The 224,954-nt window shown below is 64.2% G+C and carries 231 protein-coding genes, 4 tRNA genes and 1 pseudogene (1 of these 236 only partly in view); 141 read left to right on the top strand and 95 right to left on the bottom strand.

Features of this window, described 5'->3' with window-relative positions:
- Nucleotides 1–101: 101 nt before the first annotated feature.
- Nucleotides 102–632, top strand: a complete 531-nt coding sequence (locus NO362_RS01385) for a metallophosphoesterase (protein WP_256545845.1) — start codon at nt 102–104, stop codon at nt 630–632.
- A 409-nt stretch (nt 633–1,041) separates the two neighbouring features.
- Here the strand turns inward: NO362_RS01385 and NO362_RS01380 are convergent, their stop codons facing one another.
- Nucleotides 1,042–2,022 (bottom strand): ArsR/SmtB family transcription factor, encoded by a 981-nt coding sequence (locus tag NO362_RS01380; protein WP_256545844.1) that lies wholly within the window; start codon nt 2,020–2,022, stop codon nt 1,042–1,044.
- A 139-nt stretch (nt 2,023–2,161) separates the two neighbouring features.
- On the opposite strand from NO362_RS01380, the gene NO362_RS01375 reads away from it, so the two are divergent.
- Entirely contained in the window at nt 2,162–2,383 is a 222-nt protein-coding gene (locus NO362_RS01375) for a DUF7859 family protein (RefSeq protein WP_305148789.1), read from the top strand.
- 6 nt (nt 2,384–2,389) lie between these two features.
- Nucleotides 2,390–3,586, top strand: coding sequence for an inorganic phosphate transporter (locus tag NO362_RS01370; protein ID WP_256288894.1), 1,197 nt, complete (start codon nt 2,390–2,392; stop codon nt 3,584–3,586).
- Nucleotides 3,587–3,637: 51 nt separating this feature from the next.
- Here NO362_RS01370 and NO362_RS01365 read toward each other — a convergent pair whose 3' ends face one another.
- Together NO362_RS01365 and NO362_RS01360 are read right to left on the bottom strand one after the other, a co-directional pair.
- Nucleotides 3,638–4,324, bottom strand: a complete 687-nt coding sequence (locus NO362_RS01365; RefSeq protein ID WP_256545843.1) for a peroxiredoxin — start codon at nt 4,322–4,324, stop codon at nt 3,638–3,640.
- A gap of 270 nt (nt 4,325–4,594) precedes the next feature.
- Nucleotides 4,595–6,076, bottom strand: coding sequence for a hemolysin family protein (locus NO362_RS01360; RefSeq protein ID WP_256545842.1), 1,482 nt, complete (start codon nt 6,074–6,076; stop codon nt 4,595–4,597).
- Nucleotides 6,077–6,232: 156 nt separating this feature from the next.
- On the opposite strand from NO362_RS01360, the gene NO362_RS01355 reads away from it, so the two are divergent.
- From NO362_RS01355 to NO362_RS01345, 3 genes are all read left to right on the top strand, one after another.
- Complete coding sequence (locus NO362_RS01355; protein ID WP_256545841.1) at nt 6,233–6,502, top strand: glutathione S-transferase N-terminal domain-containing protein; 270 nt, start codon at nt 6,233–6,235, stop codon at nt 6,500–6,502.
- Nucleotides 6,502–7,011, top strand: coding sequence for a redoxin domain-containing protein (locus NO362_RS01350; RefSeq protein ID WP_256545840.1), 510 nt, complete (start codon nt 6,502–6,504; stop codon nt 7,009–7,011). The genes NO362_RS01355 and NO362_RS01350 overlap by 1 nt, the downstream gene beginning before the upstream one ends.
- A gap of 82 nt (nt 7,012–7,093) precedes the next feature.
- A complete protein-coding gene (locus NO362_RS01345; RefSeq protein ID WP_256545839.1) occupies nt 7,094–7,747 on the top strand; it encodes an L-threonylcarbamoyladenylate synthase in 654 nt (217 codons plus the stop codon).
- Nucleotides 7,748–7,773: 26 nt separating this feature from the next.
- On the opposite strand, the gene NO362_RS01340 is transcribed toward NO362_RS01345, so the two are convergent.
- Together NO362_RS01340 and NO362_RS01335 are read right to left on the bottom strand one after the other, a co-directional pair.
- Complete coding sequence (locus tag NO362_RS01340) at nt 7,774–8,472, bottom strand: CRISPR-associated protein Cas4 (protein WP_256545838.1); 699 nt, start codon at nt 8,470–8,472, stop codon at nt 7,774–7,776.
- An 88-nt stretch (nt 8,473–8,560) separates the two neighbouring features.
- Nucleotides 8,561–9,043: an FKBP-type peptidyl-prolyl cis-trans isomerase gene (locus NO362_RS01335; protein ID WP_256545837.1), complete on the bottom strand. Its 483-nt coding sequence runs from the start codon at nt 9,041–9,043 to the stop codon at nt 8,561–8,563.
- Between the two features lie 91 nt (nt 9,044–9,134).
- Here NO362_RS01335 and NO362_RS01330 point away from each other — a divergent pair, with 91 nt between their 5' ends.
- On the top strand, nt 9,135–9,539 hold the full coding sequence (locus tag NO362_RS01330) for a DoxX family protein (protein ID WP_256289241.1): 405 nt from the start codon (nt 9,135–9,137) through the stop codon (nt 9,537–9,539).
- 60 nt (nt 9,540–9,599) lie between these two features.
- Nucleotides 9,600–11,960 carry a hypothetical protein gene (locus NO362_RS01325; protein WP_256545836.1) on the top strand — a complete coding sequence of 787 codons (2,361 nt, stop codon included), beginning with the start codon at nt 9,600–9,602 and terminating at the stop codon, nt 11,958–11,960.
- Between the two features lie 130 nt (nt 11,961–12,090).
- On the opposite strand, the gene NO362_RS01320 is transcribed toward NO362_RS01325, so the two are convergent.
- Together NO362_RS01320 and NO362_RS01315 are read right to left on the bottom strand one after the other, a co-directional pair.
- On the bottom strand, nt 12,091–13,317 hold the full coding sequence (locus NO362_RS01320) for a PAS domain-containing response regulator (RefSeq protein WP_256545835.1): 1,227 nt from the start codon (nt 13,315–13,317) through the stop codon (nt 12,091–12,093).
- 247 nt (nt 13,318–13,564) lie between these two features.
- Nucleotides 13,565–13,861, bottom strand: coding sequence for a hypothetical protein (locus NO362_RS01315; protein WP_256545834.1), 297 nt, complete (start codon nt 13,859–13,861; stop codon nt 13,565–13,567).
- A gap of 59 nt (nt 13,862–13,920) precedes the next feature.
- On the opposite strand from NO362_RS01315, the gene NO362_RS01310 reads away from it, so the two are divergent.
- On the top strand, nt 13,921–15,726 hold the full coding sequence (locus NO362_RS01310) for a formate/nitrite transporter family protein (RefSeq protein ID WP_343218091.1): 1,806 nt from the start codon (nt 13,921–13,923) through the stop codon (nt 15,724–15,726).
- A 142-nt stretch (nt 15,727–15,868) separates the two neighbouring features.
- Here the strand turns inward: NO362_RS01310 and NO362_RS01305 are convergent.
- The 3 genes from NO362_RS01305 to NO362_RS01295 form a co-directional block, all read right to left on the bottom strand.
- Nucleotides 15,869–15,941 (bottom strand) — tRNA-Pro (locus tag NO362_RS01305).
- A 56-nt stretch (nt 15,942–15,997) separates the two neighbouring features.
- Entirely contained in the window at nt 15,998–17,848 is a 1,851-nt protein-coding gene (locus NO362_RS01300) for an SLC13 family permease (RefSeq protein ID WP_256545833.1), read from the bottom strand.
- A 134-nt stretch (nt 17,849–17,982) separates the two neighbouring features.
- The gene (locus tag NO362_RS01295) at nt 17,983–20,040 is read right to left on the bottom strand and encodes a DEAD/DEAH box helicase (RefSeq protein WP_256545832.1); all 2,058 of its coding nucleotides are present in this window, start codon (nt 20,038–20,040) and stop codon (nt 17,983–17,985) included.
- Nucleotides 20,041–20,151: 111 nt separating this feature from the next.
- On the opposite strand from NO362_RS01295, the gene NO362_RS01290 reads away from it, so the two are divergent.
- The gene (locus tag NO362_RS01290; protein ID WP_256545831.1) at nt 20,152–21,327 is read left to right on the top strand and encodes a CBS domain-containing protein; all 1,176 of its coding nucleotides are present in this window, start codon (nt 20,152–20,154) and stop codon (nt 21,325–21,327) included.
- Nucleotides 21,328–21,363: 36 nt separating this feature from the next.
- Here the strand turns inward: NO362_RS01290 and NO362_RS01285 are convergent, their stop codons facing one another.
- Nucleotides 21,364–22,125: a competence/damage-inducible protein A gene (locus NO362_RS01285; RefSeq protein ID WP_256545830.1), complete on the bottom strand. Its 762-nt coding sequence runs from the start codon at nt 22,123–22,125 to the stop codon at nt 21,364–21,366.
- A gap of 223 nt (nt 22,126–22,348) precedes the next feature.
- Here NO362_RS01285 and NO362_RS01280 point away from each other — a divergent pair, with 223 nt between their 5' ends.
- Nucleotides 22,349–22,537, top strand: a complete 189-nt coding sequence (locus tag NO362_RS01280; RefSeq protein ID WP_256545829.1) for a DUF8178 family membrane protein — start codon at nt 22,349–22,351, stop codon at nt 22,535–22,537.
- A gap of 183 nt (nt 22,538–22,720) precedes the next feature.
- Here the strand turns inward: NO362_RS01280 and NO362_RS01275 are convergent, their stop codons facing one another.
- On the bottom strand, nt 22,721–23,158 hold the full coding sequence (locus NO362_RS01275; protein ID WP_256545828.1) for a type IV pilin domain-containing protein: 438 nt from the start codon (nt 23,156–23,158) through the stop codon (nt 22,721–22,723).
- Nucleotides 23,159–23,162: 4 nt separating this feature from the next.
- Nucleotides 23,163–23,585: a type IV pilin domain-containing protein gene (locus NO362_RS01270; RefSeq protein ID WP_256545827.1), complete on the bottom strand. Its 423-nt coding sequence runs from the start codon at nt 23,583–23,585 to the stop codon at nt 23,163–23,165.
- A 431-nt stretch (nt 23,586–24,016) separates the two neighbouring features.
- Here NO362_RS01270 and NO362_RS01265 point away from each other — a divergent pair, with 431 nt between their 5' ends.
- Nucleotides 24,017–27,208 carry a DUF7827 domain-containing protein gene (locus NO362_RS01265; RefSeq protein WP_256545826.1) on the top strand — a complete coding sequence of 1,064 codons (3,192 nt, stop codon included), beginning with the start codon at nt 24,017–24,019 and terminating at the stop codon, nt 27,206–27,208.
- 55 nt (nt 27,209–27,263) lie between these two features.
- Here NO362_RS01265 and NO362_RS01260 read toward each other — a convergent pair whose 3' ends face one another.
- From NO362_RS01260 to NO362_RS01245, 4 genes are all read right to left on the bottom strand, one after another.
- Nucleotides 27,264–27,578 (bottom strand): MTH1187 family thiamine-binding protein, encoded by a 315-nt coding sequence (locus NO362_RS01260; RefSeq protein WP_256289229.1) that lies wholly within the window; start codon nt 27,576–27,578, stop codon nt 27,264–27,266.
- Between the two features lie 78 nt (nt 27,579–27,656).
- Complete coding sequence (locus tag NO362_RS01255; protein WP_256545825.1) at nt 27,657–28,076, bottom strand: CBS domain-containing protein; 420 nt, start codon at nt 28,074–28,076, stop codon at nt 27,657–27,659.
- Nucleotides 28,077–28,207: 131 nt separating this feature from the next.
- Nucleotides 28,208–28,387, bottom strand: coding sequence for a hypothetical protein (locus NO362_RS01250; protein ID WP_256289227.1), 180 nt, complete (start codon nt 28,385–28,387; stop codon nt 28,208–28,210).
- A gap of 142 nt (nt 28,388–28,529) precedes the next feature.
- Nucleotides 28,530–28,600, bottom strand: a tRNA-Gly gene (locus tag NO362_RS01245).
- A 231-nt stretch (nt 28,601–28,831) separates the two neighbouring features.
- Here NO362_RS01245 and NO362_RS01240 point away from each other — a divergent pair.
- The 30 genes from NO362_RS01240 (at nt 28,832) to NO362_RS01095 (ending at nt 48,442) form a co-directional block, all read left to right on the top strand.
- Nucleotides 28,832–29,665, top strand: a complete 834-nt coding sequence (locus NO362_RS01240; protein ID WP_121569974.1) for a putative RNA uridine N3 methyltransferase — start codon at nt 28,832–28,834, stop codon at nt 29,663–29,665.
- Nucleotides 29,666–29,669: 4 nt separating this feature from the next.
- The gene (locus NO362_RS01235; protein ID WP_121569973.1) at nt 29,670–30,686 is read left to right on the top strand and encodes a 50S ribosomal protein L3; all 1,017 of its coding nucleotides are present in this window, start codon (nt 29,670–29,672) and stop codon (nt 30,684–30,686) included.
- A gap of 3 nt (nt 30,687–30,689) precedes the next feature.
- A complete protein-coding gene (gene rpl4p, locus NO362_RS01230; protein WP_256289226.1) occupies nt 30,690–31,436 on the top strand; it encodes a 50S ribosomal protein L4 in 747 nt (248 codons plus the stop codon).
- The gene (locus NO362_RS01225) at nt 31,433–31,687 is read left to right on the top strand and encodes a 50S ribosomal protein L23 (protein ID WP_121569971.1); all 255 of its coding nucleotides are present in this window, start codon (nt 31,433–31,435) and stop codon (nt 31,685–31,687) included. Before rpl4p ends, NO362_RS01225 begins: the two co-directional genes overlap by 4 nt.
- Nucleotides 31,688–31,689: 2 nt before the next feature.
- A complete protein-coding gene (locus NO362_RS01220) occupies nt 31,690–32,421 on the top strand; it encodes a 50S ribosomal protein L2 (RefSeq protein ID WP_256545824.1) in 732 nt (243 codons plus the stop codon).
- 2 nt (nt 32,422–32,423) lie between these two features.
- Nucleotides 32,424–32,846, top strand: a complete 423-nt coding sequence (locus NO362_RS01215; protein WP_121569969.1) for a 30S ribosomal protein S19 — start codon at nt 32,424–32,426, stop codon at nt 32,844–32,846.
- 2 nt (nt 32,847–32,848) lie between these two features.
- Complete coding sequence (locus NO362_RS01210) at nt 32,849–33,319, top strand: 50S ribosomal protein L22 (RefSeq protein WP_256289225.1); 471 nt, start codon at nt 32,849–32,851, stop codon at nt 33,317–33,319.
- The gene (locus tag NO362_RS01205; RefSeq protein ID WP_256545823.1) at nt 33,319–34,254 is read left to right on the top strand and encodes a 30S ribosomal protein S3; all 936 of its coding nucleotides are present in this window, start codon (nt 33,319–33,321) and stop codon (nt 34,252–34,254) included. Before NO362_RS01210 ends, NO362_RS01205 begins: the two co-directional genes overlap by 1 nt.
- 3 nt (nt 34,255–34,257) lie before the next feature.
- Complete coding sequence (gene rpmC, locus NO362_RS01200) at nt 34,258–34,464, top strand: 50S ribosomal protein L29 (RefSeq protein WP_121569966.1); 207 nt, start codon at nt 34,258–34,260, stop codon at nt 34,462–34,464.
- 3 nt (nt 34,465–34,467) lie between these two features.
- The gene (locus tag NO362_RS01195; RefSeq protein ID WP_256545822.1) at nt 34,468–34,971 is read left to right on the top strand and encodes a ribonuclease P protein component 1; all 504 of its coding nucleotides are present in this window, start codon (nt 34,468–34,470) and stop codon (nt 34,969–34,971) included.
- Complete coding sequence (locus NO362_RS01190) at nt 34,962–35,288, top strand: 30S ribosomal protein S17 (protein WP_121569964.1); 327 nt, start codon at nt 34,962–34,964, stop codon at nt 35,286–35,288. The genes NO362_RS01195 and NO362_RS01190 overlap by 10 nt, the downstream gene beginning before the upstream one ends.
- Entirely contained in the window at nt 35,288–35,686 is a 399-nt protein-coding gene (locus NO362_RS01185) for a 50S ribosomal protein L14 (protein ID WP_121569963.1), read from the top strand. Before NO362_RS01190 ends, NO362_RS01185 begins: the two co-directional genes overlap by 1 nt.
- 12 nt (nt 35,687–35,698) lie before the next feature.
- The gene (rplX, locus tag NO362_RS01180; RefSeq protein ID WP_121569962.1) at nt 35,699–36,064 is read left to right on the top strand and encodes a 50S ribosomal protein L24; all 366 of its coding nucleotides are present in this window, start codon (nt 35,699–35,701) and stop codon (nt 36,062–36,064) included.
- A complete protein-coding gene (locus tag NO362_RS01175; RefSeq protein WP_256545821.1) occupies nt 36,061–36,786 on the top strand; it encodes a 30S ribosomal protein S4e in 726 nt (241 codons plus the stop codon). The genes rplX and NO362_RS01175 overlap by 4 nt, the downstream gene beginning before the upstream one ends.
- Nucleotides 36,783–37,304 (top strand): 50S ribosomal protein L5, encoded by a 522-nt coding sequence (locus NO362_RS01170; RefSeq protein ID WP_256545820.1) that lies wholly within the window; start codon nt 36,783–36,785, stop codon nt 37,302–37,304. The genes NO362_RS01175 and NO362_RS01170 overlap by 4 nt, the downstream gene beginning before the upstream one ends.
- Nucleotides 37,301–37,477: a 30S ribosomal protein S14 gene (locus NO362_RS01165; RefSeq protein ID WP_049985035.1), complete on the top strand. Its 177-nt coding sequence runs from the start codon at nt 37,301–37,303 to the stop codon at nt 37,475–37,477. The genes NO362_RS01170 and NO362_RS01165 overlap by 4 nt, the downstream gene beginning before the upstream one ends.
- A gap of 2 nt (nt 37,478–37,479) precedes the next feature.
- The gene (locus NO362_RS01160) at nt 37,480–37,872 is read left to right on the top strand and encodes a 30S ribosomal protein S8 (RefSeq protein ID WP_121569959.1); all 393 of its coding nucleotides are present in this window, start codon (nt 37,480–37,482) and stop codon (nt 37,870–37,872) included.
- A 4-nt stretch (nt 37,873–37,876) separates the two neighbouring features.
- Nucleotides 37,877–38,413 (top strand): 50S ribosomal protein L6, encoded by a 537-nt coding sequence (locus tag NO362_RS01155; RefSeq protein WP_121569958.1) that lies wholly within the window; start codon nt 37,877–37,879, stop codon nt 38,411–38,413.
- Nucleotides 38,414–38,416: 3 nt separating this feature from the next.
- On the top strand, nt 38,417–39,121 hold the full coding sequence (locus NO362_RS01150) for a 50S ribosomal protein L32e (protein WP_256545819.1): 705 nt from the start codon (nt 38,417–38,419) through the stop codon (nt 39,119–39,121).
- Nucleotides 39,121–39,576, top strand: a complete 456-nt coding sequence (locus tag NO362_RS01145; protein WP_121569956.1) for a 50S ribosomal protein L19e — start codon at nt 39,121–39,123, stop codon at nt 39,574–39,576. Before NO362_RS01150 ends, NO362_RS01145 begins: the two co-directional genes overlap by 1 nt.
- Nucleotides 39,576–40,130 carry a 50S ribosomal protein L18 gene (locus tag NO362_RS01140; protein WP_121569955.1) on the top strand — a complete coding sequence of 185 codons (555 nt, stop codon included), beginning with the start codon at nt 39,576–39,578 and terminating at the stop codon, nt 40,128–40,130. The genes NO362_RS01145 and NO362_RS01140 overlap by 1 nt, the downstream gene beginning before the upstream one ends.
- Nucleotides 40,127–40,780, top strand: coding sequence for a 30S ribosomal protein S5 (locus NO362_RS01135; RefSeq protein WP_256289220.1), 654 nt, complete (start codon nt 40,127–40,129; stop codon nt 40,778–40,780). The genes NO362_RS01140 and NO362_RS01135 overlap by 4 nt, the downstream gene beginning before the upstream one ends.
- Complete coding sequence (locus NO362_RS01130; protein WP_256545818.1) at nt 40,780–41,244, top strand: 50S ribosomal protein L30; 465 nt, start codon at nt 40,780–40,782, stop codon at nt 41,242–41,244. Before NO362_RS01135 ends, NO362_RS01130 begins: the two co-directional genes overlap by 1 nt.
- Nucleotides 41,241–41,741, top strand: coding sequence for an uL15m family ribosomal protein (locus NO362_RS01125; RefSeq protein WP_256289218.1), 501 nt, complete (start codon nt 41,241–41,243; stop codon nt 41,739–41,741). The genes NO362_RS01130 and NO362_RS01125 overlap by 4 nt, the downstream gene beginning before the upstream one ends.
- Before the next feature lie 3 nt (nt 41,742–41,744).
- Nucleotides 41,745–43,214: a preprotein translocase subunit SecY gene (gene secY, locus NO362_RS01120; protein WP_256545817.1), complete on the top strand. Its 1,470-nt coding sequence runs from the start codon at nt 41,745–41,747 to the stop codon at nt 43,212–43,214.
- Between the two features lie 168 nt (nt 43,215–43,382).
- Nucleotides 43,383–44,564: a COG1361 family protein gene (locus tag NO362_RS01115; protein ID WP_256545816.1), complete on the top strand. Its 1,182-nt coding sequence runs from the start codon at nt 43,383–43,385 to the stop codon at nt 44,562–44,564.
- Nucleotides 44,561–45,226 (top strand): ABC transporter ATP-binding protein, encoded by a 666-nt coding sequence (locus NO362_RS01110; protein ID WP_121569949.1) that lies wholly within the window; start codon nt 44,561–44,563, stop codon nt 45,224–45,226. The genes NO362_RS01115 and NO362_RS01110 overlap by 4 nt, the downstream gene beginning before the upstream one ends.
- On the top strand, nt 45,223–46,368 hold the full coding sequence (locus NO362_RS01105; protein WP_256545815.1) for an ABC transporter permease: 1,146 nt from the start codon (nt 45,223–45,225) through the stop codon (nt 46,366–46,368). Before NO362_RS01110 ends, NO362_RS01105 begins: the two co-directional genes overlap by 4 nt.
- A gap of 69 nt (nt 46,369–46,437) precedes the next feature.
- Nucleotides 46,438–47,691 carry a tRNA (N(6)-L-threonylcarbamoyladenosine(37)-C(2))-methylthiotransferase gene (locus tag NO362_RS01100; protein WP_256289214.1) on the top strand — a complete coding sequence of 418 codons (1,254 nt, stop codon included), beginning with the start codon at nt 46,438–46,440 and terminating at the stop codon, nt 47,689–47,691.
- Between the two features lie 163 nt (nt 47,692–47,854).
- Nucleotides 47,855–48,442 carry a S26 family signal peptidase gene (locus NO362_RS01095; RefSeq protein WP_439331176.1) on the top strand — a complete coding sequence of 196 codons (588 nt, stop codon included), beginning with the start codon at nt 47,855–47,857 and terminating at the stop codon, nt 48,440–48,442.
- Between the two features lie 98 nt (nt 48,443–48,540).
- On the opposite strand, the gene NO362_RS01090 is transcribed toward NO362_RS01095, so the two are convergent.
- From NO362_RS01090 to map, 3 genes are read right to left on the bottom strand one after another with little or no spacing between them, the layout of a single operon-like run.
- Nucleotides 48,541–49,521 carry a cation diffusion facilitator family transporter gene (locus NO362_RS01090; RefSeq protein ID WP_256545813.1) on the bottom strand — a complete coding sequence of 327 codons (981 nt, stop codon included), beginning with the start codon at nt 49,519–49,521 and terminating at the stop codon, nt 48,541–48,543.
- A gap of 24 nt (nt 49,522–49,545) precedes the next feature.
- A complete protein-coding gene (locus NO362_RS01085) occupies nt 49,546–50,157 on the bottom strand; it encodes an HIT family protein (RefSeq protein ID WP_256546651.1) in 612 nt (203 codons plus the stop codon).
- Nucleotides 50,158–50,162: 5 nt separating this feature from the next.
- Nucleotides 50,163–51,053, bottom strand: coding sequence for a type II methionyl aminopeptidase (gene map, locus NO362_RS01080; RefSeq protein ID WP_256545812.1), 891 nt, complete (start codon nt 51,051–51,053; stop codon nt 50,163–50,165).
- Between the two features lie 162 nt (nt 51,054–51,215).
- Between map and NO362_RS01075 the strand changes: the two genes are divergently transcribed.
- Nucleotides 51,216–51,911, top strand: a complete 696-nt coding sequence (locus NO362_RS01075) for a metallophosphoesterase family protein (protein ID WP_256545811.1) — start codon at nt 51,216–51,218, stop codon at nt 51,909–51,911.
- Between the two features lie 42 nt (nt 51,912–51,953).
- Here the strand turns inward: NO362_RS01075 and NO362_RS01070 are convergent, their stop codons facing one another.
- Together NO362_RS01070 and NO362_RS01065 are read right to left on the bottom strand one after the other, a co-directional pair.
- Entirely contained in the window at nt 51,954–52,610 is a 657-nt protein-coding gene (locus NO362_RS01070) for an alpha/beta hydrolase (RefSeq protein WP_256545810.1), read from the bottom strand.
- Complete coding sequence (locus NO362_RS01065) at nt 52,607–53,662, bottom strand: ring-cleaving dioxygenase (protein ID WP_256545809.1); 1,056 nt, start codon at nt 53,660–53,662, stop codon at nt 52,607–52,609. The genes NO362_RS01070 and NO362_RS01065 overlap by 4 nt, the downstream gene beginning before the upstream one ends.
- 120 nt (nt 53,663–53,782) lie before the next feature.
- On the opposite strand from NO362_RS01065, the gene NO362_RS01060 reads away from it, so the two are divergent.
- Entirely contained in the window at nt 53,783–54,169 is a 387-nt protein-coding gene (locus tag NO362_RS01060) for a winged helix-turn-helix transcriptional regulator (RefSeq protein WP_256545808.1), read from the top strand.
- A gap of 61 nt (nt 54,170–54,230) precedes the next feature.
- Here NO362_RS01060 and NO362_RS01055 read toward each other — a convergent pair whose 3' ends face one another.
- Nucleotides 54,231–54,911 carry a DsbA family oxidoreductase gene (locus NO362_RS01055; RefSeq protein WP_256545807.1) on the bottom strand — a complete coding sequence of 227 codons (681 nt, stop codon included), beginning with the start codon at nt 54,909–54,911 and terminating at the stop codon, nt 54,231–54,233.
- Between the two features lie 188 nt (nt 54,912–55,099).
- On the opposite strand from NO362_RS01055, the gene NO362_RS01050 reads away from it, so the two are divergent.
- The 4 genes from NO362_RS01050 (at nt 55,100) to NO362_RS01035 (ending at nt 58,388) form a co-directional block, all read left to right on the top strand.
- Complete coding sequence (locus tag NO362_RS01050) at nt 55,100–55,963, top strand: hypothetical protein (RefSeq protein ID WP_256545806.1); 864 nt, start codon at nt 55,100–55,102, stop codon at nt 55,961–55,963.
- Nucleotides 55,964–56,131: 168 nt separating this feature from the next.
- Nucleotides 56,132–57,394, top strand: a complete 1,263-nt coding sequence (icd, locus tag NO362_RS01045; protein WP_256289204.1) for an isocitrate dehydrogenase (NADP(+)) — start codon at nt 56,132–56,134, stop codon at nt 57,392–57,394.
- A gap of 94 nt (nt 57,395–57,488) precedes the next feature.
- Entirely contained in the window at nt 57,489–58,025 is a 537-nt protein-coding gene (locus NO362_RS01040; protein ID WP_256545805.1) for a DUF5817 domain-containing protein, read from the top strand.
- Between the two features lie 3 nt (nt 58,026–58,028).
- Nucleotides 58,029–58,388, top strand: coding sequence for a hypothetical protein (locus NO362_RS01035; RefSeq protein WP_256545804.1), 360 nt, complete (start codon nt 58,029–58,031; stop codon nt 58,386–58,388).
- A gap of 16 nt (nt 58,389–58,404) precedes the next feature.
- Here the strand turns inward: NO362_RS01035 and hmgA are convergent, their stop codons facing one another.
- Nucleotides 58,405–59,616 (bottom strand): hydroxymethylglutaryl-CoA reductase (NADPH), encoded by a 1,212-nt coding sequence (hmgA, locus tag NO362_RS01030; RefSeq protein ID WP_256545803.1) that lies wholly within the window; start codon nt 59,614–59,616, stop codon nt 58,405–58,407.
- A gap of 175 nt (nt 59,617–59,791) precedes the next feature.
- Here hmgA and pyrF point away from each other — a divergent pair, with 175 nt between their 5' ends.
- From pyrF to NO362_RS01000, 6 genes are all read left to right on the top strand, one after another.
- Nucleotides 59,792–60,604, top strand: a complete 813-nt coding sequence (gene pyrF, locus NO362_RS01025) for an orotidine-5'-phosphate decarboxylase (RefSeq protein WP_256545802.1) — start codon at nt 59,792–59,794, stop codon at nt 60,602–60,604.
- 116 nt (nt 60,605–60,720) lie between these two features.
- Entirely contained in the window at nt 60,721–60,852 is a 132-nt protein-coding gene (locus NO362_RS01020) for a hypothetical protein (RefSeq protein WP_256545801.1), read from the top strand.
- Between the two features lie 165 nt (nt 60,853–61,017).
- The gene (locus NO362_RS01015; RefSeq protein ID WP_256289198.1) at nt 61,018–61,266 is read left to right on the top strand and encodes a glutaredoxin family protein; all 249 of its coding nucleotides are present in this window, start codon (nt 61,018–61,020) and stop codon (nt 61,264–61,266) included.
- Nucleotides 61,263–61,796: a cob(I)yrinic acid a,c-diamide adenosyltransferase gene (locus NO362_RS01010; protein ID WP_256289197.1), complete on the top strand. Its 534-nt coding sequence runs from the start codon at nt 61,263–61,265 to the stop codon at nt 61,794–61,796. Before NO362_RS01015 ends, NO362_RS01010 begins: the two co-directional genes overlap by 4 nt.
- A gap of 84 nt (nt 61,797–61,880) precedes the next feature.
- Nucleotides 61,881–61,955 (top strand) — tRNA-Val (locus tag NO362_RS01005).
- 474 nt (nt 61,956–62,429) lie between these two features.
- The gene (locus NO362_RS01000; protein WP_256545800.1) at nt 62,430–63,272 is read left to right on the top strand and encodes an ion transporter; all 843 of its coding nucleotides are present in this window, start codon (nt 62,430–62,432) and stop codon (nt 63,270–63,272) included.
- A gap of 46 nt (nt 63,273–63,318) precedes the next feature.
- Here NO362_RS01000 and NO362_RS00995 read toward each other — a convergent pair whose 3' ends face one another.
- Together NO362_RS00995 and NO362_RS00990 are read right to left on the bottom strand one after the other, a co-directional pair.
- On the bottom strand, nt 63,319–63,948 hold the full coding sequence (locus tag NO362_RS00995; RefSeq protein ID WP_256545799.1) for a class I SAM-dependent methyltransferase: 630 nt from the start codon (nt 63,946–63,948) through the stop codon (nt 63,319–63,321).
- Between the two features lie 124 nt (nt 63,949–64,072).
- Complete coding sequence (locus tag NO362_RS00990) at nt 64,073–65,218, bottom strand: cobalamin-independent methionine synthase II family protein (protein WP_121569926.1); 1,146 nt, start codon at nt 65,216–65,218, stop codon at nt 64,073–64,075.
- Nucleotides 65,219–65,377: 159 nt separating this feature from the next.
- Between NO362_RS00990 and NO362_RS00985 the strand changes: the two genes are divergently transcribed.
- Nucleotides 65,378–65,809 carry a universal stress protein gene (locus NO362_RS00985; protein WP_256289193.1) on the top strand — a complete coding sequence of 144 codons (432 nt, stop codon included), beginning with the start codon at nt 65,378–65,380 and terminating at the stop codon, nt 65,807–65,809.
- Here NO362_RS00985 and NO362_RS00980 read toward each other — a convergent pair whose 3' ends face one another.
- The 7 genes from NO362_RS00980 to NO362_RS00950 form a co-directional block, all read right to left on the bottom strand.
- Entirely contained in the window at nt 65,810–67,021 is a 1,212-nt protein-coding gene (locus NO362_RS00980; protein ID WP_256546650.1) for an inorganic phosphate transporter, read from the bottom strand. It abuts the gene before it with no gap.
- A 376-nt stretch (nt 67,022–67,397) separates the two neighbouring features.
- On the bottom strand, nt 67,398–68,006 hold the full coding sequence (locus tag NO362_RS00975) for a translation initiation factor IF-2 subunit beta (protein ID WP_121569924.1): 609 nt from the start codon (nt 68,004–68,006) through the stop codon (nt 67,398–67,400).
- Between the two features lie 101 nt (nt 68,007–68,107).
- The gene (locus NO362_RS00970) at nt 68,108–68,410 is read right to left on the bottom strand and encodes a hypothetical protein (protein WP_256289184.1); all 303 of its coding nucleotides are present in this window, start codon (nt 68,408–68,410) and stop codon (nt 68,108–68,110) included.
- 385 nt (nt 68,411–68,795) lie between these two features.
- Nucleotides 68,796–69,899, bottom strand: a complete 1,104-nt coding sequence (locus NO362_RS00965; RefSeq protein ID WP_256545798.1) for a deoxyhypusine synthase — start codon at nt 69,897–69,899, stop codon at nt 68,796–68,798.
- 75 nt (nt 69,900–69,974) lie between these two features.
- Nucleotides 69,975–70,670 (bottom strand): bacteriorhodopsin, encoded by a 696-nt coding sequence (locus NO362_RS00960; protein WP_256545797.1) that lies wholly within the window; start codon nt 70,668–70,670, stop codon nt 69,975–69,977.
- Between the two features lies 1 nt (nt 70,671).
- Nucleotides 70,672–72,987, bottom strand: coding sequence for a methyl-accepting chemotaxis protein (locus NO362_RS00955; RefSeq protein WP_256545796.1), 2,316 nt, complete (start codon nt 72,985–72,987; stop codon nt 70,672–70,674).
- 76 nt (nt 72,988–73,063) lie between these two features.
- The gene (locus NO362_RS00950; protein ID WP_256545795.1) at nt 73,064–73,828 is read right to left on the bottom strand and encodes a Nif3-like dinuclear metal center hexameric protein; all 765 of its coding nucleotides are present in this window, start codon (nt 73,826–73,828) and stop codon (nt 73,064–73,066) included.
- 87 nt (nt 73,829–73,915) lie between these two features.
- On the opposite strand from NO362_RS00950, the gene NO362_RS00945 reads away from it, so the two are divergent.
- Nucleotides 73,916–74,362 (top strand): pyridoxamine 5'-phosphate oxidase family protein, encoded by a 447-nt coding sequence (locus NO362_RS00945; protein ID WP_256545794.1) that lies wholly within the window; start codon nt 73,916–73,918, stop codon nt 74,360–74,362.
- Between the two features lie 60 nt (nt 74,363–74,422).
- On the opposite strand, the gene speB is transcribed toward NO362_RS00945, so the two are convergent.
- From speB to NO362_RS00920, 5 genes are all read right to left on the bottom strand, one after another.
- Nucleotides 74,423–75,253, bottom strand: coding sequence for an agmatinase (speB, locus tag NO362_RS00940; protein WP_256545793.1), 831 nt, complete (start codon nt 75,251–75,253; stop codon nt 74,423–74,425).
- A gap of 6 nt (nt 75,254–75,259) precedes the next feature.
- Nucleotides 75,260–75,634 carry a translation initiation factor IF-5A gene (locus NO362_RS00935; protein WP_121569916.1) on the bottom strand — a complete coding sequence of 125 codons (375 nt, stop codon included), beginning with the start codon at nt 75,632–75,634 and terminating at the stop codon, nt 75,260–75,262.
- Between the two features lie 90 nt (nt 75,635–75,724).
- Nucleotides 75,725–76,165, bottom strand: a complete 441-nt coding sequence (locus NO362_RS00930) for a DUF5518 domain-containing protein (RefSeq protein ID WP_256545792.1) — start codon at nt 76,163–76,165, stop codon at nt 75,725–75,727.
- A gap of 192 nt (nt 76,166–76,357) precedes the next feature.
- A complete protein-coding gene (locus tag NO362_RS00925) occupies nt 76,358–78,034 on the bottom strand; it encodes an ABC1 kinase family protein (protein ID WP_256545791.1) in 1,677 nt (558 codons plus the stop codon).
- Nucleotides 78,035–78,041: 7 nt separating this feature from the next.
- Nucleotides 78,042–78,410 (bottom strand): Hsp20/alpha crystallin family protein, encoded by a 369-nt coding sequence (locus NO362_RS00920; protein ID WP_256289175.1) that lies wholly within the window; start codon nt 78,408–78,410, stop codon nt 78,042–78,044.
- A 213-nt stretch (nt 78,411–78,623) separates the two neighbouring features.
- Between NO362_RS00920 and NO362_RS00915 the strand changes: the two genes are divergently transcribed.
- The gene (locus NO362_RS00915) at nt 78,624–79,931 is read left to right on the top strand and encodes a molybdopterin molybdotransferase MoeA (protein WP_256545790.1); all 1,308 of its coding nucleotides are present in this window, start codon (nt 78,624–78,626) and stop codon (nt 79,929–79,931) included.
- A complete protein-coding gene (locus tag NO362_RS00910) occupies nt 79,928–81,841 on the top strand; it encodes a molybdopterin biosynthesis protein (RefSeq protein ID WP_256545789.1) in 1,914 nt (637 codons plus the stop codon). The genes NO362_RS00915 and NO362_RS00910 overlap by 4 nt, the downstream gene beginning before the upstream one ends.
- A 40-nt stretch (nt 81,842–81,881) precedes the next feature.
- Here the strand turns inward: NO362_RS00910 and NO362_RS00905 are convergent, their stop codons facing one another.
- The 7 genes from NO362_RS00905 to NO362_RS00875 all read right to left on the bottom strand — a co-directional run bounded on the left by NO362_RS00905 (nt 81,882) and on the right by NO362_RS00875 (nt 87,196).
- Nucleotides 81,882–82,589 carry an HAD family hydrolase gene (locus NO362_RS00905; protein ID WP_256545788.1) on the bottom strand — a complete coding sequence of 236 codons (708 nt, stop codon included), beginning with the start codon at nt 82,587–82,589 and terminating at the stop codon, nt 81,882–81,884.
- A 102-nt stretch (nt 82,590–82,691) separates the two neighbouring features.
- Nucleotides 82,692–83,063: an LWR-salt protein gene (gene lwrS, locus NO362_RS00900; protein ID WP_256545787.1), complete on the bottom strand. Its 372-nt coding sequence runs from the start codon at nt 83,061–83,063 to the stop codon at nt 82,692–82,694.
- A gap of 1 nt (nt 83,064) precedes the next feature.
- Nucleotides 83,065–83,340 (bottom strand): 4a-hydroxytetrahydrobiopterin dehydratase, encoded by a 276-nt coding sequence (locus NO362_RS00895; protein ID WP_256289170.1) that lies wholly within the window; start codon nt 83,338–83,340, stop codon nt 83,065–83,067.
- 117 nt (nt 83,341–83,457) lie between these two features.
- Entirely contained in the window at nt 83,458–84,858 is a 1,401-nt protein-coding gene (gene hemA, locus NO362_RS00890) for a glutamyl-tRNA reductase (RefSeq protein WP_256545786.1), read from the bottom strand.
- A complete protein-coding gene (locus NO362_RS00885; protein ID WP_256545785.1) occupies nt 84,843–85,625 on the bottom strand; it encodes a precorrin-2 dehydrogenase/sirohydrochlorin ferrochelatase family protein in 783 nt (260 codons plus the stop codon). Before NO362_RS00885 ends, hemA begins: the two co-directional genes overlap by 16 nt.
- Before the next feature lie 32 nt (nt 85,626–85,657).
- Nucleotides 85,658–86,728 (bottom strand): siroheme decarboxylase subunit beta, encoded by a 1,071-nt coding sequence (gene ahbB, locus NO362_RS00880; protein WP_256545784.1) that lies wholly within the window; start codon nt 86,726–86,728, stop codon nt 85,658–85,660.
- A 69-nt stretch (nt 86,729–86,797) separates the two neighbouring features.
- Nucleotides 86,798–87,196, bottom strand: a complete 399-nt coding sequence (locus NO362_RS00875) for a DUF5778 family protein (RefSeq protein WP_256545783.1) — start codon at nt 87,194–87,196, stop codon at nt 86,798–86,800.
- A 115-nt stretch (nt 87,197–87,311) separates the two neighbouring features.
- Here NO362_RS00875 and NO362_RS00870 point away from each other — a divergent pair, with 115 nt between their 5' ends.
- A complete protein-coding gene (locus NO362_RS00870; protein ID WP_256545782.1) occupies nt 87,312–88,226 on the top strand; it encodes an MBL fold metallo-hydrolase in 915 nt (304 codons plus the stop codon).
- Between the two features lie 244 nt (nt 88,227–88,470).
- Here NO362_RS00870 and NO362_RS00865 read toward each other — a convergent pair whose 3' ends face one another.
- On the bottom strand, nt 88,471–90,408 hold the full coding sequence (locus NO362_RS00865) for an aldehyde ferredoxin oxidoreductase family protein (RefSeq protein WP_256545781.1): 1,938 nt from the start codon (nt 90,406–90,408) through the stop codon (nt 88,471–88,473).
- A 169-nt stretch (nt 90,409–90,577) separates the two neighbouring features.
- Here NO362_RS00865 and NO362_RS00860 point away from each other — a divergent pair, with 169 nt between their 5' ends.
- Complete coding sequence (locus NO362_RS00860) at nt 90,578–91,675, top strand: archaeosine biosynthesis radical SAM protein RaSEA (RefSeq protein ID WP_256289163.1); 1,098 nt, start codon at nt 90,578–90,580, stop codon at nt 91,673–91,675.
- A gap of 82 nt (nt 91,676–91,757) precedes the next feature.
- Here the strand turns inward: NO362_RS00860 and NO362_RS00855 are convergent, their stop codons facing one another.
- From NO362_RS00855 to purS, 3 genes are all read right to left on the bottom strand, one after another.
- Nucleotides 91,758–92,267: a TspO/MBR family protein gene (locus tag NO362_RS00855; protein ID WP_256545780.1), complete on the bottom strand. Its 510-nt coding sequence runs from the start codon at nt 92,265–92,267 to the stop codon at nt 91,758–91,760.
- A 179-nt stretch (nt 92,268–92,446) separates the two neighbouring features.
- Entirely contained in the window at nt 92,447–93,124 is a 678-nt protein-coding gene (purQ, locus tag NO362_RS00850; protein WP_256545779.1) for a phosphoribosylformylglycinamidine synthase I, read from the bottom strand.
- A gap of 55 nt (nt 93,125–93,179) precedes the next feature.
- Nucleotides 93,180–93,431 carry a phosphoribosylformylglycinamidine synthase subunit PurS gene (gene purS, locus NO362_RS00845; protein WP_256289161.1) on the bottom strand — a complete coding sequence of 84 codons (252 nt, stop codon included), beginning with the start codon at nt 93,429–93,431 and terminating at the stop codon, nt 93,180–93,182.
- 188 nt (nt 93,432–93,619) lie between these two features.
- Between purS and NO362_RS00840 the strand changes: the two genes are divergently transcribed.
- Nucleotides 93,620–94,609 carry a formyltetrahydrofolate deformylase gene (locus tag NO362_RS00840; RefSeq protein WP_256545778.1) on the top strand — a complete coding sequence of 330 codons (990 nt, stop codon included), beginning with the start codon at nt 93,620–93,622 and terminating at the stop codon, nt 94,607–94,609.
- A 245-nt stretch (nt 94,610–94,854) separates the two neighbouring features.
- Here the strand turns inward: NO362_RS00840 and NO362_RS00835 are convergent, their stop codons facing one another.
- The gene (locus NO362_RS00835) at nt 94,855–95,892 is read right to left on the bottom strand and encodes a phosphoribosylaminoimidazolesuccinocarboxamide synthase (RefSeq protein WP_256545777.1); all 1,038 of its coding nucleotides are present in this window, start codon (nt 95,890–95,892) and stop codon (nt 94,855–94,857) included.
- 150 nt (nt 95,893–96,042) lie between these two features.
- On the opposite strand from NO362_RS00835, the gene cofH reads away from it, so the two are divergent.
- The 3 genes from cofH to NO362_RS00820 all read left to right on the top strand — a co-directional run bounded on the left by cofH (nt 96,043) and on the right by NO362_RS00820 (nt 99,364).
- On the top strand, nt 96,043–97,452 hold the full coding sequence (cofH, locus tag NO362_RS00830; protein WP_256545776.1) for a 7,8-didemethyl-8-hydroxy-5-deazariboflavin synthase subunit CofH: 1,410 nt from the start codon (nt 96,043–96,045) through the stop codon (nt 97,450–97,452).
- Nucleotides 97,453–97,599: 147 nt separating this feature from the next.
- On the top strand, nt 97,600–98,757 hold the full coding sequence (locus NO362_RS00825; protein WP_256545775.1) for a tubulin/FtsZ family protein: 1,158 nt from the start codon (nt 97,600–97,602) through the stop codon (nt 98,755–98,757).
- Between the two features lie 58 nt (nt 98,758–98,815).
- Nucleotides 98,816–99,364: a metal-dependent hydrolase gene (locus NO362_RS00820; RefSeq protein ID WP_256545774.1), complete on the top strand. Its 549-nt coding sequence runs from the start codon at nt 98,816–98,818 to the stop codon at nt 99,362–99,364.
- Nucleotides 99,365–99,389: 25 nt separating this feature from the next.
- Here the strand turns inward: NO362_RS00820 and cofG are convergent, their stop codons facing one another.
- The 5 genes from cofG to NO362_RS00795 all read right to left on the bottom strand — a co-directional run bounded on the left by cofG (nt 99,390) and on the right by NO362_RS00795 (nt 104,442).
- Nucleotides 99,390–100,568, bottom strand: a complete 1,179-nt coding sequence (cofG, locus tag NO362_RS00815; RefSeq protein ID WP_256545773.1) for a 7,8-didemethyl-8-hydroxy-5-deazariboflavin synthase subunit CofG — start codon at nt 100,566–100,568, stop codon at nt 99,390–99,392.
- Between the two features lie 64 nt (nt 100,569–100,632).
- Nucleotides 100,633–101,343, bottom strand: a complete 711-nt coding sequence (cofC, locus tag NO362_RS00810) for a 2-phospho-L-lactate guanylyltransferase (protein ID WP_256545772.1) — start codon at nt 101,341–101,343, stop codon at nt 100,633–100,635.
- A 17-nt stretch (nt 101,344–101,360) separates the two neighbouring features.
- The gene (locus tag NO362_RS00805) at nt 101,361–102,146 is read right to left on the bottom strand and encodes a hypothetical protein (protein ID WP_256545771.1); all 786 of its coding nucleotides are present in this window, start codon (nt 102,144–102,146) and stop codon (nt 101,361–101,363) included.
- Nucleotides 102,115–103,296, bottom strand: coding sequence for a tubulin/FtsZ family protein (locus NO362_RS00800; protein ID WP_256289151.1), 1,182 nt, complete (start codon nt 103,294–103,296; stop codon nt 102,115–102,117). Before NO362_RS00800 ends, NO362_RS00805 begins: the two co-directional genes overlap by 32 nt.
- A 219-nt stretch (nt 103,297–103,515) precedes the next feature.
- On the bottom strand, nt 103,516–104,442 hold the full coding sequence (locus NO362_RS00795) for a complex I NDUFA9 subunit family protein (protein ID WP_256545770.1): 927 nt from the start codon (nt 104,440–104,442) through the stop codon (nt 103,516–103,518).
- Nucleotides 104,443–104,564: 122 nt separating this feature from the next.
- Here NO362_RS00795 and tmk point away from each other — a divergent pair, with 122 nt between their 5' ends.
- Complete coding sequence (gene tmk / locus NO362_RS00790) at nt 104,565–105,164, top strand: dTMP kinase (RefSeq protein ID WP_256289149.1); 600 nt, start codon at nt 104,565–104,567, stop codon at nt 105,162–105,164.
- Nucleotides 105,165–105,205: 41 nt separating this feature from the next.
- On the opposite strand, the gene NO362_RS00785 is transcribed toward tmk, so the two are convergent.
- Entirely contained in the window at nt 105,206–105,526 is a 321-nt protein-coding gene (locus tag NO362_RS00785) for a DUF7991 family protein (RefSeq protein WP_256289148.1), read from the bottom strand.
- A 153-nt stretch (nt 105,527–105,679) separates the two neighbouring features.
- Nucleotides 105,680–105,913 carry an Lrp/AsnC family transcriptional regulator gene (locus tag NO362_RS00780; RefSeq protein ID WP_256545769.1) on the bottom strand — a complete coding sequence of 78 codons (234 nt, stop codon included), beginning with the start codon at nt 105,911–105,913 and terminating at the stop codon, nt 105,680–105,682.
- 156 nt (nt 105,914–106,069) lie between these two features.
- On the opposite strand from NO362_RS00780, the gene NO362_RS00775 reads away from it, so the two are divergent.
- Both NO362_RS00775 and NO362_RS00770 read left to right on the top strand, forming a co-directional pair.
- On the top strand, nt 106,070–106,753 hold the full coding sequence (locus NO362_RS00775; RefSeq protein ID WP_256545768.1) for a potassium channel family protein: 684 nt from the start codon (nt 106,070–106,072) through the stop codon (nt 106,751–106,753).
- Nucleotides 106,753–106,983, top strand: coding sequence for an Lrp/AsnC ligand binding domain-containing protein (locus NO362_RS00770; protein WP_121569886.1), 231 nt, complete (start codon nt 106,753–106,755; stop codon nt 106,981–106,983). Before NO362_RS00775 ends, NO362_RS00770 begins: the two co-directional genes overlap by 1 nt.
- 24 nt (nt 106,984–107,007) lie before the next feature.
- On the opposite strand, the gene NO362_RS00765 is transcribed toward NO362_RS00770, so the two are convergent.
- Nucleotides 107,008–107,520 (bottom strand): DUF5813 family protein, encoded by a 513-nt coding sequence (locus NO362_RS00765; RefSeq protein ID WP_256545767.1) that lies wholly within the window; start codon nt 107,518–107,520, stop codon nt 107,008–107,010.
- A 326-nt stretch (nt 107,521–107,846) separates the two neighbouring features.
- Here NO362_RS00765 and NO362_RS00760 point away from each other — a divergent pair, with 326 nt between their 5' ends.
- Complete coding sequence (locus NO362_RS00760) at nt 107,847–108,224, top strand: 30S ribosomal protein S8e (protein WP_121569884.1); 378 nt, start codon at nt 107,847–107,849, stop codon at nt 108,222–108,224.
- A 25-nt stretch (nt 108,225–108,249) separates the two neighbouring features.
- Here NO362_RS00760 and NO362_RS00755 read toward each other — a convergent pair whose 3' ends face one another.
- Nucleotides 108,250–109,251, bottom strand: coding sequence for a phosphate signaling complex PhoU family protein (locus tag NO362_RS00755; RefSeq protein WP_256545766.1), 1,002 nt, complete (start codon nt 109,249–109,251; stop codon nt 108,250–108,252).
- Nucleotides 109,252–109,615: 364 nt separating this feature from the next.
- Between NO362_RS00755 and NO362_RS00750 the strand changes: the two genes are divergently transcribed.
- The 5 genes from NO362_RS00750 (at nt 109,616) to phoU (ending at nt 115,039) form a co-directional block, all read left to right on the top strand.
- Nucleotides 109,616–110,668 (top strand): PstS family phosphate ABC transporter substrate-binding protein, encoded by a 1,053-nt coding sequence (locus tag NO362_RS00750; protein ID WP_256545765.1) that lies wholly within the window; start codon nt 109,616–109,618, stop codon nt 110,666–110,668.
- A 66-nt stretch (nt 110,669–110,734) separates the two neighbouring features.
- Nucleotides 110,735–111,694, top strand: coding sequence for a phosphate ABC transporter permease subunit PstC (pstC, locus tag NO362_RS00745; RefSeq protein ID WP_121569881.1), 960 nt, complete (start codon nt 110,735–110,737; stop codon nt 111,692–111,694).
- A 1-nt stretch (nt 111,695) separates the two neighbouring features.
- Nucleotides 111,696–113,351 carry a phosphate ABC transporter permease PstA gene (gene pstA, locus NO362_RS00740; RefSeq protein WP_256545764.1) on the top strand — a complete coding sequence of 552 codons (1,656 nt, stop codon included), beginning with the start codon at nt 111,696–111,698 and terminating at the stop codon, nt 113,349–113,351.
- 10 nt (nt 113,352–113,361) lie between these two features.
- A complete protein-coding gene (pstB, locus tag NO362_RS00735; protein ID WP_256545763.1) occupies nt 113,362–114,240 on the top strand; it encodes a phosphate ABC transporter ATP-binding protein PstB in 879 nt (292 codons plus the stop codon).
- 121 nt (nt 114,241–114,361) lie between these two features.
- The gene (gene phoU / locus NO362_RS00730; protein ID WP_256545762.1) at nt 114,362–115,039 is read left to right on the top strand and encodes a phosphate signaling complex protein PhoU; all 678 of its coding nucleotides are present in this window, start codon (nt 114,362–114,364) and stop codon (nt 115,037–115,039) included.
- A 22-nt stretch (nt 115,040–115,061) separates the two neighbouring features.
- Here the strand turns inward: phoU and NO362_RS00725 are convergent, their stop codons facing one another.
- Nucleotides 115,062–116,381 (bottom strand): KaiC domain-containing protein, encoded by a 1,320-nt coding sequence (locus NO362_RS00725; protein WP_256545761.1) that lies wholly within the window; start codon nt 116,379–116,381, stop codon nt 115,062–115,064.
- Nucleotides 116,382–116,595: 214 nt separating this feature from the next.
- Here NO362_RS00725 and NO362_RS00720 point away from each other — a divergent pair, with 214 nt between their 5' ends.
- The 5 genes from NO362_RS00720 (at nt 116,596) to mptA (ending at nt 120,693) form a co-directional block, all read left to right on the top strand.
- On the top strand, nt 116,596–117,420 hold the full coding sequence (locus NO362_RS00720; RefSeq protein WP_256545760.1) for an NAD(+)/NADH kinase: 825 nt from the start codon (nt 116,596–116,598) through the stop codon (nt 117,418–117,420).
- A gap of 87 nt (nt 117,421–117,507) precedes the next feature.
- A complete protein-coding gene (locus NO362_RS00715) occupies nt 117,508–118,752 on the top strand; it encodes an NAD(P)/FAD-dependent oxidoreductase (RefSeq protein ID WP_256545759.1) in 1,245 nt (414 codons plus the stop codon).
- Nucleotides 118,753–118,909: 157 nt separating this feature from the next.
- A complete protein-coding gene (locus NO362_RS00710) occupies nt 118,910–119,140 on the top strand; it encodes a DUF7979 domain-containing protein (protein WP_256545758.1) in 231 nt (76 codons plus the stop codon).
- A gap of 103 nt (nt 119,141–119,243) precedes the next feature.
- On the top strand, nt 119,244–119,639 hold the full coding sequence (locus NO362_RS00705) for a DUF7124 domain-containing protein (protein ID WP_256546649.1): 396 nt from the start codon (nt 119,244–119,246) through the stop codon (nt 119,637–119,639).
- Between the two features lie 124 nt (nt 119,640–119,763).
- Complete coding sequence (gene mptA / locus NO362_RS00700; RefSeq protein ID WP_256545757.1) at nt 119,764–120,693, top strand: GTP cyclohydrolase MptA; 930 nt, start codon at nt 119,764–119,766, stop codon at nt 120,691–120,693.
- A gap of 37 nt (nt 120,694–120,730) precedes the next feature.
- Here mptA and NO362_RS00695 read toward each other — a convergent pair whose 3' ends face one another.
- Nucleotides 120,731–121,552: a TrmB family transcriptional regulator gene (locus NO362_RS00695; RefSeq protein WP_256289127.1), complete on the bottom strand. Its 822-nt coding sequence runs from the start codon at nt 121,550–121,552 to the stop codon at nt 120,731–120,733.
- A gap of 66 nt (nt 121,553–121,618) precedes the next feature.
- Nucleotides 121,619–123,337, bottom strand: a complete 1,719-nt coding sequence (locus NO362_RS00690; protein WP_256545756.1) for a DUF255 domain-containing protein — start codon at nt 123,335–123,337, stop codon at nt 121,619–121,621.
- Nucleotides 123,338–123,472: 135 nt separating this feature from the next.
- Between NO362_RS00690 and NO362_RS00685 the strand changes: the two genes are divergently transcribed.
- The 13 genes from NO362_RS00685 to NO362_RS00620 all read left to right on the top strand — a co-directional run bounded on the left by NO362_RS00685 (nt 123,473) and on the right by NO362_RS00620 (nt 134,685).
- Nucleotides 123,473–123,958 (top strand): FxsA family protein, encoded by a 486-nt coding sequence (locus NO362_RS00685; protein ID WP_256289124.1) that lies wholly within the window; start codon nt 123,473–123,475, stop codon nt 123,956–123,958.
- A gap of 226 nt (nt 123,959–124,184) precedes the next feature.
- A tRNA-Ile gene (locus NO362_RS00680) sits at nt 124,185–124,258 on the top strand.
- A 492-nt stretch (nt 124,259–124,750) separates the two neighbouring features.
- Nucleotides 124,751–126,796, top strand: a complete 2,046-nt coding sequence (locus NO362_RS00670; RefSeq protein WP_500683716.1) for a DUF8148 domain-containing protein — start codon at nt 124,751–124,753, stop codon at nt 126,794–126,796.
- 159 nt (nt 126,797–126,955) lie between these two features.
- A complete protein-coding gene (locus NO362_RS00665; RefSeq protein WP_256545753.1) occupies nt 126,956–128,077 on the top strand; it encodes a hypothetical protein in 1,122 nt (373 codons plus the stop codon).
- A 189-nt stretch (nt 128,078–128,266) separates the two neighbouring features.
- On the top strand, nt 128,267–128,638 hold the full coding sequence (locus NO362_RS00660) for a hypothetical protein (protein WP_256288340.1): 372 nt from the start codon (nt 128,267–128,269) through the stop codon (nt 128,636–128,638).
- A gap of 4 nt (nt 128,639–128,642) precedes the next feature.
- Entirely contained in the window at nt 128,643–129,059 is a 417-nt protein-coding gene (locus tag NO362_RS00655; RefSeq protein ID WP_256288339.1) for a DUF8023 family protein, read from the top strand.
- A gap of 113 nt (nt 129,060–129,172) precedes the next feature.
- Nucleotides 129,173–129,412: a hypothetical protein gene (locus NO362_RS00650; RefSeq protein WP_256545752.1), complete on the top strand. Its 240-nt coding sequence runs from the start codon at nt 129,173–129,175 to the stop codon at nt 129,410–129,412.
- Nucleotides 129,405–130,934: an Env/VP5 family phage fusion protein gene (locus tag NO362_RS00645; RefSeq protein WP_256545751.1), complete on the top strand. Its 1,530-nt coding sequence runs from the start codon at nt 129,405–129,407 to the stop codon at nt 130,932–130,934. The genes NO362_RS00650 and NO362_RS00645 overlap by 8 nt, the downstream gene beginning before the upstream one ends.
- Before the next feature lie 3 nt (nt 130,935–130,937).
- Nucleotides 130,938–131,114, top strand: coding sequence for a hypothetical protein (locus NO362_RS00640; RefSeq protein WP_256545750.1), 177 nt, complete (start codon nt 130,938–130,940; stop codon nt 131,112–131,114).
- Nucleotides 131,115–131,143: 29 nt separating this feature from the next.
- Nucleotides 131,144–131,719, top strand: coding sequence for a DUF8063 family protein (locus NO362_RS00635; RefSeq protein WP_500683715.1), 576 nt, complete (start codon nt 131,144–131,146; stop codon nt 131,717–131,719).
- Nucleotides 131,719–132,552, top strand: a complete 834-nt coding sequence (locus NO362_RS00630; protein ID WP_256545748.1) for a DUF8125 domain-containing protein — start codon at nt 131,719–131,721, stop codon at nt 132,550–132,552. Before NO362_RS00635 ends, NO362_RS00630 begins: the two co-directional genes overlap by 1 nt.
- Nucleotides 132,545–133,516: a hypothetical protein gene (locus tag NO362_RS00625; protein ID WP_256545747.1), complete on the top strand. Its 972-nt coding sequence runs from the start codon at nt 132,545–132,547 to the stop codon at nt 133,514–133,516. The genes NO362_RS00630 and NO362_RS00625 overlap by 8 nt, the downstream gene beginning before the upstream one ends.
- Nucleotides 133,517–133,749: 233 nt before the next feature.
- Nucleotides 133,750–134,685 (top strand): hypothetical protein, encoded by a 936-nt coding sequence (locus NO362_RS00620; RefSeq protein ID WP_256545746.1) that lies wholly within the window; start codon nt 133,750–133,752, stop codon nt 134,683–134,685.
- A gap of 103 nt (nt 134,686–134,788) precedes the next feature.
- On the opposite strand, the gene NO362_RS14680 is transcribed toward NO362_RS00620, so the two are convergent.
- Complete coding sequence (locus NO362_RS14680) at nt 134,789–135,076, bottom strand: winged helix-turn-helix domain-containing protein (protein WP_500683714.1); 288 nt, start codon at nt 135,074–135,076, stop codon at nt 134,789–134,791.
- A complete protein-coding gene (locus NO362_RS00615) occupies nt 135,073–135,393 on the bottom strand; it encodes a winged helix-turn-helix domain-containing protein (protein ID WP_256545745.1) in 321 nt (106 codons plus the stop codon). The genes NO362_RS14680 and NO362_RS00615 overlap by 4 nt, the downstream gene beginning before the upstream one ends.
- Before the next feature lie 295 nt (nt 135,394–135,688).
- Here NO362_RS00615 and NO362_RS00610 point away from each other — a divergent pair, with 295 nt between their 5' ends.
- A complete protein-coding gene (locus tag NO362_RS00610) occupies nt 135,689–136,717 on the top strand; it encodes a site-specific integrase (RefSeq protein ID WP_256545744.1) in 1,029 nt (342 codons plus the stop codon).
- Nucleotides 136,718–137,044: 327 nt separating this feature from the next.
- Here NO362_RS00610 and ddfA read toward each other — a convergent pair whose 3' ends face one another.
- Nucleotides 137,045–137,305: a DdfA family disk-determining factor gene (gene ddfA / locus NO362_RS00605; protein WP_256545743.1), complete on the bottom strand. Its 261-nt coding sequence runs from the start codon at nt 137,303–137,305 to the stop codon at nt 137,045–137,047.
- Between the two features lie 137 nt (nt 137,306–137,442).
- Between ddfA and NO362_RS00600 the strand changes: the two genes are divergently transcribed.
- Nucleotides 137,443–138,072, top strand: a complete 630-nt coding sequence (locus tag NO362_RS00600) for an SOUL family heme-binding protein (protein WP_256545742.1) — start codon at nt 137,443–137,445, stop codon at nt 138,070–138,072.
- Between the two features lie 65 nt (nt 138,073–138,137).
- Here NO362_RS00600 and NO362_RS00595 read toward each other — a convergent pair whose 3' ends face one another.
- Nucleotides 138,138–139,142, bottom strand: a complete 1,005-nt coding sequence (locus tag NO362_RS00595) for a halo transducer protein (protein ID WP_256545741.1) — start codon at nt 139,140–139,142, stop codon at nt 138,138–138,140.
- A gap of 139 nt (nt 139,143–139,281) precedes the next feature.
- Here NO362_RS00595 and NO362_RS00590 point away from each other — a divergent pair, with 139 nt between their 5' ends.
- The 12 genes from NO362_RS00590 to NO362_RS00535 all read left to right on the top strand — a co-directional run bounded on the left by NO362_RS00590 (nt 139,282) and on the right by NO362_RS00535 (nt 152,666).
- Nucleotides 139,282–140,487, top strand: a complete 1,206-nt coding sequence (locus NO362_RS00590) for a substrate-binding domain-containing protein (protein ID WP_256545740.1) — start codon at nt 139,282–139,284, stop codon at nt 140,485–140,487.
- A 79-nt stretch (nt 140,488–140,566) separates the two neighbouring features.
- Nucleotides 140,567–141,694, top strand: a complete 1,128-nt coding sequence (gene pstC, locus NO362_RS00585; protein ID WP_256545739.1) for a phosphate ABC transporter permease subunit PstC — start codon at nt 140,567–140,569, stop codon at nt 141,692–141,694.
- Nucleotides 141,694–143,328: a phosphate ABC transporter permease PstA gene (pstA, locus tag NO362_RS00580; RefSeq protein ID WP_256545738.1), complete on the top strand. Its 1,635-nt coding sequence runs from the start codon at nt 141,694–141,696 to the stop codon at nt 143,326–143,328. Before pstC (NO362_RS00585) ends, pstA (NO362_RS00580) begins: the two co-directional genes overlap by 1 nt.
- Entirely contained in the window at nt 143,321–144,226 is a 906-nt protein-coding gene (gene pstB, locus NO362_RS00575; protein ID WP_256545737.1) for a phosphate ABC transporter ATP-binding protein PstB, read from the top strand. The genes pstA (NO362_RS00580) and pstB (NO362_RS00575) overlap by 8 nt, the downstream gene beginning before the upstream one ends.
- 133 nt (nt 144,227–144,359) lie before the next feature.
- Nucleotides 144,360–145,421 carry an AbrB/MazE/SpoVT family DNA-binding domain-containing protein gene (locus NO362_RS00570; RefSeq protein ID WP_256545736.1) on the top strand — a complete coding sequence of 354 codons (1,062 nt, stop codon included), beginning with the start codon at nt 144,360–144,362 and terminating at the stop codon, nt 145,419–145,421.
- A 174-nt stretch (nt 145,422–145,595) separates the two neighbouring features.
- Nucleotides 145,596–146,762, top strand: a complete 1,167-nt coding sequence (locus tag NO362_RS00565; protein WP_256545735.1) for a sensor histidine kinase — start codon at nt 145,596–145,598, stop codon at nt 146,760–146,762.
- Between the two features lie 46 nt (nt 146,763–146,808).
- Nucleotides 146,809–147,060 carry a DUF7996 family protein gene (locus tag NO362_RS00560; RefSeq protein ID WP_121569862.1) on the top strand — a complete coding sequence of 84 codons (252 nt, stop codon included), beginning with the start codon at nt 146,809–146,811 and terminating at the stop codon, nt 147,058–147,060.
- A 99-nt stretch (nt 147,061–147,159) separates the two neighbouring features.
- A complete protein-coding gene (locus tag NO362_RS00555; RefSeq protein WP_121569861.1) occupies nt 147,160–147,411 on the top strand; it encodes a DUF8006 family protein in 252 nt (83 codons plus the stop codon).
- A 113-nt stretch (nt 147,412–147,524) separates the two neighbouring features.
- Complete coding sequence (locus tag NO362_RS00550) at nt 147,525–148,058, top strand: DUF5815 family protein (protein WP_256289110.1); 534 nt, start codon at nt 147,525–147,527, stop codon at nt 148,056–148,058.
- Between the two features lie 82 nt (nt 148,059–148,140).
- The gene (locus NO362_RS00545; protein WP_256545734.1) at nt 148,141–148,374 is read left to right on the top strand and encodes a helix-turn-helix domain-containing protein; all 234 of its coding nucleotides are present in this window, start codon (nt 148,141–148,143) and stop codon (nt 148,372–148,374) included.
- 209 nt (nt 148,375–148,583) lie between these two features.
- Nucleotides 148,584–151,829: a carbamoyl-phosphate synthase large subunit gene (carB, locus tag NO362_RS00540; RefSeq protein WP_256545733.1), complete on the top strand. Its 3,246-nt coding sequence runs from the start codon at nt 148,584–148,586 to the stop codon at nt 151,827–151,829.
- Nucleotides 151,830–152,054: 225 nt separating this feature from the next.
- A complete protein-coding gene (locus NO362_RS00535) occupies nt 152,055–152,666 on the top strand; it encodes a DUF6149 family protein (protein WP_256545732.1) in 612 nt (203 codons plus the stop codon).
- A gap of 6 nt (nt 152,667–152,672) precedes the next feature.
- On the opposite strand, the gene NO362_RS00530 is transcribed toward NO362_RS00535, so the two are convergent.
- Complete coding sequence (locus NO362_RS00530) at nt 152,673–154,028, bottom strand: NAD(P)/FAD-dependent oxidoreductase (protein WP_256545731.1); 1,356 nt, start codon at nt 154,026–154,028, stop codon at nt 152,673–152,675.
- A 230-nt stretch (nt 154,029–154,258) separates the two neighbouring features.
- Here NO362_RS00530 and NO362_RS00525 point away from each other — a divergent pair, with 230 nt between their 5' ends.
- Complete coding sequence (locus NO362_RS00525; protein ID WP_256545730.1) at nt 154,259–155,134, top strand: homoserine kinase; 876 nt, start codon at nt 154,259–154,261, stop codon at nt 155,132–155,134.
- Between the two features lie 149 nt (nt 155,135–155,283).
- On the opposite strand, the gene pdxS is transcribed toward NO362_RS00525, so the two are convergent.
- Nucleotides 155,284–156,192 carry a pyridoxal 5'-phosphate synthase lyase subunit PdxS gene (gene pdxS, locus NO362_RS00520; RefSeq protein ID WP_256545729.1) on the bottom strand — a complete coding sequence of 303 codons (909 nt, stop codon included), beginning with the start codon at nt 156,190–156,192 and terminating at the stop codon, nt 155,284–155,286.
- 134 nt (nt 156,193–156,326) lie between these two features.
- On the opposite strand from pdxS, the gene NO362_RS00515 reads away from it, so the two are divergent.
- Nucleotides 156,327–157,091, top strand: coding sequence for a DUF1405 domain-containing protein (locus tag NO362_RS00515; RefSeq protein WP_256545728.1), 765 nt, complete (start codon nt 156,327–156,329; stop codon nt 157,089–157,091).
- 74 nt (nt 157,092–157,165) lie between these two features.
- A complete protein-coding gene (locus NO362_RS00510; RefSeq protein WP_256545727.1) occupies nt 157,166–158,218 on the top strand; it encodes a hypothetical protein in 1,053 nt (350 codons plus the stop codon).
- Between the two features lie 28 nt (nt 158,219–158,246).
- Here the strand turns inward: NO362_RS00510 and NO362_RS00505 are convergent, their stop codons facing one another.
- From NO362_RS00505 to NO362_RS00495, 3 genes are all read right to left on the bottom strand, one after another.
- Nucleotides 158,247–159,338 carry an aminopeptidase gene (locus NO362_RS00505; RefSeq protein ID WP_256545726.1) on the bottom strand — a complete coding sequence of 364 codons (1,092 nt, stop codon included), beginning with the start codon at nt 159,336–159,338 and terminating at the stop codon, nt 158,247–158,249.
- Nucleotides 159,339–159,440: 102 nt separating this feature from the next.
- Entirely contained in the window at nt 159,441–160,037 is a 597-nt protein-coding gene (locus NO362_RS00500) for a DUF1684 domain-containing protein (protein ID WP_256545725.1), read from the bottom strand.
- 167 nt (nt 160,038–160,204) lie between these two features.
- Nucleotides 160,205–160,486 carry a DUF8028 family protein gene (locus NO362_RS00495; protein ID WP_121569849.1) on the bottom strand — a complete coding sequence of 94 codons (282 nt, stop codon included), beginning with the start codon at nt 160,484–160,486 and terminating at the stop codon, nt 160,205–160,207.
- Between the two features lie 350 nt (nt 160,487–160,836).
- Between NO362_RS00495 and cmk the strand changes: the two genes are divergently transcribed.
- Nucleotides 160,837–161,451: a (d)CMP kinase gene (cmk, locus tag NO362_RS00490; protein WP_256289098.1), complete on the top strand. Its 615-nt coding sequence runs from the start codon at nt 160,837–160,839 to the stop codon at nt 161,449–161,451.
- 39 nt (nt 161,452–161,490) lie between these two features.
- Here the strand turns inward: cmk and NO362_RS00485 are convergent, their stop codons facing one another.
- The gene (locus NO362_RS00485; RefSeq protein WP_256545724.1) at nt 161,491–162,417 is read right to left on the bottom strand and encodes a DMT family transporter; all 927 of its coding nucleotides are present in this window, start codon (nt 162,415–162,417) and stop codon (nt 161,491–161,493) included.
- 48 nt (nt 162,418–162,465) lie between these two features.
- Complete coding sequence (locus tag NO362_RS00480; RefSeq protein ID WP_256545723.1) at nt 162,466–163,008, bottom strand: CBS domain-containing protein; 543 nt, start codon at nt 163,006–163,008, stop codon at nt 162,466–162,468.
- 174 nt (nt 163,009–163,182) lie between these two features.
- On the opposite strand from NO362_RS00480, the gene NO362_RS00475 reads away from it, so the two are divergent.
- Nucleotides 163,183–163,860 (top strand): reverse transcriptase-like protein, encoded by a 678-nt coding sequence (locus NO362_RS00475; RefSeq protein ID WP_256545722.1) that lies wholly within the window; start codon nt 163,183–163,185, stop codon nt 163,858–163,860.
- Nucleotides 163,861–163,891: 31 nt separating this feature from the next.
- Here the strand turns inward: NO362_RS00475 and NO362_RS00470 are convergent, their stop codons facing one another.
- Together NO362_RS00470 and NO362_RS00465 are read right to left on the bottom strand one after the other, a co-directional pair.
- Nucleotides 163,892–166,135 (bottom strand): NADP-dependent malic enzyme, encoded by a 2,244-nt coding sequence (locus NO362_RS00470; protein WP_256545721.1) that lies wholly within the window; start codon nt 166,133–166,135, stop codon nt 163,892–163,894.
- Between the two features lie 126 nt (nt 166,136–166,261).
- Entirely contained in the window at nt 166,262–167,434 is a 1,173-nt protein-coding gene (locus NO362_RS00465) for a M24 family metallopeptidase (protein WP_256545720.1), read from the bottom strand.
- Between the two features lie 141 nt (nt 167,435–167,575).
- On the opposite strand from NO362_RS00465, the gene NO362_RS00460 reads away from it, so the two are divergent.
- From NO362_RS00460 to NO362_RS00440, 5 genes are all read left to right on the top strand, one after another.
- A complete protein-coding gene (locus tag NO362_RS00460) occupies nt 167,576–168,418 on the top strand; it encodes a COX15/CtaA family protein (protein ID WP_256545719.1) in 843 nt (280 codons plus the stop codon).
- Nucleotides 168,419–168,654: 236 nt separating this feature from the next.
- A complete protein-coding gene (locus NO362_RS00455) occupies nt 168,655–169,551 on the top strand; it encodes a basic amino acid ABC transporter substrate-binding protein (protein ID WP_256545718.1) in 897 nt (298 codons plus the stop codon).
- Between the two features lie 30 nt (nt 169,552–169,581).
- The gene (locus NO362_RS00450; protein WP_256545717.1) at nt 169,582–170,409 is read left to right on the top strand and encodes an amino acid ABC transporter permease; all 828 of its coding nucleotides are present in this window, start codon (nt 169,582–169,584) and stop codon (nt 170,407–170,409) included.
- Nucleotides 170,406–171,146, top strand: a complete 741-nt coding sequence (locus NO362_RS00445; RefSeq protein WP_121569840.1) for an amino acid ABC transporter ATP-binding protein — start codon at nt 170,406–170,408, stop codon at nt 171,144–171,146. The genes NO362_RS00450 and NO362_RS00445 overlap by 4 nt, the downstream gene beginning before the upstream one ends.
- Before the next feature lie 73 nt (nt 171,147–171,219).
- Nucleotides 171,220–171,756, top strand: coding sequence for a hypothetical protein (locus NO362_RS00440; RefSeq protein ID WP_256545716.1), 537 nt, complete (start codon nt 171,220–171,222; stop codon nt 171,754–171,756).
- Here NO362_RS00440 and NO362_RS00435 read toward each other — a convergent pair.
- On the bottom strand, nt 171,749–173,251 hold the full coding sequence (locus tag NO362_RS00435) for a replication factor C large subunit (protein WP_256545715.1): 1,503 nt from the start codon (nt 173,249–173,251) through the stop codon (nt 171,749–171,751). The genes NO362_RS00440 and NO362_RS00435 overlap by 8 nt on opposite strands.
- Before the next feature lie 142 nt (nt 173,252–173,393).
- Here NO362_RS00435 and NO362_RS00430 point away from each other — a divergent pair, with 142 nt between their 5' ends.
- On the top strand, nt 173,394–173,852 hold the full coding sequence (locus NO362_RS00430) for a pyridoxamine 5'-phosphate oxidase family protein (RefSeq protein WP_256289085.1): 459 nt from the start codon (nt 173,394–173,396) through the stop codon (nt 173,850–173,852).
- An 80-nt stretch (nt 173,853–173,932) separates the two neighbouring features.
- Nucleotides 173,933–174,529, top strand: coding sequence for a DUF7978 family protein (locus tag NO362_RS00425; RefSeq protein WP_256545714.1), 597 nt, complete (start codon nt 173,933–173,935; stop codon nt 174,527–174,529).
- A 32-nt stretch (nt 174,530–174,561) separates the two neighbouring features.
- On the opposite strand, the gene NO362_RS00420 is transcribed toward NO362_RS00425, so the two are convergent.
- Both NO362_RS00420 and NO362_RS00415 read right to left on the bottom strand, forming a co-directional pair.
- Nucleotides 174,562–175,110, bottom strand: coding sequence for a GNAT family N-acetyltransferase (locus NO362_RS00420; RefSeq protein WP_256545713.1), 549 nt, complete (start codon nt 175,108–175,110; stop codon nt 174,562–174,564).
- A 75-nt stretch (nt 175,111–175,185) separates the two neighbouring features.
- Entirely contained in the window at nt 175,186–175,887 is a 702-nt protein-coding gene (locus NO362_RS00415; protein ID WP_256545712.1) for a metal-dependent hydrolase, read from the bottom strand.
- Nucleotides 175,888–176,091: 204 nt separating this feature from the next.
- Here NO362_RS00415 and NO362_RS00410 point away from each other — a divergent pair, with 204 nt between their 5' ends.
- Nucleotides 176,092–176,799, top strand: coding sequence for a helix-turn-helix domain-containing protein (locus NO362_RS00410; RefSeq protein ID WP_121569834.1), 708 nt, complete (start codon nt 176,092–176,094; stop codon nt 176,797–176,799).
- A 68-nt stretch (nt 176,800–176,867) separates the two neighbouring features.
- On the opposite strand, the gene hmgB is transcribed toward NO362_RS00410, so the two are convergent.
- The 6 genes from hmgB to NO362_RS00380 all read right to left on the bottom strand — a co-directional run bounded on the left by hmgB (nt 176,868) and on the right by NO362_RS00380 (nt 183,656).
- Nucleotides 176,868–178,205, bottom strand: coding sequence for a hydroxymethylglutaryl-CoA synthase (hmgB, locus tag NO362_RS00405; RefSeq protein ID WP_256545711.1), 1,338 nt, complete (start codon nt 178,203–178,205; stop codon nt 176,868–176,870).
- Between the two features lie 133 nt (nt 178,206–178,338).
- The gene (locus NO362_RS00400) at nt 178,339–179,778 is read right to left on the bottom strand and encodes a PKD domain-containing protein (protein ID WP_256545710.1); all 1,440 of its coding nucleotides are present in this window, start codon (nt 179,776–179,778) and stop codon (nt 178,339–178,341) included.
- Complete coding sequence (locus NO362_RS00395) at nt 179,775–181,340, bottom strand: hypothetical protein (protein ID WP_256545709.1); 1,566 nt, start codon at nt 181,338–181,340, stop codon at nt 179,775–179,777. Before NO362_RS00395 ends, NO362_RS00400 begins: the two co-directional genes overlap by 4 nt.
- Nucleotides 181,341–181,501: 161 nt before the next feature.
- Nucleotides 181,502–182,101: a DUF2150 family protein gene (locus tag NO362_RS00390; RefSeq protein WP_256545708.1), complete on the bottom strand. Its 600-nt coding sequence runs from the start codon at nt 182,099–182,101 to the stop codon at nt 181,502–181,504.
- A 62-nt stretch (nt 182,102–182,163) separates the two neighbouring features.
- Nucleotides 182,164–183,012, bottom strand: coding sequence for a TatD family hydrolase (locus NO362_RS00385; protein ID WP_256545707.1), 849 nt, complete (start codon nt 183,010–183,012; stop codon nt 182,164–182,166).
- A gap of 146 nt (nt 183,013–183,158) precedes the next feature.
- Nucleotides 183,159–183,656, bottom strand: coding sequence for an NYN domain-containing protein (locus NO362_RS00380; protein WP_256545706.1), 498 nt, complete (start codon nt 183,654–183,656; stop codon nt 183,159–183,161).
- A 175-nt stretch (nt 183,657–183,831) separates the two neighbouring features.
- Here NO362_RS00380 and NO362_RS00375 point away from each other — a divergent pair, with 175 nt between their 5' ends.
- Entirely contained in the window at nt 183,832–184,101 is a 270-nt protein-coding gene (locus NO362_RS00375) for a DUF7999 family protein (RefSeq protein ID WP_256545705.1), read from the top strand.
- Between the two features lie 131 nt (nt 184,102–184,232).
- Here the strand turns inward: NO362_RS00375 and NO362_RS00370 are convergent, their stop codons facing one another.
- Entirely contained in the window at nt 184,233–184,376 is a 144-nt protein-coding gene (locus NO362_RS00370; RefSeq protein ID WP_256545704.1) for a hypothetical protein, read from the bottom strand.
- A 648-nt stretch (nt 184,377–185,024) separates the two neighbouring features.
- Between NO362_RS00370 and NO362_RS00365 the strand changes: the two genes are divergently transcribed.
- The 6 genes from NO362_RS00365 to gcvPB all read left to right on the top strand — a co-directional run bounded on the left by NO362_RS00365 (nt 185,025) and on the right by gcvPB (nt 192,571).
- Nucleotides 185,025–186,368 (top strand): MFS transporter, encoded by a 1,344-nt coding sequence (locus NO362_RS00365; protein WP_256545703.1) that lies wholly within the window; start codon nt 185,025–185,027, stop codon nt 186,366–186,368.
- Nucleotides 186,369–186,525: 157 nt separating this feature from the next.
- Nucleotides 186,526–188,064, top strand: a complete 1,539-nt coding sequence (locus NO362_RS00360) for a globin-coupled sensor protein (RefSeq protein WP_256545702.1) — start codon at nt 186,526–186,528, stop codon at nt 188,062–188,064.
- A gap of 209 nt (nt 188,065–188,273) precedes the next feature.
- Nucleotides 188,274–189,368: a glycine cleavage system aminomethyltransferase GcvT gene (gcvT, locus tag NO362_RS00355; protein WP_256545701.1), complete on the top strand. Its 1,095-nt coding sequence runs from the start codon at nt 188,274–188,276 to the stop codon at nt 189,366–189,368.
- Nucleotides 189,368–189,748 (top strand): glycine cleavage system protein GcvH, encoded by a 381-nt coding sequence (gene gcvH / locus NO362_RS00350; RefSeq protein ID WP_121569824.1) that lies wholly within the window; start codon nt 189,368–189,370, stop codon nt 189,746–189,748. The genes gcvT and gcvH overlap by 1 nt, the downstream gene beginning before the upstream one ends.
- A 55-nt stretch (nt 189,749–189,803) precedes the next feature.
- A complete protein-coding gene (gene gcvPA / locus NO362_RS00345) occupies nt 189,804–191,150 on the top strand; it encodes an aminomethyl-transferring glycine dehydrogenase subunit GcvPA (protein WP_256545700.1) in 1,347 nt (448 codons plus the stop codon).
- Nucleotides 191,150–192,571: an aminomethyl-transferring glycine dehydrogenase subunit GcvPB gene (gene gcvPB, locus NO362_RS00340; protein WP_256545699.1), complete on the top strand. Its 1,422-nt coding sequence runs from the start codon at nt 191,150–191,152 to the stop codon at nt 192,569–192,571. The genes gcvPA and gcvPB overlap by 1 nt, the downstream gene beginning before the upstream one ends.
- 21 nt (nt 192,572–192,592) lie before the next feature.
- Here the strand turns inward: gcvPB and NO362_RS00335 are convergent, their stop codons facing one another.
- The 4 genes from NO362_RS00335 to NO362_RS00320 form a co-directional block, all read right to left on the bottom strand.
- Nucleotides 192,593–192,760 carry a DUF7838 family putative zinc beta-ribbon protein gene (locus NO362_RS00335; protein WP_256289254.1) on the bottom strand — a complete coding sequence of 56 codons (168 nt, stop codon included), beginning with the start codon at nt 192,758–192,760 and terminating at the stop codon, nt 192,593–192,595.
- A gap of 101 nt (nt 192,761–192,861) precedes the next feature.
- A complete protein-coding gene (locus tag NO362_RS00330) occupies nt 192,862–195,303 on the bottom strand; it encodes a DUF2309 domain-containing protein (RefSeq protein WP_256545698.1) in 2,442 nt (813 codons plus the stop codon).
- Complete coding sequence (locus NO362_RS00325; protein WP_256545697.1) at nt 195,293–196,786, bottom strand: proton-conducting transporter transmembrane domain-containing protein; 1,494 nt, start codon at nt 196,784–196,786, stop codon at nt 195,293–195,295. The genes NO362_RS00330 and NO362_RS00325 overlap by 11 nt, the downstream gene beginning before the upstream one ends.
- A gap of 366 nt (nt 196,787–197,152) precedes the next feature.
- Entirely contained in the window at nt 197,153–197,638 is a 486-nt protein-coding gene (locus NO362_RS00320; RefSeq protein WP_256545696.1) for an Lrp/AsnC family transcriptional regulator, read from the bottom strand.
- Nucleotides 197,639–197,728: 90 nt separating this feature from the next.
- Here NO362_RS00320 and NO362_RS00315 point away from each other — a divergent pair, with 90 nt between their 5' ends.
- On the top strand, nt 197,729–198,493 hold the full coding sequence (locus NO362_RS00315) for a glucose 1-dehydrogenase (protein WP_256545695.1): 765 nt from the start codon (nt 197,729–197,731) through the stop codon (nt 198,491–198,493).
- A gap of 32 nt (nt 198,494–198,525) precedes the next feature.
- On the opposite strand, the gene NO362_RS00310 is transcribed toward NO362_RS00315, so the two are convergent.
- Nucleotides 198,526–198,993 (bottom strand): acyl-CoA thioesterase, encoded by a 468-nt coding sequence (locus tag NO362_RS00310; RefSeq protein ID WP_121569817.1) that lies wholly within the window; start codon nt 198,991–198,993, stop codon nt 198,526–198,528.
- A gap of 99 nt (nt 198,994–199,092) precedes the next feature.
- Here NO362_RS00310 and NO362_RS00305 point away from each other — a divergent pair, with 99 nt between their 5' ends.
- Both NO362_RS00305 and NO362_RS00300 read left to right on the top strand, forming a co-directional pair.
- Nucleotides 199,093–199,662 carry a J domain-containing protein gene (locus tag NO362_RS00305; protein ID WP_256545694.1) on the top strand — a complete coding sequence of 190 codons (570 nt, stop codon included), beginning with the start codon at nt 199,093–199,095 and terminating at the stop codon, nt 199,660–199,662.
- Nucleotides 199,663–199,806: 144 nt separating this feature from the next.
- Nucleotides 199,807–201,417, top strand: coding sequence for a GTPBP1 family GTP-binding protein (locus NO362_RS00300; protein WP_256545693.1), 1,611 nt, complete (start codon nt 199,807–199,809; stop codon nt 201,415–201,417).
- A gap of 50 nt (nt 201,418–201,467) precedes the next feature.
- On the opposite strand, the gene NO362_RS00295 is transcribed toward NO362_RS00300, so the two are convergent.
- A complete protein-coding gene (locus NO362_RS00295; RefSeq protein WP_256545692.1) occupies nt 201,468–202,163 on the bottom strand; it encodes an HAD family hydrolase in 696 nt (231 codons plus the stop codon).
- 117 nt (nt 202,164–202,280) lie between these two features.
- Between NO362_RS00295 and NO362_RS00290 the strand changes: the two genes are divergently transcribed.
- Nucleotides 202,281–203,597, top strand: coding sequence for a M48 family metallopeptidase (locus NO362_RS00290; RefSeq protein ID WP_256545691.1), 1,317 nt, complete (start codon nt 202,281–202,283; stop codon nt 203,595–203,597).
- A 33-nt stretch (nt 203,598–203,630) separates the two neighbouring features.
- Here the strand turns inward: NO362_RS00290 and NO362_RS00285 are convergent, their stop codons facing one another.
- Nucleotides 203,631–204,122 (bottom strand): double winged helix-containing putative transcriptional regulator, encoded by a 492-nt coding sequence (locus tag NO362_RS00285; RefSeq protein WP_256545690.1) that lies wholly within the window; start codon nt 204,120–204,122, stop codon nt 203,631–203,633.
- Nucleotides 204,123–204,143: 21 nt separating this feature from the next.
- Nucleotides 204,144–205,088, bottom strand: a complete 945-nt coding sequence (mch, locus tag NO362_RS00280; protein WP_256289058.1) for a methenyltetrahydromethanopterin cyclohydrolase — start codon at nt 205,086–205,088, stop codon at nt 204,144–204,146.
- Nucleotides 205,089–205,908: 820 nt separating this feature from the next.
- Here mch and NO362_RS00275 point away from each other — a divergent pair.
- Together NO362_RS00275 and NO362_RS00270 are read left to right on the top strand one after the other, a co-directional pair.
- Nucleotides 205,909–206,193, top strand: coding sequence for a hypothetical protein (locus NO362_RS00275; protein WP_256545689.1), 285 nt, complete (start codon nt 205,909–205,911; stop codon nt 206,191–206,193).
- Nucleotides 206,194–206,469: 276 nt separating this feature from the next.
- Complete coding sequence (locus tag NO362_RS00270; protein ID WP_256545688.1) at nt 206,470–207,300, top strand: IS5 family transposase; 831 nt, start codon at nt 206,470–206,472, stop codon at nt 207,298–207,300.
- 363 nt (nt 207,301–207,663) lie between these two features.
- Here the strand turns inward: NO362_RS00270 and NO362_RS00265 are convergent, their stop codons facing one another.
- Complete coding sequence (locus tag NO362_RS00265; RefSeq protein WP_256545687.1) at nt 207,664–211,200, bottom strand: type IV secretory system conjugative DNA transfer family protein; 3,537 nt, start codon at nt 211,198–211,200, stop codon at nt 207,664–207,666.
- A 1,209-nt stretch (nt 211,201–212,409) separates the two neighbouring features.
- Here NO362_RS00265 and NO362_RS00260 point away from each other — a divergent pair.
- Nucleotides 212,410–213,255 carry a DNA-binding protein gene (locus NO362_RS00260; RefSeq protein WP_256545686.1) on the top strand — a complete coding sequence of 282 codons (846 nt, stop codon included), beginning with the start codon at nt 212,410–212,412 and terminating at the stop codon, nt 213,253–213,255.
- 1,119 nt (nt 213,256–214,374) lie between these two features.
- Nucleotides 214,375–215,385: a transcription initiation factor IIB gene (locus NO362_RS00255; protein ID WP_256546648.1), complete on the top strand. Its 1,011-nt coding sequence runs from the start codon at nt 214,375–214,377 to the stop codon at nt 215,383–215,385.
- Here NO362_RS00255 and NO362_RS00250 read toward each other — a convergent pair.
- Nucleotides 215,370–215,603 (bottom strand): annotated as a pseudogene (locus NO362_RS00250) (cell division control protein Cdc6); the annotation flags it as partial. The gene NO362_RS00255 and the pseudogene NO362_RS00250 overlap by 16 nt on opposite strands.
- A 630-nt stretch (nt 215,604–216,233) precedes the next feature.
- Here NO362_RS00250 and NO362_RS00245 point away from each other — a divergent pair.
- The 8 genes from NO362_RS00245 to NO362_RS00210 all read left to right on the top strand — a co-directional run.
- A complete protein-coding gene (locus NO362_RS00245) occupies nt 216,234–217,388 on the top strand; it encodes a hypothetical protein (protein WP_256545685.1) in 1,155 nt (384 codons plus the stop codon).
- Between the two features lie 522 nt (nt 217,389–217,910).
- The gene (locus tag NO362_RS00240) at nt 217,911–219,113 is read left to right on the top strand and encodes an orc1/cdc6 family replication initiation protein (protein WP_256545684.1); all 1,203 of its coding nucleotides are present in this window, start codon (nt 217,911–217,913) and stop codon (nt 219,111–219,113) included.
- A 478-nt stretch (nt 219,114–219,591) separates the two neighbouring features.
- Nucleotides 219,592–219,897, top strand: coding sequence for a hypothetical protein (locus NO362_RS00235; protein ID WP_256545683.1), 306 nt, complete (start codon nt 219,592–219,594; stop codon nt 219,895–219,897).
- Between the two features lie 269 nt (nt 219,898–220,166).
- Entirely contained in the window at nt 220,167–221,591 is a 1,425-nt protein-coding gene (locus tag NO362_RS00230) for a DUF8186 domain-containing protein (protein WP_256545682.1), read from the top strand.
- The gene (locus NO362_RS00225; RefSeq protein WP_256545681.1) at nt 221,591–222,427 is read left to right on the top strand and encodes a hypothetical protein; all 837 of its coding nucleotides are present in this window, start codon (nt 221,591–221,593) and stop codon (nt 222,425–222,427) included. The genes NO362_RS00230 and NO362_RS00225 overlap by 1 nt, the downstream gene beginning before the upstream one ends.
- A complete protein-coding gene (locus NO362_RS00220; RefSeq protein WP_256545680.1) occupies nt 222,427–223,674 on the top strand; it encodes a TrbL/VirB6 family protein in 1,248 nt (415 codons plus the stop codon). Before NO362_RS00225 ends, NO362_RS00220 begins: the two co-directional genes overlap by 1 nt.
- Nucleotides 223,671–224,684 carry a TraC-like domain-containing protein gene (locus NO362_RS00215; protein WP_256545679.1) on the top strand — a complete coding sequence of 338 codons (1,014 nt, stop codon included), beginning with the start codon at nt 223,671–223,673 and terminating at the stop codon, nt 224,682–224,684. The genes NO362_RS00220 and NO362_RS00215 overlap by 4 nt, the downstream gene beginning before the upstream one ends.
- On the top strand, nt 224,681–224,954 hold the beginning of the coding sequence (locus tag NO362_RS00210) for a VirB4 family type IV secretion system protein (RefSeq protein ID WP_256545678.1). It continues 1,808 nt past the right edge of the window; only the first 274 of its 2,082 coding nucleotides appear in the window; it begins with the start codon at nt 224,681–224,683; the stop codon falls past the right edge of the window. Before NO362_RS00215 ends, NO362_RS00210 begins: the two co-directional genes overlap by 4 nt.

The raw sequence follows: 224,954 nt of genomic DNA, 5'->3' as shown, positions 1-224,954 counted from the left end.
TTTTCACCCGACGGCGATGCTCACTCGCGCTCGCACTTCCGCAGAACCCCGACGAAACGGACGCCGCACGGTTCTTGTCCCCCGGTCGCTTACAGCGGCCTATGCTCACCGTCGTCTCCGACACCCACAGCACTGACTCCCACCGGCTCTCCGGGCGGACGCTCCAGGCTGTCCGCGACGCCGACGTCGTCGCTCACGCGGGCGACTTTATGCGCGAATCCGTCCTGGACGACTTCGAGCGCGAGTCGGCCCGCCTGCTCGGCGTTACCGGCAACAACGACGACGCCGGGATCCGCGACCGCCTTCCGGAGGCCCGAAACTTCACTTTCGGCGGCTTCACGTTCGCGATGACGCATCGCCAGCGCGGTGGGTCGACGGCGCTCTCGCTGTTCGGTCGGCAGCGCGGCGCGGACGTCGTTCTCTTCGGCCACAGCCACCGTCCGACCTACGAACGGACGCCCGATCTCGTCCTCGTCAACCCTGGCAGCCACGCACAACCGCGCGGCTACCGGGCAGCGCACGCCGAGTTCGAGCGGCGCGACGACGGCGGCCTCGACGGCCGACTCGTCACTGTCGACGGCGAGGTGTTCGAGTTGTTTCTCGTCGACGGCGATCGGTCACGCGAGGCGTGATACTGTCGGATAGACCGATGTGAAGGGTCTCGGCTTCCGGTGCTGCACTGCTTTACGGCTTTCTGCCCGGCACTACGAGTCGTCGAAAAACGGGAAGGATTTCGGGTCGTCGCCGCTCGGCAGCGTCGGACGACCGGTGCAGTCTCGGGTGAGGGGCAAGGGGAGGGATGACTGCGGCGACCGACGCGACGGTCCGTTCGGGGCTCGTCGGGGGGAGACGAATACCGATGGGGTGCCGAAACGGCGACGACCCTGCAGGCAGAATTCGGGCGCGTAGAATAATATAGACGACGTAGACTCAAATTGCTGTTTCAGCATTTACACGACGGCGCTCGCCGTCCGGCCACGGTCACCGCGCGTGATTTCACCACGGACGAGGTGGTCGCAGGCGATCGAAGCCCCAACGTGCTCACTGCCGCCAGACTAGCGCGACGAACGACAGCGCGACGACGCCGCCGAGAAAGAAGAGCGCGCCAGGTGGCAGTCCCCCGACCGCCGACGCGACGACGTCGAGCGGGTCGCCCCCGCCGCCCGCGGCCGTCTGTGTCGTCTCGACGGCCGTCCGGGCCGCGTCCGAGACCGTCTGTGTCGCCTCCGCGACGGTCTCCGTCGGGACGCTCCCGGGCGTCTCCGTCGGCGTTGGCGCCGGCGCCTCTGTAGCGGCCGGCGTCGCTGTGCCGGTCGCGTCGGGGGTCGGCGTCCCCGTCGCCGCTGGCGTCGGCGTCTCTGTCGCTTCCGCGATCTGGAACCCGCCTCCGTCGCCGCCGCTCGTCGTCTGCGTCGCGGTCTGGGCTTCGGTTGGTGTCGCCGTCTCCGGCGCGGGTGTGGCCGTCGCGTCTGCGGCCGACGCGTCCGACTCTGCTGTCCCGCTGAGATTCGTCGCACCTCCCGAATCGCCCCCGCTCCCGCCGCCGGCACCGCTCGACCCGACCGAGAGCGACGGGCCGGCTCCGCTTCTGACGAGGCGGTCCACGACGACGCTGCCGAGCGCTACGACGCCGAGTCCCCCGAGCAACTGCGTCAGCGCCGATTGGAGGCCGCTCGTGTCCTCCTCGTTGCCCGCGACGACGACCAGAGCGCGGTCCGAGGGCGCGTAGACGGTCATCTCCCGCCCTTTCTCGGAGTACGCTGTACCGGCCGATTCGATGAGCCCCGCGTTTTCGAGTCGGTCCAGGTGGTACTGCGCGTTCTGGATGGAGGTATCGACTCTGCCGGCGACGTCAGAGGGCGCCCCCGGTTCGTCGTGTAACTCGTCGAGGACCCGCCGCGCCGTCTCCGAGGAGATCGCAGCGAGGAGATCGTCCACCTCGTCACTGTCGAGGCCGACGACGCGTGGCTCCTTCTCGTCGTCGTCGGGCAGATCTGGCCGGGTAGGGAGGATGTCGGCCATTTCTCGGGAACGTTTCGTCGCGTCTGTGATGAGTCTTCCTCTCTTTACGGCAGCCCTCGATCGCTTCTCTCTCGTGTTCGCCGCTCCCGCTCTGGGAGACGGCGAAACGTCTTTACTGACGCCGCGGAAAGCCCCGCGTATGCTCACTCGTCAGCCGGGAACCGTCGGCCGGTCTCAAGCCGTGGGTCCGGGTGGCGATCCCGCACAGGTCGACGTCGTCGTCGACTTCGTCGCGTCGAATCCCGCGTTGGTGATTCTCCTCGTGTTTCTTCTCGGGTTCGTCTTCTTCGCGTACCTGTTCATCAGGCGGACGATGACAGGGCTCCGCGACGGATACGACGAGGGCTACCGGGGGAAGTAATCGGCGATGGTCGCGGGCTCTACCCTTGCCACGCTCGTCGTCGCCGCCCTCGCCAGCCTGTTTATGTCGTGGTCCATCGGCGCGGGCTCGTCGGGGTCGACGCCGTTCGCTCCGGCCGTCGGTGCGAACGCCATCTCCGTGATGCGCGCCGGCTTCATCGTCGGCGTCCTCGGGCTCTCGGGCGCGATTCTCCAGGGCGCGAACGTCACCGAAGCCGTCGGGACCGAACTCGTCGTCGGCTCCGTCCTCACGGCGACGGCGTCGACGGTCGCACTGCTCGTCGCGGCCGCGCTCGTCGCCATCGGTGTGTTCGCCGGCTACCCGATCGCCACTGCGTTCACCGTCACCGGAGCAGTCGTCGGCGTCGGGCTCGCGAACGGCGGTGGCCCCGCGATCGCGAAGTACCAGCAGATCGTCTCGCTGTGGGTGCTCACGCCCTTCGTGGGCGGGGGGATCGCCTACGGCACAGCCCGACTCCTCCGCAACGAGTCGATTCCCGAACGCACCGCCGTCCCCGTGCTCGGCGGGGTCGTCGGCCTCCTCATCGCGAACATCCGATTCGCCGCGCTCGGCGGGGACGGCGGCCGCTCGCTGGCCGAAGTTGGTGCGGCGGCGACCCCGCCGATCGTCCTCCCGGTCCTCGACATAGACCTCGGCGTCGCCCTCGTGTCGGGGCTGTTCGTCGCCGTCGCGGCCGCGCTCGTCCGCCGCGAGATGAACGCCGATCAGGCCCGCGGCCAGCGCCGCTTTCTCCTCGTCCTGGGCGGTCTCGTCGCGTTCTCCGCCGGCGGGAGCCAGGTCGGCCTCGCGATCGGCCCGCTCGTGCCGCTTCTCGACGCGGTCGCGGTTCCCCTCCCGGCACTTCTGGTCGGCGGCGGACTCGGTCTCCTCGTGGGCTCGTGGACCGGCGCGCCGCGGATGATCAAAGCACTCTCGCAGGACTACTCCTCGCTCGGCCCGCGCCGTTCGATCGCCGCGATGATCCCGTCGTTCGCCATCGCACAAGCGGCCGTCGCGCTCGGCATTCCGGTCTCGTTCAACGAGATCATCGTCAGCGCGATCATCGGGAGCGGGTACGCCGCCGGCGGTGCGGGCGTCAGCCGCGAGAAGATGGCCAAGACGGCGCTCGCGTGGATCGGTTCGCTCGTGCTCGCGTTTGGCGTCGCCTACGCGACGTTCGCCGGCCTCGACGCGCTGTTGTAAATCAAAAAATCAGTTCGTTCCGATTCTGCCGAGACGGGTCGAATCAGTGTTTTACCGCTTTTTCGTGACGAACCACCAGTCGTAGTAGTCGAGTTCGTCGTCGTCTTCGGCTTCGGCTGTCCGCTTTTCGGCGTCGGCGTCGGTGCCGGGCGGCGACAGGAGGACGCGGTCGCCGAATTTCTCGTTCTCGGGCCAGTCAGCGGGCGCGGCGACGCCTTCCTCGTCGCTCATCTGGAGCGCGCGCAGCGAGCGGAGGATCTCGTCGATGTTGCGGCCGATCTCCATCGGGTACGTGAGGACGATTCGGACGGTACCCTCGGGGTCGATAAGGAAGACGCTACGAACCGTGGAGGTGCCTGCGCCCGGGTGGATCATCCCGAGGCGCTTTCCGACCGAGCCCTGGTCGTCAGCGATGATCGGGAACTGAATGTCGACGTCGAGATTCTCCTCGATCCACTCGGTCCACTTGATGTGCGAGTGTACGCGGTCGACCGACAGCCCGAGCAGTTCGGCGTTCAGCTCTTCGAACTCCTCGCGGCGCTGCTCGAAGGCGACGAACTCCGAGGTACAGACGGGCGTGAAGTCGCCGGGGTGGCTGAACAGGACGAGCCACTTGCCCTCGTAGTCGTCGGGAATGGTCAGTTCGCCGTGGCTCGTCTCCACGGTGAGCTGGGGGAACTGATCGCCGATTCCCGGGGCGCCGGCCGATTCGTCGGGGTCTGCTGTGGGTTCTGCCATTGCAATTCTCTATTCGGGGGCTGCACACTAAGTACATTCCTTCTGAACAGTTTTCTCTCTATCTCAGTTCTCCCACGCCAAAGAAGAACAAAATTTTGTAGTGAAAAAACTCCAAACCAGATTAGAGAAATAATATTTACTAAGAAGAAAAATACAGAGGCCAAAAAGCGAACTGACTCGTTCGTTCAGTCTCTTGGACGCCCCGTTCGATCCGGAGCCGGGGGCGACGACGCAGAGCGGTCGATGCCGGGGCGCTCCGGCCGAGAGCGATTATTCGCTTTGCGCCGGCGACTCCGAGGGTTCTTCCTCCGAGGTATCGTCGCCCTCCTCTTCGATTTCGGGTTCTTCGGGCGTCGTGATCCGCGCTTTCATGATGCGAGTGTTGTCGACCTGTTCGATCCGGATGGTGATCCCGTCGTAGGTGATCTCTTCGCCCTCCTCGACGAGTCGCCCGGCGCGGTTGAAGATGAATCCCGCGAGCGTCTCGAACTCCTCGCCTTCGGGGAGTTCGAGGCCAAGCGCTTCGTTGACTTCGTCGATGTTCACCTCGCCGCGGACGAGCGTCTCCCGGTCGTCGAGGAACTCGAAGGCCTCTTCCTCGTCGTCTTCGAGGATGTCGCCGACGATCTCCTCGACCATATCTTCGAGCGTCACGAGCCCTTCCGTGGTCCCGAACTCGTCGATGACGATGACCATCCGCAGGCGGTTGTCCTGGATCTCCGTCAGCAACTCGTCGACGTTCTTCGACTCGGGGACGTGCAGCGTGGGCTGGACGATGTCGATCAGCGACGCGGTCCCCTCGCCGTAGTGCTTCTCGCGCACGAGGTCCCGGATCGTGACGATACCGATGATGTTGTCGAGGTTGCCGTCGTAGACGGGGACGCGCTCGTGGTCGGACTGGACGCACGTCTCGATTGCCTCGTCGATCGTCGCGTCCTTCGCGACGGCGGTCATATCGAGCCGCGGCGTCATCACCTCTTTGGCGATGGTCTGATTGAACCGGAAGATCCGATCGAGCATCTCCCGCTCTTCCTCCTCGATAACGCCTTCCCGCTCGCCCGTCTCGATGAGGTCCTGAATCTCGTCGCGAGTGATGTAGGACGTCTCGATAGCCGAGCGGCCGCCGGTCACCTTGTTGATGACGCGGGTCAGGTAATCGAAGATGACGACCAGCGGCAGGAGGACGTACTCGGAGTACTTCAGGGGGCGCGCGATACGGAGCGCCCACGATTCTGTGTTCTCGACAGCGTAGGACTTCGGCGCGCTCTCACCGAAGAGCAACACGAGCGTCGTGATCCCGAACGTCGAGGCGAGCACCGCCGCACCCGGGTCGAAGTAGATGCTCACGATCGCCGTCGCGATCGAGGACATCGCGATGTTGACGATGTTGTTCCCGACGAGGATCGTGATCAGCAGTCGGTGGGGGTTCGCCTTGAGGTCGCTGACGATCTCGGCTCTCGGGACGCCGTCTTCGACGAGCGAGTCGATCCGGTGTTTCGCCAGCGAGAACATCGCAATCTCCGAGGAGGAGAAGAACGCCGAGAAGGCAATGAGAACGAAGATTGCGGCCGCGCCCGCGATGGTGACCGTCGTGTCGTTGATCGGGAGGGCCTGGAGGATCGGCCCCAGGACGGCTGTCGGTTCGACGACTCCACCGTCGAGTGATTCGACGGTCGGCGCGATCGCTGCCCAGTCATCGGTGCCGCGCGGCCGTTCGACGGCGAGAGATGCGAGTGGTGGAGACAAACCCATATAACTACGTCACCTTGTCTGGCCCCGGAATTAAGAGTTACCCTCGGATCCGTCGATTCCGTCGGCGCACAGCGGTTCGACTCGCCTGTCGCTGGTACGTCGAACGCTATCTTCCGGGTGCGAAGGGCTTAGGCGTTCATCGTTCGTACGCCGGCTATGAGCGATTCGGACCCACACATAACGCTGTATCGGCTCCAGGCGTGCCCGTTCTGCGAGCGCGTCGTCAGAGTCCTCGACGAACTCGATCTGCCGTATCGCTCGCGGTTCGTCGAACCGATGCACGCCGACCGAAACGTCGTCAAGCGCGTCTCGGGCAAGCGGAGCGTCCCGGCGATCGTCGACGAGAACACCGGCGTGAAGATGTCCGAATCGGCCAACATCGTGGAGTACCTGATGAAGACCTACGGTGACGGAGGTGTCGCCTGATGGTCGACTTCGAGGTCGTCTCGCTCCCCGAGACGGACCACCCGACGGTCGGTGAGATCGCCCCGGACTTCACGCGCCCCCTCGTGAACGAAGAGTACTGGGAGGACGCGTCGCTGTCGTCGATCGTCGCCGACGGGCCGACGCTCCTGGTATTCCACCCGATGGATGGTGCGTTCCCGACGACGTACATCTGGAAAGAGATCGACGAGCGCGGATTCGCCGCCGACGTGCAGGTCGTCGGCGTCTCGATCTCCTCGCCGTACGAGCACAAGGAACTCCTGAAAGAGCGCGCCGCGGACGCGCGACTCTTCTCGGATCCCACAGCCGAGGTCGCCGCCGCCTACGACGTCGAACACGATCTCGACGGGATGGCCGGCGTCACGGAGCACCGACCGGCGGTCTTCCTGCTCGACGAAGAACGGACGATCCAGTACGCGTGGGTCGCCGGGGGGTGGCCCGAGTTCCCCGCGTACGACGAGATCGCGGCGGCGATCGACGACCACGTCTGAGCGTTTTCGGTCTCGCGGGATGACCCCTCCGGCCCGCCGCATCCGCCACGCTCTTGCTGGCTCGCCACGATGGGTTCACTAGATGACGGGGTTCGACGAGACGTTCACGGACCAACTCGACACCGCTCTCGACGAGGCGGCCGAGGCGATCGAGAACGGCGAGACGGTCGTCTACCCGACCGAGACGGTCTACGGGCTCGGGGCGGACGCGACCGACCCCGACGCGGTCGAACGCGTCTTCGAGACGAAAGGCCGCGACCGGACGAAGCCGCTCTCGATGGGCGCGCCGACGATCTCGGTCGCACAACGATACACCCAGCCCAGCGAGCGCGCGCTCGAATTTATGCGGGCGTTCCTCCCTGGGCCGGTCACCGTCGTCGTCGAGCGCGACCCGTCGCTCCCGGACCTGCTCACTGCCGGCCGCGACCGGGTCGGAGTCCGGATCCCGGATCACGAGGTCGCGCTCGCGCTGTTCGAGCGGGTCGCTCCCACGCCCGTGACGGCGACGAGCGCGAACGTCAGCGGCGCTCCGAGCGTGACGGAAATCTCGGAGTTGGACCCGGAGCTCCGAGCCTCGGTCGGGGCGATCATCGACGCCGGCCCCACGCCCGGTACCGAGAGCGCGGTCGTCGATCCCCAACGGAACGTGATCCACCGACGCGGCGCGATGGCCGACGCTATCGTGGCCTGGCTCACCGACGAGGCCGGGTCCGAACCGGTCGTCGAAGACGGCTAACGCGACGCCGACCGACCCAGTCCGGCTCAGCCGAGTCCGAGCATCGTCTTCAGCGACCGCGTCTTCGTCCCACACGACGTCCGGTAGTCGCAGGCCTCGCACTTCGCTTCGTCGCGGATGCGACTCGGTACTCCCTGCATCGACCGGACCGTCCACAGCGTCCGCCGGTAGGCGCTCTTGTTCCGCGTCGTCAGCCGGACCGTTCGGACGACGCCGTGCGACGGATACTCGACGAGCGCACGCGGAATCTCCCGCCCGCGCTCCCACGCCAGCGCTTTCGCGACGGCGACGGCGCGGACGCGCTGGGGCTCCCAGACGCCCCGCGGCGGCGGATCGCCCGGTGACACGACCGTCGGCGTCGGTGGCGGGGCGTCCTCGTCGTCTCCTGCGGATTCGAGAACCTTGTGTGCGACGCCGTGGCAGTCACGGCCGTAGAGAACGACGTTTCGGAGCGCGGGGTCGACGAGCCGACCGTAGTCGTCTCGCTCGGCGAGCGCCGCCAGATTCGATCGGTAGGTCGCCGGGGACACCGCAAGCGGCCGCTCCCGAAGCCGTCTGTCCGCCGCTGTCCGGAGGGCATCGTACTCGGACGCGAGTTCGCGCACGGCGTCGACCTCCGGCGGCGGCGCGTGGTCGCCGTCGCGGCGGGCGTAGTAGAGCTGTCGCGGGCAGTAGGCCGCGCGGGCGAGGTGCGAAATCGGGATCGTCTCGGGCGGGGCAGACACGTGGGCAGTTGCTCTCCTTCCCGTATTTGAACGCTCGGATGATCCCCGTCTCTGAGCGGGGCCGAGGTGTGTCGTACGGCCCGGACGGCTACTCGTCCCGCTGGTGATCGACGATCTCGACCTCGAACACGAGCGTTTTCCCCGCGAGTTCGTGGTTGAAGTCGACTTCGACCGCGTCCTCGTGGACGGTGACGACGTCCCCGTGCAGTCCGTTCTGCGCGTGGACGTGGAGGCCGACCGCAGGCGACTCGCCGACCATCCTCTCGAACGTTTCGGGGTCGTACTTGCGGACGCGGTCGGATCGGACTTCGCCGTACGCCGCATCCGGTGGCACGTGGACCGTTTCTTGGTCGCCGACGCGCATTCCGCGGACGGCCTCGTCGAGCCCCTCGATCACGTCGCCCTCGCCGACGGTGAACGCGAGCGGCTCGTAGTCGCTCGGCTCGCGATCTTCCGCGTCTGCGAGGCCGTGCTCGACCGCGACGGCGTACTTCGAGGTCCCGAAGACGGTCCCGTCCTCCAACCGGCCGATGTACTCCACAGCGACCCGATCGCCCGCCTCGATCTTCATACACGGGTATGACGAACCGATCGGCAATACGCTGTCGGCTTCCCCCGATACCGACAGAACGCTTATCAGCGCCCGCGAACGATCCGCGGGTATGGTCGAGGACACCGAAAGCGCCGATTCCGACGGCAGCCCCGCCGCCCCTTCCAGGCTCGGCCGGCTACTGTTCGGGTTCGGCCTCGCGCTCCAGGCGTCGGAGGACTTCCGCGATATGGAAGACACGATCGAATACGCCGAATCCGCGGGCGTTCCGTTCCCCCGACTCGCCGCGCCGTTCGCCTCGGGGATGATGGTCGTCGCCGGTCTCGGCGTCGCGTTCTGGCGGCTCCCCAAGATCGCGACCGGCGCGGTCGTCACCTTCCTCGCGGTCGTGACCACGACGATGCACGACTTCTGGAACGCCGACGAAGACTCCCGAAGCGGCGAACGGCTCGCCTTCTTCGGCAACCTGGCGATGTTCGGCGCGGCGCTTGTGTTCCTGCGCGAGGCGTACAAATAACGACACTGCGGCGACGCTGTGTCGCCCGCTTTTGCGACGAATCCACGACTCACTCAAACTGTGACCTCTACCGACACGACTGACCTCAGCCGTCGGACGCTCCTCGCCGCCCTCGGCGGCGTCGGCACGAGTGCGCTCGCCGGGTGTTCGTTCACCGACCGCGAGCCCGACGGCGAAACGACCGCGACTGATCCCGACGCCGCTCGACGACTCGCAGAGCGGTTCGCACCGACGCTGTACTTCGACCGCGCGGAACCGTGGCTGCCGACGGACCCACGCCCGTACGCGAGCGAGCAGGACGGCGAGTCGATCGTCGACGGCTTCGACGCGCTCGACGGCTATCACGAGCAGTATGCGGCGTCCGGCGAGCCACCGAACCCGACGGTGTTCTACAACGCCGTCGAGTACGACGACTCCCCGCTGGCCGTCGTCCAGTTCTGGATGTACTCGGCGTTCGATCAGTTCTCGACGAACTTCCACTGGCACGATTGGGAGGTCCTGCACGTCTTCGTCGACACCGACACCGGCCGACCGCAACTGTACGTCGCGAGTTCGCACTCCCGCAAAGTTCCGAACAACGAGTTTCTGGACCCCGAACCCGAGATGGTGCCGCGGCTCCTCTCGGAACTCGGCTCACACTCCAGCGCGCTGTCCGTCAACGACGAACCCGACGGGTTCCAGCGCTTGCCGGGGGCGGACCTCCTCGCCGACATCACCAACTCCGCGATCACGAGCATCGAGGCGCTCTCGGAGTTGCCTCTGGCGTACGGGCTGCCGCGCGACGAAGGAGCGCGACTTCCCTACGTCGTCCCCGAGTACGAGGGCGCGCCCGTGTACGAGCACGAGCGGCTACCGAACGTCGACAGGGACGCGCTCGTGCCGGACGAACTGACGGTTCGGTCCTTCGATGCCCTCGCGTCACCGCCGACGGACCTCCCCGAGCGGTCGACCGGCGTCGTCTTCCGCTACAGCGGACGCGAGGGCGCACCGGGGAACGCCTCGACGGCCACGAGTTCCGAAGGCGCGAACCCGGATCTGGAGTCAGCGACCGACGACACGTACGATCTCGTCCCGACGAGCGAGATCGAACACCTCACCGATTTCACCGGTCCGCAACTGAGCTTCGAGTTCGCGGTCCCACAGGCCGCCGAGGACGCCATCGCGGGCCACATCTCGACGACCGGCGCGCCGTGGGGACAACCGCGCTATGAGAACCCTGCGGCGGACATCACCGACTCCAACCATCGGGCGGCGCTGGCAGAGCGCTACGACGCCATCGGGGCTGCAGCGCCGATCAACACCGTCGTCGCCCGCGTCACAGAAGCCGTCACGACGGACGACGCCCCCGACCAGGAGGGTCTGACGACCGCGGACGCGACCGTCGAAGCCGTCGCGCTCCTGGAAAGCGATCCGGTGGCCGTACCGACGTTCGAGGGCGTCGCGGTCGTCCGCGACGTCCCGGCGGGCGACCACCGCTTCACCGTCAACGCCCCGGGTCAGGCGCCGCACAGCGAGCGACTGTCTGTCGGCGACAGCGAGTCAGACGCGACAGCGACGAGTGGCGGATCGGAAACCGCGTCGGACGTGACGACGACGGACACGACCACATCAGAGGAGTCGCCGACGACGGTTGACGAGCAGACTGCTCCTGCCTCGCCGACGACAGCCGAGTCGACGACAGCCGAGTCGACCACCCCTGGTGAGACCGCATCGTCGTCCACCGCGGGGGCGCCCACGTCGTCGGCAGACCAACGCGTCGCGACCGCCGGCGTCGACGGAGAAATCCCACTCGTCGCCCGCGAGGACGCCCGAAAGCTCGAAGTCGACGCCTCGGGAACCGACGCCGACCTGACGGATCTGGCGGTCGAAGACGACTTCGCCGGCCGACTCTACGACGCCCCGCTGGACGGTTCCGACGCGGTCTACGTCCACCGCGGCGGTGCGTACACGACCGAAGTCCGGGACGCCGATGGGGCTCTCGGGGCCTTCAGAGTGAACCCAGATCCCGACGCGTCCGGTGCCCTTCGAATCGACCGGCCGGAGACAGGGAAAGCGTCGCTCGCCGCGTTCCTCGCGTCGATCGCCGCCGAGACGCGCGACGAACTCGGGGCGCTGCTCGACGGCGAACTGAGCACCTCGCTCGACGGTGGAGGCGTCCAGAACGCGCTCGGCGGACTTCTCCGAGCGTTCGATGCGATCGTCGAGGCGGCCTCGCGTGCAGCAGAGCGCGCTCGTGCCGGCGAGCGCGGCAACGCGGATCAGCAACTGCAGGCGGTCGAAACCGGTCTGGAGCGCGTTCTCGATCGGATCGAAGCCGCGGGCGACACCGTTCCGGAACCGCTCACGAACGCCGCGCAAAACCGAATCGCGCAGGCGAACCGGCGGGTCACGCAGGCGCAGCAATCCGAGAAGCTATCGTAGCAGTTGCAAATGCTACATATAGCTGCCGCACCGCTTCGAGCTCTTAGACTCATACTGTCGGACAGAACTATGTGAAAATTATCGGACCCCGTGGGTGCCAACATCACTCACGAACTTCTGTCCGACAGTGTCAGCTGATTGGCGGCTGCTGCTCGCGGGAAGTGTCTGCCTTCCGATCGGTGATATCGACTAATGCACCGGGGAATCGGCGTGCCTTCCCGTCGCCATCACACTTGACGCGGCCACTCGCGAGCACCCACCGACGTTCCCCGTCCGGGTCGTGAACGCGGAACTCCTCCTGGAACTCGCCGCAGGCATCCAGGGCTGTCTCGGCCGCACGCTCGATCCGCTCTTGGTCAGCGTCGGCGACCGCGGAGACGTAGGCTTCGAGTGGAAGGCCGTCGTCTGCGGCATCCGGCGGGACGCCGAACAGCCGCGCGAATCGAGCGTCGACGACGAGTTCGTCGGCATCGACGTCCCACTCCCAGGTGCCGACGGCTCCGGTGTCGATTGCGGCCTCCAGTTGCGTTTTCGCCTTCTTGACCTCCTGTTCGCGGGCCTTGCGCTCGGTGATGTCTTGGACGATGCCGAGCGCTTCGAGTGGCTCGCCGTCGTCGTCGTACTCGACTTCGGCCCGCTGGCGGACCCAGCGCGTCTCTCCGCAGTCCGTCACGATTCGGTGTTCGATGTCGTACGCTGCACCGTCGAGTGCGGCACGCCACTTCTCGTCGACGAAGTCTTGGTCCTGGGGATGGACGTAGGTGAGAAACTCCCGGTGGTCGAGCGGTCGCTCGGCCGATCGGTCGGTATCGGACTGCTCCCTATCGATTCCGAAGATCCCGTATATCTCCTCTGACCACCAGATCTCGTCGTCGCGGACGTCCTTGTGCCAACTCCCGAGATCCGCCATCTCTTGGGCCTGCCGCAGGTGCGATTCGTGTTCTGCGGCCTTGCGCTGCGCACGCGTGCGCTCGACGTGGCTTCGGATGCGCTTTGCGAGCAACTGGTACTGTTCGGTCCCCCTCCGCTTCTGGAGATAGTCGCTCACGCCGGCGGAGATGGCCTCGCTCGCGACCTCCTCGCTCCCCTTCCCGGTAAAGAGAATGAACGGCAGTCTCGGATGGTCCTCACGGACGCGTTCGAGGAGTTCGATCCCGTTCTGTCGCGGCATATCGTAATCTGAGACGACGCAGTCGAACGTGTCCTCGTCGAGTCGTGCGAGACCCTCGCTCGCGCTCGTCGCCGTGTCGACCTCGAACTGGTCGTCCGCTCGCTCCAGGAACGTCGCTGTCAGCTCTGTGAGCGATGGCTCATCGTCGATGTGGAGAACGCGAATCGGACTCGATGAGACCCCCATCACGCATCTGTATCACGAGCATCATTATAATCCTCTCTGTGGCAGTATCAATTTTGAGACCGCAGATTCGGCCCGGCAGCAGCAAGAGCGTCTGACAGCAGACCTGCCGCCTCCGCTACTATGCACCTCTCGCCTCCGGCTCTGCAGTCCCGATCGTAGTACCTACTCATAGGGATTATCGTAACTGTTCGGAGATTCTCGCCGTACCGTCCGGCGAGACATCTATGGAGACGTACGATAATCCCTATCAATCTGAGGACTCGTCGTCTGCAGGACGTTCCTCGGTTTCTGTCTCCGTTAGCGGAGCGGGGAGTTGCTCGCCGACGACGTATTTCGTTATCTGATAGACGGCAACAACGAACAGCACCAGCAGCGCGAGGTCGAGCAAGTACAACTCGATGAACTCGAGCGCAGAGATGTCCGCCAGCGTGATTTCCCCTAATAAAAACAGGGCTTCGAGGGTAGCTACCAGTATCAGTGCCGGGGTGAATATGACTAACAGGGCGATGAGGGCGATACTTAGGCGACGCTGCATCCGAGTCATATTCTTGTATCGTCCGGAATAATTAAAAGACCTCGGACGGAAGCGGAGCCAGTAGCATCGTGACATCCGAAAGAGACCCGAATACGACTTCCGAGAGCGAAACCGTCCGCGAAGCGGTCGAACAGTCCCGGAGCGGCGCCCCGGCCGTCGGGTCGGTCGTTCGAGACCGATTCACTTCCGACGAAATCTTCCAGCGGATCGTCGCAGCGGCGGATGAAGAGATCACGTCCGGGAGCCGTGAACTGTTCTTCAGCGCGCTCGCGGCCGGCTTCGCCATCTCGATCACCTTCCTGTTGTACGCGTCGTTGACGGCCTCGACTGACGGTCACGAGGTTCTGAGCGCGATGCTCTACCCCCTCGGGTTTATCTACATCATCATCGGTGGCTACCAGCTCTACACCGAGAACACGCTCCCGCCGGTGGCGCTGACGCTGGAACGCCTCGCGAGCGTTCCGGCCCTGCTTCGCAACTGGGTCGTGGTTCTCACCGGCAACTTCGCCGGCGGTGCCGTTGGCGCGGCCACGCTGGCGTACGGCGGCGTCCTCTCCCCGGAGGGCGCCACGGCAGCGCTGAACCTCGCTCAGAAAGGGATCGAGACGGAAGCCGGCACGCTGTTCGTCAAGGCGGCGTTCGCCGGCCTGATCGTGGCCGGCGTCGTCTGGGTGGAGTACGCCTCGCGGGACACCATCTCCCGGATCGCGGTGGTCTATCTGGCGTTTCTCGCCATCCCGATGGGGAACCTCTTCCACGTCGTCGTCTCTTTCACCGAGATGCTCTATCTGGTCTTTCAGAACGACCTCGCGCTGTGGCTCGGGCTCACCGATTTCGTTCTCCCGGTTCTCGTCGGTAACACCGTCGGCGGCGTCGTGCTCGTGACGGTCGTCAACTACTTTCAGACGACCGAGTCACGCCTCGAATCGGCCCGGTTCGAGGGGTCCGCCCGACAGCTCTCGACCCGCGAGTGGCTCTTCGGTGGCTTCGTCGGCCGGTCGTACGTTCCCCTCATCGACACGACCAGCGAAGCCGACGAGCCGGTCGACTACCGAATCGTCGTGCCGATCGCGAATCCGCGAACGGAGTCGCCTCTGCTCGAACTCGCCTGTCAGATCGCCAGTACGCACGACAACGCCACCGTTCACACGGTTCACGTCGTTCAGGTCCCCTCCCGTTCGTACGGTCCGGCACAGCGACAGCGGATCGTCGCCGAGTCCGACGCCCTCTTCGAGGACATCCGCGAGCACGTCAACTCCTACGACGTCGGCTACGAGTGCTCGACGGTCGTCTCCCACCGCTCTTTCGAGGAGATCTTCGACATCGCCCGGCGGAAGGACGCCGACCTCACGCTCCTGAACTGGGGCGACGACAGGATCTGGAGCGCCGTTCGAACCGAGCGACCGTTGACCGAACTGACGCATCGACTCCCGTCGGATTTCCTCGTGTTGCGGGACCGGGATCTGGACGAATCGGAGATCCTGCTGCCGGTTACGGACAACGCGCACGCCGACCTGAGCGCGGAGGTCGCGGCCAGCCTTCGAACGGTCGCCGGGTCCTCGGTCACGCTTCTGCACGTCGTCGACAGCCCCGGGGAACGCGAGCGCGGAGAGCAGTTCCTGGCGGACTGGGCGACCGAGCGAGACCTGGGCGACGCCAAATTCATCGTCGACGACTCCGGCGACGTCGAACGCGCGATCGAACGCGAAGCGCGAGACCACACGCTGCTCGTGGTGGGCGCGACCGAACGTGGTCTGCTGACGCGACTCGTCACGGGCACGCTGCACTTCAAAATCGTCGAGGACGTCGAGTGCTCCGTCTTGCTCGCAGAGCGATCGAGCAGCCGTAGCTTCCTCCAGCGACTGTTCGGGTGAGCCTGTTTGTCACACTCGGCGCTCGCTATCGATCGGGCCGAGTGGCTTCGACCTGAACCGAGTCCTCACACGCTCGGGCTCGACGAATTCGAACCAGTAACTGTCCGGTTCTGGTTTCTCACGAGGATTCCGCGCACAGAAATGGGACCGCCCGGATTCGAACCGGGGTCACGGGCACCCAAGGCCCGAAGTATACCAGGCTAACCCACGGTCCCGCGTCTGAACGTGGCGGCGTCACCGAGTAAAGGATTTCGTTCGGCGTCGACCGGAATCAGATTCCCCAGATCGCGGCGATGCCGACGGTCGTCACCGCCGCGAACACCAACTGAAGCGGGCCGCCGACCCGGAGGTAGTCGCTGAAACGGTAGCCGCCGGGACCGTAGACGAACAGGTTCGTCTGGTAGCCGACGGGCGTCATAAACGCCGTCGACGCCGCGAACGTCACTGCCAGGATGAACGAGAAGGCGTTCGCACCGAGCGTCTGAGCTGCCTCGACCGCGACTGGGATCATCAACACGACACTCGCGTTGTTCGAGATGACGTTCGTCAGGATCGCGGTGATGAGATAGAACACCGCCAGCACCCCGACGAGCGGCAGTAGATCGCCCACGGCGACGACGAGTCCTGCCAGCAGCGCCGCGCCACCGGACGACTCCAGTGCGATGCCCAGCGGAATGACGCCTGCGAGCAAGAAGACGACGTCCCACTGAACCGCGTCGTAGAGTTCGCCCGGACGGAGACATCGCGTCGCGACCATCGCGAGCGACCCCGCGAGCGCGGAGACGACGATCGGGAGGATGTCGAGCGCGGCGAGGCCGACGACGGCGACGACGATGCCCACGGCGAGCGGCGTCTTCTCCCCGCGGAAGTCGTGCTGTTCGATCTCCTGGGCGACGATGAAGTCCCGGTTCGCATCGAGCCGCTCGATGCTGTCGGCGGTCGCCTGCACGAGGAGCGTGTCGCCGACGCGGAGCGTGACGTTGTCCATCCGCCGGCGGAAGAGTTCCTGCCCGCGCCGCAGCGCGAGCACCGTCGCGTTGTACCGCTGTCGAAAGCTCGCAGACGCGAGCGACTCGCCGACGAGTGACGACCCCGGACCGATGACGACCTCGACGAGATTCTGCCGGGCTTCGCCGGCTTCTAGCTCCGATTCGTCGACGGCCGTCGGCACGACATCCAGCCCTTCGACGTCGAGTAGTTCGACGAGCGTGTCGCGGTCGGTCCGAATCGCGAACACGTCGCCCGGTTGGATCTGCTTCGGCCCGAGCGGTTCGAGGAAGACCTCGCCGCTGCGGATCAACTGAATCAGGTCGATGTCGAAGTCTGTCTCCTCCAGCGCGCGCCGGACCTGCTGGCCGACGAGCGGTGAGTCCTCGCGGACGACGACCTCCGTCAGGTACTCGCCCATCTCGAACTCCTCGGTCAGATCCTGTCGGGGCTTGATCCGCTCGGGGGTCAGCCACCGCCCGACCGTCAGCAAGTACGCTGTGCCCACGATGGAGACGACGATACCGAGTTGCGTGAACTCGAACATCGTGAACGTCCGGCCGATGAGCCGTCCCGAGAGTTCGGAGGCGAGGATGTTCGTCGACGTCCCGATCAGCGTGAGCATCCCACCGAACATCGACGCATACGAGAGCGGCAAGAGCAGTTTCGACGGCGACGTCCCGCCGCGCTCGGCGAGGTCTGTCACCATCGGCAGCAGGATGGCGACCGCCGCGGTGTTGTTGATGAATCCGGAAATGGGCGCGACGACGCCGATCGTCGCCCCGAGCTGTCGGTCCATACTGTCTCCTGTGAAAGAGGCGATCCGCGCGCCCAGCCGCTGGACGACGCCGGTGCGCTGGACGCCGTCGCTGAGGATGAACATCGCAAGCACCGTCAGCGTCGCCTCGCTCGAAAAGCCCGAGAGCGCGTCCGCGGGGTAGTCCGCAAAGAGCACGATCGGGTCGCCCAAGAGCCCTATCGTTGCCAGCGCCGCCGACGCCGGCTGGATCAACAGCAGCGCCACCATCACCCCGATCGCAGTGACGTCGACCGGAACTGGCTCGGTGACGAACAGCGCGAGCGCGACGAGGACGACGAGGAAAACAGCGAGGACGCCTGGCGGTATCGGTGCCACATTGTTCGGTCGACTCGCCAGTGCAAAATACTGTGGGATTTCTCTCACGTCCGGCGGTGGAGCCCCCTTTCGGCCGCCGATTCGACCTCCGTCACCCGAGTGTGATGAGTCGGGTCGGCGACCGCCGCCGGCGTTCAGAGCTCGTCTTGGAGTTCCATCTCGGCGACGAGTCCGTAGGGGTCCGTGCCCGAGCGGATGCAATCGAGGATGCGGAACGCGTCTTTCGGCGAGAGGAAGTGCCGACAGACCGCCCGTCCCAGCGGCGTCGGATCGAAGCCGTCGATGAACTCCCACTGGAGCAGTTTGCCGATCGCGTGTTTCGTCGGGACGTCACCGACCATCCGGTCGTTCAGTCGCTTGGCACGCTTGCCGGCGACGACGACGTTCGCGAGCGTCTCCTCGGCGGCCGCGGTCTCGTCGTAGTGCGTCAGGACGTCCTCCATCTCGCCTTTCAGGAGTTTGAACGCGACCTCGTCTTCGGTCATCTCCATCGTGTTGTGGTAGGTGCAGTCGGGTTCGACGAGAAGATAGACCGTCCCCTGATCGTGGTAGTCCGGGCGGCCGGCACGCCCGAGCATCTGCTCGAACTCCTGGACGGAGAGCCACTCGATGCCCATCGCCAGCGAGTCGAAGATGACCTGTGAGGCGGGGAAGTCGACGCCGGCGGCGAGCGCGGCGGTCGTGACCACCGCGGCGAGGTCCTGATCCCCGAACTGCCGCTCGACGCGCTTCCGCCGGCCGTAGTCGAGGCCGGCGTGATACGGCGCGGAGTCGTACTCCAGTTTTCGCGAGATCTCGTGACACCGCCGCCGCGAGTTCGTGAAGACGATGGTCTGCCCGCGGTAGCCCTTCGAGGACTTCGAGTCGAACTCGCGTCTGACGAGTTTGTTGATGATGTCCGGCTTCTCTCTGCCGTCGGCGAACGTCACGTGACGCTCGATCGGGACTGGACGCTCCTCGAACTCGATGAGTGTCGCGCGGAGGCGCTCGGCCAGCGATTCCGGATTCCCGACCGTCGCGGAGAGATAGACGTACTGTGCGCCCCCGTAGCTCTCGCGGGCCGCCTCGCGGTCCTCGCAGTAGTACTTCAGCCGGCTGATGAGACCATCGAGGCGGTGGCCGCGCTCCTCCTCTTTGAGCGTGTGGACCTCGTCGATGACGACGGTGCCGATGTCGCCGAGGTCTTTCCCCGTCCGCAACGCGTGGTCGATGCCCTCGTAGGTCCCCACGACGACGTCCGCGTTCGGATTGAAGCGGTTGCCGTCGTCGTTGATCCGGGACGCGCCGACGCGGATCGTCACGTCGAGGAGGCCGCCGTAGCGCTCCTCGAAGTCCTCGTGCTTCTGGTTCGCCAGGGCGACGAGCGGGACCAAAAAGAGCAGTTTGCCCTCTCCCTTCAGCGCCCGGTCGAGCCCCGCGAGTTCACCGACGAGCGTCTTCCCGGTCGCGGTCGCGCTCACGACGAGTTGGTCGCGGCCCTCGAACAACCCGTTGTCGACCGACAGCGACTGCACTGGAAGCAGCGTGTCGAATCGGTCTTCGACCCGCCGCTGAAGTTCGGGGTGGAGATCGAGCGTCGACGTCTCGACGAGGTCGACTTCGTCGGTCGTCGCGCTGACGGTGTCGAACTTCGTGAGGTCGGGATCGAGCCCCCCGGCGAGGAGGTTCGAGATCCGATCGAGGTCCTGCGTTTCCAAGAGGAGGTCTTCGAGCCGGTCCTGCGCCGCCCCGGTGAGCCGCCCCGATGCCGAGAAGTCGAGTTCGCGCTCCAGTTCCCGCTTTGCACAGTCGGGGCAGATGTACTCGCGGTCGGTCTTGATCGCCGTATCCTCCGTGATCGGCGAGTACCTCCCATCGGAAGCGCAGTAGCGACACGTCCGAACGACGAGCGCTTCGAGTTGGTAGCCGTCGAGCATCTCGCGAAGTTCGTCGCGACGCTGCTTCGAGGTCTGTTCGGAAATACGGATTCGCGACGCACGGCGCGCAAGCTCGATGAACTGGCTCGGATCGCGGGGCTCTTCCGTCGATCCGCGCTTGATGCGGAACTTCGCGGGACGGGGGCCTGCGTCCGTCTCCTTTAGTTCGAGGACTCCGCGAAAGACACGCTCCCCGTCCCGTTCGACGACCACGAGGAAGTCGTCGCCGGTCTCGTGGAGAAAGAGCGTGTCGACGCGGCCGACCTGTTGAGACACGCCCGACGGTACGTGGACGAGGTATTTCAGCGGTTCGTCTGCCGGTCGGCTCTGTCAGCGAATCGCGTCGCCGCGGCTGGACTTAAGTCCCGTGCCCGACAACGTCTCGCTATGCGCGGAATCCGTATTGGTAGCGCGTTCGGTATCCCGATCAAGCTCGATCTCACGTTCCTTATCGTTCTCCCCCTGTTCGCGTGGCTCATCGGGAACGACGTCGGGCAACTCGTGGGCGTCCTGAACGACCTGTTCGGCTCGGCCATCGACGTCGGCCCGCTGACGGCCGGGTCGATGCAGTGGGTACTGGGCGCGGCCGCGGCGATCGGCCTCTTCTTTTGCGTCTTACTCCACGAGTTCGGCCACTCGCTCGTCGCGATGCGCTACGGCTACGAGATCGACTCGATCACGCTGTGGCTCTTCGGCGGCGTCGCGAGCTTCGCCGAGATGCCCGAAGACTGGAAGCAGGAGCTCTTGATCGCCGTCGCCGGACCGATCGTCAGCATCGCCCTCGGCGTGCTCTCGTATGCGGCCTTTGCCGTCCTCCCATCGGCACTCGACCCCGTGAAGTTCGTCGTCGGCTACCTCGCGCTGACGAACATCGTGCTCGCGGTGTTCAATATGCTACCCGGATTCCCGATGGACGGCGGCCGCGTCCTTCGTGCCCTCCTCGCGCGAACGCGTCCGCACGCCCGCGCAACACAAATCGCCGCAGAGGTCGGGAAAGTGTTCGCGTTCCTCCTCGGGATCTTCGGGCTGTTCGCGAACCTGTTCTTGGTCGCTTTGGCCTTCTTCATCTACATCGGGGCGTCCTCGGAAGCCCAACAGACCGTGATGAAGGCCGCCTTCCAGGACGTGACCGTCAGAGACGTGATGACGCCCCGTCAGGATCTCGACGTGGTGAGCGAGCACACGAGCGTCGCCGAACTCCTCGAGCGAATGTTCACCGAACGCCACACGGGCTATCCGGTGATGGACGGCGACCGCCTCGTCGGGATGGTGACGCTCAGCGACGCCCGCTCGATCAAGGAAGTCGAACGCGACGCCTACCGCGTCGGCGACGTGATGGCGAACGATCTGGCGACGATCTCACCCGAGGACGACGCGATGACGGCCATCGAGCAGATGCAGAAGAACGACGTCGGCCGCCTCCCCGTCGTCGACGACGAGGGCGAGGTCGTCGGGCTCATCTCCCGCTCGGATCTCGTGACGGCGTTCAACATCATCCAATCCCGCGGGTCGCTCGCGTCGCTCTCACCGCGAGACACCACGAACCTCCCGAACCCGCGCTAGCTCTCTGCCGCACGCGACGCGTCCACTGCCCCACGCTCACTCGTTGGCTTCGGTACCGTCCCCGTCTCCGTCGGCCACTCTGAGTTCGACGCGCGAATTCGCTCTGAGCCACGCCACGGCCGTCGAGAGCACTGCTTCGTCGTCGCCGGTGAGCTTGATGCGCGTCTCGCCCGCTTCCCGATTCGGGTAGCTTCCGACGCGGATCCCGAAGCGCTCCGCGACGTCGCCCAGAATCGACGCGAGGGCCCCTTCCGGCTCGGGGGAGTACAGCGTCTGCGTCGCCACGTCGCCATCGAACTCCCCGGCGACGTTCGCGAAGACGGCTTCCATCTCCTCGGGAATCCCGGGCAGGACGTACACGTTCTCGGCAACACACCCCGGTGCGAGCCCCTCGGGGTTCGGAATCGGCGTCGCACCCGCCGGCATCGAGGCGTACCACTCCGGCCGGAGCTCGAACTCCAGATCGGGATTCTCCTCGTAGATTCGATCGATCGTCTCCTGTACGTCTGCGTCGGCAACGGGATTGACCACGAGTTCCCGATCCAACCCGGCGGCGACGGCGGGCATCGTCACGTCGTCGGGCGTCCCGCCGAGGCCGCCGGTGACGATCACGGCGTCGAACTCGGCGGCCCACTCGCGGATCGTCCCGGCGACGACGCCCTCGTCGTCGGGGACGACGATGATCCGCGCGACGTCGACGCCACGGGCAGTGAGTTCCTTCGCCAGCCACGTGGCGTTCGTGTTCTCGATGTCGCCCGCGAGCAATTCGTTCCCCACGGTGACGATCGCTACGTCCATACGCCCTCCGTCGGGCGGCGGCTGCTTATATTGTCGGACACAACTGTGTCAAGAGATTCCTCTCCCCGGGGTGACGAACTGCGTTTCAGACGCGTCAGGTAGTATAACGCGCCGGAGCGCAACCCCGTGCTCGATATCATCCATCGGTGAGGCGCCGCTTTGGTCCGGCGGTGACGACGTCCAGAAGCGGAAAGTCCATATTCCACGGGCCGTAGTGCCACCTATGGGATTGTTCGATAGCACACGCGTGCTTGGCGGTGTCGCTCTCATAGTCGTCGGATCGCTGCTGCTGCTCCCGGGGGCCCTCCCGGACGCGTCGCAACTGTTCACCTACGCGCTCATCCCGGCCGCCGCGCTCGTCACGTACGGAACGTGGCTCGTCGGCACCTCCGAAGGGGCACCCGCGGTCTGAAACGCGCGAAATCGACTTCTGCGGCCCGATTCTGATCGAACTACCTCGTCTATAGTTGCGTTTGCAACTGAGCAATCTGCTCGCACCGTAGCGCACGACCAGGTGCGTGACGACGTACAAACGATACTCTCGTCAGTCACAGGTATCCAAAAAAGCAGAACGAAACGCGGGTCGGCCGATCGATTAGGATCCGCCGGGTGCGGTCGACTGGCTCAGCGTCGCAGACGTCTCGCCGTTCGGCGACGACCAGACGACGCGGAGTGTTTCACCGCTCCACTGCTTCGTGTTATTGAACTCAGCGCTCGTCCCGGCGGATATAGTTGTCCCATCTATCTTTCCGCTCCACTCGGCGCTGCTCGGAGTTGCACTCAGACCGGTCGTGTTCAGACGAGCGGCCTCAACCGAGTCACCGGACTGGTGCGTGATGGTGACGTTGGTTCCCGAGGCGTTGTAGTCGAAGTCGAAACTCGCCTGCGGGGCTGTCTGCTGGATACTGCCCCCGAGGTTGAGCACGAACGAACCGATGACGGCCGCGAGGATCACCGTAATCGCGACCATCAGGATAACGCCGATGACCGGCGACACGGCGGAATCGTCGGTGAAGAGTTGCTTGGGATTCATCGAGTTATGCGCCTCCCGGTGCGGTGGATTGGCTCAGGGTCGCGGACGTTTCGTCGTTCTGGGACGTCCAGACGACGCGGATTGTCTGTCCTGTGAAATCACTGTTAGCCACTTTCTTGATTGAAGTTCCGGCACTCACTGTATCGCTCCAATTTCCGGACTGTGGATATTTCCACGTCGCCCCGGTCGTATTCAGCTGGTTTCCGTTGACCGAGTCACCGGACTGGTGGGTGATCGTGACGTTCGTACCGTTTTCGTAGTCGAAACTGAAGCTCGCCTGGGGTGCCGTCTGCTGGACGCCTTGGCCGAGGTTCAGCACGAACGAGCCGATGACGGCCGCGAGGATGACCGTAATCGCAACCATCAGGATGACGCCGATGACCGGCGACACGGCGGAATCGTCGGTGAAGAGTTGTTTGAGTTTCATTGGTAGTGTTGATACCGTCCCACGACGGCGGTGTGTCGTTCGGTTTTCGGCTGCCTGTTGCCCGGCTGCAGGCTCGTCGTGAGAGGCGTATTTGCCCGTACAAACTAACCTAAATTAAATCTAGTGCTCTAGTTATCAAAATAGATAACGAAATTGGGGTTTCGCACCCCTCACGCGGCCGTGAAGACCGAAAGACGGTCGCCGCGAACGGCCGCTGCACACAAAACATATGTTTCCGTACCGTGACGTTATCAGTGGACTGTCGTTTGCGACGGAATTCGGCGCTGTGCAGTGTTTCATCGTCGAAGCGTCGGCATCCTCCCCGGGTCCCAGGTTCCCGACCCTGCCAGTCCCGAACCGCAAACGGCACTGCTCCCCGCTCGGCGGTTGCCGCCGACGTGTAACCGCCCACGATACCGTCTCCCCCCACTATGACACGAACCACGTTCCGAGTCGGTGCGGTTCCGATCGCGGTGCTCGTGGTACTGTCGGTCCTCGCCGGCAGTGTCACGTTCGCCGGGTCGGTCGCCGCCGTCGACGGAGTTTCAGCCGAAACACAGTTCGACCCGCTAACGGTCGACGAAGAGACCGAGACGCAACACACGTTCAACTACTCGTTTACCGGCGTCAACACGTCTGACAACGTCACGCTCTCGCTCTCTGTTCCGGGCGAGTTCTCGATAGAGAGTGCAGATGTCGAGATGAAAAACGCGACCGGGACCGTCCTCAACACGACGACGAGAGTCGGCAATACGCTGGAAGCAACAGCCAACTCGTCGACGTCGACGGTCTATCTCGCCGGGAACGTGACGGTGACGTCACCTGCCGTCGATACCGACACTGACTACCAGGTCAAGATCAACGCGACGGACGTCGACGGGACCGTTTCGGAGAGTGAGACGCTCACTGTCGAGAACGTCGCTACGCTCGCTATCGATGTCGAAGACGAGTTCGAGCCGACGACAGTCACGCAGGAGACCGAGAACCGGCACACGTTCAATTACTCGGTCTCCGGCGTCGACACCGGCGAAGACACGACGTTTTCGCTCGCCATCCCCAGCGAGTTCACGATCGAATCGTCGGACGTAGTCGTCAAAGATGCCACCGGCTCCGAGGTGGGATCGCTGAGCGCCTCCGGCAACACGCTCTCGTACACGGACAATCTCTCCACCACGACGGCGTATCTCGCGGGCAGCGTGAATCTGACGAGCCCCGCCGTCCCCGAAGGACAGGAGACGGCGAGCTATTCCCCGACGATCGAGGTTGACGACACCGCCGACCGCTCGGCGACCAGAGACGAAGAGATCACTGTCCAGTACGCCGGCGGCGTCCCCGGCTCTCCGGAGTACCTGAGCGCGATTCAGTACGTCCAGCCCGACGGCACGCCCGCTATCGAGGTGGCATTCTCCGAGGACGTGCAGAACTTCGAGTCGAACTACGCCCTCCTCGTCGACGACGAAGAGGAAGTGACGGGAGAGATCGTCGCAGACGTCACTGAGGCCCAGGGCCGCGTGATCATCGAACTCGACGAAACCGACAGCCGAGAGCTGACGCTCCGGCTCGAAGACGGGATCACGGACCCCACTGGTAACGCACTCGACAACCCAGACGACTACACGGTGACGTTCGCTCCGACGACCGTGACCGCCGGCGAGAGTATCAGCGCCTACAAGGGATCGACCGTCGCCGTCGTCGCCTCGTCGACGAACACGGACGTCACGATGGAAGGGACCGACGACGACACGGACACCTACTTCTTCGAGGGCGCGACCGGGACCAACAGCCGGGTCTTCCTCTTCGCGACCGACGACCGAACCCTCGGTGACTACGAGGCGACCATCGAGGGAGAAGGTGTCGCGAACATCACGGTTCGTGACCTCGATCTCGCGATTTCGATCGACGATCAGAACGTGACGAACCTCGAGCCGATCGAGGGCACGGTTTCGGCCCGAGCGAGCAACCGGGAGGTCCGACTCGAACTGCTCGACGACGACGAGGTCGTCGAGAACACCGAACGGTACGCCGACCTCTCCGGGCAGGGCGAGTACGACTTCAGCTACGATCTCGAAGCGCTCGAGATCGAAACAGGCGAGTACACTGTTCGCGCGACGGATACGACGTCGGGAATCTCCGTCGAGTCGTCGACCATCAACGTCACCGAAGCGGGCGACACCGAGGCGACGTTCCCCGATCGCACGCCCACGGACAACCGCGGTGACGTCGTCGCCATCCCGGTCGAACTGTCGAACACGCGCGAGGCGACAGTGACAATCGGTGAGGAGGACGTCGGCTTCCGCGCGAACGTGACCGTCCGCGACGGCGACGACGACGACCGCGACAACCGCGTCACCATCTACTTCGACAGCTATGCCGCATCGATGTACGGGACCGGCTCCTTCGACGGTGAAAACGAGATCTTCAGCGTCAGCGAGGACGACGAGGTTGTCGAGGGCGACGTCAGCATCGGCGTCTCGAACCTCCTCGACGCCGAGAGTTACCCGGTGTCGGCCGCGACCGCAGGTCGCGAGACCGACGTCGCGACGCTCGTTCTCGAACCCCGCGAGACGATAGCGCTCCGGACCTGGACCGCTCCGGAGGACCGATACGGCGACCTCGACACCGCGGCAGACTTCCGTGAGGCGAACGGCGACTGGGTGACGCGCGACACCGACATCGCGACTGGCGACACTGTCGTCTACGAACTCCGCGCCTCCGGTCTCGAAGGCGCACTCGACGCCTTCGAGGAGGATACCGTCACCGCCGAGTTCTTCGACTTCGCGAGCGGGACGGGCGATTCGCCGCCCGCCGTGTTCACCGTCGAGCAACAGGACCCCGGTCCGAACCGCGATCCGCTCGTCCTCCAGTTGAACAGCTCCAACTCGCGGGTCGTCGCGGATTCGGACAACGACACGTACTACGTGATCTCCCGGACGGGTGACGACGGCCCCACGGGCGTCCGCGACACCGACGAGGACGGCGCGATCGACGACGACGAGGACGAGACCGGCTCTCTGGGCACCGACGAACGGCTCCGCGCTTCGTTCACCGTCTTCGGCGACGACGAGAACGACCTCGATCTGACGGAGTCCGGCGAGGACGAGACCGTCGAGACGACGTACTCGACGACCGAAGCCGAGTTCTCGATGAACGAACCGTTCAACGTCACCGAGACGAGCGGCCAGGAGATCTTCGGTGAGGCGACCGTCGCCCCCGGCACGGAAATCAACATCCGGGTTCGCAGCGGCGACGACATCCGGCCCGCGTTCCTGAAAACCACGACGACGACAGTCGACGCTGACGGACAGTTCCTCGCGACGTTCTCGTTCAACGATACGAGTCCCGGCGACGCCTACACGATCGAGGTCAACGGCGGCCCGGCGCCCGAACTGACTGTCGACGGTACCGTCCAGCCGGTCATCCCGACTGCGACGACGCAGACGCCCGCTGAAACGACGACCACGACGACGACCACGACGACAACCACGACCACGACCGAACCGCCGACGACGACGGTGACAGAGATTCCGACAGTCCAGACGCCGACGACGACGCCCGGATTCGGGGTCCTCGCGACCCTCGTCGCTCTCGCTGGGGCCGCGCTACTCGCGCTCCGTCGAGAATAACGTCCGTCTCTCAGTCCGCCCGTTCCTTGCCTTTTCTCCTCTCTTTTTCGCTCCGCTACTCACTCTCACTGCGCGCCGGCCGGCCGAGCTGGTCCTCGACGACGTCTACTTTTTCGCGTGCGCGCCCATCGCTCGTTCGCTTGTCGTCGATCTTCAGCACCGTACTCACGCGGTCCGCATCGACGGCCCGGTGGGCGGCCTCCGCGGCGGCAAAGAGCGTGCCGACGTCGTCGGCTTCGATCACGGTCCCCATCGGGTTCGTCTCGTACTCGACGTCGAAGTCCTCCAAGGCGTCGACGGCTTTTGCGACCTCTGCGGCCATACTGTCTTCGATCACAGGCGCGACGCTCAATAGCGCGATAACGGTCATACGCGTCGATTTCGCACCGAGCCGCAAAACGTTTTCTCGCAGAATGGGGGACGCGGCGGGTCGGTTCAGCACCCGAGTTCAGTACTCCGGACGCTGGGCGCGGATGACTTCTGCGACCCGCTGTTCCTCGTCGGCGAGCAGTTCGGTCAGGTCGTCGGCCGTGATGATCCCGACGAGTGCGTCGCCCTCACAGATCGGCACTCGCCGGATGCTGTTATCGCGCATCATCGTCGCCGCCTCGTAGAACCCCGCCTTCCGGTCGAGCGTGTGGGGGTCTTCGGTCATCACGTCCGCCGCCGTCTGCTCGGTCGGGTCGGCTCCGTTCCCGAGCACGCGGACGGTCAGATCTCGATCCGTCACGATACCCACCGGCGTGTCACCGTTCGTGATGACGACGCTACCGACGTTCTCCTCGTCCATCGTGGCCGCGAGGTCGGTGACGGGTGTGTCCGGATCGGCTGTTACGACGTCGCTTCGAGCAAGGTCGTCGATTGGCATACTCTCTCACCCACTATCGTTTGCCGCCCCGGCGAGTAATTGCTACCTGTTCTTGTTACTGACTGGGAAGTATACCCGTGATTATTGTAGTGTGTTAACAATAGGTGACAGAGAACACCTCAATCGCCGACTCAGTCGCTCTCTGCCCACGCGAAGAGTCGCTCGAAGACGACGAGATAGACGAGAAATGCGGCCGCAAAGACCGCCCACGCGACGATGTTGAACTGTCCCGTGAACGCGAGAACGACGAAGATGTACGCAAGTGAGGCGGCGACGAAACTGGCGGCGTAGCGCGTCCGTCGGGAATCCATAGTAATTCATTGGCGAGCAGACACAATAAACGCACTTGGCCTGTAGCGCGAATAACCGCACCTCGTCTACGGAGTCGGTTCTCCGATTACGAAAACCGGGGATAAAGAACCCGCTCCGCTCGTCGGTTAGTATCGAGAGAAGTGCGCTGGCTGGGATTTGAACCCAGGTTGTGACCATGGCAAGGTCACGTGATACCACTACACTACCAGCGCGTGTCGTGGTCTGCGTCTGCATTCCAGAAAATGCGAGATTAATAAATAAGACTTGCGAATCGGAGAGCAAATCGGCCGATGGCGTGGGGGAAAATACCACGGGGCGGTTCCCCACGAAACCGCCGTAGGGCGGAGTGAGACGGCCTCTCACCCCCGAACGGTTTCGCTAGTCTTTTAGGCTCCCCTACGGTACGAGGGATACAGTCTAGACGTGACGCTGAAGGGACCGGTATGACGCTGACCGTACTCGTGCCGTCCTCTCTCGTCCGAGAGGCCGAAGACAAACGCGAGGCAACTCGCAAACTCGGCTACGTCGCCCGCGCGGCGACGGTGTTTCGGGCGGATCGGCTCGCCGTCTTCCCAGACAGGGAAGGCGAGCGACGCTGGGGAGGCGAGTTCGTCGAAACGGTGCTGCGATACGCTGCCACGCCGCCGCACCTCCGAAAGGAGGTCTGGGGGCGACGCGACGAACTCGAGTACGTCGGCGTTCTGCCGCCCCTCCGCGTCCCGTCTATGACCGGCTCCGAATCAGACGGTTCGGGGTCGTTAACACAGGGAATCGTGACCGAGGTCGGACCTGACGGCCGCGTTCGGGTCAATTGCGGACTGCAACACCCGGTCTCTCTCCACACGCCTCCGTCGATGGAGGTCGAGGAGGGGACGCGCGTCGCCATCAGGATCTCTTCGCGAGAACCGGTCCGTGCGCGGATCGTCGACGAGCCCGTTCCGGGCTTCGACGTGTCCCGTACGGACCTCGAGGAAGCGCTCGGCCGCGCCGACGCGGGCGTCACAATTGCGACGTCCCGCTTCGGCCAACCGTTGACCACGTCGTGGCTGCCGGACCTCTCCGCTCGCATCGAGCGGGAGGGGGCGACAGTCGCGTTCGGGTCACCCGGCCGTGGGCTTCCGGCCATCCTCGACGTCGACGTCGAGGATGCGGTCGAACCCGTTGACGGTCCGGGGTTCGATCTCTGGCTGAATACGATTCCGCGACAGGGCAGCGAGGTGGTGCGAACTGAAGAAGCGATGTTCGCGTCGCTCGCGTCCCTGACACTCACGGAGTGATCATATGCCACAACCAAGCAGACCACGAAAAGGTTCGATGGGCTTCAGCCCGCGCAAGCGTGCGGCCAAGGAAGTCCCACGCATCCGGTCGTGGCCCGACGACGACGGGTCCCCGGGTATCCAGGGCTTCGCCGGCTACAAGGCCGGGATGACCCAGGTGATGATGGTCAACGACGAGGCCAACTCCCCCCGCGAAGGGATGGAGGAGGCCGTTCCGGTGACCGTCGTCGAGACGCCGCCGATGCGCGCCGTCGCCCTTCGAGCCTACGAAGACACGCCGTACGGTGCAAAGCCCCTGACTGAGGTGTGGGGCAACGAGTTCGACGAGAACCTCGACCGCGTCCTCGACCTTCCGAACGAGGACTCCTTCGAGGACGACGCCGAGGACCTTCGCGCGGCCGTCGAGGCCGGCGAGGTCGACGACGTCCGACTCATCACCCACACCGTCCCAGGCGAGATGCAGAACGTCCCGAAAAAGAAACCCGACGTGATGGAGACCCGAGTCGGCGGCGGCTCGGTCGACGAGCGCATCGACTTCGCGCTCGAGCTCGTCGGCGACGGCGGCGAGCACGAACTCTCCGACGTCTTCCGCGCTGGCGAGTATCTCGACGTCGCCGGCGTCACGAAAGGCAAGGGGACGCAGGGTCCCGTCAAGCGGTGGGGCGTCCAGAAGCGGAAGGGCAAACACGCCCGCCAGGGATGGCGGCGCCGGATCGGTAACCTCGGTCCGTGGAACCCCTCCCGCGTGCGCTCGACCGTTCCCCAGCAGGGACAGACGGGCTACCACCAGCGAACCGAACTGAACAAGCGCCTCATCGACATCGGTGAGGGCAGCGAACCGACCGTAGACGGCGGCTTCGTCGGCTACGGTGAGGTCGACGGACCGTACGCGCTCGTCAAAGGCTCGCTCCCGGGCCCCGACAAGCGCCTCCTTCGGTTCCGTCCGGCCGTCCGACCGAACGACCAACCGCGCCTCGATCCCGAGGTGCGCTACGTGTCGACCGAATCGAATCAGGGCTAAACAATGCAGGCAACAATTCGCGACCTGAACGGCGACGACGCCGGCACGCTCGACCTCCCCGAGGTCTTCGAGACGCCGTATCGTCCGGACCTCATCGAGCGCGCCGTCGTCGCCGCGCAGGCGAACCGAAAACAGGCGTACGGTGCCGACCCCTACGCGGGGCTGCGAACTCCGGCCGAGTCGTTCGGCAGCGGTCGCGGGATGTCTCACGACCCCCGCGAAAACGGACGCGCCCGCCGCGTGCCCCACGCGGTCAAGGGTCGCAAGGCGCACCCGCCGAAGGCTGAGAAAGACCAGGGCAAGGACATCAACGACAAAGAGCGGAAACTCGCCGTCCGATCGGCGATCGCCGCCACGACGGACGAAGCGGTCGTCCGCGAACGCGGCCACCAGTTCGGCGACGACGTCGAACTCCCGCTCGTCGTTTCCGACGACTTCGAGGACCTCGTGAAGACCCGCGAAGTCGTCGATCTGCTCGAAACCCTCGGCGTCCACGCCGACATCGAGCGCTCTGACGAGAACAAGAAGGTGAAGGCCGGACGCGGGAAGACCCGTGGCCGGAAGTACACCCGTCCGAAGTCGATCCTCTTCGTCACGAGCGAAGAGCCCTCGAAGGCGGCGCGGAACCTCGCCGGCGCCGACGTGGTCACCGCGGCCAACGTCAGCGCAGAGGACCTCGCCCCCGGGACGCAGGCCGGTCGGCTCACGATCTTCACCGAGAGCGCCGTCGAGGAGGTGGCGGACCGATGAGTTCGCTCATCGAGCACCCGCTCGTCACCGAGAAGGCGATGGACGAGATGGACTTCGACAACAAGCTTCAGTTCATCGTCGACCTCGACGCCACGAAGGCGGAGATCGAAGACGAGATCGAATCGCGCTACGAGGTGGCCGTCGTGAACGTGAACACGCAGGTCACACCGCGCGGCAAGAAGAAGGCGACCGTCCGACTCGGTGAGGACGACGACGCGCAGGAAGTCGCCTCGCGAATTGGGGTGTTCTGAAAATGGGACGTCGAATTCAAGGCCAACGTCGCGGTCGCGGTACGTCCACGTTCCGGGCGCCGTCGCACCGCTACAAGGCCGAACTCTCGCACAAGAAGGCCGAATCGGACGACACCGTCGCCGGGACGGTCGTCGATATCGAGCACGACCCCGCACGCAGCGCGCCGGTCGTCGCCGTCGAATTCGAAGACGGCGACCAGCGGCTCATCCTCGCTCCAGAGGGCGTCGCCGTCGGCGACACGATCCAGGTCGGGGTCAGCGCAGAGATCAAGCCCGGCAACACGCTCCCGCTCGCGGAGATTCCCGAGGGGGTTCCGGTGTGTAACGTCGAGCGCCAGCCCGGCGACGGCGGGAAGTTCGCCCGCGCGTCCGGGACGAGCGCCCAGCTGCTCACTCACGACCGCCACGTCGCGGTCGTGAAGCTCCCCTCCGGGGAGGTCAAGCGGCTGAACCCGCAGTGCCGCGCCACCATTGGCGTCGTCGCTGGCGGGGGACGCACCGAGAAGCCGTTCGTGAAGGCCGGCAAGAAGCACCACAAGATGAAAGCGCGCGGCATCAAGTGGCCGCGCGTTCGCGGGGTCGCGATGAACGCCGTCGACCACCCGTTCGGTGGCGGTGGCCGCCAGCACCCCGGTCAGCCGAAGTCCGTCTCGCGGGACGCCCCGCCGGGACGGAAGGTCGGTGACATCGCCTCGAAGCGCACCGGTCGCGGTGGCAAAGGAGGCAACGAATAACAATGAGTTCGGAATACCGTACCGGCCGCGAGGGTGAGTTCACCTACCGCGGTCACACGCTCGACGAGCTGCAGGAGATGTCGCTCGACGAGGTCGCGGAACTGCTGCCCGCACGACAGCGGCGAACCATCAACCGAGGACTCACGGTCCAACAGGAGAAGCTGCTGGAGGCGGCCAGCGAGGCCGACCCCCAGGAGACCGCCAACGACCCGATCCGGACCCACCTCCGGGACATGCCCATTCTGCCTTCGTTCGTCGAGAAGACGTTCGAGGTCTACACCGGGCAGTCCTTCGAGCGCGTCCGCGTCGAGCCCGAGATGATCGGGCACTATCTGGGCGAGTTCCAGCTGACCCGGACGTCGGTCGAACACGGTCAGGCCGGAATCGGCGCGACCCGGTCCTCGAAGTTCGTGCCGCTCAAATAACTATGGGTATCAACTACAGCGTCGAGGCCGACCCGGAGACCACCGCCAAGGGGATGCTCCGCGATCGGCCCATCAGCCTGAAGCACAGCAAGGCCATCTCGCGTGAGATCAAGGGGATGCCCGTCGAGGACGCGGAGGAGTACCTCCAGGACGTCATCGACGAGAAGCGCTCCGTTCCGTTCAAACAGCACAACACCGGCGTCGGACACCGCTCCGACATCGACGGCTGGGACGCGGGTCGCTACCCCGAGAAGGCCTCGAAGGCGTTCCTCGAACTCCTGCAGAACGTGGCGTCGAACGCCGACGAGCAGGGATTCGACGGACGTTCGATGACGATCAAACACGTCGCCGCCCACAAGGTCGGCGAACGGCAGGGTCGCAAGCCCCGTGCGTTCGGGAGCGCCGACCCGTGGAACACGCCGATCTGTGACGTCGAACTCATCGTCGAAGAACCCGAGGAGGTCGAAGCCTAATGGCTGACGAACACCAGTTCATCGAAGACGGACTGCAGCGCTCGCAGATCGACGAGTTCTTCGCCGAAGAACTCGGCCGCGCCGGCTACGGCGGGATGGACGTCGCGAAGACCCCGATGGGGACTCAGATCGTCCTGAAGGCCGAAAAGCCCGGTATGGTCATCGGCAAGGGCGGGAAGAATATCCGCAAGGTCACCCGCGAACTCGAAGAGCGGTTCAACCTCGACGACCCCCAGATCGACGTCCAGGAGGTCGACGAGCCCGACCTGAACGCTCGCATCGTCGCGGACCGCCTCGCGAACGCGCTCGAACGCGGCTGGTACTTCCGGAAGGCGGGCCACACCACGATCGACCGCATTATGGAGTCCGGCGCACTGGGCGCCGAGATCGTCCTCAGCGGGAAGGTCACCGGTGCACGCTCGCGCGTCGAGAAGTTCAACCGTGGCTACATCAAGCACAACGGCGAACCGGCCCAGGAGATCGTCGACGAGGGCCAGGGCGTCGCCGTGATGAAGCTCGGTACCATCGGCGTGACCGTCAAGATCATCCCGCCGGGAGCAGAGCTCCCCGACGACTTCGAGATCCACGAGGACGTCGACGTCGAGCCCGTCGAGCAGGTCGCAGAGAGCGAGGGCGTCGAGGCCCTCCTCGAAGAGGAACCCGAAGAGGTCCCCGACGTCGGCGAGACCGACGAGGAGGTCGAGGTTCCCGACGAGGCTCCCGAGGAAGTCATCGACGAGGAAGTCGTCGAAGAAGTCATCGAGGAAGAAGCCGAGTCCGAGTCTGAGGATGTCGACGAAGACGTCGAGGTCCCCGACGAGTCGGACGTCGAAGAGGAACTCGACGAACTCGACGAGGAGGTCGAAGCGGAAGCCGAAGAGCTCCTCGACAAGATGGAAGACGCCGAGGAAGACGAAGACGAGGAGGAGGAATAACCGATGGCGATCCTCTACCCCGAAGAGATCCGCGACATGACGGCCGCAGAGCGCGACGCCGAGCTCGAAGAGCTCGAGACCGAGCTGCTCAACACGCGCGCAGTCCAGGCTGCCGGTGGCGCACCGGAGAACCCGGGCCGCGTCAGCGAGCTGAAGCGGACGATCGCGCGGATCAAGACGATCCAGCAGGAAGAAGGCGACCTCGAATAACAGATGGCACTGACACCCGAGACGCTGACGCGACACGAGCTTAACGGCCTCCGCGTGGCCGTCGTCGACGCGCCCAACCCCGACCTCGTCGGGATCGAGGGCCGCATCGTCGTCGAGACGATGCAGACGCTGCACGTCGACGTCAGCGACAGCGATGCCGCGACCGACGACGCCGACGCGACTCGCGACGGTCGCACTCGGGTGAAACAGGTGCCGAAGCAGGGCTCCACGCTGGAGTTCGAGCTTCCCTCCCCGGAAGGAACATCCGGACGCACAGATGAAGCCGCCGACGCCGAGAAGGCGTCGGGGACCACGTCCGAACTTCGGTCGGATACTGCCGGCGCATTCGCCGGTCAGTCTGATCGGCCGGCTGCGGAGCCCGCAGCGGCTTCTCGGCGCGACGCCGAGAATTGCGAGGGCGTGGCCTACGTTACGGTGGATGGCACACGTCTGCTCTCACGACCCGCCTTGCGGACCGAGAAGGCAGGTGACTCACTATGGCGATAGGACTGAACGTAGAAGAACCGGAGGAGCCGTGCTCCGACGAGAACTGTCCGTTCCACGGGACGCTTTCCGTGCGCGGTCAGACGCTCGAAGGCACGGTCGCCTCCACCGACATGGAGAAAACCGTCATTGTGGAGCGCGAATACGACGTTCGCGTTCCCAAGTACGACCGCTTTATGAAGCGGCGTAGTCGCATCCCCGCTCACGCACCCCCGTGCGTGGACATCGAGGAAGGCGACACGGTGCGTATCGCAGAGACCCGACCGCTGTCGAAGACCAAATCGCACGTCGTCGTCGACGTGCTCGGAGGTGAGGAGTGATGGAGGCGCTGAAAGCCGACGTCACGAAGGGCCTCGAACGAGGCTCCCTCATCACGTGCGCCGACAACACCGGCGCGCGCGAACTGAAGGTCATCAGCGTGAAGGGCTACTCAGGAACCAAGAACCGACACCCCAAGGCGGGCATCGGCGACCAGGTCACCGTCTCGGTGACGAAAGGGACGCCGGAGATGCGCCGCCAGGTGCTCGAAGCCGTGATCGTCCGCCAGCGGAAACCGATCCGCCGGCCGGACGGCACGCGCGTGAAGTTCGAGGACAACGCCGCCGTCATCATCGACGAGATGGAAGAGCCTCGCGGGACCGAGATCAAGGGTCCCATCGCGCGTGAAGTGGCCGAGCGCTTCGGGAGCATCGCTTCGACGGCGACGATGATCGTCTGAACACTGAACAGTATGACAAAACAACCACGCAAACAGCGAACTCGGAAGCAGAACGCGCCCCTGCACGAGCGGCAGAACCAGGTCCGCGCGACGCTGTCTGACGACCTCCGCGAGGAGTACGGACAGCGCAACGTTCGCGTCAACGCGGGCGACACCGTCGAGGTCCTCCGCGGCGACTACGCCGGCACGGAAGCCGAAGTCGTCGAGGTCGACCTCACGGACGCGGTCGTACACGTCGAAGACGTGACGGTCGAGAAGGCCGACGGCGAGGAAGTGCCTCGTCCGCTCGACGCCTCGAACCTCCGCGTGACGGAACTGGACCTCGAAGACGACCGCCGTGAGGCGCGGCTGCAGGCCGACACGGAGGACGAACAATGACTCGACATCAGAAGCGACTCTCGGCACCGAACGCCTGGCCCGTCGAACGGAAGACCCAGACGTTCACCGTCAAAGCCGGCGCGGGTCCGCACGGAGAGGCGGGGGTTCCCCTGCTCATCCTCCTGCGCGACGTGCTCGGTTACGTCGACTCGAAGAAAGAGGCGCGCTACGCGCTGAACGAGGGTGCGGTCCTCGTCAACGGCGACGCCGTCTCCGACGAACAGCGCCCGGTGGGGATGTTCGACATCCTCGCGTTCACCGAGCGCGAAGAGTACTACCGCGTCTTCCCCGAGGAGGGTGGACGCCTGGCGCTGACCCCGATCGACGCCGACTCCGCAGACAGCCGACTCGGCAAGATCGTCCGCAAGCAGGACGTCAGCGGCGGCGCGACGCAGCTCACGCTCCACGACGGCGCGAACGTCCGCCTCGACGAGGGCGGCGACGAGTACAGCACGAAAGACTCTCTCGTCGTCGACAACGAGACGAAGGAGATCGTCGCGCACTTCCCCTACGAGGAGGGCGCACTCGTCACCGCCATCGACGGCACCCACTCGGGTGAGATCGGCGAGATCGACGAGATCACCGTCACCGCCGGCAGCGGCGACAACACCGTCATCGTCGAGACCGACGACGGCGCCTTCGAGACGATCGAAGACTACGTCGTCGTCATCGACGAGAACTTCGTCGCCGACGAGGACGAAGACGGAGGTGACGACGAATGAGCGAGTCGTTCCACGAGATGCGCGAGCCACAGATCGAGAAGGTCGTCGTCCACATGGGCGTCGGCGAAGGTGGCCGCGAACTCGCGAACGCAGAGGAGATCCTCGAGGAGATCGCCGGACAGGAAGCCGTCCGCACGACGGCGACGCGCGCTGCGACGCAGTTCGGTGCGCGCACCGGCGACCCGGTCGGCGCGAAGGTCACCCTTCGCAACGAGCGGGCCAACGAGTTCCTGGAGACGGCGCTGCCGATCGCCGACCTGTCGGACAAGCAGTTCGACGACACGGGGAACTTCAGCTTCGGTGTCGAAGAGCACACCGAGTTCCCCTCCCAGGAGTACGACCCCCAGATCGGGATCTACGGGCTGGACGTGACGGTCAACCTCGTCCGTCCGGGCTACCGAGTCAAAAAGCGCGACAAGGTGTCGCGCTCGATCCCCAACGCGCACCGACTCACGCCTGAAGACGCGATCGCCTTCCTCGAAGACGCATTCGACGTCGACGTGGAGGTCACAGAATGAGCGAATCAGAGACAGAACAGACGGGCGAGCACGCGAGCCGTCGCACGGGTCAGAGCCACGAGTGCCGACGTTGCGGACGCAACCAGGGACTCGTCGGTAAGTACGAGATCTACCTGTGCCGTCAGTGCTTCCGCGAGGTCGCCCGCGAGATGGGATTCAAGAAGTACCGATAATTATGGCAGGAAACGATCCACTCGCCAACGCGCTCGCCGGCGTGAACAACGCCGAGAGCGTCGGGCACCTGTCGCACGAGATACAGCCCGCCTCGAACGTCATCGGCTCCGTCCTCGAGGTCTTCTACGACCGCGGGTACATCGACGGCTTCGAGTTCGTCGACGACGGCAAGGCTGGACAGTTCGAGGTCGAACTGAGCGGCGCGATCAACGAATGTGGTGCCGTCAAGCCCCGCTACTCCGCGGGTGCAGACGAGTTCGAGAAGTGGGAGAAGCGATACCTCCCCGCCCGAGACTACGGGACGCTCATCGTCACGACGAGCCACGGCGTCATGAGCCACTACGAGGCCCGCGACCAGGGCATCGGTGGTCAGGTAATCGCCTACGTGTACTGAGACAATGACCAGAGTAGAAATCGAAATTCCGGACGAGGTCTCCGCCGAGGTGTCGAACCTCGATCTGACAGTCGAGGGGCCGAACGGCAGCGTCACCCGGACGCTGTGGTTCCCCTCCGTCAGCGTCAGCGTCGAGGACGACCAGGTCGTCATCGAATCCGACGAGACCGACGCCAAGACGAACGCGACTGTCGGGACCTTCGAGAGCCACGTGTCGAATATGATCCACGGGGTCACCGAAGGCTGGGAGTACAAGATGGAAGTCTACTACGCCCACTTCCCGATGCAGGTCGACGTCGACGGCGACGAGGTCGTCATCGAGAACTTCCTCGGAGAGAAGTCCTCGCGACGGACACCGATCCGCGGAGACACGGACGTACAGGTCGACGGCGAAGAGGTCACCCTGATGGGACCCTCGAAAGAGGACGTCGGGCAGACCGCCGCCGACATCGAACAGCTCACTCGCGTGACGGACAAGGACACGCGCGTCTTCCAGGACGGCGTCTACATCACGCAGAAGCCGCAGACGGGAGGTGCCTAACATATGTCCGACGACGACATCGAGACACTCGAAGACATCAGCGGCGTCGGCCCCTCGAAGGCCGACGCGCTCCGTGAGGCAGGCTACGAGTCGGTCGACGACGTGAAGGCCGCAAGCCAATCGGAACTCGCAGAGGTCGACGGCATCGGGAACGCGCTCGCGGCCCGTATCAAGGCCGACGTGGGCGGACTCGAAGTCACCGAGGAGACCGAGGCAGAAGTCGAAGAGGAGACCGAAGAGGAAGCCGAGCCCGAGGAGGAGGTCGAGACCGAACTCCGTCCCCGTGGCCACGCCGACAAGACGCCGACCCTCGACGACGATACCGCGCGAGCGCTGGGCCAGAAGCACCGCGAGAGCAAGCCCGCGTTCCGTCGGCAGCAGTACCACAAGAAGAAGCGGACGCCCGAATCGTGGCGGAAGCCCCGCGGCAACCTCTCGAAACAGCGCCGCGGCATCAAGGGCAAGGGCGATATGGTCGAGGCGGGCTACCGCACGCCGAAGGCCGCCCGCGGTCTGCACCCCTCGGGATTCGAGGAAGTGCGCGTCCACAACGTCGACGACCTCGAAGGCGTCGACGGGGACACCCAGGCCGTCCGAATCGCCTCGAAAGTCGGCGCACGCAAGCGCGAACGTATCGAGGAAGTGGCTGAGGACCGCGAGATCCGCGTCCTCAACCCGACCTACGTCGAAGTGGAGGTCGAAGAGTAATGACGGATCTGAAAGCACAGAAGCGTATGGCTGCCGACGTCCTCGACGTCGGAAAGGACCGCGTGTGGTTCGATCCAGACGAACAGTCCGAGATTGCGGAGGCCATCACTCGCGACGACATCCGTGACCTGGTCGATCAGGGGACCATTCGCGCCAAGGACGCGAAGGGCAACTCCAAGGGTCGCGCTCGCGAGCGCGCATCGAAGCGCGCCTACGGTCACCGCAAGGGCCCCGGCTCCCGCAAAGGGAAAGCCGGCGGTCGGAAGAACTCGAAAGACGAATGGGTCAGCCGCATCCGCGCACAGCGTCGTCGCCTGAAGGAACTGCGCGACGACGGCCCGCTCAATCCGACGCAGTACCGCGAAGTGTACAACAAGGCGTCGGGTGGCGAGTTCGAAGACGTGGCGCGGCTCGAAGCACACATCCGGAACAACTACGACGTGGAGATAGAATAATGGCAACAGGACCACGCTACAAGGTGCCGATGCGGCGTCGCCGCGAGGTCCGGACGGACTACCACCAGAGGTTGCGCCTGCTGAAATCGGGCAAGCCCCGCCTCGTTGCTCGCGTGAGCAACAAGCACGTCAGGGCGCAGCTGATCACCCCCGGTCCGGACGGAGACGAAACGCACGCGGCCGCGTCCTCGGAGGACCTCGGCGAGTACGGCTGGGAGGCTCCCACTGGGAACCTGCCGAGCGCGTACCTCACCGGGTTCCTCGCTGGGACGCGAGCCATCGAAGCCGGCCTCGAAGAGGCCGTACTCGACATCGGACTGAACACCGCGACGCCCGGTAACAAGGTGTTCGCGGTGCAGGAAGGAGCAATAGACGCTGGCCTCGAGATCCCGCACAACGACGCGGTTCTCGCAGACTGGTCGCGTAACCGCGGCGAGCACATCGCCGAGTACGCCGAGCAGCTCGACGAGGACCTCTACTCCGGGGACTTCGACGCCACGAAACTCCCTGAGCACTTCGACGAAGTGCTCGAGCGACTACAGGAGGACGCATGAGCCAACGCAACGACAACGGCTGGACGCCGCGCACGCGGCTCGGCCGAATGGTACAGGAAGGCGACGTCACCTCGATGGAGCAGGCCCTCAACACGGGCCTGCCCCTGAAAGAGCCGGAACTCGTCGATCAGCTCCTGCCGGGGCTCGACGACGAGGTTCTCGACATCAATATGGTCCAGCGGATGACCGACTCCGGGCGCCGGGTCAAGTTCCGCTGCGTCGTCGCGATCGGTAACCGCGACGGCTACCTCGGCTACGCCGAGGCGCGAGACGACCAGGTCGGATCGGCTATCCAGAAGGCGATCGACGTCGCGAAGCTCAACATCATCTCGGTGGACCGCGGTTCGGGGTCCTGGGAGGACTCCGCCGGTGGCCTCAACTCCCTGACGCGGAAGGCAGAAGGGAAAGCAGGCTCGGTGACCGTCGAAGTGATGCCCGCGCCGCAGGGCCTCGGCCTCGCGGCTGCACCGACCGTCCGCAACATCCTCGAACTGGCGGGCGTCCAGGACGCCTGGACCCGCTCGAACGGGAACACGCGGACCACAGTCAACCTCGCGAAAGCGACGTACAACGCGCTGAAGAACGCCTCGCAGTCGCGGACGCCCCGACGCGCCGCGGCCAAGCAGCGTGAACAAGAGGTGAACGAGTGATGCAGGCAGTCGTTCAGATCCGCGGCGATGTTAATATGAGCACGGGCGTTCACGACACGCTCAAGATGCTCAACATCCATCACGTGAACCATTGCGCGCTCGTCCCGGAGACGGAGACGTACCGCGGAATGATCACGAAGGTCAACGACTACGTCGCACACGGCGAGCCGAGCGCGGACGTCATCGAGACGGTGCTCCGCACCCGAGCCGAGCCCGAGGAGGGCGAGGCTGACGTCGACGACGAGTGGCTCGCGGAGAACACCGACTACGACGACTTCGGTGCGCTCGCAGAGGCGCTGGTCGACGAGGAGACGACGCTGCGTGAGCAGGGTCTCTCGCCGGTCCTTCGACTGCACCCGCCGCGCGGCGGACACCGCGGTCAGAAGCACCCGACCATCGAAGGCGGTCAGCTCGGAAAGCACCAGACCGAAGAGATCGACGAACTCCTGGAGGCAATGCGATGACGTCGAAGAAACGACGCCAGCGCGGGTCGCGCACGCACGGCGGCGGCACCCACAAGAACCGGCGCGGTGCCGGCCACCGTGGCGGCCGCGGTCGCGCCGGTCGCGACAAGCACGAGTTCCACAACTACGAGCCGATCGGCAAACACGGGTTCAAGCGACCCGAGGACTCCCAGCGAACGATCGCTGAGGTCAACGTCCAAGAGATCGACGAGGACGCGGCCCTGCTGGCCGCCGACGGTCTCGCAGAGAAGGACGGCGACGCGTACCACGTCGACGCTCGCGACGTCGCAGACGATGCCGAAGACGCCGACATCGTGAAGGTGCTCGGTGGCGGGCAGGTCCGACAGGAACTGCACCTCGTCGCCGACGCGTTCTCTGACGGCGCGGCCGAACTCGTCGAGGACGCCGGCGGCAGCGTCGAACTCACCGAACGCGGCGAGGAGCTCGCCGCCGAGGACGAAGCAGAAGAATCTAACACAGACGACGCCGAGGAGTAATCCATGGGTTGGAAGGAGGCCGCCGAACCGGTGCTGACGCGGATGCCGTCAGTCGCGCGTCCGGAGGGACACGTCCCGTTCCGCCGGAAGCTTGGCTGGACTGCCGGGATCCTCGTGCTGTATTTCTTCCTGACGAACGTGACGCTGTTCGGACTGCAGACCAGTGGCGCGGGCGGGGACTTCTACGGACAGTTCCGTAGTATCCTCGCCGGCTCGCAGGGGTCGATCCTGCAGCTGGGTATCGGTCCGATCGTCACGGCGAGCATCGTTCTCCAGTTGCTCGGCGGAGCCGATCTGCTGGGGCTGGACACCGACGACCCCCGAGATCAGATCCTCTATCAGGGTCTCCAGAAGCTGCTGGTGGTCGTGATGATCTGTCTGACCGGGCTCCCGATGGTGTTCGCCGGCAACTTCCTGCCGGCGAGCGAACCGCTCGCGCAGTCGCTCGGTATCGGCACCGTCGGCGTGAAGGGTATCATCTTCGCGCAGATGTTCGTCGGCGGCGTCCTCATCCTGTTCATGGACGAGATCGTGAGCAAGTGGGGCGTCGGCTCCGGTGTCGGCCTGTTCATTATCGCTGGCGTCAGCCAGCAACTCGTCGCGGGTCTGTTCAGTTGGCAGAGCCTCGGCGGGCAAAGCGGGTTCTTCCCGACGTGGATCGGGATCCTCACCGGTGCAGCCGAGATCGGCTCGCCGCTGACGCCGGGGGGTCTCTCCGACATCTTCCTCGGACAGGGGCAGATCCTCGCACTCATCACGACGCTGCTCATCTTCGGCATCGTCGTCTACGCGGAGAGCGTCCGGGTCGAGATCCCGCTCTCACACGCCAACGTCAAGGGCGCGCGCGGTCGCTTCCCGGTGAAGCTCATCTACGCGAGCGTCCTGCCGATGATCCTCGTTCGCGCGCTGCAGGCGAACCTCCAGTTCCTCGGGCAGATCCTGAACAACTGGTGGACGGGGATGCCCGCGTGGCTCGGTCAGTACACGCAGGGACAGGTCACCGGTGGCCTGTTCTGGTATCTCGCGCCGATCCAGTCCCGTCAGGACTGGATGTGGTTCCTCGGATTCACCTCCCAGGAGCCCCTCGCGATCGTCGCCCGCGTGCTCATCGACCTGATCTTTATGATCGTCGGTGGCGCGATCTTCGCCATCTTCTGGGTCGAGACGACGGGGATGGGTCCCGAAGCGACCGCCCGTCAGATCCAGAACTCCGGGATGCAGATCCCCGGCTTCCGGCGGAACCCACAGGTCATCGAGAAGGTCATGGAGCGCTACATCCCGCAGGTGACCGTCATCGGCGGTGCGCTCGTCGGCCTGCTGGCCGTGCTCGCGAATATGCTGGGCACGATCGGCGGCGTCTCCGGAACGGGGCTGCTGCTTACGGTCTCCATCACGTACAAGCTGTACGAGGAGATCGCCGAGGAGCAGCTGATGGAGATGCACCCGATGATGCGCGAGATGTTCAACAACTAGCTGCGACATAGCTCCCTTCTCCTTCTTTCTCTCACCGCCGAGTGGCGTCGCTCCCGGTGCCTTGTTCGTCGGACGAACAGGGAAAGACTTGCAAGCACCGCGCTCCCAGAGCGACGTGTTCGTGTCGATCGACCTACAGCCACGGGTCACGACGCCACGATACGCACTATGAATTGGTCCACATCCCTCCGCGTGCTCGTCGTACTGTCCCTCCTGCTCGGTAGCTCGGGCGCTGCCGTAACGACCGCCTCGGCCGCCGGTCCGGCCGTCCAGATGTCTGCTGTCACTATTAGTCCCGAGGACCCGAACACGGGCGAAACAGTAACTATCGAGACGACGATCTCGAACCTCGAAAACAGTCCCTCGACAGTCAACGTGCGGGACGTCTTCGTTCGCGTGCCCGGAACCACCAGAGAGTACGCGCGAGTCGAAGAACTCGGATCGGTCGCCCCCGGCGGCTCGGTCACGGTACCCGTGCGGACGAGCTTTGAGAGCCCCGGCCAAAAGCGGCTGACGCTCAAGGTGGTCGTTCAGGACGACGCGGGCGAGTACTACTCCTACACGTACCCGGTGTACGTCGAAGTGTCCGACCCGACGGTCAGAGCGGGCCTGTCGGCCGGCACGCCCGAAAGCGGGTCTGGAACTGAGCTCACGCTCACGAACTTCGGAAACACGAACCTCACCGACGTCGATATCACGGCCACCGCCGATGGGGAGCCGATCGAACGCAACTTCCTGTTCGACGTCGACCCCGGATCGAGCCAATCGACCGTCTTCGACACCGACGACCTCGAAACAGACACGGTTACGTTCACCGCAACCTACTCCGCCGGCGGAGGTTCCCACACGACGTCGCTCGACGTCGACCTCGACGACCAAACCCCAGTGACGGGCGAAATCCGCCTCACCGGCGTGGAAGTCACCCGGTCCGGCACGGGGATTACTATTCAGGGCGACGCCGCGAACCTCGGGACCACCGACACGCAGTCGGTCCTCGTGCGCGTCCCCGACGCTGACGGTGTGAGCCCTGCGCCTCCGTCGGGTGAGTACTTCATCGGCGCGATCGAGGGCAGCGAGTTCGCGCGGTTCGAGCTGACGGCGCACGCTGAGTCGGACGTGTCGTCGGTCCCCGTCGAAATCTCGTACATCGTCGACAACGAGCGCGTGACGACGACACAGCAGGTGAGTTTCGACGCGGGGGTCGTGTCTGCGACCGACGGCGAAGCCGACAGCGGCGGACAGCAGTCGCCGGGTGGCTCTGGTGCTGGTGGCCTCCCGCTGATCGCGATCGGCGGCGGCATCGTCGTGCTCGTACTCGTCGCGTTCGGCGTCTACCGCTGGCGACAATGAGCGTCATCGAACTCGAAGGCGTCGTCAAGCGCTATCAGAGCGGCGAGGAGGTGATCGAGGCGCTGAAAGGCGTCGACTTCCACGCCGACCGCGGCGAGATGGTGACGGTGATCGGTCCCTCGGGGTCGGGTAAGAGCACGATGCTGAATATGATCGGCCTGCTCGATACGCCGACAGAGGGAACGGTTCGGCTCGACGGCCGTGACGTCACCAACTTCACGGAAGACGAACTCACCGAGGAGCGACGCTCGACGATCGGGTTCGTGTTTCAGGCGTTCCACCTGCTGCCGATGCTGACCGCGACGGAGAACGTCGAACTGCCGTCGATGTGGGACACGAAACGCGACCGGCACGACCGGGCGGTGGATCTCCTGCAGCGCGTCGGGTTGGGTGACCGGCTTAGCCACACGCCGAGTCAACTCTCGGGCGGCCAGCAACAACGCGTCGCGATCGCCCGCGCCCTGATCAACGAACCCGAGATTCTGCTGGCCGACGAGCCGACCGGGAATCTGGATCAGGACACCGGGCGCACGATCCTCGAGGAACTGACGCGCCTGAAAGAGGAGGAGAACATCGCTATCGTCGCTGTGACGCACGACGAGCAGTTCGTCGAGTACACCGACCGCGTCGTTCGCCTCGTCGACGGGGAGGTGCAGTCGTGAGCATCACCAGCGCGCTGTGGCGGTTCCCGAGCGTCCAGATGGCGTGGCGGAATCTCGGCCGGAACCGAATCCGGACGGCGCTGGCGACGCTCGGAATCGTCATCGGCGTCGTCGCCATCGCGTCGCTCGGCATCGCCGGCGTCGCACTCCAACAGCAGGCGACCGCGAATCTCGGCACGCTCGCTGACGAAGTGACCGTCACCGCCGGCGAGGACAGCACCACCGAGGGCGTGACCGAAGAGCAAGTCGAGGAGATCCGAGGCCTCGCCGGCGACGCTGCGGTCGTCCCGAAGAAGTCCAACCGGACGACGCTCACCTCGCGTGACGGTCAGGAGGCTCGCGTCAGCGTGACTGCCCTGACGGAGGCGAGCGCGCTCTATGACGTCTCGGCGGGCGATAACCCCGACCGGCTACAGTCGGGGGCGTTACTCACCAATAGCACCGCGACCCAACTCGGCTTCGAGCTCGGGGACCCGGTAGAGTACGACGGACGGCTCTACCGGGTTCGGGGGCTGATCGAATCGCAGAGCGGCTTCGGTGGCGGCGGCAACGAACTCGTGTTGCCCCTGTCGGCGCTCGCCGATCAACAGTACTACGACTCGGTGACGATCGTGGCCGCGAACGGCCGGGAAGCCCAGCGAACCGCCGACGCCATCGAAGCGCGGTTCAACGAGGGCGACGAGGAGGTACTGAGCGTCACCAGTTTCGCGAGCGTACAAGAGAACATCGACGCGTTCCTGAACACGCTCAACCTCGCGCTGATCGGGATCGGCTCGATCTCGCTGGTCGTCGCGAGCGTCGCCATCCTCAACGTGATGCTGATGAGCACGATCGAGCGCCGCGGTGAGATCGGCGTGCTCAGAGCCGTCGGAATCCGCCGCGGCGAAGTGCTCCGGATGATCCTCGCCGAAGCCGCGTTCCTGGGGGTGATCGGGGGCGTCGTCGGCGCCGCCGTCTCGTTCGCGGTTGGGCTCGTGGTGTTTCAGGTCCTGGCCGGTGATCCAACGCTCGTCTTCGGCTGGGAGAGCATCCGCTATCTGTTGATCGGGTTCGGGTTCGCCGTCTTCGCGAGCGTGCTGAGCGGGCTGTACCCCGCGTGGAAGGCCGCGAACGATCCGCCGGTCGAGGCGCTTCGCGGCTGATCTCGGCCAGCGGACTGTCCCCGAACCGTCGCGCTTTTGGCCGCTCGTCGGGTATCTCGCACCGATCGGATGGCCCGATATCACATCGAGACGTACGGCTGTACCTCCAACCGCGGCGAGAGCCGGCAGATCGAGAGCGCGCTCCGCGACGCCGGCCACTACCCCGTCGACGGTCCGGAGGCGGCCGACGTCGCCATTATGAACACCTGCACGGTGGTCGAGAAGACGGAGCGCAATATGCTCCGTCGGGCCAAAGAACTGGAGTCTGAGACGGCGGATCTCATCATCACCGGCTGTATGGCCCTCGCACAGGGCGAGGAGTTCCGCGAGGAGGACGTCGACGCCCAGATCCTCCACTGGGACGACGTCCCCGCCGCGGTCACGAACGGCGAGTGCCCGACGCCCGGCCCGGGGACCGAACCCGTGCTGGACGGCGTCGTCGGCATCCTCCCGATCGCTCGCGGTTGCCTCTCGAACTGCTCGTACTGCATCACGAAGTTCGCGACCGGCCGCGTCGATTCGCCGCCGGTCGAAGAGAACGTCGAGAAGGCCCGCGCACTCGTCCACGCCGGTGCGAAGGAGTTGCGGATAACCGGACAGGACACCGGCGTCTACGGCTGGGATACGGGCGACCGCAAGCTTCCGGAACTGCTCGACCGGATCTGCACCGAGATCGACGGCGACTTCCGGGTTCGACTGGGGATGGCCAACCCCGGTGGCGTCCACGGCATCCGCGAGGAACTGGCGGAGGTCTTCGCGCGCCACGACGAACTGTACAACTTCATTCACCTCCCCGTTCAGTCCGGCTCCGACACCGTTCTCGAAGCGATGCGGCGACAACACCGCGTCGAGAAGTTCACCGAAATCGTCGAGACGTTCGACGAGACGCTGGACTACTGGACGCTCTCGACGGACTTCATCGTCGGGTTCCCGACCGAGACCGACGAGGACCACGCCCAGAGTATGGCGCTGTTCCGCGAGGTTCGGCCCGAGAAGGTGAACATCACGCGCTTCTCGAAGCGCCCCGGCACCGACGCCGCCGAGATGAAGGGTCTCGGCGGGACGGTGAAAAAGGAGCGCTCGAAGGAGATGTCCGAACTGAAGATGGACGTCGTCGCCGAGGCCTACGAGTCGATGGTCGGCGAGACGCATCGGGTGATGGCCGTCCGCGAGGGGACGGGCGACTCGCTGAAGTGCCGCGACGAGGCCTACCGGCAGATCATCGTGCAGAACGCCGCCGAACACGGGATCGAACCCGGCGACTTCCTCGACGTCGAGGTGACGAGCCACCAGACGGTGTACGCGTTCGGCGACCCGGTGTGATAATGATTACTCTCGTCTCTTACCGCCGACCATCGCCACTGGGAGTGGCGCTCGGCGGTACACAGTGAGAGTAATCACTATGAGTCGTCGCGTTCGACAAGCGCCTCCGACGCTGCCGCGTCGGCGCTGACCGCGGTCTTTTTTCGGCCTCGTCCCGCACGGACTGTCGATGGATCGGTCCGCCGCCTTCCTCCACCTCCGCGACGCCGCCACGACGGTCGCGGTGGTCCTCGCTCTCGGCGTCGTGCTCTTCGGCGTCGCGGGCGTGTGGCCGCCGATGGTGGCCATCGAGAGCCCGAGTATGGTGCCACACGTCGAAACCGGCGACCTCGTCGTCGTCTCCGATCCCGGCCGGTTCGCCGGGGCATCGGCGGACGCGCGCGGCGTCGTTACTGCTGCGACCGCCGGGAACTACTCTCGCCTCGGGGCCTCTGGCGACGTCATCGTCTTCGCTCCGCCTGGGAGGGCGGGATCGCCGATCATCCACCGCGCGCAGTTCAGGGTCGACGCTGGTGAGAACTGGTACGACGAGGCCGACCCGGCGTATCTTCGCGGCGCGGACGACTGCGCGGAACTGGCCGCCTGTCCCGCACCGCACGCGGGCTACATCACGAAGGGCGACAACAACCGCGCGTACGACCAGGCCGCGGGCATCGCGCCGGTAGTCAAGCCCTCCTGGGTCAGAGCGAAAGCGCAGTTCCACATCCCCGAACTCGGGTGGGTCCGGCTCACGATCGCTGGAAAGGCGTGAGCACCGCGGGACGAGTCGAGAGTCGTGGATGCGAGTACTCGCGTCTGCTACGTCCGCGTGTCTCGTCGCTCTATGCGTCGTGTCGCGTCTATTCGCTATCAGCGCGCTTGCTCTCTCCGTTCGGCGCGGTCGCCGTCGTCGCCGTCGTCGCCGTCCTCTGCCACGGTTTCGAGGAGCTGATCGGCCTCTGCGTCTTCCTTCCACTCGCCGAGTTCTTTCGGGTCGACGTGGACGAATACGTCGTCGACCTCGGGCATCGCGCGGATCGAGTCGACGACGGCCGACTCGATGTCGTGGGCCTCGAACAGCGTCATATCCCCTTCTACTTCGATGTGGATGCTCACGTCGACTTCGGGGCCGACGTAGTGGGCGACGACGTCGTGGGCGCCGCGGACCTCTGGGTGTTCGAGCGCGCGTTCGATGATTTCCCAGCGGAGTTCTTCGGGGGGTGCCGCGCCGACGAGGTAGTTCACGTTGTCGCGGACGATCTCATAGCCCGTGTAGAAGATGCCGAGCGAGACGACGCCCGCGGCGATCGGATCGAGGATCGGCGCGCCGAAGGACGCACCGAGCACGCCGACGAGCGCCGCGCCCGCGGTCAGAATGTCGTTTCGATTGTCGAGCGCGGCCGCGACGAGTGCAGGCGAGTGGCGGCGTTCACCAATTCGGAGACAGTACCGGTAGAGACCGTATTTCGTGACGGCAGTCCCGACGAGGACCGCGACCGCCGTCGTTCCGGCCTCGACGCCGTACGTCCCGTTCAGCACCGCCGTCGTGGCGTTCCAGAGCACGGCCGCGCCCGCCGCGAACACGCCCAGCGCGACGAACAGCGAGACGAACGGTTCGATTCGCTCGTGGCCGTGCGGGTGCTCGAAGTCGGGCGGCTGCGTCGTCAGATACAGACCGGCGAGAATGACGATACTGTAGACGCTGTCGGCGACGCTGTTGACCGCTTCGGAGCCGACCGCGAGGCTCCCGGTGAGCCACCAGACGCCCCCTTTCGCCAGCGCGAGGCCGAGATTGACCGCGAGTACGATCGCCCCGACGCGGCGGACGACCCGTTTCCGGTCGTCGCTCATCGTTTTTGCCTACCGCTCGGAGGGCTAAGTCGCTTCGGTCGCCAGATCGAAGTCGAGCCTGACGGCCCGCGTCGGCCCGTCGCTGTCACCTGACTCGCCTGCGGCCGTTCCGTCCGCCGCGTCAGCGTCGGCTGTCGCTGCCGGCAGCGACGCGAACGCCTCGTGCAGGCGGTCGTAGGTGTCTTCGAGCGCCTCGACGATCACCTTCGTGTCGCCGATGACGGGCATAAAGTTCGTGTCGCCGCTCCACCGGGGAACGAGGTGCGTGTGGACGTGATCGCCGATCGACCCGCCGGCGGCCTTTCCGCCGAGGTTCTCGCCGGCGTTCACGCCGTCAGGGTTGAACGCGGCGTCGAGGGCGTCGATCGCCGCCACTTTCAGCCGTGCGTGATCGAGCAGTTCCGCGTCGCGCAGGTCGCTCCACTCGCCCGTGTGGCGGTACGGGATGATCATCAGGTGTCCCGGGTTGTACGGGTAGTTGTTCAGGATCACGAAGGCGTGTTCGCTGCGGGCGACGATCCGGCTCTCCCGGTCGTCGTGACGCTCGGGCAGAACGCAGAACGGGCAGCCGTCGATGTCCTCGTTGCCGTTGCGCTCGACCCACTCGATCCGCCACGGTGCGAACACCTGGTCCATCTCGCTCACGCCGTCAGGTTCTCGTACCCGTCCTCGGTGACGACGACGGTGTGTTCGGCCTGGCTGACGAGTTCGCCGTCGTCCTCTTTCAGCACGGGATAGCCGTGGAGGACGCCCTGCTGTTCGAGCCGTGTGATGGCCATCTCAGCGCGCGGCTCGTCCAGCCAGCGCGCGGCGAACGGAAGGGTTCGGTACTCCTCTTTCACCTGTTCGAGGACCTTCCGCGCCGAGCGGTTCCGCACCGAGCGGTCGCGTTCGAGGCTGTAGATCTCCTCTTTCGAGCCCTCGGTGACCTTGCCGCGCCCGGTCGTCGCGAACGGTTCGATGGCGACGACGTCGCCGACTTCGAGTTCCACACCGCGGTCGGTGCCCCGGTTCGGGATCGTCGGGCCCGTGTGAGCGTCCCACTGCGCGACGCCGTGACCCGAGAGGTTCAGGACGGGCGTGTAGCCGTAGCCGCGGATCACGTCCTCGATCTCGCCGCCGACCACGCCAGTTTCGACGCCGGGTGCGACGGCGTCGAGTGCCGCGTCGAGCGCCTCCTCGGCGGCCTCGACGAGTTCCGGGTTCCCGGAGAGGTCGACGGTCACCGCCGCGTCGGCGATGTAGCCGTCGACGTGGACGCCGCAGTCCAGACAGACCATCCCGTCGTCGAATTCGGTCTCGTCGTCGCGGCCGGGCGTGGCGTGTGAGGCCTCCTCGTCGATGCTGATATTCACCGGGAAGGCGCACCCGTCTGCGAGTTCCTCGATGCGCGCCTCGGCGAACTCGGCGACTTCGAGGTGGGTGACGCCCGGTTCGACCTTTTCTGCGGCCTCGTCGAGGACCTGCCGGAGGACCGATCCGGCCTCCCTGTACTTCGCTAGCGTCTCCTCGTCGAGAGGTCCGTCGCTCATACCCGAACAGTTGGTCGAACGTCTCAAAGAGGTTCCGGACCCGCCGATCCGACCGGCGAAAGGCGTCCCACAGTAGCGCCAAGGCCAACGCGTGACTATATAGCTCACACCGAGAATACTAGCAACCGTTTACAGGCCTCCCGACAGTTCACGGCACGAACGATGACCGAGCCACAGTTCGCCGCGGCTGTCGACCACGAACACCTGGACGTCAGCGAGTGGGACGACGTCTACGTCGTCGGCGACGTCCACGGCTGCCGAGCGGACCTGGAACGACTGCTCAGAAAACTCGAAGTGACCGACGACGACCTCGTCGCGTTCGTCGGCGACCTCGTCCGGAAAGGCCCCGACAGCAAGGGCGTACTCGACCTCGTCCGCGAGTCGGCGAATATGGTGACCGTCCGCGGCAACAACGAGGAGAAACTCCTCCGCGGCTCGAAGTCGCTCGCGGCGCTCACCGACGAGGACCTCGAGTGGATCGCCGACCAGCCGGTCGCTCTCTCGTGGGAGGACACGCTCGTCGTCCACGGCGGCGTCGACCCCCGGAAGTCGCTCGCCGACCACGACGTCGACGACCTCCAGAACTTCCGCTCGCTGTCGTCGGGCTACGAGCGACCGTTCTGGTGGGAGGTCTACGAGGGCCCCGACCGCGTCTTCTTCGGGCACACGCCGCTGGCCGCGCCCGTCGTCCGCGAGCACGCCGTCGGCCTCGACACCGGCTGTGTCTACGGCAACGAACTCACCGCCTACGACTGGCGGAACGACGAGTTCGTCACGGTCTGCCCCGAGGAGACGGTCCAGTCCCGAAAGGAGTCGAAGTGGGTCCGCCCGCAGCAGACCACGATCGCTGCCGACTGATCGACGGCCGACCGACGAGAGATTGCCGCTCGCGCCTGTCTCTCACTCGACGATGCCCGCGACGAGTTCGTCGAGGTACTCGATCTCCTCCTCGAAGATTCCGTGGCCACGACCCTCGTAGCGGTCGAATCGGACGTCGGCGCCCAGTCGTTCGAACACCTCGACGGTCTCCTCCGCGCGCGACATCGGAATGTGGGGGTCGTCGTCGCTGACGCCGAGGAAGAACGGCATTCCGTCGACGTCGCCCTCGTAGTCGAAGTCGGTCCCCTCCTGACCGATCAGTCCGCCGGAGAGCAGCACGAGTCCGCCGTACCGCCGCGGCGTGCGCGCCACGAACTCCGAGACGAGACACGCGCCCTGTGAGAATCCGACCAAGATCACCTTTTCAGCCGGGAGCCCGCCCGACCGGGCTTCTTCGACGGCGCGTTCGAGGTGCGACAGCGCCGAGTCGAGGTGGGGCTGATTCCGCTCGATCGGCGCGACGAACCGGTTCGGATACCAGGTGCCGCGCTGGGCCTGCGGCGCGACGTAGTGAACGCCGTCGTGGTGGAACTCCTGGGCGAACTGGAGCATCCCGTCGGCTCGCGCGCCTCGCCCGTGGACGAGGACGACGGCGGCGTCGGCCTCCGCAGGCGATGCGCCGGCGGTCTGAATCGGCTGCCCCGCGTGCGGGTCCTCGGAATCGGCGGGTCGGCTCATCGGCACTCACCACCGTCGGTCACTGTGGCTTCACCATCCTCGTCAGTCGTCGGTGCCCCGCTCCCCTCGTCGCTCACCGTTGTCTCACTCCCCTCGTCGTTCGCCGCCGTTTCATCGGCGTCGCCGAGCGACGGCAGCGCCGCTTCGATCCGCTCGCGCTCGTCTTCCAGCCACGACGGGAGCTTGAGTTCCGAGCCGAGTTCCACGACCGACTCGTCGGCCGTGAACCCCGGCCCGTCGGTCGCGATCTCGAAGAGGATGCCACCGGGTTCGCGGAAGTAGATCGACCGAAAGTACTGCCGGTCCTTCTGCGGCGTCACGAATTGTCCAGCATCGGAGAGGCGCTCGCGCCAGGCCATCTGTTCGTCCTCGTCGGCCGCGCGGAACGCGACGTGGTGGACGGTGCCGACGCCGGGGCGACCCCGTGGCGGCCCGCGGCGAAGCACGTCGACGACGGTCGCGCGATCCCCACAAGCGGCGTAGCGGACCCGCTCTGCACCGTCGTCGGGGTCGGGCTCCGAGTCGACGCGGTCGAAGCCGAGCACGTCGAGGACGTTCGCCGTCGCGTCCGGTTCCTCGGAGTGTAGCGTCACGCCGAAGAAGCCGCGAATCGCGCGGTCGGCTGGAACGGGGCCGTCCGCCCACGGTTCGATCGGCGACTCGGCCTCGACGAGTTCGAGGGGTTGCCCGTGAGGGTCCTCGAAGGGGAGCACGCCCGCGCCGAAGCGCGTCTGCCGGTCGTGGACAGTCGCGTCGCTGGCGTCGAGCCGATCGGCCCAGTAGTCGAGGCTCCCCTCGGGTACGGCGAACGCCGTTGCGACCGCCTGCCCGCGGCCGGGACAGCCCTGCCGCGCGCCCTCGAAGGGGAAGAACGTCAGCGCTGTGCCCGGGCTGCCCGTCTCGTCGCCGTAGTAGAGGTGATACGTCGTGGGATCGTCGAAGTTGACCGTTCGCTTGACGAGGCGAAGTCCGAGAACCTCGGTGTAGAAGTCGAGGTTCTGCTGCGGATCGCCGGCGACGGCCGTGACGTGGTGAATACCTGTAGTCTTCATAGTGAGTGATGCAGCGTACTGCCGAACGGATGTCGCTCTCGGCAGGTATCGCTCTGTTACCTACTATAGAGGCGAAACCATTTGTACCTTCGCGGACGAAAATGTCACCAGGTGACGTCTGTGTCCCCAGAACCCGACGAGAAATACGACGAGGAGGCCTGCTCGGTGATCGACTCGCTGGAACAGATCGGTTCGCAGTGGCGACTCATCGTCCTGCACGACCTTCAGGACGGCGAGAAGCGCTTCAACGAGCTCAAGCGCTCGACGGACGCCAGTTCGCGGACGCTCTCGCGCGTCCTCGACGACCTCCAGGAACTGGGATTCGTGAACCGGCGGCTCGAAGAGGACGCGCCGGTCGCGACCTACTACTCGCTGACGCCGAAGGGACGCTCGCTGTGTCCGGTCTTCGACGAGATCGAGTCGTGGGCCGACGAGTGGCTGCACGCGACGCCGACCGGCGAGGACCCTGCTGCCGTCGCCCTTGACGGTGGCTCTGCAGACGAGTAGGGGACCGAGACCGCGGCAGCAACGCTTCTGTTCTCGCTTCTCTCAATTCTTCACCACCTGCTTACGCGCCCTCGACGAGCCGTCGGAGTTGCTCGGGCGGGACGGCACCGCGGGCGGCGTAATCGTCGTACACGAACGCCGGAACGCCCGTAATCCCGGCTTGTTGCGCGTCGCGGAAGCGTTCGCGAAGCCGGCCCCGCCGCTCCTCGTCGGCAAGCGCGTCGCGGACGAATTGGGCTTCGACACCGACCTCGTCTGCGAGGTCGAGCAGCACGTCCTCCTCGCCGATGTCGCGCCCCTCGTGCCAGAGTGCGGCGAAGACCGCCTCGTCGAACGCGAGCCACGTCTCGTAGTCGTACGTCTCGCGGACGGCGACCGAGACCAACTGCGCCGGCAACGAGTCCACGTCGGTCGCGATGTCGAGTTCCATCTCCTCGGCCCCGTACTGGTCGCGGAGTCTCCGCACGTTCTCTTTCGCCTGTTCGTAGTACTCGTCGTCTTTGCCGTCGTCGGCCTCGTAGTCGATCGTGCCGTCCGGGCGCCGTTTGCTCGATCGAAGGTCGAACGGTCGCCAGTCGATCCGGAGCGGCTCGTCGCGCTCGGCCTGATACTGTGAGAGGGACTGCCGGCCGAGATAACAGAACGGGCAGACGTAATCGGAGTAGATTGTGATCTCCGCGAGCGCGTCCGTCTCGGTATCGATTTCGCTGCTGGCACTGTCGTCGGTGTCGGACTCGGTCATCTCGTTCGCATCGTGGAGGCGCGCGCACAAGAAGCGTCTGATGGCGAGACCGGTGACGCGACACGGCTCCGCGCGTTCGTGGCGGATGTACGTGCTCGTGAAGGGGTGTACTGCACGTTCGCACGCGGTGAGAAAGGTGTCGTGAAACAGTACAAATACGGTGCCCGAGATGAAATCCCCGGTCGGTGATGAGAGACCAGGACTTTCTGGCATCCGACTGGGATTACTGTCTGGTGTTGGATGCGTGCCGCTACGACGTCTTCTCTGAGGTCTACGAGGAGTATCTCGACGGGACGGTCGAAAAGCGCTGGAGCGTGGGCTCGTCGACGCCCGAGTGGGCCTACCGGACGTTCACCGACCACCACGACATCGCGTACTTCTCCGGGAATCCGTTCATCAACGATCTCGGCATCCCACTGAACGAACTCAAGTGGGGGGCCAGTTGTGACTACGAGTGGACCGCCAACGAACACATCAGCGACATCGTCGACGTCTGGAAGCACGGGTGGGACGAGAGCCTCGGGACGGTCCCGCCAGAGAGTCTCGAAGCGTCGCTCGAAGAACGACGCGACCTCGTCGCCCGCAACGAGCGCACCGTCCTCCACTATATGCAGCCGCACGCGCCGTATCTCTCCCGTGGCGCGGGGCAGAAACTCAAGCAGATCCAGAAGGGGATCCGTCGACAGGAAGAGGCGGTCGAAAACGGCGACGACGCCGAGGGCGGACCTATCGAGTCGCTCGGCCAGACGATCCGCCCGCGGATCGAGAGCGTTCTCGAAGGCAGCGAACTCGCACAGAAAGCCGGTCTCTGGCTCGAACTCGACCCCACCGAACTCGTCCAGAACGGGACGCGGGAGGCCGCCCTCGAACTCTACGAGGAGAACCTCCGCATCGCGCTCGAAGTCATCGCAGACCTAGTTCCGAAACTCGACGGGACCGTCGTCGTCACCGCCGACCACGGCGAGGCATTCGGCGAGGAAGGCGTCTGGGAGCACCACATCGAGACGCACATCCCGCCGCTGATGGAAGTCCCCTGGCTCGTCGTCGAGTAACGAAAACAGACGCGGAAGTGCGCACGGAAACTGGAGCGGAACCGGCGAACTGACGCTGACGATGGGGAATCTCCCGTTTTTCCGTGTATGATTGCTGCTGGCAAGTTCTGCTTCTGGAAAGCGATAACGGCAGTAATTTACGACAGGTGCGGAAAGTAGCTGATGTTTATGAGCTACGACCAGATCGAAGCCCCCGAGACGGGCGAGAAGATCACGCTTGCCGACGAGGAGACCGGCGAGCTGAACGTCCCCGACACCCCGATCATTCCGATCATCCACGGCGACGGGATCGGAACCGACGTTGGTCCCGCCGCCCAGAAGGTACTCGACGCCGCCGCAGAGGCGACCGGTCGCTCTGTAGAGTGGATGCGCGTCTACGCCGGCGAGTCCGCCCGCGAGAAGTACGGTGAGAACCTCCCCGACGACACCGTGAACGCGATTCGCGAGCACCGCGTCGCGATCAAAGGCCCGCTCACGACGCCCGTCGGCGCCGGCTTCCGCTCGCTGAACGTCGCGCTCCGCAAAAAGCTCGACCTCTACGCGAACGTCCGCCCGACCTACCACATCGACGGCGTCCCCTCGCCCGTCAAAGACCCCGCGGCGATGGATATGGTCACGTTCCGTGAGAACACAGAAGACGTCTACGCCGGCATCGAGTGGGAAGCCGGAACCGACGAGGTAGAGCAGGTAAAGGAATTCGTCGAAGACGAGATGGGCGAAGACGACGTGATCCACGACGGCCCCGTCGGGATCGGCATCAAACCCATCACGGAGTTCGGGACGAAGCGACTCGTCCGCGAGGCCATCGACTACGCACTCGAGAACGACCGCGACACCGTCACGCTCGTCCACAAGGGGAACATTATGAAGTTCACCGAGGGCGCGTTCCGTGACTGGGGCTACGAGGTCGCCGAAGAGGAGTACGACGACGGCGTCATCACCGAGGACGAACTCTGGGAGGAGTACGACGGCGAGGCACCCGCGGACACGCTGGTCGTCAACGACCGCATCGCGGACAATATGCTCCAGCAGCTTCTGACCCGGACCAGCGAGTACGACGTCATCGCGACGATGAACCTCAACGGCGACTATATGTCCGACGCGGCCGGCGCACAGATCGGCGGCCTGGGCATCGCGCCGGGCGCGAACTTCGGTGAGGGCCTCTGTCTGGCAGAGCCGGTCCACGGCTCCGCACCCAAGTACGCCGGCGAGGACAAGGTGAACCCGACGGCGATGATCCTCTCGGGCCGCCTGATGTTCGAGTACATCGGCTGGAAGGACGCCGGCGAACTCATCCGCGACGCCGTCGAGAAGACGATCTCCGAGGGCGACGTCACCTACGACCTCCACCGGCAGATCGAGGGCGGCACGAAGCTCGCGACCTCCGAGTTCGCCGAGAAGGTCGTCGAGAACATCGAAGAGCTGGCGTAAGCGCCGCTCGACGCACGGTTTCGGATCTCTTCTGTATTTTTCCTCGACGCCGCCGAGCCGAAGGTTCAAATCCGATCACGAGGAACTCCGGAGTATGTACGCCGTCGTCGGCTGCACCGACTGCGAGCACCTCTGGCTCCTAAAGGACGCACGAGCCGCCGAGACGGCCACGTGTCCGCGGTGCGGGCGGACTCATCAGACGAAGAAGCTCCGCCGGTTCGTCGAGGAGGACGACCGCGAGGCGGCCCGACAGGCGCGGGCGGCCCTGCTCGCGAAGCAGGGCGGCAACAGCGAGGCGTTCGCCGAGACCGCACACGTCGCCGAGATGGAGCGCGAGATCGACGACAGCGGCGTCGACGACGCCGAGTACCTCGAAGGGTCCGGTCTCGACGCCGACGAAGTCGAGGCTGCCGGCGAGCGCGCCTCGCAGGGGACACACGCCGGCTCGTCCGGAAGTCAGATCGACGTCGTCCGCGACGCCCTCCGCGAATGCGACGCCCCGACCGCAGACGACATCGCGGCGTACGCGGACGAGCGGGGCGTCCCGGGCGAGAAGGCCCGCGAACTACTGAGCAAACTGACCCGACGCGGCGAGGCATCCGAGTCGCGGGGGACGTACCGCCTCCTCTGAGCGATGGGTGGAACGCGCTCGGATCTCGTCGGTACGATCGCTCGCGCGGTCGTCGTGGGGTGCTTCGTCGCCGGCGGCGTCTTCGCGCTCGTCACCCGCCAACTCGTGTTCGCCGGCGTCGCCTTCCTCGCCGGGCACACGATTCTGGCGGCCGCGGCGGTGATCCAGGGACAGCGTCGCCGGGGCGTCGGGCTGTCGCTCTCGGGCATCGGCTGGCTCGCCCTCTCGATCGGACTCGGAGTCGGCAGCGGGACAGCGGCCGGTGCGGAGACCGCGCTCCCGGAGACGCCGCTGGTCGCCGTTGGATTCGGACTCGTGGCCGTCGGGATGCTGCTTCTCCTCGGGCCGTTCGGCGGCGACTGACCGAGAGCGGGCGTCGTTACCGGCCCAGTTCGGCGTGGGCACTGGAGAGATGCCGCGATGCGAGCGCCGAGAGCAGCGAGAGTTCGCCCGCGAGCGCGCCGACCGCGATGTACTCCGCGAGCGCGTCGGCGTTCGAGCCCGCCGGGTCGCCGCCGCCGCGGACGCCCAGCACGTCGAGTGCTTCGGCCTGTGTCGGGAGCTTCGTCCCGCCGCCGACCGTTCCGACCTCCAGCGACGCCAGCGACACCGAGAGATAGAGGTCGCCGTCGCGCTCCTCGGCGGTCGTGATGGCGTTCGCCCCCTCGACGACCTGAGCTTCGTCCTGGCCGGTCGCGAGGAACATCGCGGCGACGACGTTCGCGACGTGGGCGTTGAAGCCGAGACTGCCGGCCTTCGCCGAGCCGACGAGGTTCTTTCGCGTGTTCAGCTCCGCGATGGCGCCGGGCGTCGTGTGGAGGCGGTCTTCGACGACGTCACGCGGGATCGTCACGTCGGCCGTGACGCTCCGGCCGCGCCCTTCGACGGCGTTGATCGCGGCGGGCTTCTTGTCGGTGCAGAGGTTCCCCGACAGGGCGACGAGGTCCGCGCCGGTCTCGGACTCGACGACCTCGCAGGCAGCCTCGGTGGCGATCGTGGCCATATTCATCCCCATCGCGTCTTTCGTGTCGTAGCGGAAGCGGAGGTAGACGGAGTTGCCGACGACGTACGGTGTCACGTCCAGGAGTTCGCCGTGGCTCGTCGTCGACTCGGCCGCCTCGACGAGCGCGTCGGTGTTGTCGCGGACCCACGAGACGAGCGCTTCGGCCTCGACGACGTCGGCGACGCGGAAGACGGGCGCGCGCGTCATCCCAGACTTGAGGACGCGCGCGTTCGCGCCGCCCGCCTGCGAGAGCACCGAACAGCCGCGGTTGACGCTCGCGAGCAGCGCGCCCTCGGTCGTCGCCAGCGGGAGGTACGTCTCGCCGCCGGCCGCGCCGCCGTCGACCGACACGGGGCCGGCGACGCCGATCGGGACCTGCACGGTCCCGAGCATATTCTCGATGTTCGACTCCGCGCGCTCGGCCGGGAAGCCGTAGTTTCCGACGGCGTCGAGCGAGGCGTCGGTGTCCGATTCGACGACGAGTCGACGTGCCTCGGTGGCGGTGTCGGCGTCGGCGTGGTCGTCCAGTTCGTGGAGTCGAAGCTCCCCCTCGCGGACCCGCGCGGCGAGGTCAGCGGCGTCAGTCATACGCTCTCATTCCGCGGGGGCTCCCTAACGGTTTCCGATTCACCGATCCCGGGGGGAAGGTTGGGTTCACCTGTGACCCCATCCTACGGATTCGCCGTATCGCTCGCCCGCCTACGCTGACAACAGGCCGCACCCGAAGGGAAACCTACTCGTCCCCCGCAAGACAGCATCAGATATGACCGCGCCGTTCTTCGAGCGACTCGCAGACCGCATCGAGCGGGTCGACAGCGTCGTTTCCGTCGGTCTCGACGCCGACCGCTCGCGACTCCCCGACCATCTCCTCGAGAAGGACCTCCCGCAGTGGGCGTTCAACCGTCGCATCATCGACGAGACGCACGAGTACGCCGCCTGTTACAAGCCGAACGCGGCGTTCTACGAGAGCGCGGACGGCTGGCTCGCGCTCCGCGAGACGATCGCCTACGCGAAGGGCAAGGGCGTCCCGGTTCTCCTGGACGCAAAGCGCGCCGACATCGGGAACACGACGCGCCAGTACGCGCAGTTGCTCGACGAGGTCGACGCGATCACGGTCAATCCGTATATGGGTCGGGACTCGCTGCAGCCGTTCCTCGACCGCGAGGACAAAGGCGTGTTCGTGCTCTGCCGCACCTCGAATCCCGGCGGAGCCGACCTCCAGGACCTCGAACTCGCCTCCGGAGAGGCGGTCTACGAACGGGTCGCCGCGCTCGCGGACCTGTGGAACGAACACGGGAACGTCGGCCTCGTCGTCGGCGCGACCGCGCCCGAGGAACTGGAGTCGATCCGCGAACAGGTCCCCGACCTCCCCTTCCTCGTGCCCGGAATCGGCGCACAGGGCGGCGACGCCGAGGCGGCCGTCGAACACGGCTTAGCCGACGGCGTCGGCCTCGTGAACTCCTCGCGCGGCATCATCTTCGCCGGAGAGGATGAGGGCGAGGCGTTCGCGAAGGCGGCGGGAGACGCCGCTCGTCGGCTCCAGCGACGACTGAACCAGTACCGCGGCAGCGACTGACGGTGCCGCGCTGAACCGGCGACTGGTGATGCTGCGCTGATAGGGAGTACCGTACGTCCGCATAGAGTCTCGCCGGACGGTACGGCGAGAATCTCCGAACAGTTACGATAACCCCTATGAGCGGCTGTGGAACGCTATCGGAACCCCGGAACGTCGCCGGAGGCGTCGTCCTCGGCGAACACGTCCTCTCGGCCCTCCGGATCCGCGCAGTGAACGCACACGCCGCGATCCTGGTCGAAGTGCACTGAACAGACTGCCGCGCCGCACCGGTGGCAGGTGTACTCCGCCTCCCGCTGTTCGCACACCTGACAGACACCCGTCACGCTCATACGTGCGCGTACGCGGCGCACCCACTTCAGTCGGGGGTGTGGTCACGAGCAAATCTCTTTGGTCCAGCGCCCGCAAGGGACCGTATGAGCATCACGCTGTACGCGCTCGACGGCTGTCCCTTCTGTGAGGCAGTCCACGACGCGCTGCAGGAACACGACGTCGCGTACGAGACCGAGTGGGTCGACGCGCTGCACTCACAGCGCAACGAGGTCAAGCGCGTGAGTGGCCAGCGCGTCGTGCCCGTCCTCGTCGACGACGAACGCGGCGTCACGATGAACGAGAGCCAGAACATCGAAACCTACATCGAGCGTACGCTCGCCTCGAACCAATGAAGATCTACACCGGCCGCGGCGACGACGGGATGACCGACCTGCGGGATATGTCGCGCGTCGCGAAGACGAGTCCGCGAATCGAGGCTTACGGCACCGTCGACGAGGCCAACGCGCTCATCGGGACCGCCCGCCCGACTGGCTACGACGACGTCGACGAGACGCTCGAACGAATCCAGAACCACCTCCACGTCGTGCAGGCGGACTTCGCGAACCCGAATCCCGACGAGGACGACCCCGTCGTGACCGAGGCGCACGTCGACGAACTGGAGGACGCGATCGACGAGGCCGACGCGGAACTCGACCCACTGGAGTCGTTCATCCTCCCGGGCGGGAGCGAAGCCGGCGCGACGCTCCACCACGCGCGCGCCGTCGCGCGCCGGGCTGAACGGCGCTCGGTCGCGCTCGCCGCCGACGACCCCGTCAACAGCGAGGCGATCCGGTATCTCAATCGGCTCTCGGACGCGCTGTTCGTCCTCGGACGCCTCGTCAACGCCCGCGACGGCGTTCCAGAGGAGTCGCCCACGTACTGACGGGTCGACGCGGTCGCGGCCGGTTCGCTGGCAACGCCGCGAAGAAGAACGCTTAAGTCCAGCCACGCGGAAGAATCGAGGCGCGGGTCGGTGGTCTAGTCCGGTTATGACGGCTCCTTCACACGGAGCAGGCCGGCGGTTCGAATCCGCCCCGACCCATTTTCGTGGCGCAACGCGACGAGCGGAGCGAGGAGCCAGCGCCACGAAGTGGGCACGCGGATTCGAACCCAGCGAGACGACCGGAGGGAGTCTCGCGCGGTTCCGAATCCGCCCCGACCCACTTCTGACGAACCGCACCGACGAACGGTAGTGAGGAGTCCGTTCGTCGAAGTGGACACGCGGATTCGAGCCAGGGAGGTCGCGCGCAGCGAACGAAGTGAGTGAGCACGTCCGACCGAGGTTCACAACCCGCCCCGACCCACTTTCTGACGGTACAACCCGACGAGCGTAGCGAGGGTCGAACTGGCTACTCGGATCGAACTGGGCAGAACCCTCGGCGTCCTATGAGGAGACCGGTACTGCGAGTCAGCCTGTGTCTTGCGGCCGGTTCCTGCGCATCGGTGGGTCGCAAAAACACGCTCGCGAGAATCGAGGACGGCCGCCCATTATAATGGGGTAGCAACTACACATCCTATGGACAGCGACGCGTCGGTGCCGGGTGAGGGGCGCCCCCGGCAGTTGGTACGGTTCTATCTCCTGGATCACGAAACTGCGCCGGGGAAGGCCATCGACATCGCGCTGCTGGGGCTGAATCTGGTGTTCGTCGCCATCTTCATCGTCGAGACGTACCCGATCTCTGCAGGATTCCGTCCACTGCTGTGGAATCTCGAAATCGGGATCGCGCTGGTGTTCGGGATCGAGTACGTCCTCCGACTCTACGGCGCGCGCGACCGCGTCGCGGAGTTCTTCAACGGCTATACGATGGTGGACCTGATCGCCATTCTGCCGACGCTCTCGGTCGTGCTCCTGCCGGTGTCGCTCGGCGCGTTGAACATCGGCTTTCTGCGCGTGCTTCGGGTGATTCGCGTGCTCCGGTTCTACCGGTTCACGCGGGACGCGGAGTTCTTCTTCGGGACGGTCTCGGACAACACGCTGCGCGCGATGAAACTTCTTCTGACGATTCTCGTCCTGCTTTTCGCCTCCGCCGGTCTGTTCTACAGCGCCGAGAGCGGCGCGAATCCGAACGTCGAGACGTTCGGCGACGCCTTCTACTACACCGTCGTCACTCTCTCGACGGTCGGCTTCGGCGACATCGTCCCGGTGACACAGCCAGGACGCTGGGTGACAGTGGGATCGATTCTGGCTGCCATCATCGTCATCCCGCGGCAGGCCAGCAAGATTCTCAAAGAGTGGACCTCCAGAGAGAAGGTCAACGTCAGGTGTCCGAACTGCGGGCTGGAGTATCACGACCCCGACGCCTCACACTGCAAGGCGTGCGGACACGTCATCTACCAGGAAGCGGACTCACGGGAGTGACGTCCGGCCGTCGTCTCCTGACTGCGCCGACGGCCTGCGACGTCGCCTACCGCGTCGCCTTGATGCCGACGAACGAGCCGTCGCCGTACCCCTCCTCGACCGGTTCGGGACCGTCGATCTCCTCTATCCACTGGTAGATCGTCTGCACGAACTCGAAGTCGGTGAACCCCGCTGCGTCCAGCGCGTCCATGACTTCCGCAGTCGAGACGAACGTGGCGTCGCGGTAGAACGGATTCTGTTCTTTCGTCTCCTGGTAGATCTCGCCGACCGAGCTGTTCTTGTCGATGAAGCCGATCACGAGCGAGCCATCGGCGTCGAGAACGCGCTCGGCTTCCGACAGCGTCTGCGGGATGTCGTCGACGAAACAGATCGTCGTCACGAGCAGGGCGGTGTCGAACGCATCAGTCGTGAACGGGAGCGCCTCGGCGACGCCGCGAACCACGCTGATACCGCGGTCGCGGGCATACTCGAGCATCTCGCCGGCGGGATCGATCCCGACGTCAATTCCCAACGGAGCGGCGAAGCGCGCGCTCCCGACGCCGATTTCGAGGCCGTAGCCCTCCGTCGGTACGAGCCGTCCCAGCGCCTCCAGTTCGGAGCGATAGACGTCCGGGTGCTCGTCGAACCATCCCTCGTACCGCTCGGTGTGGGTCTCGAACGGTTCCGATGTGGGCATACGAGGCGGTACGTGCTGTGACGACATAAGAGCGGATGAACGGAGCGACGTGGCGTGAGGTCGGTCGTGGTCGACCTGCGGACGGGTCGGCCGCGACGGTCTTAGCAGAGCTGGTCGGACGGTTCTAGAACAAGCGGTCGGTGGCGACCGCAGCGCCCTCGACGAGGGCTTCGAGCTTCTTCCAGGCGATGTCGGGGTGGACCATCGCGAGACCGGCTTGGGTGTCGAAGCCGCAGTCCGGCGCGGCGACGATCCGCGTGGGGTCGTCGACGGCGGTAGCGACCCGCTCGATCCGGTCGGCGACGACTTCGGGGTGTTCGACGACGTTCGTCTTCACGTCGATCACGCCCGGGATGAGCGTCCAGTCGTCGGGCAGGGGGTGCTCGCGGAACACCCGATACTCGTGCTGGTGGCGGGGATTGGCTTCCTCGATGGAGAGCCCGCCGATGTCGAGGTCGTAGAGGATCGGGATGAGCTCTTCGAGGGGCTTGTCGCGGTGGTGGGGTCCCTCGTAGCTCCCCCAGCAGGTGTGGACGCGGAGCTGCTCGTCTGGGATGTCCTTCGTGGCTTCGTTCAGCGCCTCGACGTGCATCCGAACGATCGGTTTGAGTTTCTCCACTGGTCGGTCGCCGAAGCCGCGGTGGCCCGTCGTCAGCAGGTCGGGGGCATCGAGTTGGAGGGTCGCGCCCGTCTCGGCGATGAGCTCGTACTCTTTTTTCAGGGCGTCGCCGACCACAGAGAGGAACTCCTCGTGGGAGTCGTAGTAGTCGTTGACGAGGGTGGCGGCCGCGACGCCCGGCGAGGCTGCCGTCAGGAACGTTCCCTCGAAGTCGTACTCGCCGGCGTCGAGCAGTTCGAAGAACGTATCGATCTCCTCGTGTGCGGCTTCCTCGCCGATGTATTCGACGGGGCCGGTGACCGACGGCTGCTTTGTGAGGTCGATCCCCTCGGCGTGGAACGCGTCCTCGGCGTACTCGGGGAAGTCCGCGAGATCGTCCCACAGCGGGGCGTCACGGGTGTCGCCGATGCCCGAGAGCCTGTTCGCGACGTACCAGTTGAACGAGACCCGAGGCTGCTCGCCGTTGTTGACGATGTCGAGGCCGACGTCGGCCTGCCGCTGGATGACCGTCTCGGTCGCATCGACGACGGTCTGGTGCCACTCCTCCTCGTCGACGGCGTCACCGTCCTGGCGCTTTTTCAGGAGTTCGAGGAGCTTCGGCGTTCGAGGCAGGCTTCCGATGTGGGTCGTCAGGATGCGGTCGACGGTCATTCGTTGTGGAAATACACCATCTCGGACGTAATATGATTTGTGCTATTATAATCGAAAAAAGTATGCTTATAAGTTATATCCAACCGCGAGCGCCCACCAGATGCGTGGTGCCCGCGAGCGGATGTCAAACGACTTGACGTTCGGTCACAGAGTAGCCGTATGGCTCCATCCCACGTGCTGGTTCCGCTGGACGGCTCGCCACTGGCCGACGACGCACTCGTCCACGCACTCGAGACGTTCGACTGTACCGTGACCGTACTCAACGTTGTCACGCCGGTGGACAGTTCGATGAGCGAGAGTGGCATCGTGGAAACTGGGGAAGAACGGGAAGAAACCGCCCGCGAGCGCGCCCAAACTCTCATCGACCGCGCGAAACGACAAGCCGAACAGGCAGGCTACGATGTCGACACGGCTATCGAGACGGGCAAGCCCGCCGACACGATCCTCCAGTTCGCTGAAAACCACGCGGTCGACCACATCGTGATGGGTGGTCACGGCGGCGATAGACACAAACTCACCCGCCGACTCCTCGGTACTGTCGCGACTGATGTCGTCGGTGGCGCACCTGTGACAGTCACCGTCGTCCGGTGACTACGCCCCGAGAACGGTGGCAAATGCCCGATAGAGCCCGAATCCGATCGCTGTCGACGAGGCCAGCGTGATGAACCAAAACACCACTGTGACGCCGATTTTCCGGCGGGAGACGCCTGCTTTCCCACCCGCGAGGCCAGCACCGATGACGCCGCTGATGATGATGTTGTTGAACGAAATCGGGATGCCCAGGGTGATCGCCACCTGCGCGATGATGAACCCGGGTACCAGCGCCGCAATCGAGCGGCGCGTGCCCAACTGGGCGTACTCACGGGACGTGGCCTGCAGGAGTCGCGGTGCGCCCATCCACGCACCACCGAGAATGCCGACCGCGCCGAGTGCGAGCAGCGCGATTCCTGGGACGCCCAGTTCTACGGAGTAGAGGTTCTCCAGCGGGCCAGTGGCGAGTCCGACCTGACTGCCACCACTGGAGAAGGCGACGACGCTTCCGAGAAGCACGAGAAACGTCTTGATACCGCGATCCACCGAGTCCTGCGTCCGCTGCCGGATGAACCGAAAGCTCACTGCTGCGACCAAGAGCGTCACGAGGAGCTCCCCGGCCGTCTGCAGCACTGCGGAGTCGACGAGTAGTCGCACTATCCCGGCGATCGTGCCCTGCTGGTCACCGGCGGGTGCGGGGATGACACCGAGCGGAATGTTTGCCACGATCGCTCCGACGACGGCTGCCAGAAGCGGGACCCCGAGCGTCTCTGGGATGTCGTCGCGCCGGAGAACCTTCGCGGTCAGGTAGGCCAATCCGCCGGAGATCGGCGGAACGAGCACCCAGAAGAGGGCGATGCGCTGATAGGTGCTGTAGACGGGATCCCCACCCAGTGAGAGCCCGACGCCGACCATCGCGCCTGTCGTCGCGAACGCGGCCGGGACCGGGTATCCCGAATACACTCCGAACGCCATGAAGCCAGTCGCCGTCAGCAGGCCAGCTATCGCGCCGAGAGAGGTAATCTGTGCGTTAGCTACCAGCCCCGAGCCGACCGTCGCGGAGATGCTTCCTCCCTGCGTCAGTGCCCCCAGTGCGGCGAGGATCCCGATGAGGAACGCGGCTTTCATCGTCGAGATGGCTTGCGCACCAATCGCGGGCGCAAACGGTGGCGAGTTGCTGTTCGCGCCGAGGGTCCACGCCGTCACCAGGCTGGTGACCGTTGCGAGTGCGACGAGAATCCAAAACACCAGTCCGGCGACGCCGACCGTCATCTCAGTGCCACCCTGCGAGTTCGTGCCGACCCTCGTCGCCAGCGTGACGAGGCACGGTGACACATCCTCGGGCGTTGTCCATACCTACACTCCGTATTGCCTGCAGCATAAACGTTCAGCGCTCTTGGCAGGACGACCCCATCGGAACTACCGCCGAGAGACAGTACCCTCCCTCGGGAGCAAACAGACGTGATTCGCTTACGCCCGTTTACGCCACTTGGCAACTATACAGATCGAAAGCTGGCCTCGGCACTCATAGGGTTCGTCGTCGCCGAGCGCCACCCCGGCTCGGAACGGTGCCGTCGTCATCGGCCGGTCGGCTATAGCGAGAGGAGTTCAAAGAGCGTTGCGAGGCCGCGACGAAACGTACCGTCTCTCAGACCACACGCGCGAACGCGAGCGTCCCACTGGTCCGCTCTACGAGTGCGCGGACGGTCTGGCCCTCGCGCGCGCCGGAGACGAAGATCGTGAATTTGCCTTTCTCGGCGACGCCGTCGCCCTTGCGGCCGGTACCGGTGATCTCCAGTTCGTAGGTCGTTCCTTCTTCGACGGCCGGACCGGACTGCGATTGCGTCTTCGCGGCACCCTTTTGGACGGGGCGGAACGCACCACAGGCCTCACAGCGGAGCATATCGACGCCGTCCTCGGTGACGAGTCGGGTGTCCGGCAGGCCACACTCCGTACAGGTGACGTACTCGGCGACGTACTCGTCGATGGCGGCCTCGAAGTCCGCGACGCTAAACGAACCGTTGTACCGCGCGCGGTCGTCGTCGAGCTGGCCGTTCGTCCCGAGTTCGCGCTGGACGTTCCGGTGGACGTGCTCGACGTCGCGGCCGAGTGCGTCGGCGATCTCGCCGAGGTTCGTCAGGCGTGTGAACGCGCCGTCTGTCTCGCCTTCGGGGTCCGGTACTCGAAGTCGGGACTGCTCTTGGTTTCGCTCCGGGAGTTCATCGAGCGCCCGGTCGAGAGAATCAGCGTAGTCCATACGCCTCAAAATGGACGGGGCCGTATAGCCGTTCCGTGTGTCGGATTCGCGAACGAGGGCGATTCGCGGTCGGGTGACCGTGTGGGTTCCGCTGTCTGTCGCTACGCCTCGCCGGGAGCGATGACGACTTGATTCTCCTCGTCGACGAGGTTCGCCAGGCGTGCCGTCGCGTCTGCGTCGAACTGCCGCTGGCAGCGCTCGACCCACGCGCCGTCTGTCGCGCGGAACGCCGTCGTGCTGTCGGGTTTCGCAGTCGCCGCGTCGCGCTCGCCGGGTCGCGGCCGCCCTGCTGTCGGACGGTTTTCGGTGGTCGCTCCGGCCGCGCTCGTGCTCTCGGTCGTCGCGGATCGGTCGGTCTGTCGGTCTGTGCGCTTCGTGCGTGTGTGTCGGACGTGTGTGCTCACTGGTTTCGGGTCGGATTCGGCGATCGATCGTACGGCGATACGCGGGTCGAAAACGAGTCACTCGCGTACGCGTACGAGGGGCATACGAGCACCGTTGGCCCTGATCATAATAAATGTTAATGTATGATCGAATGCTGCGGCGATCACATCGATGGACCGAGAGGGGATTCGGTCCGGACAGATCACCCCCGACCGTGTTAGTTCATACTGTCGGACAGAACTATGTGAAAATTATCGGCATCCCGTGGGTGCCAATATGATTCACGAACTTCTGTCCGACAGTATCACTCGTCCTGCTGTGACACCTCGTCCCGTCTGAGGCACCTTCGGGGGCACTTCATCCCCCACGGTACCGAGAACGTCCACACCGCTATATCCGACCGTATCAGAAGTCGCGCTCGGCTGCCCGCTCGCGGGCCGCGGCGACGACGAGCGGAAGCGTGATCGTCGCGTCACCGACGACAGTCGCGTTCCGCGCCGACTTCTCCAGTTTCCCCCACGAGCGCGCCTCGTCGAGGGTCGCGCCCGAGAGCCCGCCGGTGTGGTCGGGATCCATCGTCAACTGGACCGCGTAGTCGTAGGCGTCCGGAATCGTCAGCATCGTCTGGAGGACGTAGTTCTTCGGCACGCCGCCGCCGACGACCATCGCGCCCGCCCGGTCGGCTTCGAACGCCAGATCCGAGAGGTGCGTCATATCGCCGAGCGCGTCCAGCCCGAAATCGGAGGTCTGTGAGTAGATCCACGCCTGGATTCCTAACACGGAGTCCTGGATGGCCGGGCAGTAGACCGGCACGTCGTTCTCGTAGGCTGCGGCGGCGATGCCGGCGTCCTCGTCGACGTCGCGTTCCGCGTTCTGCTCGGCGTTCGCGCGCCCGAGTTCGGCGGTGAACTCCTGGATCGACACCTGCCGTTCGACCGCCGGGAAGACGTTGTCGCGGAGGTGGGACTCGAACAGCGCGAAGTGCTCTTGCGGCAGGTAGACGTTGTAGATCCGGTCGACGCCCTCGTCGCGGAGGTGCTCGTCGTGTTCGCGCGGCGTCTCGCCCGTCGGTTCGGCGTCGGCCGCGGCCGGATGCGGATCGTGCGGCTCCGCCCGACCGTGGTGGTGCTTGCCGCCGATCGCCTCGATGGCGTCGTGCGTGAGGTTCGCGCCGGTCGTCACCAGCGCGTCGATGTGGCCGTCGCGGATCAGATCGACGACGATCTGGCGCATTCCGGCGGGCACCATCGCGCCGGCGAGCCCGAAGAAGTTCGTCACCTCCTCGCGGCCGAGCATCTCCGCGTAGACGTCGACCGCGCGGTCGACAGTCGCCGCGCCGATGCCGGCCTTCCCGTACTCGGTGGCGAGGTCGCCGACGGTCATCCCGCTGCGGACCTGCGCGTGTCCGATCGGCGCTTCGTGGAACTCCTCGCGGTGTGGTGTGTGGGCGTCTTCGCCGTCGGATCCCGCCTCCGACTCGTCTGTGCCGTGCTCGTGCTCGTCGCTCATACCGAGTCGTGTGCGATCCGATCGGTTATGCTTCGCGATCCGGACGAGCGCGGTACAAAAGCGTTCGCGCCGGCGTCAGTCCGCGTTCACGCTCATATCGGTCGCCGACCCCGTGAGCGCCGACATTCCGCGGACCGCGACGGCGACGAAGCCGACCTTCGAGACGAGGTCGAGATACGTCAGCACGAGCACCTGCGTGTCGGGGAGCAGCAGTCCGACGCCCGTCGGCGCGAGGAGCCACACGACGGGATAGAGCGTCCAGACGACGACTGTGAGGTTTCGGAGCGTCGTGAACGACGCCGCCTGCCGGGGCGTATCGAACGACGCCCGCCGCGGGAGCGTCCACACGAGGAGCGCGACCAAGACGAGGTACGCCACCGTGCCGACGCCGAAGAACGCGTAGCCGACGACGCCGCCGAGCGCAGTCGCGGCGACGCCCGCGAGGACGACGACTGCGTCGACGACGACCAGCGCCCCGAGGACGCGGCTGCCCGGTTGCGAGAGCAAGCCGAGATACAGCACCATTAGCGGCGTCGTCAGGAGCCAGTCGCCGTAGCGGACGACCTCGATGGCCGTCCCGCCCACCTCGACGATCCCGTATCCGAGCGCCATCGCCAGATAGGCGAGCGCCGCGATGCCGGTCACGCCGAAGAGGACCGCCGAGAGGTGCCGGTTCTCGTCGTTGGTCAGCAACTGGTACGCCGTCGGGATCGTTCCCGCGGTCATCCCCGCGAGGCCGAGCCACAGCCAGACCGTCGTGTCGATCTCCATCTCAGTCACCCCCTCCACTCGTCCAGGACTCCGGGTCGTCGGAGCCATCGGTCCGCAGGGTCGTTCCAGTGGCAGCGTTGGACCTTGCTGTACCTGCGCCGCGTCCGGCGCCACCTCCGAACTGTCCCGCCTCGTGTTCGTTCGCGACGGTGAAGTCTTCGAGCGCGGTCCGGAGTTCGCGTGCCTGTTCAGTGAGTCGGTTGGCGGCGTCGTTTACGCTCTGCATCGTACTCGTCTGTTGTTGGGCTGCGGCCGCTGCGGCGGTCGCCTCCTCGGCGGTCTGATCGCCGATCGCCGCCACGTCGTCGACGCGGTCGACGACGGCGGTCGCCGAGGACGCTTGCTGGGCCGTCGCATCGCGGATCTCCTGGATCGAGTCGTCGGTCTCCTCGACGGCCGACGCGACGTTGTCGAGCGCGTCGATCGCGGACTCGACAGTGCCGACGCCGCTCTCGATCCGCTCTTGGGTCTCCATCATCGCCGTCGTGGTCTCGTCGGCGCGGGCCTGGATCTGTTCGATGTGCTCTTCGATTTCGGCGGCCGACGTCGCCGTCTCCTCTGCGAGCTGCTTCACCTCGTCGGCGACGACAGCGAATCCGTCGCCCGCTTCGCCCGTCCGCGCGGCCTCGATCGAGGCGTTCAGCGCGAGCAGGTTCGTCTCCGCGGCGATGTCGGTGATCACTTCGACGACCTCACCGACGGCGTCGAGTTCCTCGGCCAGCGCGGTCACTTCCGCGGCGGTCTCTGCGGTGGTCTGCTCGACCGCGTCCATCTCGTCGATGGCGCGTTCGGCGTGGGCCTGCCCCTCCTCGCCGACGTCCGCAGCGCGCTCTGAGGCCTGTGCGACCTCGTCGACGGTCGCGGCGATCTCCTCTGCGGAGGACGACAACGCGTCCATCTCCGTCGAGACCTCGTGTAACGCCTCCGTCTGCCGCTCGGCCCCGTCGGAGATCTCCGTCGTCGCCGTCGTCACCTGCGCAGACGCCTCACGAACCTCGTCGGCGCCGTCGTCGACGCGCTCTGCGGCGGTGACGACGTGCTCGGAGAAGGCTTTGACTTCCGCCATCGTCTCCGAGACCGCATCGAGCATCTCGTTGAACGAGACGGCGATGTCCGCAAGCGCCTCGTTTTCGGTGTCGGGGTCGAGTCGCCGCGTCAGATCGCCGTCTGCGACGGCGTCCATCACGTTGCCGTACTCCGCGGCGGTCGTCTCCAGCGCCTCGTTCTTCCGTTCTATCGCCTCTTTTTTCTGCTCGGTCGCGCGGATCTGCGAGCGCAACTCCCCGCGCATCTCGTCGAAGGCGTGATAGAGCGTGCCGAACTCGTCGGTCCGGGCCGTCGAGAGGTCGACGTCGAGATCGCCCTCGGCCATCGCGTTCGCCCGTCGGGCGAGATACCGTGCGGACACGATCGTGTTCGATCCGACGACGACGCCGACGAAGGCCAAACTCACTAGCGCGAGCAGGATGAGCCCCAGAATCGACGACGTGATCTGCGAGCCCAGCGCGTAGGCTTCGGCCCGATCGGTGCGGACGAGAACCGTCCAGTCTACCGCGTCCATTCCCGAGCCGGCGACGAGCTGCTCGTCACCCTGGACGAAGCCGCCGTCTGTGAGCTCTGAGACGTCGCGACTGTAGGAACTCAGGAGTTGCTTGCTGTCGGGGTGGGCGACGATCCGACCCTGGCTGTCGACGACGACCGTCGATCCCTGGCCCGCGGCGTCGGCGAACGCCCGCGTGTGCGCTTCGAGATTGATCATATAGACGAGCGCCTTCCCGTTCGTCCCCTCTATCGGCGAGATGACCGAGACGACCGGGAAGTCGACGACTGGCACGGTGAAGGGAGACGTGACGGCCACGTCGTTCGTACCGCTGAACTCCGGCGGGTTCGTCGCGAACGCCGCCCCCTGTTCGGCGGTGTCGACGCCTTCCATCTTGGCCATCGAGCTCGCGAGTATCGTTTTCGATTCTCTGTCGTAGTAGTGCACCGCGACGACGCCCTCGGGGACGGCCTCGCGATCGACCGTCTCGGTCAAATGCGTCGATATCTCGCCGCGGTCACCAGACTTGAGAACCTGGTTCGTCGAGTGCAACCGCGTCTGTCTTTCGATGCCGCTGATCCACGTATCGAGCTCCGCGGCCCGAGCCGCCGCCGACGTGCTCAACTCGCCTTTGACCTCCTCTTGGAGTGTCGCCGAGGTCTCCTCTTGGACGACGACGCCGAACCCGACGACGAGTGCGACGACAGCGAGCAACGCGACGCCGAGCTTTGCCCCATAGCTCGACCGGATGGATTCGAAGAGTCCTGACCGTTGCATCTACACTTTTTAACGACACATCGGATAAAAATCCGACCCGCCGATTATCTCGGCTGATAACGCTTGGCCGTAACGGTTACAAGCCGGTCGGATGCGAGAGCACCGTCGTCTCGACACCCCACTCGGAGACGAGATCGGCGAGGCGTTCGACGCCGAAGGTCTCGGTCGCGTAGTGGCCGCCGAGGAAGACGTGGACGCCCGCCTCGCGCGCCTCGTGGTACACCTGCTGTTTCCCTTCGCCGGTGACGAGCGCGTCGACGCCCGCGTCGGCCGCCTCGCCGAGCCAGTCAGCGCCCGAGCCGGTGACGATCGCGACCTCGCTGATCTCGTCGGGACCGAAGTCGAGCACCTGTGGCTCCTGGCCGCCCGTATCGAGCCCCGAGAGCCGCTCGCGCAGTTCCGCGACGGTGTAAGACTCTGCGGCACGGCCCCGCTGGCCGATCGTTACCGGACCCAGGGTTCCGAACGGTTCCTGCCCGTCGAGGTCGAGGTAGTCGGCGAGCCCTGCGGCGTTCCCCAGCGTGTCGTGACCGTCGAGCGGGAGATGCGAGACGTACAGCGCGATGTCGTTCTCGACGAGCGCGCTGATAGTGTCGTACTCGCGGTCGGTGACGCGGTCGAGACCGCCCCAGATCAGGCCGTGGTGTGTCACGAGCACGTCCGCGCCCGTATTGGCGGCGTCTTCGATCGTCGCTGCGGCGGCGTCGACCGCGAACGCGGCGTGCTCTACGGTCCCCTCGTCGGGGCCGATCTGCAGGCCGTTCGCACTGGCGTCGACGTCGGCGTAGGCGTCCGTGTCGAGTCGGTCGTCCAGGTCGTCGGCGAGCGTCGAAAGCTGCATACGGGAACCATCACACGCCGCCGGATAGAGGCTATCGTTCCGCACCAGCGCTTATGAGGGGTCCTGTCGAATCAGAGACACAGGACGATGTCCCTCGAAGAGTACGGTGTCGCGATGGACGACGACACGCTAACGGAGTTTCTGGAGACCCAGGGGCTCGGGACGCTGGCGCTGGGAAGCGAGCGCGGCGGGTACGCGTTTCCGGTCTCGTACGGTTACGACCGCTCGCGTGACCGCTGCATCTTCCAGTTCGCGTTCGGCGCGGACAGCACCAAGGCCTCGTTCATCGAGGCCGACAACCCCGTCTCGCTGTCGGTGTACGAGTGGGAATCGATCACCGAGTGGCGCAGCGCGGTCGTCCGCGGCACGCTGCATCAGATCCCCGATTCCCAGACGGCCACCGCTGCGGGGATATTCGCTGCGCACGCGAAGATCGCGTCGCTCGACGTGTTCCAACAGCCGCTCGAAGAACTCGACTTGGAGTGGTACGAACTCCGGATCGACGACAAGCAGGGTAGACAGAGCGCCCCGTAGCGGTTCGCGAGCGTCGAGCTTCTCTCAGTAACGACAGGGGGCCAACTGCCGCAGCCGACGCTATCGCGACGCCGCGTGCGAGTACACGAACTCCCGACTCAGTTTCGCCGCCAGCGACGCCGCCTGGCCGTCGTCGCGATCGTTGACCTCGACGACGTCGAAGCCCGCGGCGTGCGGAGCCACAGCGTGGACGACCTCGCGCATCTCCCGCGGGTCGAGTCCGAACGGCTCCGGCGTGCCGGTGCCCGGTGCAAACCCGGGGTCGGCGGCGTCGACGTCGACGCTCAGGTACGCCGTGCGGCCATCGAGGTGCGATTCGAGGTCGAACGCGGGGACGTCCTCGGGCGGGACGACGGTCACGTCCTCGCTGTCGGCCCGGTCCCACTCCTCGGGCGAGCCAGTTCTGGCACCGAGCACGATCGCTTCCTCGACCGCAGCGTCGAGTGCGCCGTGATCGTCCAGAATCCGCCGGGTGACGGTCGCGTGGCTGTACTCGTTGCCGTCGTACGCCTCGCGGAGGTCGAGGTGTGCGTCCAGACAGACGAACACGTCCGGCGAGACGGCGTCGACGCCGGCCGCCGTGACGGTGTGTTCACCGCCGAGGAGAAGCGGGACGGCGTCCTCGGCGACGACGTCCCGGAGTTCGCCCGTCAGCCACTCTAGGTACTCCGCGGCGTCGTCCCACGCGCGGACGTCGCCCTGATCGTGAACGGCACAGTCGGAAAAGCGCAGGTCGGTTCGCCGGTCGTAGTCGTCGAACGGCCGGGCGAACCGCCGGATTCTCTCGGGACCGAAGCGGGTCCCGGGTCGGAACGAAGTCGAGATATCCAGCGGGGCGCCCACGACGACGTACGCGGCGTTGCCACGCGATGCGGTCGCCCCTGGGAACATCTCCGATCAGACGATCTTCCGCTGGCCCTCGTACTCGAGGTACTCGATCTCGTCGTCGGGCGAGAGGTTCTCGTCTTCGGGGATGCGCATCGTGAACGTCTCGTAGGTGTCGAGGTCCATAATCTGCGCGTCGTTGTCGGTCACGGAGACGACCTGGCCCTGCTTGCGCTCGATGATCGGGACCCAGACCTTCGCGTCGACCGGCTGGCTCAGCGAGCGTTTCTTGTCGTCGAAGACGCCACGGCCCTCGATTCGAGCCTTCGCGCTGCCGTGCTTGCCGGGCTTTGCGGTGCTGTAAGCGTTGATCTTACAGGGGGAGTCTTCCATCATCACGTAGCTGCCTTCCTGCAGTTCGCGGACCTGCTTTTGCTCTTTCGGCATACGTCGGGATTGTCGTGTGCTCGGTATAAACGGTTTGGAAACGCCCCGAGACTTCGGCTACGCGACGAAATCGCACACGGGCGAGCGCGGTCAGACCTCTTCGAGGTCCCCATCGGACGGTCGCTGCTGGGACCGATCCTCGCGGCTCCGGGTGCGGTCGTCTTGTCGCCGTGCGACGCTTCCCAGCGCGCCGGTCGCGACGTTCGGAAGGCTCGCCGTCAGAAGGATCATCGTCGTCGCCTCACCGGCCGTGTTCAGAAACGGGAGGAGGTACTCCATCGGGAACGGAAGCGGCACGTCGGAGACGACAGAGAGCACGACCAACCCCGGGATGAGAACGATTCCCCAGGCCATCGCCGTCAAGAGCCCGTGCCACGCCCCGTCTGCGGAGTCGCCGCCGGCGAGATAGCCCGCGAGCGCGCTCCCCGCCAGGCCGCCGACGAGCGTCACGCGTCCGGTGGCCCCGAACACGAGGGCCTCGCTACAGGCCGCGAGCGCAAACCCAGCCGCGACGGACCGCCACCGCGTCATATCTCCCGGTTTGGCGCTACTCCGAATAAAGGTACGTGTCAAATCATCAACTGTGATAACGGCGAGGGAGAGCGGACACCACCCGGGTTGGCCCGCCGTCCCGCTGCGATCTCATAGGGATTATCGTATGTTCCCATAGATTTCTCGCCGGACGATACGGCGAGAATCTCCGAACAGTGACGATAATCCCTATCAGTCCTCGCGGCGCTCGCGCATACTCTGCCGGGTGAACTGTGGCTTCGCGCGGATGCCGCGCTTGCTGCGGAACGACCGGTAGAGGGCAAACAGCGGCGGCAGCGTCAGCACGGCAGCGACCGCGGCCGGAACGACGCTGGTCGCATCGAAAGTGTAGAGAATCGCCGTCGAGAGGGCACCGACGGCGACGAACAGGCCGTAGACGATGCGGCGCGCCAGCCGATCGAGAACGTCGTTTTCGTCCTCCAGTCGGACGTTGACAGTGAGGTTGTCGTTGTCGATCCGATCGAGCGTCCGGTTCATCTTCGGCGGCACCTCGAAGAGCGCCCGCGTCGTCTGCTGGACCTGCTGGCCCCCCTGCTCGATCAGTTGACGGGCCGTCTCCTCGTAGTAGCCCTCGTCTTCGAGGTAGTCGGTCGCGACCGAGATGAAGTCGAAGTCGGGGTCGAGCGTGACACAGACGCCCTCGACGACGGTCGCGACCCGGAGGATCAACGCGAGGTCCCGCGGCAACCGCAGCGGGAACTCGTAGATCGTCGATTCGACCTGTTCGATGATCTGCTGGACTCGGTACTGCTCGATGTCCTCGCCCCGTGCGTCCGCAATCGCGAGTTCCATCACGTCGCCCATCACCTGGCGGTTGGCGTCCGGCGAGAGCGTCCCCATCTCGATGAGGGTGTCGAGGATGGCGTCGATGTCCTGGTTCGCCACGGCGACGTAGAAATCGACGATCTTGTTCTGGATGAAGGAGTCGACCGTTCCCGACATCCCGAAGTCGTAGAAGATGATCTTGCCCTCGTCGGTCACCGCGAGGTTCCCCGGGTGGGGGTCGGCGTGGAAGACGCCGTCCGCGACGATCATCTGCAGGTAGACGCGCTGGAGCGTCGTCGCCAGTTCCGTGCGGTCGATCCCCTTCTCATCGAGCGTCTCGATGTCGTTGATCTTCGTTCCCGGGAGATACTCCATCGTGAGCACGCGCGGCCCCGAGCGCGCGGCGATCGGCCGCGGGATCCGGATCTCGGGGCTGTCCGCGAAGTTCCCGCGGATCTCTTCGAGGATCCGCTTTTCCCTGCTGTAGTCCATCTCCTGGCGGATCGTCTTCGCGAACTCGTCGGAGAGGTTCTCCAGCGAGAACGCCCGACCCTGGCCGATGAACCGCCGGATGAGCGGCAGCGACCAGCGGATGACGCGCAGGTCGGCCTCGACGAGCTCTTCGATCCCCGGGCGTCGGATCTTCACCGCGACTGGCTCGCCCTGGTACGTCGCGGTGTACACCTGTCCCAGACTCGCGCCGCTGATCGGGTCGCGGTCGAAGTCCTCGAAGACGTCGTCGACGGGCCCGAGTTCGGCTTCGATGACCTTCTTCGACTCCTCCCACGGGGCCGGCGGCACGTCGTCCTGCAAACTGGAGAGGACGTCGATGTACTCCGCCGGGAGGATGTCGGGCCGCGTCGAGAGCAGTTGCCCGAGTTTGATGAACGTCGGGCCGAGCGTCAAAAGCGAATCGAGCAGGATCTCTGCGCGCTCGACGCGCGTCTTGGCGTCGACGCTCCGCCGACCGCCGAAGAGGACGTACTTCCGACGGTCACGCGTGTACGCGACGATCAGGGGGAAGAACTGTCGAACGACGACGAGAAACCGCCAGTACGCACGGAGATTCACCAGCGTGACCACCCGACGGTTACGCGTCGTCTCCGGCCGACGTGATCGGGATGGTCTGCTCCGGCGCGGCCGACCGCTTCGGCACGCGCACGGTGAACACGCCGCGGTCGACTTCCGCGGACGCTCCCGCGCCGGTCGCGTCCGGCGGGAGGGGGAGTTCGACGTCGACGAACAGCGGTCGCTCCTCACTCACGTAGTGGAACTCCGCAGGCACGTCCTTCTCGCGTCGCGCTTCGACGACGAGTCGTCCGCGGTCGACTCGGAGTTCGGCGGTCTCGGCAGTCACTCCAGGGAGGTCGAGCACGATCTGATAGGCGTCGTCGGACTCCAGTAGATCGGCGAACACCGACTCCGGCAGTTCCTGAAGCGCGTCCCGCAGGGCTGACATAGACGAGAGTTAGACCGGCGGGTCGAAAAAGGCCGCGGTTGTGCTAGCGAATATCGGCCACAAAAGCTATACAGCGTCCGGGACGTCCGGCGACGACCGTTTCCAGTCGGCTGTCGCAGTGGCCGATCGGCGGTCCCGCTCGCCTCACCAACGGTGCGTCGGCATTGCTCTTGTGGCGCGGTTCTTTTTGTACTGGCGCGCGCAACCTCCGGTATGGATTCTGCGGACACTGACGAGACGCCTCCCGACCGCCGATCGGCCGGGTTCAAGGACCGAACGCGAGTGGCCGACGCCCGGCGTCGACTCCTCGACGCGGCGACGCCGCACGAGCGGACTGAGCGGCTCTCGCTCGTTCCAGCGGACGGCCGCGCGCTCGCCGAACCGGTCTCCTCGCCGCGGGCCGTCCCGAACTACGACCGCGCGGCGATGGACGGCTGGGCGGTCCGCGCCCGCGACACCTTCGGCGCGTCGGACCGCTCTCCGGGCATCCTCCGCGTCGCCGACGCCGAACCGCACTCCGTCCCGGAGACGCCCGTCGACCCCGAGACAGCCGTTCGGGTCCACACCGGGAGCAAACTCCCCGAGGGTGCCGACGCCGTCGTGATGATCGAACACGCAGAGCACGTCGGCGACGACCTGGAAGTGTTCGACGCCGTCACCGACGGCGAGAACGTCGCGCCCGTCGGCGAGGACGTCGCGGACGGCCAAGAGTTGTTCGAGCCCGGACACCGCCTGCGACCCTCCGATCTCGGCCTGTTGAAATCGGTCGGCGTCGACCGCGTCACTGCGTACGAGCGCCCGACCGTCGGCGTGATCCCGACGGGCGAAGAACTCGTACAGGAGGACCCGCAACCGGGCGAAGTGATCGAGACCAACGGCCTGACTGTCTCGCGGCTCGTCGACCGCTGGGGCGGCGTGCCGACGTACCGCAACGTCGTCACCGACGACGAATCGGCCCTTCGCGCGGCGATCCAGCGCGATCTGACGAAGGACATCGTCGTCACGACCGGCGGTTCCTCGGTCGGGGCGCGCGACCTCCTGCCCGAAGTCGTCGACGACCTCGGCGAGGTGCTCGTCCACGGCGTCGCGCTCAAGCCGGGGCATCCGGTCGCGCTCGGCATCGTCGAGGACACACCGATCGTGATGCTGCCGGGTTACCCCGTCGCCGCCATCGTCAACGCGGTCCAGTTCCTCCGTCCCGTGCTGAAGTACGTCGGTCATCTCCCGGACGATCCGCCGCCGACTACAGAGGCCGAACTCGCCAGAAAGATCCCGAGCGAACCCGGCGTCCGGACGTTCGCCCGCGTCAAAGTCGACGACGATGGACGCGGGAACGACGGCGACGACCTCGGCGGCGACGACGCGTCGAGTGTCCCGACCGCGACGCCGACGCGCGCCTCCGGCTCGGGCGTCCTCTCGTCTGTGGCGCTGGCCGACGGCTGGGTCGTCGTTCCCGAGGGTCGCGAGGGATTCGACGTCGGTGAGACCGTGACGGTCGAACACTGGGAGTGGTCGGCGTGAGCGACCGCAAGCAGTTCCGCGACCTCGCAGATCCGGAAGTCGCCCGCGAGGCCATCGCGTCGCTGGATCTCGCGCCCGATTCCGAGACAGTCCCGCTGGCAGAGGCGCGCGGTCGCGTCCTCGCCGAACGGATTGACGCCGACCTCGACGTCCCCGGATTCGACCGCGCGAGCGTGGACGGCTACGCGGTCCGCGGTCGCGACACCTTCGGGGCCGACGAGGCCGACCCGATCGAGTTCGACCTCGTCGGAACGGTCCACGCCGGTACCGAACCCGACGTCGAAGTCGGTGCGGGCGAGGCGGCCGAGATCTCGACCGGAGCGGTGATGCCCGCCGGCGCGGACGCGGTCGTGATGGTCGAGCGGACTGAGGAACTGACCGACGCTGATGCGGAGACACCGAGCGCGGTCGCCGTCCGCAACGCGGTCGCGCCCGGCGACAACGTGATGCTCGCCGGCACCGACGTCGCGGCCGGCGCGCGGGCGCTCGGCCCCGGAACGCGACTCACGCCCCGCGAGATCGGCCTGCTCTCGGCGCTCGGCCTCGACGAGGTCCCCGTCCGTGGGACGCCGACGATCGGCATCGTCTCCACCGGCGACGAACTCGTCCGACCGGGCGAGAAACTCCACAGCGAGCGCGGCGAGATCTACGACGTGAACAGCTACACGATCGCCGCGGGCGTCGAGGAGGCTGGCGGGGAGGCGAAACTGTACCCCCACGCCGGCGACGACTACGCGGAGATGGAGCGGCTGCTCCTCGAGGCGGCCGACGAGTGCGACCTCGTCCTCTCCTCGGGGTCGACCTCGGCCTCGGCGGTCGACGTGATCTACCGCGTCGTCGAAGAGCGCGGCGAACTCCTCTTACACGGCGTCGCGGTCAAACCCGGCAAGCCGATGCTCATCGGCGAACTCGGCGACAGCGCCTACGTCGGGCTGCCGGGCTATCCCGTCTCCGCGCTCACCATCTTCCGGACGTTCGTCGCGCCCGCGATCCGCGAGGCCGCAGCGCTCCCCGAACCGCAGACCGCGACCGTGCGCGGCCGGATGGCCCGCCGTGAGCGCTACGCCGAGGGCCGCCTCCGCCTGATGCCCGCCGGCCTCGTGACCGACGCGGACGGCGAGACGCTCGTCTACCCGGTCGACAAAGGCTCCGGCGCGACGACCTCGCTCGTCGAAGCCGACGGCGTCGTCGCGGTCGATCCCGACACCGAGTACCTCGGGGAGGGCGAGGAAGTCGAGGTCCAACTGTTCTCGCCGGACGTGCGCGCGCCGACGCTCTTGGCCGTCGGCGAGGACGACCCCGCGCTCTCGCGCCTGCTCGACCGCCTCGACAATCCGCGCTTCCTCCCGGTCGGGAGCCGCGAGGGACTGCGTCGACTCTCCAATACGATCCCGGACGTCGCCGTCGTCGCCGGCCCGGTCGACCGCGACGTCGAGACCGTCGACCTCGGCGGCTGGACCCGGGAGTGGGGACTCGTCGTGCCGGCGGGGAACCCAGAGCGCGTCGACGGCCTCGCCGACCTCGTGGATCGCGACCTCGCGTTCGTCAACCGGGGGCGCGACGCCGGGATCCGCGCGAGCCTCGACGCTGCGATCGAGGACCTGGCGACCGAACGCGACGCCTCTCGACGTGACCTCACCGACGCGATTCGTGGCTACGGCGTCGGAACGAAAGGCTTCGAAAGTCCCGCACGCGCGGTCGCCCGCGGAAACGCCGACGCTGGACTCGGCCTCCACGCGACGGCAGACGCTCTCGGACTCGATTTCGTCCCGCTCGGTACGGAGCCAGTTCGCGTGCGCGCGAACCCGGACCGCGTCGAGAAAACGGGCGTCGAAGAACTGGCCGCCGAACTAGAGACCGCCTCGGACGTCTTCGCGTCGCTCCCCGGGTACGATCACGACACCCCCTGAACGCCGCCGCCTAACTGCTCTCCTCACCCGGCCTGCCCCGCTACTCGACCGTGCCGCCGTCGGCGGCGACGTTGCTACCGAGGAACTCACGCGACAGTTCGTCGAACGAGGAGACGCGGTAATCCGCGAGCACGCAGCGGCCGCGCTGGTGTGGCGAGTGCCGCTCGACGTGAATCCCTTCGAGGCCGGCGTTCCAGGCCGCCTCGACGTCGCTTGCGCCGTCCCCCGCGAGGACGCCGCGCCCCGGCTGTGAGGCGTCCAGCCCTAACCGCTCGATCGCGTGTTGGACTGGGGCCGGGTCGGGCTTCCACCCGATTTCGGGCGTGCAGGAGACGAACGCGTCGAACCAGTCGCCGACGTCGAGGTGGTCGATCACGGGTTCGGCGAGGAACTCCTGGCAGTGCGTCACCACGCCGACCGGGACGTCGGCGGCTACGAGTTCAGAGACTAACGCCGCGGCGTCGTCGTGGAGGTACGTCGCCTCCGCGCGGGCCTGCGGGTCTTCGACGGCGTGAAACGCCGGCCAGAACTCCTCGGGGTCGATCCCCCACGCCCGGAGCTGGGGGTCTCGCGCTCCGCCGAGGCCGTGCCAGATGACCTCGGCCTCCCGGTCGGTGAACTCCCGGCCGAGTCGCTGGCCTACGCGATCGAACACCTCGCGGGTGTAGGACCACTCGGCGTCGACGATCGTGCCGTCGAGGTCGAACAGCCAGAAGTCGTAGTCGGCATCGGGGTCGGAGGGGACCATTGGACCGGCTATAGGACGCCCCCGCGTAAGTGTATTTCGTCGGTTCGAAGTCGAATCGGTCGATTCGAGCCGTGATCGGTGACGAATCCTCGCTCGTCGCCCTCAGGAGTCGACGGTTCGAATGCTGGAGCCGAGGTGTCGATGGAGCACGTCGCGGGGCGGGTCGCCGTCGAAAGGCTCGGGATTCGACGCGATTTCCGCTTCGAGCGCCTCGCGATACTCCTGGTCGAGTTTGAGTTCGCTGAAGCTCACGCGGTCGGCAGGGACAGAGAGCCACGACTCCGCGAGGTCGCGGGCGTGTCCCTCGTCGCCGACCTCACCGCGCCAGAGCACGTCCCGGAAGAACAGCCACTTGCCCTCGCCGGGCGGATCGGCGGCGACTTCGACGACCGTCTCGACGGTCTCCGGCGTGACGCTGACGCCCGGGGCTGTCTCGAAGCGGGCCTCGACGCGGAAGACGTACGCGGCGTGCACGTCAGTACTCGGCGTCGAAGAGGTTCGCCAGCCGGATGTCCTTCTCGGTGATGCCACCCTCTTCGTGGCTCGTCAGTCTGACTTCGACTTCCTCGTAGCCGACCCGGATCTCCGGGTGGTGGAACTCCTCTTCGGCGACTTCGCCGACGTGCGTGACGAAGGCGATGCCGGCCAGGTAGTCGTCGAACTCGTAGGTCCGGACGATCTCGTCGCCGTCGCGTTCCCACTGGTCGGGGAGTTGCGTTCGGATCTCGTCGTCGGAGAGTAGTTCAGCCATACGCTACGTGTCACTCGCTGGGCGCATAATGGTTCGCCCCGTTACCCCGAAACTATGGGCTGTCTCCGGTTCGGCGGGGTCTCCGCAGCGTCCGGGCGGCGAGTCGCAGAAACAGGATCAGTCGTCGGAGACGCTTTCGAGGACGTACGGCGGGACGTCTTCCTCGCCCGCGTCGTTAGGGTTTCCCTCGGCGTCCGTCGACGCCCGCTCAGCGTCGGCTGTTTCCTCTGTGACCTCGCGTCGGTCGGCCGAGGCTCGTGTCCGCGATCGCGAGACCGTGCCGAACTCCGGATCGAAGAGCGCCATCGCCGTCTGGATCGTCGACCAGTCGTCTTCGACGGCGGCCTCGCGGAGACTCTTCGTCGGCGCCGAGAGCAACTGCCCGACGAGTGCGTCCGCCATCGACTCGACGGTTTCGCGCTGCTCCTCGGTGAGGTTGCCCTGAGATTCGAGTCGGGTGATCGCGGTCTCGACCTCACGGGATTTGACCTGTTCGGCCGCTTCGTACATCGTGCTGATCGCTTCGTCGGCCTGGCGGCGCTTGTAGGCGTCGAGAAGCCGATCGAACTCCTCGTCGATCATCGCCTCGACCTCACGGGCCGCTGCCTTCCGGGCGGCTTTCGTCTCCTCGGTCACCGATTCCAGCGCGTCGATGTCGTGGACGATCACCTGCTCGATCGTCGACGCCTCGGGATCGACGTCTCGCGGTTGCGCGAGATCGATCACGAGCGTCTCGCCCGCGTCGTCGATGTCGGTCGGATCCAGGAGGTAGTCCGGATGGTTCGTCGCCGTCACGACGATGGTCGCATCGCCGAGTACGCCGCCGATCTCCTCGAGGGAGATCGCCCGAGCGGCCGTCTCGACGGTCGACGCCAGGTGTTCGGCGTGCGGGACCGTCCGGTTCGCGATCACGAGTTCTGCGACGCCCGCGTCCGCGAGCGCCTCCGCGGTCAGTTTGCCCATCTCGCCGGCCCCGATCACGAGCGCCGTCGCGCCGTCGAGATCGATTTCCGTCTCGGCCAGTCGTGCGGCGGCCGACCCGATCGAGATCGCGCCCTCGTTGATTCCGGTCTCGGTGCGAGCGCGCTCGCCGACGTGGACCGCCTTCGTCAGTCCCGTCTCGAACGTCGGGCCGAGCGCACCGGCGCCGCGAGCGATCTCTATCGCGCGCTTGAACTGGCCGATGATCTGGTCCTCGCCGAGTACGAGCGATTCGAGCCCCGCGGCGACTCGCATCAGGTGCCGCAGGCTCTCTTCGTGGCCCATCTCGACGACGACGTCGTCGTCGACGTCCTCGTGTAACGGTTCGAGCGCACGCCGCCCGGCATCGACGCTGTCGGCGACGACGTACGCCTCCGCGCGGTTGCACGTCTGGATCGCGAACGCCTCGCTGACGCCCTCGGAGTCCAGAAGCGTCTCGACGACGCTGCGTACGTCCTCGCCTGTGGCCGCCTCGATTTGGTCGACGCTGGCGCGGTCGTGCGACACACGAGTCCCACAGATCACTCCCGTGTCCATCGGTCACCCCCCGTCGTGTTCCGTATCACGCGTGTCGCCTCTTGGCGGGGATTAGATTCCCCCGTACGTAAAGCCTTCCAAACCAGTGGCTCTCGAACAACCGCCCGAATCGCATCACGCCGCGTCGATGGATCGAGATCAGACGCCTTCAGTTCGGCGCGCAGGTCCGCTGTGAGCGCCGCCATCGACTCTGCGCCGTCGATCTCGGCTTCGATCTGCTCACGGAGATACTTCGCGAGCGCCGGACTCCGCCCGCCGGTCGAGATTGCGACCCGGACATCGCCGTCCTCGACGGTCGCCGGCACGACGACGTCAGTCGCACTTCGGGTGGTAGCGTCGTCTCCGTCGGCTAGGTCGTCGCTGTCGGTGTCGCCGTCGCTGTCAGGCGTGCAGTCGCTGTCGGCATCGTCGCCACTGTCGGATGTGTCACCGTCGACCGCACTGTCACCGCCGACGCTCCGGTCGGCGTGATTGACGAGCAGGCCTCGCTCCCGCCCGGCGGCCGCGACCGCATCGTTCACGTCGTCGTCGTCGGTCGCGGCGACGACGAGCGCCGGTTCCGTTCGATCCAGCCACGTGTCGACGCCGTCGGGATCGGGGCGTGCCCGCACGAGGTCCGCGTCGCCGAAATCGTACTCGCCGAAGTCAGGGCTCACGACGACGACCGTCGCCTCGGTGGCGAAGCGGCGGGCCTTCCGCGCGCCGATGCGGCCGCCGCCGAACACGAGCACCGTCTCGTCGGTAAAATCGTGGTACAGCGGAATCATCCGTCTGTGGCTACCTCCCGTTGCACGGCGAATCACTCCGTGTTCGCCGCGGCGCGCTCGTCGAGTCGGATGCCCGTCTTCTTCAGGATTCGCGTCGAGAACAGCGAGTCCCAGTCGTCTTCGTCGACGTCCCAGTACTCGGCCATCCGATCGCGCACCTGTTCGATGCGGCGGTCGCTCTCGGCCTCAGAGCGGCCGTGCGTCATCGCGAAGAAGTTGTACGGCCAGACGCCCTCGTGACGGGGACGGTGATAGCAGTGCGTGACGAACGGCAGCGACGCCACCGCGGGGCCGACCTCTGCGACCAACTCGTCGGGGACGTCCCAGACGGTCATCCCGTTCTCGGTGTAGCCGAGCGCGTAGTGGTTCGGAACGACGCCGACGCGCCGGACTTTGCCCTCCTTTTCGAAGCGCTTGATCGTCTCGACGACCCACGCCGTCTCGGCGCCGATCGCGTCGGCGACGTCGGCGTACGGCGTCGCCGTCACCGGCAGGCCACCCTGGATTTCGACGACGAGGTCGCGCTCCTCGGGCGTGAGCGTCTGTTGGTCCGTCGGCGTCACGTCGGGGCCCAGATCGGAGAGGTCGACGTCGCCGTCGGGGATCGGCCCGTCGAGCAGGAACTTCGCCTCGACGCGGAACTCCTGCTGTTTCGGGAGGTTGTACGTCTCCTGGCCGGTCTCGGCTTCGATCTCGTCGAGCACCTCGCGGACGCGGTCCTCGTCGGCGACGCTGACGACGAACCACATATTGAGGTGGGGGTGTTCGCGCTCGTAGTTGTGTGCGACTTCCCGATGCGCGTTGACGGTCTCTGCGACCTCGTCGAAGCGCTCCTCGGGCGCGTGCATCGCGACGAGCGTCGCCGTGCCGCCGATCTCCTCGGCGTTCACGAGCGCGCCGAACCGACTCAGCACGCCCGACTCGTCGAGATCCTGGATACGTTCGAGTAGCTCTGCCGCGGTCACGTCGATTCCGCGCTCGCGCAGCGCGGCCGCGGCCGGCTCGAACGGCCGTTCGACGACCGGAAAGCCGCCCTGAAAGGCGTTGACCGCGGCGCGATCGAGTTCCGAAAGCCCGGCGACGTCCGCGTCTGCCTCGCTCATACCTGACGCTCGGAGTTCCGGGAGGATAAGCGTCTCGAAGGGGTCGAAAACGAGGGGTTCCGCCGGTCGCTACGGGACGGTCGTCACGCGCTCGACGTGATCTAGGGCCTCTAGATCGTTGGCAAGCGTCTCCTGCTCGGGGCCGGCCTCGTAGTAGAACACGAGGTCGAACGCGCCCTCGCGGAGTAACTGCTGGCACTCCCAGACGAACTCCTCGTCGTCGAGGGTCAGCCCCTGGAACTGATTCGAGGCGAACTCGTCGGTGTCGTTGCCGGCGTAGATGTACGTCTCGCCCTTCCCGGCGTGCTCTGAGATCACGTCGTTGATGTCGACGGTGAGTTCGTGCATCTCCAGATCCTCCTGCCCAGCGAGGTCGGTGTGGACGATCGCACCGACGAGTTCGATGTCGCCGGGTTCGAGCAGTCTGAGGGTGCGCTGATAGAGGTCCTCGTCGAGTGTCTCGCTCATACGTGTGCGTCGGCCGCGTGAGATAAACGGGTGGCGGTTCGCGTCGGCCCCGACGACCGATCGACGGCCTCGCCCGGACGGAACGCTTTTTTCGCCGCGCGTCGCCGGTTCCGCTATGGCTATCGGCGATCTCGCCCCGGTCGAGGGAACGGACGACGTCTACTACGTCGACGTCGGGACGCACGGCATTCCGCGCTACGGTTCGGTGTACATCATCGACGCCGCGGAACCGACGTTCGTCGACACGGGCCTCGGCCGCAACCGCGAGTACCTCCTCGACGCGCTCGACGAACTCGACATCGCGCGCGAGGACGTGCGGCACATCCTCCCGACGCACGCGCACCTGGATCACGCCGGCGGCGCGGGCTACCTCGCCGAGGCGTGTCCGAACGCGACGGTCCGCACCCACGAGATCGGTGCGCCGCACCTCGTCGACCCCGAGCGCCTCGTCGCGGGCACGAAAGACGCCGTCGGCGACCTCTGGGAGTACTACGCCGAGCCCGTGCCGGTTCCCGAATCGCAGATCGACCCGCTCGTCGACGGCGACGAGATCGACCTCGGTGACCGCACACTCTCGGTGATCCACGCGCCCGGCCACGCCCCGCACCAGACGATCTTCCTCGATTCGAAGGACGGCCTGCTCTTCACCGGCGACGCCGCCGGGATCTACGTCCCCGAACGCGACGTCGTCCGACAGACGTCGCCGCCGCCGCAGTTCGACCTGGAACAGAGCCTGGCGGACGTCCGGAAGATCGAGGACCTCGAACCCGAGACGCTCTGCTTCGGGCACTTCGGCGCACGGAAGTACGACGCCGCCCTGATGGAACAGTACAAGCGCGCGCTCGTCGAGTGGGTCGAAGCGGTCCGGCAGAAGCGCGCCGAACTCGACGACGACGAGGCCGTGATCGAATTCTTCGCCAACCACTCGGAGCTAGTCGAAGTCTGGGGTGAGCAGAAGGCGAGCGCCGAGGAGCGTCTGAACGCGAGCGGCGTGCTCGTGGCGCTCGATAGGATCGAACGCGACGACTAGTCGGTCACCAACAGCGTCCAGTTCGCCGCCCGCGCGGCGGCGTCGCTCCTGATGCTCGTATCTCCCGTGAAAACGCGGGTTCGCGTGGTTCGACCCCGCCCGCTCGCGTCGGGTGTCCCCGAGCGACGCCGCGTGGGCGCTCGGCTGCGCTGCGACGGCGGCCGCAGTTCGGCGTCAGGACCGCACTAAAATCAACTTTGCCGTGTTGACCCTGTGTAACGGTCCGAGACCGCTTGCCGCTTGATCAGTCGTCGGCGGGTGCCTGGCTGTCGCCACTGGAGACACCGGTGCCGGGTCCGATGTCGATGCCGAGTTCGTCGAGGCGTTCGTCGGGCACGACGCCGTCGACCCACTTGCGGCGCTCGTAGTACTCGTCTTTCATCTTATCGAGCTCACAGAGCTGTCCCTCGGAGCCGCCCTGTCCGGGGATGGCTTCCTCGCCCTCGACGAATCTTCCGGGCAGGTCGTCGTCCTTGCCGTCGAAGCCGACGAGGTTGTTGTAGTACCGTTCGAGGGTGTAGATGCGGTCGCCGGCCTCCATCAGCTCGTCTTCGGTGACGTCGCGGCCGGTCATTCCGTTGTACTGCGCCACGTACTCGTCGATACCCTCCGCGAAGGCGTTGAACTTGCAGATGTCGAAGGAGTCCGAGATGGCGTGGAGGTCCTGGAAGAGCGCACAGAGTTCGCCCTTGCCCTCCCACTCGGTCGGATCGACCTTCTCGGGGATGCCGAGAATCTCGGCGGAGGGCGTGTACCCGCGGAGGTGACACGCGCCACGGTTCGAGGTCGCATACCCGATTCCCATCCCCTTCATCGCGCGGGGGTCGTAGGCGGCGATCGTCTGGCCCTTGACGGCCAGCGAGTTGTCGTGGGCGTCGCGCTCTTCGGCGACGCGCCGCGCACCTTTCGCGAGGAGTTCGCCGAGTTCCGTGTCCTGATGGGCGATCTCGTCGAGCAGGTCGATCATCCGCTCGGTGTCACCCCACTCCAGACCTTCTTCGAGGTCGTCGAGTTTGCCCTGCTCGGTCATCTCCATCGCCATCGCCATCATATTCCCTGCCTCGATGGTGTCGATGCCGAGTTGGTTGCACCTGTTGATCATCACGGCGATGCTGTCGCGGTCGTCGTTCATCGAGTTCGGACCGAGCGCGTACGCCGACTCGTACTCGTAGGACTCGCCGCGGACGTTCATCTCCTCGCCCTTGTGCTCGTAGGTGACTTCCGTCTCCTTCTTGCAGGCGACCGGGCAGGAGTGACACGTCGGCTCGTCGACGAGGATGTTCTCGCGGACGTTCTCGCCGGAGACCCTCTCGGCGTCGATGTTGGGTTCGCTCGGGTCCCCCTCGGCTTCGGAGTGCGTCGAGGTGTACTTCCCGTTTCGGGTCGGCAGCCCGTCCATCTCCTCGGCGAGGTTCATCAGGACGTTCGTCCCGTACAGCGAGAGGCCGCCTTCGTTGGGTGCGGTGACGTCGGACTCGCGGATGAGTTGCATCGCCTGCTGGTAGCCCTCGGTGAACGTCTCCGGCTTTTCGGGCTTTGGCATCTTCGTGCCGGATTTGATGACGATGGCTTTCAGGTTCTTCGAGCCCATCACACAGCCGGTGCCGCCGCGCCCGGAGGCGCGGTCGTCTTCGTTGATGATGCAGGCGTACTTGGTGCCGTTCTCGCCGCCGGGGCCGATGGCCATCGCCGAGAGGTTCCGGCCGAACGTGCCGTCGTGCTCCGCTTCGATCTTGTCCATCGCGTCGTGGACGCCCAGTCCCCACAGCTCCGAGGCGTCACGCAGCTCGACTTCGCCGTCTTCGACGTAGGCGTAGACGGGCTCGTCGGCCTGGCCCTCGAAGAGCAGGCCGTCGAAGCCGGACCACTTGAGTCGAGCGCCCGACCAGCCGCCGTGATGGGAGTCCGTGACTGTCCCCGTCAGCGGCGACTTCGTACAGACGGCGATGCGGCCGCTCATCGGCGCTTGCGTCCCCGTCAGCGGGCCGTTCATAAACGCGAGCAGGTTCTCCGGTCCCTCGGGGTCGACGTCGACACCCTGATCGAATACGTACTTCACGCCGAGGCCGCGCCCGCCGATGTACTTGCGCGCGTCCTCGTCGTCGATTCCCTCGTACTGCACGTCGCCGCTCGTGAGGTCGACGCGAGCGACGTGGTCGTTGAATCCTCCCAGATCAGTCATTGTTAATGTCCATTGTTTCATAGGGGCGGAAATCTGTTAGTCGTTGCCACCACGGGGTAACCGGAAGAAGTTACGTGGTCGCCGGCGGAGCACTCGTCGGGATCTCCACGTCCACCGATCCGGCGCACAGACGACGGAGATTTACCGACTCGTCGGTTACAGACGCGCAATGAGTCAGCCGAGCCCCGAGGTCTACGAGCACGGGAAGGGGATGGACGCCCACAATCAGGTGATGCGAGAGATCCGGTCGGAGAAGGAGAAACACTACGACCCTCACGAGCCGACGCGCGTCTGGCTCGACGAGGACAACACGCCCGATGGGGTCGTCAACTCGCTCACGATCATCCTCAACACCGGCGGCTGTCGGTGGGCCCGCGCGGGCGGCTGTACGATGTGCGGCTACGTCGCCGAGTCCGTCGAGGGCGGCAGCGTCTCCCACGAGGCGCTGATGGACCAGATCGACGTCTGTCTCGAACACGAAGCGGAAAATGCGGACGAGCCCGCAGACCTCATCAAGATCTACACCTCCGGGTCGTTCCTCGACGAGCGCGAGGTCGGCGCCGAGAGTCGCCAGGCGATCGCCGAGACGTTCGCCGACCGCGAGCGGATCGTCGTCGAGTCGCTGCCGGACTTCGTCGACAAAGAGAAGATCGCCGAGTTCACCGACGTGGGCCTCTCGACCGACGTCGCGATCGGACTGGAGACCGCGACCGACCGCGTCCGTCACGACTGCGTGAACAAGTACTTCGACTTCGCGGACTTCGAGGCCGCCTGCGCGGAGGCCCGCGACGCCGACATCGACGCCGACGGCGTCAGCGCCGGGGTGAAAGCCTACCTGCTGATGAAGCCGCCGTTCCTCTCGGAGTCGGAGGCGATCGACGATATGATCTCGTCGGTCGAGCGATGCGCCGCCGTCGACGGCTGTCACACCGTCTCGATGAATCCCACGAACGTCCAGCGGTACACGATGGTCGACGAACTGTTCTTCCGCGGCGGCTACCGCCCGCCGTGGCTCTGGTCGGTCGCCGAGGTCCTCGAAGCAACCGCGGACGTCGACGCCATCGTCGTCTCCGACCCCGTCGGCCACGGCTCCGACCGCGGCCCGCACAACTGCGGCGAGTGCGACGACCGGGTCCAGAAAGCGATCAAGGACTTCGACAAGCGGCAGGACCCCGCGGTGTTCTCGCAGGTCTCCTGTGAGTGCGAGGCCACCTGGGAGTACGTCGTCGACGAGGAGACGAGCTACGGGATGCCACTGGCGCGGTAGGTGTCGCTGGTACGATAGACGCCGCTGTCGTGATAGACGCCGCTGTCGCGATATCGACGCAGCCGTCGGAATCTGTGTCTGATCAGTTCAGGACCCAAAAGCGGTAGTTGAGGTACGCGGCGAAGCTCACCCAGAGGAGGTAGGGACCGAGCAGCAGCGCCGCACGTCGGTCGACGCGTGCGAACGCCCACATCGTCGCGACGATCAGCACCCAGAGCGCGGCGATGACCGCGAGACCGAGACCGATCGCCTGCAGTCCGAAGAACGCGGCCGACCAACCCAGATTGAAGACGAAGTGGACGGCGAACACGACGACGGCGAGGCGGACTGCACCGGGCGCGTCGGTCGCCCGCCGCCAGACGAGCCACAGTCCCGTGCCCATCAGCGCGAACAACGTGGTCCAGACGGGCCCGAACACCCAACTTGGCGGCGCGACTGCGGGTCGGACGAGCGAGTCGTACCACGTGCCGAGGCCCTGTGCGGTGAAGACCGCACCCGACGCGCCGACGAACTCGACGAGCAGAATCGACAGCACGAGCGCGAGGAGGGGGCGCTTCGTGGGCAATCGGCGGACGTTCGTCTGAAATGACATCACAGTGAATATTCTATCGCAGGCGACATAATACGTCCGCCGACGGGTCGCCTTCGGCTCGCCGGCGGGTCGGTCACCTCCCAAGCGGCTGTCCGAAACCTCCCTCGCGGTCGCCTCAACCACTTCGCCGCCGTCGGTCACCTCCCAAGCGCCTGACCGAAACTACGGGTCGCGTCGGCTCAGGCGAACGCGGACAGCACGCCCTGGCCGTCGATGCTCCGACCGAGGTCGGGCAGCGTCGCGCGCTCGGGGTGAGGCATCAGCACCGCGACGTTCTCGTGGTCGCCGGTGATGCCGGCGACGTTCCCGCGCGAGCCGTTGGGGTTCGCGTCGGCGGTGACGTTGCCGTCGGCGTCGCAGTACCGGAACAGGATGCGATCCTCGGCGACGAGGTCGTCGTAGCGATCGTCGGCGATCTCGAAGCGGCCTTCGCCGTGCGCGATCGGGATTTCGACGACGTCGCCCTCGTCGTAGGCGGCGGTCCACGGCGTGTCGGGGTTCTCGACGCGCAGGTAGACCGATTCACACTGGAAGCGCGCGCTCGCGTTCGTCGTGAACGCGCCCGGCGTCAGTTTGGCCTCGCAGCCGATCTGTGCGCCGTTGCAGACGCCGAGCACCGGAACGCCGTTTTCGGCGGCATCGCGAACGTCGTTCATAATCGGCGAGTGCGCGGCCATCGCGCCCGCGCGGAGGTAATCGCCGTAGGAGAAGCCACCCGGGAGCACGACGCCGTCGATATCCGACGGGAGGCCGTCTTCGTGCCAGACGCGCTCGGCGTCGACGCCGACGTGTGCGAGCGCCTGGACCGCGTCGCGGTCGCAGTTCGAGCCGCCGAACTGGACGACAGCGACCGTCACTGGGACCAACCTCCGTGGCGGACAAAGACGGTCGGTGTCGAGGAAGGGAGGCTCATCAGGCTTCCGTCACCTCGACGTCGTAGTCGTGGATCGTCGGGTTCGCGAGCAGTCGCTCGGCCATCTCGTCGGCGCGGTCGGCCGCGGCGTCGGCCGACTCGGCGTCGAGATCGAGCTCGAACTGGTCCGCAGAGCGGAGCGCCTCCAGTTCGAATCCGAGACGTTCGAGCGCGCGCTTTGTCGTCTCGGCTTCGGGGTCCAACACGCCCCGCTTGAGGCGGACCGTCACCGTCGCGGTGTACGTCGTCATCGAATCGTAGTGCGCGGTCGTGTGTAAAAGACGTTTTGGACTGGTTCGGGTATACACGAACGTGGTATCGGCGGGAGAGACGTCTCAGCGTTTGGAGGATTTACTCGGAATGGAAAGAAACGCTTTTAGCCGTCGCTGGATTCGCATCGACCGATGAGACCGCGCGCCGCGGCAGCGAGGTGGAAGCGATGACGAATGATCTGACCGAAATCACCGTCGTCGGAGGAGACAAGACGGGACTCGTTGCGAACGTCACGACGCTGCTGTTCGAGCGCGGAATCAACGTCGAAGACATCGACCAGGCCGTCCGCGATGGCGTCTTCCGAATGACGCTGCACGCGGACACCTCCGAGATGGTCTGCACCGAGGAGACGCTCCGAGATGCTCTCTCGGACCTCGGCGCGGACCTCGGCGTCGACATCCAGGTCCGGTTCCCGACGGACCGCGAGACGCGACGGATCGCCGCGCTGGTGACCAAAGAGAGTCACTGCCTCGAAGCGCTCCTGCAGGCCCGCGCCGACGGCGAACTTGAGGCCGAAATCGCGGTCGTGATCGGGAACCACGGCGATCTCGAACCCCTGGCGGACGCCTACGACGTGCCGTTCGTCGACGTCGGCGACGAGACCGGCGTCCCCGACGAAGACCACTTGCTGGAGGTGCTCGACGACTACGAGATCGACCTCGTGGCGCTCGCGCGCTTCATCCGTATTCTCAGCCCCGAGGTCGTCTTCCGCTACGAGGACCGCATCATCAACGTCCACCCCTCGCTCCTGCCGGCGTTCCCCGGCGCGAAGGCCTACCGGCAGGCGAAAGAGGAGGGCGTCCGGATCGCGGGCGTCACGGCCCACTACGTTACTACAGACCTCGACCAGGGGCCGATCATCTCCCAGCGCGTGTTCGACGTCCCCGACGACGCGTCCGTCGAGGAACTCCGCGAGCGCGGCCAACCGCTCGAAGCGGAGGCGTTCCTCGAAGCCATCCGACTGCATCTGGACGACGCCGTCTCCTCGCACCGCGGGCGGACGAGTCTCCGCGAGAGCGCCGACGCCGAGGACTACCAGCTCGGTCTCTCGGGAGACGCTGAGGCAGCCCAACCCGACGGCCCCGTCGACGACCTCGATTCGGCGCTTCGGAACGCGCCCGAGTCGCCGTCGGTTCCGGACCCGGCCGACGACTGAGTGACGCGACTACCCGGGAGACCACTCAGTCGGCCACGTGAGGCGGTCACTTCTTTAAGTGGCTGCGCAACGGTACCGAGCCGAACGGCCGTCTAACGCGACGACGTACCACAGGAGTCGACGAGTGCTACGACCACGGCTGCCCCGCCCGCGGTGAGACCTTCTCATAGAGATTATCGTAAATCCTCATAGATTTCTCGCCGGACGGTACGGCGAGACTCTCCGAACGGTTACGATAATCCCTATCAGAGGTCGCGGGCGCGGGCGACCGCGTCGTTGATGTCGGGCGCGTCGAACCACGCGGACCCGGTGTAGGCGTTTGTCCCGGCCGCATAGAGGTCCGCGACGGCTTCGAGAACGTCCGCCGGAAGCGACTCGGGCGAGCGATCGCACAGGCCGCGCCAGTCGGCGACGCCCTCCTCGCGCGCCTGCGACTTCGCCTCGGAGACGGCGTCGACCCACTCGGGGTCGGTCCGCTTGTAGTACTGCCGGACGACCTCCTTCGAGACCTCCTGGCCGTCGTAGGAGAAGCGGTTCTCGTCGAAGGTGCCGACGACGTCGGCGACTTTGATGGTCCCGTCGTGATACAGACATTCGATTTTGCCGTCCTCGTGGACGAACCCGCGTTCGGCGGCGCGTTCGTTCAGGACCTCGTTCACCGCGAGCGCGAGGTCTTCGAGGTCGTCGAGGGCGGCGACGCCGGCGATCCGGTCGGCCTCCGGCCGCGAGAGGTAGCGATCCTGTTCTTCGTACTTCGTCGAGAACTCGACGACAGGCTCCGGCAGGTCGACGGCCTCGTCGGGCCACGACGCGAGGTCGAGGCCGTATTCGGCGGGCGTTCCCCGAGACCGGAGGCTCGATCCCGCGGGGACGGTGTTGCGGAAGACGATCTCCAGGGGGATCAGGTAGTTCTCGCCGGCGGCATCGTGGTAGGCGTCGTAGTCGTACTCGTCGTCGCCGAGGTAGGGGAGGTCCGGCACCTGCGTGAGTTCGATCGCCATCTCGGTCGGCGGTTCCTCGCACGCTTCGAGGGAGATGGGGTCGTCGCCGGCCGACGCGCCCGCCGGATAGACGCCCGCGTAGTGCGTCGGGACGTCGTGCTCGGACAGGCGCTCGAAGTTGTGTGCGCCCATCGTACACAGCGACGCGCCCTTGTTCGGGACGTGATCGGGCATCTCCCCCCAGTCGAAGACGGAGTACTGGTCGGTGAACACGAACCGTCCGCGCCCGAGGTCGGACGCCGTCGGTTCCGCGTCGACGCGGAACTCCTTGACGCTCGTCATACGCCGAAGTGGCGTCGGCATCGCACAAGAAGGCTTCCACTCCCGTGTGTACTTTCTCCGAATCGCGGCAGGATCTATACACGTCTGTGATATACCACGCCAGTTCCGCTACCACCTCACTTTTTGTCTCGTATCGCGTTGTGAACCGGTATGCGCGAGCCAGCCGCACCGACGGACGAGGGGTCCGACTCCGCTTCCGATTTCGAGTTCGACGTCGTCCCCGACACGGACCAGTCGTTCGAGAACGCGCTGGCGAAGGCCCGCGCGGGCGACCGCCTGACCGTCGACGACGGGATCGAACTGATCACGACCGGTACCGACGCGCCCGGAATCGACCCGATACGGAAAGAGCAGGTCCTCGAGGCCGCCGACCGGCGACGAGCCGAGGTCGTCGGCGACGAAGTCACGTTCGTGGCGAACCTCAACAACAACGTCACGACCGCGTGTAACACCGGCTGTCTGTTCTGCAACTTCAAGAACACCGCCCACCAGTTCGAGGCGGACTACGACGGCGAGCACGCGGGCTTCACCAAACCGCCCGCGGAGTCGCGCGCCGTCGTCGAGGACGCGCTCGATATGGGCATCTACGAGGTGACGTCGGTCTCGGGACTCCACCCCGCGTTCGCACTGAATGAGGAGCACCGCGAGATCCTGGCGACGTACGACGACCCGGCGAAGGAGGTCGACTACAAACCGCCGACGGTCTACGAGACCGATCCCGGCACGTACGTCGAGCAGATGCGCGCGATGTCGATCGGCGGAGTCCACCTCCACTCGATGACGCCCGAGGAGGCCCAGCACGCCCGCCGCGGCACCGACTGGTCCTACGAGGAGGTCTACCGCGAACTCAAGACAGCGGGGCTCGCCTCCGCGCCCGGCACCGCCGCGGAGATCCTCGTCGAGGAGGTCCGCGACGTCATCTGCCCGGGAAAGATCGGTACCGACGAGTGGGTCGCCGCGATGGAGGGCGCGGTCGCGGCCGGACTCGACGTCACCTCGACGATGATGTACGGTCACGTCGAGAACGCGGCTCACCGCATCGAACATCTGAAAGTGATCCGCGATCTGCAGGACCGCACCGGCGGCATCACCGAGTTCGTCCCGCTCTCGTTCGTCCACGAGAACACGCCGCTGTACGAGAACGGCGTCGTCGACGGCGGCGCGAGCGACGCCGAAGACGAACTGGTGGTCGCAGTCGCCCGACTGTTCCTCGACAACGTCGAGAACATCCAGTCCTCGTGGGTGAAGTTCGGGAACGCGAAGGCGCTGAAACTGCTCAACTGCGGCGCGAACGACTTTATGGGGACGATCCTCTCGGAGGAGATCACCACCCGAGCCGGCGGGTCCTTCGGCGAGTTCCGCTCGTTCGACGACTACGTCGAGATGATCTCGGCGATCGGTCGTACGCCCGTCGAGCGTTCGACCGACTACCGGACGGTGCGCCGGATCGACATCGACGATCGACCCCACGGGCCACGTCTCGGGCCGCGGGCCGACGGCACGCCGATGCTCGACGGTCAGTCGCCGTCGGGTAGCGACCCCGCCCCCGCCGACGACTGAGAGAGAGTATCACAAGTCCCGATGGATTTCTCGCCGGACGATACGGCGAGACTCTCCGAACAGTTACGATAATCCCTACGAGCGGCGATTTCACCGGACCCCGCCGGGCGGAGCCTTATTGTCGCTGGCTCCCAACAGTTCGCTGAGATGAAGATCGCACTGATCGGCGTCGGCCAGGCCGGCGGCAAGGTCGCTGACGCGATCTTGGAGTACGAGGCGGCGAGCCGGGCCGATTTCGTCACCGACGCCGTCGCCATCAACTCGGCGACGGCCGATCTACTCGGCCTCACCCAAATCCCGGTCGACAACCGTGTCCTCATCGGTCAATCGCGCGTGAAAGGCCACGGCTGCGGGGCCGACAACGAACTCGGCGTGACCGTCGCCCAAGAGGACATCGACGAGATTCGCGGAGCCATCAACGACCTGCCGATCCACGAGGTCGACGCGTTCTTCGTCGTCGCCGGCCTGGGTGGGGGAACCGGATCGGGCGCCGCGCCGGTCATCGCGCGCGAACTCTCGCGGCTCTACACGGAGCCGACGTACGGACTCGGCGTCCTGCCCGGGAGCGACGAGGGCGGGATCTACACGCTGAACGCCGCGCGGTCGTTCCAGACGTTCGTGCGGGAAGTCGACAATCTGCTCGTCTTCGACAACGACACCTGGCGACGGGCGGGCGAGAGCCTCCACGGCGGCTACGCAGCCATCAATCAAGAGATCGCCCGCCGCCTCGGCGTCCTCCTCACCGCGGGTGAGGTGTCGAACGCGCCGGTCCCGGAGTCGGTCGTCGACGCCTCCGAGATCATCAACACGCTGGCCGGCGGCGGCGTGACGACCATCGGCTACGCCAACTCGGAACTCGAACGGGCCTCTCGGGGGCTGTTCGGCCGGCGCGAGGCCGCTCCCGACGCGACGGACGTCGTCAACCGGATCACGACGACGGTGCGCCGAGCGACGCTCGGAAACCTCACGCTCCCGGCGAACGTCCAGAGCACCGAGCGCGCGCTCGTCGTCGTCAGCGGACCGCCGAAGTACCTCAACCGGAAGGGGATCGAGGAGGCACGGCGTTGGCTGGAGGAGGAGACCGGCACGATGGAGGTCCGCGGCGGCGACTACCCGATCCCGGAGTCGAACTACGTCGCGGCGCTCGTCGTGTTCGCGGGGGTCACCGACGTCCCGCGGATCAAAGAACTCCAGCAGATCGGTCGCGAGACGCAGCAGAACCTCGAAGCCAGGGCCGCAGAGCGGCCGGAGGCGCTCCGGGATCTCGTCTGGGGCGACGAGGGCGGTCTCGATCCGCTGTTCTGACTGCTTTCGCCGGCGAAGCCGGACAGACTCAAGTTCGCTCCGATCCTTCCACCAGTCGATGATGGTCACCACGCACGTGGCGGCCGGGCTCCTCCTCGCCGCGCCCGTGGCCTACGTCGCCCCCGAGTTAGCCGCCCCGGCCGCTGTGGGAGCGGTCCTCGGCGGTATCCTCCCGGACGTGGATCTGTTCGTCGGCGTCCACCGCAAGACGCTGCACTTCCCGGTGTACTACTCCGCCGCCGGCGCTCTCGCTGGTGCCCTCGCAGTGGCCGCTCCGTCGGCACTCACGGTCGCCGTCGCGCTGTTCTTCCTCGCGGCGGGTATGCACTCGCTGTCGGATTGGTTCGGCGCGGGCGAGGAGCTCCGCCCGTGGGAGCGCACCTCCGACCGCGCCGTCTACCTCCATCCGCGGCGCCGGTGGCTCCGCCCCCGCTACGTCGTCCGCTACGACGGTGCGCCCGAGGACCTCCTCTTGACAGTCGTTCTCGCGGTTCCCGCCGCGGCGACGTTCGACGGCTGGCTCCGGGCGCTGGTCGTCGGCGGCGTCTTTCTCGCGGCGGCGTACACGCTCTTCAGAAAACGGGTTCCGGACTGGCTCGGCGTGTGAAGCTTCGCCACTCTCTCGCGAGCGCTCAGTCGGCCGATCCGCCCGACGGCAGCGGAGAGTCCACCGACAGCGGACCATTTCGCCGTGCGACGCTCCGGTAGCGCTCGCCGTGGACGTCGCCCGCGGTGATCGCCGAGGCGATCGGCTCCGAGAGCCACTGACCCGCTGCCGGCCGGCCGTCGAAGTCGTCTCTGCGGAGCGACTCCGGGAGGTAGCGGTCGTACACTGGCAGGCGTTCGTACAGCGGGACGCCGGCTTCCGCCGCAATCTCCTCTAGTTCCCGGAGCGCGGGCCAGGCGTAGTCGGGGTTGATGTAGTCTTCTGTGACTGGCGAGACGCCCCCGAGGTCGTCGACGCCGCAGTCGACGAGGTCGCGCGTCGGCGAGAGGTTCGGCGGCACCTGGACCGACACCTCCGCGGGGAGCGCGGCGCGCGCCATCGCGACAACCCGCCGCATCGTGTCGACGGACGGCTGCTCGAAATCCGAGCGCTCGTTCGGGACGACGTTCTGGACGATCACCTCCTGGACGTGATCGTAGCGCTCGTGGAGCTCTCGGATCGCGAGGAGGCTCTCGGCGCGGTCACGCCACGACTCGCCGATGCCGACGAGAAGACCGGTCGTGAAGGGGACACCGACCTCCCCCGCTGCGCGGATCGTGTTCAGCCGCTGCCCCGGCGTCTTCCGTCGCGTGCCCGAGTGTGCGCGCACGTCCGCGGTCGTTTCTAACATCACTCCCATACTCGCGTTGACCGGCGCGAGGCGCTCGAAGTCGGCTTCGGTCAGATCGCCCGGATTCGAGTGCGGCAGGAGGCCCTCTTCGAGTGCCATCTCACAGCAGTCACGGAGGTAGCCGAGAATGTCGTCGTAGCCCCACTCGGCGAGTTGGTCGTGGATCGCTGTGTAGCGTTCGTCCGGTTCGTCGCCGAAGGTGAAAAGCGCCTCCGTACAGCCGGCGTCGGCGCCGACGCGCAGTCGCTCGCGGACTTCGTCTGGCGAGAGGAGCGTCGCTTCGCCCGGAACGTCGTAGTAGGTGCAGTACGTGCAGGTGTAGCGACAGGCGGTCGTCAACGGCAGGAAGACGTTCCGCGAGAAGGTGAGTTCCGGCGCGGCCGCGACGTCCGCCGGCGTCACCGACAGCAGTCGGTCGACCGCCGACTCCTCGATCGTAACGTCGACGCCGTACTCCTCGGCCGCGGGGAACATCGTGGTCACGTTTCGCGGTCGGACGTACAAAAACAGTCGCACTCCGGGACGCCGCCGAGGCGGATCACGATCGGTCGACGCCGACCCGACTGTCGCTGGTGTCGATCCCGAAGCCAGCGTCTTGCAGCCACTCGCGAGCGCGTCCGCGGCCGTGCAACAGTACTTCGGCGAGGTCTGCCGGCTCGTCGACGTCGGTCGCCAGCCGCATCGAGTCGACGGTGTCGACCGCGAGCCCTGCCTCCTCAGCGATGCGGCGGTGGTCCCGATAGGACGCGCCGTGGTAGTCGACCGAGAACGCGGGGTCGCGAACGACGAGTGCGTTCGTCCCGCCGCCGCGGCCCGGCGCGATCGCGACGTCGCCACCGACGGCGAACAGTCGACGGAGCGCCGCCGGCGTCGCGAGTGCGAGATCGGCCATCACGATCGCCACCGCGCTCGTCTCCTCGCCGAGCCGATCGAGCGCTCCGTTCACCGCTGCCGTGAGTGGTCTGTCGTCGATGGTCGCTGAAAGAGAATCTACGAGGCCTGCGTCGAATTCGGTTTCGGGCCGACTCCCCGTATCGTCGACCGTCGACGACTCGTCGGCACCATCGCCCGCGGTACTCTCATCGAGGGGCGCCGAGAGGAGCAACTCGGGCTCGTGGCCCGTCTCCCGGACGGCGTCGACGACGTCGTGGAGCATCGCGAGCGAGAACTCGTGGCGCTCGGACCGCGAGAGCGGGGGCGCGAGGCGACTCTTCGGGTTCTGATTCGTGTACGGAACGAGGACGTGCATCGCAGAAAAGGAGAGACTCAGCCGAGTTTGTCGTGACCCTGCTGCTGGGAGCGCCAGTACAGGAAGCCGCCGACGAGGAGGCCGATCACGACGAGTCCACCGACGCCGTACAGCGCGTACTGCATCAGTTGATTGGACTGCTGGGTCTGTTGGGCCTGCTCTTGGGCCTGCTCGGCGAGATCGCTCGCGAGCGAGAACTCCTCGCCGTTGTAGGCGTCGATCGCGTTTCCGAGCGACCGTTCGGCCTCCTGGGAGTTCACCTGCTCGACGTCCGCGGACGCCTCGTCGATCGCGTTCCGCGCCTCGCGACTCTCACCGGTGTAGTACGTCGCGTTCCAGCTCTCGATCTCGTTCGTGGAACCGCCCTGACGCGTCTGTTCGAGTCCGATCACGGTGAACGTCTGTGCGGGCTCGTAGGAGTACGACGCGACTTCGGGGACCGTACCGGTCACTTCGACTTCGACCTCGTTCGTCCCGTCGGACGTCGAGATCTCGGCGCCCGAGAAGGACTGCCCGTCGAAGGACTCCTGATCGACTTTCGCGCCGGTCTGGTCGTAGTAGTAGACCGTCCACGTCACGTCGGTCAGGTCCGTCTGCCCGGCGAGCGTCCACGATTCGAGCGAGGGGTTCTGATACAGTTCTGTCAGCGTAGCTGTCGCAGTGACCTGTGTCCCGACCTCAGCGTCGCTGGTGACGTCCGAGTCGCCGACGGAGACGGCTGCTCCGGGGACCGTGGCGACCGAGAGGACGAAGAGACAGGCTAACGCGAGCTTAGAAAAGCGACTCCAGCTCGTCTTCGTCATCGTTTATGAGATTCTCCAGATTGTCTTCGCTCTCCTCTCGGATGTCGTCGATGTTGTCCTGTGCCTCGATGGCGACCTGCTGGAGCTCCTTGATGCGGGGCACGTTCGTCACGCCCGAGAGGAGGATGACGGACGCGACCTTTCCGGAGTCCTTGATGGGGTAGTCGCCGCCGCGGACTTCCATACTACCGGTCTGCTCTTCGATCCACTTGCGACCGCGCTCTATTCCCTTCCGATTGAGGTGCCGCGGGGGACCGGCCATCACGAGCAGCGCGCGTTCGCTGCCTTCGATCTCACAGGGGAGCGTCAGTCGGCCGAGCGCGGCCTTTCGAACGAGCGAGGTGATTCGATTCGTCGTGTGTGCGGTGTCGAGTTCCGTCTCCTCGTTGCCGCCGGTGATCCGGGAGAGCAGCCCGCTGCTCGAAGACTCGTTTTCGACCGTCTCGGAGGCGTAGCCGACCGTCGAGACGCCGCCGCCGGCCAGCGTGTTGATGATCTCCGAGGAGTCGACGACGCTCTCGGCGACTTCGCTGCCCTGGCCGACCTCGCCGGCTCCGAAGAGGACGCCGAAGCGGGTGACGATCTCCTCGTTGATCTCGTCGTAGCCGCCCTGGACGGACTCGCCGGTCTTCCGCCAGGCGTCGTTGTCGAAGACGAGCAGATTGTCGACTTCCCGCACGAACGTCTGGAACGACCGCGCGGCGTTCAGCGTGTAGATCCCGCCTTCGTCGCTTCCGGGTAGGATCCCCAATCCGTAGACGGGTTCGGTGTAGATTCGCTGGAGATGTTTCGCGAGAACGGGCGAGCCGCCGCTGCCGGTACCGCCGCCGAGACCGGCGACGACCAAGAACGCGTCGACCTCGTGGACCGGGATGCTGTCGATCGCCCCTTGGACTTCGTCGATGTCTTCCTCGGCGACTTCCGCGCCGAGTTCGTTGTCGGCGCCGACGCCGTGGCCTTTCACGCGCGATTGACCGATGAGGACCCGCTGGTCCTTCGGGATGTGTTCTAATCCCATCAGGTCGGCCTTCGCCGTGTTGACCGCGACTGCCGCGCGGACGATATTCGAGTTGTGGCGCTTATCGTACTCGACGAATTTGTCGACGATCTTTCCCCCGGCCTGCCCGAAACCGATCATTGCGAGCTTCATTTATCGGGTCCCCTCGCCATTGGGTGTATCCCAGTGCAAACGCGGACATAAACCTTGTGATGGTGTGAAACGGGCAGAACGAGATGCGTACCACCGAAACCGCAGTACTGCGAGTGGGCGTTAATGAGTCATTAGACCTCTGTACCCGTGAGGTCAGGACCTATTTCTCAGGATTTAAATTCGGCGCAGTGAGTCAACAGCGGCGACAACGCGTCGGTCTCACCCGGAACTCGCCGCAGTGGCAGCGGTCCCAGCGTCGCCCGCGCGCCCGTTCAGGTACGCCTCCAACGTGGTGAGTTCGCCGGTCCCGACGTCGAAGGCGTCGACGTCGTTGTCGTCGGTGACGTTGTCGAACTGCAGCGAGCGGAACTGGTCTTTGCCCATCGGGAAGCCGGGAATGGCGCCGCCGATCGTGAGCCCCACCTTCGCGAGTCCCATCGGGACCGGCACGACCGTCGTCGACCGGCCGTCGGACTTGTGGATCATCCGCGCGATCTCCGCCAGCGTGAGTTTGTCCGGGCCGCCGACCTCGTAGATCTTTCCGACGTGCTCGTCGGACTCGATGGCGTCGGCCAGCATCGGCACGAGGTCGCCCACCCAGATGGGCTGGAACCGGGTCTTGCCGCCGCCCGGAAGCGCGCTGAGGTACGGCGGCGCGAGCAGTTTCGTGAACGAGATGAATTCGCCACCCTCGCCGAAGACGACCGAGGGACGGAAGATCGTGTAGTCGAGGACGGACTCGGTGACGATCTCCTCGGCCTCGCCCTTCGATCGGATGTACGCTGTCGGACCCTTGGGATCGGCACCGAGCGCACTCATCTGAACGAGCCGAACGTCGTGTTTCTCGGCCGCGCGGACGACGTGTTCAGTACCCTGTCTGTGGATCCGGTCGTGCATCTTGTCGCCGCCGCTCGGTTTGAACAGCGGCGAGAGCGCGACGAGGTTGTAGACTGCGTCTTTCCCCTCGAAGGCGCCCTTGATGGAACCGTAGTCGGTGACGTTTCCCATCACTTTGTTGACTCCCTTCGGAAGGTCCTGGCCGCTGGGGCTTCGCGAGAGGGCGGTTACTTCGTGCCCCCGGCCCTTCAGCTCCCGGCAGAGGGTGCTTCCGATGAATCCGCTCCCGCCGACGACGAGTACTTTCATACCCGTGATATCTCTCCGTGTCGACGTAAAGCTAACTGCCGTTTCCGTCGACGCACGGGTGCCTCGACGGCGCGTCGCAGCGACTCGGTGGGATTTTACTCCCCGATCCGCCATCTCGAACTATGCTCCTCACGCTGGAGGGACTGGACGGGAGCGGGAAGACCACCGCCTGGCAGGCCCTCAGAGACGACTACCCCGACGCGGTGTTCACCCGCGAACCGACCGATTCCTGGTACGGCGACGCCGTCACCCGCTCGATGCACGACGACGACGCCGACCCGCTGGCCGAGCTGTTCCTGTTTACTGCCGATCACGCGGACCATCTCTCTCGCGTCGTGCGACCGGCGCTCACAGACGGGACGCTCGTCGTCTCCGACCGCTACACCGACTCGCGGTTCGCATATCAAGCGGCGTCGCTCGCGGAATCGTATCTCGCCGGCGGTCGGGACCCGCTGACGTACATCCGGGAGATCCACGACGTCTTCACCCATCCGCCGGACGCGACGATCTATCTCGACGTCGACCCCGAGACGGCCGCCGAGCGGGCGGGCGCGACGAACAAGTTCGAACACGCGGAGTACCTCGAACGAGTCAGTGAGAACTACGAGCGACTCATCGAAAGCGACCCCGAGCGGTTCGTCCGCGTCGACGCGACCCAGTCGCTCCCGGACGTGATTGACGCCGTCGAAGGACACGTCGAGCGGCTGGTCGCAGACCGATAGCTGTCCGAGGCCAAGCAGCGCGGGGGAGTTGCGTTATCGGTTCACTGTCGGTCCGGGAGGTCGTACTCCTCCGGTGCCGGAATGTAGAGCGTGTCGATGGTGAATCCGAGTGCGAGCGGGAGCGCGATGGCCGCACCGAGAAGCGCCGTCGCACCGAGGTTCAGACCGGCGCCGATCGGGAGGATCCCGAAGAAGACGAGCGTCGTCACGAGCAGCGCGATCGGGATGAGCGCGAACGAGTAGACGACGTATCCCCACTGGGTGTTCAATCGGAGGCGGAAGAAACGGGTCAGCACGGCTGCCAGCAGCGTGTGCACCACGAGCACCGCCCCGAACAGCACGAGTCCGACGACCGAGACCATACCAGGAGTAGGGGCGCCGAGGACTTTACGCGTTCGGCTCCGTGGCGTTCGCCCCGCCCGAGCGACTGCGCGTCGCTACCGACGCGTCGTCCGCGCGATTCCGTCGTTTACGGCGGTTTTCCCGTCCGCGGCAGTCTCCCCCGCCTGCGGCGGCTACTCGTCCATCGAGATGTACGTCTTGGTGTCGTTGACGCCCTCGAACCCCTGAATTTCGGTCGAGGACGCGCTCAGGACTTTGTACACCTCGGGGGCGTCCACCTCGGCGATGATGTCGTACGCGCCCGCGACGATGTGCGCCTCGGTCACGTTCGCCAGTTCCCGGATGGAGTCGATGAGTCGCTCTGACTCCCCGGCGCCGGTCTTCACCATAATGAACGCGTGAACCATACTACCACGGTACGTGATACCATCTCATAGCATTTGTGCCGCGAGTGGCGTACCACGCTGACTCGATAGGACGGGTCGGAACGAGACCGGACCGACGAATCGTACAGGGACGTTCCGGAGAAACATTATTCACGTCCGCCGGCGTACCTCATTCGTATGCGGTTCGTTATCATTGGTGCAGGTCGCGTGGGACTCCGGACCGCCCGGGTTCTCAGAGACGAAGGGCACCAGATCACGCTCGTCGAACAGAACCGCGATCGGGTCGAGCGCGCCCGCGAAGACGGCTTCGAGGTCGTCGAAGGCGACGGCTCCCGCGAGGAAGTCCTCGTCGAGGCCGGCATCGAAGACGCCGACGGCCTCGGGGCGCTCACGGCCGACCTCAACGTGAACTTCGCGGCGTGCTCGATCGCGAAGTACCACCACACGTGGACGGTGCTCCGCGTCGACGAGGACTACCGCGAGGAGGTCTACCACAAGTACGCCGACGAGGTCGACGAGGTGGTCTACCCCGAACGCCTCGGCGCGCTGGGCGCGAAGAACGCACTGCTCGGTGGCTCGGTGCGCGCGATCGCCGATGTCGCGCAGAACCTCCAGGTGGTCCTGATGACCGTCACCGAGGAGTCGCCGATGCGTGGGTACACGATCGAGGAGGTCGCACTCCCGGCGAACGCACGGATCCTGGCGTTCGGCAAGGCCGACAAGCCGATGGGGCTCCCGCTGTCTGACGACTCGCTGGAAGTCGGTGATCGGGTCGCCGTCCTCGCCGACTTCGACGTGCTCGAAGAGGCCAGACAGCTCATCGTCGGAGAGAAACTCGCGCCCGAGGGGGGTGTGGCCTGATGGTCACCGCCTACGTGATGGTCAAAGCCTCGACGGGCGACGTCGATCGGCTGAAATCGGCGATGTCGTCGGTCGACGACGCAGTCGAGAGCGTCAGCGTCGTCGCCGGCGACATCGACTACATCGTGAAAGTCCGCGTAGAGAGCCCCGGCGACGTCAAAGACATCGCGACGTCGATCCACGAGATGGCCGGTATCGAACACACCCAGACGTACATCGCGATGGACTGACCGCTCCGAACCGTCGTCTCGGAACTACAGCGGCGTCCCGCCCTTCGTCCCCCCGCCCGTGCTTGCCGCCCGTTGGATGAGATGCGTCACTGGCTCCGTGTAGTCGTAGCCGGGGATGATCCCCTCGACGTAGGTTCCTTCGACGTACTCGACGGCGGCGACCGCGTCGGCCGCAGCGCGGTTGGCGTCGAGATCGGTGAGTTCGACGTTCAGGACCGCGTGTTCGCCGTCTCGTTCGACCGTGACGTCGGGGTCGTCGGTGCCGCGGAGCGCCCCGTCGACGTCTTCGAGCCGAAGCGCGAGCGTGTCGAACCAGCCGTCTTCGACGACCGGGGCGACGTGGTCCTCGGTGACGGCATCGAGCATCGGCACGCGAACGGTGACGGCGAACACGGCTGCGCCGCCGTCGCTGTCGATCACGACCTCGCCGTCGAAGGCGGTCGTCGTTACTGCGTAGCGTCCGTCGTCGAGTCGTTCGAAGGAATCGTGCTGCTCCGCGGCGCGCCGGGCGCGCGCGACGGCGTCGCTCTCACTCATTGTCTCCCAAAGGACTCGTAGCGACAAAAACGTCTCGCGCCGGGCTCTATATATGTCAACGAGGGCGAAACGGTTTCCGGGTGCGGCACGTTTAAGTGGTTCCCACTCTTCCCGCCAAGTGACGCTTCGTCTGGAGGGCCGAAGCGTCAGCGGGGACCAATTCAGGGCGGCAGCGGCCGTCCGGGCTGTTCCCGGACGGCTGCTACCTTTTCCGCGACGTCGACTCCCGAGAGACGTCGCTGTCGGTCGTTCGACGCCGTCTCCACTGTCTCTACTCGCGTCACCGATTCGAGCGATTGAAGTACTCACCCGGTCAGTTATCCCGTATGCAGGACCAAGGACGTTCGAAGCGGAAGCGGACCGGCGGTCGACGCCGACGCTCGCACAAGAAGACGCGCCACCAGCTCGGCCGTCAGCCAACCGAAACGACCGTCGGCGAGCCGCGGTTCCAGGTCGTCGACGCACGCGGCCAGAACAAGAAGGTCCGCGCCCTCTCGGCGAACGTTGCGCAGGTCGCGATCGACGGCGAAGTCGAGGAAGCGACCATCGAAAACGTGGTCGAGAACCCCGCGAACGTCAACTACGTTCGACGGAACATCATCACGAAGGGCGCGATCATCGAGACGAGCGAGGGCACGGCCCGCGTGACGTCCCGTCCAGGGCAGACCGGTCAGGTCAACGCCGTTCTCGTCGACGAAGAGTAACTCTTCTCGGAACTACGCGTCGATCCTAGGGGGTCGGCGCGGCTTTCTGCAGCGCCGTTTCGGCGATGTTACCGCCGTAGTCGGCGCTCCGCGACACGGAGTCGACGATCAGCCCGAGCAGTTGCGCGCGTGCGGGATCAAGATCACGCAGGAGTTCGTCGATCTTGCGAGCGCGCTCGTCGATGGCCTGGACCGACTCGCGGGCGTCGTTGGCCAGCCGGGTCGCCTCGTCGCTGTCGTCTGTGAGCAGCGCGTCCATTCCGTCGTCGACGATCTCGCGGGACTCCTCGTGGAGTTCGTAGAGCGCGTCGATGACCTCGTCGGGAACTGGCTTCTCGAACTCTAAGGTGAGGTGTGCGATCTTCGTCGCGTGGTCGGCGATGCGTTCGAGCTGTCGCGCCGCGGACTGGTAGTCGAAACAGACCTCGCGGGGGAGTCCGAGTTCTTCGGCGGCCTTCGGCGTCCGCAGCGTCGCCCGGAAGATCCGCGAGACGACCATCCACAGGCGGTCGACGTCGTCGTCGCGCTGGATGACGTCGCGGGCCATATCCGTATCGAGTTCCGCGAGCGCGTCGATGGCGTCCCCGAGCATCGACAGCGAAATGAGCCGCATCCGCCTGACGGCGGTGTGGATCGACAGTTCGGCGGAGTCCAGCAGGTCGCGGATGACGACCTTATCGCGCGTCTCTTCGAGGACTTCGAGACCGACGAGACTCTGGGTCGCCTCCCGAATCGTCCGTCGCTGATCGGTCGTGATCCGCGAACTCTCGAGCGAGATGATGTCGAAGCCACTGACGTACATCGTCATCACCGCGCGCGTGAGTTCGTCGCCTTCGAGGTCGGTTACGTCGAGCGCTCCCTCGGTTCGTTCCTCACCGTTCGCCGGTGCCAAGAATAGTGAATCACCCTCGGGGTAAAATTCGACGACGCTTCCGGCCGAGACGTCGTTTTCAGTCGCCCACTCCTTCGGGATTGAAACTGTGAACGTCGACCCCCCGGTGACCTGCACCTTCCGCGTTTCGACCATATCTGGCCGTTGTGAACCCCATAGTATAAACTTGACCATTACTATATATAGAATCGGCGAACGCTCCTATCTATGTGGTGTGTCCCCACGACTGGGGGATCTCACAACCGCACTTGTCGATCAAATCTATATCTGCTCATAATGTGCTTACTGAGCACTATTTCTCCAAAATAGTTCTGCAACTGAAATCTATTGGAGTAATATGCGAAATACCAACAAAATACTGGCGTCAGTTTGCCCGAACAGTCGCTCTCAGAGTCCCGAAAACAGCGGTTTCAGACTCGACCATAGAGTACGTACTGATATTTTTTCTATATAGCTGTATTAGTAGCCGTTTTATCCTGCCTACGGATACGGAGTGATAATGACGCGCCAATCCAAGCGCAGTAGCGTTTCACGTCGCAAGTTCCTTCTCGCGTCCGGCGGGCTCGGCGTCGCCGGTCTCGCTGGCTGCACACAGCAGAACACGGGCGGCGACTCCACTGCGGAACCGACGTCGGGTGGCGACGACTCCGGCTCGGATGGAACCGACAGCGGGTCACAGTCGCTCGCAGGCGACATCTCGATCGCCGGTTCCTCGACGGTCTTCCCGCTCGCGACGGCGATGGCGCAGCGCTTCCAGGAGACCCACAGCGACGTCAACATCAGTCTCCAGTCGACGGGGTCCGGTGGCGGCTTCGCGAACTACTTCTGTACGGGCCAGACGGACTTCAACAACGCGTCGCGACCGATTCAGCCCGAGGAAGAAGATCAGTGCGCCGGGAGCGATGTCGAACCCGTCGAGCTCAAGGTCGCGACCGACGCCCTGACGGTCATCGTCAACAACGACAACGATTGGATCGGCGAGGGTCTCACCGTCGAAGAACTGAAGCAGATCTGGTCGGCCGACACCTCGCCGGAGATGTGGTCCGACATCAACTCCGAGTGGCCCGACGAGCCGTTCGAACTGTACGGTCCCTCCGACGCCTCCGGGACCTACGACTACTTCCACGAGGCGATCCTCGGCGAAGAGACAAGCCACCGACAGGACTACTCGCCGACCGAGCAGGACCGCACCATCATTCAGGGCGTCACCGGCTCGAAGTACGCGATGGGCTATCTCGGATTCGCCTACTACAGCGAGAATCAGGACTCCGTGCAGGCGGTTTCGGTCAAAGACGGCGAGGGCGAGTACGTCGAACCGTCGCTCGAAACGGCGCTCTCGGGTGACTACACGCCGCTGTCGCGGCCGCTTTTCACCTACCCGAAGGTCTCGGCGCTGCAGGAAGCCCACATCGAGGCGTTCACGCGCTTCTGGATCGAGAACGCGACGAGTCGCGAAATCGTCGCCGAGGAAGTCGGGTACGTCCCGCTCAGCGAGGACGAACAGCAGACGATGCTGACCCGAATCGACGACGCCGTCGACGGATCGAACTAGACAACGCGTGCCGCGCTCGTACGTCTAACGAAGCGCTTTTTCATCCCACAATAATCTGAATACACAATGAGCACAGACGAGTTGGAAACCGACCTCACGCGGCAGACGGAGAACTCCCCGCGAGAACTCCTGACGCGGACGTTCTTTTTCTTGTGCGCGGCGTTGTCCATCGTGACGACGATCAGTATCGTCGTGTTGCTCGTGACAGAGGCGGCGAAGTTCTTCACGATCACCGCCCCGCTGATGGGCGTGACCGGGGAGACGGCGTCGCTCGTCGACTTTCTCACCGGCACGACCTGGCAGATCAACAGCGGCGAGTTCGGCGTCCTCGCTTTGGTTTCGGCGACGCTGATGATCACGATCGGCTCGGCGGTCATCGCAATTCCGCTCGGCGTCGCGACGGCGATCTATCTCAGCGAGTACGCCAGCCAGCGGGCTCGCTCGGTGCTCAAACCCGCACTCGAGATCCTCGCGGGCGTGCCGACCGTCGTCTACGGTTTCTTCGCACTCATCTACATCACCCCGGCGCTCGCCACCGTGATCCCACAGATCGGGACGTTCAATATGCTCTCGGCGAGCATCGTCGTCGGGATTATGATCATCCCGATGGTCGCCTCCATCAGCGAGGACGCGATGTCGGCCGTCCCCGACGACCTCCGGCAGGCCGGGTACGGGATGGGCGCGACGAAGTTCGACGTCGCGACCGGCATCGTCGTCCCCGCGGCGCTCTCGGGCATCTTCTCGTCGTTCATCCTCGCGCTCTCGCGCGCCATCGGCGAGACGATGGCTGTCACGATCGCTGCCGGGTCGCGCGCGCAGTTTCTGAACCCCGTCAACCCCGCCTCGTTCCTCGAGGGATCGCTCCCGATGACGGCCGCGATGGTCCAACTGCTCCTCGGTGACATCACCGGGGGCGGGCTGGCCTATCGCAGCCTCTTCGCGATCGGTCTCGTCCTCTTCGTCATCACGCTCGTTATGAACGTCATCAGCGACTTCGTCGCACAGCGGTACCGGGAGGAGTACTGAGATGGCCGCCGAAACCGAACACGGAGAAATCGAAGGGTTCGGACAGGTCAGCCGGACCGTCGGTACGGTCTTCAGATACCTGCTGCTCGCGGCGACGATGTTCGGCATCGTCACGCTGGCGGTACTCCTCGTGTACGTCGCCAACGACGCGATCCGGCCGCTCACTGCGGATCCCGGCTGGTATCTCATCTACTTCTTCACGCTCGTCGTACCGACGCTTTTGGTCGGCGCGTACGTCCGCACGCGGGACCGCGCAGCGTTCTCGTTCGGCGTCTTCCTCGTCGGACTGCTCGTGGTCTCGCTGATGTTCAGCGGGGGCGTCGGGCTCCTCGTCGTCGACGTGATCCCACCGCTCGTCGCGCTCTCGTTCGCGCTCGGACTCGCGGTTCCCGCCGCGGTCGCGGTCGCGCTCACCCGAAACTCCCATCGGATCTCGTTCACGACGCGGCTCGTCGCGACCTCGTTCGCCTTCTATCTCTCGCTTTTCGGCCTCCCGGGACCGATCGGTGACGCCGCGGGCCTCCCGCAGGTCGTCCCGAGCTTCGTCCAGTTCATCCAGTCAATACCCGTCATCCCGGTCGACTGGATGATGGTCGCGGCCATCGTCGGCGGGGGCTCCGCTGCCGCGGTCGGCGCGTACGTCGCCGGCGTCCGCGACGCTCGCTCGGGGCTGTACGCCGGACTCGCCGCGTTCGCTGTGAGCGTCGCGAGCGCGGTCGTCGGGCCGTTCGTCGGCATCGACCCGGTCCCTGCCGTCGTCGTAGCCGCCGTTGCGCTCGTGCCGACGTCGACGTACGCCTGGCGGGGTGCGTTCGGCGAGAACGGCACTCCGGTCGGGCTGGGATTCGCCGCGACGGTCGTCGTCGGCGCGCTCGTGGGTGCCGCGGCGGTCGAAGCGTTCGGCTTCGCCGGCCCCCAGTCGTGGGTCGACTGGCAGTTCCTGACGAGTTCCCACAGCGGCTCGGCGGTTGACGCAGGGCTGTACCCGGCGATCGGCGGCTCGATCCTCCTGATGTCGACGGTCGCGGCGCTGTCGTTCCCGCTCGGCGTCGGCGCGGCCGTCTACCTCGAAGAGTATGCGCCCGACAACGCGCTCACGCGCTTCGTCGACGTCAACATCTCGAATCTCGCGGGCGTTCCATCCGTCGTCTACGGCCTGCTCGGGCTCGGCGTCTTCGTGACGTACCTCGGGCAGTCCGCGGGGACGGTCCTCGTCGGCGGCGCGACACTCGCGCTCTTGATCCTCCCCATCGTCATCATCTCCTCTCGGGAGGCGATCCGGTCTGTCCCGTCGGACCTCCGACAGGCATCTTACGGGATGGGCGCGACGCGCTGGCAGACCGTTCGCAACGTCGTCCTGCCCGAGGCGTTCCCCGGCATCCTGACCGGGACGATCCTCGCGCTGGGTCGTGCGATCGGCGAGACGGCACCGCTCATTATGATCGGTGCGCCGAACGTCGTGTTCAGTCTCCCGACCGCGCTCAACTCGAAGGTGAGCGCGATGCCGCTGCAGGTGTACGCGTGGTCGAGTCTCTTCGCCAGTGAGGACTTCTACACGAAGGCCGTCCCCGCCGGCGTGGTCGTGCTGCTCGCGGTGCTCCTCGCGATGAATTCGGTTGCGATCGTGCTTCGGAACAAGTTTGAGCGAACAGGGTGAATTTCAGCCAATGAGTCAACAGAATACGAACGAATCAAACGCGCGCGCGGATAGCTCGCCCGACCCGACGGACGACGAGATGCTCATCCAGACCGACGTCAGCGGGAGCGTCTCCTCGTCTGACGGGCCGAGCAGGCGAGAGACCGTCGTCAGCGCGGAGAACATCAACGTCTGGTACGGCGACGATCAGGCGCTACAGGACATCACGATGGACATCCCCGAGAAGAGTGTGACCGCGATGGTCGGCCCCTCGGGGTGTGGGAAGTCGACGTTCCTCCGGTGTATCAACCGGATGAACGACCTCATCGACAGCGCCCGCGTGGAGGGCGATCTCTACCTCCGCGGGAAGAACGTCTACGACGACGACGTCGACCCCGTGGCGCTCCGCCGCCGCGTCGGGATGGTGTTCCAGAAGCCGAACCCCTTCCCGAAGAGCATCTACGAAAACGTCACCTACGGGCTGAAGATCCAGGACAAAGGCGGCGACTACGACGAAATCGTCGAGGAGTCGCTCAAGCGCGCCGCGCTCTGGGACGAGGTGAAAGACCAACTCGACGAGTCCGGCCTGGACCTCTCGGGCGGCCAACAGCAGCGTCTCTGCATCGCTCGCGCCATCGCGCCCGACCCGGAAGTCCTCCTGATGGACGAACCCGCGTCCGCGCTCGACCCGGTTGCGACCTCCCAGATCGAGGATCTGATCGAGGAACTCGCCGAGGACTACACGGTCGTCATCGTGACGCACAATATGCAGCAGGCCGCCCGCATCTCGGATCAGACCGCCGTCTTCCTGACCGGGGGCGAACTCGTCGAGTTCGACGACACCCAGAAGATCTTCGAGAACCCCGAGAGCCAGCGGGTCGAAGACTACATTACCGGCAAGTTCGGGTAACGTCCGTCGATTCTGTCTCTGTCTCTCTCCCTTTCGCCGCTCTGCGTTTCGCCGCTTTCTGTTCTCGCCTGTGCCTCTCCTTCGCGACACTCTTATACTGCCGTCCTGTGTGCCGACAGGTATGCCCCGACAAGAGTACCAGGAGTCGCTCTCGAATCTCCGAGACGACGTTCTGTATATGAGCGAGGTCGTCGCCGAACGGTTGCGACTCGGCCTCGACGCGCTCGAACAGAAAAACGAGGCCACCGCCGAGGAAGTCGTCGACGGCGACGACGAGGTGAACCAGATGTACCTCGACCTCGAAGGCCAGTGCGTAGATCTGATCGCGCTTCAGCAGCCCGTGGCCTCCGATCTACGGTTCATCGCCGCGTCGTTCAAGATCATCACCGATCTCGAACGTATCGGCGACCTCGCGGTGAACCTCGCGCAGTACGCGATGGACGCCGACCGGGACGTGTTCCCCGAGGTCGACGTCCAGCAGATCGGCGTCGAGACGCTGGAAATGCTCGAATCCGCGATGGCTGCCTACGCCGACGAGGATCCAGAAGCGTGTTACGAGGTCGCCGACCGCGACGACGACCTCGACGCGATGTGTGAGGCCGCCAGTTCCATCGTCGTCCGTGACCTCATCGAGCAGGATCCCTTCGGTGACGGGAGCGAGGACGCCGAAGCCTATCTACAGGACATCTCGCGACTGCTCTTGACGGTCCGCGACCTCGAACGCGTCGGCGACCACGCGGTCAACATCGCCGCGCGGACGCTGTATATGATCGAAGACGACGCCGAACTGCTGTACTGACTCGCGGACTCGATTCTCTTTCTCAGAAGATGTTCGCCTGCCGGTAGACGCTGATCCCCTCGGCGGTGAGTTCGTACGGTTTCGTCTCCCGGGAGTGATTCGCGTCCCTGATCTTCTGGATCTCGATCGCCAGCCGCGTCTCGCGGAAGTCGCTCGGCCGCACGTACTGCAGCACGAACACGGCGTCCGCGAGGTACTCGACGATTCCGAACCGCGAGGTGTAGGGGTTGTCGTCGTTCGCCTCGGAGGTCAGAAGCGTCGTGATGCCGGCGCTCTTCAGCGCCCGCGTGAAGCCGAAGACCTGGCTGCGTCGCTTCTGCGCGCTCTCGTACATCATCTCCAGCAGTGAGACGGAGTCGAGCACCAGGCGATCCGCGCCGAACTCTTTGATCAGTTCCGGGAGGTCGTTCTGGATGCTGTCGAGGCTGTTCGCCATCTCGATCGGGTCGATGTCGACGATGGCGAGGCGGTCTTCCTCGACGTAGCGCTCGAACTCCCAGCCCTTCTCGCCCGCGGTCGCGAGGATTCGCTCGTGGCTCTCTTCGAGTGCGATGTAGACCGCGTCCTCGCCGTTTTCGAGCCCGTGATTCAGAAACTGCAGGCCGAACGTGGTCTTGCCCGTCCCGGCGGACCCGACGGCCACCATCAGCGACCGTCGCGGGACGCCGCCGAGGATCATCTGATCGAGTCCACCGATCCCGATGTCCAGCCGTTCGAGGTCGGAATCGAAGGACTCCTCGTCGAAATCGTCGGTGTCGTCCTCGAAGTTCGCGAAGCCGAAGTCGTCGCCGTCGCCTGCGCCGGCGTCCGCGGGGCCGAACGGACTCTCCGACCCACCTTCGTCGGGCGGGCTCGATCCCGAAGCCTCGCCCATCGCTGCTCCGACTCCGGACCCCGGCTCGGGGGCGTTTTCGAGCGCCGAGGCGAAGTCCTCCTCGAACGGGCTATCACCGGCGCTCTCGTCGCTCGTCGCTCCGGGTTCGCTACCGGCGGGGCCGCTACTTTCGTCGGGTCCTCCGGAGTCGGCCCCGGTGGGGGCTGCCTGTTCTCCGAGTTGCTGGTCAGTTTCTTCGTCGCTTCGCGCGCCCTCGGTATCGCGAGCGGCGGCTTGGGGTTCGACCTGGCTTTCGTCCTCGCTTCCGGCTTTGCTTTCGTCCTCGCTCCCGCTTTCGCCTTCGGTCTCGTCGATCGGCGACTCGCCGTGCGGTTCGGCGGTCGTTGGCTCCCGCTCCACCGCTACGTCGCCGTCGCGCTTGCCGTCCTCGCGGCCGTCCTCGTCGGCGTCTTCGCTCTCGTCGTCCTCCCGAAGCGCGCGCTCGAACCAATCGTCGTCGTCACTCATAGCCGTCACCCGCCCCCTCGCTCGGGTCAGGCTGCGACGCTCGACTCCGACGCCCCACGTGGTGGCCGCTGCGTTCCATCGCCGTCGTCGAAACGAGAGGACCGGCGCGGGTATCAATGTTGCCCGTGTGCGCCGGTGGCAGTGACCGCTCGCGAGCGATGACCGACGCGTGACGGAGCCCTTTTTTGACGTCGCGTCGAACCTGGCGACGGAGATGAAGGTGGCCATCGTCGCGCAATGGGGTAACGACCGGACGGCCCGTCTGGCCGGCGACCTCCGGGAGCGACTCGTCTCGGCGGACGTCACGGTGTGGCTCGATGCGGCGACGGCCGACGAACTCGGCGTCCCGGGGCGGCCGATCGAGGCGTTCGACGCGGCCGACCTCGTGGTGAGTATCGGCGGCGACGGAACGTTCCTCTTTGCGGCCCACGGCGCGCGTACGACGCCGATCCTCGGCGTCAATCTCGGCGAGGTGGGCTTCCTCAACGCCGTCAACCCCGAGGACGCCGTCGAGGCTGTGATGGAGGAGGTGCGAAACTTCCGTGAGGCGGGCGAACTCCCGACGCGGTCGATGCCGCGGCTCGCAGCCAGCGGCGAGGACTGGCTACTCCCCTCGGCGGTCAACGAGGTCGTCGTCCAGGGCGCTCGCCGCGGCCACGGCGGCGGCGCATCGATCGAGGTGCGCGTCGACGGTTCGCGCTACGCCACCGGACACGCAGACGGCGTCCTCATCGCGACGCCGACCGGCAGCACCGCGTACAATCTCAGCGAGGACGGACCACTGATCCACCCGGGCGTCTCGGGGTTCGTCGTCACCGAGATGGCTGGCGCGCAGGGGATGCCGCCGCTCGTCGTCGACCGCGACGCCACGGTCTCGGTTACTGTCGAGGAAACCGAGAACGCCGTTGTCGTCGTCGACGGGCGCATCCGCGAGCGCGTCGAACCGCCGGCCGACGTCACCGTCGAGATCGCCGACGATCCCGTTCGGATGGCTGGCCCGGCGTCGGACTTCTTCGAGGCGCTCAAGAAGTTGGAGTAATGGGTTCGCCGCGTGCAGTCGCCGACGTTTCGTCGGAGGCCAGCAATATAGCAATCCCCATTAACCCCGAACCCGAACCGCTCGAATATGACTCAGTCGTACGTGATCATCGGCGACGGTGTCGCCGGCAGTTCCGCCGCCGAGACCCTCCGCGAGGAGCAACCCGACGCCGAGATCACCGTCATCACGGACGAGGGCGAGGCCCTGTACAATCGGATCTTGATCAAGGAGTTCGCCAAGGGGAAACTCCCCGAAGCGCCGATCTCCATCCACGACGAATCGTGGTACGACGAGCGCGACATCGACCTCCAACTCAACACGCTCGTCGTCGATATCGACGTCGATGGCCACACCGTCGAGACCCACGAGGGCGAGGAGTACGCCTGGGACAAACTGCTGATCGCGACCGGCGGGACGCCGACACAGCTCCCGGTCGACAACTCCGACGCCAACGGCGTCCACCACTTCTGGACGTTCCAGGACGCCCGCGCGATCAAATCCCACATCGAACAGGCAGACAGCTCCGTCATCGTCGGGGCGGGCCTGCTCGGGATCGACCTCGCCGCGATCACGGCTGCCCAGGACGTCGAAGGCAAGTACCTGATGCGCGGTGACTGCTGGTGGCGCTACGCGCTCTCCGAAGAGGGCGCAGAGATCATCCACGACGCGCTGCGAGAGCGCGACGTCGAGCCAGTCTTCCAGTCCGGCGTCGATCACTTCGAGACCGACGAGGACGGTCGCGTGACGACCGCCGTCGACCCCAACGGCGACGAGTACGACGCCGACTTCGTCGGCATCGCGATCGGGCTGAACTTCAACACGGAGATCCTGCAGGACACGCCGATCGAGTGCAACGACGGCATCGTCGTCGACGAGTATATGCAGACGAACCACGAGGACGTCTTCGCCGCCGGCGACATCACCGAGTTCAACGACCTCATCCTCGGCGAGCGCGCGCAGAACGGCGCGTGGGGCTCCGCGAAAGAGCAGGGGACGATCGCCGCGCAGAATATGGTCGACTACGGCTCCGAGCCCTTCGAGTGGGTCTCCTCGTACTCGATCACCCACTTCGACTTCCCGTTCCTCTCCTTCGGGCATCCGACTCTGGGCGACGACGAGGCCGAAGCGAAGTACTCCGACACCGAGTGGCGGCGCCTGGCGTTCAAAGACGGCCAGATCGTCGGCGGCGTCCTCATCGGCGACCTCTCGCCGCAGTCGAAGTACAAGAAGCTGATGCGCGAACGGCGCAACGTCGCCGATCAGAAAGACGTCCTGATGCAGCAGAACTTCGAGATCGACGAACTCGACCTCGAAGAGACGCCCGCCGAGTAACGGTATCGGACGGACCCCAGTCGCGTTCTACACGCTCTCTTTTCCACTGCTGTCCGTCGCTCTACGCGACGGTTTCGGCCGCGACCTCTGCTAGCCGGAACCACCGGTCTGTCACCTGCCCAAAATCTTTATGATCTATAATGTATATTGGTACCATATGTCACGATCTATTGGCGGTTCGGGGGGTGCGGACGTCGCAACCGTCGTCGTCGAGTGTGACCCATCAGACGTCGGTCCGACCGACCACGTCCGAGACCTCGATCAGCTCACGCCGGCCGCTCGTCGGGAGTTCCTCGACGCAGTGTCCGGATCTGACCGCGCAGTCGACGCTGCCGGACTCACGACCGGCGACGTCGTTCGCTTCACCGAGTACTACCGCATCATCTGATCTTCGCTCTCGACTGTGGGGGACCGATGCAGTTTTCGGCGGGTAGGCGATAGGGGCAGGTATGAGCGACGAGCCCTCGGGTGGCCCCGGCGGCGACGCCGATATGACGCTGGCGTTCGAGTTAGAGGCACTTCGCGGCCTCGCGGACCCGAATGCCGTGTTCAACGACGCCCGTCAGTGGACCGAGTACGTCGGCGTCGTGAGTGAGAAGCCCACCTACGTCGTCACGAACTTCACGCGGAAGCACCGGGTCCGACAGGACTTCTTCTCGGGGCCGCGAGGCGTTCGCGAGAGCCTCGAAAACGTGAAAGCGCAGTTCGACACCGACCGACACGTCCTGGTCGGAACCACCGACGAGGACGCCGACGTCGCCGAGGCGGCCGGCTGGGAGTACCTCCCGCTCGAACAGGCGGCCGAAGCGGCCGGCTGGCAACTCGCTGGTGACGCCGACGAGGAGGAAGATCCCTTCGAGTCCAACGGGCGCGACGACTGGCCGTAGGCGGCACCTTCGTCGGGAGACGGAACGCGACGGAACCGCCTCTACCCGACGCGGCGTCGGGAACTTCACTCTCAAACTTCGGCTAACGAAAGCGTTAATCAAACTGCGTCCTTCCCGTGTGACAATGAGTCACCAGCTTCCTGACGTGCAAGCGAGCCAGCCCGACGTAACCGTCGGGTTAAGTCAGGTCGGCGTCACGGGCGTCGACAAACTAGTGAAGATCGCCCGCGACGGCAAACGACCGCTCGTTCTGATGGCGGAGTTCGAGGTGTTCGTCGACCTCCCGAGCGGTCGGAAGGGGATCGATATGAGTCGGAATATGCAGGTCATCGACGAGACTCTCGAAGCGGCCGTCTCGGAGCCGGCCTACCGCGTCGAAGATATGTGTGGCGACGCGGCCGAACGTCTCCTCGCGAAGCACGATTACACCTCGACCGCGGAGGTGCGGATGACGGCCGACTACGTCATCCGCGAGGACACGCCGGCGAGCGGTCTCCCGACACAGAGTACGATCACTATCGTCGCCAGCGCGACGGCGACCGACGAGGGCACTCGCGAGGAGATCGGTGCGGAAGTGACGGGGATGACCGTCTGTCCCTGCTCACAGGGGATGTCGGCCTCTCGCGCCCGCGAGGTTCTGCAGGACCTGCAAGTCGACGACGGGACCATCGAGGAGTTCCTCGATACGGTCCCCCAGCCCGGTCACTCCCAGCGCGGCCACGCGACGCTCACGATCACCGCCGACGGCTCGCCCGACGTCGACCTCCGAGAGATCGCAGAGCTGGCTCGCGACTCGATGTCCGCGCGGATTTACAACCTCGCGAAGCGCCCGGACGAGGACCATATGACGTATCAGGCGCACGCGGACGCGAAGTTCGTCGAAGACTGCGTCCGCTCGATGGCCGAACAGGTCGTCGAGGAGTTCGACCACTTAGGCGACGACGCCGTCGTCCATATGAAGCAGTCCAACGACGAGTCGATCCACCAGCACAACGCCCACGCCGAGCGCGAGGTCACGCTCGAACAGCTCCGGGCGGAAGTCGACAACCAGTAGCAACCGACTGGCTGACGTTCGCCCCGGATTTTTGACGCTACTCGCCGCCGAGTGACGACAACGCGAGCGGTTCGGCGGCCTCCCACTGCGGGTCGAACATCTCGCGCACGTCAGCCGCGAAGTCGGGGTCTTTCAGGTCGATCATCGCGAACGCCTGGGCGGGATCCAGCGGGTTCGGGACCTCGATACAGACTTCCACGTCGTCGATGAGCTCGAACGTCCCGGAGAGTCCAGGGGCCGTTCGAACTGAGAATGCGGGATGATTCGCCAGCCGCTGGGTGTAGCGCTCGCCGACGCTCTCGGGCAGCGATTCGACGAGTTCCGGCGCCATCAGTACGGACACGTCGACCCCGCGATCCAGCGCAGCCTCCAGTTCCTCGACGACGCGCTTTCCGACTGCGCCCAGGTCGAACTGTGGCGACACAGCGCCCGCGACGACCACCAGCGAGTCGTCAGCAGCCGCGAGGCGCTCGACGAGGAGTTCGACGGACTCCTCGGTCCCCACCGCAGCCGTCCAGAACTGGCTTTCGACCGGCTCTGCGGTCTCCAGTTCGTCTGTGAGGTCGTCGACGACGCTCTCGTACTGCTCGGCTTTCTCGCGAAGCTCTCGCCGTTTGTTCTCTAAGAGTCGATCGAGCGCCGTGTCGGGTTCGACGGCGACGTACTTCTTCGGTCGGCTCGCCGCCTGACTCCGAACCAGATTGTGCTGTTCGAGGCTGTTCAGAACGTCGTAGATCCGGCCCATCGGCACGTCGCTCGCTCGCGACAACTCTTTGGCGGTTGTCGCTCCCGTCCGGAGTAACGACCGATACGCACGCGCTTCGTATTCGGACAACCCGAGGTCCCTCAGACTCGCCATACCTCACTCTCCAAGCCCACGAATAAAAACGAATCGGAGGTTTACACGCCGCGAGCGTTCTCGGAACTACCCCTGTGTGCCGTCGGTGAGCGCCGAAACGGCCCGCATCAACTCCTCGGGTGTGGTCGCCTCGCGCGTTTCCGCGCCTCGGCGTACAGTGGCCGTCCCGGCGGAGACGGCCGGCGCGTCCGGAACGACGACCGCCTCGTGGTCGGCCACGCGGAGAGCCGCGCGGTGGAGGTCCGCGCCGGCGGCGTCGCCGACGCCGATCACGAGGTCGGGACGGACGAGTCGAGCGGTCACGGCACCGTAGCCGGCGACCTGGACGCCGATCCGGTCCCACGCGCCAGCGAAGGCGGCGACGGCGTCGTGGGCCGCGTCGGCGTAGCGGTCGCCCTGACCTGTTTCGTCGTCGGAGTCGGCCGTCTGATCGAGCAGCGCGGCAAGGTCCAACAGCGCATCCGCCATCTCGACGCCGCCGTCGAGCGGGCGCAGGGGTTCGTCGAGCAGGCCGACGTCCACGTCGGGGCCGTCGCGGAACGCGCCGTCGGATTCCTGGAGCTCCTCGATGGCGACGTCGGCGATGCGGCGCGCCAGTTCGAGCGGACCGTCTTCGGTCGCGAGCGCGTCCGGGCCGAGTACCTGCCGCGCGCGCGTGAAAGCTGCGACGGCGCGCGCCTGATCTTCTAAGAGGAGTTCGGGGACTGCCCCGTCGCTTTCGTCGGCGGATTCGTCAGTCCCTGCGGCCGGATCGAAGTGAGAGACGACGCCGTCGTCGTCGACGAAATCGGCCGCGAGCGCGTCGAGGACGCGTTCGGCGTACTCCCGCGACGTCTCGTCGTCGGTGTAGCCCGCGAGGGTGAGGAACGCGTCCGCAGTCAGGGCGTTGCCACCGGCGAAGGCCGTCAGATCGCGGCGCGGTCCGAATCCGTCGTCGTTACCGTCGCCGTTCGAGTCGTCGTCCGGGGCGACGCTCCCGCCGAAGGCGGTGCCGTTCCAGAGGCGGTCGACGAGGAAGTCCCGCGTCCCGTAGGCGGGATCGAGCAGCGCCTCGTCGCCGGTGTAGAGGTAGCCGTTCGCGAAGGCTCGAATGAGGGCGGCGTTCGCGTCGAGCACTTTCTCTCGGTGCGGGTCTGTCCAATCGCGACCCTCGGCGTAGCGGTAGAACCCGCCAGCGTCGTGGTCGTATAGCGATTCGCTAACGACGCCGAGCGTCTCAGTGGCCTGCTCTCGCGCCCGCTTCAGGGCGAACTCGATCGTCCGCGGCAGCGGGAACTTCGCGCCGTCGCCCCAGCCGGCGAACCGCGGATCCCACTTCTCGTCGAGTTGGCCGGCGAGGTGCGCTTCGATTCGCTCGTCGATCGCACCTGCAGGCGTCGGATTGCCGGCCAGCGCGCGCGGGATCCGCCCTGCGTCCTCGCCGCGGTCCGCCCAGACGTCGCGAACGGAATCGAGTACCTGCCGCATCCCGTCGGGACCGAGGTACGTCGCGCCCGTGATGACCTTCCCCGACGGCGTACAGAAGACCGTCGAGGGAAAGCCGCCCATATTGTATCGCTCGCGGACGCGCGGTCGGCGGTCCACGTCAACGCGAACCGGCACGAAGCCGTCGTTGACGTTGGCGGCGATCCGCGGCTCGGCGTACGTCTCGGCATCCATCTCGTGACAGCTGTCACACCACGTGGCGGTGAGCGCGAGGAGGACGGGGCGGTCGGCCGCGCGAGCCTCCTCGAACGGCGCGGGACCCCACTCGCGCCACTCGACGTGCGTCCGGTCGTCGGTCATACCTGTGCTCCGACGTGCCGGCGGGTAAGCCCTTCGAGGCACGTTCACTCGCACCGTCGCGCTCACAACTTTCGTCGCCGAGACGCCGACCCGCGCGACACAAGGGCTATGAACGGCGGTCCCAAACGGTGGCGTATGCAGACGCGCTGGGTCATCGCGCTCCTGTTGGCCATCCCACTCGCCGACACGCTCTTGTTGTTACCGGTCGCCTCGACGATCGGCTTCGTTCCGACGGTGCTTCTCGTGGTCCTCACGGGGCTCCTCGGGATGTTGCTCGTCCGGGCCGAGGGCCGCCACACGCTCTCGAAACTCCAGCGGAAGACCGCGACGGGCGAACTTCCGACGAACGAACTGCTCGACGGCGGCCTCCTCATCGCCGCGGGTGCGTTCCTCCTGACGCCCGGCATCGTCACCGACGTCCTCGGGTTCACGCTCGCGCTGCCGTTCACGCGCTATCCGATCCGCGGCGTCCTGAAGCGCTACGTGGTCCGGCCGTATCTGGACAAACAGACCGGCGGCTTCGTCTCGGGGAACGTCTGGGTCGGCGGCTTCCCGGGCGACGACGACGTCGTGAATCTCGATCCCGAGGAGTACGGCCGCCCCGGCGACGACAACTCCTGATACTGTCGGACAGACGTTCGTGAATCATATTGGCACCTACGGGGTGCCGATGATTTTCACATCGTTCTGTCCGACAGTATGACCACGCGCGTCCCGGTGCTGTCGACTGATTTTGATCCCGCCTTTGTCACGTCTCGCCGTCGCTGATCGGGAGACTGCGTCGCAAGCCGCTACCGAAAGGAAACCCTTAAACTACTCATCGAACAACGAGTAGATGCGCTCGCCTGGGCCAATAGCTCAGTCAGGTTGAGCGCTCGGCTGATAACCGGGAGGTCCACGGTTCAAATCCGTGTTGGCCCACCTCAATTCCCACCCGTTATGGGTTGGGTGAAATTGGGGCCTGCAACTCCCCAGCCACCCAATTTCGTCGTACTAACGAACCTGAGACGGTAGTCTCTGATCTTGTTCGAGTAGGGACCTTACCAACCCCCTACGCTGTCTGGCGATTTGTTTTAGCCGAAGGTGAGTTCAGTGAACCGCGCAGGAGGTGTCTCCGTTGAGGTTCAAGCACCTCGGCGCGGGGTATGTCCGGTACCACTGTCGGAGCTGTGCGGACGGATGTGTCACTACTCGGGACCAACCTCGCGCGCGACACCGAGAATGCGAACTCTGTTACTCTGCTCCCGTTTCGGATCGAGGTGATCCTGTTGATCAGCTCCACCCCGATCTTATCTGGGCGGCTAACGCTCTCCGCTTCGGGTTCACTCTCCCGTCACAAACGGCGGAGCAGCCCAGCCTAGGGGCTCGGACCGAGACTACCTCAACAACCTCTGCTGAGACTGTACCCCGCTGATGAGCGCGGGGGGATCAATCTCGGATGGATGTAACACATCCCCCCTTAGAGACTACCTTCTCGACGAACTCGAATCCGAAGGACTCCTTGGCCGAGGCCAATTGCTCGATGGCTCGTACACCGACCGCGATCGCGACCGCGCGCGCCTTCTCCAACTCGTCGCTGAACATCCTGAGGGAATCCTCCGCTCTCGTCTCGTTCACGTAGGTCTCTATGGCCTCCGTCTGTACGGAACTGATCCCTGGCGCAACACGGTCGGGTTCCAGGACCTCGACTGGAACAGCGCCGAAGATCGACACGATGCCGCGCTCGACCGGATTTCAGAAAAGACCTCGACCGTCGATCAGCTCGACGGCAGCGATTCAGAATACCAATTTGCATACAGGTTCACGAAAGCGGCTGAGGAGGCCGATCTCGTCCGTCTCGAAAGCGGCGGAAAATCGGCCACCGTGTTTCCAACACTACGGCTTCTTGACTTGATTTCATCAGGCATTAGTGAAACAGAGAGCCCAGACGACGGCACGCTTTCAGACCGCGATTTCGTCCGGCGCGTCCTCTCCTCTGTCAATTCGCACCTATCAGACGCTCAGAAGGCTGCCGCTGCGGAGGGGCTACTTCGTTACATCCGGCGCATCGATGACTTCCGACTCGCCTTCGATGTCCACGTTCGCTCGCGCTCGGGCAGCGAGACGCGCCGGATGACCAAAGAGTACAAAACTCGGTTCAATTCTGAGGACCGGCACGGGCGGTCGTTCGCCCGCCTCCAGGACGCGCTCGACGCGCGCGCCGAACCAGGCGCGACCGCGGCCTTCGCGACCCTGACCACGGACCCGAAGCAACACGACTCTCTGCTCGATTCGATACAGAACATCAATCCGAACTTCCATCGACTTCAGCAGTATCTCGCTTCAGATCCGTCGACGAAAGACGACACGCGAAGATCCGACGTTCCCGGCTGGCGTCCTGATCTCGACGGGGAGGTGACCGGGCGACCGCGTCGGACACTTGACTACCTGAAAGTCCTCGAATTTGCCTCTGGTGGCCTTCCGCACCTCCATACGCTGTATTTCGACCCCCCGAGACGCGAATCGGACGGAATGCCGTGGCTGATTGACAAGGGTGAGCTGTCGCAGAAGTGGTCCGATTATGGACAAGGAGAAGTCGTCGACGTGCGACCGCTGGTGTATCGAGACGATCTCTGTCCGGCTGGTGATCCGAACGACCCCGACGACAACGGCCTCCTCGATCTCGTTCCCTTCGTTGGGTCCTCGCTCGACGAAGATGGCACGTGGCAGTTCATCCAAGAGTCGACGGAGGACACGATTCTCAACTGGTACCGCCGAGAGCACGATCTGGATGGCGTCCGGTTCAATTCCTCTGAGGGATGGGTCGACTGGTACCGCTACGGTGATAACGATCTCTCCCGCGACGAAGCCGCTGAACGTGCTGGACAGCACGATCTCGTCAATATGGAAGGCGATGACGAGATTATCTTTCAGAAAACCGCTGGTTCGTACCTTGGGAAGTACCTGAGTGCGACCTACGGCGCGCTCGCTGATGTCGCTGAATCCTTCGAGGACCGCGAATCACTCACCTCTGGAGAAGACGACTCGAAAGAGGCCGTCTGGAAACTCGCGCTCTACTGGGCAACGGACAAGCAGTTCTGGTCAGCATCGCGTGGAATCGAGCGCGCGATTGATCCCGAAGACCCCGAACTCGAAGGTGACGCGCGTGATGCAGCTGAGTGGGCGTCTCAGGATACGGTCCTCGAACTTTCTCGTGCATACGCTGAGACGTGGGTGCACGAACCGGACCTTGACGAACTCACCGAGTCTGGCCGGGCACAAGCAACCATTCGCGAACTGGGTATGGATTATTGGATTTCAATCGACTATCTTGGCGCTTTCCCGTACTGGGATATGCCGGTTCACACATCACAGGCGATCTCTCTCGAAGTTCTTGAAATGAATTACCACAACTCTGACGAACTGTCGGTCTTTGCGAAGGCTGATCGACCGCCGCCAATATCCCAGATCTGGGATTGAAATAATGATGGCTGGATACTGGTTAGACTCTCCACACTGACGTGCAAGAGTTACTCAATGAGAAATTGAAGAATCGCTTAGTGAAATATTTATAATTATTATTCGCTTCAGTAGATTCATTATGTATGGGGACGATAAATTTAGTAGTCAAACATAACGATGGCAAATAATCAAAATGCTTTCGTGATTCTGCCTTTTGAAGATGAATTCGAAAAGTTATACAACGAAAAAATAGCTCCGGTTTTGAGTGACCGAGGTTACGAAGTAAACAAGGCAGATTCAGTTGATTCACAGAGAGCGATTATTGAGGATATAATCAATGGCATTGCTAATGCCGATCTAATTGTAGCTGATCTGACCGGGACTAATCCAAATGTCTTCTATGAACTTGGGATTGCTCATGGACTAGGAGTCCCGACGGTTCTTATTGCACAGGATATCGATGAGCTACCTTTTGACTTAGCAGCTTACAAAACAATAGAATATTCGCTGCTATTTAGTGAAATCGAAGAGTTCGAAGAGGAAATAGCTGAAATTGGGGAAAATCATAAAAGCGGCGATATTGAGTTTGGCAGTCCTGTATCCGATTATGCTGAGGTAGAGATCTCCCATAGGCCTTCTCCAGAAACTGCACAAGAGGAAACAGCTGGTACGCAACAGACTGGTGAGGAAGGAGAAGTAGCAACAGGGGAAGAGACTAAAAAAGGTGTCCTTGAATTTCTCTCCAATATTGATGATAACATCAACGAACTAGAACAGTTGTTTGGTGAGATTGGTGAAGAATCGAAATCTCTTGAATCGGAGATTCTGACCCATACTAAAGAGATTCAGAATATGTCTGCTATAGAAAGTCAAGGAGGTCGAAAGAGGGTTAATAAAGTAGCAAGAGATATGGCTGATAGCCTCTCTGAATACTCCAGTTCTATTGAAGAGCGAATAGATCCAATTGACGAGAAATTGAATTTTGTGATGGACGCTATATCCTCGTTTATTGAATTCTCTGACACATCTGTAGAACAACAACGGGACGCACTTGAGGAATTGAATGACGCGCTGGACCCATTTATTAGAGATATTGAGGTCACAACGAACGAAATCAACCAGTTCCAGAATGAAATGTCAAGTATGAGGGGACTAAATAGAGAGCTAGATAAATCAATTAAAAACCTAAATAATAATCTCTCAGAGCTCGAAACTATCCTACAGAGTGGGCTAGCAAAAGCGGAGCGGTTTAAGTCTCTCATCGAGAATGACCTAGATGATTCGGATAAACAATCTTAATTGTGTTGTATATTGACAATTATTCTATGACAATATAACTGATTGGAATTTGTATTATAACCAAAATTACATACCTACCCGGGAATATCTAACTCGATGACATTATATAAATTATATTATATACTGATCTTCAATTTCACCCAGGAATAGACGGCGCTAGCATAGTTCCTCTCATCTGCCTAGATGGGTATGTCAACTGAAACCCCAAGCTTCGACGAGATGGAAACCGTCGACGCACCGGATCAGTCCGGTGACGGCGACGCAGAATGGATCGAACTCGACGCAGGCGAATCCGTTGTGGGCGAACTCCGCAAGCGCCAGGAGACCCAAGAGTACGACAACGACGTTCTCGAAATCGCACGCGGCCTCGGCGACGTTGTCGTGATGTTCTCGAACGGTCAGATCGACCGTCGACTGGACACCCTCGCAGACGAGTACGGTTCTGCTGAGGGCCTCGTCCTCGGGTTCAAGAAAACCGAGAAGACGCGCACGTTCACGCCTAACGGGTCAGACGAAGAGGTCGAATTCAACCTCTGGGAAGTCCGCCAGCTCAAGGAGTAGACCGATGGCTTCCAGTTCATCCTACTCGTCGATGACCGGCGCGCTCTCGGAGTACGCGAACCTCCGGACACTCCCGGCCATCTTCTCGGTCGTCTTCGTCGCGACCTCGCTGTACCAGTTCGGTGGCATCACCGAGATTACCCTCACGTGGTTCTCGAACTACTCGCTGACGACCGAACACGCGGCGCTCGCAGGTATCGCCGTCTACGCGGCGGCGTTTATGTCCTCAGAGACCAAGCGCTTCGAGAACTACGAAACCTGGGAACAGGTCGCTCTCGGCGCTGTTCCCGTGGTCACTCTCGGGTATCAGTACGTCACCGAGATACAGTCACTCATCAACGATCTCGGCGGTACCAGTCCGCTCGGTGCACAGCTTGCCTTTGCTGTGACGCTATTCGGCTGGTTCGTCGCTGTCCGCTGAGAGGCCTTCCCAATGTCCAACGTTTTTCGTAACCACGAACGGAAAGTCGCACTGCTCGGAGCGGGCGTGACCGCGTTCGCCCTGCTCTCGAAGCTCCTCACGGAGGGTCTACTATGAGCCGCGCTGTCGCGGCCACCTCGGTCGTCCTCGGCGCTGGCTTCTCGACCCTCGCCACGGTCATCACAGACCTATCAGTGTACGACGGCACCTTTCCGCTGATCTCTGTCGCTCCGCTTGCGGTCGGCCTCCTCGCCGCGAACCTCGTCTATCCCCATGACGACGATCGCGACGAGCTGCCCGATGGCCTCGACCGCGAAGCGATCAAGGAACTCGGAGGTGATCCCGATGCGTAGCAAGTTCGCCTCGGTCCTGATGGCCTTCCTGCTCGTCACTTCGGGAATGGCGGCCTCGACCGGCGCTGCCTCCGCGCAAACACTCACTGATAGCGAGTGTACTGGCATCATCTCCTTCGTTAAGAATGCGGTTTCCCTCGGTCTAACTGGAACTGGAACCGCTGAATGCGCCCCGACGAACACTGCCATCAAGGATATGAAGGATTCTGACGCCAACCAAACGAAGACTGACATCTACAACGCTGCGGCGGCCGAGAAAGGCAATAACGAGGTCTTCAACGCCGTTTACGGCAACTACCTGAACGACTCCCAGAGCGTGGCCTGGATGAAGATGCAGGTCGCTGTCGCTGAGGCGTACCAGAACGGTTCTTCAGAGTCCGTGGCCATCGCTGAGGCCAAACAGGCGATCTCGGACTACTATTCTGTCAAAGAGAAGAACATCGTGGAGAAGTGGCGCACCCAGCGGACGAATATGAAGTACCTGTATGATACCGCTGCAAGCGAGGACGGTATCAATAAGGAGTTTGCTGGCTACGCTGACCACATTACCAGCAAGGCGGGCGGTGCTTTCGATGCTGAGGATGACGAGCACCATGTTGAGTCCTACAATCTCTCAACTCGCACCTACACACTCCGCAACGGGTCCCAGGTAGAGTACCAGTCTATTCAGATCGAGGCCGTCAACGCTGGCGACGGGACGAGCAATACCTTCGAGCTTCTGATTACGACTGGCGAAGACCAGATGACCAGCGGTCACAGCATTGATAGTGCGACGGAGACGGCTGTTCGCGCTATCGGTGTCCAAGAGCCCACGTCGGACTACGACAAGCTCTACGTCATCCATACGAAGAAGTTCGCCAGTTCGCTCGACCGCATCCAAACGAAGAACTCCGAGCTTCAGACGGAGGCGGAGAACTTCGTTAACGCGACCTACGCCGACTTCTCGTCTGGTGAGGCAAATGCTTCCGACGTGATCTCGGCCAACACTGCGATGTTCGAGTACGCGACCCAGGCCGATGGTAACTCGTCGCTGTACGACTCGACGGCAGCCCTGTCGATGATGGGCTTCGACACGCCCAATATGAGCAGTTCCGGCACGATGGACGTGACCTACCAGGGTAACACCTATACGGGAATCGTCCTCGCTCGGAATGCGCCTGGTGGTGCTTGGGAGACTGGCACCACCTACAACACGTCGAATATCACTGGCCCGGTCTTCCTTGCGACGACTGACGGCCAGAAAGTCGACTTCGCTGAGGGTGAAACCTTCACGATCGACCAGATGCGCGCCAAGGACGGCTCGAACACGACCCAGGTGAACACGACGAACTACGTATACAAAACTGCGAACACGTCTGAACTCAACGAGATGCAAAGTCAGCTTATTGATCTCCGCGAGGAGATCGAGGCGCGCGAGCCTGACGGCGGCGGCGCTGGTGGCTCTGGTCTGAACGACCAGATGATGATCGCCATCGTTGCTCTCGCTGGCGCTGCGCTCCTGTTCGGAGGGAGGCAGAACTAAGCGATGTACTGGCTCTTGATTCGACTCCTACCAGTGCGCTCGATCGCCGGGATCGCGCTACTGGTCCTCGGCCTACAGCTTGCGGGCGTCGACGTGATCGGGATCGGCCTCGATCTCCTCGGCCTCCCCGACTGGCGCTGGACCGGCCTCGGTCTCGACTCGCTCGGCTCGCTCTGGTAGCGAACTAATCCTTTTCACCCCTACCCGCTATGAACCACAAACTCGCACTCATCGCGTGCTTAGTCCTCGGGCTACTTGTCGCGCCACCAGCAGCGGCACAGTCCGATGAATTGACTGCGACCCCGACCTCGACGACGACCGCGACGCCCAGCAGCTCGTCGACGAACTCGACTTCGCTCTTGGCGGTCGATCAGCATACTGATCTCGTCGACAAACGGTACAACCGAAATACCGGCACCCTGACCCTGACCTTCGAGGCGGATCGGTACGCTCCGATCTCCCTCCTGGTGATCGAGGATACCGACTCGTCGACTGGCTCGGCCACGTTCACCAAACGCTACCTGCAACCGGACGAAACAACGGAGGTCCAAATCGAGGCATCGCCGAACACTCGGGTCTGGATCTCGACTGATCTCTCGCAAGAGAACGGCGTCGTCCACTTCGTCCAAACCACCGAAGGTAGCGCGCTGATCTCTGGCCCCTGGACCGCGGCTGATGTTCGGGATGCTGCGCTCGCTTCTGCGTCCGGTGTCGCGCTGATGGTCTTGTACCGGCTTGTCGTTGAACGCTCTGCGGTCAACAAGGACGGGGAGCGTGTTGCCTGATGCCAGAACAATCAGATCCCGACCAACCGGAAGAAGCGACGGCCGAGGAGACACGCACCGGCCATACCGATCAGCCCGACGACCCCCGTTGGTTCCGCGCGCTCGTCTGGCTCGTCGTTCGTGGGAAGTACCTGCTCGGCGCTGCTGCCTTGGTCGTCTTTGCTGTCCTGATCGCCACCGGAACCTCAGTCCCGCGTACGGTTCGGATCGGGACAATCGCCTTCATCGTCTCGACCTTCACGGTCGGTCGGTGGACAGCAGCGAAGACGCTCGACCTCATCGACGGTCCCGGTTGGGTCTGGCTCGTCGACGTCGATCTCCTCGACCTCGACGGTGCCGGGATCTACCGCTGGCCTCGTCCCCGCTGGAAAGAGGTCGAAGTCGTCGACGGACAGCTCTACTGGTCCAGTCCCTCGCTCGCGTTCGGGAAGAATGTCGATCTCGAAGCAAACACGGTCGAAGGTGTCTGGCCCGGCACGCTCAACGACCGCGAGCTGATGATCGCACTCTCGAAGGTCCACGAACTCCGGAATGTCCTCGAAGAAGATGCCCAGCGCGGGTTCGCCATCGAGACGCAAGTCTTCTCGATCGTCCGGTCTGCCACGAGGCAGGCTGTCCTCTCTGTGGTCCAGACCTTCGAGAAGTCGACGCTTCCCGATCGCGGCGAGTCGATCAATCAGGCCATCGACGACGCGATAGAACAGTTTGACCTCGACCGGCATATCCGCGATCGCGACGATGACGACCCGCTTGACGAGTTCGATGGTTCTGATCTCGATGCCGCGGCCCAAGCAGCTGCCTCGAACCAAACGGAGGCTGCAACCGATGACTAACGTCAACGAACACCTCCTGACCGCAGCAAAGCTCTACGAACAGGCCCGCGGTCGAATGGACAACGAGGCCGATCTGCTCTCGCACGCTGGCCTCCCGCTTGACCAGGAGGATCACGATGTTCTCTCGTTCCTCCACGATGAGCCGATCAGCGACGAACTCGGAGCATTCGAGGAGACACGGCTCGGTCAGGTCGTCGACGCGCACCTCCGTTCGGAAAGCGCCACGCGAGCGGTCAAACAGGGCGACGGTGAGGCCATGTCGTACCTTGTCGGGATTACTGAGCAGGATCTCGACGCGAGCGCGCTTACTCTCCCGGCTCGAATCCTCGACGAACTCGATCGCGACGGCGCGCTGACTACTGTCCTCGCGGCTGGTGATCCGAACACGGGGAAGACGAACAGTGCGTGGCTCTTAGTCGAACTCGGTCGGACGCTCTGGGATGACCTCCTGATCCTGAGCAACGCCCGCGCGAGTATCGTCGACGAACGGGTAACCACCTGCCACGATCTCGCGCTGTCCCTGCTCGAACACCGCGACCGGCCGAAAGCGGTCGTGATCGACGAGGGCTCGACCCACTTCGACGCGCGGACGAACTCTCACGATGTTGCCACCCAGTGGTCTCCCCTACTCAAGCGGATGAGTAAGCTCGGCGTCGAGCTGGTGATCGTGATCGGCCATACGGGGAAAGACGTTGATCCGGAGATGAAGCGCCTCACCTCGCTGGCATTCTACAAGACTGAGCCGAAGACTATCGAGTTCTACCGTCGCTGGCCCGCGGACTCGGACCGCCCAACAGAGCAGTTGTTCGGTGGTTCGGTCGAATCACTCGAGGCGACGGCGGTAGAGTACGACCCCGACGAGCCTGCCCCGTGGAGCTGGAACCTCCGCTCGAACCTGTTCGACCTCGACCTCTCCTGGTCGGAACTCTTAGCAGAACTTCGCGATCGTGGCCCCGACGACTAGGGACGGAGTCCACCGTCGGGGCGGTCCCACGTGGCTGCGGTAGCGGTCCTCCTGTGACCGGAGCGAGACGCAACGGACCCAGCGGTAGCCCGGAACGGCGCGCAGCGCCGCACGCCCGGAACGTGGCCGTACCGTCGAGAGGAGGGATTCAGCCACACTATAGAGTACTTATTACAGAACAGTGCCTTACTGTGAGAGGATATTAGTATTATTAGCCATATTCGACTTATGTAATGACAAATTCTGATCTTGATGATTTACCTGAAGAACTCACCAAGAGGATATCTGATGAAATAAGTAGAATGTATGGTAGCCGAAAATATCCGGATTCCCTCAATCTTCCAAAACCAGGAGGAACATCGCCTTTATGGCGATATATTGACTTTACCCAGTACGTTTCTATTTTAGAAAAAGAGGCTCTTCACTTTTCAAGGCCCCTAGAATTTTCAGATTCGTTTGAGGGCTCTTTGCCGAAGAAGAACATCGAGAATAGGAAAAACCAGGTATCGAATCTTGAGGCTGAATCTATTATTAGGGAAGTGGTCCAAGACAATCTTTCTACCTCAGAGGATGAGGTTGAAGAAATGGTAGAATTGTTTCTTGATGCACTTAATGAAAGACTGGGTGGTAAATTAGGTATATATAATCAGGTATCCGAAGAGATAAATAAAAGATATGCTCGTCATATTGTGATTAATTGCTGGCATCAGAAACCTAACGAAACTGCAGCAATGTGGAATGTATATACAGATACGGGAATAGTAATGAAGTCTAACTTAAATAAGGTTGTTGAATCTATTGACGGTTTGGCACCATACGAAATGCCTCCAGAAAACCCCGATGCAATTCGTAGCCCCATTATTGGAAAAGTCAAGTATATTGACTATGACCGCGAAGAAATGCCAGACACGTTTGTCCATCCCTTTTTCTATAAAAGAAAGAGTTTCAAGACCGATCAAGAGGTGAGAATTGCTCACTTTGATCTAGACAAAGAATTTGATGAATCTGGTGAATACAGGCCTGTGAGTGTTTCTGACTTAATTGAAGAAGTCCGGTTAGCACCGGGTTCTAAAGAATGGTATAAGGATCTAGTTAAATCAATCACACGAGAATTCGATTTTGACTTTCCTGTTGTGGATTCAAACCTCGAAGGAGAGCCACAGTATTAGCAATATACACACATTTAAGACCTGTTTTCAGCAATTTCTCACGACCCACCCAATTTCCCTAACGATATAGCGTGACCCCCTCCTTGTGGGGGGTCGCGCGATGTTAATATTTCATCGACCACCGCGGCAGAGTTCCAGCGTCTAAATCGCCGCGTAGATATGCTAATCCCCACGATGTAATCTCGTACATATCATCATAGACTGGAGCAATCAGCTCGCGATCTGCTAGTTGCTTACACCGTTGCTGGACATACTTCTCGTCAATCTCGATTCTCTCTAAGTGTGTCTCCCGTGCGATCGTTTTTGGAGTCGCCCACGATGTGTCGGCCAGGTGTTCGAGGATACGCTCGTCTGTGGGGTACATCCAGCGCCCCTGGCGTCGGACAGTCATTGTCCTGCTTGATCACTCCCTTGCTCGGAGTTCGCATCAGATGTGTCTACAGTAACATCATTCGTCTCGGATGCGTCGTATGTGCCTTCAAGATATGCTCTCCCTTCGTCGGTGATTCGATAGACAGCAGTGGAGACCTCCTGAATGAGACCGTGATCGGCTAACTTCTGACATCGCTGCCCCACATAAGCACGGCTATATGGAATCCTGCTATCATTGGCAATCTCAGATGGTCGCATAAACCCACCCTCGTCCTCTTCGAGGAGTTCGAGGATGCGTTCATCGAGCAGGACCATCCATTTGCCCGATTTTCGCATACAATCTATCGCAACGGGAGAACAATATAACCTGAGTATCGTATCTATACACATCACCCGAAACTATAACAACAGTCAGTATAGATAGTATCAGTGCGGAGCCATCGAGTAGGACACTGATGACTCTAGTCGGTCGTTGAGGAGCGGGACCGTGTTCCAGCACGGTCCCAGAAGGTGGCTTCGTTCCTTGTGATGAGTGAAGCCAGCTACGCGGGCTATGCCCGCACGAAGGACGAAACGGCGCATTTTGAAAACAGCATCGGCTCTCTCGCCAGTTCAACCGAGGTGGGTACTGGTGAGTGATGATCTCCGTGAGGTCGCTCCCGACGTTGCCAAGGACATCTACCTGCAACAGCGGTGGGACGACCTCAGTGAGGCGACTCTCAAGACTCACCGCTACCGGATCGAGGCGTTCGTCGACTGGCTCGAAGATCGAGGTGTTTCGAATATGTCTGAGGTCGACGGCCTCACAGTTCACAATTACAGAGTCTATCGGCGCGAAGAAGATGGACTCAAGAAGGTCTCTCTTCAGGGACAGATTTCGACTGTCCGTCAATTCCTCCGAGTGCTTGCGTCGGTCAACGCAGTTGACCCTGACGTTGCTGAGAAGGTCCTTCTCCCGACTGTCCGGAAGGGTGAGGACGTAAACGAAAAACGACTTGAAACTGGTCGGGCACAGAAAGCTCTCGAATACCTCGAACAGTATCAGTACGCGTCTCGTCCTCACGTCGAGCTGCTACTGATCTGGCGTCTTTCGGCACGCCGTGGTGGTATCCGTTCCTTCGACCTCAGCAATTTCGATGATAGTGGCGATAGTCCCGTACTGGAGTTCCGACACCGTCCGGAGACTGGAACTCCGCTGAAAAACGGGAAGTGGTCTGAACGGGACTGCGTTGTCAAGAGCGAGTCTCTGGCGCAGACGCTTCGTGATTATATCGACGGTCCTCGGAAGGATGTCCGTGATGATCACGACCGAGCGCCGCTGCTAACGACGAAGTACGGTCGGGTGTCGCTCGGTACGATCAAGCAGGATATGTATCGGGTCACGCGGCCGTGTATGTACGGTCTGGAGTGCCCGCACGACCGCGAGCCGGATACTTGTGAAGCGACGCGGCACGATAAGGCGAGCACTTGTCCGTCGTCCCGATCTCCTCATATGATTCGGACGGGGTCGCTGACAGCGCACCTCGATGCTGGGACTCCGAAGCCGGTTCTCAGTGATCGGGCTGATGCTACCGAGGATACGCTTGACCGACATTATGATCAGGCGTCGAAGCGCGAGCAGATGTTTCGGCGTGAGGATTTCATCGCGGAGGATCTGTGATGACGGACCGCATTCCCGTGGCCGCATCCCTTCGCAGTCGGGCGATCTGGTATCCGTGTTGGCCCACCTTCCACACGGTCGGTCTCCGACCGGCCGTGGTTGGGGCCCCAACTCCCCAGCCATCTAACTTCGTGCGATACTCACACTCGAGAGCGACTCGTGTATCCAAAGCGCGTTCTCTGTGGCTCTCTCGTCAGTGGCGTCAGCGTCGACGACGGCCTACAGTAGCGTGTGCAACTGAGCCCGAAGCAGATCGGTCACCGACGGCGACGCTGTTCGTCGCAGTCGCCGGAGTCGGGAGCGCCCCCGACCGGATTCCCGAGACGCTTAGTCGTCGTCGGCTGGGAGTTTCTCGATGCGCTCTGTGACGTCGGCGTCGACGCTGACTGTCCCGTCGCTATCGACGGTGACTCGGTGATTCGCGTAGGTGAACGAAATGTTGCCGTTCGCCATCGCATCGACGAGTGCCTCGAGTGCGTCCGGATCGATCGACTCGTACAGCGGGGGGAGTTCCAACACGTCGCACTCAGATGCCTCCGCAACTGCTTCGACAACACGTTCGGACGTCGTCGGCTCTACGCCGGCCATAGTGCAGCCTGGGGCACATCACATATAAACGTTCGTCAGGAAAGTTTTTTACACGAGCATCCGAAGCCGACTGGTCAGAGTCGTCTGCGCATCGGTTTGGGGGCGGAATTAATCTGTCTGCCGAGCGAACAGTACGTATGGGAAGACTCACCAGAGCCGCGCTCGTCGGCGGCGGGGCAGTCCTCGCCGGCTGGATCGCGTGGGGACTGTACGCGACCCGGTCGGCCGAGTCAGTCCCGTTCGAACGCGTGCGAACGCTCGACGGCGTCGAAGTACGGCGGTATCCGCAGTTGGTGCTCGCCGAAACGACGGCGTCCGATCAGATCACAGCGTTTCGCCGACTGTTCAGATACATTTCGGGCGCTAACGAAGGCGAGACGTCGATCTCGATGACTGCACCCGTCGAGACGCAGGGGGCGTCCGTCTCGATGACGGCCCCGGTGCGGACCGAATCGACCGGCGACGGCGACGCGGTGCGGATGGCCTTCTACCTGCCGGCGGAGTACGGTCCCGACACTGCGCCGGAACCGACGGCGTCGACAGTGACACTCACCACCGAACCCGAGCGAACTGTCGCCGTGAAACAGTTCTCCTGGTACGCGCCCCGATGGCGGGTCGCACGGCAGGAGCGAGCGCTCCTCGCGGCGCTCGATCGGGCTGGCATCGACCCCGTCGGCGACCCCTCGCTTCTCCGGTACAACGACCCGTGGACACCGCCGTTTATGCGCCGGAACGAGGTCGCCGTGGCGGTCGAAGACGATGGATGATCCACCGAATATGAGGAGCGGTCCACCGAAGACGGCCCGACACCTGCCGGCCCGTCTCGTCCCGTCTACGCTGACTGCGGGTACGCCTCGTCGAGCGAGCGCGCCCGCTCCAGTTCTGCCTGGACCTCCCCCCACGGGACGGGCGGGTCGACCGATTCGAGCGTGGCCCGGAAGGCGTCGATCCGGTCGCCGTACTGGTCACGCCACGCGGGCCGTGCGGTGGCGGCGAGGTCGTCGCCGAGTTCCTGGGCGCGTGCGTCGATCTCGTCGAGTCGGCGTTCGATCGCGTCGACCCACTCGCCGTCGGCGTCGTCCCACGCGTTCAGTTGCCGGTGGTCGTCGAGTTCGGCGCGCACGTCGGCGACGAGCAGTCCCGTCAGTTCGGCGCGCAAGACCGCGTCGACCCACGTCTCGGCGTCAGGATCGTCTCCCGGCGCGATGACGTCGAGCGCCTCCGCGACGGCGTCGACGTCCTCTTCGAGGGCGCTCTGTCTCCGCTCGGGCGTCGTGAGCCACGTCTCGAAGTCTTCGATGTCGAGCTGCAGCTCGTCGGCCCGCTGCTGGACGTCCTGTGCCCCCGACGCGACGCGTCGGAGTCCCATAACCGACTCGTAGAGGTCGTCGGGGTCGTCCTCGGGGTTCGAGACGCGCTGAAGCTCGGATCCCAGTTCGCGAACACGCGTGGTGACTTCATCGAGCGTCGTCTCGTAGCGGTCCAAGCGCCCCCGGACGAGATCGAGATCTGCGACGCCCTCGGCGGTGTCCCGCGCGTCGTCGAGCGCCATCTCTCCGAGTTCGGCGCGCGTCTCTGCCGTCGCGAGCATCTTCGAGGTGTCCGAGACGGTCTCTTCGATCCCATCGCGCGTCACCCGGTCGCCCTCGGTGACGTGGTCGAGCACCGACCGTACCGTCTCGGGGTCGCGTTCGGGGCCTGCGGCGACGATCGCCTCCGCCGCCGCGTCCGTCGACAGTCCTACGACGCCGTCGCCCCCGTCGTCGCCGTCCGTTCGCTTCCGGGTCATTATCGACGCGTTGCCAGCGAGACGGTTTACGTCCTGTCGTTCGTCCATACAGTGGTGTATATAGTGCTATAGACGGGTGTGTGCGGGCTATACTGCTACGCTCGGAACCCATCCCTCGGTACGGGCGTGGAGACGCATAGACCCCTATTATAAACCGCTTTTGTCCGATACGGATTCGATCCAGTTGATGACGCGTGAATCAGACCGTCTCGCGGACCGAGTATCACGTCGGAAGTTCCTAATTGCGTCTGGCGCCGTCGGCACCGCCGGGCTCGCGGGCTGCTCGGGGCAGTCGGACTCCGGTGGGGACGCGGAGACCGAGGCTGCTGCGGACGAGAGCACGCCGACCGAACAGTCGAGCCAGGACACGGCGTCCTCCGAGAGTGGCAGCAGCGGCCCCTCGATGCTTACCGCCGAGGGCTCCTCGACGGTCTACCCGATCGCAAACAAAGGGAGTTCCTACTGGAACGCCAACGCACCGCCGGATGACGGTGAATACTGGGGCTCGAACCCCGAAGAGGGCAACACTGTTCCCGGGTGGGAGGCGCTCGGCGAGCCGGATATGCGCATCGCCGACTACTTCGCGAGCCTCTACGGCTTCGAGCCGGGCGGTCAACAGGCGACGCCGCCGTTCCCGACCAGCATCGGCCTGAGCCACTCGGGTACCGGGTGTCAGTCGGTCGTCGACGGCCTCGTCGACATCGGCAACTCCTCGGGTCCGATCACGGCCGAACTCGGCTGGAGCGAGAGCAAAGCCGAAGAGGAAGTCGTCGACCACGTCCTCGGCCGCGACGGCCAGCCGGTCGTCGTCAGTAGCGACGTCTACAACAACGGTGTCACACAGCTCACCGGTGATCAGGTCCGCAAGATCTACCAGGACGAGATCACCAACTGGAGCGAAGTCGGCGGTCCGGATCAGGAGATCTACGTGATCGGCCGTGCGGAAGGCTCCGGGACGGACACCGCGTTCCGGCTCAATATGCTGGGTTCCGCCGACGCCCCGATGCCGGGCGTCGACACCCGGTTCGGTCAGAACCAGCAGGTCGCCCAGGCCGTCTCGCAGAACGAGGGCGCCATCGCGTATATGGCGCTGGCGTTCACGAGCGACACCGTCCTCCCCATCGGTATCGAGTTCGAGGGCACGCTGTACGAGCCCGACAAGGACGCCGAGAACACGATCTTCGACTCCGCGTACCCGCTCAACCGTGACCTCCACCAGTACACGAAGATCACGGAGGACACCCCCAGCGGCACGGATATGCGCGAGGCCGCGTTTATGAATATGTTCCTGACGGACTTCGGCCAGCAGGTGTTCGTCGAAGCGAACAACTACATCCCGCTGCCGACCGCCGACATCGAGGCCGAGAAGGCGAAGCTCCCTGAGCAGGTGTAACGCCGGCTGTCGCAACTCGCCTCGCCGTACAACCAGTTCGTCCATTTATCCACTCATACGATGCACACGTTCAGCAACGATGGCACAGGCAACTAGCGAAGAGACCGGCGTGGAGGCGCTCGGCCACCTCGTCAGACGCTTCCGCAACTTCGTCGAGGAGACCGACCGGGAGGCGCTCGCCGTCGTCGGCGTGATGTCGGCCGCACTCGTGGCCGCGTTCGCCGGCTTCCTCTTGGTCTCCTCGTACACGGTCGCTCCCGTCGCCGTCTTCCTCGTCACGGCCAGCTACGGTTGGCTCCGACACCAGGGCCTGACGGCACGGCTTCTCACGCTGACGATGACGGTGTCCACGATCCTGATATTGATCCTCATCACCGCGTTCATCTTCGTCGAGGCGGTTCCAGTCGTCTTCTACGAGAGCGCGACGGTGTTCGGGATCGAGATCCCCGGGCTCCGGATGTTCATCCAGCCGGAGTGGGACGCGGTCTCCTCGCCGATACGCTACTCGATGGTCCCGATGATCCACGGGACGGTTATGGTCACGCTCGTCGCGACCGCCGTCGCCGCGCCGCTCGGCGTCGCTGCCGCGCTGTTCCTCTCCGAAATCGCACCGCGAACCGTCCGTGAATTAGTCAAGCCCGGTGTCGAGATCCTCGCCGGGATTCCGTCGATCGTCTACGGCTTCATCGGATTCACCGTCCTGAGTCCGTGGGCGTCCGATCAGTTCGACATCCTCGGTCAGGGGACGTACCTGTTCGTCGGCGTCGTCGTCGGCCTGATGGCGCTGCCGACGGTCGTCTCCGTCGCCGAGGACGCGCTCAACAGCGTGCCGGAGTCGATGAAGAGCGGATCGCTGGCGGTCGGCACGACCGACTGGCAGACGATGACTTCGATCACGCTGCCGGCCGCCTTCTCCGGTGTCTCCGCGGCGGTCCTCCTCGGTGTCGGCCGGGCCATCGGCGAGACGATGGCCGCGACGGTGATGCTCCGCGGCGTCCCCAAACTCACGGACCCGCTGTACAACGTGTTCTACGGACAGGAGACGCTGACGTCGCTCATCGCCCGGAACTACGGCGAGGCAGACGGCCTCCAGATGGACGCGCTGTTCGTCGCCGGCGTCATCCTGTTTGTCACCGTCCTCGTCATCTCGGTCGGGTCGCAGTACGTCGAGTGGCGGATGCGCAAGAAGTTCGGAGGTGACGTCTGATGGCGGGTGCGACGCGAACCCGACTGGTCCGAGAGGACACCTCGGGTGCTGACGCGGTCGCGGCGCTCGCGGTGGGTGTCGCCTCGGTGCTCTTCGGGCTCGGTCTCGCCGCGATGTTCGAGGTGGTCGGACTCACGGGTACGCTCGCCGGCGTTCCGACGCTCCCGCTTCTCGGCGGCCTCCTGCTCGTCCAGGGTGTCGCCGTCGTCGTGTTCGGCGTCGGCTCCCGGTTCGGTGCCGTCGAGACGAACCCGCGGCCGGACGCCGGCATCGTCGCCGCCGTCGCCTTCACGCTGATCTGGTTCGTCGTCGGCGGGCTCGTCGCCTCCCAGGTGCTCGGCCTCGGCCTCGCCGGCTGGCTTCTCGGGGCGATTCTGACGGGGGCAGCCGGATTCGCGGCGACCGTCCTCCCGCGTGAGGACGTCGGCTCGACGCTCCCCGCTGGCGTCGTGACCGCGCTCGTGGGCCTCGTCTTTCTCAGTGGCTACATCGCGCCGACGTCGGTCTGGGACCTCGGCTGGGTACAGAAGGCGTCGCTGACGGCCGAATTTATGGTGCCCGTCGTGACGGTCTTCTGTGCGCTCCTGACCGGCTGGGCCGCCGCGAAGGCCTACGGCGGCTTCGGCGCCCGCGGCCGCCGCGTCGGCGCGTATCTCCTCGTCTATCTGAACGCGGCCGCGATCGTCGGCGTGCTCTTCGCGCTCGTCGCGTTCACCGTCTTCAAGGGCGTTCCGGGCCTCTTCCGCGGCCTCACCTTCGGTCCCGGCGTCGGTCCGGAGTCGACGGTCGCGCTGTTCGGCGCGAGCGTCACCTTCTCTTGGCCGGTCTACTTGCCGTTCGCGATGAACGGCGTCGGCCTCCTCAACGACCTCAACGGCGTCCTCCCGGCGATCGTGGGGACGTTCTGGCTCGTCGTCGGCGCGGTGCTGTTCGCGGTCCCGCTCGGCGTCGGCGCGGCGATCTTCCTCACCGAGTACGCCGAGCGCGGTCGCTTCACGCAGGTCGTCGAGGTAGCGACCAACGGACTGTGGAGCACCCCGAGCATCGTCTTCGGTCTGTTCGGGTTCGCGTTCCTCATCCCCCGGTTCGGCAACGGGAAGTCGCTGCTCGCGGGGATGCTGACGCTCGGCTTTATGCTGCTCCCGCTGGTGGTGATCACGAGCCGCGAAGCGATGCTTTCGGTCCCCGACGAGTACCGGGACGCGAGCGCGGCACTCGGCGTCACCAAGTGGCAGACCATCCGCAGCGTCGTGCTCCCGGCCGCCCTGCCCGGTGTCGTCACGGGGACGATCCTCGGCGTCGGCCGGATCGCCGGCGAGACGGCCCCGATTCTCCTGACGATGGCCGGCGGGGTGTTCGTCCCGGGGAGCCAGACCGCCGACGTGATCGGCGGCTTCCAGTTCACGGCTGCCCCGCCGTTCGTCTCGAATCCCGAACTGCTGCAGGCGACGTCTGCGCTCCCGTATCAGCTCTACGCGCTCATCACGGCCGGTGTCGGCGCGTCCGGAAACGTCGGCAACCCCGACCAGTTCCGCTGGGCGACGGCGCTCATCCTACTGCTGGTCGTGTTGTCGTTCTACGCGGTCGGCATCGTGACGCGATACTACTTCCGGAGGAAACTCGACTATGAGTGAGACCAAACAGAACCCACGAAAGGATACGACCCAGCCGCTGCAGACCACGAGCGGCGAATCAGAAGAGAAGCTGCGCTCGGAGTGGACGGAGTACGAGTTCGACGGCCGCACGAAACTCGCCGTCGAGGACCTCGACGTCTACTACGGCGACGACCACGCGCTCAAGAGCGTCTCGATGGACATCCCCGAACAGAGCGTCACGGCGCTCATCGGGCCGTCGGGCTGCGGAAAGTCCACGTTCCTCCGGTGTCTCAACCGGATGAACGACCGGATCAACTCCGCACGCGTCGACGGCTCGGTCGCGTTCGACGGCAAGGAGATCTACCAAGACGGCGTCGATCTGGTCGAGCTCCGAAAGCGCGTCGGGATGGTGTTTCAGTCGCCGAACCCGTTCCCGAAGTCGATTCGTGCCAACATCTCCTACGGCCCGCGAAAGCACGGCGACATCGACACCAGCCTCCTCGCGAAGGTCTTCGGGCGAAGCGACGAGGACGCCGAAGAACGGCTGGTCGAGCGCTCGCTCAGGCAGGCCGCGCTGTGGGACGAAGTCTCCGACCGCCTCGACGACAACGCCCTCGGGCTCTCGGGTGGGCAACAGCAGCGACTCTGTATCGCTCGCGCGCTCGCCACTGACCCCGAGGTGTTGCTGATGGACGAACCCGCCTCCGCGCTCGACCCGATCGCGACCGCGAAGATCGAGGAGCTCATCCACGACCTCGCGGAGGACTACACGGTCGTCATCGTGACGCACAATATGCAGCAAGCCGCCCGCATCTCGGATCAGACCGCTGTCTTCCTGACTGGCGGCGAACTCGCCGAGTACGGCGACACCGACCAGGTGTTCGAGGACCCCCAGAGTCAGCGTGTCGACGACTACATCAGCGGCAAGTTCGGATAACACGGCTTCGCCCTCCCGCGTGCCGCTGTCGGCCGCCCGACTCCCGCTCGACGCGCCGTGACACTGCTGGCACCGTCCGGACGACTGACCGCAGAGTAGAGACTGCGACCGACCCGAGAGACCGAAGTTTACGATGGAGACACGGAAGATACAACGAGTCAGCAACGGGACGTACACGGTGTCGCTGCCGCGCGAGTGGGCCGAAGAACAGGGCCTCTCCGCGGGCGCGGTCGTCGACCTTCATACGCACATCGACGGCTTGCTGGTCGTCCAGACGGCCGACGAGCGCGAGGCGGCACGCATCGATCTGACGATCTCAGATGAGACGGCGACGCAACTCGCCAGGATCCTTCGAGCGGCCTACGCAACCGGCGCGCTCGAAATCCACATCGAAGCCGACGGCGAGTTCACGTGCGAACAGCGGACCGCCCTGCGATCGGTCACGCGAGCGATGGCCGGCGTGACCGTCGCCGACGAGTCGGAGTCACACGTCGAGATCCGGAACGTCCTCAACTCCGAGGAGGTGTCGGTTCGGCAGTCGGTTCGGCATCTCCAGTTCGTCGCGCTGTCGCGACACCGGGAGGCGACGGCCGCGCTGCTCGGTGACGGCCCGGCGTCGACCGTCGCCGACAGCGACAATCGCGGGGACCGACTGCACGGGATGGTCGAGCGCTACTTCGTGCGGAGTCTCTCGCGGCTGGACGAGGTCGACAGCCTCGGCGAGAGCCGTCCGGAACTGTTCCAGTTCTACGAGATGGCCGCCGAACTCGCACAGGTCGCGACGCACGCCGACCGGATCGCGAGCTCCGCAGCCGACGTAGACGAGCCGATCGACGCCGACCTCGCAGCCGAGGTCGACGCGGTCGCGACGCAGGCTCGCGACGCGGTCGAGACCGCGGTCGACGCGACGTTCGCTCCCGACCCCGACGCCGTCTGGTCTGTCTTCGAGGCGCGGAACGACGTCCGCGCGACGACCGAGTCGATCGACCGACGACTGTTCGATTCCGCCGACGCGGACTATCGGACGACGAACGCGGTAGAGCGCATCCGTCGAACGGCCGACTGCGCGGGACGTATCGCAACCGTCGGGCTTCGCGCTGCGATCCGAGAGGGTCACACCAGCGACGGCGTGCGCGTCGGCGTCGACTCCGACGAGGGATCGGATTCCCGCGTCGCCAGCGGTGCCGACGAGTAAACGGCGGTCTGTAGGCGCTTCTTCGAGCCGCATTCACGGTCTTGCGCACCGCCAGCGGGTTGCGTCGGTCCCGCGCTCGGCACCGCTGCGTGAGTACCAGACCGCTATTGTCGGCACAGACCACTATTGAGTGTTCTTAGCAGCACTCATTCGGGGAACGCTCCGAGAGAGTGTATGGCTACAGACTCCGAGCGGGAGCCGGCAGCGACGTTGCGACGGTGCCGGGGTGCTGTGTGTGACATCGCCGCTGCAGAGTCGAAGGCGGACCTCTTCGAGCGAACTGCCGCGGCCACAGCGGAACTGTTCGGCGTCGCCGACGTTCGACTGTGCGCCGTCGACTCCGAGCGGGAGTCGGTCGCCGTCGAGCGCGCCGCCGGTACCGACGTGGGAGCTGAAGATGGCGACGGCGCCGCAGTCGGATCGGACGGCGGGCGTGTCGCTCCGGCTGACGCTATTTCCGCCGCTGCACGCGAGGCACTCGCCACCGACGAGGTCGTCGTCGACGATGGTGAGACGACCGGGTTCGTCGTGCCCGTCGACGACACCCGAGTGCTGTGCTTTCGGCGTTCTGGTCGGCCGGAGCGGCCCGATGCGACGAGCGTCGACGGCGAAGACGCCGCGCTCGCCGGGCTGATCGGCCAGGCGTTCGCAACGACGCTCGACCGTCTCGATCACGCGGCCGCGCTCGACGAGCGGGAGTCGGCGCTGGCGCGGAAAAACGAGCGGCTGGACCGGTTCGCCGGGCTCGTCGCCCACGAGTTCCGGAACCCGGTCGGGATCGCGTCGGGACACCTCGACCTCGTCGTCGGCACCGAGGGCGACGAGCGGCATCTCGAAGCCGCACGCGGTGCCGTCGACCGAATGGACCGCCTCACCGAGAGCCTCCTCGATCTCGTTCGCGGCGAACCGCTCTCGGGGAACGTCGACGCGGTCGATCTCGGCTACCTCGCGAAAGGCGTCTTCGACACCGTCTGTCCAGCAGCGGCGACGCTCACGATCGAGGACCGCACGACCGTCCGCGCGAACGAGCGCCGGCTCCGCACGGCGTTAGAGAGCCTGTTCGACGACGCCGTCGCCCGCGGCGGGTCGTCAGTCGAGATCCGAATCGGCGCGCTCGACGAGGACGGATTCTACGTCGCCGACGACGGTCCGGGTCTCGAACGCGACGTCGGCGTCGATCCCTTCGGCTACCGCCCGGTGAACGAGACGGACCGTCGCGACCTCCGGCTCGCGATCGTCTACGACGTCGCGACGGCGCACGGCTGGCAGGTCGCACTCGCAGACTGTTCGGACGGCGGCGTTCGCATCGAGTTCGAGACCGCCGACGAGTCCAGCCCGTGAGCGGCCGACCGAGTCATTGAGGGGTCTTCGGCTCCAACTGGCGGTAATGACCGAGGACGACGCCGGCGGACGCACCGAACGCACCCAGCTCTTCGAGTTGACCCGTAGCAAACTCCTGTTGGCTGCCATCCTCCTGATCGGCGTCGCGGGGTCCGGAATCGCTCGCCGCCTGCTCGCGGAAGCCGGCTACGACGGCGTCGGTATCGTCGTGTTCATCCTCGGATACGGCGGGATGGTGTTCGTGATCTGGTACGGCTGGATCCGTCCGATGGACATCACGGGACCGAAGCCCGAATAATCGAGCCGAGAACGACCGAGCAACCGCACGGGCTGCCGCGTCGCGGCCCGCGAAGAACGGAACTTTAATACTCGATTCGCGCCGAAACTCCGGACAAGGATGCTCCCCTTACAGCTCGTCGACAGTTTCCTGCTCAATTACAACGTCGGGCAGGCGTTACTGCTCGTCTTCGTGCTCGCGACGGTTGGCGTGCTCCCCCTGAAATCACAAAAACTGCTCGCGCTCAACGTGATCGTGTTCGGGCTGATCTTCGCGCTGACGCCGCAGTCGCTCGTCCCACTGCACTACCTGTTCCTCGGCCTCGCACTGTTGGTCATCGGGCCGCTCCTGTACGCGACCGCGAGCAACTGAGGGGATACCACTCCGTTTTTTCGACGGCGTCGACGGGACGCGAGCGAGTCGCTCCGGAGTCACGGCCGATTTCGGAACGCGACGTTTAACCCCCGCCGTCGACAACGCAGCGTATGGCACAACCGCAGGTTCCGGGCGGTGGCGGGGAGACGCTCGAACTGCCGTGCGGTGAGACGAAGTCGATCGGGACGCTCGATCTGGGGATGCGCGAGTTCGAGTGCGCGTGCGGAGAGCGTCACGCGGTCGTGATGGACGTCCACCCGCCGGAGCGATTTCTGCCGGAGTTTCTCGTCTCCGTTCTTCGGGAGGCTGTCGAGACGACGAGCGAGGAGATGCCGGAGTTCGGCACGGCACACCTGATGGGCATCGTCCTCGAGGAGTTCCCCCAGCGCGTCGTCTCCGCCGACGTGAGCGACGACGGGGACGTTGGCGCCGGAATCGTCTGGGTGACCGACTTCGAGGCGCGACGGCTCCACGAGATCATCGTCGAACTCGTGGTCGAACTGATGGAACACGCCGTCAGTCACGCCGACGACGAGACCGCCGTCTCGGAGTTCGAACGGCAGATGCTGGATTTCGACGTGAGCGAGTTCGTCGAGGAGTACCGCGCCGAACGGGATCTCTCCGCGGACGACGTCTACGCCTGAGTAAGGTCTCGATCGCTGCGTTTCACCGCGTCTGACGCACGTCGCACTGAAGCCTAAGCCCTGTCGCGTTCTACATTCGCGTATGAGCATCACCCGGCCCTCCGGGTTCGAGGAGGTCTGCGACGTACTCGCCACCGCGGAGGAACCACTGACCGCCCGGGAGATTCTCGATCACCTGCGCGCGCGAGGCGTCGACGGTTTCGAGACGTCCTATCGCGTCGCGACCGTGCTCGGACGGGCCGCAGAGCGTGGGGCGGCGGTCACCGTCATCGACGGGAGCCCGTACCGCTACCGACTCGACGAGCCGTCTCGCTGAGACAGCTGTATCGAGACAGTTTTTCGTTCGTGGATCGGATCGTTCGATAGTCGTCGATGAAGCTCCCGATCGGGGTCTCGCCACTGCTGTGTATCGGCGCGCACGGAGGACAGCGCACCGGCCCGGAGCGATTACGAATTTCGAAATGACCCTTCGCATCTCGTAGTATTTCGCCGGGCTTATTACGATGTACGGACTGCCTCACAGTGATGACTGACGAGGACATCTCGACAGACGGTGAGGCAGCGTCCGAAGACCGGACGATACTGCTCATCGGTAGCGGACCCATTCAGATCGGACAGGCGGCCGAGTTCGACTACTCCGGCGCACAGGCCTGCCGGGCGCTGCAGGAAGAAGGCGCGCGAGTCGTCCTCGTCAACTCGAACCCCGCGACGATTATGACGGACCCGGAGATGGCAGACCGGGTCTACATCGAGCCGATCACGCCCGAGGCGATCTCGGAGATCATCCGCGAGGAGAACCCCGACGGCGTCATCGCCGGCCTCGGCGGCCAGACCGGCCTGAACGTCACGGCCGAACTCGCAGAGCAGGGCATCCTCGAGGAGTACGACGTCGAGATTATGGGCACGCCGCTCGACACCATCTACGCCACCGAGGACCGCGACCTGTTCCGCCAGCGGATGGAGAACATCGGCCAGCCCGTCCCCGCGTCGACGACGATTTCGCTCGACGAGGGCGAAGAAGTGCAGCGGATGACCGAAGCTGACCTCCAGGACCGCGTCGACGACGCCGTCGAGGAGGTCGGCGGGCTGCCGGTCATCTCGCGGACGACCTACACCCTCGGCGGCTCCGGGTCGGGCGTCGTCCACGAGAAAGAGGAACTCTACGAGCGCGTCCGCAAGGGTCTCCGCCTCTCCCGGAACTCCGAAGTGCTCATCACCGAGTCCATCTCGGGCTGGGTCGAACTCGAGTACGAAGTGATGCGCGACGCCGACGACTCCTGTATCATCATCTGCAATATGGAGAACATCGACCCGATGGGCATCCACACCGGCGAGTCCATCGTGGTCACGCCCTCGCAGGTCATCCCCGACGAGGGCCACCAGGAGATGCGCGACGCCGCGCTCGAAGTGATCCGCGAACTCGGCATCCAGGGCGGCTGTAACATCCAGTTCGCCTGGCACGACGACGGCACGCCCGGCGGCGAGTACCGCGTCGTCGAAGTGAACCCGCGCGTCTCGCGCTCCTCCGCGCTGGCCTCGAAGGCGACCGGCTACCCGATCGCCCGCGTGACCGCGAAGGTCGCGCTCGGGAAACGGCTCCACGAGATCGAAAACGAGATCACCGGCGAGACGACCGCTGCCTTCGAGCCGGCTATCGACTACATCGTCACCAAGATCCCGCGGTGGCCCAAGGACAAGTTCGACGACGTCGACTTCACGCTCTCGACGGCGATGAAGTCGACCGGCGAGGCGATGGCCATCGGGCGGACCTTCGAGGAGTCGATGCTGAAGGCGATCCGCTCGACGGAGTACGAGCCCGCGACCGACGTCGAGAGCGTCTCAGACGAGGAACTCGAAACAGAACTGCTCGAACGGCCGACCCCCGACCGCACCTACGCCATCTTCGAGGCGTTCGACCGCGGGTACAGCGTCGACGATGTCCAGGAGCTGACGGGCATCAAAGAGTGGTACCTCGAACGCTACCAGCGCGTCTCCGAAGCGATGGACGCGGCCCAGGAGGGCGACTTCACGACCGCTGCGACGGCCGGCGTGACAAACGCCGAAATCGCCGCTTCGACGGGCGAAAGCGTTGCTGACGTCGAGACCGCCGTCCCCGGTCGCACGTACAAACAGGTCGACACCTGTGCCGGCGAGTTCGCCGCACAGACGCCGTACTACTACTCCTCGCGCAAGCCCGAGTTCTACTCCGGGCCCTACGAGGGCGACGCCGCGGCGGGCGAACTCCGCGTCGACCGCGACGTCGAGAGCGTCGTCGTCGTCGGCGGCGGCCCGATCCGGATCGGCCAGGGCGTCGAGTTCGACTACTGTTCGGTCCACGCCGTGCAGGCCCTGCGCGAGATGGGTATCGACGCGCACGTCGTGAACAACAACCCCGAGACGGTCTCGACCGACTACGACACCTCCGACGGCCTGTTCTTCGAGCCGATCACGGCCGAGGAAGTCGCCGACGTCGTCGAGGCAGCCGACGCCGACGGCGTGATGGTCCAGTTCGGCGGCCAGACCTCCGTCAACATCGGCCACCCGCTCGAATCGGAACTCCAGCGCCGCGGCCTCGACTGTGAGATCCTCGGGACGAGCGTCGACGCGATGGACCTCGCGGAGGACCGCGACCGCTTCAACCGCCTGATGGACGATCTCGGCATCCTCCAGCCCGAGGGTGGCTCCGCGACCAGCGAGGCAGAGGCGCTCGACCTCGCGAACGAACTCGGCTACCCCGTCCTCGTGCGTCCCTCCTACGTGCTGGGCGGCCGCGCGATGGACGTCGTGCACTCCGACGCAGAGCTGAAAGAGTACATCGAGGAGGCCGTTCGCGTCTCCCCCGACAAGCCGATCCTCATCGACCAGTTCCTCGCCGACGCCATCGAACTCGACGTCGACGCCGTCTCCGACGGCGAGCGCGCGATCATCGGCGGTATTATGGAACACGTCGAGAGCGCGGGCGTCCACTCGGGCGACTCCGCGTGTATGATCCCGCCGCGCTCGCTGGACAAAGAGACGATGGCCCGCGTGCGCGAGGTCACAGAAGACATCGCGACCGCACTCGACACCGTCGGCCTCCTGAACGTCCAACTCGCCGTGAAGGACGGCGAGGTCTACGTCTTGGAGGCGAACCCGCGCTCCTCGCGGACGGTCCCGTTCGTCTCGAAGGCGACGGACGTTCCGATCGCGAAACTCGCCGCGAAGGTGATGGCCGGCGAGACTCTCGACGACCTCGACGTTCCCGAGAAAATCCCCGAGGACGTCAGCGTCAAAGAGGTCGTCCTGCCGTTCGACCGCCTCCCGGGTTCGGACCCGCGTCTCGGCCCGGAGATGAAGTCGACCGGGGAAGTGATGGGTACGGCGTCCACGTTCGCGAAGGCCTACGACAAGGCCCAGGACGCGACGGGCAAGTCGATCCCCGAGTCCGGCACCGCGTGGGTCGACCTCTCGGCCGAGGAGTTCCCCGACCCCGGCACCGAAGACGGGGACGCCCTCGAAAACGGCTACGCGGAGTACTTCGACCTCGCGACGTTCGACGACGAAGAAGACCTCGTCTCGGCGCTCCGTGAGGGCCAGATCGACCTCGTCGTCTCCCGCGACCGCGACGCGCTCGAAGTCTGCGTCGAAGAGGAGATCACGTACTTCTCGACGACCGCCTCTGCGTTCGCCGCACTGGAGGCGCTCGACGCGAAGGACGACCCGATCGACGTCGAAGCCGTCTCCGACCGCCCGCGCCGCGTCGAGAACTGGGGCGCACAGTCCGACGACTGATAGGGAATATCGTACGTCCCCATAGACTTCTCGCCGGACGGTACGGCGAGGATCTCCGAACAGTTACGATACTCCCTATGAGCGGCGTGCGCCGACGACGAAGTCGGTGACGCAGAGTCGACTTTCGCTCTCTCAGTTCTTCTCATTTGTCTCTTTTGGCCGTTCGTGAGCGGCGCAGCGCCCGCACGCGTGTGATTGAAGGTCTGTCGGTCCCAAGCGGAACCGATGAAACTCCGTCAGAACCTCCGGCACTTCGCGGCGAAGAAAGCGCTGACGATGCCGGTCGTCGGCGACATCGCGACGGACAAACTCGTCGACCTCCACGTCCGCGTCTTCGGGCAGAAGGCGGACCCCGACCACCGCGAGGAGCGCGAACCGCATATGGAGACGTTCTTCGAGTTGACGTTCGACACGTACGTCCGCGCGCTCGAAGAGGGGTTCAGCGAGGCGGAAGCCCGCGAGATCACCCACATCCAGGCCAACTTCGACTTCTACAACTACGGCTGGACCGAGATGATGGAGTTCCCCGTCGACGAACTGGAAGCCCACTACGAGCGTTACGCGGACTTCTTCGAGCGCTACGACATCGACATCGCGAACCCGCTCGGCGACTTCCGGACCAAAGAGATTCCCGACGCGCCCGCGACGCCGGAGCGACTCGACGACCCCGAACACCCGCACGCCGTGGGCGGTTTCGCCGACGACGTCTACGTCGAGGGCGAGGACGGCGACGTCCGCGTCGGCGGTCGCGAAGAACCCGAGGACGTCGACGTCGACATCGCGCCCGGCCTCCAGGACGTTGACGCGGACGCGGAGACCGACGAATCGGAAGCCTAATTCGCGTTACTCGTCCGTTTTCGACCCGATCTGCGCGTCGATCCGGTCGGCCACCTCGTAGCCGGCGACGACCCCGCCGTTGAGCGAGCGCTCGGGGTACTGCGCCTCCGAGGCCATCCCCGCGTAGTAGACGCCCTCGCCGACGTCCGCGTCGAGATGATAGGGCACGACGAGGTCGAGATAGCCACACTCGTAGATCGGCGCGGCGCGCGGGTTGCGGGCGATCCGGAATTCGGAGACGGCAGACCGATCGAAGTCCGGAAACATCGATTCGATCTCTGCGAGCCACGTCTCCCGCAGCTCCTCGTCGTCCATTTGCCACAGGTCCTCCGTCTCGTCTTGCACGTAGGAGGCGACGTACAGCAGGTGGTCGCCACCGTAGCGCTCCCGTTCGACGAAGTTCGTGTGTTCGACGAGCGCGCCGAACGGTGCGTCGTGTGCGACGTTCAGCCAGTAGGTGTCGAGCAGCGACTCCTCCATCGTGACGAGACCGCAGATCGCCCCCTGGAAGTCGATTGCACAGGAAAAGCCCGTCAGTGACTCCAGGACGTTCGGCATCGTCGCGACGACCGCGGCGTCGACTTCGTGTGTCTCCTCGGCGTCGGCTCCGGGGGCCGCCTGGGTACCGTCGTAATCGACGGTGAGCGATTGGACCTGCCCGTCCTCGACCGTGAGGTCCGTGACGGGCGCGTTCGCCGTGATGTTCTCCCGACCGACCGCGTCGACGAGCGCATCCAGAAGCACGCCGAACCCGCCGTCGAAGTACCCGAGGATCTCGCCGCGTAAGAGGTCGCGCTCGCCGCGGAAGCGCACGCGTCCGAGGAACCACGCCGCGGAGATGTCGTCTTTTCTGTCCCCGTACTTCCCGTCGAGCAGGGGATCGACGAAGTTCTCGTAGACGCTCGTCGTGGTGTGTTCTTCGACGAATTCCCGCACGGTGACGTGTTCGTACTCCGCGAGGTCGTCGTAGGCGTCGAAGTCTGGGAGTCCGCCGCGAACGTCGACGCCCTGCGTGAGCATCCCGAGCCGGAACTTGTCGTAGAGGCTCATATGCGGATACGCGAGAATCTCCCAGGGGGTGTCCAGCGGATGGACGACGCCGTCGACGTAGTAGCCGTTGGTGCCGACGCGCCACTCGATCCGGTCGCCGACGCCGAGTTCCTCGGCGAGGTCGACGATGGTCTCCTCCGATTTCGAGAGGTGGTGATAGAACTGCTCGATGTCGTCACCCGGCGTCTCGTAGGTGGCCGCGAGGCCGCCGAGCTGTGGCGCGGCCTCGAACACCTGTACGTCGTGCCCGCGCTGCTGTAGCCGATAGGCGGCCGCGAGACCTGCGATCCCGCCGCCGACGACGCCGATCATACGCGCAGTACTCGACAGCCCGGAAAGTGCTTTCCGTTCCCGGTGTCGGCGCCGCGTGTCGCCGCCGAGCGGCAGGACCGCCCGACGGGATCCCGCCGACTTATAGGGATTGTCGTAACTGTTCAGAGATTCTCGCCGTATCGTCCGGCGAGAAATCTATGCGGACTTACGATAATCCCTATTACCGTCGTTCGCTACCTTTTTACCCGCCGTTGGGCAACGGAACGCGTATGCAGACGGTCAGGGCCCCCGCGACGAGCGCGAATCTCGGGAGCGGTTTCGACGTCTTCGGCGTCGCCCTCGACCGTCCCGCCGACGTCGTCCGCGTCGAGAAGGCCGACCGGACGACGATCGAGATGACCGGCGTCGGGAGCCAGTACATCCCCGAGGACCCCGAGAAGAACGTCGTCGGCGCCGTCGCCGAGGAACTCGACGCGCCGGCGCACATCCGGATCGACAAGGGCGTCCGCCCCTCCTCGGGACTCGGATCGTCGGCGGCCAGTTCGGCTGCGGCGGCCGTCGCGCTGAACGCGCTCTACGACCGCGGGCTCTCCCGTGAGGAACTCGTCCCCGTGGCCGCCGAGGGCGAAGCGGTCGTCTCCGGTGAGGCCCACGCCGACAACGTCGCACCCGCATTGCTCGGTGGGTTCACCGTCGCTCGCGACGACGCGGTCACGACTGTCGACGCCTCGATCCCGCTCGTGGCGTGTCTCCCCGAGATCGCCGTCTCGACCCGCGACGCCCGCGGCGTCGTCCCCGAGTCGGCGGCGATGGAAGACGTCGTTCACACCGTCGGCTCCGCGGCGACGCTCGCCATCGGGATGTGCCGCGACGACCCCGAACTCGTCGGCACCGGGATGGACGAGCGCGTCGTCACCCCCGCCCGCGCGGAACTCATTACCGGCTACGATACGGTCCGCGAAGCCGCTCTCGAGGCGGGGGCGACGGGCGTGACCGTCTCGGGTGCCGGCCCGGCCGTCATCGCGCCGTGCAGCGAGTCCGACCGTCGGGACGTCGCCGCGGCGATGGTCGACGGCTTCGCCGACGCCGGCGTCGACTCCCGCGCGTACCAGACGCGCGTGAGTCGGGGCGCGACGCTGTACTGACGTCGTCGCTACATCTTCGTGTGTTCAGTTTCGGGAGCCACTGCACCGCGCTATCGGTCGGGACTGGATGTATGCAACGGCGAAAACGAGCGGAACAGCGCGCGTGAAACGGAACTAGACGAGACTTGATTGCGGACCCGAACGTCCGCTTAGACGCCGCGGCCCTGCAGCTTCTCTTCTTCGGGGAGATCGGTGTTGGCCTCGCCCTTCATTCCCTGACCGAGGTTCGAGGCGATTTCGGCGAGGGTGTCGGGGTCGTCCCAGTTGTTGACGGCCTCGACGATCGCTTCGCCCATCGCCGGCGGGTTCTCCGCGCCGAAGATACCGGAGCCAACGAAGATTCCGTCACAGCCGTGGTGCATCATCAGCGCCGCGTCCGCGGGCGTCGCGATGCCGCCGGCGGCGAAGTTCACGACCGGCAGCCGACCCATCTCGGCGGTCTCGTGGACGAGATCGGCGGGCGCTTCGTGCTCGCGGGCCCACTTCTCGCGCTCCTCGTGGGTCTTGCCTTCGAGTTCGCGGATCGCGCCCTTGATGTTGCGCTGGTGGTGGACGGCTTGATTCACGTCGCCGGTGCCGGCCTCGCCCTTCGTTCGGATCATCGCCGCGCCCTCGTCGATCCGGCGGAGCGCTTCACCGAGGTTGCGCGCACCGCAGACGAACGGCGCGGTGAAGCCGCGCTTGTCGATGTGGTAGCGCTCGTCGGCGGGGGTGAGCACCTCGCTCTCGTCGATCATATCGACGCCGACCGACTGCAGGATCTCCGCTTCCTTCGTGTGGCCGATCCGGGACTTGCCCATCACCGGGACGGAGACGGACTCGACGATCTCTTTGACGTCTGCGGGGTCGGCCATCCGCGCGACGCCGCCGCGCTTTCGGATGTCCGCGGGGACGGCTTCGAGCGCCATCACCGCGACCGCACCGGCCTCCTCGGCGATCTTCGCCTGTTCGGCGTCGACGACGTCCATAATGACGCCGCCCTTCTGCATCTGTGCGAACCCGCGCTTGACGAGGTCGGTCCCGCGACGGAGTTCGGACAGATCAGTCTCCTCGGACATACTACTCGGTTGCGGTCGGACACACTTAAACAGTTCACCCCACGGCCGCCGCCGACGGGCCAACAAATTGCCACGTCGGCGGCGCTCGATCCCGAAACCGGCACCCCTTTTTCGACGCACTCCGAGCCACCTGTATGGCATCGTCTCCCGCGTCGTCTTCGGGGCTTCGTCGGTTCGTCTCGGGCGACGGCCTGCCGGTACCCGACGGGCTCCCGTGGTGGCTCGCGCCGCTGCCGACGTGGCTCGAAAACGTCGGCCTCCGGTTCGCGTGGCTCGTCGTCGCGATCAATCTGCTCGGGACCGCCTTCGGCTTCTGGTACTACGGCTTTCACCCGCTGCCGCTCTCGGATCCGCTCATCACCTGGCAGTTCGCGGCCGAACCGGTCGTGATGTGGCCGTTCGTTCCCGACAGCCCGCTGGCGACGCTGTTCATCGCGCTGGCGTTTGCGAGCTGGAAGCTCGGACGGACGAACGAGTACCTCGTCGCGTTGGCGTTCTTCGGCTGCTGGAAACTCGGCCTCTGGACGCCGTACGTGCTCTCGGTCTTCGCCGACGCGTTTCTCGACATCACGTGGTTCCCACTGTACGTCTTCCTGTTCGTGAGTCACCTCGCGATGGTCGTCGAGGCGTTCGTCCTCCATCGGATCTCGGACTTCCCGGTCCGCGCCGTCGCCGTCGCGCTCGTCTGGTACGGCTTCAACGACGTCGTCGACTACTTCGTCCCCATCGTGGGCGACCCGCACCACACGTCGATTCCGCTCGCCGACAGCGCGGTCGTCGGCGGCACGACTGCGCTCCAACTCGCGGCTGCCGGGGCCGTCGTCCTCACGTTCGTCGCCACGTTCGCCGCGCTCGCGACGCGCGTGAAGAAATTGGAGTTGCAGATCGAGCGCGAGTAACGCCCGTCGGGTGCCTCGGTCACCACCCGCACCACCGCCCACGCTTTTGCCCGCGCCACGCGTACCCTGATTCGATGAGCGACCTCTTCGACGCTGTCGCCGACCTCCCGCTCTCGATCGAATCGACCGACCGAACGCGACGCGACCGCGACACGTCGAGCGGTTTCGTCAGAACGACGACGACGTTCCATCTCTCCGGCGCGGGTCACACCGGCCGCGGCGAGGACGTCGCCTACGACACCGAAGATCACGACGCGCTCGCGGACGCGCCGGCGTTCGATTTCGCGGGCGAGTACACGTTCGCGTCGTTCTCGGCGCATCTGGACGACATCGACCTGTTCCCGACGAAACCGCCCGAGCGTGAGACGGCGCGGCACTACCGGCGCTGGGCGGTCGAGTCGGCCGCGCTGGATCTCGCGCTCCGGCAGAACGCCCTTTCGTTGGCTGAGGCGGTCGACCGCGATCCCGCGCCGCTCCGCTTCGTCGTCTCGACGCGCCTCGGCGACCCGCCGACGACCGACCGTCTCGATGCGATTCTCGACGCGTATCCCGACACCGAGTTCAAACTGGATCCGACAGCCGAGTGGACTGACGAGGTCGTGGAGGCGGCCGCCGCGACCGATGCGGTTCGGATTTTGGATCTGAAAGGGCTCTACGAGGGGACGCAGGTCGACACCGAACCCGATCCGAATCTCTACGGGCGACTGCTCGATGCCTTCCCCGAGGCCGTCATCGAGGACCCTGGACTCACGTCGGAGACGCGACCGCTCTTTGACGGCGAGGAAGGCCGCGTGTCGTGGGACTACCCGATCACGGGCGTCGAATCCGTCGAAGCGCGACCGTTCGAGCCGGAGTGGCTGAACATCAAGCCCTCACGCTTCGGGACCGTCGAGTCGCTGTTCGAGACGATCGAGTGGGCCGAAGCGCGCGACGTCTCACTCTACGGCGGCGGCCAGTTCGAACTCGGCGTCGGCCGCGATCACATTCAACTGCTCGCGTCGCTGTTCTACCCCGATGGCCCGAACGACGTCGCGCCCGCGGGCTACAACGATCCCGACGTGCAGCCGGGGCTGCCGAAGAGTCCGCTCGACGCGCCGGAAAATTCGATTGGGCTCAGTTGGGAGTGACGCCGGCTGGTGGCGAGATAGCAGGATCTTACGCTTCGTCGAAGCCGTCCTCGAACACGAACGTCCCGTTGCGCTGGACGACCTCGCCGTCGACCTCGATGACCGAATCCTCGCTCATATCGACGATCATATCGACGTGCTCGGCGCTCTCGTTGCGCTCGTTCTCCTCGCCGACGGTGTCCGGATACGCCGAGCCGACGGCCATATGGACCGTATCGCCCATCTTCTCGTCGAACAGCATATTGTAGGTGAAGCGGTCGATCGCGCGGTTCATTCCGATCCCGAGTTCGCCGAGGTAGCGCGCCCCCTCGTCGGTCTCGAAGATGCCGTCTAACACGTCCTCGTTCCGACCGGCGCTGTAGGATTCGACGCGGCCGTCCTCGAACCGGACGCGGACGTCTTCGATCTCGCGACCCTGGCGATAGAGCGGCATATCGAAGTACACCTCGCCCTCGACGGAGTCTCGCACCGGCGCGGTGAACACTTCCCCGCCGGGGAGGTTCTTCTCGCCGAAGTCGTTGAGCGTCTTGTTGCCCGCGAGGCGCATCGTCACGTCGGTCTCCTCGCCCGACTTGATCCGAATCTCGTCGGCCTCGTCGAGGATCTCGACCATCTGCGCCTGGTGCTCGCGCTGGGCCTCCCAGTCGAGGCTGACGGCGTCCCAGACGAACCCCTCGTAGGCTTCGGTGCTCATCCCCGCGAGCTGGGCGTTCCCGGACGTGGGATACTGCGTGAGACACCACGTCTTCGAGAGCCGCTCTTGGAGGACCGGCTTCATCGCGCGCCGGTAGGCAGCGTTGCGCTCGGGGGCGACGTCGGCCGTCTCGGTGGCGTTGACGTCGCCGCGGACGGCGATGTAGACGTCCATCTCCTCGTACATCGCGAGCAGGTGCTCCGGCGTCTCGAAGTCGCCGTCGTGGTTGCGGAGGAACGCCCGCGTCGCACGCGAGTCGCTGTTCAGCGAGACGGGATGGGCCCCTCTGTCGGCGCACTCCTCGTGGAGTGCGACCACGAGATCATCTGCGGCGGCCGGCGCGCTGATCACGACGCGGTCGCCGGCCTCGATGTCGGCCGAGTGGTCGGCGACGATCCCTGCGTGTTCGCGGATTCGCGGGTCCATACCTGTGGGTCGTCCGTGCGCACCAAACACCTTTCGCCCCCTCGTCGCCCGCGGCTTTCGAGCGCCGCGGACTCACGACGGCGCGGGACCGTGACTACCCGCTCACTCGGACGGCGACCAGTCGCGCTCGCCCGCTCGGATCGCCGTCTCCAGCCAGTTCTCCTCGGGTGGGAGCGGACACTCGAACGTCTCGCTGAACGCGCAGAAGGGGGTGTACGCGAGGTTGAAATCGAGCGCGACCGTCTCGTCGTCGGCGAGGTCGCCCTCGGGATGCAGTTCGATGTACCGCCCGCCGCGGTAGGTCTCCTGTCCGGTCGTCTTGTCGCGAAACGGGACGAAGATCGGCTCCTCGTCGTCGTCCGGACGCTGTTTGTAGCCGTGGACCTCGTGGGTCTCCCCGCCGAGTTCGAACGCGAAGGTGACGACGCGAACGTAGCGAACTTCGTTGCCGGCGGTCGTCTCCATCGGCACCGGCTCGGGGTCGTCGTGAGCGGTGACCGTCGCCTCGACGCGGAGCTCCGGCGCGGGATCGAAGTACACCAGCCCGTCGAACGAATCGCGGTGCTCCGGGGGAATCGGCGACTGCGGGTGCGAGCCGAAGAACTCGTCTTTCTCCTCGCGATTCGCTCGCAGCTCTGCGACGTACGCCGCCGAATCGTCGGATGGATCTGATTCCGACGAATCGTGTGTCTCGGTCATATCGAATCCACGCGCGCCGTGCCGTAACCTTTGACGGTTCTGCTGCGACGGTCCGGACTAGCGAGGTTGTGCTGTGAGGAGTCGCGAGTCGCTCTCGACGGTCTTGGCGATCCAGGACGGGCGAGTCAGAACAAATGGCGAGGACGACCCCCACTATCCGTCGTCTATCACCGGGCGTCGCTGTCGGTGTGGTAGCTGTGTCCCACGACGAGCGCGACAGCGTTCACGGCGAGGAGGGCGACGAACGCGTTCGGTTCGCTTCCTTCGAGGCCGCCGGCGAGAAGGGGCAGATACAGAAACGGGAGGGCAACGGCGGCCCAGAACGACACGAACCGGACCGGTGCAGCGAGAAACTTGATCGGGGCCTGGAGGGAGGCCGGCGGCGACTCGATCACCTCACGGATGCGACCGATCCGCTCGGAACCAAACGGGCGGTGGGAGTTCGACATTTACGGGGACACCTCGATCACTATTACAGCATCGGGGGTCATATAGCCGCCAGAGCGTTCCCGTCACTTCATAATCGTTCACGCGAGAAGCCGCCGGCTAATACGTTTCACGGCGGGCTAAGAGGCACCGAGACGGTTTATACTCCGATCTAACCCTTCGATGGTGCCTCATAAGTGCGAGCAGCCGTCCCCATACCTGGTCGACCGTCGTCGATGGTAGCACGGTGAGCCTCACCCCCTCCGTGTGTACGGTGCCCGTGGTGAGGACCGCCTCGTGACGTGCTCTCGAACGGCGAAGCGCCTCTCAGTCCCGCGGATTTTTGTGCTCAGGCGGTAAGTCCCGAACGTCTATGACAGACGACGACGTCCCGACGGCGCGGTCGGTCGACAGCAACCTCTTCATCACGGTTTCGGGACCGCCGGGCTGTGGCGCGACGACCCTCTGTGAGGGGCTGTCGTCGGCGCTCGACTGCGGCTACGTCTCCGGCGGCGACATCTTCCGCGACCTCGCCGACGAGCGGGACCTGTCGCTCTCACAACTCATCGCGAAGACCGACGAAACCGACGAGATCGACCGCGCGCTGGACCGTCGCCTCCGAACGATCGCCGAGAAGTGGGGGGCGTCGAGCAAGCCGTTCATCCTCGAATCGCGGCTCGCCGGCTGGCTCGCCGGCAACCGCGCCGACCTCCGGATCTGGCTCGACGCCCCCGAGGAGGTGCGCGTCGAGCGCACGCGGGACCGCGAAGAGATGGAAGCCGAAATGCGGGTTCGCGAGGTCAGCGAGGCCGGACGGTACAAATCCTACTACGACATCGACGTGTCGGATCAGTCCTTCTACGATCTCTCGATCAACACGGCCCGCTGGAGTCCCACGGCGACGCTGGAGATGGTCCTCACCGCGGTCGAGGAGTACGATCCCGAAGTCGACGAGGGTGCGTTCCACACCGAAGACGTCGAACTCTAACCCGAAGCGAGCGGACTTCTTCTGTGTGGGTCGCGAACGCTACGAGCGGACCAGCCATCTGAGCCGCGGCAACTCCGCGCGGATCGCCCGCCGCTTGAGGAGGAGAAAGCCGACGAAGATCACGAGAAAGCCGACGACGGTGTAGGTCGTCGGGACCTCGTCGAGGACGGCCCAGCCGGCGAGCGCGGCGAACACCGGAGCGACGTAGGAGACGAGGTTGATCTCGATTGCTCCGAGGCGCTCCAAGAGATCGAAGTAGACCAGAAAGCCGAGCGCGCTCGCGACGAGCGCGAGGTACGCGAGCGCCGCGATCGATTCGACGGTCCACACGACGTCGGCGAACGACTCGCCGATACCGACGCTGACGCCGTGCATTATCAGCGCGCCGCCGACCATCGACCACGCTTCCATCGTCTCGATCGGCAGCGAGGCGTCGATACGAGTCGTCAACACCGACCCGAGCGCGAACGCCGCGGCCGCGCCGAAGATGAGCAGTTTCGCGACCGCACCCCCGGTGAGGAGGTTGTTCGGATCGGGGTTCGAGAGGATTGCGACGCCGACGAGGCCGAGCAAGAGCCCCACGATGCCGACAGTCGTGAGCCGCTCCTCTGGGAGGAACACGCGCGCGAACCCCGTGGTCAACACGGGACTGAGACTCACGATGACCGCCGCTGCCGCCGAGGTGACGGCCGGGTCGGTCTCGCCGATGAAAAGCAGCGTGTGATAGCCCGCGATGAGAAGCGTCGCGCCGATGCCGACGACGGCCCACTGGCCGCGCGTCTGTGGGATCGGCTGGTCGGTCGCGTAGAACGCGTACGCGAGCATTAACAGGCCGGCGACGTCGTACCGGAGCGCTGCGAAGAGCACCGGCGGGATGAACTCCAGTCCCGCCTTGATCGCCATAAACGCGGAGCCCCACGCCGCCGCGAGGAGGACGAATAAGAGGAGGTTTCGATACCGGGTCACAGCGAAGGTGCGGTGGCGGCCGCCCTCAACGTTTCGCTCTCCCGGCGTTCACTCCGTGCCCGACTCGTCAGCTCCCGCCTCAGTGGCGCGGCGCTCGTCCCGAATCGCGCGGATCACGTCCTGGCGGGCGACGATCCCGACGAGTTCGCCGTCGTCGAGCACCGGCAGCCGGTTGATGTCGCGCTCTTCGTCGGCCAGGAGGTCCAGAATCTCGTCGATCGACGCGTCGGGCTCGACGGTCACGACGTCCGACGTCATCACCCCGCTGATCGGCTTGTTCGTGTTTCGCAGGAGGTCGATGCCGAGATCGAGGTCGTCCCAGGAGACGTCGACCGCGTAGGTGAGCGTCTCTAAGAACGGCGGAAAGCCGACGGGGATCCACAGCGTCCGGTCCTGCGTCTGGAACAGCCCGACGAGGTCGTGCTGGGTGACGATCCCCGCGAGCGAGCCGTCCTCGTCGACGACGGGGTAGCCGTTGAAGTCCGCGCGGGCGAGTCGGCTGAGCACCTCGCTCACGTCGTCGTCGACCGACACCGTCTCCACGTCGGTCGTCATCAGATCGCGAGCGGTCAGCGTCTGGATCTGAGCCATACGGGAGTATTGGCCGGTCGCCGTCTAAGCGTTTGGCCTGGGTCGGACCGAACGCTCGTGTCTCGGCCGGTAGCGGACTCTCGATGGACTGCACCCACCTGTTCGGGTCTGCTTTATATGTGCTCGCACCGTTATCGAGGATATATTTAAGAATCCGCGTTGGCTAGCAGGGGTATGGCCGCTCACGGCCGTCCGACGCTCCGTGACCTGTTCGACGACTCGCCGACTCCGCACATCGCGCATCCGCCGCGCACCCACCATCGACACTTCTACGTCGCGACCGACGGGTCCTATCGTCGCGACGGTGCCGGCGGCGGCCTCGGTGCCGTGATCGAGACCCGAGACGGGACCCGCGTCGCGCGGGTCTCCCTGCCCGACACTGCGCCGAACAACAACGTCGCCGAATATCGCGCGCTCCATCTGGGTCTCGACGTGCTCGCGGCAAGGACGCCCGGGAACGCCCGCGTCGGCGTCCTCGTCGACCACGACGACCTCGCGGCCGCAGTCAACAGCGAAGTGCTGGCCGGAGCCGGCGGCGACACCGAGTGGCGGCCGCACGGCGTCGAGCGGATCCCGCCGGGCAGCGAGTCCCACTGGCGCGGCATCCGCGCCCGCATCGCCGGCTTCGACGAACTCCGAGCGGCGCGAATCGACGGCCGAGAGAATCCCGCACACCCGCTCGCGAACGCGCCGCAGGATTACGCGCACGTGAACCGGCGCGCCGACCGCTGTGTCCTCCCCGACCCGATCGACACCGGAACGCGGGGGACGGGCCTCGCCGACGACGTCCGCGACGGGAACGACCCGCAGTTCCCGCCGCCGTCGCGGTTCGAGAATCGCGCGAGCGACTGATCGGAGGTCGAACGCGCCCGCAGTGGCGCGATTACTCCTGTGCGTCGACGACGGCGACGCCGGCGAGGTTGACGATGTCTTTCACTTCGTCGCCGCGCTGCAGGACGTGCACCGGCTTGTCCATCCCGACGAGCATCGGCCCGATGGCTTCCGCGCCGCCGAGGCGCTGGAGGAGCTTGTAGCCGATGTTCCCGGATTCGAGGTTGGGGAACACGAGGACGTTCGCGGGCTCGTCGAGCTGAGAGAAGTCGTAGGTTCCTGCCAGAATGTCCTCGACGACGGCGGTGTCGGCCTGCATCTCACCGTCGACGGGGAAGTCGATGTCGGCGTCGTCGTGGAGCATCGAGACGGCGTCGCGGATCTTCCGGGTGCTCGCGTTCTCGACGCTGCCGAAGTTCGAGTACGACAGCATCGCCGCGCGCGGTTCGACGTTGAACCGCCGGGCGAGTTCGCCGGTGTGCTTCGTGATCTCCGCGAGCACGTCCGAGTCGGGGTCGAAGTTGACCGTCGTGTCGGCCGCGAAGATGACGCGGTTCTTGAACGTCAGCATATACACGCCGGCCGCGTAGTCTGCGTCCGGCGCGGTACCGATGATCTGCAGCGGCGGGCGGAGCGCCGAGGGGTAGTGGTGAGTCAGCCCCGTCAGCATCGCGTCGGCGTCGCCCTGTTCGACCATCACGCTGGCGAAGTAGTTGCTGTCCCTGCGGATCAGCTCGTGCGCCTCGTTCTCCGTGACGCCTTCGCGCTGACGGAGTTCGTACAGGCGGTCGGCGTAGTGGTCCCAGTCGCCGCTGCGCGGGTCGACGATCTCGGGCTGGAATTCGAGGCCGAGGTCGGCCGCCGTCTCTGCGATCTCCTCGGCGTTGCCGACGAGGATCGGCTGGGCGATCCCCTGCTCTTGCATCTGGTAGGCCGCGCGGATGATCTTCTCGTCGCCGCCCTCCGCGAGCGCGACCCGCTTGGGGTCGGACTTCGCCTTGTTGAGGACGACGCGCATCATCTCGCGAGACTTGCCGAGGCGCGCCTCCAGGCGCTCCTCGTAGGCTTCGAGGTCGACCTCACTCCGAGCACAGCCGGAGTCCATCGCCGCTTTCGCGACCGCGGGCGCGACCTCGAAGAGGACGCGGGGGTCGAGCGGCTTCGGGATGACGTAGTCGGGGCCGAACTGGAGCGGCTGGTCGCCGTAGGCCTTCACGACGGCGTCCGGCACGTCCTGTCGGGCGAGTTCTGCGAGGGCCTTCGCCGCCGCGCGCTTCATCTCCTCGTTGATCTCCGTCGCGCGGACGTCGAGTGCGCCGCGGAAGATGAACGGGAATCCGAGGACGTTGTTCACCTGATTCGGGTAGTCCGACCGCCCGGTCGCCATAATCACGGTGTCGTCGCGGGCGGCCTTCGCGTCCTCGTATTTGATCTCGGGGTCGGGGTTCGCCATCGCGAAGACGATCGGATCGTCCGCCATCGAGGCGACCATCTCCTGCGAGACGATGCCGCCGACCGAGAGGCCGACGAACACGTCCGCGCCAGCCATCGCCTCTTCGAGCGTGTCGTCGTCGGTGTCGGAGGCGAACTCGGCTTTGTACTCGTTGAGCCCCTCGCGGTCGGTCCCGATGACGCCCGAGGAGTCACACATCACGATGTTCTCTCGCTGCACGCCGAGGGAGGTGTAGAAGCGAGCCGTCGCGAGCGCGGACGCGCCCGCGCCGGAGAAGACTACGTTCAGGTCTTCGAGTGCTTTGTCGACGACGTCGGACGCGTTCAGGAGGGCCGCGCCCGAGATGATCGCCGTCCCGTGCTGGTCGTCGTGGAAGATCGGAATGTCCGTCTCCTCGCGCAGTTGCGACTCGATCTCGAAGCACTCGGGGGCTTTGATGTCTTCGAGGTTGATGCCGCCGAACGTCGGCTCCATCGCCCGAACAGTGTCGACGATCGCGTCGGGATCGTCGAGGTCGAGTTCGATGTCGAACACGTCGATGTCGGCGAAGCGCTTGAACAGGACGCCCTTCCCCTCCATCACGGGCTTGGACGCTTGCGCGCCGATGTCGCCGAGGCCGAGGACGGCGCTGCCGTTCGAGACGACGCCGACGAGGTTCCCCTTCGCGGTGTACTCGTAGGCGCGCGTCGGGTCCGCGTCGATGTCGCGGCACGGGGCCGCGACGCCCGGCGAGTACGCCAGCGAGAGGTCACGCTGGGTGTTCGTCGGCTTCGTCGTCGAGATCTCGATCTTCCCAGGCGGCTCCTCGCGGTGATACTCTCTCGCGTCGTCGTCAAGTCCCATAGCGGCGGCGAGGATAGCTGCACAAAAAAAGCTATCTGTCGAAGCGTCATTCGACAGACGACGTACGGATTGGTCACTCGCTACGACGGCCGGCGTGCTACTTCGGAGAGTGTCCCCCGCCCGGCGTCAGAGCGTGCGGACGTCGTGCCGCTCGATGGTGAACGCCGACCCGTCGATGGCCGACGTTACAGAGCGGGTGGGCCACTCGCCGGTGCTCGTCAGGACTTCGACCCCGTCTTCGGTGACGAGCACGGTGTCTTCTGACTTTGCGCCGCGGACCGTCGGGTTGTACGCGTACGCGAGCGGTGCCTCGATCGGTTCGTCGCTCTCGGGTGCTGCGATCCACTCGCGCGTGTCGAAGCCGGTAGCGCCGCCCTGGTGGTGGTTTCGCCACTCGCCGGGTTCGCCGAGTGTGTCGTACGCGCCCGTGATGGCGTCGAAGACGTCGCCGGCTGTGCCGCTGCTCTCACTGTCCCCGACTGCGCGCTGCGTCGCGTCGAGTGCCGACGCCTCGACGCGCATCGCCGTCTCGTGACGGCTCGCGAGCCACGCCGGCGCGCTGTCGAACGCGACGGTCCGAGTCGCGCTGGCGTAGAGCCCTCCGCGCTCGGCGGACACGGAGACGAGCGCGTAGTCGCCGAGCTGTGCACCGGTTGGCGTGAAGTGGCGGTACGTCTGCGCGCGCTCGCTGCCGCCGACGAGCGTCACGGGCGCTTCGATCCCCAGCGTCGCGAGCGAGATGCGGAGCCCCGCGGCGGCCTCGTGTTCCGTGTCGCCGGGCTGGAGTTCGCGCGCGACGCGTTCGAGCGCGTCGGCGACGTCGCGGCCGAGCGCTCGGTACCGCTCGACGTCCGTCGCAGAGAGCGGGCGGCGGAGCCGACTCGCGTCGAGTTCGTCGAATCCGGGGACGTCGAAGTCGGCGGCGCCCGCGCCCGCGGTCGCGTCTGCGACGGCCGACGCCAGCGAGGACTCGTACCACGGGACGGACGTGATATCGAACGGCTCCGGCAGTTCCTCGTCGGCGAGCCGTTCGGCTTCGATGTTGTTGGTGACGGCGACGAAGCCGTCGTCGCGGGTGTACCCGGCGGCGGCGACGCCCACGTCGGCGTCGCGGTCGACGACGTTGCTGCCCGTCGTCAGCCACGCGAAGGAGTTCGGCTGACCGAACCAGATCGCATCGAGTCCCTCGCTGTCGAGAAACTCGGTCAGTCGCTCGCGGCGGTGATCGAGGTGTTCCTGCGTTCGGTCCCGGTCTGCGTCGTCGTCCGGAGCCGTAGTCGGCGGTGTCTCGTCGGTCATACCTCCGGGTACCGCCGCTGCGACTTGAAACGTGTCGAAACCGTCGCGGCCTCGGTGTCACATCGCTCGTCATCGACGGCCGACCGAGGGTCTCGCCCGCCGAGAGAGCGATTCAAGTATCTCCGGTCCCGAGCCGTGGATATGGACACACGTCTCCGTCGGCTCGTCGGCATCTCAGCCGCGCTCACGGGCATTCTGATGGTGCTCGGCGTGTACACTGCGGCGGCGGGCGCGGGGCTGACCTGCGCCGGCCGCTGGCCGCTGTGTGACGGATTCCTCGGACTGTTCCCGGCGAACTGGAGTAGCTTCATCGAGTGGTTCCACCGACTCGTCGCGATGATCACCGGCTTCCTCGTCCTCGGGACGACGATCCTGGCGTGGCGCGAGGGCGCTGACCGACGCGTTCGTCTCGCGCTCGCCGGTGCGACGATTCTGCTTCCCTCCCAGATCATCCTCGGCGCGCTCACGGTGAAGACCTACCAGTGGGCGATCCTGCTGGCGCACTTCAGCACGGCGTCGATCATCTTCACCGGCGTCGCACTGGCGGCGGCGTGGACGTACGGCTCCGCCGGCGTGAGCTACGATCGGATGCGGAAGTCGCTCACCACGGCTGGGCTCTTGCTTCCGGTCCTCCTCGCACTGACGCCGCACGCCTTCGTCACGTTCGGCCCGCCCGTACAGGCCGCCTACTACCTCCTCGGGCTCGGTACCTACGCCGCGCTCCTCGCCACGGCCGTGTGGTCGTCGCCGACGGCCGGCACGGACGCGGCCCGAGCGTCACGCCGCGTTCGCCGACTCGCCGGCGCGGCCGCGCTCGTCGTCGTCTCGTTGCTCGTCGTCGGTCGGCTGGTGTACGGTGGGACGCTCCAGTACGTCTCGATCGCCGGCAGCCTCGCTGCGCTCGGGCTCGTCGCCGTCGCGTGGTACACGGTTCGACGCGGCGCCGACTCGGCGGGCTCGCGCGGCGTTCCCGGAAGCGACTGACCCGCGACGCGACCCCGACTCGATCGATCCGGCGCGACGCCCCACGATGTAACCGGCCGACTGCGCCGACTGCGCCTCTCCAATCGCCCCACGGCGAGGGGGACTCGGATTAATCGCACGACGTCGCCGCCGGATCGAATTTTGTCCCACGAGCGGTCGAAAAGCCGTTAGTTGGGTGAACGGACGTATACCGAAACGACACGTTGTTATATTCCTCTCTATAACTCAACGGTGTTATGGACAGACGGACCTACGTGAAGACTGGTGCCGGCGTCATCGCCGGCGGGCTGTTCGCCGGGTGTACCGGCGGCGGGTCTGGTGGAGAGGCAACTGAAACGACTTCCGGCGACAGCGGGTCGCCGACGACGGAATCGGGTGAAACCGAGGCGACGACGACGGAATCGGCCGTCCCCTCGAAGGTCGTCATCGGCTCGGACATCCCGTACCGTCCCTTCGAGTACGAGACAACCTCGGGTGAACTGACGGGATTCGACGTCGACATCGCAGCGGCGGTCTTCGAAGACCAGCTCGGGATCGACTACGAGTTCAAGCCGACGAGCTTCGACTCGATCATCCCCTCGCTCAACAACAACAACTTCCGGATCATCATGTCCGCGATGACGATCAACGACCAGCGGGCGCAGGAAGTCGACTTCTCGGATCCGTACTTCACCGCCTACCAGACGGTCATCGTTCGTGAGGGCGGTTCGATCTCCTCGAAGGCGGATCTTCAGGGACAGCCGATCGGCGTCCAGAAGGGCACGACGGGTGCCAACGCCGCCGAACAGCTGAAAGAGGAATTCGACGGCGACCTCGACCTCAAGAAGTACGACCAGATCTCCGGCGCGTTCCAGGCCCTGATCAACGGCCAGGTCAACGCCATCATCAACGACAACACCGTGAACGCCGAGTTCGCGAACGAACGCGACGACGTGGTGTTCCTCGAAGGCGAAGGTGCGGCCGCCGAGAGCGGACAGGAAGCACCGCCGTACCTGACGCTCACCGTCGAGAACTACGGTATCGCGTTCCGTCAGGACGACGACGAGTTCCGCGAGCGCGTCAACGAGGCGCTCGCGACGATCAAGGACAACGGCACGTACGACGAGATCTACTCGGAGTACTTCTCGGGATAACCCTCGACAGATCTGTATTTCGTCCCAACTATGGCAGATTCATACTCGGGCGCGCCGGCCGAAGCCAACGCCACCGCGGACGGGTTTTTCGACGATCAGACGCTGAAGTATCTCGGTGTCGGACTGTCGAGTCTGTTCGCGCTGGGCGTCGTCTTGCTCGTTCTGTACATTCTGTCCGTCCAGGTCGATTACGGGCTGATCCCGACGATCCTCCCGCAGTTCATCAGAGCCTACGGGCTGGTGCTCGGCATCGTCGTCACGGGGAGCGTGCTCTCTGTGACGTCCGGGATCTTCGTCGGTCTCGCGCGCGTCTCGAAGACGCGGATCACGAGCGGGATCTCCGCCGCCTACGTCCAGTTCTTCCGCGGGACGCCGCTGCTGTTTCAGATCTTCGTCGTCTACTTCGGCGTCCCGACGCTGTGGCCGGGGACGTTCCCGATCTCGAACTGGGGGCTTCCGACGGCGATCATCTCGCTGACGCTGAATCACGCGGCGTACGTCGGCGAGGCGGTCCGCGGCGGGATCGGTGCGGTGCCCGACGGACAGATGGAGGCCGCGCGTTCGCTCGGGATGGGATACGTGCAGGCGATGCGAGAAGTCGTCATCCCACAGGCGTGGCGCAACGCGCTGGCGGCGGTCGGCAACGACCAGATCATCCTCGTGAAGGACACCTCGCTTTTGACGGTCATCGCGATTCCCGAACTCATCCAACAGTTCCGCGACGTCAACAGCGCCACGTTCGACCCGTGGACGCCGCTCGTGTTGGTCGCGATCGCGTACCTGTCGATCACGATTCCGATGGGTCGCCTCGTCGAGTACCTCGAAGCCCGTTCGGACTGGGGCGGTGAGTCCCAATGACTGCGGACCACGCCCTCCTGGAGTTCGACCACGTGGACAAGTACTTCGGCGAGACGCACGTCCTCAAGGAGGTCTCTCTCGACATCGAGGACGGCGAAGTGTGCGTCGTCGTCGGTCCCTCAGGGTCCGGGAAGTCGACGCTGTTGCGCTGTGCGAACCGCCTCGAAGAGATCCAGGCAGGTGAGATCCGTCTCGACGGGCGGTCGATCTCCGACCCCGACGCGGACATCAACCGGCTTCGACAGCGCATCGGGATGGTGTTTCAGTCGTTCAACCTCTTCCCGCACAAGACGGCACTTGAGAACATCACGCTCGCGCCGCGGAAGGTCCGCGGTATCGACGAGAAGACCGCTCGCACTCGCGCCGAAGAGCTGCTCGAAGACGTCGGCCTCCTCGAACAGGGGGCCTCCTACCCGAATCAGCTCTCGGGCGGCCAACAGCAGCGCGTCGCGATTGCGCGGGCGCTCGCGATGGACCCCAAAGTGATGCTCTTCGACGAAGTGACGAGCGCGCTCGACCCCGAACTCGTCGGGGAAGTGCTGGAAGTGATGCGCGGGCTCGCAGACGACGGGATGACGATGATGGTCGTCACCCACGAGATGGGCTTCGCCCGCGAGGTCGGCGACAGGATCGTCCTGATGGACGAGGGCCGGATCGTCGAAACCGGCGAGCCGAAGTCGTTCTTCGAGAACCCGCGAACCGACCGCGGCGAGCAGTTCCTCTCGAAACTGCTCTGATCGGGACTGCCGTCCTCTCTTTCTGCGACGAACTGCGGGAAAGCACTTACCGGCGCTCTCCGTAGCGCCGCCCGTGACCAACGTCCCCGGCCCCGGATTCGTCCTCCTCCTCGCTGCGGCTGCGACGTTCGTCGTCCTGCCGCTTCTGGCTGGTCTGAGCCTCCTCGTCGCGACGGTGCTCGGACGACGTCTCACCTGGACGCTCGTCGGTGTCCACGCCATCGCGATCCTGATCGGTGTCGGCGCACTCGCCGCTGGCTCGCCGGTCGGAATCCAGGACGCGCCGATCGGTGCGACCGTCGGCCTCGCCCGATTTACGGTCGGCGTTCTCCTCGGTGGGCTCCTCGTTGCAGCCATCGTCGAGGGGCTCCCGATCGCGCTCGGTGCGCTGGTGACGGTACTGTTCCGTGACACCTCGCGAGAACGTGGCCTGCGGTGTGCGACGGCTGGCTACGCGCTCGGCGGCGTCGGCGGCGCGCTCGTCGGATTGCTTCTCACCGGAAGCCTGGCCGCCGTGGTCGTCGGTGCACTCTTCGCTCCACTCACCGCGTTCGGCGGCCCGATACTCGACGCGGCGGCGACGTGGGTAGGCACCTCCGAACTCACATAAAGTCCGAGAGTCCGGCCTGACCGTCGTCGTCCGCCGCGTCGGCCTCGTCGGCCCCGTCGTCGGTCTCGGTTTCGTCGCGGTCCAGCACCTCCGCGCCGAGCGTCTGCTGGGAGTCGTCGCCCTCGTCGTCGCTCGCGTCCGCACCGGCGCTCCCGTCGCCGGCCTCGGCGTCGCCAGCTCCTCGGTCGCCGCCGGCGAACGCCCCACCCGCGTGTGCTTCGAGTTCGTCAGTTCGGAGGTCGGCAGCGTCTTCGACGATCGACTGCACCTTGTTCGTCGTCTCGCCGCTCCCCGTGATGTAGGAGACGGCCGCCTCGTCGAGGTCGTACCAGGCGGCCATCGCCACGGTCAGCTCTCGGGGCTTGCAGTGGTGCGTCATCGCCGCGAGGAAGGGCAGAACGTCGAGCCGAGCGGTCGACATCGAGAAGCCGCCGGATTCGGCGATCGAGCGGACGACCTCGTCGCGGGTCGCGTCCCGCGTCGACCGATAGGGCGCGCCGCCGTAGCGCGTCCAGCCGCCGCGAGTGTGGTCGCGTGCGGCCGCGACACCCCCGGCGAGGTTGTCGGTCGCATAGCGCCACCAACTGTAGTCGTAGTCGGTCGCGTAGACCCGGCTCGTCCAGACGTCGGCGTTCGCGAGGAACTCGTAGGCGCGGGCGAGTTCTTCGCCCTCGTAGACGAGCGGGACCTTGTCTTCGACCCATTTGAGAAGGTCTTCGGGGGTCTCGTCCACGTCGTAGGCGGTCTGTAGCGCCTCCTGAGCGGGCTTTTCTTTCAGCACGGCGTCGAGGAACTCGAACAGGCCGACCGCGCGGTTTCGCGAACCGGTGGTCACGTCTTCGAGCGTGACCCGGGATTTCCCGTCGGCGGTCGCCTGCAGGTCTTTCACCGCCGCGCGGAGGTCGCCGCTGTTGGCCTCGGCGATCCGTTCGAGCGCCTCCTCCTCGAACTCGATGTCTTCCTTCCGCAGGGTGTCTCGGAGCACGGGGACGATCGAGCGCGCCGAGACGTCGCGGAACTCGATCTCCTGGGCGGCGTTCCGCAGCCCGTTCGACATATCGTAGTACTCGTTGGCGATGAGGACGATCGGCTGGTTGGCCTCCTTGAGCAGGCGCGTGACGGCCTGCTTGCCGCCGCGGTCGTACTGGTAGTGGATGTTGTCGGCCTCGTCCATTATCACCAGTTGGCGACCGCCGCTGTCGCCGCCGACCGACCCAGCGAGCGTCGCGTTCCGCGAGGCTCGTCCGGCGAACCGCTCGATGGCGTCTGCCGTCCGCTCGTCGGAGGCGTTGAGTTCGACGACCTCCCAGCCCATATCGTTCGCTAAGGCGTGGGCGGCGGAGGTCTTCCCGACGCCGGGCGCGCCGTGGAGGACGACCGGCTCGCGGTGGTCGTCCCACGTGTCGGCCCACTCTTTCAGGGCGTCGCGGGCCTTGTTGTTGCCGCGGACCTCCGACAACGTCGTCGGGCGGTACCGTTCGGTCCAGTCCGTCATTACCGGTGGAAGGAGCGAGGCCCGTTTAGTGGTTGCGGGGTGGCACCGCGCAGATCGCGCGCTGTCGGTGCCGGCTCCCGAACGGCTCCCTTTTGTTATAATCGAGCGACAGTTTATGGTTCCGTGGCACCTATTGTCACGTATGTCCGCAGACGAGAGCGCTGTCGTGCTTGACCGCGAAGCGATCGACGAACTGCTCGGGACGGGCGGCGTCGGCGTGCTTGCGCTCGCCAGCGACGACGACCCATACGCGATTCCTGTCTCCTACGGGTACGACGCCAACGCCGGCGAGGTGTATCTCCGCCTCGGGTTCGGAACCGACTCCGAGAAACGCGAGTACCTCGCCGGCTCCGATCGAGCCGCGCTCGTCGTCACCGCCGAGGGCAGCAGCGGCTGGGAGTCCGTCGTCGTCCGCGGGCCGCTGGTGGAGATCCCCGAAGCGAGTATCGACGGGACGGTCGTCGAGGCGATCCGCTCGATCGACATCCCGTTCTTTACCATCTACGAGGAACCGCCTCGGGAGCTGGAGTACACGCTCTACCGGTTGCGCCCCGAAGAGATCACCGGCCGCCGCGAGAAACCGGCGACCGGAATCGAGTAACTGGGTGCTTGCCGACGGCGACTTCGTCGGCGTCTCACTCGACCACAAGACACCTATAGGAGTACTCGCACGTGGAACCGATGGCACGATCCGAGTCGACACCGACGTCGCGGCGAGGCTACGCCCCGGACGGTCGAACGCTCGGTATCGCCGGGCTGGGCGGCGTCCTCGCGTATCTCGTTTCGTACGCGCTCACGTACGCAGTGACCGGCCAGCAGATCTCGAACTCGCTTGCGGCCCGGGTTCTAGAGATCGCCACGGGCGAGCCCGGAACGTGGAAACTGGTCGGCTGGGTGTTCTACAACGCACACTTCGTCACCAGCGAGATCCCCGGGCTGTTCGGCTCGACGGCCGTGAACCTCGTCGGGCGCGGCGACACGTTCTCCGCGGCGCTCTTCGTACTCCCGCCGGTCGCGCTCGCACTCGCGGGAGCGCTCGTGGCGGCCCTGAGCCGGTTCGAGACCCCGATGGCCGGCGCGGTCGGCGGCGCATCGGTCATCCTCGGCTACCTCCCGCTCGCGGTCGTCGGCGCGTTCGTCTTCACCGTCGACGTCGGCGACGCCACGGCCGGACCGACGCTAGTCACGGCGATTCTGCTCGCAGGGCTCGTTTACCCGCTCGTCTTCGGCGCGTTCGGCGGGGCGCTCGGTGCGCTCGCCACGCCCGGGCGCGCGTGAGGCTCCGAATCTGAGTTATCGGTCGCTCTGCGTCACAGATCGCGAGCGACCATCTCGCCCCAGTGTTCGAAGCCGTATCGCTCGTAGAACGCCTGTGCTCTGTCGTTCTCGCGGTCCACGTCGAGAACCATCCGATCGAGCGGGAGGTCCTGGGCACGCGCGCTCTCGACGGCGGCGTTCATCAGCGCGTCGGCGACGCCCGTTCCGCGGTAGCCGGGAGCGACGAAGATCTCGTTGAGGATCGCGGCGTCCCAGACGAACGCCAGCGATTCCGGGAGGACGAACGCGTAGCCGACGACGTCGCCGTCGCCGTTCTCACTGTTTTCCGCTGCTGCCGCTTCGTCGACGGCGACGAGGACGCTGTCTGGATCCTCGTCGACGCAGCGGTCGACCCACGCGAGCCAGCGCTCGCGGTACTCCGCCGTCAGTTTTTCCTCGTAGACCGCGCCCTTCTCCTCGCCACCGGTGTCCGCGCCGATTCCGAGCTCGAACCCGCGCTTCAGCTCCCAGAGCGCGTCGCGGTCGGTATCAGTGTCGTACGATCTGATCGTGGCGTCGGCCGACGTTGCCTGCTCGGTCATCAGTCTCACTCGATGTCCAGAGCGCAAGAACGCTGCCATCTCCGTCGAACCGGTGGTGAAGGCTCGACCGTCCGATCACTCCTCGACGCCCGCGCCCGCTCCGGTAGCGCGCCGCGTCTGCCACAGTCGGACGGCGGTCACAAATGCCGAGAGGGGCAGTAACCACGCGCGAAAGCCCGTCATCGCCACCGGGAAGATGCGCTCGACGCGCTGTGGCTGCCCCGAGCCGCTGCTCCCGTCGCCACTCGCCGTCTCGACGCCGAGTGTCGGTTCGGCGTCCAACACCGTCCGGAACGCGAAGTTCTCCGTCGTGCGCCGTGATTCCGTCTCGGGTGGTGAGAGATCGACGAACGTCTGGACCCACCCGCGGTCCGTCGAGTAGAACAGTCGCCCGTCGACCGTGTAGAACGTATCGTGGAGTGGATAGAACGCGTTCACGCCCCCGACGACGAGGTCGGGGACGATCGCGGCTCCGAAGAGGCAGCCGACCGCGACGACCGCGACTCGGAGCCCGCGGTTGCCGTATCGCTGGCGTACGATCGCGTCGGCGCCGCGTCGGTCGTCCCACCACAGCAGGGCGAACAGGGCCGCGGGGAAGAGCAGCGTGTGGCCGACAGAGCGGTGTGCGCCCGAGAGGATCGGTTCGAGCGCCACGTCGAGGTCGGGGAGCACGGTCGCCGCGGTGACGACGAGTGCGCTCCGACCGTCGAACTCCTCTCCGAGGAGCGCGGCGGCGATGAGGAGTGCGAGCGCGACGTGGACGAGCGTCGATGGCACGACGGTACTCTACGCCCGACCAGACTTGAACGTTCGTGCGTTGCTACACCGCTGCTCGCCCCGCGACAGCGATCCTGTCGGCCCCGCCCGGCGGTTATACTCTCGGCGTTCGTCGAACCCCCCGTTCGATACGCTTTTGCGGCCGCCTCCCCCAGTTCCCAGCAGTATGTATCGTGAGCGGTCGATCGCGGAGGGCTGGAAGCCGTGACGACGGTCCCTCGAGAGGATCTCGCACGGCGAATCGCGGGCGAAATTACGTTGAGTGACGATCCGGGCGCGACGCTTCGCAAGTGGCGCACGGACTTCGACGTCTCACAGACGGCGCTCGCCGAACAGTTGGACGTCTCTTCGTCGGTCATCTCCGACTACGAGAGCGGGCGGCGCGAGAGCCCCGGCATCGGCGTCGTCCGACGGATGGTCGAGGCGCTCCTCGATATCGACGAATCTCGGGGCGGGGGTCGCATCCGCCAGTACGCTCGCGTCATCTCTGCGGGATTCGAGAGCGACATCGTCCAGGACCTCCGGGAGTATCCGACGTCCATCCCGCTGGAGACGCTGTACGACGCGATGGACGCGACCGAACTCGTCCGCGGCGATCAGGACCGGATCAGCGGCCACACCGTTATCAACAGCATCGAAGCGATCACGCGTCTCTCCTCGGAGGAGTTCTACCGCCTCTACGGCCAGTCGACCTCGCGCGCGCTGGTGTTCACGGGTGTCACCCGCGGGGAGTCGCCGCTGGTCGCGATGCGCGTCGTCAATCCGACGCCGAACGCCGTCATCCTCCACGGGCTTACCGAGGACGACCTCTGGGAGCACGCGCCCGCGCTCGCCACGATCGACGGCTTCTCGCTCGCGATCTCGAATCGGGATCTCGACGAGATGCTCGACGACCTGCGGCGACTCCCGTAGGTACTCGACTGCGGTCACCGCGAGAGAAAGAACAGTCGCTGCCGCCGATCCGCGCTCCTCGTAGCGACCTATTCGACGTACTCGTAGCGCCGCTCGTTCATCCGGCCCCAACCGGTGAAGACGAACTCGCCCTCGGGCTGGGTGAACTCCTCTACCTCGACTTCCTTCTGGTGGTTGTGGACGTCGTGGACGAGTTCGTACTCCTCGAAGGAGAGATCGTAGCGGTCCGCCAGTTGCGCGTCGACGTCGAGACTCTCGACGCCCTCGCGCCAGCCGTCGCGGACGGTTTCAGCGTGAATCTCCGCCTGCGCGCCCGAGCCGTAGGAGCCGACGAGCATCTTCTCGCCCGCGAGGTCGACGTCCTCGGACGCGGCCGCGCGAAGGGCCGAGAGCCGAGCGAGATGCACCGAGGCTGTGTACCAGTTGCCGACCTGCCCGGAGACCTGGATCGTCGGCTCGATCGCCTGCTCGTACCACTCTTGATACTGACGCGTCCCTTTCAGTTCGTCCATATACGCGCGGATCGCCTCCTCGTAGTCTTCGCGCGTCTCGTAGTTCTCCTCGCGCGGCTGCATCCCGATGTCGTCGGCGAGGGCGTCCTCGATCTCGGTGTCGCGCGTGATGTGCCGGTAGCCGAGCAACGCGGCTTTTCGGACCATCCCCGGATACGGCGTGTGGAACGGGAAGTAAACGAAGTCCTCGGGGTGAGTGTCGCCGGCGACGGACTCGTAGTCCTCCAGGGCCTCGCGCATCCGCGCGAGGTACACCTGAATCGAGCGCTTGCCGTCGACGCTCGGGAACTGCTGATTCGGCTTCAGGAAGTCGGTCTCGTCGGCGCTGCCGTAGCCCTGCTCTGTCGAGAGCGCGACGATGTCCGGCTCCTCGTCGATGAGCATCGCGACCGCACCCGCACCCTGGGTCGCCTCACCTGGGTCGCCGCGCTCGTAGAGCGCCGTGTCGGTCGCGATCACGAGCGCCGCGCGCCCGCGATTTCGCCCCGCGCGGATCCAGTTGTACGCGTCGTCGAGACACTGCGTGCCCGACAGGCAGGCGAACTTCCGCTCGCCCTTGTTCGCGTGGTGGAAGTCGCCGTCGTACACCTGTTCGAGACAGCCCGCGATGTACGTCGAAACGGGCTTCGAGTTGTCGAAGGCGGACTCGGTCGCGACGTCGATCCGACCGATGTCCTCGGGCGTGAGGCCCTTGCGGTCCATCAGTTGCTTGGCCGCGTTCGCGCCCATCGTGACGATGTCCTCGTAGACATCGGGCAGCGAGGAATACTCGATACCGATGCCTTTCGTGTACTTTCCGGGGTCTTCGCCCTTCACTGGCGCGAACGTTTCCGCGAGGTCCAGGCGGAGTTTCCCAGACCAGAGTTCGATGGCGTCGATGCCGACGGCAGTCATACCTCTCCCATCTCGTGGTTCGCTTATTGTTTTGTCGATAGCGGTGTCGACGATTGTCTAACAGTAAAGACAGGGTCGACGATGCCGAGCGTACGCGGAGAGGTGCGACTCGGTATACAATGTCGGCCGAGAGTCATCTCCAGATCCCACCGAAGATATCACCCCAATCCCAGCCATCGCCGCCACCTCGGGGCTCGTCATCGTCGTCACCCCAGATGTCGTCCCAGAAGCCGTCCCAGAAGTCACCCCAGAACCCGTCGTCATCGTCGGACTCTGGGTAGACTCTCACGTTCACTTGGTCGGTGTCAGTCGCGCCGGCGACGTCGGATACCGTTAGCTCAACCGTGACCTTCCGGGTATCGGATGGTGGTGCACCGACGAGCACCACTTTCGGGGTCGGACTCTCTGAATCCACGAGGGTAATGGTCTCCTCGGTGAGTCCGTCACGATTGGTGATCTCCCAGCCGTAACTCAGTTCGTCCCCGTCTGGATCCCTACTCCCGGTCCCATTGAGTTCGACGAACGTCCCTCCGATTTCATCCGCGTCGTCGTCGTCGGCCGCTGCAATTGGGACGGCCTCGATCGATACGGGGTAGATCACCGCTGCACTCGGGACACTAGGTTCCGTGAGCGCTCCCCCTTCGCCCCTGCCGATGTTGTCTGGTCCAGCGTGCTCAGGCGGTCCCTCTCCGGGGTGACCGTCGCCGTCATCCTCCTCGTTAGCACGGAGTTCTTTGTCGTCGCCAGCGTCGGCGATCGGCGGTTGGTTAGCCTGTTCGACCGTCACTGTCGTTCGATCCTCTCCGGTCGCCGTCGCGTTCTCGACGGTCAGTTCTACGACAACTGTGTGATTCGCGTCTGTAACGTTCTCTCGGACCTTGAACGTCGAATCGAGGGAATCAGCGTCCGCGACCGCGACGGCGTCGGTCGAGACGCCGTCGTAATCGACAATATCCCACTGATACGTGACCTCGTCTCCGCTGGCGCTGGTGCTCCCGTCTAGGCCTACCGCAGAGCCCTTTTCGCCGGAGACGGCCTGCTGCGGCCCGGCGTCGACCACGAGCGTCCGCTCGGCCGCATCTGTCCCGTCCGCGCTCCCGTCGGCGTCCGATTCGATGGGTGATCCGATCGTCGTCGTCTGTTGGAGCAAGAGGGTCTCAGTCGCGTCATTTATCACCGAGATGGTGACCTCCGATCCGGCGGCCTGATCCCACCCGAGTTGCCACGTCTCACCCGGGTCAAACTGTCCGTCTCCACCGCCGCCATTGCGGATCTGTCCGGACGCGAAGGCGTACGAGAACTCTCCAGAACTGTTTGTGACGACAACCCGGAGTGCGTCCGTGGATACCGATGACCCGCCGCTGTGCGAGAGTGTGAGTGACTCTTCGGTCGCCGTCATCGTGATCTCGATCGGCGTCCCGCTCGCGCTGCCGGCTGCGCCTGCTGCATCCCCGTTAGATCCTCCAGTTTGAGAGGAGACGTAGTATGCACCAAACGTCGTCGCACTGACAATCACCACCGCGAGGAAGAGGACGGTTCCGAGGGACTCTGCTTGGGCGCGGGTGTCTATCATCCGACGGCTTTCTCCTTTACTTCGACGTTGCCGTCAGCATCTTTGGCAGTCACACGCACCACGTACGGATCGGTTTCCCTTTTTTCGTTGAAGTTCTTGTCTGTAATGGTTAGAGAACCAGTTCCTGAACTTGTATCCGACTCGATAGGGGTACTGTTTCCATTTCCATCAACAAGTTCGATAGTGAGTTCTTGGACGTCATCATCGCTGTCGCTATCTTTGGCGGTCACTGCCTGGATTTTACCTTTTATTCTGTTTGATTTACTTTTATCGTCAATGTCGAATGGCTCAATCGTGATCGCCGACGTATCCGACCCACCATCGTCAGGGCCGCCACCACCTGCGGCCTGAACGTCCAGTGTGTACTGTATGTTCTCGTTTCGGTCTCCCTCGAAAGCGGGGCTGCTCACGTCGTATACGCCACCGGCCGCTGTCCGATAAGTCACGTTCACCCAGTCTGGCCCTGCCGCTCCAGCAGTGTACTGATACCGATAGCGCCCGGATTCTACGACGACACCGTCGGGGACGGTTCCGCTCTGACTGTCTCCGAGTACGGACGTTCCGACCGGGTTGTTGTACTTGTCGCGGGATTCGACGACAAACGGATACGTCCGTCCAGCGAACGGACTCTTGGTCAGGTCCTCGACGCTCGTCAGGTACGCAGGCTCCGTGTCGTCGACGTTCGTCCCAACCCCGACTTTCGAGAGTTTCAGTTGGTAAGTCACGTCTCGCTCGAAGAACAGTTCGATGCCGTCCGGTCGCTCTTCGACCCGATAGACGTATCCACCGTCGTTCGGATCCGCGGCGGGATCGTACTCACCGGTCTGATTCAGGAGTTCGAGCCACGACTGGCGATTCAGTTCCGAGGGAACGAAGATCGAGACGTTCTCGCTCGTGCTCTCGTTCGAGATGCTGATCGTGCGCGTCGAGACGCTCACCGCTCGCGGATCGACGGCGAGTGTACTGGCACCGCCTCGGGAGAGGTCTCCGGACAGTGTGACGAGCGAGATTCGTCGCCCCGACACTATCGGCTGATCGGTGAGAGTGAGATTTCCCGAGCGGAAGCGGTTGTAAACGATGCCGTTCTCGTAAACGGTCGCGGGCGCGCCGTCATAATTCGCGTAGCTCGGCCGATAGACGAGCGACTTCGTGGTGTAGTTGTGCGTCGTCCCGTTCCAGAAGTCCGCGGTCTCGGGGTAGTCCTCCTCCGTGGTGGCGCGGTCGTCGGCCGTCGCGTTCCGAATCTGAACCGTCCCGAGCGACGACGTCGAGAGCGTCCCGCTCGGTGGCGCGGGATTCACGGCGACGACGCGCGTGGGATATCGTGTCCCAAGTTCGACGCTGACCGGCGCTGACGATCCTGTCGCGGCCGTGCCGAGGATCGTGTTCCGGACTTCCTGGAGATCTGACTGAACGCGCTGGTTGTGCTGGAACTCGATCTGTCGGTTCTCCTGCGGAACGACAGTTGCCTGATACAACGAGAGTGAGATAACGAGAAACCCCAGGAGCAGGACCGCTCCGATCTGTACCGTCACGGCCCTGTCGTCGCCCCCGAGAGACATACCCCGGAATCAGCGACTGGTGGATAAAAATATGCCGGCAAAGCGGCACGAATCGAGGCCGAGATCACGTCGGCGACGAACGCTCGCGTCCCGGTCACGGGAATGATCGACTGATTGTCACTCCCGGCCACCGCGAGTGCCGTCGCGACGACGCGTGCCGCTCAGTCTTCTTCTTCTTCGACGACTTCGGGATCGCTCATCGCGCTCTGGAGGCTGTCCAGTCCGTTGACCCACTCGGAGACGAGCCCGTATTCGAGCTCTTCGACGACGGCCATATCGAGTTCGTCGCCCTCGATGATCCGCGTGCCGGCCTGCACGAGGTAGCCGAGCGCCGCGTCCATATCGTCATCCTGCTCTGCAGCGGCGGCGGCCTCGACGTACTCCGTCAGCGGCGCTTCTTCGGCCGCACCGGCGACGATGTACTCCTCCGCAGCGTAGAAGACGCAGACGAGACTCGTCTGTACGCCGTCGATGAGCATCACTTTGTCCTCGCGCGCGGCCTCGTCTTCGATGTCCAGTTCGGGCTCGGAGAGGACGATCGTGCGGACGCGTTCGAGTTCCTCGATCGCTTCCTCGTCTTCGAGCCGTCCGTCCTCGTACGCAGAGACGATCTTCGCGACCGCGATGGCCGCGTCGTCCTGCAGATTCAAGAGCAATCGCGCGGAGTCCTCGTTTTCGGGGTCGAGCTCTTCTTCCTCGACGCGCGAGAGCCAGTTTTGCCAGCGTTCTTCGGTGTAGTAAGTCTCCTCGGCCTCGGTCATATTCCACCATTTCCGCCGGGATTCAAATGCCTTTCTTGTCGAGGGTCCCGACGAGCGCTTGACTAGCGTGACAGCGCCGCACGCGTGTCGATCCCGTAGACGTCGGCGGGAGTCTCGACGTGAGCGCGCTCGACGGCCGCGTCGTACCCCGATTCGAGGAGCCATCGCACGCGACGCGGCACGGTCTTCGGACCGAGCACCATCCCTGGACGGTCGGGATCGTCGACGAAATCCGTCTCCATCAGGAACGGCTCACCCGATTCAGCCGCGACTTCCAGGCGATCTTTCTTGCTCATCACGCTCGGCGTCGGGCCCGCGAGCGTCCCACCGGCGTAGTGTTTCACCACCTTGTGAGCTGAGAGCCCGCGCGCTTCGGCCCACCCGGCCACCTCGGTCAGGTCGTCTGTCGCCTCAGTGTGCAACTGGACGGCGCAGTCGTGTTCTGCGCCCAGCGAGAACGCGTGGCGCATCACGTCGTTCGAGGCTTCCCACACCGCGTCAGAGACGTCGTAGTGCGGCCGCCCGGACTTCAGCGCGAGCGCGTCGCCCCCGGCGACGTACTCCGCGGCGCAGTCGAGTCCCGCCTGCATCAACGCGCTCGCGTCCGCCGGCGAGAACCCGCGGTCGTCGACGAGCTTCGAGACCAGACCCGGATGGACGCCGAGCACGGGCCACGCCCGGCCCGGCAACAACTCGGTCGCTTCCTCGACCACGTCCATTGTCGTCTCGAAGACCGGGCGGAAACCCTCACCCGTCTCGGGTTCGACGCCGAGGAGCCAGGAGGGTTTGTTCACGACGAGCAGGTGCGTCCCGCCGAGCCGCGCGAAGTCGCGGACGGCGTCGAGGCCACGGCCGTGCGCCGGGTCGAGATGTAGGTGGTTGTCGAGCACCGGCGTGCCGAGATCTTCCATACGCGCCCCTCGGCTCGCCACTCAAAAAATTCGCCCGTTTGTCGCTGGGCGGAAAGGACGGTGTGGCGGAAAGGTCGGTATGGGCGGCCAGGACGATGACGCGTCGCGGTCGTCGCGCGCCTCGCGAACGGCACCGCCTCCGACGCTTACGCGTCGTAGCCGACGAGGGTCGGGCTGTCCTCGTCTTCCTCTTCCTCTTCGAGTGTGACGCGCTCTGTCGCGGCGTTCCGCAGGGCGTCCGAGCGGCCGAACTCGCCGGGGGCGATCGCGAAGGTCCGACAGCCGTAGGAGTTCGCCGTCTCGATCGCGGGCTTGAAATCGGTGTCGCGGGAGGCGATAGCGATGATGTCCGCACGGTCTTCGACGGCAAAGCGGGTCACGTCGACAGCGAGTCGGACGTCGACGTCGCCGCTCGTGACAATCACCTCGAAGCCGCGTGCTTCCGCCGCCTGGATGAGCCCCGGCGTCGCGTGCTCGTCGAGATAGAGCCGTATCGCCGTCAGCTGCCCGACGGCTGCAGCCGCCTCGCGTACGTCGTCGAGGTCGACGTCGAACTCGTCGCGGAGGACGTTCGGGCCGTCGACGAAGAGCGCGACCCGCGGTTCGTCCGCCTCGTCGGCGAACAGGCGTCCCAGGAGGTCCATAGCACCGATTTCACGGGGACCGACATAACGCCGACGATGCGGGTTGCCTCCGAACGCGGATCGCGGAGGCCCCAACCGGCGATGTAGTATATCTAGAATATACACCTAGAACACCTAGTGGAGTATGTTTATGAAGCAAGTCGGAGGAATAGTGGACATAACGAGTCCGATACCGATGACCGAAACAGATTCGTTTACTGTCGTCACCGCGATGAACCCACACGATGCGCTGACCGTTCGGTCCACGACCACGCACGCGACCTACCAGTTGGTCGAGTACACCGACGAGTCCACGCGTGACGCGCTCGCGTCGCTGCAGCCAGGCGAATCGGTACGGCTGTCGCTTTCACGCATCGGCCGGCGCGGCAACGTCTGGCGCGTCGACATTGCGTCCCATCGTGTCCACCCAGAGGCCGCCCGGAACGAATCGCGGGCCGGAACGTAACCGGAACTCACGACGAGCAGCGGCGGTACGTCGCGTCCTCCTCCGCTCACTCATAGGGATTATCGTCACTGTTCGGAGATTCTCGCCGTACCGTCCGGCGAGAAATCTATGCGGACTTACGATAGTCCCTATCAGAATGACGTGTCGTCCAGCACCGTCTCGAATAGCGCCGCGGCCACCAGTGCGCCGGCCACGATCACGCCCTCGACAATCCCGTATTGGAACGGATGAACCGTGAGGGCGAACAGGACGACAGCGCCGACGAGGCAGATCACCGCGGTTAATACTGCGCGAGGACGTCGCCGCATCGCTTTGAGGTCACCTCCGTACGCGGGATTACCGATGCCAGTAGTGTAATATGCATCGGCGCCGCCGACACCGGATCACGTGCGTTGACGTGATCAACGCCTTCGTCGCGAACGCGGTTCCGCTCTGGTGACATCCTCCCGCGCTAAAGACGCGGGCCTCCCACCCGGTGTTGGCCGGGCAGGTCAATCCTGAAGGTTGGGAGTTTAAGGTTTGCTGGACAGTCAGCCAGTGGCTTTGCCACGAAGCCGTTACTCGTACCCTGTAGAGGGCTTCGAGCTACCTGATTGTGTAACGACTGTCGGCGTGGGCGGCTTACCTTTTGATTTCGGCTACGAACCGTGGCAAACACCGAGTCAACTGCCAGTTCTCCACGCACAGTGCGTAGTACGTGGTTTGTGACTTAAATCGTCGGATTCATCTGGTGGCTGAAGCCACCAGTATTTTCCTCGAATCTCTATAACGCTACGACATTCGATTCGAGACATCTATAGTAGCGTTTGTGTGTCTTCACTCACCTAATCGAACGCAGTCGTGCGATTGGCTGTGTAATCAGTTGCAAACGTTACTATAGCAGGTGGATATTTCTCTCTGCCGCACGCGCGCTCAGGCACCTGATGACACAGGAGCGCGTCGGCCAGGGACGAGACGAATCGGGAGCGCTGGACACCTTCAGGCGCTTTTTCGCGCTCGAACGCGACGTGCTGGTGCTGTCGCTCGCGATGTTCGCGTTCAGTCTCGGCTTCCAGATGACGAACCGCTTCCTCCCGGAGTATCTCGTCGCGCTCGGAGCCAGCGGCTTCGTCGTCGGGCTGTTCGGCACGGTCGGGAACGTCATCTCGGCCGTCTATCCGTACCCGGGCGGTGCGATCTCCGATCGGATCGGCTCCCGCTACGCGCTGACCGTGTTCGGCCTGGTGTCGACGCTGGGGTTCGCCGTCTGGCTCCTCGCGCCTGGCGTCGGTCCGGTGTCGTTCGCGGGCGTGACGATCCAACCGTGGATCTGGATCTTCGTCGGCCTGCTGCTCGCGCAGGCGTGGAAGTCGTTCGGGCTCGGTGCCACGTTCGCGGTCGTCAAGCAGGCGACCGAGCCCTCGCGGTTGGCTGCTGGGTTCGCCAGTACGGAGACGTTCCGCCGGACGGCTTTCCTCGTCGGCCCCGTCCTCGCCGCCATCCTCATCGGTCTCCACCCGGCGTTCACGGTGAGTTTCCAGTACGTCCTCGGCGTCGCTGTCGCGTTCGGCGTCCTCGGGACGGTCGCCCAGCACCTGCTCTACGACGCCAGCGAGGACACGCTCGGCGACTCCTTCGCGGGGCTCGATCGAATCCGTCGCGACCTCCGCGAGATGCCGACGACGCTGCGGCCGCTGCTCGTCGGCGACACCCTCGTCCGGTTCGCCAACGGGATGGTCTACGTGTTCTTCGTGCTGGTGATCACGCGGATCTACCAGGTCGGATTCGCGACGACCGTCTCACTCGCTGGCTTCTCGTACGCGATCGACCTCTCTCCGGAGGCGTTCTTCGGCTACCTGCTCGGCGTGGAGATGCTCGTCGCACTGCTCGTGATGGCACCCGCCGCGAAGGCCGCCGAGCGCGTCGGCCTGAAGCCTGTTGTCGCGCTCGGGTTCGCAGTGTACGCGCTGTTCCCTGTCGTGCTCATCAACGCGCCGGGGACCGCGACGGCGATGGTCCTCGTCTTCGCGTTCTCGGGGTTGCGATTCGCCGGTCTCCCCTCGCACAAGGCGTTGATCGTCGGCCCCGCACAGCAGGGGGCTGGAGGGCGAGTCACTGGTACGTACTACCTGCTCCGGAATACGATCGTCATCCCTAGCGCCGCCCTCGGCGGGTACCTCTGGGAGTTCGTGAGTCCGGAGGTCGCGTTCACCATCGCCGCCGCAATCGGCGTCGTCGGCACGGGCTACTTTCTCCTCTTCGGCGAGGAGTTCGAGGCGTATGCATAAGCAACGGTTACTTCGACCGCGGTACTCTCACGCCAACGGAACCGTTCTCCGTTCTTTCCCCCTCCACGATTCGACCGCTGATATTTAAACACGCTGTATATTCAATGCTGATAACAAGACACAGAGTTTATAATATATTAGTATTTCCATTTGCGATATGGGGACAATTACCAAGCAAGAGCGGGGGCAGGTGGACGGGCAGCGATTAACCGAGAAGATCGGTATCGACGACGGCGAGATCAACTGGCGAAAGGACTTCACGCAGTTCGACGAAGCTGACTGCCAGAACCTCGAACAGACGGCGCCGGTTCTCGACGACATTGCCGAGGGCCTCGTCGACGACTTCTACGATCACATTCAAGCGTACTCGGAGTCGGTCGCGATACTCGAATCGTCCTCGAAATCGGTCGAAGCTCTCAAGAAAAGCCAGATCGAGTACTTAAAAGGACTCGGACGGGGAGAGTACGGGCGCTCGTACTTTGATCGGCGGGCTCGGATCGGGAAGATCCACGATATGCTCGATCTCGGACCGAAGATCTACCTCGGGGCGTACGCCATCTACTACGAGGGGATACTGCAGGGAATCGCGGACGAAGTAAAATCGAGCGTACGCGCGGCGGTCGACGAGCCCACGGCTGCTGCGCGGAACGGGCACGACTCGGCGTCTGCTGTCGAGGAAGCAGTCGAAGATGCTGTCGACACCGTCGTCGACCGGACGCTCTCGGTCCTCAAGCTCATCAATCTCGACCAACAGGTCGCGATGGACACGTATCTGCACTCCTACACCGAACGGATCGAGCGGGAACTCGATCGGCAGCAGTCTGTCGCCCGTGACGTCGACGCGTCCGTCAGTGCGCTGCGGGAGGCGTCTGACGACGTCTCCGAGTGCGCTCACGAGATCCGCGAGGTCACCGTCGAACAGTCCGAGAGTATGACGGAGGTCTCGGGTGAAGTCTCGAACCTCAGCGCCACCATCGAGGAGGTGGCGTCGACCGCGAACCAGGTCGCGACGACCAGCGAGCGCGCCGAGACGCTGGCCACGGAGGGCCGCGAGTCGGCCGCGGACGCGATGGACGTAATGGACGACGTCGGCGAGGCTGCAGACGAGGTCAGCGACGACGTCGAACAGCTCAAAGCGCGCGTCGAAGAGATAGACGAGATCGTCGAGGTGATCAACGATATCGCCGATCGGACGAACATCCTCGCGCTGAACGCGTCGATCGAGGCCGCGCGGGCGGGTGAGGCCGGTGACGGATTCGCGGTCGTCGCCGACGAGGTGAAATCGCTGGCCGAGGAGTCACAGACGCAGGCCGGTCGGATCGAAACGATGATCGACGAGATCCAGGCTGACACCCAAGAGACGGTCGCCAGCCTCGATACGACGACCGAACGAATCGACACCGGCGTCGACAGCGTCGGCGCCGCGATGGCGAAACTGGACAACATCGCCGAAGCGGTCTCCGAGACGTCGAGCGGCATTTCCGAGGTCGCAGACGCGACCGACGATCAGGCAGCGAGCACCGAGGAACTCGCAGCGACGATCGACGAAGCGAGTCACCGCGCCGAACGTATGGAGACCAAGATCCAGGACGTCGCGGATGCGGTCGACCAACAGGGAGAGAGTATCGACGCGATTTCTGAAACCGTGCGAGAGCTCACGGATAACGGCCAGCAGCGGAATTCGGTCGGTTTGTGACGAGCGAAACTCCCCGTATCTGTCTCGACGCAGCCTCCCAGCAACACATACCCCCACGTTTAGTGCCGACCTGTCGCAGCGGCTCGGCGAGCCGTAGTGATGCGCTTGCCGGAGAATCCGACATTTCATATCGCGGTATAAAATTTATGACGCTGCTAGCGGCCACAGAGCATACCAAAACATTTCTTGTATCAAACCAAGCCATCAGTATGGCCCATCGGAAGCCACCGCTGTACGACGTGTACGCCGCAGATGCGACGTTCACGGAGTTCGGCGGATGGGATATGCCGGTCGAATTCGACTCGATTCGGGCGGAACACGCCGCCGTCCGCGAATCGGTCGGGATCTTCGACGTTTCGCATATGGGCGAAATCGTCGTCACCGGCTCGGATGCAACGGCGCTGATGCAACGGCTCACCTCCAACGACGTGAGCGCGCTCGCGCCCGGAGACTCCCAGTACGCGATGCTCACCGACGAATCGGGGACGATCGTCGACGATACGATCGTCTATCAGTTGCCCGACGAGGAGACGACGCGCTACCTGTTCGTCCCAAATGCGGGCCACGACGAGGAGGCGTATCGGCGATGGGTCGACCACCGGGACGAGTGGGACCTCGACGCGGAGGTCCGAAACGAGACCGACGCGTGGGCGATGCTCGCCGTCCAGGGACCCGACGCCCCGGACGTCGTCGACGCCGCGACCGACGTCGACGTGACGCCGCTCTCGTGGGGCGAGGCCACCTACGCCGACATCGACGGCGTCCGCTCGTGGGTGTCGCGGACGGGCTACACCGGCGAGGACGGGTACGAGATCCTGTGTCCGAGCGACGACGCCGAGACCGTCTGGTCGGCGTTCGAAGGCGACGTCACGCCCTGTGGCCTGGGCTGTCGTGACACCCTTCGTACCGAGATGGGCTTTCTCCTCTCGGGGCAGGACTTCGATCCCGTCGAGGAGCCACGCAACCCCTACGAGGCCGGCGTCGGCTGGACTGTCGACCTCGACACCGACTTCGTCGGCCGCGACGCGCTCGCCGAGATCGAACGCGAGGGCGTCACCGAGACGTTCGTCGGGCTGATCCTCCGCGAGCGCGGGATCGCCCGGCACGGCCACGAGATCGTCGCCGACGGCGAGGTCGTCGGGCACGTGACCAGCGGGACGATGAGTCCCACACTGGGAGAGGCGATCGCGCTGGGCTACCTCCCGACAGCCCTCGCAGACCCCGGCACCGAACTCAGTGTCGTCGTTCGCGACCAGGAGAAACGCGCGGAAGTCGTATCCACACCATTCATCGAGGACAACTAATGTTCGAAACACCCGAAGACCGCAAGTACCAGGAATCGCACGAGTACGCAACCACCGACGACGAGACCGTCACGATCGGCATCACCGACTTCGCACAGGACGAACTGGGCGACGTCGTCTTCGTCGAACTGCCCGAGGTCGGCGACGACATCGCCCAGGGCGAGGAGTTCGGCGTGGTCGAGTCAATCAAAGCCGTCTCGGACCTCTATGCCCCGATTTCGGGCACCGTCACCGAGGTCAACGAGGAGCTGTTCGACCGCCCGGAACTGGTGAACGAAGACCCCTACGGCGAGGGGTGGATGCTCAAAGTCGACCGCGCGGACGACGCGGACTTCGACGCGTTGCTCTCGGCCGACGAGTACCGCGAGCAGACCGAGTGAGGGCGGCAGTGAACGTGACTGCGATCGCGGTTGCTGTCCACAACGGAGAACACCGATGAGCAATCACAACCGACACGAACGCGCCCAGGGAAGTCCCTACGCACCGCACACGCCCGAAGACACGGCCGCGATGCTGAACGCGATCGGCCTCGAAAGCGAGGCCGAGTTGTTCGACGTCCCGGCGGCGGTCCGCTTCGAGGACGAGCTGGGGATCGAATCGCGGAGCGAGCGCGAACTCCGCGCGGAACTGTCGTCGACGCTCGCGAAGAACGCCGATCTGACGGAGTTCCTCGGCCGCGACCACCACACCCACTACGTGCCGTCGCTGATCGACGAACTCTCCGAGCGATCGGAGTTCCTGACGTCGTACACGCAGTATCAACCCGAGATCACGCAGGGATTCCTCCAGGCGCTCTTCGAGTACCAGTCGCTCGTCGTCGAACTGACCGGCCTGCCGATCGCGAACTGTTCGATGTACGACGCCGCGACCGCGCTCGGTGAGGCCGCACGGCTCGCCGGGCGCGTCCGACAGGCGTCGGGGACGCGCGTGCTCGTCCCGGAGATCCTCCACGAGAACAAGCGCGCCGTCCTCGAAAACTACGTCGACGGCACCGACCTCACGGTCCACACGTATCCGATGGCCGACGGTACAGTCGACGTCGAGGCGCTCGCGGCGGCCGCCGACGAGGAGACGGCGATGATCTACGCGGAGAACCCGACCGTCCACGGGACGATCGAATCCCGACTCGCAGACGTTGGCGACGTCGCAGACGACGTCGAGGCGCTGTTCTGTCTCGGCTCGGACGTCGTCGCGCTCGGCCTGCTCACCGAACCGGCGAGCGTCGGTGCCGACGTCGTCGTCGGCGAGGCCGACGCGCTGGGACTGCCGACGGCCTACGGGATGGGTCTCGGTCTGTTCGCCACGCGCGAGGCGTTCCTCCGACAGGTGCCCGGCCGACTCGTCGGCGCGGGCGAGGACGCCGCGGGCAAGCGCGCGTACACGCTGACGCTGCAGACGCGCGAACAGCACATCCGCAAGGAGCGCGCGACCTCGAACATCTGTACCAATCAGGCGTGGGTGGCGCTGCGAACGGCGATGCACCTCGCGTGGCTGGGTCCCGACGGACTCGTCGACCTCGCGAGCCAGTGCGTTCGTGAGGCGCAGTCGCTCGCCGAGCGACTGAGCGAACTTCGAGGGGTCAAAGCCCCCGTCCACGACCGTCACCACTTCAGGGAGTTCCTCGTGCGGACCGATCAGCCTGCGTCCGCCATCGCGAACGACCTCGAAGCGAGCGGGTTCGCGGTCCACGTCGTCGACGACCACCGACTGCAGGTGTGCGTCACGGACGTGAACGCCGCAGCGACGGACGCCCTCGTCGCGGCGTTCGAGGAGGCGCTATAATGAATCACGATCAGGCACGCTACGGCGACGACGAACGGTACGAACCGCTGCTTTCCGAAAAGGACACGACGAGCGTCGACGTCGACGAGCAGTCGCCGCTGCCCGACGACCTGACGCGCGACAGCCTCGAACTGCCGGGCCTCTCAGAACCAGAGATCGCTCGGCACTACACGCGGCTCTCGCAGATGAACTGGAGCGTCGAGAGCGGTCCGTACCCCCTCGGGTCGTGCACGATGAAGTACAATCCATCGTTCACCGAGGACGTCGCAGCCGATCCCAACGGCGCCGTCCATCCCGATCGGTCCGAGGAGAGCCTGCAGGGGACGCTCGAAGTCCTCCACGGCCTGCAGGACTACTTAGCGCGCATCGGCGGGATGGACGCGGTGACGCTGCAGCCCCCCGCGGGCGCGGCCGGGGAGTTCACCGGCATCCTCGTCGCGAAGGCGTACCACGAGTCTCGCGGCGACGACCGTTCCGAAGTGATTGTCCCCGCGTCGGCTCACGGCACCAACTTCGCGAGCGCCGCGATGGCGGGCTACGACGTCGTCGAACTGCCCTCGGGCGAGGACGGCCGCGTCGACCTCGACGCACTGGAGGCGGCCGTCTCCGAGGACACGGCGGCGCTGATGCTCACGAACCCCAACACGGTTGGCCTGTTCGAGCGCGACATCGTTGAAATCGCCGACATCGTCCACGACGCGGGCGGTCTGCTCTACTACGACGGCGCGAATCTCAACGCGCTGCTCGGCCGCGCCCGACCGGGCGATATGGGCTTCGACGTGATGCACTACAACGTGCACAAGACGTTCGCGACGCCGCACGGTGGCGGCGGTCCCGGAGCCGGTCCGGTCGGCGTCGTCGACGACCTCGTGGAGTTCCTTCCGAGCCCGCGGGTCTGCGAAACAGAGAGCGGGTACGAACTCTGCGAACCCGAACAGACCATCGGCAAGGTCCACGGCTATCAGGGCAACTGGCTCGTGCTCGTGAAGGCCTACGCGTACATCGCGCGCCTCGGCGACGAGGGGCTCGAAGACGCCTCCGCGAAGGCGGTCCTGAACGCGAACTACCTCGCCGAACAGATCGACTACGAGATCCCCTACGAGCCGTTCCATCACGAGTTCGCCGCGACCGCGGGCGATCGGGACGCCGCCGACGTGGCAAAGCGGATGCTCGATTACGGCGTCCACCCGCCGACGACGAAGTGGCCCGAGTTCGTTCCCGAGGCGATGCTCACCGAGCCGACCGAGGCCGAGAGCCGTGCTTCGCTCGACGACCTCGCGGCCGCGTTCAACGCCGCGATGGCCGACTCGATCGAGGACGTCGAGAGTGCGCCCTCGAAGACGACGGCGCGGCGAATCGACCAGGCTGCGGCCGCGCGAAACCCGCGGCTCTCCTGGCACGCACTCGGCGACGAGGAATAGAACTCGCAGTCGGCAAGCGGCCTACGCGTCCGCTTTTGCAGTACTGATACCGTTGATCTCGATGAAGCCGTAGCCACACTCGCTGCAACGCCACTTCGTCTTCGTTCCGAGGTGCAGTTCCATCGACGCCGTCTTCCAGAACTCCGTGTTGCCACACTCGGGGCAGTCGTACTCGCGTTCGAGACTCATACCCGCGATTTTGGCGTGGTCGGTGTTGAAGATACTGATTCGGTCGATGTCGTGCGCGAGGATAAACCGATAGCCGCGATACGATTTGGCGCTGAGGCCGTTCAATCGTCTGCGACTGTGGAAGTCGCCGCCGGCTTCGGGGCTTCTGTCCGGGCCTGTTCCGTGAGCGGCGTCCAGTTGAGATCGCCCGTGTAGTGGAGCGCGCGGTGGTCCTGCGTGGGATCGACGACCGTCAGCGAGAGCCAGTCGTTATCCAGCAGGCCGGCCAGGTTTTCGTGTTCGGTTACGACGGCGGTCACGCGTTCGACGGGCGCGTGGACGACCGTCGAGAGACGGAGCGGCTGGTGGTACGGCTCGTCGTCCGCGCTCGTCAGTGACTGCAGGGGGAGACCGGTCATCAGATCGCCGCCGTTGCCCTGGTAGACGCCGATGTTACCGACGGGATTGTGTGTCACCTTCGAGCCGCTGCCGTAGACCGCGTTGTCGACCGTCGCGAAGTAGTACTGCGCGTTGATCCACTGGGTGACGACCATCGGGCCGGTCAGGATGGCTTCGAGGGCGTCGCCGTCGTCGTCGGTCCGCCAGTCGTAGGAGTGGAGGAACGAACGGCCGTCCAGGTCGAGGTCGTTGGTGAGTTCTCTGGGGCCGATGACGAACCCCGCGTTGCCGGCCAGCCCCCACTCCGGACGCGTCTCCGCCCAGTCGGCCGCGCGGCGCTCGGTCTCGCGGACCCCTGTATCGGTCTCGGCCCCCATATCGCCGGCCCGTTCGGCAGCCGCACCGGCGCGCGCGGTCGCGAGGTCGGCACGGAGCTGTTCGACGTCGTCTTCGTGCGTCTCTGGGACGCTCCCGTCGTACAGTTCCACCTCGTCGGTCGTCGTGTTGTGCTCGCCCGCGACGAAGACGGTGTCCTCGGGCACGTCGATCCCGCGCTCGCGAAGTTTCTCTCTGACCGCCTCGTCGTTACAGATGGTCGCGAGGACGCGCGCGTTCGGCCCGCCGGGGTTGCCGGCGCAGGCCCCACAGTCGAGGCTCGAACCGAACGGATTGTTCGTCGTGTGGCTGGCGTGACCCGCGAAGACGACGACGCGGGCGAACTGCTCCCAGCCCATCAACTCGAACGCCGCCGCGGCGTACTCGACTTTCTCCTCGAGGGTGAGCCCCTGCGGCAGCTCGTCGTCGGCACCCGGATGGTGATCCACCGACGGCTCACAGACCTCGTGGTCGCCCGGGAGACGCTCGTCGGTGGCGTCGACGAGGTCGTAGACGCGCGCCGGGAGGAGCGTCCGGGTGGCCAGCGCCAGTCCGTAGCCCGCTCCCGTGCTCTCGACGAAACTGAACGCCGTCGCGGCGTTCGATTTCACGCTCTTCATCGCTTTCTCCGCGGTCGTGAGCGCGGTGTTCCAGCGGTCGTACGTGCGGTGATGATTCTCGCCGCAGTCCGCCGCTGGACGATCGTCGATGTGATGCTCCGCGTCGACGATCGGCGGGCAGGCGTCCACGGTCACGTCGGAGTCGTACCCCGAATACCGCATCGGAACCCCGAAGAAGCCGGCGTAGCCGTGGGTCTCGTAGTCGCCGGTCGCCTCGATGTGCCGGCGGATGATCTCCGAGCGCGTGTCGATGCAGAAGACGAACTGGGCGTCCGGGCGGTCCGACCCTGAGTCCGCCGCGGCCGACGCGCTCGCGTCGGTGAGCGAGTCGACCAGTTCCGCGCGGTAGGTCGCCTCCCACGCGCTCAGCCAGACCTCGGGGAGTGGGACGGTGCCGCCGGCTGCTTCAACACTGTCGTCGGCGTCGCCCGGGGCTTCCTCGGGGGCGAGCGGCGCACCGAACAGGTCTGCCAGCGTCAGGCGCACTGCCAGGTACCCCGACAGCGTGATCGGATACGTCGACTGCCAGGCGTCGTTGTCGGCCGCACGCTGCTTGATGAACCCCGTCCAGCCGGGGAGCGCGGTCAACTGGAACTCGAAGATGTCCTGCCACTCGCCGACCGGATACTCAGAGAGCCGGGTCCGAATCGCGTCGACCGGCTGTTCGGGGAGGTCGGCGATGGTCTCGTTTCCGGGGACGTCGCCGTCGTGTGGCGCCACCGTCCGGAACGCGTCGTAAAATCCCTGCTCGCGGTTCGGCATCGGCCACTCGGCGCGTCCCTGATCGAGGAACGCGGACAGCCACTTCGTCAGGACCGCATCGACCTGCTCTGTGGCCGGCGACCGCGCGGCGGTCGAGTCGCTCGCGCCCCCGGCTTCGATGCGGTCGAGCGTCGCCTCGGGATCGGCGTCGTAGTCGTTGGCACTCAGTTGGTCCCGCAGGATCTCGGGGTCGATCTGGCCGCCTTCCCACGCGCGGCGGAACGTCTCGGCGCTCGGGTATCCGTCGCCGCCGAGCAGTTCCTCGGCGTCAGCGACGGCCTCGTGAAACGGCCGGTCCTCGAACCCAGAGAGCGGGTTCGCGGTCACGAACGAGTGGAGTGGCCAGACCGCGCCGACCGATTCGGCCGCTGCGTCGATGCTCTCTTCGATGGCGGATTCAGTACTCATTGTAGTCCTCCGTCGTCGTCAACAGGGTGTCCGTGGGCGGCTGCGTCGCGTTCAACAGCGCGACGTACAGGCGCTGGCTGCGGCGGTAGACGCCGGTCTCGATCGCGAGGTAGACGGCGAGGAACGCGGCGCCGACGAGTCCGTAGGCGAGCGTCAACTCCGCTGGCTGTCCGATCGCGGGGAGACCGGAGAGCAAGCCCTCGATCACGCCGTAGACCGTGGCGTAGATTGCGATCGCGGGCAACGCGACCAGCGGAACGGCGCCGTAGCGTACCAGGGTCGGAAGCGAGGTCTGCGTGACCACGTCGCGGGTGGCGTGCATCACCGTCAGGACGACGAGCCCCACGAGCAGGACGCCGCTGTCCAGTTGCGTGCCCTTTCCAGTGAGTCCGGCGAACACCGCGCCGCCCGCGAGCGCGGTGAGCACGATCACGGCGACGCCGGCGAGACCGACCGATCCCGACTGCTTTGTCTTCGTCTTCGTCGGGCTCTCGTGTGCGACCTCACCGCCCGACGAGAGGAACTGATACGCCTTGTAGAACCCGTGGAGGATGAGGTGGGTGATGGCGGCCCCGAAGAATCCCAGGCCGGCCTGCATAATCATAAAGCCCATCTGGCCGACCGTCGAGCAGCCGAGTTTGCCCTTGACGTCCGTCTGCACCGTTCTGAGAAGCTTTCCCAGGAGCGCGCTCGCCGCGCCGACGAGGACGATCGCGAGCATCACTCCCGCGTCGGCGGTCACCACCGGCGCGAAGCGAACCAGGAGCACGCCGCCGGCGTTGACGAAGCCGGCGTGCATCAGCGCCGAGGCGGGCGTCGGTCCCGTCATCGACGCGAGCAGCCACGTGTGAAACGGGACGAGCGCGGACTGGACCATCGCCGCCAGCAGGAGTGCGCCGGCGGCGAACAGCACGACCGTAGACGACGCGCCGGCGACGCTCGATGCGATCCCGGAGATCGTCGTCGCGCCCGTGTCCCACCACAGCGTCGCGAGCGCGATCGTGAGCAAGGCGCTGCTCGCGAGGAAGTACCGGCGCGCGAGTGAGGCCGCGGCCTGGGCCTGGGGCCAGCCCTCGACGTGTCCGATCAGGTCGGCCATCAGGAGCCCCATCGCGAGCCACGCGAGCCCGAACAGCGCGAGGTGGTCGGCCGCGACCAGCAGCATCACGGCCAGCGTGAAGGCGAACACGCGCCCGAAGAACCGGTCGATCGTCCGGCTCCCGGCCATATAGCGCCGCGAGTAACTGTGGACGATCCCGCTGAAGAACGTCACCGTCGCCCACATCACGGCCGTCAAGCCGTCGACAGCCACGAGACCCGCGACCTCCCAGCCTCCGCCGCCTCGGAACCGGACGGCGAGCACACCCAGGCTCACAATCCACAGGACCCACACGAGCCGCGTCAACGTCGCCGGCACGCGTGCATCGCCGTTCGTCGGCGTCGAAAGCTGTCCCACGGTCGTCGACTGCTCTTGTCCGGTCATCGTTTGGGGTGTCTGTGACCGACCACTGCGACGACGGCGTGCGTCCCACACACCGATCACAGCATTCGGTCGTTCTACCCAACTGTACGAACAGATTGGTTGTTAAATCTATCTATCTTCCCATTCTGTTCGGAAAAATAAAATTATAGAACGTGATGGTATTGTGTGCCACACAGGCTCGGATAGCGGATACGTGGCTCGCGGTACGCATCAGTAGCCAGTCGAAAGAGGTAGATCCAGCAGAACGTTCGAATACCGACGCGCAGCCTTGCACACCGAGAATGCCGGACGCTGTCCTCGTCGCGAACAGGTCGGTCGCTTACGGCATAGAGTCGGACACTTCTGTTCGGTCTGTCGGATGCTCCGCTAGTGACCGTTTTCTGCGTGCGTCTCGGGGTCGAACTTCCCGAACGGCGTGGTCTGATGACTCCGCACGAGGACTTCGTCGGCGACCGTCAGTCCCATATCGAGCAGTTGCTGTGCGACGGGCGTGATGTCGCTGTCGGACTCTCCGACGACCGTCACGAGGAGGTTCTGCTCGCCGGTGACCAACTCTTGGACCGATACGACCCCGTCGATCTCCAGGATCTCGTCGATGAGTTCGCCGCGCTCGGCGATCGAGGCGGTGCAGAACAGCAACATCCGGAGCGGGTAGCCCGACCGCTGGTAGTCCACCTCGGCGCTGTATCCCTTGACTATCCCGTCGGTTTCGAGACGCTGAATGCGCTTTCGGACCGTGCTGTCGGAGGTTCCGGTTCGCTCTGCGATGTCGCCGGACGACATATTTCGGGCGTCTTCCTGTAACGCATACAGGATAGCCTTGTCCACGTCGTCGATATCCTGATTGCCCATATCGGTACATCGGCGGCAAAGGCACTTTACCTTTGTATGATGGTGCCCCTCCGTCGCTACGCTTTTGATCGATTACTGTGACGTTTCGCTATGGGTTCGTTTACCGACGGAGTTGCGGTCGTCACCGGCGGCGGATCGGGAATCGGACGGACGACTGCGATCGAGTTCGCCGACCGCGGTGCGCGTGTCGTCGTCGCCGACGTCGACGTCGAGGGCGGCGAAGAGACGGTCTCAGAGATCGAAGAAGCCGGCGGCGAGGCGTGCTTCGTCGAGACCGACGTCACGGACACGGACGCGACCGAAGCGATGGTCGACGTCGCGGTCGACACCTACGGCCGACTCGATTACGCCTTCAACAACGCCGGAATCAGCGGCCCGAGTGCCGCCGTCACCGACCACGACCCCGAGGAGTGGCAGGGCGTCATCGACGTCAACCTCGTGGGCGTGTTCAACGGTATGAAATACGAGATCGCACAGATGCAAGAGCAGGAGACCGGTGGCGTGGTCGTGAACAACGCCTCGATCCTGGGGCACGTCGGGTTCAAGAACTCCTCGGGCTACGCCGCCGCGAAGCACGGCCTGCTCGGCCTGACGAAGACGGCCGCACTGGAGAACGGCGAGACGGGCGTCCGCGTCAACGCGGTCTGCCCCGGATTCATCGAGACGCCGCTTCTGGAAGCGGCGGGCCTCACGTCCGACCCGGATATGCGAGAGCAGATCGAACAGCTCCACCCGATGAATCGCCTCGGAACGCCTCAGGAGGTCGCGGACGCCGTGTGCTGGCTCTGTGACGACGAGGCGTCGTTCGTCACCGGCGAGGCACTCGGCGTCGACGGCGGTTATTTGGCACGGTAGTGTCGCGTCTCCTACTTTTCAGGGATCACCGACTAATCGCTCCACTGCTCTTCGATCGGCTGGGGCGTCTCCTCGCCGAGCGCGACGGCTTTGAGCGTCTCTCCCCGTTCGGTGGTGACTTCGAGATCCGGGACGGAGACGGGATTGCCGTCCTCGTCGATCGCGACGTAGACGAAGTGTGACTCCGTCGTGAGTTTACACTCACCCGACAGCGGGTCTTCACTGAAGACACGTAAGTGAATGTTCACGCTCGTCGACCCCGCCTCGTAAGCGTACGCCTCGATGAGCGCGGCGTTCCCGCGCGGAATCGGCTCGTGGAAGTCGACGCTCTCCATATGGGCTGTGACGCAGGTCTGCCCGGCGAACCGCATTGCCGACATCGCGCCGACCTCGTCCATCCACTTGACGACGTTGCCGCCGTGTGCGATCTCGTGGTTGTTCGTGTTGCTCGGCTGGACGAGGACGCGATTCTCGATGTAGGTCTCTTCGAGTGAAATCATAGTCCGCTCTTTCCCGACAGTCGTAATTGATCTGTCGTCTCGGCGAAGCCGTCACGGGGTGCCGGGACGCTTACGGTTCTCCGAGCCCTGCGTTCACGCGTGGACAGGGACGGACTCGTCATCGGCATCGCAGCGGTGTTCGCGGGGACGACGGTTCTCTTGACCGTCCTCGCGTTCGTCTATCAGCCGTTTCTGCTGCTCTTGGCGGTCCCCTTCGGTATCGCGACGTACCTCCTGTGGTACCACGCGAGCGGCCGTCTCCGCGACCGTCTCCGCCGTACTGTCGAAGCCGGACCCGGATCCGGCCCCGGACGACGAGGGCCGAACGCGGCGTCCCGTGGCCCGCGTGACTTCCAGGGTTTCGGCCCGGGGAGACGCGCAGCGGGGGCCGAGAACGGACGCCGCGCAGACGGGAACCGGCGAGCGAGCGGACGCGGCCAGCGTGCGGCTGACGGCCGTGGTCGCCGAACTGCGGGCCCCCGGCGGGATCCGAACGAACCGACGCTCGCCGAGGCCTACCGCACACTGGGTCTCGACCCCGGCGCAGACGAAGCAGACGTGCGAGCCGCTTACCGCGAGCGGGTGAAGGCCGTCCACCCCGACACCGACTCCGGCGACGAAGAGCAGTTCAAGCGCGTGAACCGCGCGTACGAGCGCCTCACGGAGTGAAAGGGCGTCTTCGCCACTCTCGCTCTCGGCCGATAAGCCACAGAGCACGCGTCCAGACTGTTACACGCCGTTCGGTACCGCTACTGTGGCACGAGAACCCACACCACGAAAAGGGTTTTAGCGGATCGTTCCCTATCCGCGGCTATGAGCGCTGATCGGGCCGTACTGGAGTCGGCCCTCGAGCGCGGCGAGGAGGAGGGCGGAAGCGTCGAGTTCAAAGAGCGACTCTCACGGGAGTTGCATCTCGCCGACGGCCGACTGGAGAGCCTCGCGGCACAACTGCGCCACCGGGTGCTCTCCGGCGACGGCACGGCGACGTACGTCGTCGGCGTCACCGACGACGGCGGCATCGCCGGCATTCCGCCCGAAGCCTTCTCCGAATCGATGGACGTCCTCTCGATCCTCGCCGAGGAGGCGGACGCCCACATCGAAGACGTCGAAACGTGGGGCGTCGGCGACGACGGCGAGCGCGGCCTCGTCGGCGTCGCGACCGTCCAGGAAGGAGCGATGCTCGACGTCGACGACGACCACATCGTCGTCGGCACTGCGGGTCACGTCGACCACGGCAAGTCGACGCTCGTGGGGTCGCTGGTCACCGGGACCGCCGACGACGGACAGGGCCAGACGCGTGGCTTCCTCGACGTCCAACCGCACGAAGTCGAGCGCGGGCTCTCGGCGGACCTCTCGTACGCCGTCTACGGCTTCACCGACGACGGCGCGGTCCATATGGACAACCCCCACCGCAAATCCGACCGCGCACGCGTGGTCGAGGAGGCCGACCGGCTCGTCTCATTCGTCGATACCGTGGGCCACGAGCCCTGGCTCCGGACGACGATCCGCGGGCTCGTCGGCCAGCGCCTCGATTACGGACTCGTCGTTGTCGCCGCCGACGACGGCCCGACGAAGACGACGCGCGAGCATCTCGGCATCCTGCTCGCGATGGAACTTCCCACCGTCGTCGCGATCACCAAAGCCGACACCGTGACCGACGACCGCTTCGAGGAGGTCGAACGCGAGGTCGAACGGATGCTCCGGGACGTCGGACGGACGCCGCTCCGGGTCGACCGACACGGCGTCGAAGCCGCCGTCGAGGAACTGAGCGACTCGGTCGTCCCGATCCTGCGAACGAGCGCGGTGACGATGGACGGCCTCGACGACCTCGACGCGATGTTCGAGCGCCTGCCGAAGACGGCGACCGACACCCGCGAGGACTTCCGGATGTACGTCGACCGGACGTACTCCGTGACCGGCGTCGGCGCGGTCGCCTCCGGGACGGTCAACTCGGGCTCCGTCGAGGTGGGCGACGAACTGCTGCTGGGGCCGATGCCGGACGGCTCCTTCCGCGAGGTCGAGGTCCGCTCGATCGAGATGCACCACCACCGCGTCGATCGGGCAAAGGCGGGCCGTATCGTCGGTATCGCGCTCAAAGGCGTCCGCGAGGAGGAGATGGAGCGCGGAATGGCGCTGCTGCCGGGCGACGCCGACCCGCCGTCGGTCCGCTCCTTCGAGGCGGAGGTGATGGTGCTGAATCATCCCACCCGCATCCGTGAGGGCTACGAGCCAGTCGTCCACCTAGAGACGGCGAGTGAGGCGGTCATCTTCCACCCCGAAGGCGGTCAACTCCTCCCAGGCGATACGGGAACGGCGACGGTCGAGTTCAAGTTCCGCCCCTACCTGGTCGAGGAAGGCCAGCGGTTCGTGTTCCGCGAGGGACAGTCGAAGGGCGTCGGCACCGTCGTCGACGTCGGTGAGTAGCCCAGACGCTTTCAAGGTCCAGTTTTCTGCCGTTTCGGTCACGCTTCGCCTCAGACGCGCTCCATCCAGGGCAGCGCACGTAGCTCCGGGAGCGAGTGGATCACGTGGTCAGCGGTCTCGCCGTCGGTCGCGACTGTCTCGTTCCCGTCCGACACGAGGAGTACCGACGTCAGCCCCGCCGCGTTCGCACCAGCCACATCCGAGGCGACCGAATCCCCGACGTGAATTGTTTCTTCGGGGGAGACACCGAGGTCGTCGAGTGCGCGAGAGAACGGTTCTGGTGCGGGCTTCGCGGGCGTGTCGTGGCCGGCGAAGACGACGGTGTCGGCGCGAGTTGCGACACCGGCGGATTCGAGTTTCTGTCGCTGCGCGTCTCGCGAGCCGTTGGTCACGATCCCGATCGAGTACTGCTCGCTGAACTGATCCAAGACGCGGCGTGCGCCCGCGAGATACTCGACGTTCCGATGGTCTCGGGCCGCGGCGTACGCGTCCGCGACTCGTCGGCCGAGCCCCGGATCGTGGCCGCGCTCCGAACAGAGCGCCGCGAAGCACTCCCGACGGAGTTCTGCCATCGAGTCAGTGCATTCGGCAAACTCGTCGAAGCGATCGTAGTAGGTCTCGATCGGAAAGAGCTGACCAGTCCCGACGGACTCGAACGCTTCCTGGAGGAGGACGTCAGGCGGACGACAGTAGCGAACGAGTGTGCCGTCGAGATCGAAGAGAACGGCCGATACCGGATCGGACATCGAGTAGAGGTCACCGCAGAGAATAAAGAGTGTTCGGCCGTCAGCCACGTTCGGCGCGGTCGATATCGAGTGGGGACTCCCGCGAGGTTGAAGTCCCACGACGCCCCAGGCATTCGTATGGTCTCGCTATCCGCGCTCGCACTCGTCGCCCTGCTCGGCGGCGTCCAGGTGCTCGAGACGGTCCTCGACTATCTCAATCTCCGTCACGGCGCGGCGGCCGTCCGCGACGCCGTCGAGTGGGTTCGCTCGGCGCTCGACGTCGACGAGCCCGAGGAGATGCTGGCCTACCAGCGCTCGAAGACGATCCTCTCGCAGATCCAGTCGTGGCTGGGCGTCCTCGTCGTGCTCGCTGTCGTCGTTTCCGGGCTCTACGGCGACGTCGCCGCGGCGCTGAGTCGAACCGGTCTCCCGAGCGTCGCCCAGGGCGTGCTGCTCCTCGCCGGGGCAATCGTCGCCGGCCGACTCTTGTCCGCGCCGTTCGACGCCTACGAGACGTTCGTCGTCGAGGAGCGCTTCGACTTCAACAACCAGACGCCGGCGCTGTGGCTTCGCGATCTGGTCGTTGGGACGGTCGTCGCGCTCGTCCTCGGCGGCCTCGTCGGCGGCGCGATTCTGCTCGCGGTCGACGCGCTCCCGACGCTGTGGCCCGTCGTCGGTTGGGGACTGGTCGTCGGCTTCTCGCTGCTGTTTATGATCGTCTACCCGCGCGTGATCGCGCCGCTTTTCAACGACTTCGAGCCGATCGAAGACGGCGACCTCCGCGACGCCGTCGAGAGCGTCTTCGAACGCGCCGGCTTCGAGTGTGAGCAGGTCTACGAGATGGACGCGAGTCGCCGATCTTCGCACTCGAACGCGTACTTCGTCGGGTTCGGGCGCGCAAAGCGCGTCGTCCTCTTCGACACGCTCGTCGATCAGATGGACCGCGAGGCGATCCAGGCGGTGCTCGCACACGAACTCGCCCACTGGAAGAAAGCCCACATCTGGAAGCAACTGGCAGCCTCCGCCGTGCAGATGGCGGTTGTCTTCGCGTTCCTCTGGTGGGTGACGACCTCCCAGTGGGTGTACGCCGCGTTCGCGCTCCCACAGGAGACCTACGCCGCGCTCGGGATTGGGCTGCTGTACGCCGGCCCCGTGTTGTCGCTGACCGCGCCGCTCACGAATCAGCTCTCACTGGCACACGAGCGCGAGGCCGACGACTTCGCCGCGGAGACGATGGGCGGGGCTGCGTCGATGACGCGCGCGCTGCGCACGCTCGCGGGCGAGAATTTGAGTAATCCCTTCCCGCACCCGGCGTACGCTGCATTCCACCTCACGCACCCGCCGATTCCCGAGCGCATCCGTCGGCTCCGGGAACGGTACGGGACAGAGAACGAGGACGCAGACCGCGTCGCGGGCGGCGATTCCGACGCGGGCGTGCCGCCGTCTGCGACGTAGACGGCGAACGGCATCGCCTACTGGCGCTCTGAGTTATTCTTGTGCGCGCACGTAACCACCGTCGCGTTCGGCGGTGAGATCCAACAGCACGGCCCACCCCAGAATCCGTTCGACGCGCTCGCGCCAGACGTCGCGCCAGTCCTCGGCCGCGCGGTGGGTCTCCCAGACGGGCACGCGGTCTTCGAATTCATCGAAGACCGTCTCGATCGACCGGGGCTCGTCCGTATCGAGCGACGCCAGGACTTCTCGCGCGCCGTACACGCGCTCTCGAAACGCCGTTCTGAGGTGGTCGGGCGTCGGCTCGGTCGACTCCCGGACGAAGCCCGAGGACGTCTCCGAGGCTAATTCGAGCGCGCGCAGGAACGTGAGCCACGTGCGCGCGACGTCGCGAGTGGGGAAGTCGAGGCGGCGCATCAGTCGGGCACAGCAGTCGTCTTCGGAGCCGGGGACGAGCGGGACGGCGCGCTGGGCGTCCGCGACGCGGTCGAGCGATTCGGGTGGGTCCGGCAGGAGCTTGAATCTCATACGCGTACTCAGTTCACGCCTTCAGGTTCGGTAGCCGAACGACTCCGCGAGCAGTTCTTCGTCGGTTTCGCCGAGAACGTACGTCGGTCCGTCAACGACGTCGATCGTGACCTTCGCGGGCGCGAAGACGGTCTCCGGGACGTCGTAGAAGTCCCAGTCGGCGGCCGCGAAGATCTCCTCGAAGGGCGTGCCGTACTCCTCGCGAGCGCTGGAGGGCACTCGGTCGAACTCGTCGAAGTCCTCGGCGACGGTGAGGTGGACCTCGCCGCCGTACGCCAGCGCGTCGTTCGTCCGCGCCATCGCGACACTCTCGTCGTAGCTCACCGGCGCGAGCGGTGCCGAGCCGAACGCGGACTGGACGTTGCGGACGTCGTAGCCGAGCTCGAAGAGACGGAAGATCGCGAGTTCGGCGGCGCGCGCGGCTCCGGTGACGCTTCCGACGGTTGAGCCGGACGCGTACGTGGGGAGGAAGACGCCGCTCGGTTCGACGCCGGCGGTCTCGGCGACGTGCTCGGCGATACGGTCGCTCGGGAGGTCGATGCTCTCGACCGAGAGGACTGTCAGGTCGAACTCGTCGAAGTAGTCCAGCGCGTGGAACTCGTCTTCTTCGGCGACGAGCGCACGGGCTGGCCCCGACCCGAGGCCGTCGAACGCCGGATCGTCGAACGTGAGTTCCCAGCCTGCTTTCTGCGAGCAGAGCAGTGACAGAGCGGGGTGGTCGGTCTGGAGTTCGACGTACGGCGTCGTCGCGCCCGCGACGTCGTCCATCCGCGTCTGGACGGTTGAGAGCCCAGCGGTCTGGATCTCTGCGAGCAACATTCCGGCTTCGACGCCCGCCTGGGAGTCGACGCCGAAGTCCAGTACTGTCGCGCCCGACTCCAATTCGTGCGGCACGACGCGGAGTTCCTCCGCGAAGTCGATGGCCTCGTCGACGAGTTCGATGGCCATCCGATTGATGGAATCCATATCTCCGCGTTGGTCGTCGTGGGGTAAAGACATTGGTTGTCGCCCAATTGGAGTCGAGACATTCTTGAAATTGCCTCCAGAAAATCAATATCTCTCATAATCGGCCTTAACGGCCGCAAGAGTACCGAACAAGGTATTTCAGATCGAATCTAGGACAATAATGAACGAGCGGGCATCCAGCGAAGACGGGACCCTCGGCGTCAAATACAGCGATAGACGTCAGAAAGAACGTCAGCAAGTGACGGCCAAAGGCTGCAATCGAGGCCACAAAAGCGCTCATAATCGGCGCAGTCACGCGGTTTTAGTCGTCGAATCCGGGCAAGAATTGGGCTATATCGACGAGACACACGACTACCCCTGTAGATTTGTAAGACGAACCTGCTCGCGGACGCAACCTCGCCAGAAGAGCGATCGAAGCCTGCTTCAGGCCAGATCCGGTCTCACTCCTCAGGCCAAATTTGCCCTGTGCATTCAGTCACGGATCTCCATCGCGAAGAGCCACAGTCTCATTACGACCCCGAAACCACGATCAGACGCTTCCTTGCGGGGATACACGCCGATTATGAATATTGAGGTGGCTTGGTGACCGTTGTGCTGAGACGGAAACCACCCCTCAGCCTAGTCAACAAACACCACCTAGAAAGCCGGATCCGAGTACTAGTGGCTTTGTTGAAACCCTCAGCGACTGATAGGACGGACGTGTAAGATACAGAGGATGAGTCTGGCACTAGTCAGAGATCGGATCCACTCTGTACCGTTTGAAGCGTCTCATTACTGCTGAGTAGGAACTTTGAGGGAGGTGACAGGAGAGTAGAGAGGTATGAGTCCAACCGTTCACGAGGTTCGGAATGCGATTCGAGTGGCGACGAGTCGATTCGAACGGGAGTTCGGGGCATCGTTCACGAAGGAAGAGTTGCAGGCAATCTGTGAGGCACTCGAGGTCGATGTCGATGGGGGAGGGAGGCCATCGACAACGCGGATGCGCCGACTAATCCGGGCACAGGTGGGCATTGCAGAGTCGCCGGAGGCGGCAGATGACTCCTCGTTCCGGAAGGCCGAACTTCAAGCGATTGCTGATGGGGTCGGAGCGTCGTCCGAGCCGTAGTCGCCAGTCTCTCGATCAGTTTGCCTGCTGTGAGTCTCGATCCGAAACTCTTGGATGAGGACGAATTTTCCGGCGGGTTCGCGCTGTGTAGTCAGCACGACCACCGAAATATATCACCGACCAAGGGTTTCAATAGAGCCGTACTAGTGCAACCTCTCTACGCACTGGATGGGCACCGTCGTATCGGATCCCTCTCCCGGGCTGTGTTGAATCACTAGACGGCGTCGGGATGGGTCACTAAATCAAAGGAGTTGAAGCGGAGAGATTCGGTTGTCCATGACACAAATCTCCCGCTTCACTGGTGAGATTGTGCCGATTGCTCAAGTTGTTACCGGTGATGGAGACGAATCCGCCGCCCCGGAAGGTGGCGGCGGATTCGCCGATTATGCCCTCGTTTCCCTCCATTGTCTGCGGATTTACCTCAACACGTCCTACCGAATGACGATTGACCTGCTGAAGGAGATGCCGCAAATAACTGGGGAGATCGGCCTCAGCGCGGCCGATCTCCCCTCGCCATCCACGTTGTGTAAAGCGTTCGACCGGATCAGTATGAGTGTCTGCCGAGTGCTGCTGCGCCAGTCGGCGCAGCTGCACGACCCCTCGAAACACGGTGCAATCGATGCTACATTCTACGAACGCTCGGCTGCGAGCCGCCACTATTGCCAGCGAACGAGTTACCGCGTGCAGAAGCTTAAGATCACGAAACTCGTCGATACAGACTCTCAAGCCATCCTTGACGTTCACTGCTCAACGAACCGTGAAGGTAGCGACGCGGATCTCGCCGAGCAGATCGCCCGCCGAAATGCGGGCGATCTGCGGTCTCTTGCCGCCGACAAGGGATACGACAAGAAATCGCTCCGCGAATCCCTTCGTGACCTCGGGATTCGCCCGCTCATCAAACATCGCATCTTCGCACCCTATGATCACGCGCACAACGCCAGAATCGACGAACAGCGCTACAATCAGCGCTCAATGACCGAGACCGTGAACTCGGCTGTCAAGCGCTCGCTCGGCTTCGCCGTGCGAGCGCGTTCGTGGTTCCGTGAGTTCCGAGAAATCGCTCTGATGTGTGTCGTCTATAACATCAAGCGAGCTGTAAAACAGTGAATTCCATCGCAGTATGGCGATTCAACACAGCCCTCTCCCAGGTCACTATGGACACAGATCATCTTGCGGTCGTATGTGGAAGATCAAGCGCAATTACGCGACGCTCCTCGTATGACACAGGCTCATCGACTGCATATCGCAGGAGGGAACCGGTGAATTCCAGTTCGAGACCATTGATCTGAACTGATCCTCGGCTGACTCCTGGATTAGTGCAACGCCAATGGGTCGCTCGTGGCGTTCTTCGAGATTCCGGTTGGTTAGGTTACAGCTATAGTAGCATTTGCAAGTCTTCACTTATCGGATCGTACGCTGTCGTTCGATCGGATGAGCAATCAGTTGCAAATGCTACTATAGAGAAGGCGATTAGTCGTCCTCAGGAGCACTCATCTGATCACGTAGCCACTCTGCTGGATAGACAGCGGTCAGTCCGGGCGTCTCAATTCGGAACTGTTGTGGAGGCGTCGTCTTTGCATACGTCTTCGTGACGCGTGGCTCTCCTTCGAGCGGATCATTGAGTGCTTGCAGGACTGCGTGTCCGTCAGCCTGTTTCATCACCACCCAAATCGCCTCGTCGACGTCACAGGCAGCCATTTTATCGAAATCAACCGGGACCGCACGCGCCACGTCGTTATTAATCCGTTCGGCCTCTACAGCCACTCGAATCTCGCCTGCATCGTCCAACGCAGCAATATCGAGACGATGTTGATCATCTAGGTCATAATATGGAACCACCTCAACAACAGCCGACTCCGGATCTGCTACATACTCGTATTCGAGATATTGCCGTGCGACTTCAACCGCAAGGACGTGCTCGCTCGATTCTTCTAAGTCGCCTGCACCGTGGCCATAATCGACACCTTGGCGGTAGCTTTCGCCAATGACGGTTCGGCCCTGAGGTGTCACCGTATACAACCGGTGTGGGTGATCCGTATCGTGGCGCAAGAGGTCAGCATCAATCAGATCCTGAATTGCATCAGACCCGATCCCGATGTACTCTTGAATTCGGATCATCGAATCGGAGAGCAGATCATACTCGATGGGATCATACCGCAACTGCTGTGCGTTATAGACCGCCTGCATAAACATTAGCTGATACTCGGAATACTCTGAGACAGCGCGTTCATCAGGCGTGAGCTTTAGATGGAGATCACAGATGGGGACGTCATCGCGATCAACATCTTCGAGTGACGAACAGCAGGCAATCGCGCGCTTCATCCCGGTGATATCTGGATCATATCGGTTCGAACACTCCGTGCACCGCAATGCGTGACTGGCCCCCGAGTACTGGACCGTAGGTGGCATCCGATTCGTGTGGGGGAGGGCGGAATCGACTCGGAGTTGTGTGTCGGGTTCCTCCTCCGTCTCATCATCTGGCGGCGTATTGGGCGACTCCAGCACTAATCCCGCCTCGATTTTAGTCCGCATTTGGACGTTGTCGATTTCTGCACGAACGGTGCGCTTCTCAGCCACTGTAAGTGGGTGTGAGCCTGCTGGATCTCCAGGTGGTGGGGCCAATGAGCCAATCAAGAAGGGTCGCGGTTCAGGGGCGTCGAATCCTGCAGGGAGGCTCACCAGCCATTGGCCTCGTCGAAGTGCTCGGAGCCGGTTCCCCACCGCTTGGGGGCTCATTTCATCGGTTGCTAGTCGTTCAGCGAGGCGTGTATCGACCGGGACGTTCCCCGTGACAAACGTCGAGATATTGTTGAGGACTTCATCATAGACGTCATCCGTTTGGCCGCGCAACTGTGCGGGAAACTGCATTGCGAGTGTGATCGAACAGCCAAAGCCACGCGATTGTGCCAGGAGTTGTTTGAGCAGGTCTGACACCGCAATACTCGCAGCCTCTTCGAGATAGACGTTCACCAGTGGTCGAGACTCACTCCCGCGTCGCGCGCGACGGCGAAGTGCCGTCCAGAGATTCGAGAGAATAACCAGTGTGAGGACGCGTTGGGCTTCGGTGCGAAGTTCGCCTGTATTGAAGATGATGACGACATCGTCGTTGAGATACTCTGCGAGATCGAAATGCGCATCATCTGCCCCGGGCACGTGATTAAACACGCGGGCCAGACGCTGGTCGACCGGGATTTTCTCCATTCGGTTTGCGACACCCTGCATAATCTCGTCAAATGAGCGTGCACGGTTGGCGACGACACCTGCCAGCATCCGTTCGAGATCTGGATCTGACACGGCCGGTGCCGCCTGGCGTTCGTGCATCTGTCGGACGGCGCTGTGGAGATCACGGTGTGAAAAGGCCTCATAGCCACTCACTGGGTCGAACATCGCTTTTACCAGATAGCGAATGATATCGGGTGAGCGAACCGCCTGGTCGAATCGGTCACGGCCCATAATCTGGGTGAGGATCTCGATATAGTGATCAACGGTATCTTCAACGGCGGTCGTACGGGGGACACCCGCCTTGAGCTCATCGCGAATATCGAAGAAGGAAAACGCCGGCAGCATCTCCGCACAGTCGAAATACAGAACATTATCGAGCGTGCCATAGGTGGCATAATGCGCCTGCAGATAGTCGATCGCCATTCCATCGCCCTTTGGATCAATGAGGATGTCTGCCCCGCCTGTCGCGCGATGATTGCCTAATATGGCGTTGATCAGACTCGTTGATTTACCCGAGCCGGTCTTCCCGAACCAGCCAACGTGTAACGGCTGCAGTGTGGGCGGAAGCGTAAGGGGCTCTTCATCAGGTGTCCCATCCTGTGTGAGTGGCCGTCCAAGGCGCATTCCCTGCCCGCGATAATTCGTGAGTTGTTCGAATGGTGGGCGGGGGAGGGCGGTCCGCTCGCCTGGCGTGGGTGCGACTGCCCGTGCCCCAGCGGCCGGGAGGGCTTCGCCACCAAGCACACAGAAACTCGGTGCTTCGCTTGCGTCAGCGACGATCCCACGACTGGTATTTGTGACCCACGGCAGTCGGGTTTTGAGGCGCTCATATTTGGCTGGAATGAAGGTTCGATCACGAATGGCTTCGAAGATACGGTGGGCGTCATCACCCGTTTGGATTCGCCCCTCGATATCATAGCTCGTCTGACTGACCTCAGTGAACGCGGCAGCGAGTTCTGTGATGGCCTCAGTTGCGTTGGTTTCGCTCGCCATAATGCGTGCATTCAGCTCAAACGAGCGCCGTGTGTCACGGGCCTCTAACTCCTCGATGCGGACCTCATCTCCTCTCGGAAGGGGAGCGTCTTCATCAGGTGAGCCGAAAATCACGTTACCGAGTTGCCCTCGTAGCGTTTCGTGATTTGCTTCGATCGCAACGCGCCGCGTTTCAGCGCGCCCAGACCAGTCTGGCTTCGGTTTGAGCAGTGCCTGATACACCATCGGACACTCGTGGGTTGCCATCGTTTCGATGACTGTCGCCAGTGGCAGACGCGTCTGCTCGTCTTCGTGAAACGCGGAAAACGGTGTGAGTTTCGTCTGCCAATCACCGCGTCGCTCAGCGTGGCCATATAGTTCGACAGCTGCCAGCGAACGTTCTCGCTTCGGAAAGAGACGATGAAGAAACCTATCAGTGCAGGTCTTGCGCTCGATCTGGTAGGCGTTTGGAAAGAGTCCACGAAGGAGGCGTTCGAGGGTATCGAGTTGGGTGGGATCGTCAATCCCGAATGCATACTGGATTGAGCCGTCTGCTCCTCCGTCAGAAATGAGGAGGCATTCGATGAGTGGAATAGAGGACGCGTGAAATAGACGGTAGTGGAGTCGGGTGTTCTTTTCTTGGCCAAGTCGGTGCAGCCTTCGGAAGTGTGTGGTAATTGTCTCTGGACTCAGCGGTTCGTCGGCTGGCCGCACATAGAGATAGCTTCGTGCCGTGTCGATGGGAACAGGGAGTGCATCAGACGCAGGCAGATCCGCAGCATCGGTGTCTGTTGGTGGCTCGGATGGCGACATTGATACGTGAGTCACACGTTGAGACCGTGTCTCTCGACGCTAGCCACTATACTTGAGGTAATAAGCACCAGTTATACTGGATTGATAGATGGTTTTGGTGTTGTTTTGTTGGCTCTACTCCCCCGCGACACCTCTTCTGATAGCTGTACGCTTACACCACAGAGATGCGGCAAAACAATCGCACGGGTTGTTCTAGGCCTCCCGGATGACAGGGCGAATGGAGCGCACTCTGTCGGCACAGCTTGCTTGGGACTGGATGCAAGCAAGGGCCCCAAGCAAACTCCACGAGTCTATCTTATTTTTGGCTCTTCGAGTAACAGAGGGCGTTTGACCTTAGAAGCCTCTTATTGTGAGGGTATCTCACTCTCTGGAGTTAGGGTCGGCCCGCTGTCTGAACCATTCTCAGGCCCACCGTGAATTGTCTCGGGGGTCACGTCCCGGGCACTCTCCCTTGACGTCTGCAGATATTTCTCAGACGTCGACTCTTACTTTTCCACATACGGCGACCAAGCCATCTGCTATTTGCTGGCTGCCACTATCACTCTTTGAGGGATACGTGGGTGAAGTGGGTGGTTTGAAAGAGTGAGAACCGGATGTGCCTCTGAAACTCCCGCAATTATGACGAAGAACAGATACGTTGTAAATCTGTTGCACTGTTTAAGTTAGTGTATAGTTGTGGAGAACAGTATTGTGATCTCTCTGGAAGCCCCCGGGCGCTCGCCGGCTGTGCCTCGCTGCGGTCCTCGGACGGCGTCCTGCGGTCCTTGCGTCGTCTCGCTCGGCGAGCGCCCGGCCCCTTCCAATCCCACCCGTCGATTTCTCGGTATCGACGCATTCGGCGGTGTTCGATATGTCGTCTGAGCCGTTTTCTGGTTTCGTGAACGCCGTCTGGGTCCCGGCTGGTTCTTTGTTCGAATGAGGGCTCGCCCCGCTCGCCTTGCCGCACCCCAACGCGCTCGCCCCAGTGGGGACGCCAGCAGGTTAGTCGGGTGCCGAGTACCTCGACACCAGACTAACTCCGCTGGCCGCGCGTTGGCGGTGCTCTCGGCGCGCGTGTCTGGTTGCTTTGTCATATACACGCGCCGCTCGCGCCCACAGGGCGCTCACGAAGGCGCGAGCGGCGCGTGAAGATGTGTCTTCGGTGATGTAGATGAAACCACGAGTGGAGTCGTGGTTGTCGGACGTCGTGAAACGCCCTTGGAGACTGCAATGTCACATAGGAACCTACGTAGCGAAGAAGTTTCGGTTGATGAAACGAGCGAAATCGAATATGAACGTGTAGAGCGTGCAGAGTTGCGGCCGTCTGTCGAGCAGTCGATTCAGGCGAAAGTTGATCTGACCCATCCAGATGCACAACCTGATGGACTGACGCTTGCAGCTGAAGAACGATTGAAAGCACGCGAGTGGGAGATCGAACGGACGCGGGTTCGATTTGATCGGCGGCAGACCTCGGATCGAGAAGCACGGTCACGACAGAGTGCGACGCAGGTGAGTGTTGAACGTCGGCGTGAGTTCGGTGAGCGAGCGGGATGTGTGAATCGGTGGCTGGATCCGAGTCAAGTAGATCCCCGAGCGCAGTTGTCGCGGTCGGAATTAGGGAGCGTCAATCGAGAAGCCGCGCGGCTGGCGGAGAAGTTAGATCGGTGGTCGCGAGCAGCGATTAGTCGGCGATTGGCTGAGCGGGTCGTCGACGGAACGTCTCTGCTGAGTGCGGTCGTTGGTGTGTACGAAGAGCTCCGACAGGCTCCTGGACAGGTGATTCAGATTTCGGATATTCGGGCGGTTCGACGACCAACAATGAGTGTTGCGGGCACGGTAACCCAACTATGGGAGCCAAGCCATTCGAAGATCGCGCAGGTCGGTCTTCTCGAAGACGAAAGTGGGCGTGTCAAATTCACGGTCTGGAAGCGGTCAGATGCCCCGTGTGTCAAAGAAGGGGAGACGGTCGTGTTCTCAGATGTTGCACCAAGCTGGTACCAAGGACGCGTCTCGATTGCTGTGACGGGGTGGAGCCGGCTTGACTTCCCAAACCGCGGCCAGTGGTGGAAAGCGTAACTCCTTCGTCGCTCATTTTTTTTGCTGCCAGTCCCTCCCCAGCCGTCGTCCTCGCGTCGCTCGGACGCCCCTCGCGCGTCCTCGGTGCTTCGCACCGATTCCTCACGCGCCCCCGCTTCGGAGATGGTGCCGTTGACGTATCCGAAGTATCTGGGCCGACTGTTCTCCCCTTTGGCCGGGTAGTGTGCTTTCGGGACGAATTCGAGAGTATGCAGTTCCGTTTTTGGAGGTCGTTATTCTAGAACATTAGGCGGCTGGTAACAATCCCGGTAACCGAAAAGACGTACAGTATGCTTGTCGTCATCGTTGTCTTTCTGCTCGCGTGGTTGCTGGGGACGCTGCTCATCTGGGCGCTCCTGTATGGATTTGGTGAGAACGAATATCGAGACCAAGTGACGTAGCTAGTCGGGGATGACCATACACGGACTCCTGAACAATTCTCGAACCTCTCTGGATTTTTTTATCCGCCCCACGCAAGCGTGAGGGCGTATTCAATTGCCCCCTCTGAATCCGAATGGCACACGCAGACAGCTCTCGACAGCGGTATCGACCTGCATCGCTTCCCTTCGTTCTGAACGGGCACCATCTCCTTTCGGTTGTTGAGTTCCTCCCCGGCAGGGAACCGACAGACTACGATCTCAAGCAAAATGAGAAAGAACAGTACCGAACGCGATACTGGCGGTGCGAACATTGCAAACAGGAGCGAAATAGTCGCGCCGAATTTCGTGATCAGTGCACGGTCAAGCGGCCACTTACACCACTCGAAAAAAGCGACTACGACATCAATGAACCGCGCACCCGACGCGCACTACTCGAGGAGATGGAGATCGACTTCGGTGACCGTGGTCCAATCTATCACGTGAAGAGCCAAAGTGGTGCATCGTACACTGTGGATGTGGCAGAACGAACGTGCACCTGTCCCGATCACACCACTCGTGAGACGGTCTGTAAGCACCTTCGTCGAGTTGACCTGGATATTCTTATCGGGCGGGTTCCACAGCCGGCTGGAACATTTGTGCGGTGAGTAAGTTCTGCTACCTCGTATTGCTTCGACTTCTTTGTCGAAATAGAGACTTCCTGATTTCCCATACCGAGTGTTAGTCGAACTTCTTGGCCGAGATGAACTATTTTTATCGCCCCTTACAGGTGCGGGGCGACCAATCGGTGGCCTCGAATGAGACAATGTCCCTGAGAGACATCTACGAACGGAGCTTCGATGAAGAGAGCGGGAAAACAATCAGTGCGACCACGTGCCCGGAATGCGATGGTCAGCTGGTCACTGCAGATGGCGAGACGAACTGTATCGAGTGTGGCCTCATCGTCGCCTCGGATCCGATCGATTACGGCCCGGAATGGTCGTCAACCAGAGAATATGCGGTCAATCCCGAGCGAACAGGGGCGCCTGTCACACCTGCACGGCACGACCGCGGCCTCTCAACGGAGATCGGTTTCGGGAACGACTCCGGTGGCAAGCCATTATCAGGGCGAAAGCGCCAACAGATCTCGCGACTGCGAACACAGCATATCCAGGCCCGTTGGGGCTCGACGAGCAAGCAAAACCTAGCGTATGCCTGTCTCGAAATTGCGCGGATGAGTAGCGCACTGGAGTTTCCGCGATCACTGCGTGATGAGGCGTGTCAAATCTACCGCGCGGCTCGACGAAACAACCTCATTACTGGCCGCTCAATCGAGAGTCTTGCAGCAGGCAGTCTCTATGCTGCGTGTCGGTGTCGTGGGCTTCATCGCTCCTCAACTGAGATTGCGGGTGTTGCGCGGTGTTCGCTCGATCACGTACGGCTCGGCTACCGGGTGTTGAATGCCGAACTCGAACTTGAGACGAAACTCGTTAGTCCGGTCGCTCAGATACCGCGACTCGCGGCCGGGTGCGAGGTGTCCAATCGTGTCCAACACCGAGCGATCGAACTTGCACACACTGCTGAGGAGGCCGGTCTTGCGAATGGACGCAGCCCATCTGGAGTTGCGGCAGCGTGTTTGTACCTCGCTGAACAGGAATCGGGAGGGACGACTACTCAAGCAGAGATTGCGACACTTGCAGAAACCACACCAGTAACGCTTCGCGAACGCTATTACGAACTGCAGGAGGTGCTTGACGAAGTATCTCTTGAGTGACCTGTCTCACTAATCCCGATGACATCGAGCGTACTATCGGTAACTTTTCCAGCCTCAACAGCACGCGAGAGTTGCATTAGAACGTTGTCATCCTCGAGTTTGTCTATTTCATCGAGGATAACGATCCCAACATCAAGCCGCGTATCGAGAATCACCCACAGACGCCGATAGTAATCAGACGTACTCACTCCAGTATGGAGAACTGTGACGTCTGTCTGAGAGACCCCACGTTGCCGCTGTAACGTAGGCCATATAGACAACACTCACACCCCATATTGCCGCTGTAAGAACTCGCAGTGAAGGGCGCTCAGACGACCCGCGCCCCTATCGCTCTCACTCGAACTGTGCACTAGTTCGTAACATCCTTGGTCAGTGTGCGTTCTCCGCAGCGAAACTCTGGAAAGCGGGACACGGTTATATCCAACAGCGGTGGGACAAAGACGTCCCAGTCTCTGACGACGGCAACAGCCTGACAGGGACCAGAAACAGAGTGACCGACATCCGCGCCTGATCGTGATCTGGAAGAGTCAGGTGTAGAGTAGGACGACAAGCACAACTAGCTCTGACTCTCTAGAGTGTTCCAGTCGAAAAGGCATCGCAGGGCGCCATAGTAGAGTGTATCTGACCTACTTCGCCTCGATCCTGCATACGATTGGGTCAGAGTACGGCCTGCGCTGGCACGTTGCAACCGCGTGGAGGAGTACGCGCCCTGCGAACACGGATGTATCTGCAGAGCGTGCCGTGCCACTCCCTGGCTCCACTTAATTGCCAAAATCCGGGGTAGCACCCGTCTGTTTTTGAGCGCCCGCAAGGGTGCGGGCGCAAACAAAGATGTGCCCAAGTAAGCGATGAAAACTCCAGAAACTACAACCGTGTTTGCGGGTGTCGATGGACGGTCGAACGCACAGCTGCCAGCGTGGTACCAGCAGCGTATCCAACCCACCGAGGTTATTTCCTTCGCAGAAGCGATTCGAGAACTTCCAAGAGCAATCGAGACGACTGTTGCATACCACAATCCACAGACAGGCAACTGGGTCCCGACCGAGCGCTTCAATGCTCTAGTTGAGCCAGAGCGCCTCCAACACGGGCAGACAAGTGATGCCGAACAGATGGATCCACTCTTTCACATCCCGACGGATTCCTACTCGATCATTAATCCAGTCGACGTGTACCAACCGCTTGCGGACGTATTGCGTGAGGAATCGATCGATGGACAGTCTCTCGAGGAGATCGTATTCGGAGAGATCCGACAATACCGCGGCGGTGGGGAAGTCCATCTGGACATTCTGTTCGATGGACTCTCAGTGGAGTTACCGGAGCGACGGCAGCCGATCACAATGGGCGTTACTTCGGGATATGATTTCTTTGGCGGACACGCAGTGTACGTTGAGGGATTCGCGCGCGATAGCTACTGTGCAAATTCGATTCGGCAATTAACTGATCGCGAGACGATCAAACACGTTGGTGATGTGCGTGACTTCCAGCAGTGGTGGAATGCGATTCTCGAAACCCTCGAACTCGTGAGCAACGACCTATTCGCATTCATTTCAGATGCGTCTGAGATCGTCGTCGACTTCTCCGAGGTGCCATTTGGCGTGGCAGAGTTCTATGAACTTCTCGAATTCCCCTCATACCTCGCCGACCACGCGGCGAGTGATGCCCGTAGTGAAACTGCAGATCCGTTCAAAATCGATATGTGGACACTCCACTCCGGGGCGACGTATGCCTTGACGCATTTTTTCTCTGGAAAGGAGGGCTCTGCTCTGGATCGGTATGTCCGAATTGCAAATGAGGTCCTATTCAATCCGGACCGGACGATCCGGACTGTTGAACGGACCTACGAGCGAGAAGCAAACAATGAGACGGATCGGGCGGGACAAACCGGTCTTGAGAGTCAACTAGCGCTAGCGCAGATTGAACGAGTCAGCAAAGACGTCCGTGAGAAAACGGTCCAATTTGAGGACAGAGAAGCGACGTTGCGAGAGCGGTTCGCGTCTTCCTAGACTCTCATACAACGCTTGGAACAGACTCTGGCTTGTCGTCGCTGATGGCCATTCTACAAGTCGATAAAAAAATGAAGTTGCACTTACTGTTTCAGTTCTGCGGTCTCAGCAGGTGAGGCTTCTCCAGACCCCATCGTCGCACGGTGCTATCGGCGAAATTTGTCCCTCAGATAATTCGTGGTGGGTAGCTCACGGCTCCCAGAGAGAGTACGTTTCGTTTGTCTTTCTCGTGTGTATGAGGCGCCCAGAGAGTACATTTCGTCTGTCTTCGAGAGAGTTTTACCCGGATGTGTGTCAAGTTCACAGTCTAGCGATAGTAGCGTTTTCCAGCCCCATTCAATCGAGTCTGCGTGTGGTCAAATGCTATCAACTGCAAGTATGACGATACAGTCAAAGAGTGGATTTCGTCTGTCCTCTGGAACGTAGGAGCTGTCTAGTTGGTTTTGCGTGCGATGTCTGAGACAGACGAAACTAACAAAAAGTGGTTTTAAATATATTCGAATAGACCTAAATGGTAGACCAATGGCAGGGCCATTTAGTGATATTGAGCGGTCGATTTTTGCTGCCAAAGAAGTGCTCTCTGAAGCCCACCAACCTGATCAGATTCTCGAACGAGACGAGGAAATCGACGAATACCGTCACGCCCTGCAGGATATCCTCTTTGGCCGTACTCCCCAGAATATAATGTTGTACGGGAAGGCAGGGCTTGGCAAAACGGCAGTGACGAAATATATGATGGAAGCGCTCCAAGCAGAAGTTACAGAGCGCCCAGATGCTGAAGAGTTACACGTTCACGAACTGAACTGTAATGGAAAGACAGTCTATGCCGTCGTCCGCGCGCTCGTCAACCAAATCCTTCCCGAAGCCGCGAGTGAATTTCCGAAGCGAGGACTCGGAACGGCCGACGCGTTTGAGGAACTCTACAGCCAACTTGATCGGCTCGGTGGGACACATCTGATTGTTTTTGACGAAATCGACCATCTCAATGACGTTGATACACTTCTGTATGAACTTCCTCGTGCAAGATCAATCGGTCACATCACGAACTCGAAAGTCGGCGTTATCGGAATCAGTAATAACTACACGTTCCGACAATCGCTCTCTCCGAAGGTCAAAGACACGCTGATGGAGACCGAAATATCGTTCAGTCCGTACGATGCAAGCGAACTCCGGGCAATCCTCGCTGACCGTGTCGATCGTGCATTCGTGGATGGCGTCTGTGAGGATTCAGCGATTGCCCGAGCGGCAGCGATCGCAGCGAAAGACCGGGGGAACGCACGCCAAGCAATTGACCTTCTGCGAGTCGGTGGGGAAGTAGCGAAAAATCAAGGTGACGACTGCGTTGATGACACGCATATTGTTGAGGCACAAGAACTCGTTCAGCGTGGACGGTTGCGAAACCGAATCAGAGATCAAACACAGCATGCCCAGCTGCTACTCGAAACTCTCGCATATATCGAACAACGTAAGCAGTCACCAGCTCGTTCGAAGGCGATCAAAACCCGATACGAAGACGTCGCAGATTCTCACGCTGTCAATCCTCTCACAACACTCAAGAGCATCCAAAATCACCTTTCGGACCTCCATATGCTCGGATTTCTGCAGCGGATTGGCCGGAATCACGGCGAGAGTGGTGGGCGGTACTACGAATACAGTCTTGACCTTGACCCACAGATAGTTCTTGATGTGAGGCGTGACATTGAGGCAGAGCGCAATCCACGTTGATCCTTGGACGAAGACAGACGAAACGTACTCTCCTTCACGTGGTAGGTAACTCCTTGGAGTCGCCTGGTGAGACAGACGAAATGTACTGTGTCTCTTTTACCGGCTGTCAAGGCGAATACCCCGGCCTTGACCCCGAGTCTGCGTCGGCAGAACCCTTTTCATTGATGGTTTCAGAATGGTCACAGTCGTTTGCCTTGCTATACTTTCATTTGGGAGATGATACGTGGGGTTGATTTAATATGCGGATATAATATTAGAATCAGAGTCTGAATACCAATACTTTTGTACGATTGTTTCACTCTATAGCCCGGAATTCAATAGCTCACTACTAGCGGACGACACGATCCTCTGGGGTGGGAGTTTTCCAAAAGTAATGTGTGAATCTGCCGACCCGGCTTCAGACCCGGACCGACCCGTTCGTATCGCCTCACTAGCCACGATCTCCCGAATCACGTTATTTGCAGGACTTACTTTGAGTGTGGTCGCCGTACAACCAGCTCTTGCTCAATCTAGTGGTACTGCGTTCTGTGGGACCGACATCGCACAGACGATCAAGAATATCTTTACGCTCATTCAGTTCGGCGGGCCGCTTATCGGTGGCGTCATCGCCCTCGGGACGACAGTCGCATTGCCGACTGTGCGGCGATCCGATCTCAAGAAGGAACTCAAAGAAGCCCGCAATCAAGCGGTCGTCTGGGGTGTGATCGTCGCGCCTCTTGGAACCGCGATTGTTGGTTTCCTTCTCAACAACGTCGTTGCGGGTGGCGCAAGTTGCGCGTTCTGAGATCTGTTCGTGGCGTGCTTATTTGCACGTTGGCGGTGCTTGCACTCGCAAGTCTCGTACCCACCACAACTGCACACCCACCAACGAAGCCTGAGCACGGGTTCAATGAGACGACCTATTGCTCACTCTGGGCGGGCGACGTCGATGCTCCGAATATCACCGTGTTTGAGAGTCGAACGGCGAATACGAGCACTGGAATCTGTGGGCTCGCCGTAGGGACAGATATTCCGCTTGACGAACCTCCGAAAGCCGTCGAACAATGGAATCGGATGGACCTCCGCGACTTCCCCGAGACAGATGCCAGTCGGTCGATCCACCCATCCGATGTCGAGCTTCGAGAGGGGGTGTTTATCAAGGATGCCTACACTGCGGTTTTCGCGGTGCAGCCCTCAACGCGGGCACGCGTCTCGCCTGAGATGCAACCACTCTATGTCGCTCGCAATGGGACCGTTCTTGGAACAACAGATTACCGGATTGCCGTTCCGCAGGATGAGGAAGACGGATCCTCACGTGTTGAGTGGGAGCTTGTGCGTCACGACATCGTCGAAACGCGCCTCCTGATCGACGATACGGTTATCTCCACAAATAGTGGAGATCACACGCACGCGCACGCATACGAGTTAGAGGGGCTTGGAGGGCAACCGCACACGCTCACGCTTGAATCAGATATCGTAGTCGGATTCCAGAAGCAGACAGCCGTTTGCACGCAGTCAAACAATAGTGAGTGCCTTCGCTGGTCGAGTTCAGTGGCCTATCCGACGGAGACAGTGACCGTTCGTGACCGTGTTGCGGTCGTCGCCTACGATCTCGAGGTCTCGGGATTTACCGCCCGGTACCCTGATGGTGATCTCGGACTGGTCGTGTACAAGAACCAGCCGTGGCTGGGGTATTCGCTTCCGAACGGAGAGGTCAGAGGTGTATGGCGCTTCTACGCGGCCCGGGACTCAGGCTGGGACACGCTTGTGACAAGCACCGCTGGTCGAACGACCACACAGCATTCACCTATCCACCCACTGCAAGTGAATGCGTACCCGATTGAGTCAGGGCCGACTGTCTCTTCCTCTCAGAATCTGACTCTCTTGGAGGTGGCCGGCCGCGAGACACAGCCACCAGCTCTTCCAGCGAATGTTGAATTAGATTCCCTTACAACGCCCTATACTGCCAGTTTCAGTATCGCAACGCGAGCGGAGACAGCTGTCTTCGGTATCGAGGATGTGACCGCCGCTGGATTAGTTCAAGGTGTCCAAGCCCCGGCCGACCCGGACTCGTTCTCGTCCATTCAGATTCATCGAAGCAATCTCTCACTGCAGGCTCTGGACGTGACTGATGAAACGGTAACTGTTCGGGTGACGCTTCGCGATCAGCAAACCGGTGAGCCAATCAATACAACGGGCCGTGAGGGCTTCATCGTTCTCCAGGACCAGCGCATAAACACGAGTGGGGATGGAACGGTGACGAGGACGATTGCGAGACCAGTCGGTGGTGTCTCTGCTCGATATGAACCTGGTCGCTGGTGGTTTTCCACGCCCGGATACGTTGGTGACTCCGATATCGTCTATCCGCGTGGGACGGTCCTACAGTTACTGTCGTCCCTCTACCAGCTCGCGATTCCCATCGCAGTGTTTCTCTTTGGCGTGTTCATTGTCGATCGCATCACAGGCTGGCGTGTCTGGCCACCTTGGAGGTGGCTCTGATGGGTCTTGAACCATTCATCTCGCGTCGTGGCTTCCTCCGCGCAGGGGTCCTTTCAGGTTCGCTGGCTCTTGCTGGCTGTCTTGACGGAAGTGACCCAGTGTTCCAAGAGATCTCCTTTGAGGAGTCTCATCTTGTGGTTCGATTACACGATGAACACGCGGTGGAGCAGCTCAACCTGATCGCACCTGATGGCAGTATCTTTTCGCAGAGTGCTGTTGCAACCGGTGCAACTACCGTCCGGATTGAAATGTTAGATCTGCGAGAGGGGCTCAGTAGCTATGACCACTATACGCCTGGTAAGTATGAACTCGTAGCGATCCTTCCCGAACGAACAGTCACACGTGAGCTTGACCTGCGACCAGAACTGCAAGTCGTTGATGTTCAGCAGCGTCCGGACGCAACGAGCCGGAGCGATTTCGCTCAGCTAGAAGTCACCATCGAGAACGTAGGGACTGCCTCAACGTGGGTCTACGAATTCGCATATCGGGGAGTTCCAAGCCGAAGAGTGGAGGACAGATTCTTTTTCGGTCCAGGGATTCCTTACCTCAACAAACCTTCACAGCCTGCTGAGATTATCTTAGGCCCCAACGAAACGCAAACGTACGTTGGAACCGGGCTTCCATTACTCTTTGATGCGGAAAGCGTAGAGTCGTGTTATGAGGTTATTGAGGCCACAATTCTCGTCGGTGTTGCTTCCGGTGAGGTGATTGAGAAGTCAATACAAATCTCAATGGACGGGGAGATCTTACTGAGTTCTCGTAATGAGTACGCGTGTACTGACCTCTCCATTCAGCTAATTGAAGATAATACTGGTTACTCAGGAGACGGTACTTGATGAGCGCTCTTGGTGATGTTATCGAGGAAGCGTTCAAGCAACTTCTTCGGACTCTCTTCGGTCCTATTGAAGGGCTCATTGAAAAGCACGCTAACACATTGCTTGAAACTGTAGTCGGAACACCACACCCAGACGCCGTGTTCAGTCGACCGACAAACGGCGTGTGGCCCAGCCTGTATGATTACTACTGGGAGTCGCTGATTCCACTTGCACTTCTGCTCTGGGGACTTTCAATCGGGCTCGTCATTTTCTTCGAGACGACGAGTCATCTCTTCGGAAGCTACCACCGCTCAAAACTCAAGAAGCGAGCGTTTTCTGGCCTCCTTGGCATCCTGCTGTGGTGGTGGATGGCTGCCCTGTCACTTCGATTGATTGAAGCACTCACTGGCTTTCTTGTCCCCGATTTATCCGATATTTCGCTCTTTCAGACTCTGTCCTTCAGTGCACTCGGTGCACTTGGTGTAGCTATCACGATGGCTACCGACCTCGTCTTATTTGCTCTCATCGCAATTCTGTACTTTGCGCGTGAAGTGATCCTCTATCTCTTTGTCCTGCTGATGCCGCTTCTCATCGCGTTGTGGATCCCCGGAGTGGGTCCACTCACACTCGTCTCCAAGTTCGTGAAGCGCCTAGCCGGATTCTACGTCCCATTTCTGTTTATGACCGTCCCAGTTGCACTGCTGTTCCGGCTTGGAGAGCTCCTTGGTGAAAACTTAGACCTGACTGTTGAAGGTATAACTGCGTGGCTCGCTGCGCTCATCATCCCCATCGTGGCAATTGTCTCCCCATTCATTCTATTCTGGCAAGCCGGCGCGCTCTTCTTCACGCTTGACCGCGCCTCGAATCAGGTCTCACGACATCAAGCACAGCGTCGGGCTGCCCGAACCAAGGCCGCCGGACAGACTGGCGTCCACCACAGCAAGAATTTCGCCCGTGGGCTTCGCGGCGACAGCGCTATACAGGCGGATGGAACCCGTGTCTTCGGAGCAGGAGGCTCTCGGGCAAACCGTGCTGGCCTCAGACTTCGGTCGCGCGCTCGTGACACTGGTGGTCGGGTTCGTGAACAGATCGCTCCAGAGCAAGATGGAGGGACAGATACCGAGCGCTTTGGCGCGCTCCGGAGCCGACTCTCACGGTCGACATCACAGCAACGCACTGGGAACAGTCAGACGAAGAGTACAGGAGATAACCAAAGCCGTGGCACTCAGTCGCCGCGCGATGAGTCACAACGCGATACGGAACGATGAGTACACACGATCCAGCAAAGCGGATTCCTAAATCACTCGGTACAGACGCCAAACTGTTCGGCACCTACACACTAACGGATCTTGCCGTCGCCTTATTCCCAGGCGTCGTCGTGATTCTCCTCACGCAAGTCCTCTTGCCGTCTTCGGTGCGTCTCGGTGGCTATCAGCTCCAGACGTTCACACTCCCAATCGCAGGACTGGCGATTCTGATTGGGGGTCTTTTCGTCTATCTGACGCCCTCGTATACGACAAGCCTCGAGTGGTTTGGGACGTTCCTTGGTTACCACCGAAGTGACAAGGAAATCGCACACGAGGACGCCAAGCAGTATACGCAGATTGAGCGCGTATATCCCAAGCAGAATGCAATTGAGCGAACGGATGGGACACTCGTTGGATTGGTGCAAGTTTCCTCACCGACGATGGCACTCGCAACCGATGCTGAATGGGCTGCGAAAGCCGAGGCTTTCCAAGACTTTTGTAACACAGTCGTGGAGTTCCCGATCCAGATCTACTCGACGACCGAGGAATTTCCTGCAGACGAGTATCTGTCGCGGTACGAATCTCGATTAGATGACCCTGATGTGAAGTCGAATCCTCGTCTCGCGTCGTTGATCGAGCACTACGTTGCGTGGTACGCTGCGGATCTGGATGAGCGTCGAATGACGATCCGCGATCACTACATAATCGTCTCTGTGCGGCCCAGAGAGGTCCAATTCGATCACGAAAGCCTCACACAGAAATTATCGAACGTTCCGGTGCTTGGGCTTTTGATTCAATCGTGGCTTGCTCCCGGTGTTCAAGCACAGCAAGCAGCACAATTCGATGCACTGGACGAACGGCTTCGACGGATTACTTCTGGTCTTCGTGAGATCGAGGGCTGTAACGCACACCGGGTTTCGGCAGTCGACGCGGTCGAAGTGATCGGTGCATTCTGGACGGGCGAGACACCAGCATATGGAGACCTATCTCGTGTGTTGCGGACGCGTCCACTCGTCCGAGGTGAGCAATGATTCGAGAGTGGATTCCGTTCTGGGACTCGGACTCTTCAGAAGAGCCAATAGCTGAATCCGAGCGTGGGGATAGTGCGCTCACAGACGAAGCACCAGCGGGGGTTTCTGTCGCATATACTCCAGAAGGGGATGACCTTGGGACGATTCCCGATATCCATCAAACCGTACTCAGTCCCTCAAGTATTGAGCGGACACCCAGTGCGGTTGCCACGGGTGAGACGTGGGCTCGGACGCTGTGGATCGGGGAATATCCTGATGCACCTGTCGATG

This window comes from Halobellus inordinatus, from assembly GCF_024498335.1.
Classification (GTDB): Archaea; Halobacteriota; Halobacteria; order Halobacteriales; family Haloferacaceae; genus Haloquadratum; species Haloquadratum inordinatus.
This window is presented reverse-complemented; position numbering and strand designations above follow the sequence as displayed.

Coding starts and splice junctions, on each gene's coding strand:
- NO362_RS00915 (WP_256545790.1), top strand. CDS start 78,624: ATGGATTCTGCGGACACTGACGAGACGCCTCCCGACCGCCGATCGGCC.
- NO362_RS00375 (WP_256545705.1), top strand. CDS start 183,832: ATGACCGAAACAGATTCGTTTACTGTCGTCACCGCGATGAACCCACAC.
- NO362_RS00800 (WP_256289151.1), bottom strand. CDS start 103,296: ATGAAGCTCGCAATGATCGGTTTCGGGCAGGCCGGGGGAAAGATCGTC.
- NO362_RS00670 (WP_500683716.1), top strand. CDS start 124,751: ATGAGCGCGGGGGGATCAATCTCGGATGGATGTAACACATCCCCCCTT.
- NO362_RS00930 (WP_256545792.1), bottom strand. CDS start 76,165: ATGACGCGGTGGCGGTCCGTCGCGGCTGGGTTTGCGCTCGCGGCCTGT.
- NO362_RS00430 (WP_256289085.1), top strand. CDS start 173,394: ATGTCCGCAGACGAGAGCGCTGTCGTGCTTGACCGCGAAGCGATCGAC.
- NO362_RS00795 (WP_256545770.1), bottom strand. CDS start 104,442: ATGAAAGTACTCGTCGTCGGCGGGAGCGGATTCATCGGAAGCACCCTC.
- NO362_RS00665 (WP_256545753.1), top strand. CDS start 126,956: ATGGCAAATAATCAAAATGCTTTCGTGATTCTGCCTTTTGAAGATGAA.
- hmgB (WP_256545711.1), bottom strand. CDS start 178,205: ATGACTGCCGTCGGCATCGACGCCATCGAACTCTGGTCTGGGAAACTC.
- map (WP_256545812.1), bottom strand. CDS start 51,053: ATGAGCGACGGACCTCTCGACGAGGAGACGCTAGCGAAGTACAGGGAG.
- NO362_RS00885 (WP_256545785.1), bottom strand. CDS start 85,625: ATGATTCCGCTGTACCACGATTTTACCGACGAGACGGTGCTCGTGTTC.
- NO362_RS00285 (WP_256545690.1), bottom strand. CDS start 204,122: ATGAGATTCAAGCTCCTGCCGGACCCACCCGAATCGCTCGACCGCGTC.
- NO362_RS01135 (WP_256289220.1), top strand. CDS start 40,127: ATGAGCCAACGCAACGACAACGGCTGGACGCCGCGCACGCGGCTCGGC.
- phoU (WP_256545762.1), top strand. CDS start 114,362: ATGCCCCGACAAGAGTACCAGGAGTCGCTCTCGAATCTCCGAGACGAC.
- NO362_RS01345 (WP_256545839.1), top strand. CDS start 7,094: ATGACGGGGTTCGACGAGACGTTCACGGACCAACTCGACACCGCTCTC.
- NO362_RS01055 (WP_256545807.1), bottom strand. CDS start 54,911: ATGACCGAGTCCGACACCGACGACAGTGCCAGCAGCGAAATCGATACC.
- NO362_RS01225 (WP_121569971.1), top strand. CDS start 31,433: ATGAGTTCGCTCATCGAGCACCCGCTCGTCACCGAGAAGGCGATGGAC.
- NO362_RS00660 (WP_256288340.1), top strand. CDS start 128,267: ATGTCAACTGAAACCCCAAGCTTCGACGAGATGGAAACCGTCGACGCA.
- NO362_RS01210 (WP_256289225.1), top strand. CDS start 32,849: ATGGGTATCAACTACAGCGTCGAGGCCGACCCGGAGACCACCGCCAAG.
- NO362_RS00725 (WP_256545761.1), bottom strand. CDS start 116,381: ATGAGTGACGACGACGATTGGTTCGAGCGCGCGCTTCGGGAGGACGAC.
- NO362_RS01130 (WP_256545818.1), top strand. CDS start 40,780: ATGCAGGCAGTCGTTCAGATCCGCGGCGATGTTAATATGAGCACGGGC.
- NO362_RS00695 (WP_256289127.1), bottom strand. CDS start 121,552: ATGGCGAGTCTGAGGGACCTCGGGTTGTCCGAATACGAAGCGCGTGCG.
- NO362_RS00475 (WP_256545722.1), top strand. CDS start 163,183: ATGGCCGCTCACGGCCGTCCGACGCTCCGTGACCTGTTCGACGACTCG.
- NO362_RS00565 (WP_256545735.1), top strand. CDS start 145,596: ATGGCTACAGACTCCGAGCGGGAGCCGGCAGCGACGTTGCGACGGTGC.
- NO362_RS00960 (WP_256545797.1), bottom strand. CDS start 70,670: ATGGAGATCGACACGACGGTCTGGCTGTGGCTCGGCCTCGCGGGGATG.
- NO362_RS01215 (WP_121569969.1), top strand. CDS start 32,424: ATGAGTTCGGAATACCGTACCGGCCGCGAGGGTGAGTTCACCTACCGC.
- NO362_RS01115 (WP_256545816.1), top strand. CDS start 43,383: ATGAATTGGTCCACATCCCTCCGCGTGCTCGTCGTACTGTCCCTCCTG.
- NO362_RS00400 (WP_256545710.1), bottom strand. CDS start 179,778: ATGATAGACACCCGCGCCCAAGCAGAGTCCCTCGGAACCGTCCTCTTC.
- NO362_RS00270 (WP_256545688.1), top strand. CDS start 206,470: ATGACACAAATCTCCCGCTTCACTGGTGAGATTGTGCCGATTGCTCAA.
- NO362_RS00860 (WP_256289163.1), top strand. CDS start 90,578: ATGAGTCAGCCGAGCCCCGAGGTCTACGAGCACGGGAAGGGGATGGAC.
- NO362_RS00545 (WP_256545734.1), top strand. CDS start 148,141: ATGAGCATCACCCGGCCCTCCGGGTTCGAGGAGGTCTGCGACGTACTC.
- NO362_RS00720 (WP_256545760.1), top strand. CDS start 116,596: ATGAAGGTGGCCATCGTCGCGCAATGGGGTAACGACCGGACGGCCCGT.
- NO362_RS00935 (WP_121569916.1), bottom strand. CDS start 75,634: ATGCCGAAAGAGCAAAAGCAGGTCCGCGAACTGCAGGAAGGCAGCTAC.
- NO362_RS01280 (WP_256545829.1), top strand. CDS start 22,349: ATGGGATTGTTCGATAGCACACGCGTGCTTGGCGGTGTCGCTCTCATA.
- rplX (WP_121569962.1), top strand. CDS start 35,699: ATGACAAAACAACCACGCAAACAGCGAACTCGGAAGCAGAACGCGCCC.
- NO362_RS00780 (WP_256545769.1), bottom strand. CDS start 105,913: ATGGTTCACGCGTTCATTATGGTGAAGACCGGCGCCGGGGAGTCAGAG.
- rpl4p (WP_256289226.1), top strand. CDS start 30,690: ATGCAGGCAACAATTCGCGACCTGAACGGCGACGACGCCGGCACGCTC.
- secY (WP_256545817.1), top strand. CDS start 41,745: ATGGGTTGGAAGGAGGCCGCCGAACCGGTGCTGACGCGGATGCCGTCA.
- NO362_RS00455 (WP_256545718.1), top strand. CDS start 168,655: ATGGACAGACGGACCTACGTGAAGACTGGTGCCGGCGTCATCGCCGGC.
- NO362_RS01065 (WP_256545809.1), bottom strand. CDS start 53,662: ATGAAGACTACAGGTATTCACCACGTCACGGCCGTCGCCGGCGATCCG.
- NO362_RS00865 (WP_256545781.1), bottom strand. CDS start 90,408: ATGACTGATCTGGGAGGATTCAACGACCACGTCGCTCGCGTCGACCTC.
- NO362_RS00650 (WP_256545752.1), top strand. CDS start 129,173: ATGAGCCGCGCTGTCGCGGCCACCTCGGTCGTCCTCGGCGCTGGCTTC.
- NO362_RS01090 (WP_256545813.1), bottom strand. CDS start 49,521: ATGAGCGACGACCGGAAACGGGTCGTCCGCCGCGTCGGGGCGATCGTA.
- NO362_RS01255 (WP_256545825.1), bottom strand. CDS start 28,076: ATGCCAATCGACGACCTTGCTCGAAGCGACGTCGTAACAGCCGATCCG.
- NO362_RS00300 (WP_256545693.1), top strand. CDS start 199,807: ATGAGCGCTGATCGGGCCGTACTGGAGTCGGCCCTCGAGCGCGGCGAG.
- NO362_RS01050 (WP_256545806.1), top strand. CDS start 55,100: ATGAGAGACCAGGACTTTCTGGCATCCGACTGGGATTACTGTCTGGTG.
- NO362_RS00980 (WP_256546650.1), bottom strand. CDS start 67,021: ATGACGGTCGGCGTCGCCGGACTGGTGTTTTGGATTCTCGTCGCACTC.
- NO362_RS01165 (WP_049985035.1), top strand. CDS start 37,301: ATGAGCGAATCAGAGACAGAACAGACGGGCGAGCACGCGAGCCGTCGC.
- NO362_RS01250 (WP_256289227.1), bottom strand. CDS start 28,387: ATGGATTCCCGACGGACGCGCTACGCCGCCAGTTTCGTCGCCGCCTCA.
- NO362_RS00240 (WP_256545684.1), top strand. CDS start 217,911: ATGGCAGGGCCATTTAGTGATATTGAGCGGTCGATTTTTGCTGCCAAA.
- NO362_RS00445 (WP_121569840.1), top strand. CDS start 170,406: ATGACTGCGGACCACGCCCTCCTGGAGTTCGACCACGTGGACAAGTAC.
- NO362_RS00975 (WP_121569924.1), bottom strand. CDS start 68,006: ATGGACTACGCTGATTCTCTCGACCGGGCGCTCGATGAACTCCCGGAG.
- purS (WP_256289161.1), bottom strand. CDS start 93,431: ATGACGACGTACACCGCGACGGTGACGGTCCGCCTCAAGCGGGGCGTG.
- NO362_RS00920 (WP_256289175.1), bottom strand. CDS start 78,410: ATGTCAGCCCTGCGGGACGCGCTTCAGGAACTGCCGGAGTCGGTGTTC.
- rpmC (WP_121569966.1), top strand. CDS start 34,258: ATGGCGATCCTCTACCCCGAAGAGATCCGCGACATGACGGCCGCAGAG.
- gcvPA (WP_256545700.1), top strand. CDS start 189,804: ATGAGCAATCACAACCGACACGAACGCGCCCAGGGAAGTCCCTACGCA.
- NO362_RS01240 (WP_121569974.1), top strand. CDS start 28,832: ATGACGCTGACCGTACTCGTGCCGTCCTCTCTCGTCCGAGAGGCCGAA.
- NO362_RS00760 (WP_121569884.1), top strand. CDS start 107,847: ATGCAGGACCAAGGACGTTCGAAGCGGAAGCGGACCGGCGGTCGACGC.
- NO362_RS00600 (WP_256545742.1), top strand. CDS start 137,443: ATGGGAAGACTCACCAGAGCCGCGCTCGTCGGCGGCGGGGCAGTCCTC.
- NO362_RS00230 (WP_256545682.1), top strand. CDS start 220,167: ATGGACCTCCGCGACTTCCCCGAGACAGATGCCAGTCGGTCGATCCAC.
- NO362_RS00360 (WP_256545702.1), top strand. CDS start 186,526: ATGGGGACAATTACCAAGCAAGAGCGGGGGCAGGTGGACGGGCAGCGA.
- carB (WP_256545733.1), top strand. CDS start 148,584: ATGACTGACGAGGACATCTCGACAGACGGTGAGGCAGCGTCCGAAGAC.
- NO362_RS01100 (WP_256289214.1), top strand. CDS start 46,438: ATGGCCCGATATCACATCGAGACGTACGGCTGTACCTCCAACCGCGGC.
- NO362_RS00290 (WP_256545691.1), top strand. CDS start 202,281: ATGGTCTCGCTATCCGCGCTCGCACTCGTCGCCCTGCTCGGCGGCGTC.
- NO362_RS00835 (WP_256545777.1), bottom strand. CDS start 95,892: ATGACGAGCGTCAAGGAGTTCCGCGTCGACGCGGAACCGACGGCGTCC.
- pdxS (WP_256545729.1), bottom strand. CDS start 156,192: ATGTCCGAGGAGACTGATCTGTCCGAACTCCGTCGCGGGACCGACCTC.
- NO362_RS01350 (WP_256545840.1), top strand. CDS start 6,502: ATGGTCGACTTCGAGGTCGTCTCGCTCCCCGAGACGGACCACCCGACG.
- cofC (WP_256545772.1), bottom strand. CDS start 101,343: ATGCACGTCCTCGTTCCGTACACGAATCAGAACCCGAAGAGTCGCCTC.
- NO362_RS01320 (WP_256545835.1), bottom strand. CDS start 13,317: ATGGGGGTCTCATCGAGTCCGATTCGCGTTCTCCACATCGACGATGAG.
- NO362_RS00655 (WP_256288339.1), top strand. CDS start 128,643: ATGGCTTCCAGTTCATCCTACTCGTCGATGACCGGCGCGCTCTCGGAG.
- NO362_RS01015 (WP_256289198.1), top strand. CDS start 61,018: ATGAGCATCACGCTGTACGCGCTCGACGGCTGTCCCTTCTGTGAGGCA.
- NO362_RS00995 (WP_256545799.1), bottom strand. CDS start 63,948: ATGCCCACATCGGAACCGTTCGAGACCCACACCGAGCGGTACGAGGGA.
- icd (WP_256289204.1), top strand. CDS start 56,132: ATGAGCTACGACCAGATCGAAGCCCCCGAGACGGGCGAGAAGATCACG.
- NO362_RS00840 (WP_256545778.1), top strand. CDS start 93,620: ATGACGAATGATCTGACCGAAATCACCGTCGTCGGAGGAGACAAGACG.
- NO362_RS01010 (WP_256289197.1), top strand. CDS start 61,263: ATGAAGATCTACACCGGCCGCGGCGACGACGGGATGACCGACCTGCGG.
- NO362_RS00710 (WP_256545758.1), top strand. CDS start 118,910: ATGTCACGATCTATTGGCGGTTCGGGGGGTGCGGACGTCGCAACCGTC.
- NO362_RS00310 (WP_121569817.1), bottom strand. CDS start 198,993: ATGATTTCACTCGAAGAGACCTACATCGAGAATCGCGTCCTCGTCCAG.
- NO362_RS01070 (WP_256545810.1), bottom strand. CDS start 52,610: ATGAGCCGACCCGCCGATTCCGAGGACCCGCACGCGGGGCAGCCGATT.
- NO362_RS00395 (WP_256545709.1), bottom strand. CDS start 181,340: ATGTCTCTCGGGGGCGACGACAGGGCCGTGACGGTACAGATCGGAGCG.
- NO362_RS01290 (WP_256545831.1), top strand. CDS start 20,152: ATGCGCGGAATCCGTATTGGTAGCGCGTTCGGTATCCCGATCAAGCTC.
- NO362_RS01385 (WP_256545845.1), top strand. CDS start 102: ATGCTCACCGTCGTCTCCGACACCCACAGCACTGACTCCCACCGGCTC.
- NO362_RS01190 (WP_121569964.1), top strand. CDS start 34,962: ATGGCGATAGGACTGAACGTAGAAGAACCGGAGGAGCCGTGCTCCGAC.
- NO362_RS00320 (WP_256545696.1), bottom strand. CDS start 197,638: ATGGGCAATCAGGATATCGACGACGTGGACAAGGCTATCCTGTATGCG.
- NO362_RS00620 (WP_256545746.1), top strand. CDS start 133,750: ATGACAAATTCTGATCTTGATGATTTACCTGAAGAACTCACCAAGAGG.
- NO362_RS00775 (WP_256545768.1), top strand. CDS start 106,070: ATGCGGTTCGTTATCATTGGTGCAGGTCGCGTGGGACTCCGGACCGCC.
- NO362_RS00450 (WP_256545717.1), top strand. CDS start 169,582: ATGGCAGATTCATACTCGGGCGCGCCGGCCGAAGCCAACGCCACCGCG.
- NO362_RS01140 (WP_121569955.1), top strand. CDS start 39,576: ATGGCAACAGGACCACGCTACAAGGTGCCGATGCGGCGTCGCCGCGAG.
- NO362_RS00625 (WP_256545747.1), top strand. CDS start 132,545: ATGACTAACGTCAACGAACACCTCCTGACCGCAGCAAAGCTCTACGAA.
- NO362_RS01155 (WP_121569958.1), top strand. CDS start 37,877: ATGACCAGAGTAGAAATCGAAATTCCGGACGAGGTCTCCGCCGAGGTG.
- NO362_RS00470 (WP_256545721.1), bottom strand. CDS start 166,135: ATGGGACTTGACGACGACGCGAGAGAGTATCACCGCGAGGAGCCGCCT.
- NO362_RS00895 (WP_256289170.1), bottom strand. CDS start 83,340: ATGGCTGAACTACTCTCCGACGACGAGATCCGAACGCAACTCCCCGAC.
- NO362_RS00420 (WP_256545713.1), bottom strand. CDS start 175,110: ATGACCGAGCAGGCAACGTCGGCCGACGCCACGATCAGATCGTACGAC.
- NO362_RS00685 (WP_256289124.1), top strand. CDS start 123,473: ATGCAGACGCGCTGGGTCATCGCGCTCCTGTTGGCCATCCCACTCGCC.
- NO362_RS00550 (WP_256289110.1), top strand. CDS start 147,525: ATGGCACAACCGCAGGTTCCGGGCGGTGGCGGGGAGACGCTCGAACTG.
- NO362_RS00460 (WP_256545719.1), top strand. CDS start 167,576: ATGGACACACGTCTCCGTCGGCTCGTCGGCATCTCAGCCGCGCTCACG.
- NO362_RS00385 (WP_256545707.1), bottom strand. CDS start 183,012: ATGGAAGATCTCGGCACGCCGGTGCTCGACAACCACCTACATCTCGAC.
- NO362_RS00560 (WP_121569862.1), top strand. CDS start 146,809: ATGACCGAGGACGACGCCGGCGGACGCACCGAACGCACCCAGCTCTTC.
- NO362_RS00245 (WP_256545685.1), top strand. CDS start 216,234: ATGAAAACTCCAGAAACTACAACCGTGTTTGCGGGTGTCGATGGACGG.
- NO362_RS00435 (WP_256545715.1), bottom strand. CDS start 173,251: ATGACGGACTGGACCGAACGGTACCGCCCGACGACGTTGTCGGAGGTC.
- NO362_RS01175 (WP_256545821.1), top strand. CDS start 36,061: ATGACTCGACATCAGAAGCGACTCTCGGCACCGAACGCCTGGCCCGTC.
- NO362_RS00690 (WP_256545756.1), bottom strand. CDS start 123,337: ATGACCGACGACCGGACGCACGTCGAGTGGCGCGAGTGGGGTCCCGCG.
- NO362_RS01085 (WP_256546651.1), bottom strand. CDS start 50,157: ATGGACCAGGTGTTCGCACCGTGGCGGATCGAGTGGGTCGAGCGCAAC.
- NO362_RS01035 (WP_256545804.1), top strand. CDS start 58,029: ATGGGTGGAACGCGCTCGGATCTCGTCGGTACGATCGCTCGCGCGGTC.
- ddfA (WP_256545743.1), bottom strand. CDS start 137,305: ATGGCCGGCGTAGAGCCGACGACGTCCGAACGTGTTGTCGAAGCAGTT.
- NO362_RS00645 (WP_256545751.1), top strand. CDS start 129,405: ATGCGTAGCAAGTTCGCCTCGGTCCTGATGGCCTTCCTGCTCGTCACT.
- mch (WP_256289058.1), bottom strand. CDS start 205,088: ATGGATTCCATCAATCGGATGGCCATCGAACTCGTCGACGAGGCCATC.
- NO362_RS01380 (WP_256545844.1), bottom strand. CDS start 2,022: ATGGCCGACATCCTCCCTACCCGGCCAGATCTGCCCGACGACGACGAG.
- NO362_RS01000 (WP_256545800.1), top strand. CDS start 62,430: ATGGACAGCGACGCGTCGGTGCCGGGTGAGGGGCGCCCCCGGCAGTTG.
- NO362_RS00330 (WP_256545698.1), bottom strand. CDS start 195,303: ATGAGTACTGAATCCGCCATCGAAGAGAGCATCGACGCAGCGGCCGAA.
- NO362_RS01360 (WP_256545842.1), bottom strand. CDS start 6,076: ATGGGTTTGTCTCCACCACTCGCATCTCTCGCCGTCGAACGGCCGCGC.
- NO362_RS01185 (WP_121569963.1), top strand. CDS start 35,288: ATGGAGGCGCTGAAAGCCGACGTCACGAAGGGCCTCGAACGAGGCTCC.
- NO362_RS00615 (WP_256545745.1), bottom strand. CDS start 135,393: ATGCGAAAATCGGGCAAATGGATGGTCCTGCTCGATGAACGCATCCTC.
- NO362_RS01205 (WP_256545823.1), top strand. CDS start 33,319: ATGGCTGACGAACACCAGTTCATCGAAGACGGACTGCAGCGCTCGCAG.
- NO362_RS00640 (WP_256545750.1), top strand. CDS start 130,938: ATGTACTGGCTCTTGATTCGACTCCTACCAGTGCGCTCGATCGCCGGG.
- NO362_RS00590 (WP_256545740.1), top strand. CDS start 139,282: ATGACGCGTGAATCAGACCGTCTCGCGGACCGAGTATCACGTCGGAAG.
- NO362_RS00855 (WP_256545780.1), bottom strand. CDS start 92,267: ATGTCATTTCAGACGAACGTCCGCCGATTGCCCACGAAGCGCCCCCTC.
- NO362_RS01260 (WP_256289229.1), bottom strand. CDS start 27,578: ATGACCGTTATCGCGCTATTGAGCGTCGCGCCTGTGATCGAAGACAGT.
- gcvPB (WP_256545699.1), top strand. CDS start 191,150: ATGAATCACGATCAGGCACGCTACGGCGACGACGAACGGTACGAACCG.
- NO362_RS01365 (WP_256545843.1), bottom strand. CDS start 4,324: ATGGCAGAACCCACAGCAGACCCCGACGAATCGGCCGGCGCCCCGGGA.
- NO362_RS00785 (WP_256289148.1), bottom strand. CDS start 105,526: ATGGTCTCGGTCGTCGGACTCGTGCTGTTCGGGGCGGTGCTCGTGGTG.
- NO362_RS01275 (WP_256545828.1), bottom strand. CDS start 23,158: ATGAATCCCAAGCAACTCTTCACCGACGATTCCGCCGTGTCGCCGGTC.
- NO362_RS00530 (WP_256545731.1), bottom strand. CDS start 154,028: ATGATCGGCGTCGTCGGCGGCGGGATCGCAGGTCTCGCGGCCGCCTAT.
- NO362_RS01170 (WP_256545820.1), top strand. CDS start 36,783: ATGAGCGAGTCGTTCCACGAGATGCGCGAGCCACAGATCGAGAAGGTC.
- NO362_RS00500 (WP_256545725.1), bottom strand. CDS start 160,037: ATGACCGAGACACACGATTCGTCGGAATCAGATCCATCCGACGATTCG.
- NO362_RS00755 (WP_256545766.1), bottom strand. CDS start 109,251: ATGGTCGAAACGCGGAAGGTGCAGGTCACCGGGGGGTCGACGTTCACA.
- gcvT (WP_256545701.1), top strand. CDS start 188,274: ATGGCCCATCGGAAGCCACCGCTGTACGACGTGTACGCCGCAGATGCG.
- NO362_RS00905 (WP_256545788.1), bottom strand. CDS start 82,589: ATGGTCCCCTCCGACCCCGATGCCGACTACGACTTCTGGCTGTTCGAC.
- hemA (WP_256545786.1), bottom strand. CDS start 84,858: ATGGACACGGGAGTGATCTGTGGGACTCGTGTGTCGCACGACCGCGCC.
- cmk (WP_256289098.1), top strand. CDS start 160,837: ATGACAGACGACGACGTCCCGACGGCGCGGTCGGTCGACAGCAACCTC.
- NO362_RS00825 (WP_256545775.1), top strand. CDS start 97,600: ATGAAGATCGCACTGATCGGCGTCGGCCAGGCCGGCGGCAAGGTCGCT.
- cofH (WP_256545776.1), top strand. CDS start 96,043: ATGCGCGAGCCAGCCGCACCGACGGACGAGGGGTCCGACTCCGCTTCC.
- NO362_RS00255 (WP_256546648.1), top strand. CDS start 214,375: ATGAACTATTTTTATCGCCCCTTACAGGTGCGGGGCGACCAATCGGTG.
- NO362_RS00570 (WP_256545736.1), top strand. CDS start 144,360: ATGGAGACACGGAAGATACAACGAGTCAGCAACGGGACGTACACGGTG.
- NO362_RS00510 (WP_256545727.1), top strand. CDS start 157,166: ATGAGCGACCTCTTCGACGCTGTCGCCGACCTCCCGCTCTCGATCGAA.
- NO362_RS01150 (WP_256545819.1), top strand. CDS start 38,417: ATGTCCGACGACGACATCGAGACACTCGAAGACATCAGCGGCGTCGGC.
- NO362_RS00990 (WP_121569926.1), bottom strand. CDS start 65,218: ATGACCGTCGACCGCATCCTGACGACCCACATCGGAAGCCTGCCTCGA.
- NO362_RS00535 (WP_256545732.1), top strand. CDS start 152,055: ATGAAACTCCGTCAGAACCTCCGGCACTTCGCGGCGAAGAAAGCGCTG.
- NO362_RS00465 (WP_256545720.1), bottom strand. CDS start 167,434: ATGACCGACGAGACACCGCCGACTACGGCTCCGGACGACGACGCAGAC.
- pstC (WP_256545739.1), top strand. CDS start 140,567: ATGGCACAGGCAACTAGCGAAGAGACCGGCGTGGAGGCGCTCGGCCAC.
- NO362_RS01145 (WP_121569956.1), top strand. CDS start 39,121: ATGACGGATCTGAAAGCACAGAAGCGTATGGCTGCCGACGTCCTCGAC.
- NO362_RS00765 (WP_256545767.1), bottom strand. CDS start 107,520: ATGAGTGAGAGCGACGCCGTCGCGCGCGCCCGGCGCGCCGCGGAGCAG.
- NO362_RS01020 (WP_256545801.1), top strand. CDS start 60,721: ATGAGCGGCTGTGGAACGCTATCGGAACCCCGGAACGTCGCCGGAGGC.
- hmgA (WP_256545803.1), bottom strand. CDS start 59,616: ATGACTGACGCCGCTGACCTCGCCGCGCGGGTCCGCGAGGGGGAGCTT.
- pstB (WP_256545737.1), top strand. CDS start 143,321: ATGAGTGAGACCAAACAGAACCCACGAAAGGATACGACCCAGCCGCTG.
- NO362_RS00265 (WP_256545687.1), bottom strand. CDS start 211,200: ATGTCGCCATCCGAGCCACCAACAGACACCGATGCTGCGGATCTGCCT.
- mptA (WP_256545757.1), top strand. CDS start 119,764: ATGAGTCACCAGCTTCCTGACGTGCAAGCGAGCCAGCCCGACGTAACC.
- NO362_RS00335 (WP_256289254.1), bottom strand. CDS start 192,760: ATGAGTCTCGAACGCGAGTACGACTGCCCCGAGTGTGGCAACACGGAG.
- NO362_RS01160 (WP_121569959.1), top strand. CDS start 37,480: ATGGCAGGAAACGATCCACTCGCCAACGCGCTCGCCGGCGTGAACAAC.
- NO362_RS00365 (WP_256545703.1), top strand. CDS start 185,025: ATGACACAGGAGCGCGTCGGCCAGGGACGAGACGAATCGGGAGCGCTG.
- NO362_RS01375 (WP_305148789.1), top strand. CDS start 2,162: ATGCTCACTCGTCAGCCGGGAACCGTCGGCCGGTCTCAAGCCGTGGGT.
- NO362_RS01355 (WP_256545841.1), top strand. CDS start 6,233: ATGAGCGATTCGGACCCACACATAACGCTGTATCGGCTCCAGGCGTGC.
- NO362_RS01075 (WP_256545811.1), top strand. CDS start 51,216: ATGACCGAGCCACAGTTCGCCGCGGCTGTCGACCACGAACACCTGGAC.
- speB (WP_256545793.1), bottom strand. CDS start 75,253: ATGTTCCCAGGGGCGACCGCATCGCGTGGCAACGCCGCGTACGTCGTC.
- NO362_RS01110 (WP_121569949.1), top strand. CDS start 44,561: ATGAGCGTCATCGAACTCGAAGGCGTCGTCAAGCGCTATCAGAGCGGC.
- NO362_RS01335 (WP_256545837.1), bottom strand. CDS start 9,043: ATGAAGATCGAGGCGGGCGATCGGGTCGCTGTGGAGTACATCGGCCGG.
- NO362_RS00215 (WP_256545679.1), top strand. CDS start 223,671: ATGAGTACACACGATCCAGCAAAGCGGATTCCTAAATCACTCGGTACA.
- NO362_RS00380 (WP_256545706.1), bottom strand. CDS start 183,656: ATGGACCTCCTGGGACGCCTGTTCGCCGACGAGGCGGACGAACCGCGG.
- NO362_RS00630 (WP_256545748.1), top strand. CDS start 131,719: ATGCCAGAACAATCAGATCCCGACCAACCGGAAGAAGCGACGGCCGAG.
- NO362_RS00260 (WP_256545686.1), top strand. CDS start 212,410: ATGTCACATAGGAACCTACGTAGCGAAGAAGTTTCGGTTGATGAAACG.
- NO362_RS00505 (WP_256545726.1), bottom strand. CDS start 159,338: ATGGACCCGCGAATCCGCGAACACGCAGGGATCGTCGCCGACCACTCG.
- NO362_RS00875 (WP_256545783.1), bottom strand. CDS start 87,196: ATGAGCGAGACACTCGACGAGGACCTCTATCAGCGCACCCTCAGACTG.
- NO362_RS14680 (WP_500683714.1), bottom strand. CDS start 135,076: ATGACTGTCCGACGCCAGGGGCGCTGGATGTACCCCACAGACGAGCGT.
- NO362_RS00870 (WP_256545782.1), top strand. CDS start 87,312: ATGGCTATCGGCGATCTCGCCCCGGTCGAGGGAACGGACGACGTCTAC.
- NO362_RS00985 (WP_256289193.1), top strand. CDS start 65,378: ATGGCTCCATCCCACGTGCTGGTTCCGCTGGACGGCTCGCCACTGGCC.
- NO362_RS00480 (WP_256545723.1), bottom strand. CDS start 163,008: ATGGCTCAGATCCAGACGCTGACCGCTCGCGATCTGATGACGACCGAC.
- pstC (WP_121569881.1), top strand. CDS start 110,735: ATGAGCACAGACGAGTTGGAAACCGACCTCACGCGGCAGACGGAGAAC.
- tmk (WP_256289149.1), top strand. CDS start 104,565: ATGCTCCTCACGCTGGAGGGACTGGACGGGAGCGGGAAGACCACCGCC.
- pstB (WP_256545763.1), top strand. CDS start 113,362: ATGAGTCAACAGAATACGAACGAATCAAACGCGCGCGCGGATAGCTCG.
- NO362_RS00955 (WP_256545796.1), bottom strand. CDS start 72,987: ATGCAACGGTCAGGACTCTTCGAATCCATCCGGTCGAGCTATGGGGCA.
- NO362_RS01195 (WP_256545822.1), top strand. CDS start 34,468: ATGGCACTGACACCCGAGACGCTGACGCGACACGAGCTTAACGGCCTC.
- NO362_RS00525 (WP_256545730.1), top strand. CDS start 154,259: ATGCAGACGGTCAGGGCCCCCGCGACGAGCGCGAATCTCGGGAGCGGT.
- NO362_RS00515 (WP_256545728.1), top strand. CDS start 156,327: ATGGCATCGTCTCCCGCGTCGTCTTCGGGGCTTCGTCGGTTCGTCTCG.
- ahbB (WP_256545784.1), bottom strand. CDS start 86,728: ATGAGCGAGGCAGACGCGGACGTCGCCGGGCTTTCGGAACTCGATCGC.
- NO362_RS00595 (WP_256545741.1), bottom strand. CDS start 139,142: ATGGACGAACGACAGGACGTAAACCGTCTCGCTGGCAACGCGTCGATA.
- NO362_RS00770 (WP_121569886.1), top strand. CDS start 106,753: ATGGTCACCGCCTACGTGATGGTCAAAGCCTCGACGGGCGACGTCGAT.
- NO362_RS00555 (WP_121569861.1), top strand. CDS start 147,160: ATGCTCCCCTTACAGCTCGTCGACAGTTTCCTGCTCAATTACAACGTC.
- NO362_RS01040 (WP_256545805.1), top strand. CDS start 57,489: ATGTACGCCGTCGTCGGCTGCACCGACTGCGAGCACCTCTGGCTCCTA.
- NO362_RS00965 (WP_256545798.1), bottom strand. CDS start 69,899: ATGAGCGACGAGCACGAGCACGGCACAGACGAGTCGGAGGCGGGATCC.
- NO362_RS00295 (WP_256545692.1), bottom strand. CDS start 202,163: ATGTCCGATCCGGTATCGGCCGTTCTCTTCGATCTCGACGGCACACTC.
- NO362_RS00220 (WP_256545680.1), top strand. CDS start 222,427: ATGAGCGCTCTTGGTGATGTTATCGAGGAAGCGTTCAAGCAACTTCTT.
- NO362_RS01125 (WP_256289218.1), top strand. CDS start 41,241: ATGACGTCGAAGAAACGACGCCAGCGCGGGTCGCGCACGCACGGCGGC.
- NO362_RS01235 (WP_121569973.1), top strand. CDS start 29,670: ATGCCACAACCAAGCAGACCACGAAAAGGTTCGATGGGCTTCAGCCCG.
- NO362_RS00325 (WP_256545697.1), bottom strand. CDS start 196,786: ATGACCGGACAAGAGCAGTCGACGACCGTGGGACAGCTTTCGACGCCG.
- pstA (WP_256545764.1), top strand. CDS start 111,696: ATGGCCGCCGAAACCGAACACGGAGAAATCGAAGGGTTCGGACAGGTC.
- NO362_RS00805 (WP_256545771.1), bottom strand. CDS start 102,146: ATGACGAAGACGAGCTGGAGTCGCTTTTCTAAGCTCGCGTTAGCCTGT.
- NO362_RS00495 (WP_121569849.1), bottom strand. CDS start 160,486: ATGTCGAACTCCCACCGCCCGTTTGGTTCCGAGCGGATCGGTCGCATC.
- cofG (WP_256545773.1), bottom strand. CDS start 100,568: ATGTTCCCCGCGGCCGAGGAGTACGGCGTCGACGTTACGATCGAGGAG.
- NO362_RS00425 (WP_256545714.1), top strand. CDS start 173,933: ATGGCACGATCCGAGTCGACACCGACGTCGCGGCGAGGCTACGCCCCG.
- pyrF (WP_256545802.1), top strand. CDS start 59,792: ATGACCGCGCCGTTCTTCGAGCGACTCGCAGACCGCATCGAGCGGGTC.
- NO362_RS00275 (WP_256545689.1), top strand. CDS start 205,909: ATGAGTCCAACCGTTCACGAGGTTCGGAATGCGATTCGAGTGGCGACG.
- NO362_RS01285 (WP_256545830.1), bottom strand. CDS start 22,125: ATGGACGTAGCGATCGTCACCGTGGGGAACGAATTGCTCGCGGGCGAC.
- NO362_RS00945 (WP_256545794.1), top strand. CDS start 73,916: ATGTCCCTCGAAGAGTACGGTGTCGCGATGGACGACGACACGCTAACG.
- NO362_RS01220 (WP_256545824.1), top strand. CDS start 31,690: ATGGGACGTCGAATTCAAGGCCAACGTCGCGGTCGCGGTACGTCCACG.
- NO362_RS01370 (WP_256288894.1), top strand. CDS start 2,390: ATGGTCGCGGGCTCTACCCTTGCCACGCTCGTCGTCGCCGCCCTCGCC.
- NO362_RS00390 (WP_256545708.1), bottom strand. CDS start 182,101: ATGACCGAGGCCGAGGAGACTTACTACACCGAAGAACGCTGGCAAAAC.
- NO362_RS00315 (WP_256545695.1), top strand. CDS start 197,729: ATGGGTTCGTTTACCGACGGAGTTGCGGTCGTCACCGGCGGCGGATCG.
- NO362_RS01265 (WP_256545826.1), top strand. CDS start 24,017: ATGACACGAACCACGTTCCGAGTCGGTGCGGTTCCGATCGCGGTGCTC.
- NO362_RS00705 (WP_256546649.1), top strand. CDS start 119,244: ATGACGCTGGCGTTCGAGTTAGAGGCACTTCGCGGCCTCGCGGACCCG.
- gcvH (WP_121569824.1), top strand. CDS start 189,368: ATGTTCGAAACACCCGAAGACCGCAAGTACCAGGAATCGCACGAGTAC.
- NO362_RS00715 (WP_256545759.1), top strand. CDS start 117,508: ATGACTCAGTCGTACGTGATCATCGGCGACGGTGTCGCCGGCAGTTCC.
- NO362_RS01330 (WP_256289241.1), top strand. CDS start 9,135: ATGGTCGAGGACACCGAAAGCGCCGATTCCGACGGCAGCCCCGCCGCC.
- NO362_RS01270 (WP_256545827.1), bottom strand. CDS start 23,585: ATGAAACTCAAACAACTCTTCACCGACGATTCCGCCGTGTCGCCGGTC.
- pstA (WP_256545738.1), top strand. CDS start 141,694: ATGGCGGGTGCGACGCGAACCCGACTGGTCCGAGAGGACACCTCGGGT.
- NO362_RS00225 (WP_256545681.1), top strand. CDS start 221,591: ATGGGTCTTGAACCATTCATCTCGCGTCGTGGCTTCCTCCGCGCAGGG.
- NO362_RS00750 (WP_256545765.1), top strand. CDS start 109,616: ATGACGCGCCAATCCAAGCGCAGTAGCGTTTCACGTCGCAAGTTCCTT.
- NO362_RS00950 (WP_256545795.1), bottom strand. CDS start 73,828: ATGCAGCTTTCGACGCTCGCCGACGACCTGGACGACCGACTCGACACG.
- NO362_RS01315 (WP_256545834.1), bottom strand. CDS start 13,861: ATGACTCGGATGCAGCGTCGCCTAAGTATCGCCCTCATCGCCCTGTTA.
- NO362_RS00635 (WP_500683715.1), top strand. CDS start 131,144: ATGAACCACAAACTCGCACTCATCGCGTGCTTAGTCCTCGGGCTACTT.
- NO362_RS00820 (WP_256545774.1), top strand. CDS start 98,816: ATGATGGTCACCACGCACGTGGCGGCCGGGCTCCTCCTCGCCGCGCCC.